We start from the raw sequence: 225078 nt of genomic DNA on the forward strand, positions 1-225078 counted from the left end.
GTTGCATCCCGTGTGCGTGCAAAGGGTGCGAAGCAACCATGGAGGTGCGGAGCGATCGATATCCCGGTTCCAGGGCGATCTCTCGTTTCCGAACAACTGCCAGGACAAGGTCTGCAGCTTGATCGCGTTGGCGTGGGCGATCCGCACGATCCAGGACGACAGCAGTTCGTCCGGAAAGGGGTGGGGGTGCGCCGGCCACAAGTGGTCACGTGGCATGTCACTCCCTCGGCTCCTTGCGGCGCTCGGAAGGTGGCACCCAGTCGATACTGTCGAGGATTCGCTTATCGATTCGCTCCTGTCCACGTTCAACCGCTGCAACAGCCGCATTCACGAGCAAACGGGAAATCTCGCCCAGGTATCCTTCGCTCATCGAGTAGATCTTGTCGGCTAGCGAGCCTTCGATCAGCACGGACGGGTAACGCAAGGGGAGGACGCGCTCAAAGGTGGCGAGCAGGCGCAGAAAGTCGTCGTCATTGCCCCAGCGCGGCAACAGGGCGTGATCGAATCGGTTGGAGAGCTGAGGATCGGTCTGGATGGCCCGGAAGGCGTCCCGCGTACCGACCCCGACGATGGGGACTTCGAGCTCGTTGCCGAGATACTTGATCACGTTCAGAAACGCCTTCTGCTTCGCCATCGATCCGGCAAGTATGTGGTGAATCTCGTCGATGATCAGCATCTTCAAGCCCACTTCCCGCAGCAGCTTGATCGCCTGGAACTGCTTTCGGTCGGCGCGATCGCCCGGTTTGTACGTTGCAAACAAGCGCTCCAGGATCGCGTTATAGAACCGCCCTTCATCTGGAACTGGAGGTGCCTGTACGAACAGAACCGGCACCACAGCGGCTTCTCCCGAGGGGTTGTCATTTGGCTTGTGCTGCCCGCAGAAGCGCTTAACCAGCATGGTCTTGCCATTGTTGGTGTCGCCCACGATGAGCAGGTTCGGCATCCGGTGTGATGCCGGGTAGCTCAGCAGCGTTTCGAGCTGCTTGAGCACCTTCTGGGCGCGTGGGTAGCCGATCCAGCGCGGCGAGCGGATGTAGGCGATCCGTTCCTGATCGGTGCGCGCAAGGTATTCGGCAGCCTTCTGTAGGAGATGGGAGGCGTCGTCACCCATCTCGGTCCCCCGAGTCCGCCATGTCGTCGACCTCCTCGAACGGCACGATGGAGACCTTGGGCTGGGATGGTGCCACGGATTGCGGAATGACTTGAGGAGCCGTCGATGCCGGAAGGTGCTCGCGTGCGTTCGAAAGCCCCAGGCGACGGCGCTGTTGGTTGCGTCGCATCTTCTTGGTGAGCTTCTGGGCACTTTGCTCGATGGACTGCATCTTGTCGTAGGCGGAGAAGATGAGGTTTTCGTCGACGGTAACCTTGGGTTGCTCTTCCAGGGCACGCCTCTTCGCTTCTCTCAGCTCCCAGATGCTGATTGCGGGGTGCGAGGTGTTTCGGTAAGGGATCGCGTAGTACTGTTCGACTTCGGGATCGTAGAACCAAATCGTGCTGATGTCGCGGGGATCCCGGCGGCACAGGAACAGCCGCTTGTTCTTCGGGTTATCTGGATCGGTGGAGTTGATCCAGCGGCGCAGCACATCGTGTTGGTACTCGATATGGTCCCAGATGATGCCGTAGTGCTGCACCGTCCGGGTTTCGTAGGGCATGAGATCGAGCTTGAGACGCAGTTCGTCGGTGATCCGAGGGGGAACGCCAATGCCGGGCTCCTTCTTGGTGCCCAAAACGCCCTCTTGCCACTTGGCGATCGGTGGCATGCCCAGCTCGGAGTGCATACGCTGGTGATAGATCTCGACGCACAAGATCGTGAACCACTTTTCGAACTCCGCCAGGCTCATGACCGCGCGGGCATCCGAGTCATACTCGCCTCGCTGGCGGGGGTTGGAGAAGGTGGTGCCAGGGGCGGAATGGATCTCGTCATTCAGCGTACCCAGCAGCCGCTCGATGTGCGCTCCGTAATGGGGTGTGGCCACAGGGCGCCACTCCAGATCGATGCCGTATTCCTTGCAGGCCATTCTCATCATGTTCCCGCGGAATTCCTTGGCGTTGTCCGCGTGGATGGTGCGCGGGACGCCCCAGCACGGCCAGGCGGTCTCGATTCCCTGCTTCGCGAGCCACTTCTCTTTCGGCAAAAAAGCCTGCGTGAGACACAAGCCTAGCGAGAGATTGCCCGGCGGGTCGAATGAGATGTAGAACCCGAGCACCATGCGCGAGAACACGTCGATCAGCAGCGTGAGCCATGGGCGTCCGATCGGTAGGCGGTGGATGTCGTCAACGAGGATGATGTCGACGAGGGTGTGGTCAACCTGGACTACGGACAGGGGCTTGTCCGCGCCGGGGAACGGCCCCTTGATCGGTGCGTAGCCGTCCCGGGCCGCCTTGCTGCCCTCGCGAGCCTTGGTCTTCTTGAAGGCATCGAGTGCCTTGATTCGCTGGCGAACGGTGTTTCCATGAGGCGCTTTCAGTCCCGCTTTGGCGCATAGCTTCTCGATCTCGCGGATCACCTTCGAAGGTTTCCGTTTTTGGGGAGTGAGGTAGAAGGATTCGATCGTGTCGTTGACAATCTTATCGACCTCGGGCGCAAGCTTCGCTTGCCCCTTGTCCCGGCGCGTTTTGCGCAGGAAAACGGAGACTTTCCCGGTTGTCTCGAACAGCTTGAGCCATCGGTAAAGGGTGACGAAATGAAGACCCAATTCTTCCGCGCGGAGGTGAACGTACTGAGTGGAACGCTGCGAGTTATCCAGCAAGGGTTTGATGCACTCGAACTTGCGTTCGGCGTCCTGCTGCTGCTGCTCATCACGAGCGTGGATATCCGATTGCGTCGCCTCAGGCAGGGCCTCGACGGAACTGAGATCGTCGATTGGCGCTTGAAGCAGCTTGCCCGACTCGTGCTCACGCAGAACCACTGTCCTGAAGTCCTGCGACTCCTGCTGGATGGTGTGGCGCCGCCCCCGGTAGAAGACCTCCGTGCCGTAATCCAGGACAACAGGCGGGAGCACGTTCTTGCTCACGATATGCTCCAGATTGGAGACTGCATGGTGATTTCGGCTTCCAGATCGATACCGATCTGGTGACGTGCGACAAGATGCCAGAGGGCTGGGACATATTCGGCTTGGCGCCACACGCTCGAGCTCAGCGCCTGTAGAACTGCGGCTGGCGTGCTCCTGCGTTCCGCAGCTATCGCAGCCAGAACCGTTTCGATATCTTCCTGCGGAATGTTCCGGCGCCCGAAGGGCGCGAGGAAGCGGATGTTGGTGAGCCGTTGTGTTCGCACCTCGACTTCCGTGATCAGTCGGAATCGCCAACCGTGTTGCTTGGCGTAACGAACACCCCGCCTGAAGTTGGGGTGCAGTGTCGCCCAGTCCTTCGCGAGATCGGCGCGGTACTTGACTTCGCACAACCATGGTCGCCGCTGCAGTTCCGGAACGAACTCAACCAGGACGTCAGGTGTGTAGCGACGTGCGCCCTTCTTTGTCCCGTCCGACCACTCAATGCGCACTGGCTGGACTTCGTAGCGCGCGACGTCGGGGGAAAAATCGAGCAGTGCCAGGAAGTCCCGTTCAAGAGTAGACTCGAACTCCGCCGGTCCTACGGCCTTACTCGATGCGGCAATGCCGGTCACGTTGCGAAAGTTCTTTGGAATTTTCCGTACTGGCATTTCAAGGAGGTTGCAGAGATGTGTGTAATTCTGAATTTCGTTGCACGTACCTATGTCTTTTTTAGCTCGTATCAATGTAAAAGCAAGCCCTTTCATGGGCTATTTTTGCAAAAAGCGCTGTAATTGATATCTGAGAAGACTCCCGCGGCTGGCCGGGCGACGGCTTCGCGCTGACGCAGGTCGGACCGGGGCGCCAACCCCCGCGGGTGGCGTGGCCCCGGGGTTTTCGCTGGCTCGGGGCGTCGCGGCTTCGCTCCGCCCCGGGGCTCGCTGCGCCGGGGCTTTCGCGGCTCCGGTCCGGCCTTGGGGCCGGGGTGGCGCTCGCCGCCTGCACTCGCGGCCCCTCGCTTCGCTCGGGGCTGCCCTCGGCGGCGGACGCCGCGGGGGCGGCGACGCAAACTCGTCGCTGCGCTCCTCGGACATGCGTCGCCTTGTTTCCCCCGCGACGCCCTCCGCCTCGGCGCTCCTGAAGTTGGCGAGCGCCACCCCGGCCCCAAGGCCTCGCGCCTGCGCGCATCAGGGCGCCGAAAAACCTCGCCGATCAGAAGTCATCACGCTTCCGAAGCCGCGCCGTAGGAGCGACGCAAGTCGCGATCGCGGCCGCCGGTCGACCGCCGCGCGCGTTCCCGGCGCCGCCGTCGCCGTGGAAGCCCGCGTCGATCCGTCCCGACCTGCGAGAGCCCCGCCTACGGACAGCCCTTGCACCCGTCCGTCTGCGCGTTGAGGAAGATCGCCTGATCCAGGTTCGCACCGGTGAGGTCCGCGTTGCTGAGCTGGGCGCGGGTGAAGTTCGCCCCCAGCAGGTTGGCGCCGACAAAGGACGCGCCCGCGAGCTTGGCGGCGCGCAGGTTGCTGCGGGTGAGCTCGGCGCCATCGAAGCGGCTGCGCTCGGCGCGGGCGTTGGTCAGGTCGGCGCCGCCGAGCTGGGCGGCGGTGAGATCGGCGTCGTGCAGGTCGGCGTTCTGCAGGATGGCGTTGCGCAGGTCGGCTTCCTTGAAGCTGGCGCCGGTCAGGCGTGCGCCACGCAGGTTGGCGCGCAGCATCGAGGCCTTGTCCAGCGTCGCGCCTGCCATCTCGGCCTGGGAGAAGTTGGCTTCGTTCAAGGTGGCGCCGCGCAGGTTGGCGCCGGACAGATCCGAGCGGGTGAACTGCGAGTTGGCCAGATTCACCCCTTCGAGGTTTGCCCCGTTGAGGTTGAGGTTGGTGCACAGCGTGCCGCGGCGGATGTCGCAGCCGCCGATGTTGCCGGCGCGCTGGGCGTGGGCGGGCGGGAGCAGGGCGAGCAGCAGGCTGGCCGCGAGGGTGGCGTGCAGTGTGGCGCGGATCGTGGGCATGGGGTGCGTGGGCTTCCCGGTCAGGCGGGTTCGGCGAGAAGCTGTTCGAGCAGGCCGTGCAGCTTGTCGAAGTCGGGTTCGCCGAGGATCTTCTGCACGATCCTGCCGTGCTTGTCGAGGACGTAGCTGGTCGGGGTCAGGCGCACGCCCTCGAAGCCACGCGCGATGCTGCCGTCGCGGTCGAGCACGAAGGTGAAGGGCAGGGCGCTGCGCTCGACGAAGGCGGCGACCTGGGCGGGCGGGTCGTAGTCCATCGCCACCGCCACGGTGCGGTAGCCGCGCGCCTCGAACTTCTCCTGCGTCGCCTTCAGCGCCGGCATCTCCTTGATGCAGGTGGTGCAGGTCGTGGCCCAGAAGTTCACCAGCACTACCTTGCCGCGCAGGTCGGCAGTGCGGAAGCTCTGCCCCTGCAGCGTGGAGAAGGCCACGTCGGGGGCGGCGGGCTTCTGGGTGAACACGAAGAAGCCGGCGACTGCGAGGACGAGGACCGCGACGGCGGCGGCGATCTTGAGCTTCATGGCGGGGTCCGGAACGGTTGAACTGCGCGGCGGCAGGCGCTTTACGGGCGATTTTGAGCGAGCGCCCGGGGCTTGTCACCTTCGACCGGTCGGACAGGCGCTGCCTGCAAAGGTGCCCGTCTTGCTAGACTTCAAGCATCGGGGACGCGCGACCGGCGTCCCTGCACCCGTTTTCCGACATTCGATCCGAGGCAAGACCGCAATGACCAGCCCCCCCGTGTTTACCTGGAGTGACCGATTCCTGCTCGGGCATCGCACGATCGACGACACCCATCGCGAGTTCGTGGACTGTGTGGATGCGCTGCTGCGCGCGAGCGACGCGGAGATCCCCGCCGCGCTCGAGGCCTTCGCCCGCCACGCCGAGGCGCACTTCGCGCAGGAGGACGCCTGGCTCTCCGCGGCCGATTTCCCCACCGGTGGCGACTGCCACATCGACGAGCACGCCAAGGTGATGGCGTCGGTGCGCGAGGTGCAGGAGCTCGTCGCCAAGGGCGAGGTGGAGATCGCGCGCGAGCTCGCGCAGGCGCTGATGGACTGGTTCCCCGGCCACGCCGACTACATGGACTCGGCACTCGCCACCTGGCTGGTGAAGAAGTCCCACGATGGGCGTCCGCTGGTGCTGCGGCGCAAGGAAAACCTGTGAGCGCCTCGCCAGGCGGGCGCAGGCGACCTTGGGCGAGCGCCCGGTGGCCGCGCATCCGGCGCCGTCCGGCCGGCACTCGCCGGGCCGCACGCCCGATCGGCTAGAATCGATCCCCACGCCGCCCGGCCGGGCGGCTTTGCTTTTCTGCGATCCAGCTCACGATGTCCGCCCTCCTCAACGCGCCCCAGCGCGAAGCGATCCGCTATCTCGACGGCCCCTGCCTGGTGCTGGCCGGCGCCGGCAGCGGCAAGACGCGGGTGATCACGCACAAGATCGCGCACCTGATCAACGAGTGCGGCATCGGCGCGGCCAACATCGCCGCGATCACCTTCACCAACAAGGCCGCCAAGGAGATGCAGGAGCGCGTCGCCCACATCATGGGCGGGCGCGTGCCGGGCGGGCTCACCGTGTGCACCTTCCACGCGCTCGGCGTGCGCATCATCCGCCAGGAGGCCAAGCACTGCGGGCTGAAGCCGCAGTTCTCCATCCTCGACGCCTCCGACACCGTGCAGATCGTCTCGGACGTCGCCGGCGACAGCGACAAGGGCATCGCCAAGCAGATGCAGTGGCAGATCTCGTCGTGGAAGAACGCGATGATCACGCCCGAGGAGGCCGCGCAGCTCGCCGACAACGAGATCGCCTCGGTCGCCGCCAGGCTCTACAAGGAATACGAGCGCACCCTGCGCGCCTACCAGGCAGTGGATTTCGACGACCTCATCTCGCTGCCGGTGCGCCTGTTCGACGAGCACCCCGAGGTGCGCGAGCGCTGGCAGAACAAGCTGCGCTACCTGCTGGTGGACGAGTACCAGGACACCAACCGCGCCCAGTACCGGCTGCTCAAGCTGCTGTCGGGCGTGCGCGGCGCCTTCACCGCGGTGGGCGACGACGACCAGGCGATCTACGCCTGGCGCGGCGCCGACGTCGAGAACCTGAAGCTGCTGCAGCAGGACTACCCCAAGCTGAAGGTGATCAAGCTCGAGCAGAACTACCGCTCCTCACGCCGCATCCTCGAAGCCGCCAACACCGTCATCGCCAACAACGCGAAGCTCTTCGACAAGCGCCTGTGGTCCGAGCACGGCCAGGGCGAGCAGATCGTCGTCACCAACTGCCGCGACGCCGAGCACGAGGCCGAGTGGGTGGCGACCAAGATCACCGCGCACAAGTTCGAGCACCGCACCCGCTTCAAGGACTACGCCATCCTCTACCGCGGCAACCACCAGGCCCGCCTCATCGAGCAGCAGCTGCGCAACCACCGCATCCCCTACGTGATGTCGGGCGGGCAGAGCTTCTTCGACAAGGCCGAGATCCGCGACCTCATCGCCTGGCTGCGCCTGCTGGTCAACGAGGACGACGACCTCGCCTTCATCCGCGCCATCACCACGCCGCGCCGCGGCATCGGCGCCGCCACCATCGAGGCGCTCGGCGCCTACGCCGGGCATCGCCACACCAGCCTGTTCACCGCGGTGTTCGAGGAAGGCCTCACCCAGCACCTCAACGCCAAGCAGCTGCAGGGCGTGCAGGAGTTCGCCGCCTACATCAACCGTCTGCAGTACCGCGCCCCGCGCGAGCCCGCCGCGCAGCTGCTCGAAGACCTGCTCGGCGCGATCCGCTACGAGGCCTGGCTGTTCGAGCACTGCGACACGCGCGAGGCCGAGTCGAAGTGGAGCAACGTGCGCGATTTCGTCGGCTGGCTTGGCCGCAAGGGCGAGGAGGACGGCAAGAACCTGCTCGAGCTCACCCAGACCATCGCGCTGATGTCCATGCTCGACAAGGAAGACCCCGACTTCGACGGCGTGCAGATGGCCACCCTGCACGCATCCAAGGGCCTGGAGTTTCCGCATGTGTTCCTGGTCGGCGTCGAGGAGGGCCTGCTGCCGCACCAGAGCAGCATCGACGAGGACAAGGTCGAGGAAGAGCGCCGCCTGATGTACGTCGGCATCACCCGCGCGCAACGCAGCCTCAACCTGACCTGGTGCGAGCGGCGCAAGTCGGGCAAGGAGTTCCGCACCTGCGAGCCGAGCCGCTTCATCGCCGAGATGGGCGGCGACATCAAGATGAACGACCGCAAGACCGCACAGCCGGTGACGAAGGAAGAAGGCAAGGCGCGGCTGGCGAACCTGATGGCGATGTTCGAGAACCGCGACAAGGCTTGAGCGGCCGCTCGCTTGTGGCGCCCCGACAGGAAAGGGCGCGATAGGGGTCTGCTGCAGGCCGGGGCCCCAGGCGCAAAAAAGGCAGCCGCGGAGGCTGCCTTTCCTGACTTGGCCGACGGCTGCGACGCAGCCCGCGGATTACTGCTCGACCGGCGGCTCGGTATAGCCGGCGCCGGCGAGGTTCGCGAGGTAGGCCACGGCGCGTTTCACCTCGGTGTCCGTGAGGTCGCTGCCGCCACCGCGCGGGGGCATGGCGTTCTTGCCGGCGATCGCCGAGGCGGTCAGGCCGTCGTGGCCGAGCGCCAGGCGGGGTCCCCAGGCCGCGGCGTCGCCGGTCTTCGGCGCACCCACCGCGCCGGCGTCGTGGCAGGCGGCGCAGATCGACTTGTAGATCTGCTCGCCGGTGCGGGTTCCCGGCGTGATGGTCACGGCCTGGATCTCGACACGGGCGACCGGCTGGATCAGCGTGGCGCGGAGTTCTTCATCGACCTTGCCCGAGTCGCCACAGCCGGCCAGCAGCGCGGCTGCAACCAGGGCGACGGGCATTGCGAGGCGGGCGGGCCGCAGGGGGCGTGGGTTCGACATGCTTTGATCCTCGGACGGTGGCGCAAGACAGGGTCTAAAGCGGGGATTATAGCGGGCTAAAAACCATTGTGGCAGCGCGCCATGGACTTTGCCGCCGAAGCGGGCTATGCTTCCGCGCCTTGTTCGGGCGCTTCGTCCGGACACCACGCGCCCGTAGCTCAGCTGGATAGAGTACTGCCCTCCGAAGGCAGGGGTCGGACGTTCGAATCGTCTCGGGCGCGCCAAACAATTCAATGGGTCAGGTCTTTGCGGACCTGGCCCGTTTTGTTTTGTGCTCATCCCGTGGCCGAACCGCGACCACGCTGTGACCGAGCCGGTGTGAGCTCAGCCCGTCCTCGCTCCCGTTCGAGCGTTGCCTTCCGTGACCGAACTGTCGGGGCTCGTGCGTCCTGTGCCAGCTCCAGTTCGATCTGCAGTCCCCGGGGTGGCCAGGTTCCAGTTTCCAACTGCCGTGAATGCCCGCGGCGCATGGCTGCTTCTCCGACCGCGTTGCGCTCAGTGTGCGCTTCGAAGCCGCCCGGGCACGCGCCCGAATCGGCTCGCCGAGTCATCCTCGTGCTCGATCGAGCCTCTCCCGCGACGCCCATGATTGCAGTGTTTGTGACGATTCATTTTTCTGAAACATTGCGCCGCTAGCATTCGGCGTGGTGCTACAGGTGCCGTTTCTTGCGCCTGGCCTCGTGCATAACTTTCGGAGAAATCGATGAAACGAACCGTTCTTGCTTCTGCATTCCTCGCGCTCGCCGCGACGTCGGTCCAAGCCGAATCGCTGGTCAAGGTTGACGGCTCCAGCACCGTGTACCCGGTCACCGAGGCCGTCGCGGAAGATTTCCAGAAGTCGGTCAAGGGCGAGATCAAGGTCACCGTGGGCATTTCCGGGACCGGTGGCGGTTTCAAGAAGTTCTGCCGCGGTGAGATCGACGTCGCCAACGCATCGCGCCCGATCCTGAAGAAGGAAATGGAGGACTGCGCCAAGGAAGGGATCACCTACTACGAACTGCCGGTGGCCTTCGATGCGCTGACCGTCGTCGTCAATCCGAACAGCAAGATCACCCAGCTCAGCGTCGCGCAGCTCAAGAAGATGTGGGAGCCGGATGCCCAGGGCAAGGTCTCGAACTGGAACCAGGTCGACCCGTCCTTCCCGGATGCGCCGCTCAACCTCTTCGGTGCGGGTTCCGACTCCGGTACGTTCGACTACTTCACCGAGGCCATCAACGGCAAGTCCAAGGCTTCCCGTGGCGACTACACCGCCTCCGAGGACGACAACGTTCTCGTCCAGGGCGTGTCGCGTGATGTCAACGCGATCGGCTACTTCGGCTACGCCTACTACGCCGAGAACCAGGGCAAGCTGAAGGCCGTGGCGATCGTCAATGCCAAGGGCGAGGCCGTGCTGCCGTCCGAGAAGAGCGTGATCGATGGTTCGTACAACCCGCTGGCCCGTCCGATCTTCATCTACGTCTCGGCGAAGGCGCTCGAGCGCGCCGAGGTGCGCCAGTTCGTCGATTTCTACATGAAGAACGCCCCGGCGCTCACTTCGGAAGTCAAGTACGTGCCGCTGCCGGCCAAGGCCTATGAGGCCAACATGGAGCACATGAAGAGCAAGAAGCTCGGCACGGTGTTCGGCGGCCATGCCGACGTGGGCGTGACGATCGAAGAGCTGATCTCGCGCGAAGCCAAGCTCTGATCCTTGATTCTCCGAACTGCCTGGATGGGGGCTTTCCCGTCCGGGCAGTTTTTCACCCTTGGAGGGAGCCGTGCCTGGATCCCGAGTCATGAGGATGGACATGTCGTCCATGCACACCACTACGGTCAGCGAGCGCCTGTCGAGAAAGCTTTCGCGCAATGTGCGCGAGCGTGCCATCGAACTCGTACTCTTTCTTGCCGCCTCGGTTTCAGTCCTGACGACCATCGGGATCATCTGGATCCTGATCTTCGAGTCGTATCACTTTTTCGAACACGTCCCGGTGTGGGATTTCCTCACCGACACGATGTGGACGCCGCTGTTCTCGACGCCGCGCTACGGCATCCTGCCCTTGCTGCTCGGCACCGTAACCACGTCCCTGGTCGCGCTTGCGGTCGCGGTGCCGCTAGGCACGGTGATCGCCATCTACATTTCCGAGTTTGCCTCACCTCGTGTGCGTGAGATCGTCAAACCGTTTCTCGAGTTGCTCGGTGGTGTCCCGACCATCGTTTATGGCTATTTTGCGCTGACGGTCGTTTCGCCCGTTCTGCAATACTTCTTTCCGTCCCTGCCCGGCTTCTCGATGCTCGCAGCGGGTCTCGTGATGGGCATCGCGATCGTTCCGTACATCAGTTCGCTCTCCGAGGATGCGATGCGGGCGGTGCCGATGAGCCTGCGCGAGGGTGCATACGCGATGGGCAGCACGCGCTTCCAGACTGCCGTGAGGGTGGTCCTGCCGGCCGCGATTTCCGGCGTGCTTTCGGCCTACATCCTCGGGATTTCGCGTGCAGTCGGCGAGACCATGATCGTGGCGGTTGCTGCAGGCATGCAGCCGAACTTCACCATGGATCCGACGCAGCCGGCGCAGACGATTTCGGCCTACATCGTGCAAGTCGCAATGGGCGACCTGCCGCATGGTTCGATCGGATATCAGTCGATTTTCGCTGCTGGTCTGAGCCTGATGCTGCTGACCCTGTTCTTCAACATCATGGGGCACCTGATTCGCCGTCGTTATCGCGAAGCCTACTGATACCGGATTCCTGAGAATGAACAATCAAGACATCGCTTCGATCCGCGGCATCATCCGAGGCAACCGCCGCTGGGACCTGATCTTCGCAGTTGCCGGCTTCCTGGCGTTGACGGTCGGGGTGCTGGCCTTCGTGACCTTGTTCGGCCAGATGGTGATCAACGGATGGGAGCGCCTGAACCCGGACTTCTTCACCAGCTTTCCGTCGCGTCGGGCGGCAAATGCGGGCATCTTGTCGGCGTGGGTCGGCTCGCTGCTGGTCATGCTCGTGACCGCCTTGTCGGCCGTTCCCCTCGGCGTGGCGGCAGGCGTCTATCTCGAGGAGTACGCCCCGAAGAATCTGGTCACCGACATCATCGAGATCAACGTGACCAACCTCGCCGGCGTGCCGTCCATCGTCTATGGCCTGCTCGCCCTGGGCGTGTTCGTCTACATGTTCGGCTTTGGCCAGAGCGTGCTGACGGCGGGTTTGACGCTCGGCCTGCTGATCCTGCCCGTGATCATCGTCGCCACGCGCGAGGCGCTGCGCGCGATTCCGGTTCATGTGCGCGAAGGTGCGTATGGCTGCGGCGCGACCCAGTGGCAGGTGGTCAGCGACCATCTGGTGCCTTACGCGACTCCCGGCATCATGACCGGCGTGATCATCGGCCTGTCGCGAGCGATTGGCGAAACCGCGCCGATCATCACGATCGGTGCCCTGACCTTCATCGCCTTCCTGCCCGCGTCGCCGATCTCCTCCACGGCGCCGTTCATCAACTTCGACTGGCTGTGGTCGGGCTTCACCGTGATGCCGATCCAGATGTTCAACTGGACCTCGCGCCCCGAAGAGGCATTCCAGCAGAACGCGGCCGCGGCAGGTCTGATCCTGGTGCTGATGACCCTGCTGATGAATGCACTTGCGATCTGGCTCCGCTATCGCCTGCGCAAGAGCATCGCTTGGTAAGCGACGCTGCCCGACTCCGAAAACTGATCCAGAGACGCCCTCATGGCCAAAACTGAACTGAAAACCGAACTGAAGGCGGAAACCCGCGATTTCAACTTCTATTACGGTGACTTTCACGCTCTCAAGAAGGTTAACCTTCCGGTGCTGGACAAGCGCGTGACCGCGCTCATCGGCCCCTCGGGTTGCGGCAAGTCGACCCTGCTGCGCTCGTTCAACCGCATGCACGATCTGTACCCCGGGAACCGCTACGAGGGCGCCATCGTTTTCCATCCGGACAACACCAATATCGTCGACCCCAAGGTGGACCCGATCGAGGTTCGCATGCGCATCGGCATGGTGTTCCAGAAGCCGAACCCGTTTCCCAAGTCGATCTTCGAGAACGTGGCCTATGGCCTCAAGGTACGGGGGGAGCGCAGTCGCAGCGTGATCGAAGGGCGTGTGGAAAGCGCACTGCGTGGCGCCTCCCTGTGGAATGAGGTCAAGGATCGCCTCCAGCAGCCCGCCACCGCGCTGTCGGGCGGCCAGCAACAGCGGCTCTGCATTGCGCGCTGCCTGGCCACCGATCCGGAGCTGCTGCTGTTCGACGAGCCCACCTCCGCGCTCGATCCGATCGCGACCGCGAACATCGAGGAACTGATCACCGAGTTGCGCGAAAAGGTCACCATTCTGATCGTGACCCACAACATGCAGCAGGCCGCGCGGATTTCGGATTTCACGGCTTACATGTACGTGGGGGAATTGGTCGAGTACGGCGTGACGGGCGACATCTTCACCAAGCCGGTCAGGAAGGAAACCGAGGATTACATCACCGGGCGTTTCGGCTGAGCGAAGTTTCGGCCAGGTGCGGCGGCTGAGATCCTCGGGATGCCATCTTCAGGCGTCGTCGCGCGCCTGCAGCCCGAGGCGTCGCATCTTTTCCCACAGGGTCTTGCGGGTGATGCCGAGTGCCTCGGCGCTGTGGGTCATGTGCCCGCCGTGCTGCTCGAGGACCATGCGCAGGTAATCGCGCTCGCAGTCCATCAGGTAATCCGCCAGCGGGCGTGAGGTCGGCGCTTCGGCGCCGACGTCCTGGTCTTCGCCAAAGAAGGCGTCGGCGCCGAGGACCGGGCCCGGCGACAGGATGCAGGCGCGCTCGACGGCGTGCTTGAGTTCGCGCACATTGCCCGACCACGGGTAACGCGCGAGCGCTTCCTGCGTGCGCGGATCGATCCGCCGGGCTTCCTCCGGATGGGCGCGGTTGAAGGCCTCGACGAAGTGCTGCATGAACCAGACGATGTCTTCCTTGCGTTCGCGCAGCGGCGGAATGCGCAGGTGGATGACGTTGATGCGGTAGTAGAGGTCCTCCCGGAAGCGGCCTTCCTCCACCATCGCCTTGAGGTCGCAGTGGGTGGCGCAGACGAGGCGGAAGTCCACCGCAATCGTCGTCTCGCCGCCCAGGCGTTGCAGCCGATGTTCCTGCAGGACGCGCAGCAGCTTGGCCTGCATCGACAGCGGCATGTCGCCGATCTCGTCCAGGAACAGCGTGCCGCCCTGCGCCTGTTCGAAGTAACCGCGCCGGGCCTTGGCCGCGCCGGTGAATGCGCCCTTCTCGTAGCCGAACAACTCGGACTCGATCAGGCTCTCTGGAATTGCTGCGCAATTGACCGCGACGAAGGGCGCCTCGCCGCCGGCGGCATGGTAATGGAACAGGCGTGCCACATGCTCCTTGCCGACCCCGGACTCGCCCGTGATGAGCAAGGACTCGGTATGCCGGGCCAAGCGAGGCATGTTCTCGGCGATCCGGCCCATTGCCGGCGATACGCCAAGACGCTCGTCGCGTCCTGAGGCAGTCCGGGCCACCCCATAGCGCTCGGCGAGCGCACAGACCTTGGCGACCAGAGCGTCCGGATCGAAGGGCTTGGTGATGTAGTCGGCGGCGCCTGCCTTGATCAGCGCGACCGCGCGCTCAATCGCCCCGAACGCGGTCATGAACAGGAAGGGCGGCAGCGCCGGGGCTTCGGCGAGGAGCTCGATAAAGAGGTCGCCACCGTTGCAGTCGGGCAGGCGGATGTCGCTGACCACGACCGCATGGCGCCGGGTGGCGAGCGCATCCCTCGCTTCGGCGCCGGTGCGGCACCAGTCCACGTCGAAGCCCTCGAGCCGGAACCGGTCGGACAAGGACTCGCCGATGATCTCGTCGTCCTCGATCAGGCAGATCCGCGGCTGCGGCGTACTGTCAGGAGTTGCCATAGGGAATCTCGATGCTGAAGGTCGTGGAGCCGGGTGCGCTTTCGACGTGGATCTCTCCGCCGAGCTGGCGGGTGATCTGATACACGATCCACAGTCCGAGCCCGTGGCCGCTCTCGCGCCCGCTGGAGAAGGGCTCGAACAGGTAGGGCATCTCGTCCTGGCCGATATGGGCGCCATCGTTGAAGACGGCGACGGCCAGTGCGCGCCCGGCCGTGCGCACGTCAAGCCTGACCATGCCCCCGGCCTCGGCGGCGGTCACCGCGTTCAGGAGCAGGTTCAGCACGATCTGGCGCAGCAGTGTCGCCGGTAGCGGGACCGGCGCGGCGATGCGTCCATCGACGACGACGCGCACCGCGCGCGCATGGGCCTCGGCCTCGACCAGGATCAGCAGATCGTCGACGTCCTCGGGCGCAAAGTCCCGATCGGCAATCTTCGCCTCCACCAGCAGCGCGCAGACCGTGTTGCGGATCTGGCTCAGCCCGCGCTGCAGCAGCGACAGCGTGCGTTCGGTGCGTTCGGCGTCGCCCCCGTGGCGCTGCAGGGTGTTGAGCGCGGTGAGCATGCCGGTGAGCGGGTTGTTGATCTCGTGCGCGATGCCGGCGGTCAGGCGGCCGATCGCTGCCAGCCGCTCGGAGCTCAGCATCTGGCGCTCCATCTCCTGCTTGACGCGCATCTCGGCCACCATGCGCCGGAAGGCCGCGCCGAGCTGGCCGATTTCGTCGCGACTCTCCGGCAGGTCGGCCAGCCGTGCGGCCTCGACCTCGAGCGGGAGCTGCTTCATGGCCTCCGCCAGGCGCAGCAGCGGCCGTGCGGTGCGCTGGGCCCAGGCCCAGGACACCGGCAGCAACAGGATCAGCACCAGCACCGTCACCCCGCCCGCCCGTCCGACCAGGCCCGCGACGCGCGGCAGCAGGGCCGGCTTTGCATAAGCCAGGATGACGTGGCCGAGCGCGACACCGTCCGAAATCAGCGGTGTCATCACGAAGAAGAGCGGGCTGTCGGCGGGTTCCAGCAGGCGCTGGTCCTCGGGGGCGCCGTGCGATAGCTCTGCGCGCAGCAGCCCGTAGGCACCCCCCGGGGTGGCTGCGCTTGATCCGATCGGAAAGGTGCGCGGCCGGGTGGAGACGAACACGCGATAGTCTGCATCGGTGACGAGCACCACCTGGGCCTGCAGCTCCGGTGCGGCGGGGTTGGGTTCATGGGCCGACTGCAGGATCTCGTACGCGCGCCAGATGTCGTCATGGAGCACCGGCATGACCAGCGTGTGCGCCAGCACGCGCCCCATGCTGCGGGCGTGGCCTTCGAGGTTCTGGCGCACGATCTCATAGTCGCGTGCGACCAGCGCCACCGTCACCGCGATCGCGGTGCCGAGCACGGCCCCCACGACCCGCAGCGGAATCTTCCAGCGCAGGGAGAGATCGGCGAGCCGGTTCATGGGTGGCTGACGCGCGCGGCCATGTCAGCGATCTCGTCGTAGAGCGTGGGTGCGCCGACGGTGAAGCCGTCGAGGCGAAGGCGACGCAGCAGCTCCAGCCCGCCGGGGTCGTCCGCCATCTCGAGCAGGACGGTGCGGAACCGGTTCAGTTCGTCGGCCGGGATGTCCGCGCGCGCAACGAAGGGCGGGTAGCCCAGCGGGGGCGAGCGATCGATGATCCGGGTCGCGCGCGTCAGGTCGGGGTGGGACTCGGCGAGGGTCTCCCAGACATAGCCGTCTACCGCCCCCCCATCGGCGAGGGCGACCCCGACCGCCTCGACCACCTTGCGATGCGCCCAGGTGAAGAAGCTGCGGGCGAAGAAGTTGTCCGGCGCCTCGCCCTGTGTGGTCAGCACATAGCGGGGGTAGAGGTAGCCGGAGTTGGAGTCGGGGTCGGAGTAGGCGAACACCTTGCCGCGCAACTCGGACAAGGCCGTGCTGCGGGTGTCGTCCGCGGGCACGATGATGTAGGACTGGTAGCTTGGCTGACCGCGCCAGAGCGGCACCGCCACCAGCGTCATCTCGTTCTGGTAGCGCACGAAGGGATAGCCACAGACCCACGCGAAATCGAGCTTGTGCGCGCGCACGAGGTCGACGATCTCGCGGTAGCTGCCGCGCTGCACGAAGACGACCGCGCGCCCGAGCTTGCGCTCGAGCCACTGCCGCCACTGACCCACGAAGCGCATCTGGTCGTCGAGGAAGACCGGGGTCAGGCCGATGCGAATGGGCATGGCCTCCGCGCGCGCCGGAAGTCCTTGCAGCAATACCGCTGCGCCGACCGCGCGCAGAAAGCCCCGCCGCGGCGCGTGTTCGAGGTCGCTTTGGGGGGCAGGCGAGCGGGCGGAGGCATCCCTGTTCATCTGCCCATGATAGGCATCGTGGCGATTCCTTGTCAGCCCGTGCCGGCGGGGCGTTACGGCGGCGTAACGGTTTGCGCTGCAGCAATCGGTGCCGATGTTACGCCGCCGTAACACCCCCGATTCCCATCTCGCATGGCGACGGGGCTGGCGTCCCCGGCGTTGCTGACTCGTGGCCAAAAACCCTGTTCCTGGCCTGGTTTTTGCGACGGACCCCTCAAGTGGTCCGCATGCACACGGACGGGGCCGGCGGATTGGGCGCCGATGACCCGTCTGCTGCGAAGGCCACTGCGATCGCGGCGCGGCGCGCTGCATTCATTGGAGGGGGAAGGCATGAGTGAAGAACTCAGGGTCTCGCCGATCGAGACCAGGGAGGCGCCAGGCAAGCGCCGGTTCGCGATGGTGGTCGACACGCGGCGCTGCATCGGCTGCATGGCCTGTCAGGTGGCGTGCAAGGCGGAGTACGACACGCCGCTCGGCGTCAATCGCACCTGGGTGCCGTACAAGGTTGTCGGCAAGTACCCCAACGTCAGGAAGCAGTTCCTGCCGCGGCTGTGCAACCACTGCGACGATCCGCCCTGCGTGCGCAACTGCCCGGTGGAGGCCACCTTCAAGGTGGAGGACGGCGGCTTCGTGCTGCAGCGCTATGAGCGCTGCATCGGCTGCCGGAGCTGCATGGCGGCGTGCCCCTACAACGCGCGCTTCATGCTGCCCTCGCACCGCAGCTACACGCCGATCACCAATGTCGTGGACAAGTGCACCTTCTGCTTCCACCGCGTGACGCAGAACCTGGTGCCGGCCTGCGTGCAGACCTGCATCGGACGCTCGCGCGTGTTCGGTGACCTCAACGATCCGAACAGCGAGGTCTCGTACCTGGTCGCGACCCACGCCACCCAGGTGCTGCGCCCGGAGGAGGGCACCAAGCCGCACGTGTTCTACATCGGGGCCGACCGCAACCAGACCGAGTTCGGGCGCGATGCCTATCGCAAGCCCGAGGTGATGGAGCTCGATCGAAGCGCGTTCAAGCGCCACTTCGACATCTGAGGAGAAAACCATGGGTGACTACGTCTGGTTCCACGATGTGTCGTGGCACGCGACCTACGCGATCTACTTCTTCGTGATCGGCATCTGCGCAGGGCTGGCCTTCCTGTCCTACGGCTCGTGGGTGACGCCGGAGCTGCGGCCGCTGCGCGTCAAGGCGGCGGTGGTGTCCTTCGTCCTGCTCGCGCTGGGCGGCCTGCTGCTGATCGGCGACCTGTCGCAGCCGATGCGCTTCCTCGCCATCCTCAATCCGGCCTACCTCAACTTCTCGTCGCCGCTCGCCTGGGGAGCGCTGAACATCGTCGCCTTCGGCATCGCGTCGGTGCTGTATCTGCTGGCGCTGAAGAAGGGGGACGAAGGCCGGGGCAAGCTGCTCGCCGCAATCACCGCGCTGCTCGCGCTGGGCCTGCCGATCTACACCGGCTACGACCTCACGGTGCATCAGTCGCGTCCGGTGTGGAACACGCCGGTCATCCCGGTGCTGTTCGTCGCCATGGCGATCGCGTCGGGCTCGGCGGTAGGGGCCTTGCTGGCGGCCGGGAACGAGGGCGCCCAGCGCGTGCTGCGCCAGTACCTGATGTGGTCCTGCGGGGCGGTGGGCGTGATGCTGATCTCGATCCTGGGCACCACCAGCTACGGCGGCTCGGCGCAGGAGCTCACCTTCCTCATCCTCACCACCGGCACGATGGGCCTGATCTTCGTCGGCATGGGCATTGTCGCCGGCACCGCGGCGCCGATCGCGCTGCTGCTCGCGCCCTTCGGCCGCCAGCAGGTGGGCATCGCGCTGGCTGCGCTGCTCGTCCTGCTCGGTGGCGCGGCCCTGCGCTATGCGCTGCTGATGGGTCCCCAACAGTTGCAGACCCTCTACTGACCGGTCAGGCAAGGAGATCTTCAAATGGACTTCCCGAAAATCACCCGTCGCACCTTCCTGCAGGCCAGTGCCGGCACGACTGCCGCCGCCGCGCTCGCGCCGCGCATGCTGCACGCCATGGAGAACGAGCTGGGCGGCAAGGACTTTAGCCCGGTCACCGCTGCCGAGCGCAAGGCGATCCCGGTCAACTGCCACGTCTGCAACATCCAGGACGGCGCCATCGCCTACGTCGAGAACGACCGCGTGGTGAAACTCGAAGGCAATCCGGAGCACGTCTCCACCCGCGGCCGCCTGTGCGCGAAGGGCAACTCGGGCATGTGGTACAGCTACGACCCCGACCGCATCCTGTATCCGCTCAAGCGCGTCGGCGCACGCGGCGAAGGCAAGTGGAAGCGCATCACCTGGGAGGAGGCGCTGACCGAAGTGGCGGCGAAGCTCGACGCTGCGCTCAAGGAAGACCCCAACACGATCATGCTGAAATACGGGCGCAACCGCACCGGCGGCACGATCGACCGCTTCATGAAGACGCTGGGCTCGGCCACCGTGCTCAACCACACCTCGGTGTGCGAGTCGTCGAAGAAGGTGGGACAGGAGCCGACCTGGGGGCCGGACATCGAGACGCCCGACTTCGCCAACGCCAAGTACGTGCTGAACTTCGGCTCCAACATCCTCGAGGCGGCCTACTTCCACAACCCGCTGTCGCAGCGCATCGCCGAGGGCCGCGTCGACAACCACATGAAGATCGTCACCTTCGACGTGCGCCTGTCGAACACGGCGGGTTTCTCGGACGAGTGGATCCCGGTGTTCCCGGCCACCGACGGCGCGGTGGCGCTGGCGATCGGCCACGTGATCCTGCGCGAGGACCTGCAGGACAGCGCGTTCATCGACACCTGGACCAACGTCACGGTGGATGAGCTGAAGGCGCACTACGCGCAATACACGCCGGAATGGGCGTCGAAGATCTCCGGCGTGCCGGTGCAGACGATCGAGCGCATCGCGCGCGAGTTCGCCACCACCAAGCCGGCGACGCTGTTCACCTACCGCGGCCCGGCCAAGCACCTGTACGGCTCGTACAACGAGAAGGCCTGCATGATGCTGCCGATCATGACCGGCAACGTGGAAAAGCGCGGCGGCTACTGCCTGCCGCGCGGCATGGGCTGGCCGCAGCCGAATCCGCAGCCCCCCGGGCCGAAGCACGATTCCGTGCTCGCGCATCCGCCCGAGTATCCGCTCGCCTCGCACAAGGTCAGCCACCTGGTGCCGTTCTGGATTGCCGAGGGCCGGCAGAAGATCAACGTGGCCTTCACCTACCAGGACAACCCGGTCTACACCAACCCGGGTGCGCAGGCGGTGTGGGGCAAGCTGTACCGCGACGAGAAACTGATCCCGTACTTCATCTCGATGAGCTCGCACATGGGCGAGGAGACGGCGCTGGCCGACATCATCCTGCCCGACTGCCCCTACCTCGAGCGCTGGGAACCCGAGTCGATGCCCAACTCGCTGTGGCCGTGGCTCGGCATCCGCCAGCCGGTGCACAAGTCGCTCGGCGAGTCGCGCGAGAACCGCGTGCTGCTGCGCGACATCATCTGGAAGCTCGACCCGGACGGTTCGCGCGGCATGAAGCAGTTCTGGGCCTTCAAGGATGGCGAGGACTACATGCGCCATCACTTCGACAACGTGCCCGGGCTTAAGGAGGCGGGCGGGCTGGACTTCCTGAAGAAGCACGGTGTGTGGCCGATCTACGGCACGCTCGACCCCAAGACCGGCAAGGTCACCGACAAGACCGGACGCGAGATCCAGGCCGAGTACGGCCTGTACCGGAAGGAACTGTCGGCGGCGGACATGGAGGGCGCGATGGTGGACGCGCACGGACTGATCACGAAAAACGGCAAGGCGATCGGCATCCGGCGTAACGGGCGCAACTACGTGGGTTTCCCGACGCCCAACCGGGTGATCAACGTGCGCGTGGATGAATGGGCCGAGTACGGCTTCAACCCGATGCCGACCTTCAAGCGCATCCCCTGGCACGAGACCATGAAGGACGACGAGATGATCCTGTCGACCTTCAAGCTCAACGTGCACAAGCAGTCGCGCACGGCGGCGGTGAAGTGGCTGGCCGAGATCGCGCACAGCAACCCGGCGTGGATGAACCCGGAGACGGCGAAGAAGCTCGGTGTGAAGACGGGTGATCTGGTGCGCGTCGAGAGCCCGGTCGGCTATCTGGTGACCAAGGCCTACGTCACCGAGGGCATCCACCCGCAGGTGATCTCGATCGCCACCGGCTTCGGCCACTGGGAATACGGCCGGCTTGCCACCCTGAAGCTCAAGGACAGGAAGGGTGACGCCAGCCACGGTGAAGAGGATCCGGACCTGAACAACGTGTGGTGGGACGACAAGGGCGTGCATCCGAACGCCATCATCCCGGCGGTGGCCGACCCGATCGGCGGCTCCCAGGGCTGGTACGACACGGTGGTGAAGGTCACCAAGGCCGGGCCGAACGACAAGTACGGCGATATCCACGGCGACTGGGACAAACACTACGCGGCCTACAAGGAGACCATGCGCTACGCCTACACGGGTGACCTGCATCGCAAGATGCACCCCGAGATGGCGGCGTGGGCCGGACCCGAAAGCGTGAAGCCCAAGGCGTCGGGCGGGCACTGAGCCCAGGGGGTGGGGGCGCCGATTTCGGCGCTTCCGCCGGCTGTGAATCGTCCAGCCGGGCCGCATGGCGACCCGGAATCGAACCGGAGACAACATGCTGAAAACATTGCTTGCGATCGACGACGAGCATGCAGTGGTCGTCGACGAGCGCGCGCCACCGCCGCGCCCGATCGCCGAGCGGCGTGCCGAGTACGACGCGCGCGCCAGCCTGTGCCGGCTGCTGGCCGGGGTGTTCGTCGAGGAGGCCGATGCTGATTTCGTTCGCGCCCTGCGCTGCCCGGAAGTGCTCGCGAGCTTGGCCGCCGCGGGCGTGTGCTTCGAAGCCGATTTCCTCGACGCGGAGGAGGGCGCCCTGGTCGAGCGGCTGGCCTGCGAATACACCACCTTGTTCGCGGCCAGCGGTGGCTTTCCGCCCGTCGAATCGGTGCGGCTGACCGGACGCTACAAGCAGGATCCGCACTTTCAGGTCGCCCAGGACTACGCGAAGTGGGGCTTCGTCGTGGGCAAGGGGCGCTTCGAGCTGTTTCCCGACCAGCTCGGGGTCGAGCTGATGTTCGTCGCCGAGCTGCTCGAGCGTTGCAGTGGGGCACTCGCCGCCGGCGACGAAGCGCTCGCCCGGCGCATCGAGCGCGACCTCAAGCGCTTCTGGACGCAACATCTCGCGCGCTGGGTGCGCGGCTACGCCCGCCTCGTCGAGCAGGTCGCCGAGCATTCCTTCTACCGTGGCATGGCCGCCTTCCTCCAGGGCTTTGCCGGCGAGGAGATCGCTGCGATGGGCTTGCGCATCGACGACGAAGATCACGCCCGCGCCGTGGTCCCGAAGAGCGAGATCCGCGTCGAGTTCAATCCCGACGAGCCTGTGTGCAATGGCTGCGAGTCGATTCCGGACACGCAACAGCGTGCGGCGAACGTTCACACCCTGCACGATCTGCGCTGACCCACAGGAGGTTTCGACCATGCTGCTCGATCTTCAAGCCCGGCCGATCCTGCCGCCCGACCGCCAGGTGCTGTCCGAAATCGACTGGTCCGAGGTGGCCACCTTGTGGAACTCGAACGAGCTCGGTGTGCTGCACGACCTGCTCAATGAGCGCTGGTCGCGCCTGATCCGCAACAGCGTGCTGGGCACGCGCGACCCCGAGGCCGAGTTTCTGCAGGGGTTGGCGTTTGCCACGCTGGCGCTGTTCTTCACCCAGAACCGCAATCAGGAGGGCGCCTTGCTGATGGTGGATGATGCGCTCATCGCGCTCGGCAAATACCGGCCTCGTTTCATGGGGGTGCAGATCGATCCGATCATCGGCACCCTTCAAACGCTGCGCCCGCTGATCGCGTCGCTGCCGGCTGATGGCGAAAACCCGATGTTCCCCTTCGTGTATGCGAAGTTCGAGCACGACGGAGCGCTGCCGACATGATCCGCTGCGCCTGCCTTGCCGATACCGCCGATACCGCTGACAGGGCCAAGGTGTCGGCGGAAGTCGAGTTGCTGTTCCGGTTCGATGAGCCTGGGTGCGCACCGCTTGTGGAGGACGGCGGTATCGCGATCCTGCGCCAGGGCGACGAGACCCGTGCCGCCGCCCTGCTCGAAGCCGGTGCGCCGCAGGTGCTGCTGGGCGAGGCGGTGCTGAGCGATGCGGATCTGCCGCTGCGGCTCGCCGCGCGCTTCGGGCTTGATCGCGTCGGGCTGTTCGTGCCTGCTCGCCGCATGGCGGTGTCGTGGTCCTTCGACACCGTGTCGAACGCCGACTTTCGGGTGGTGACGCCGTCGCTGTGCGAGCCCGGCTGGGAAATTGTGCGCGCCGACGGTAGCGCCACCGGCATCCGCGTGGACTGGTGGCTGGGCGAGATGAAGAAGCGTGGGATCGCCACCGTGCTGGTGCAGGTGGATGTCCTCGACGACACTGACCTCAACCTGTGTGCCGGGCTGGTCGAAGCCCTGGGCGAAGGCTTTTGGATCGCCCCGGGCGGGCAGTTCGAACCGGCGCTGGCTGACTGGGTGCGCTACGGCAAGGTCACCCGGATTGCGCTGCCGACGGCGCTTTTTGAGCGTCGCGCTGTGCTGCTGGGTGATCTGTTGGTCCCCGTGGAGCCGATGACCGACATGGAGGAAGCATGATCACGCGATTCCGACGCTACGTTGGCGGTGTGCTGGCGGTCTTTTTGCTGACCGCTTCGGTACAGGCCCACGCAGCAGCGAGCCTGCGCAACGAGATGCAGCTCGGCCTGGCGCTGCGGGTGAGCCCGCCTTGTTGCGTCGTCGATGCGCGCACCGCGGCCGCGCGCGAGGCCTCGCCGCTGGACGAGGCCCTCGTCTATCGCGAGGATCTACGGATCAACCCGACGGCCACGGTGGTGGTGGTCGCGGACACCGACGAGGCCGCGCTGGCGGTGGCCGATTCGATCGCAGCCGCCCATCCCGGCAGCCCGGTCCTGGCGGTCGAGGGCGGTGTCCTCGCCTGGCAACGCGTGCTTACTCGCATCAACGCCGAGCCGCCGGGCGGCCGCGCGTTCCAGTTCGTGATTCCCAAGAACACCTGCGAGCACGGACCCGCCCTGCAGCAACTGCGGACCGCGCCCCGATGAGCCTGGCCTATCCTGAACTCCGCGCCAGCCGCTGCACGCGCTACCGCTTTCGCTACAGCGCATGCAGCCGGTGTGCGGACGCCTGCCCGCACGACGCCCTCGCGCTCACCGACGAGGGGGGGAGGATCGACCCCGCGCGTTGCCAGAACTGTGCGCTCTGCGTCACCGCCTGCCCGACCGACGCCCTCGCGAGCGAGGCCTTGAAGCCGGTGGACATGCTGCGTCAGGCGATCCGGCATGAGCACTTCACGATCGCCTGCGCCCCGTCGGGCGCGAGCGGAGACGCTGTCGTGCCCTGCCTTGGCGCGGTGGATGCGGCCAGCCTCGCGTATCTGGCCAAGCGCCGGATTCCGGTCACCCTGCGGGGGGCCGCGCATTGCGAGCACTGCGCGCACGGTCCCCGCGGCGCGGCCCAGCTCGCCAGCAATCTCGATGCCTGCGGGCTACTTGAGGATGCGGCTGCCAGCATCGAGAAACCCGCCGACTGGATCGCTCCGCAACTGGACGAGGCCGATTTCGCGAACGCCGACAGTCGCGGATCTGCGCCCTTTGCGGCTGTGCGGCGACAGTGGTTCCGCCGCCTGGTGGGACGCGGTGTGGCGGAGGTTGCGCAGTCTCTCGAGCCCCCTGCGTCGGCGCCATCGACTCCGGACAAGGCGATCCGCCCCGGCCCCTACGCGCTGCCGGAGCGGCGCGAGCTGTTGCAGATCGTGTGCAAGCGCAAGGACGACCAGCCTTTCCGTGTGCCGCTGCACGATGCGCTCCCGATGATGGCCTTGTCGCTGCAGCCCGGATGCAACAACTGCGAGGCCTGCTTCCGCGTTTGTCCGACGGGTGCGATCCAGATCGAGGAGTCGCCGGCGGATTATCAGCTCAAGTTCGATGCCGACCGCTGTGTTGCTTGCGCGGTCTGCCTCGAGGTCTGCCAGCCGCACGTGCTCGATGCCGATGCGTCCTTCGACGCGCGGCCCGAACAAACGCCGCGCGTGCTGTTGTCGATGGCCAAGCAGCGCTGCACGCGCTGCGACCGCCATTTCGTCTCGCATACCCCGCAGCAAAGCTGCCCGATCTGCCGCGACGACGAGGACGCCTTCACGGCCATCTTCGGCTGACACGGCACGTTTGCCGAAAGAGGAGGAGAAAACGCCATGGAATGGGAATTCACGCCTGAAGATGTCGTCAAGGCACATGCGGCCTACCAGCTTGAGGACTTCCGCCGCGACCTGGCCGAGGAGGTCCGCATCAACCTGGGGGAGAGCGACCCGCTGCAACAGGTGCGCTGCTTCAACCTGCTCTACGACATGTGCCACGCGCTCGCCACCGGGCGCGCGCTCGAAGACTTCCTGCAACCATACGCCTACGATCCGCCGACCTGCGAGTTCCTGCGCGAGGTCCGGCCGCTGATGGCCGCGAATGTCGACATGCTCGGCGCCATTCTGCAGAGGATGATCATGGAGGGTGTCGAGGAGGGGATGCCGCTGGAGCAGGCGCTAGGCGAGGCCGCTTCGCGTCATGAGCGGATTGTGGCGACGGGCGCGTAGGAGGCGACTCAGCAGGTACAGGGTCCGGCATGTTGCGGCGCACCTTGTTGGTGGCATCCTGGTGCGGGACGGCGCCGGCCGCCATCACGGAGTAGCCAAGGACACGGCCGATCCGATCCGCAAGCGCGAAAGGGCGACGGGCGCCACTTGGCTCATTTGCCAGCACGTGTGGCCTGAGCCACTCGTCGAGCGTGGCTTTCCCGCAGGCGAGCCTGTCGAGCAGATGGGTGGCTGCAAGTGGCTGCGGCGCGATCGAGGGCGAAGTCCGCGACGCACAAGCGGTGCGCGCCTCGATTGCCCGCCGTATGGGTGTGGACATTGGCGCCGTCGTGCCGGCGGGTCTCGCCGGGTCTTCCGGTCAATGCACGAGGGTGCGCAGCCACCGACCGATGTCGGCGATCTCCTCGAGGCTCACCGAGTGCGGCAAGGGGTAGCGGTGCCATTCCGGCTCGATGCCCAGCTGCCGGAGGACCTCGACCGCGTGCTCTCCGAGTGCGGGAGAGACGACATCGTCGTGGGTGCCGTGCGCGGCGAAGACCGGAACCTGTCGATTCGCTTCCACGAACCCATCGACCAGCAGCCCGGGGCTCGGGATGTAGGTCGACAGCGCGATGATGCCGGCCAGCGGGGTGGGGTGGGTGAGCCCGGTCAGATAGGCCACGGCGCCCCCCTGCGAGAAACCGGCGAGGATGACGCGCTCGCCGGGCACGCCGCGCTCGGCCTCGCGCTGGATCAGTTGGCGGACGAGGGTGCGCGATTCGAGCAGTCCGGCCTCGTCGATCTGGCGGCTGTGCGGGGCGAGCGAGACGATGTCGTACCAGGCGCGCATGACGTAGCCGGCGTTGCAGGTGACCGCACGATAGGGGGCGTGCGGAAAGAGGAAGCGCACGGCGGGGCTGCGGGGCAGAGCCAGCGCCGGGACGACCGGCTCGAAATCGCTGCCGTCCGCGCCCAGGCCGTGCATCCAGATGACGCTGTAGCGGGGATCGGGTCCGGTCTCGAGCTCGATGGGCGGGGTGTCGAAGACGAGGCCTGGGGAGGAATGGAGGCTCAAGCGGGTCACCTTGTGGGAGAGTGGAGCGTCGGCGCGCGCGGCCGCGCTCGCAATTGGGCACGGAAATGCGGATGGGCACGGAAAAACGGATCGAACGGATGAATCCTGAACACCTGGTGCTGCTGCTCGAGCGCGAGATGCCCTTCGGCAAGTACAAGGGGCGGGTGATCGCGGATCTGCCGGGATACTACCTCGCGTGGTTCGCCCGCAAGGGTTTCCCGCCAGGGCAGCTGGGCCAGTTGCTCGCGCTGATGCACGAGCTCGACCACAACGATCTGGCCGGGCTGCTCGAGCCGCTGCGCAGGGCGCGGAGGCAGGCTGCCGCAGGGCCGGGCGGCGTGTAACATGCCGGCCGGTGACAAACAGGGATGTGCATCGGTCATGCGCCCGGGTCCGGTGATCGGAGCCCCGGGACGGCGGCCGTGCATGCACGACTTTCCGCTGGATCAGGGGACGGACCGATGCCGCGCTTTCTTCATACCGCCGATTGGCAGATCGGCCGCCAGTACGCGCGCTTCGCGCCCGAGGACGCGCTCGCGCTGGCCGAGGCGCGCTTCTCTGCGGTGGAGCGCCTGGCGGGCATCGCGCGGCAGGAGGCGGTGGATGCGGTGCTGGTGGCCGGGGATGTCTTCGATGCGCAGACGGTGTCCGATCGCACGATCCGCCGGCTGTTCAACGCCATGGGGGCGTATGCAGGCCCGTGGGTGCTGATCCCCGGCAACCACGACGCGGCGCTGGCCGAGAGCGTGTGGTCGCGCGCCCGCCGCCTCGGGGCCGTGGCGCCCAATGTGCATCTGGCGCTGGGCGCGCAGGTGATGGCGTTCCCCGAGCGCGGTTTCGTCGTGCTGCCGGCGCCGCTCACCCAGCGCCAGACCCCGGCCGACGAGACCGCGTGGTTCGATCACGCGGAGACGGCGCCCGGCTTGGTCCGCGTCGGCCTCGCCCATGGCAGCGTCCAGGGCGTGCTCGCCGAGGACATCGACTCGCCCAACCCGATCGCCGCCGACCGCGCCACCCGCGCCGCGCTGGATTACCTCGCGCTCGGCGACTGGCACGGCACACGGCGGATCGATGCGCGCACCTGGTATAGCGGCACGCCCGAGCAGGACCGATTCAAGGCCAACGATCCGGGCAATGTGCTGCTCGTGGACATCCCCGCGGTCGGGGCCGAGCCGGAAGTGGAGGTCCGGGCGGTGGGCCGGCACCCCTGGATCGCGCTCGAGGAAAAGCTGGCGGTGGCCTCGGATCTCGAGGGCACGATCGCCCGCCTGGAGGCCTTGCCCGAGCTTGCCGTGGTCGACCTGAGCCTGTCCGGCGAGATCCACCTGCTCGGCAGGCAGCGGCTCGAAGCCGCGCTCTCGGTGGCGGAGGCGAGGTTCCGCAGCCTGCGCGCCGACCTCTCCGGGCTGCGGCTGCAGCCCACCGAGGATGATCTCGCCGCCCTGCACGCAGACGGCTACGTGGGCCGGGTGATCGCCGAGCTGCGCGAGGAGCAGGATGGCGAGAACGCGGAGGTCGCGAGCGAGGCGCTGGCGATCCTCGCCGCGCTGCTGCTCGAGGCGCAGGCCCAGGGAGCTGCGGCATGAGGCTGCTGCGCCTGAAGGTCGAACAGCTGCGCCGCTTCCGGCAGCCCGTAGAGATCCGCGATCTCGATCCCGGCATCAACCTCTTCACCGGACCGAACGAGTCCGGCAAGAGCACCCTGGTGCGCGCGATCCGCGCTGCATTCTTCGAGCGCTACAAGTCCTCCAGCGTGGAGGATCTGCAGCCCTGGGGCGATTCGGCCGCCGCGCCCACGGTCGAGCTGGAGTTCGAGTCGCAGGGCAAGCGCTGGAAGCTGGTCAAGAGCTTCCTGAAGCGCAAGCGCTGCGATGTCAGCGTAGACGGCGTGGGGTTCAGCGGCGAGGAGGCGGAGGACAAGCTCGCGGACCTGCTCGGCTTCGAGTTCCCCGGGCGCGGGGCCAGCCGACCGGAGCACTGGGGCATCCCCGGCCTGCTGTGGATCGAGCAGGGCGCCGGGCAGGAGATCCACAAGCCGGTCGAGCATGCGGGCAGCCACCTGAAGTCCGTCCTGGGCGCCAGCCTCGGCGAGGTGACCAGCACCGCGGGGGACGAGCTGATCGCCCGGATCACCCGGGAGCGCGCGCGCCTGCTGACCGCCACCGGCCGGCCCACCGGCGACTTCGCTGCGGCGCTCGAGGCGCACGAGCGGCTCGCGCGCGAGCACGCCGATCTGCAGGGGCGGATCCGGCAGTATCGCCAGCAGGTGGATCGGCTCGGGCAGCTGCGCGAGGAGCAGGCCCGCGACGAGTCCGAGCGCATCTGGGAGGTCTACCGGCAGCAGGCCAGGGCGGCTGACCTCCGGCTGGCCGAGGTCGTCTCCTGGCAGCGCGAGCAGGAGCGCGACCAGCAGGCGCTGCAGGCCTGCCAAGCCGGCATGCGCACGAGCCTCGATCTGCTCGGCCGCTTCGAGGCGCAGCGCAAGGACCTGCACAGGCGCGCCGCCGACCGCCAGGCGGCCGAACAGGCGCTCGCCGCGCAGGATGCGCGCAGGCCGGCCGTGGAGCGTGTGCTCGGCGATGCCCGCAAGGCCTTCGAAGCGGCCCGGGCGACGGTCAGGCTGGCTCGCGAGCATCAGCAACGCAAGGACCTGGTACGGGAGCTGGCGCAGGTCGATGGCGAGCTCGCCGGCCTGGATCAGGCGCTGGCGCGCGCCCGCGAGCTGCACGAGCGGTGGCTGCGGCAGCGCGCGTTGCGCCAGTCCCTGCAGGTCGACGCCAAGGCGCTCAAACGCCTGCGCAAGGTGGAGGAGGAGCTCGCCCGGCTTGCCATCCGCCAGGAGGCGGTCGCCACCCGACTGCAATTCGACCTGCGCGAGGTGGGCGCGCTCACCTTGGGCGGCGAGCCCTTGAGCGGGCGGGGGGAGCGCCTCCTGCTGGAGCCGACCGAGATCCTCGTCGCGCAGCTGGGAAGCCTGCGCATCCTGCCCGGCGGCGACGACATCGCCGATCTGGTGCGCGCGCGCCAGGGGCTGGCGGACGAGAGGGCGAGCCTCCTGTCCGCGCTCGGCGCGGACTCGCTGGCCGCGGCGGATGCCCGCCACGAGCAATGCCGCGAGCTCGACGAGTCCATCAAGCGCGACGCATCGGTGCTCGAGTCGCTGGCGCCCGAGGGCCTCGAGGCGCTGGCGGGTCGAAAGCAGCTCACGCAGGCGCGCCGGGAGGATCTCGGCAAACGGATCGGGGCCCTTCCCGAACCGCAGGAAGACAGCCTCTCGGTGTCCAGGGCCGAGGCGCAGCTCGACGCTGCCGAGGTGTCCCTCAAGGCGGCCGAGGCCGACGAGGCGGGCTTCCGCAGTGCGCTCCTGCTCGCCACGCAGGCGCTGGAGAGTGCCCGGGCCGAGTGGAGCCGGCTCGACGGCGAGCTGCAGGGCGCGGATCGCAAGGCGCGCGAAAAGCAGGCCGAGGACCAGCTGCTGGAGCTGCGTGCCGGCGAGAACCGGCTCGACCAGGCCCTGCGAGAACGGCAGAAGCAGATCGATCAGGCCAATCCCGGCGTCCTGCGCCAGGACGTCGAACGCTTCACGCGCAGTGCGGATGCGGCGGAGAAGGCCGCCGAGCAGCGCCGCCTCGAACTCGAGCGCCTCCGGGCCAGCCTGGAGGCGCTCGGGGCGGAGGGCCTGGAGGAGCGCAGCGCGGAACTGGACGTCGAGCTGGCGCGTGCTGCGCGCCGTAGCGACGAGCTCACGCGGCGTGCCCGCGCGCTGGACCTCCTGCTCGTCCGTCTGACGGATCACCGCCTGCAGCTCACCCGTCAGCTGCAGGCGCCCTTGCAGCGCCACCTGAACCGCTATCTGCAACTGCTGTTTCCGGAGGCCAGCCTGAGCGTGGACGAGGCGCTCGTGCCGGAGATCCTGGTGCGCCAGGGCCACGGCGGGGAAGAGCGTGGCCGATTCGCCGAGCTGAGCTTCGGCGCGCGCGAGCAGATGGGCCTGATCAGTCGCCTCGCCTACGCCGACCTGTTGCGCGAGGCCGGCCGGCCGACGCTCGTGATCCTGGACGATGCGCTGGTGCACAGCGACGTCGAGCGCCTCGGCAACATGAAGCGGGTGCTGTTCGATGCTGCCGACCGGCATCAGATCCTGCTGTTCAGTTGCCACCCGGACAGCTGGCGGGACCTGGGCGTCGTGCCCCGGGACGTCGCCGCGCTGGGAGGCTGAGCGACCACGCCATGACCCGCCGACGGCCCGACAACTCCTTCCACGGTCTCACGCTGGAGGAGGTCCTCTTCCGACGCGCAGACCGGCTCGGCTTGCCGACGCTCGGCGGCGGGTGAGCATCCGCGGCTTCGATCACGAACCCGGCATCGCCTCCGGCCCGAGTTCCTGCACCGCACGCCGTGGGCGCGCGCACAGGTCGAGGCCCTGTACCTCGACACCCGGCCGCCCGCCACCGGCCCGAGCGCGGGCGCGCAGATCCACGGTCCGGGCGCCGGAATCGACTCATAAGAATCTTCGATTCATTTTGTGTTGACGGATTTTCTCGGGTCTCTATAATGCGCGGCTTCCCGAACGCAACAGCGAATCGGCGAAACAGGAAAGCAGCTGAATTCTTTCCTTGCTGCAAGACGGCAGATCTTTAAAAACTTGGACAACCGATAAGTGTGGGTGCTTGGTTGTTGTGGTCGGCGACTTTGGTCGCATAGGTATCACAATGATTGGTGCTCATGCTGATGTAAGTCAGTATTTTGAGTACTTTGCTGGATTGAACTTAAGAGTTTGATCCTGGCTCAGATTGAACGCTGGCGGCATGCTTTACACATGCAAGTCGAACGGCAGCGGGGGCTTCGGCCTGCCGGCGAGTGGCGAACGGGTGAGTAATGCATCGGAACGTGCCCATGTCGTGGGGGATAACGTAGCGAAAGCTACGCTAATACCGCATACGCCCTGAGGGGGAAAGCGGGGGATTCTTCGGAACCTCGCGCGATTGGAGCGGCCGATGTCGGATTAGCTAGTAGGTGAGGTAAAGGCTCACCTAGGCGACGATCCGTAGCGGGTCTGAGAGGATGATCCGCCACACTGGGACTGAGACACGGCCCAGACTCCTACGGGAGGCAGCAGTGGGGAATTTTGGACAATGGGCGCAAGCCTGATCCAGCCATGCCGCGTGAGTGAAGAAGGCCTTCGGGTTGTAAAGCTCTTTCGGCCGGGAAGAAATCGTGGTCTCTAACATAGGCCATGGATGACGGTACCGGACTAAGAAGCACCGGCTAACTACGTGCCAGCAGCCGCGGTAATACGTAGGGTGCGAGCGTTAATCGGAATTACTGGGCGTAAAGCGTGCGCAGGCGGTTTTGTAAGACAGATGTGAAATCCCCGGGCTTAACCTGGGAACTGCGTTTGTGACTGCAAGGCTAGAGTACGGCAGAGGGGGGTGGAATTCCTGGTGTAGCAGTGAAATGCGTAGAGATCAGGAGGAACACCGATGGCGAAGGCAGCCCCCTGGGCCTGTACTGACGCTCATGCACGAAAGCGTGGGGAGCAAACAGGATTAGATACCCTGGTAGTCCACGCCCTAAACGATGTCGACTAGTCGTTCGGAGCAGCAATGCACTGAGTGACGCAGCTAACGCGTGAAGTCGACCGCCTGGGGAGTACGGCCGCAAGGTTAAAACTCAAAGGAATTGACGGGGACCCGCACAAGCGGTGGATGATGTGGATTAATTCGATGCAACGCGAAAAACCTTACCTACCCTTGACATGTCTGGAACCTTGCTGAGAGGCGAGGGTGCCTTCGGGAGCCAGAACACAGGTGCTGCATGGCTGTCGTCAGCTCGTGTCGTGAGATGTTGGGTTAAGTCCCGCAACGAGCGCAACCCTTGTCACTAGTTGCCATCATTTGGTTGGGCACTCTAGTGAGACTGCCGGTGACAAACCGGAGGAAGGTGGGGATGACGTCAAGTCCTCATGGCCCTTATGGGTAGGGCTTCACACGTCATACAATGGTCGGTACAGAGGGTTGCCAAGCCGCGAGGTGGAGCCAATCCCTTAAAGCCGATCGTAGTCCGGATCGTAGTCTGCAACTCGACTACGTGAAGTCGGAATCGCTAGTAATCGCAGATCAGCATGCTGCGGTGAATACGTTCCCGGGTCTTGTACACACCGCCCGTCACACCATGGGAGTGGGTTTCACCAGAAGTAGGTAGCTTAACCTTCGGGAGGGCGCTTACCACGGTGAGATTCATGACTGGGGTGAAGTCGTAACAAGGTAGCCGTATCGGAAGGTGCGGCTGGATCACCTCCTTTCAAGAGATCAGGCCATGATGGCCAAGTATCCACAACTTATCGGTTGTTCAGGCGAGAAGAGCCTCGGATGAGGGTCTGTAGCTCAGCTGGTTAGAGCACCGTCTTGATAAGGCGGGGGTCGTTGGTTCGAACCCAACCAGACCCACCAATCAAGGGTTGCTCGAGACAGGGGGGCTGTAGCTCAGCTGGGAGAGCGGCGGCTTTGCAAGCCGTAGGTCGTCGGTTCGATCCCGACCAGCTCCACCAGGACTGTCCAAGCAACAGGTTCGAGAAGTAAGAGATGTCGATGGCGCTCGAAGATCGTGGCGTCGTCATCTCTTACTTCTTGGTCGGCAGCTTCGGCTGTCGCGCGTAGAGGTTTGCTCTTTAACAAAGTGGAAGAAGTGTAGTACGTACCGAGCCGGTGCGTACTGCAAGTTGTGTGATTGCATCGATCCAGGCTGAGCTTGTCAGCGCAGGCTGGATCGCACAAACGAGTTCGTTCCTGTACGCGGGCCTTCGGGATGGCAACATCGAAGAGGGTCCAAGGTTATAGGATCAAGCGACTAAGTGCATGTGGTGGATGCCTTGGCGATCACAGGCGATGAAGGACGTGTAAGCCTGCGAAAAGCGTGGGGGAGCTGGCAATAGAGCATTGATCCCACGATGTCCGAATGGGGAAACCCGGCCCGCAAGGGTCATCTCACACTGAATACATAGGTGTGTAGAGGCGAACCGAGCGAACTGAAACATCTAAGTAGCTCGAGGAAAAGAAATCAACCGAGATTCCGTAAGTAGTGGCGAGCGAACACGGAAGAGCCTGCACGACTAAACCATCAGCTTAGCAAAACGGTCTGGAAAGTCCGACGATACAGGGTGATAGTCCCGTATGCGAAAAGCCGGTGGCGGGTCTGAGCGTGCGACAAGTAGGGCGGGACACGAGAAATCCTGTCTGAAGATGGGGGGACCATCCTCCAAGGCTAAATACTCGTGATCGACCGATAGTGAACCAGTACCGTGAGGGAAAGGCGAAAAGAACCCCGGGAGGGGAGTGAAATAGATCCTGAAACCGCATGCATACAAACAGTGGGAGCCTCGAAAGGGGTGACTGCGTACCTTTTGTATAATGGGTCAGCGACTTACGTTCAGTTGCGAGCTTAACCGAATAGGGGAGGCGTAGCGAAAGCGAGTCTGATAAGGGCGTCAGAGTAGCTGGGCGTAGACCCGAAACCGGATGATCTATCCATGGCCAGGATGAAGGTGCCGTAACAGGTACTGGAGGTCCGAACCCACTAACGTTGAAAAGTTAGGGGATGAGCTGTGGATAGGGGTGAAAGGCTAAACAAATCCGGAAATAGCTGGTTCTCCCCGAAAACTATTTAGGTAGTGCGTCGTACGGACACTTGCGGGGGTAGAGCACTGTAATCGTTGGGGGGGTCATTGCGATCTACCCCGCGATAGCAAACTCCGAATACCGCAAAGTGATATACGGCAGACAGACATCGGGTGCTAACGTCCGGTGTCAAGAGGGAAACAACCCAGACCGCCAGCTAAGGTCCCAAATGCATGGCTAAGTGGCAAACGAGGTGGGAAGGCATAGACAGCTAGGAGGTTGGCTTAGAAGCAGCCATCCTTTAAAGAAAGCGTAATAGCTCACTAGTCGAGTCGTCCTGCGCGGAAGATGTAACGGGGCTCAAGCCATGAACCGAAGCTGCGGATGTGTCTTTGACACGTGGTAGGGGAGCGTTCCGTAAGCCTGCGAAGGTGTCTCGTAAGGGATGCTGGAGGTATCGGAAGTGCGAATGCTGACATGAGTAGCGATAAAGGGTGTGAAAAGCACCCTCGCCGTAAGCCCAAGGTTTCCTGCGCAACGTTCATCGGCGCAGGGTGAGTCGGCCCCTAAGGCGAGGCAGAAATGCGTAGTCGATGGGAAACAGGTCAATATTCCTGTACCGCTCTTAGATGCGATGGGGGGACGGAGAAGGTTAGCTCGGCCATCTGTTGGAATAGGTGGTTTAAGCGTGTAGTCGTGCCGCGTAGGCAAATCCGCGTGGCTTAGATGAGGCGTGATGACGAGGATCCTCGGATCCGAAGCGAGTGATACCCAGCTTCCAGGAAAAGCCTCTAAGCTTCAGTCTAAGAGTGACCGTACCGCAAACCGACACAGGTGGGCTGGTAGAGAATACCAAGGCGCTTGAGAGAACTCAGGAGAAGGAACTCGGCAAATTGATACCGTAACTTCGGGAGAAGGTATGCCCCTGGTACGTGAAGGCCCTCGCGGCCGGAGCGGAACGGGGTCGCAGAGAATCGGTGGCTGCGACTGTTTATTAAAAACACAGCACTCTGCAAACACGAAAGTGGACGTATAGGGTGTGACGCCTGCCCGGTGCCGGAAGGTTAAGTGATGGGGTGCAAGCTCTTGATCGAAGCCCCGGTAAACGGCGGCCGTAACTATAACGGTCCTAAGGTAGCGAAATTCCTTGTCGGGTAAGTTCCGACCTGCACGAATGGCGTAACGATGGCCACACTGTCTCCTCCTGAGACTCAGCGAAGTTGAAATGTTTGTGAAGATGCAATCTCCCCGCGGCTAGACGGAAAGACCCCATGAACCTTTACTGTAGCTTTGCATTGGACTTTGACGGGACTTGTGTAGGATAGGTGGGAGGCTTTGAAACCGGGACGCCAGTTCCGGTGGAGCCAACCTTGAAATACCACCCTGGTGTCGTCGAGGTTCTAACCCAGGCCTGTGAATCCAGGTCGGGGACCGTGCATGGTGGGCAGTTTGACTGGGGCGGTCTCCTCCCAAAAGGTAACGGAGGAGTACGAAGGTCACCTAGGTACGGTCGGACATCGTACTGATAGTGCAATGGCAAAAGGTGGCTTGACTGCGAGACCCACAAGTCGAGCAGGTGCGAAAGCAGGTCATAGTGATCCGGTGGTTCTGTATGGAAGGGCCATCGCTCAACGGATAAAAGGTACTCTGGGGATAACAGGCTGATTCCGCCCAAGAGTTCACATCGACGGCGGAGTTTGGCACCTCGATGTCGGCTCATCACATCCTGGGGCTGTAGCCGGTCCCAAGGGTATGGCTGTTCGCCATTTAAAGTGGTACGTGAGCTGGGTTTAAAACGTCGTGAGACAGTTTGGTCCCTATCTGCCGTGGGCGCTGGAAGTTTGAGAGGGCCTGCTCCTAGTACGAGAGGACCGGAGTGGACGCACCCCTGGTGTACCGGTTGTGACGCCAGTCGCATCGCCGGGTAGCTATGTGCGGAAGAGATAACCGCTGAAAGCATCTAAGCGGGAAACTCGCCTCAAGATGAGACTTCCCCGGGGCCTCGAGCCCCCTGAAGGGTCGTTGAAGACCACAACGTTGATAGGCCGGGTGTGTAAGCGTGGCAACACGTTCAGCTAACCGGTACTAATTGCCCGTGTGGCTTGATCCTATAACCTTCAAAACAAAACGAACTCAACCCCCTGGTTGCCAAAACAACGCAACCAGACAATCACACAACACTTCTTCCTAACTTTGGCCTGCAAACCACGCAGGCAACAAGTCAAAGTCTGACGACCATAGCTGTGTGGAACCACCCCTTCCCTTCCCGAACAGGACCGTGAAACGCACATGCGCCGATGATAGTGAGGTCCGCCCTCGTGAAAGTAGGTCATCGTCAGACTAACCACACCAACACAACGCCCCACGCACACATCCGTGCCTGGGGCGTCGTGCCGTCTACGCAGAACGCAGGGGTTGAGCCCCCGCGGATCCGTCCCCGGGTACGCGCGCCGCAAGGCGCGAACGCGGCCGCCGTCCGTTCGGCGACCACGTCACAGGCTCAGCGGCCCGCCCCCGCCCTGCGGTAGCTGCCTGGCGGGGATCCCGTCCATTGCTTGAAGGCGCGATTGAAAGCCGCGGGATCGTCGAAGCCGAGATCGGCGCCGATGCTGCCGATCGGCTCGTCGGTGCGCGAGATCCGCGCGATGGCGACGTCGCGGCGCAGCGCGTCCTTGACCGCCTGGAAGTGCGTTCCTTCCGCATCGAGCCGGCGGGCGAGCGTGCGCGCCGAGATGTGCAGCATACGGGCAACGTCTTCCACGGACTGCGGGCTTCCCAGCCCGGCTTCGAGCAGATCGCGCACGCGGTGCGTGAACAGCCGCTCGCTCACGGAGACGTGGATCCAGTCCATCGGCGCCTTGCGCAGGAAGGCCGACAGCGCGGCCTTGTCCTGGCGGATCGGGGCGTCCATGAAGGCCGGCTCGATGTAGAGCGCGGTGAGCGGGCGATCGAAGCAGGCCGGGCCGGCGAACATGTTGATGTACTCACCCGCATGCGGCGGCGCCGGATAGGCGAGATCCACGCGCGCGAACAGGAGCTTGCGCTCGATCATCCACGAAGCGATGCCCTGCACCAGCATCAGCATCAATTCGAGGATCAGGGGGCGGTGGGGTTGGAGCGCAACGCGCTCGACGAGCGCGATGCGGCTCAGGCCCTCGTCCTCACCCAGCTCGAAGTGCAGATCGTCCAGCACCAGGCGGAAAAACCAGCAGAAGCGGTGCAGCGCGACGCGCAGGTTGGCGGCGTCGAGCATTCCAAGGCACAGGAACTTCAGCGTGCCAGGGCGCAGCGGGCGTGAGAACAGCCCTGGCGTCTCGTCGTCGAGTTCGACCGCGAGGGTGCGGTAGAAGAGCGCGAACTGCTCGACCGTCACACGGGCCGATTCGTGTTCCAGCAGCGCGGAAGCGATCCCGGCGCGCTCGACGCATTCCAGGGCCAGCGGCCTGTGCTCACCCAGCCGATCCAGGATCTGGCAGACCATGCGGATGGAGACGGTGACCGCCGGTGCGTGCTGACGCTCGTTCATGTGCAAGAGATTGGTGGCAGAAAATGTCAATCGATCGGCCGGTTCTGTCATCCACAAGGTCGGCCATACTGCCTAGTATGGCGTGCAAATAGCTGCAGCGAAAAGTTTTATGTCTGCGTCGGCGGTTCGAGGCCTCTCGTGTGGTCGCGCTCGCTGGCAATTAAAGCACAGCACGCACAGGTCACCCGCAAAGAGGTGGCCGGCAGGAGGAGACAAGGTGCATCCAGGCAAGGCCAGTCCGATCCTCGAGGTCGAGGGGCTCACATTGTCGTTTGGCGGCATCAAGGCGCTGACCGACGTGGGCTTCGAAGTCGCTCCGGGGTCCATCACCACCGTCATCGGTCCGAACGGCGCGGGTAAGACCTCGCTGTTCAACACGATCTCCGGTTTCTACAAGCCCTCGGTGGGGCGCATCCGCTTCCAGGGCGCGGACATCACCGCCACCCGCCCGCCCGAGCGCGCCCGGCTGGGCCTGGCGCGCAGCTTCCAGAACATCGCGCTGTTCCGCGGCATGACCGTGCTCGACAACATCAAGCTCGGTCGTCACGCCCACTTGCGCACCAACGTCTTCGATGCGCTGGTCTATTTCGGCCGCGCCCGGCACGAAGAGATGAAGCTGCGCGAGGAGATCGAGGAACGCATCATCGACTTCCTCGAGATCGACCACATCCGCCACATGCCGGTGTCGGTCCTCTCCTACGGGCTGCAGAAGCGGGTGGAGATGGCGCGCGCGCTGGCGATGCGACCCAAGGTGCTGATGCTCGACGAGCCCGTGGCGGGCATGAACCGCGAGGAGACCGAGGACATGGCGCGCTTCATCCTCGACGTGCGCGAGGAGTGGGGCGTGACGGTACTGATGGTCGAGCACGACATGGGCATGGTCATGGACCTCTCCGACCACGTCGTGGTGCTCAACTTCGGCCAGGTCATCGCCGACGGCACGCCGGCCGAGGTGCAGGCCGACCCCGAGGTGATCAAGGCCTACCTGGGCTCGGGCGAGGTCTCCGAGCTGCGTCAGCGCCTCCACCAAGCGCTTGCCGTGGAGGCCTGAGATGAGCCTGGAATTCGACTGGCTGTTCCTCGCCGAGATCGTGCTCGCCGGCCTCGGTGCCGGCGGCCTGTACGCGCTGACCGGCCTCGCCTTCGTGATGATCTACAAGGCCACGCGGGTGGTGAACCTGGCCATCGGCGAGATGCTGATGATCGGCGCCTACCTGTGCTTCGGCCTGGCCACCGCCATGAACCTGCCGATGTGGCTGGCGATCCTGGTCGCAGTGATCGGCAGCGGCGGGGCCGGCGCACTGCTCGAGCGCGTGGCGATCCGCCCCATGCTGGGCGAGTCGCCGATCGCGGTCTTCATGGTCACCGTGGGTCTCGCATCCATCCTGGTCGGCGTCGTCGAGCTGATCTGGACCTCGGAGCCGCGCCGCCTGCCGGAGTTCATGCCCGCGACGCCGGTGATGATCGGCGAGGCCTTCGTGCCGCCCAAGGTGTTCTATGGCTTCCTCGTCGCGGCCTTGCTGATCGGCGTGGCGCTGGCGGTGTTCCGCTTCTGGCGCGGCGGCGTTGCGCTGCGGGCGACGGCCTCGGACCAGCAGGCGGCCTACTCGATGGGCATCGACGTGCCCAAGGTGTTCTCGCTGTCCTGGTCGGTGGCGGCGATGATCGCGGCGATCGCCGGCGTCATCGTCGGCGCGGTGGGCGGCATCTCCTCGACGATGGGGGTGTTCGGCCTGTCGGTGCTGGTGGTGGTGATCGTCGGTGGCCTCGACAGCGTGCTCGGCGCGCTGGTCGCCGGCCTCCTCATCGGTGTCGTCGAGTCGCTCGCGGGCGGCTTCCTCGGCGGCGAGTACAAGCTGCTGGCCACCTTCCTGATCCTGATCGTCGTGCTGCTGGTCCGTCCCTACGGACTGTTCGGCACCCACGAAATCGAGAGGCTGTAATGCGCATCGGAACCGCACGCTCCAGCTACCGCCACGACGAGGCGCTGTTCGACAGCCGCACCCAGCACGCCTGGCTGGCGATCCTCGCCGTCGCGCTGATCGGCTTCCCCTTCCTCGCCGACGAGTACTGGCTCTACCTCGCCTGCCTGGTGGCGATCAACATCGCCAGCACCACCGGGCTCAACATCCTCACCGGCTACACCGGGCTGGTGAGCCTGGGCCAGGCCGCCTTCATGGGCATCGGCGCCTACACCGTCGCCGCGCTGGAGCAGAAGCTGGGCGCGCCGGTGCTCCTCAACCTGCTCGCCGGCGGCTTCGTCGCCATGCTCGGCGGGCTGGTGGTGGGCCTGCCCTCGCTGCGGGTCAAGGGCCTGTACCTGGCGATCGCGACCATCGCCGCCTCGGTGGTGCTGCACTTCGTGTTCGCCAACTGGCATGCGGTCACCGGCGGCCATGCGGGCATCACCCTGGTGCCGGCGGAGATCCTCGGCCTCAGCTTCGACACCTCCTTCCGCCTGTACTGGCTGTTCGTGCCGATCACCATCCTGATGGTGGCCGGCGCGGCCAACCTCTTCCGCACCCGCATCGGCCGCGCCTTCATCGCCATCCGCGACCGCGACATCTCCGCCGAGGTGCTGGGCATTCCGCTGCTGCGCTACAAGCTGCTGTCCTTCGGCCTGTCGTCCTTCTACGCCGGGGTGGCGGGCGGGATGTGGGCCTACTTCTTCCGCGTGGTCACGCCGGAGAGCTTCCCGCTGATCCTGTCGATCTTCTTCCTCGCCGCGGTCATCGTCGGCGGCATGGGCACCATCCTCGGCGCCATCCTCGGCGCGGTCTTCATGACCATGGTGCCCGAGGCGCTGAAGCTCGTCGTCGGCTGGCTGCCGCTGTCGGCCGACGCCACGCTGATCCTGTCGCCGGTGCGCACCATCGTGTTCGGCGTGCTGATCGTCGGCTTCCTGGTGTTCGAGCCGCTCGGCCTGCAGGAGATCTGGCGCCGCATCCGCCGCTTCTTCCACCTCTGGCCGTTCCGCGCCTGAGCTTTCCTCGCCGCACCGCTTCACCCCATATCAAGAGAAGGAGACAAGCATGAGAAGAACCGTACTCAAGAGCCTGCTGGCCACCGCGATCCTCTCCGCCACAGCCGGCCTGCCCGCAGCCCGGGCGGCCGACAAGGAGATCGTCATCGGCGGCTCCATCCCGATGAGCGGCGTGTTCGCCTTCGCGGGCATCGGCATCCACGCCGGCATCCAGGATTACGTGAAGATGGTCAACGCCGCCGGCGGCATCGCAGGCCACACGCTGCGCTACGTGCCCGAGGACAGCGCCTACAAGGTCGACCAGTCGGTGGCGGCGTTCAAGAAGATCACCAGCCAGAACAAGGTGAACTTCTACTACGGCGACTCCACCGCCTTCAGCAAGACCATCAACCCCGAGCTCGACCGCGCCGGCTCGATGATCATGTCGGGCGCCTCCTTCGCCACCGAGCTCAACGACCCGAAGAAGTACCCTTACCAGTTCGTCGCCGGCCCGGACTACACCCAGCAGTTCGGCATCCTGCTGCGCTACATCGCCCAGCAGAAGCCCGGCGCCAAGGTGGCCTTCGTCCATTCCGACACCGAGTTCGGCCGCGACCCGATCGAGACCAGCCGCGGCGTGGCCAAGGCACTCGGGCTCGACGTCGCCATCGAGATCATGACCCCGCCGGGCGCGGTCGATGTGTCCACCGAGATCGCCAAGCTGCGCCGCGCGCGGCCCGACTTCACCATCTTCCACGGCTACATCCTCGGCCCCATCCCCGAATTCATCGGCCAGGCGCGCCAGATGGGCCTGGACACCCAGTTCATGGGCACCTTCTGGACCATGGACAACTCGACCGTGATGCAGATGGGCGAGCTCGCCGAAGGCTTCATGGGCGTGATGCCCTACAACTACTACTACGACCAGAGCGCACCGGCGCCGATGCTCGACAAGATCCGCGCGATGCGTCCCGAGTACCAGAACGTGCCCTACATCCAGGGCTTCCTGTCGGCCATGCTGTACGCCGAGTCGGCCCGCCGCACGCTGGCCGCAGGCAAGGAGATGAGCGCGGCCAACCTCAAGGCGGCGCTCAACTCGATCGAGAATTTCGACACCGGCGGCCTGATCGGCGTGCCCGTCACCCTCCGCGGCAACACCATCCCGGTCGGCCGCATCTACCGCGCCGACACCAAGGCCAGGCGCATGGTGCCGGCCTCCGACTGGATCGTGCTGGAGTAAGCGATGAGTGCGGCCGAATCCGTCCTCGAGGTGAACAACATCGAGGTGATCTACAACAAGGCGGTGCAGGTGCTGCGCGGCCTCTCGCTGGCGGTGCCGCGCGGGCAGATCGTCGCCCTGCTCGGCTCCAACGGCGCCGGCAAGAGCACCACGCTCAAGACCGTCTCCGGCCTCCTCGGGCTGGAGAACGGCGAGCTGACGCGCGGCGAGATCCGCTTCGAGGGCAGGCCGCTGGCGGATTCCAAGCCGCACGAGCTGGTGCGCGCGGGGCTCTTCCACGTGATGGAGGGGCGCCGCGTGTTCGAGGACCTCAGCGTCGAGGAGAACCTCGTCGCCGCCACCTACGCACTCACCGGGCGCAAGGGCGAGAAGGCCGACAAGGAGCTCGTCTATGAATACTTCCCGCGCCTGTACGAGCGCCGCAACGGCCTCGCCGGCTATCTGTCGGGCGGCGAGCAGCAGATGCTGGCGATCGGCCGCGCGCTGATCGCCCGCCCCAGGCTGATCCTGCTCGACGAGCCCTCGCTGGGCCTCGCGCCGCTGCTGGTGGAGAACATCTTCCGCATCATCGCCCGCATCAACGCCGAGCAGAAGGTGTCGATGCTGCTGGTGGAGCAGAACGCCTCGGTGGCGCTGGCGGTGGCGCACTACGGCTACATCATGGAGAACGGCAAGGTCGTCACCGACGGCCCCGCCGAGCGTCTCGCCGGCGACCAGGACGTGCGCGAGTTCTACCTCGGCATGGGTGGGCACGGCGAGATGAAGAGCTTCCGCGACATCAAGCACTACAAGCGCCGCAAGCGCTGGCTGTCGTGATCGAGAGGGTGGCCATGAGCAACAACCTACCCACGCTGACCCTGCCGCAGATGCTGCGCGAGCAGGCGAGGCTGCAACCCGGGCGGCCCGCCATCCGCCAGAAGGACTTCGGCATCTGGCAGGCCATCGGCTGGGACGACTATTACCGCCGCGCGAGCCATGTCGGCCTCGGCCTGCGCGCGCTCGGCCTGCCCGCCGGCGGCCATGTCGGCGTGCTCGCCGAGAACCGCATCGAATGGGTGCTGGCGCAGATGGGCTGCGGCCTCGTCGGCGCCATCGCGGTCGGCGTCTATCCGACCAGCCCGGCACCCGAGGTGGCCTACGTGCTCAATCACGCCGACGTCGAGGTCGTGGTGTGCGAGGACCAGGAGCAGACCGACAAGGTGATCGAGGCGCTCGACCAGCTGCCGCACCTGCGCGCCATCGTGGTGATGGAGACCAAGGGCCTGCGCAACGCCGACGAGCGCGTGCGCGATCGCATCCTGTCCTTCGCCGACCTGGAGCGGCTCGGCGTCGAATACGAGGCCACCCACCGCCACCTGGTCGAGGAGACCCTGGCCGCGCAGCGGCTCGACGACCTCGCGCTGATGATCTACACCTCGGGCTCCACCGGCAAGCCCAAGGGCGCGATGATCCGCTACGCCAACATCCGCGGCGTCGCACCCGGCATCATCGACCGCCTCGGGCTCGCGGCCGACACCGTGCACCTGTCCTACCTGCCCCTTTGCCACGTCGCCGAGCAGATGCTGACCACCTTCTGCCCGATCTACCTCGGCTCCACCGTCGCCTTCGGCGAGTCGATCCGCACCGTGCAGGAGGATCTGCGCGAGATCGCGCCCACGATGTTCCTCGGCGTGCCGCGCATCTGGGAGAAGCTGCACTCGGCGATCACGATCCGGATGCAGGAGAGCGGGCCCGTGCAGCGCTGGCTGTTCGCACGCGCGCTGGCGGCCTGCGCGCCCTTCGCCCACAAGTCGGCGGCGCAGCGCACGGCGGGCGAGCGCCTGACCCACGCCATCTGCTACGGCCTCATCCTGCGCGCGCTGCAGAACTTCATCGGCCTGCGCAAGGCGCGCGTGGCGCTGACCGGCGCGGCGCCGATCCCGCCCGCGGTGGTGCACTTCTTCCGTACCCTCGGGGTGCCGCTGGTCGAGGTCTACGGCCTCACCGAATCGACCGGCATGATCACCGGCCAGCCGCTCGACGCGGTGGCCTTCGGTTCGGTCGGCACGCCCATCCTCGGCGTCGAGCACCGCATCGGCGCGCGTGGCGAGCTGCTGGTCCACGGCGAGATGGTCTTCGCCGGCTACTACAAGAACCCGGAGGCGACCGCCGACGCCATCCGCGACGGCTGGCTGCACACCGGCGACGTGGTCGAGGAGCGCGACGGCCAGCTCTACATCGTCGATCGCCTCAAGGACATCATGATCACCGCTGGCGGCAAGAACCTGACGCCGTCCGAGATCGAGAAGACGATGAAGTCCAGCCCCTACATCAAGGAGTGCATCGTCGTCGCCGACGGGCGCAAGTTCGTCTCGGCGCTGATCCAGATCGACTACGAGACGGTGTCGAGATGGGCCGAGGGCCGCCAGATCCCCTTCACCCACTTCCGCTCGCTGGTCGAGCACCCCGAGGTGCGCGCGCTGATCGAGGCCGAGATCGCGCGCGGCAACGCCCAGCTCGCCCAGGTCTCGCACATCCGCCGCTTCCACCTGCTGAACAAGGAGCTCGACCACGACGACGGCGAGGTCACGGCGACCATGAAGGTGCGTCGCGCGAGCGTCTACAAGACCTACGCCGACGTGATCGAAGCCATGTACCGGGGAGGGGCCGCCCATGCCTGACCCGATCCACGGCGACTGCGTGCGACTCGAGCGTGAAGGCGGGCTCGCCTTCATCACCCTCGACCGCCCGCAGGCGCGCAACGCCCTCGACCTGGCGATGGGGCTGGGGCTGCGCGACGCCGTGCGCGAACTTGCCGCCGCGCCGCCGCGCGTGCTCGTGCTGCGCAGCAGCGGCGCGCACTTCATGGTCGGCGGCGACGTGCGCCGCTTCGACGCCCTGCTCGGCGAGTCGCAGGCCGCCTGTACCGGCGAGATCGGCCGCCTCATCGATGCGGTGCACGAGGCCGTCACCGGCCTCACCCGGCTGCCTTGCCCGGTGCTGGGTCTGGTGGGCGGCTCGGTTGCGGGCTTCGGCCTGGCGCTGGCCATGGCTTGCGACCTGCTGGTCGCGGCCGACGACGCGCGCCTCGTGCTCGCCTACGGTGCCATCGGCGCCACGCCCGACGGCGGCGCGAGCTGGCAGCTGCCGCGCCGCGTCGGCCTGCAGCGGGCGCTCGCGATCGCGCTGCTCGACCCGCAGCTCGATGCGGCGCAGGCGAGGGAGATCGGCCTGGTGGCCGAGATGGTGCCGGCGGCGCAGCTGGCCGAGGCCGGGCTGGCGCTGGCCCGACGCCTGGCCGCGGGACCGGCCGCCGCCCAGGCCGGCATCAAGCGCCTGCTGCGCGCGGGCCTCGACACCGACCTGGCGACGGCGCTCGACGCCGAGAAGGCGAGCTTCCTTGCCCTTTCCGCGACGCCGGACTTCGCCGAGGGCGTGCGCGCCTTCTGCGAGCGGCGGCCGGCGCGCTTCGCGCGACCCTCCGGATAGGCTCGCCCGCGACGCGCTGCCCGAGCGCCTTCCACCCGCAATCCCCGTCGGCGTGCCCAGGCATGCCCGCCCCTTTATTGCCCGTCGTCTGCGCACGGCGGCTTCGCATGGAGACACCATGGACTTCCAGTTGAACCCGGAGCAGCGCGAGATCCGCGACCTGGCGCGCCGCTTCGCCGAGCGCGAGATCGCCCCCCGCGCCGCGCAGGCCGATCTCGACAAGGCTTTCCCGACCGAGGTGCACCAGCGCGCGCAGGAACTCGGCCTGCTCGGCATCAACCTGCCCGAGACGGTCGGCGGCGGCGGCCTCGGCTGCCTGGAGCTGGTGCTGGTCACCGAGGCCTTCTGCCGCGGCTGCCTGGGCATCGGCACCGCGCTGTGCGTGAACGCGCTCGCCACCGAGCCGATCGTCATCGCCGGAACCGATGCGCAGCGCAGCCGCTACCTCGGCGCCGCGGCCCGCGGTGCGCTCGCCAGCTTCGCGATGACCGAGCCCGGCGCCGGCTCCGACGTGGCCGGCATCCGCACCCGCGCCGAGCGCGTCGAGGGCGGCTATCGCCTCACCGGCAGCAAGATCTGGATCTCCAACGCCAACCTCGCCGAGTTCTTCGTCGTCTTCGCCAAGACCGCGCCGGACGGCGGCCACCGCGGCATGAGCGCCTTCATCGTGCCGCGCGCCAGCGCCGGCCTGACGGTGGGCGAGCCCTTGGGCAAGCTCGGCCAGCGCTGTTCGCCCACCTGCGAGGTCTTCCTCGACCAGGTCTTCGTGCCCGAGGACCACCGCCTCGGCGAGGAGGGCGGCGGCTTCGCGCTGGCGATGGCGGTGTTCGACCACTCGCGCCCGATGGTGGCCGCCTTCGGCGTCGGTCTCATCGAGCGCTGCCTCGACGAGTCGCTCGCCTACGCCACCCAGCGCAGCAGCATGGGCAAGCGCCTGATCGACCACCAGGCCGTGGCCCACAAGCTCGCCGAGATGCGCATGAAGCTCGAAGCCGCGCGCCTGCTCACCTACCAGTCGGCCTGGCTGCTCGACCAGGGCTGGCCGAACACCATCGAAGCCTCGATCGCCAAGGCCTTTGCCGCGGACGCGGCGATGTGGGCGGCGACCGAGGCGGTGCAGATCTTCGGCGGCATGGGCTACTCGACCGAGTACCCGGTGGAGAAGCTCTTCCGCGACGCCAAGGTGCTGCAGATCTACGAAGGCACCAGCGAGATCCAGCGCAACATCATCGCCCGCGAACTGCAGCGGGCCTGAACCCGAGGACCCGGAAATGAACCCAAGCAATCCATCGAACCCGAACGAGGCGCTGATCCTGGGCGCCGTGCGCACCCCCTTCGGCCGCCGCGGCGGCGCCCTGCGCGAGACCCGCCCGGACGAGCTCCTCGCCACCGTCATCGGCGGCGTGCTGGCGCGCACCGGCCTGCCTGGCGACAAGGTCGGCGACGTGCTCGCCGGCTGCGTCAGCCAAGCCGGAGAGCAGGGCGCCAACATCGCCCGCCAGGCGCTGCTGATCGCCGGCCTGCCCGCCGAGGTGCCGGGCGTGTCGATGAACCGCATGTGCGGCTCCAGCCAGTACGCCACCCACGCCGCGGCGCAGGCGGTGGCCGCGGGCGACCTCGACTTCGCCATCGGCTGCGGCGTCGAGAGCATGAGCCGGGTGCCGATGTTCCTCGACCTGACCCTGGGCCGGGGCGACTTCCGCGGCTTCGACAACTTGCACCCGAAGATCCTCGAACGCTTCGCCATCCCGCACCAGGTCGAGAGCGCCGAGCGCATCGCCGGGCAGTGGAAGATCTCGCGCACCGAAATGGACGACTACGCGATCGAGAGCCACCGCCGCGCCGAGGCCGCGCGTGCGGCCGGCGTGCACAGCGAGATCCTGCCGGTGGCGGGGGTGGACAAGGAGGGCGGGGCGATCACGCTCGCGCACGACGAGGGCATCCGCGCGGTCATCGACGTCGAGCGCATGCGCGCCATGCAGCCGGTGTTCCGCCAGCCCGGCGAGGGCGGCGTGACCGCGGCCAACGCCAGCCAGATGTCGGACGGCGCCGCTGCGGTGCTGGTGGGCCGCCGCGCCGCCGCCGAGGCGCTCGGCATCCGGCCGCGCGCCCGCTTCCGCGCCCGCGTCGCGGTCGGCTCCGACCCGGTGCTGCAGCTCACCGGGGTGATCCCGGCGGCGCGGCGCGCGCTCGAGATGGCCGGGCTGTCGATCCGCGACATGGACTGGATCGAGGTCAACGAGGCCTTCGCCAGCGTGGCGCTGTGCTTCGTGCGCGAGTTCGCGCCCGACCTGGATCGCCTCAACCCCTGGGGTGGGGCGATCGCCCACGGCCACCCGCTGGGCGGCAGCGGCGCCGGCCTGCTGGCCAAGATGCTCGCCGGCCTCGAATGCCGCGACGGCCGCTTCGGCCTGCAGGTCATGTGCATCGGCCACGGCATGGCCACCGCCACCGTCATCGAACGACTCTGAGACACAAGGAGCACACGCAATGAAGATCGCAAACTCGGTATTCCTGGTGACCGGCGGCGCCTCCGGGCTGGGCGCGGCCACCGCGCGCATGGTGGTCGAAGGCGGCGGCAGGGTGGTGCTCGCCGACCTCAACGAAGAGGCCGGCAAGGCGTTGGCGGCCGAACTCGGCGCGGCGGCCCGTTTCGTGCGCACCGACGTCACCGACGAGGCCTCGACGCAGGCGGCGGTCGAGGCCGCGGTGCAGGGCTGCGGGGGCCTGCACGGCCTGGTGTGCTGCGCGGGCGTGGCGCCGGGCGAGAAGGTGGTGGGCAAGGACGGCCCGCATGGTCTCGACCGCTTCGTTCGCGGCGTGATGATCAACCTTGTCGGCACCTTCAACCCGATCCGCCTCGCCGCCGCCGCGATGAGCAAGGCCGCGCCCAACGAGGAGGGCGAGCGTGGCGTGATCGTCACCACCGCCTCGGTCGCCGCCTTCGACGGCCAGATCGGCCAGGCGACGTATGCGGCGTCCAAGGCCGGCGTGGTCGGCATGACGCTGCCGATCGCGCGCGAGCTGGCACGCTACGGCATCCGCGTGATGAGCATCGCCCCCGGCATCTTCGAGACCCCGATGCTGCGCGGGCTGCCGCAGGCGGTGCAGGATTCGCTCGGCGAGATGGTGCCTTTCCCCTCGCGCCTCGGCCGCTCCAGCGAATATGCGCAGCTGGTGCGCTCGATCTGCGAGAACCCGATGTTGAACGGCGAGGTCATCCGTCTCGATGGCGCGATCCGCATGGCAGCCAAGTGAGGAGCCCGGCATGAACCCCGTACACACGACCATGATTCCCGCCGACGTCCGTCGTGCCGGGCGCAACCTGATCGGCGACGCCTTCGCGCGCTCGGTGCGCCGCAACCCCGAGCGCGAGGCGCTGCGCTTCGAGGGGCGCAGCTGGCGCTACGCCCAGCTCGACCGTGCCGCCAACCGCGTCGCCAACCGCCTGCTCGGCCTCGGCCTGGCGGTCGGCGATCGCGTCGCCGCCTATGGGCGCAATTCCGACGCCTACGTGCTGCTGTGGCTGGGCTGCGTGAAGGCGGGGCTGATCCACGTCCCGATCAACTACGCGCTGCTCGACGCCGAGCTGCGCTACATCGTCGAGCAGTCGGGCGCGCGTGCGTTGTTCTGCGACGCCGACATGGCGACCCACGTCGAGGCCCTCGGCAGCGACCTGCCCTGCGAATGGCGCGGCACGCTGCACGGCGGACACGAGCGCGACGTCCTCGAGTGGGCGCAGGCCGGCGGCACGGACACGGCCCCGGCGATCGCGCTCGACGAGGACGCCATCGCGCAGCTGCTGTACACCTCGGGCACCACCGCCGCGCCCAAGGGCGCGATGATGAGCCATCGTGCGCTGCTCGCCGAATACACCAGCACGCTGCTCGCCACCGACATCCGCGCCGAGGACTGCGCGCTCGCCGCGCTGCCGCTGTACCACTCGGCGCAGATGCACGTCTTCCTGATGCCGCAGCTGCTGGTGGGCGCGACCACCCTGCTGATCCAGGCGCCGCAGCCCGAGCGCTGCTTCGAGCTGATCGAGCGCGAGCGCGTGACGTCCTTCTTCGCCCCGCCCACGGTGTGGATCGCCTTCCTGCGTCATCCGGCCTTCGTGCCGGCGCGGCTGGCCTCGCTGCAGAAGGGCTACTACGGCGCCTCGATCATGCCGGTGCCGGTGGTGCAGGAGCTGGCCGCACGCCTGCCGGCGCTGCAGCTCTACAACTGCTATGGCCAGAGCGAGATCGCCCCGCTCGCCACCGTGCTGCGTCCGGAGGAACACGCCGAGCGCCCCGCGTCCGCAGGGCGGCCGATCTTCAACGTCGAAACCCGCATCGTCGACAGCGACCTCAACGACGTGCCTGCGGGCGAGATGGGCGAGATCGTGCACCGCTCGCCGCAGCTCATGAGCGGCTACTGGGACAAGCCGGAGGACACCGTGGCCAGCTTCCGCGACGGCTGGTTCCGTTCGGGGGACGTCGGCTACCTCGACGAGGCCGGCTACCTCTACATCACCGACCGCATCAAGGACATCATCAAGACCGGCGGCGTGGTGGTGGCGAGCCGCGAGGTGGAGGAGTGCCTGTACACCCACCCCGCGGTGGCCGAGGTCGCGGTGATCGGCCTGCCCGACGAGCGCTGGATCGAGGCGGTGACGGCGGTGGTGGCGCTCAAGCAGGGCGCGCAGGCCACGGCCGCAGAGCTGATCGCCCACGTGCATGCCCGGCTGGCGGCCTTCAAGGTGCCCAAGCGGGTGTTCTTCGTAGAGGACATGCCGCGCAACGCCTCCGGCAAGCTGCTCAAGCGCGAGCTGCGCGTGCGCTACGCGGAAACCTGAGCGCCCCGGGTGGCGGTACCCGTGCCGACTCGCCTCAGTCTGCCCGGGTGCCCGGCCTGATCTCGATCGTCGGCCGGGGGGCTTGCGCGTCCGCTTGCGGGATGCCGAGCACGGCGTGCAGCTGCCCGTCGTCGCCGATCAGGTCGGCGAGCGTGAGGCGGTCGAGGGCGGCAAAGAAGGCCTGCAGGGCGCCGGCCAGTGCGCCCTTGAGCCGGCAGGCCGGATCCAGCAGGCAGTGCGATCCCGATCCGAAGCACTCGACCAGCTCGAAGCTGGGCTCCATCCCGCGGACCACGTCGCCGAGACCGATCTGCGTCGCCGCACGCGCCAGCCGGAGTCCGCCGCCCTTGCCGCGCGCGCCGTCGACAAAACCCTTCGCCACCAGCCCGGTGACCACCTTCATCAGGTGGCTGCGCGAGATGTCGAAGCGTTCCGCCACTTCCTTGATGGTCACGCGTCGCTCGGTGCAGGTGCCGAGGTACATGAGCAGGCGAAGCGCGTAATCGGTGTGCTGGGTGATGTTCATCGCGAAGGTGCGCCGGGCGTATGGCGGGCTGCATGGTAGCAGCAATAGATTCATTTCTGTTGACTCTTTTAAAGATGCATTTAATATGTATCTTAAAGGCCTCGACCGAAGGAGCTGCCATGAAACGCCACCCCCATCTCGTCCGGCTGTCGCGCGAACACCATGCCGCGCTGCGGCTCGGCAGGCATCTGCTCGCCGGCGGCGCGGCGGCCGAGCTGCGCGCGGAACACGTCGCGCTCGTCACCCACTTTGCCGAGGAAGAGCGCGAGCTGGCCCCCTTGCTCGAAACGGGCGGTCACGGCGCACTCGCCGCGCGCCTGCGCGCCGAGCATGCCCACCTGAGGTCCCTGTTCGCCACCGCAGCGGACGGCGTGCGCGAGGCCGCGGCCGGGCAGGCGCTGATCGACCATGTGCGCTTCGAGGAGCGCGAACTGTTTCCGGCGATCGAAACCCTGTTCGAGGAAGTGCTGCCATGACCCATGTCGTCACCGAAGCCTGCATCCGCTGCAAATACACGGATTGCGTGAGCATGTGCCCGGTCGACGCCTTTCGCGAGGGGCCGAACTTCCTCGTGATCGACCCCGAGGAGTGCATCGACTGCACCCTGTGCGTCGCCGAGTGTCCGGTCGATGCGATCGTGCCGGAAGATGAGTTGAGCGACGAGCAGCGCGAATACCTCGCCCTCAACGCGGCGCTGGCGAAGGACTGGCCGCGTATCGTCGAGGCGCATGCGCCGCTGCCCGATGCCGATGCATGGGTGAAGGTGGCCGACAAGCGCGCGTGGCTCGACACGGCGCGGGCGGGCGACCCCGACGCGAAGGCATGAAACGGCGCCCGGGCGGGCGCCTGCACGCAATCCTCATGAACCGGGAAGAGGGTGGCAGCGGATACAGCGAGAAGGCGAGGACAGCGCACGCGAGATGCGCATCGATGCGGAGGAGATCGTGCATCCGCCGCAATCATGTGGACGATGGCTATGCCGAGATACGGCACGCGATCGCGAGCGGCAGCGAGGGCACGACCGTCCTCGACCTGCGCCGCGAGGACGGCGAGCGGCGCTGGGTGGAGCTCTTCCTCGCGCCGGTGCGCAACGAGGCCGACGCCGTCACGCATTACGTGGGGGGCCTCAACGACGTCACCCGGCGCAAGGACGCCGAGGAGCGCCTCAACCACCTCGCCAGCCACGATCCGCTGACCGGGCTGCCCAACTGGATGCTGTTCCATGACCGTCTCCGCCATGCGATCGCCCGCCGCAACCACGGTGCGCTGGCGGTGCTCCTCCTCGACCTCGACCGCTTCAAGCAGGTCAACGACGGCTACGGCCTCGACGTCGGCGACGCCTTGCTGCGCGAAGTCGCGGCACGCCTGTCGTCCTGCCTGCGGGCCGAGGACACCGTGGCCCGCCTCGGTGGAGACGAGCTCGTCGTCCTCATCGAGGACCTGCCCGGGACGGCGTTCGCGGCGAAGATCGCCGGCAAGATCGCCGCCCGCCTGGCCGAGCCGGTGCTCATCGGCGGGCGCACGCGTCCGGTGTCCGCCAGCGTGGGCATCGCCCTCCATCCGCGCGACGGCCGCGACCCGCAGACCCTGCTCGAGAATGCCGACACGGCGCTGTACCGTGCCAAGGAGTCGGGCCGGGGCGGGTTCTGCTTCTACGCCGGGGAGATGAACGCGCAGGCGCATCGGCGCCTCGACCTCGAGAACGGCCTGCGTCGCGCCCTCGCCGAGGGGCGGCTGGAGGTGCATTGCCAGTCCCAGGCGTCGCCCGGGGACGGACGCCTGTGCGGGGTGGAGGCGCTGGTGCGCTGGCGCCATCCGCGCGAGGGGACGATCGGGCCCGACGAGTTCATCCCGATCGCGGAGGAGACCGGCCTGATCGTTCCGCTCGGCCAACATGTGCTGCGCACGGCCTGCCTGCGAGGGCGACCGGCCGCTCTTGCCCGCACTGCGCGGATCCGGTCGCCGCTGCGCCCGGCGTCTGAGCGGCGCCCGTCGCGCACGCCGGATGCCGGCGCGGCGCGTACTCAGCGACCGACGGCCTTGTCCAGCATCCTGCCGAGGCCGCGCATCACCGTCAGGTTTGCCCGCTCCATCGCCTGCAGTTCGGCGAGCGCCTCCTCCAGTCGGCCCTGTGCGTGCAGTTCCACGGCGCGCCGCGCATGCACGTGCACCGCGCGATGCGGGTCTTCGAGTTCCCCGTAGCCCGGCAGCCCGGCGAAGTGCTCGCGTCCCTCGCCGTCGTAGTACCACTGGCCGAGGCGGCAGTGCCGCTCGTCGGGCAGGTCTGCGGGGCGCAGCGTCGATACGCCGAGGAAGACCTTGTACACCTCGAGCTTGAGCGCGAGTTCGTCGATGTTGGCGAGCTCGACGTTGGCGAGCAGGGCGGAAGAGGTCACCGCCCGTTCCATGCGGCGCGACAGCTCGAGCAGGTGCTTCATGCTGGAGACGGCCTGCGTGCTGTCCGCGGCGTGGCGTCCGGCGTCGGCGGCGCCGAACTCCATGACCTCCCGCGCGGCGCGCGTCTCGTCCTGGATGTTCTCGACCAGGGTGGCGATCTCGGTGGTGGCCTTCGCGGTGCGCTCGGCAAGCTTGCGCACCTCGTCCGCCACCACCGCGAAACCCCGTCCCGCGTCGCCGGCGCGCGCAGCCTCGATCGCCGCGTTGAGGGCGAGCAGGTTGGTCTGGTCGGCGATCTCCTTGATCAGGCGGACGATGCCGCCGATCTCCTCGGCCCGACGGCTCAGGATGCCGACGTTCCCCGACGCCTCGCCCATGCGCTCGAAGGTGGCGTGGAGATTGCCGGCGATCCGCTCGAACGCGGCGCGGCTGGTGTCGGACTGCGCCGCCGCTTCGAGCGCCGATGCCTTTTCCTGGTTGAGGGTGCCGGCGAGGCCCAGGAAGGATTCGCGCACGCCGCCGAGCGAGTCGCCAAAGCTGCCCAGGCTGGCGAACACGCCGCCCAGCACGGTACGCTCGCGGCGCAAGGCGTCGGTCTGCGCGCGCAGCTCGGACTGCTCCGCCTCGAGGTCGCGGATACGTTCCTGCAGGGCGGCGTTGGCCTGCTCGAGCAGCAGGTTCTCGGCTTCGCTGGCGCGCAGCCTGTCTCTCGGTCCGGAGAAGAACATCGGGGGCTCTGGTAGGATATTTAAAGTGGAGTATCAGATGAATCTTTTGGCCGGTCAAGCCGCGCATTGCGTCCGCGCCCACGTCGATTTGCGGTGGGTCCGGCCGGCATCGTAGTCTGCGCGTCGCGGGACGACGGCGGGGATGCCCGCCCGCCCGCAGGAGCAAATCGAATGGAATTCGCGAAGATCTTCATCACGCTGGCGGCCCTGATCAACCCCTTCGGCGCCATCCCGGCCTTCATCGGCCTGACCCAGGGGCAATCGTCCCTCGAACGCCGCCGCACCGCGCGTACCGCCGCACTGGCGACCGTCCTCGTCATCACCGTGACCGCGCTCGCCGGCCAGTACATCCTGGCGGGTTTCGGCATCACCGTGCCCTCGCTGCAGGTCGGTGGCGGCGTGCTGCTGTTCATCGTCGCGATCTCGATGTTCAACGCCCAGCCCGCGCCGAGCCGCACCACCCCCGAGGAAACCGACGAGGCCGCCGAGCGCGCCAACATCGCCGTGGTGCCGCTGACGATCCCGCTGCTGACCGGGCCGGGCACGGTCAGCACGGTGATCATCTACGCCGACCAGGGTACGCGAACGGTGCTGATGCTGCTCGGCGCCGGCCTCGTGATGGGCGTCGTGGTGTGGTTCGCCTTCAACCTGGCCGGTCCGATCAGCCGCCTGGCCGGGCGCACCGGACTCAACATCATGACCCGGCTGATGGGCCTGGTGCTGGCGGCGCTCGCGGTGGAGTTCATCGCAGCGGGCATCCGTGCCTATGTGAACGCCTGAGGGCGCCCCTACAGCGGCGTGGCGCGCGCTTCCTCGACCAGCCATTCGCGGAAGTTCGTCAGCGCCGGCCGTTCCGCCTTGCCCTCGGGCACGATCAGGTAGTACGCCCGCGTGCTCGGGAAGCTGCGCAGGCAGGGGCTGATCAGGCTGCCGGCGGCGAGCTCCTGCTGGATCAGGAAGGGCGGGATCAGCGCCACGCCCATGCGCTCGATCGCCGCCTGCGCGAGCATCGAGAACAGCTCCAGGCGCATGCCGCCCATGTCGTTCGCGGGGCGCACGCCGGCCGAGGCGAACCACTGCCGCCAGGCGTAGGGGCGGGTGGTCTGCTGCAGCAGCGGCAGCTCGGCGACCTCGTCCGGGCTCATCTGCTCGCGCACGCCGGGCAGGGCCGGGCTGCATACCGGCACCGGATATTCCCGCATCAGGAAGTGCGCCTCGGTGCCCGGCCAGCCGGTGTCGCCGAAGTAGATCGCGGCGTCGAACTCGGTCTGGTCGAAGAGGAACGGCCGCGTCTGGGTGTGCATGTTCACCACCACGTCCGGGTTCCGCGCCTGGAAGCCGGCCAGGCGGGGCAGCAGCCAGCGCGTGGCGAAGGTCGGCACGACGGCCAGCTCGAGCACGCTGCCGGCGCCGTGGTGTGCCATGACCGCGAGCGTGTCGTGCTCGATCGCATCCAGCCGCGGGGCGATCTGGCGGCTGTAGCTCAGTCCTGCCTCGGTGAGCTGCACGCCGCGCCGGGTGCGGCGGAACAGCGGCACGCCGAGGAAGTCCTCGAGCGCGCCGATCTGCCGGCAGATCGCGCTCTGCGTGAGCGCGAGCTCCTCGGCGGCGCGGGTGAAGCTCTCGTGGCGCGCGGCGGCCTCGAAGGCGAGCAGCGCGGCGGTGCTGGGGATCTTCTTGCGCATGGCGGTCGAGATTTTCTTTCGGAGTTCCGGAAAGGCACAGATTACTGCAGAAATATCGCTTGAGCTGCGCTTCCGGAGTTCATAGGATGCGAATCACACACAGGCAGCCGCCTGCACGACCGATCGCACGAGGAGACACGACATGGCTTCGAACAAGGCTAGCTTCAACTGGGAAGACCCGCTGCTGCTCGACCTGCAGCTGACCGAGACCGAGCGCATGGTGCGCGACACGGCGCGCGCCTACAGCCAGGACAAGCTGCTGCCGCGCGTGCAGGAGGCCTTCCGCCACGAGAAGACCGATGCCGCGATCTTCCGCGAGATGGGCGAACTCGGTCTGCTCGGCGCCACCATCCCCGAGCAGTACGGCGGCTCCGGCCTCAACTACGTGTGCTACGGCCTGATCGCCCGCGAGGTCGAGCGTGTCGACTCCGGCTACCGTTCGATGATGAGCGTGCAGAGCTCGCTGGTGATGGTGCCGATCAACGAATTCGGTACCGAGGCGCAGAAGCAGAAGTACCTGCCCAAGCTCGCCACCGGCGAATGGATCGGCTGCTTCGGCCTCACCGAGCCGAACCACGGCTCCGACCCGGGCTCCATGATCACCCGTGCGCGCAAGGTCGATGGCGGCTTCAGCCTCTCCGGCAGCAAGATGTGGATCACCAACAGCCCGATCGCCGACGTGTTCGTGGTGTGGGCCAAGGACGACGAAGGCCAGATCCGCGGCTTCATCCTCGAGAAGGGCTGGAAGGGCCTCTCCGCGCCCGCCATCCACGGCAAGGTCGGCCTGCGTGCCTCGATCACCGGCGAGATCGTCATGGACGAGGTCTTCGTGCCGGAAGAGAACGCCTTCCCGACCGTGCGCGGGCTCAAGGGCCCCTTCACCTGCCTCAACTCGGCGCGCTTCGGCATCGCCTGGGGTGCGCTCGGCGCCGCCGAGGCCTGCTACGAGACCGCCCGCCAGTACACGATGGACCGTAACCAGTTCGGCCGTCCGCTCGCCGCCAACCAGCTCATCCAGAAGAAGCTCGCCGACATGCTGACCGAGATCACCCTCGGCCTGCAGGCGGTGCTGCGCGTGGGCCGCATGAAGGACGAGGGCATCGCCCCGGTCGAGATCACCTCGATCATCAAGCGCAACTCCTGCGGCAAGGCGCTCGACATCGCCCGCATGGCGCGCGACATGCTCGGCGGCAACGGCATCTCGGACGAGTACCCGGTGGCCCGCCACCTGGTGAACCTCGAGGTGGTCAACACCTACGAGGGCACCCACGACGTGCATGCGCTGATCCTCGGCCGCGCCATCACCGGCCTCGCCGCGTTCAGCAACTGAGTCCCCGGAGACCCCCGATGCCCGGCGCCCTGTCGCACATCCGCGTCCTCGACCTGTCTCGCATTCTGGCCGGCCCCTGGGCCGGGCAGATGCTCGCCGATCTCGGCGCGGACGTGATCAAGGTCGAGCGTCCGGGTGCCGGCGACGACACCCGCGGCTGGGGGCCGCCCTGGCTCAAGGACGAGCAGGGCGCCGACACCGACGTGGCGGCGTATTACCTGTGCGCCAACCGCAACAAGCGCTCGATCACCATCGACATCACCCAGGCCGAGGGCCAGGCGCTGGTGCGCCGGCTCGCCGCCGAGTCCGACGTGGTGCTGGAGAACTTCAAGGTCGGCGGCCTGGCGCAGTACGGCCTCGATTATGACAGCCTGAAGGCGGTCAATCCGCGCCTGGTGTACTGTTCGATCACCGGCTTCGGCCAGGACGGGCCGTATGCGCCGCGCGCCGGCTACGACTTCCTGATCCAGGGCCTGGGCGGGCTGATGAGCATCACCGGCCGGCCCGACGGCGAGGAGGGCGGTGGCCCGATGAAGGTGGGCGTGGCGCTCACCGACATCCTCACCGGCCTGTACGCCACCAACGCCGTGCTCGCCGCGCTGGCCTGGCGCGAGCGCAGCGGCGAAGGCCAGTACATCGACATGGCACTGCTCGACGTGCAGGTGGCCTGCCTCGCCAACCAGGCGGGCAACTACCTCGCCACCGGGCAGAGCCCGAAGCGGCTGGGCAATGCGCACCCCAACATCGTGCCCTACCAGGATTTTCCGACCGCCGACGGCTACATGATCCTCGCCATCGGCAACGACGGGCAGTTCGCGCGCTTCTGCGCGGCCGCCGGTGCGCCGCAGCTCGCGACCGACGAACGCTTCGCCACCAACCGCGCGCGCGTGGTCAATCGCGCCACGCTGATCCCGCTGCTGAAGAAGCTCACCGTCGAGCGCGGCACCGCGGAGTGGATCACGAAGCTCGAGGCGCTCGCCGTGCCCTGCGGTCCGATCAACACCCTGGCCGACGTCTTCGCCGACCCGCAGGTGCAGGCGCGCGAGATGAAGGTGACGATGCCGCATCCGGTCGCCGGCCAGTTGCCGCTCGTCGCCAGCCCGATGAAGCTCTCGGCCACGCCGGTGGACTACCGCCTGCCGCCGCCGATGCTCGGCGAGCACACCGACGAGATCCTCGCCGCAACGCTCGGTCTCGATGCCGGGGCGATCGCCCGCCTGCGTGCGGACGGCGTGGTCTGAGCCGGAACAAGAACACAGAAGACGAACACAAGGGAACAGCATGAAGATCCTCGTACCCGTAAAGCGCGTGGTGGATTACAACGTCAAGGTTCGCGTCAAGGCCGACGGCAGCGGCGTGGACCTGGCCAACGTCAAGATGAGCATGAACCCCTTCGACGAGATCTCCGTCGAGGAGGCGGTGCGCCTGAAGGAAGCGGGCGTGGCCACCGAGGTGGTGGCGGTGTCGTGCGGCGTGGGCGCCTGCCAGGAGACCCTGCGCGCGGCGATGGCGATCGGTGCCGACCGCGGCATCCTGGTCGAGACCGACGTCGAGCTGCAGCCGCTGGCGGTGGCCAAGCTCCTGAAGGCGGTGTGCGACAAGGAGCAGCCGCAGCTGGTGATCTGCGGCAAGCAGGCGATCGACGACGACGCCAACCAGACCGGCCAGATGCTGGCGGCGCTGGCGGGCTGGCCGCAGGCGACCTTCGCGTCCAAGGTGACGCTGGCCGACGGGAAAGCCGCGGTGACGCGCGAGATCGACGGCGGCCTCGAGACCCTGTCGGTGAAGCTGCCGGCGGTGGTGACCACCGACCTGCGCCTGAACGAGCCGCGCTACGCGACGCTGCCCAACATCATGAAGGCCAAGAAGAAGCCGCTCGACACCGTGAAGCCGGCCGACCTGGGCGTGGATGTCGCGCCGCGTCTGGCCACGCTCAAGGTCGCCGAGCCGCCCAAGCGCAGCGCCGGCGAGCGCGTGGCCGACGTGGCCCAGCTGATCGACAAACTCAAGAACGTTGCGAAGGTGATCTGAACATGGCCATTCTCGTCATTGCCGAACACGACAATCAATCGATCAAGGCGGCCACGCTCAACACCGTGAGCGCGGCCGCGAAGCTGGGCGGCGACGTCCATGTGCTGGTGGCCGGCGCCGGTTGCGCAGCCGCGGCCGATGCGGCGGCGAAGGTCGCCGGCGTCGCCAAGGTGCGGGTGTGCGACGCGCCGCAGTACGAGGCGCAGACCGCGGAGAACGTCGCCGAGCTGGTCAAGGGTCTGGCGGGCGGCTACAGCCACGTGCTCGCGCCGGCGACGCCGGCGGGCAAGAACATGCTGCCGCGCGTGGCCGCGCTGCTGGATGTGGCGCAGATCAGCGACATCGTCGCGGTCGAGTCCGCCGACACCTTCGTGCGCCCGATCTACGCCGGCAACGCGCTCGCCACCGTCAAGAGCGCCGACGCGATCAAGCTGATCACCGTGCGCACCACCGCGTTCGACGCGGCCGAAGCCGGCGGCAACGCCGCGCCGGTGGAGGCGGTCGCGGCGGCGGCCGACCTGGGCGTGACCGCGCTGGTCGGTCGCGAGATCGTCAAGAGCGCGCGCCCCGAACTGGGCGCGGCCAAGGTCATCGTCTCCGGCGGTCGCGGCCTGGGCAGCGGCGACAACTACCACAAGCTGCTCGAGCCGCTCGCCGACAAGCTCGGCGCCGCGCTCGGCGCCTCGCGCGCGGCGGTGGACGCGGGCTACGTGCCCAACGACTACCAGGTCGGCCAGACCGGCAAGATCGTCGCGCCGCAGCTCTACATCGCGGTCGGCATCTCGGGCGCGATCCAGCACCTGGCCGGCATGAAGGACTCCAAGGTGATCGTGGCGATCAACAAGGATCCCGAAGCGCCGATCTTCCAGGTCGCCGACTACGGCCTCGTGGCCGACCTTTTCGACGCAGTCCCCGCGCTCGTTGCGGCGGCCTGAGTCCTACCCGCCTCTCCCCCTCTGCGGCTCGTCCGGTCCGTTTCGACCGGCGGCCGCATTTTTTTCGTCCGCGTTCAGCGGCTTCCTGTCGGCAGGAGACCGTGGATCAGCCGCACCAGCTTGAGTGCCGGGGCCTCGATCTGCTCCACCGGGACCGCCGCGAAGCCGAGGTTCATGCCGGGGCGCCGGTTGGCGGCGTCGATCGCGTAGAGCGACAGCGGCCGCATCACCACGCCCTCGCGCAGCGCCTGCGATGAGAGCAGCACGTCGTCGAGCGGGCGCTCGAAGTGGACCGGGATGTGCAGGCCGGCGAGGCCGCCGGCCGGCGTGGCGATGCCGGCGAGGTGGCGCCGCAGCACCTCGATGAGGCGGTCGCGGCGCTCCTCGTAGATGCCGCGCATGCGGCGGATATGGGTGGTGAAATGGCCGCCGTCGATGAACTCGGCCAGCGCCGCCTGCTCGAGCATGCGGCCCTCGCGGTAGAGCTCGGCGTTGCCGGTGGTGAAGGCCTCGACGAGATCCTCCGGCACCACCAGGTAGGCCAGGCGCAGGCCGGGATACATCACCTTGCTGAAGGTGCCGACGTAGATCACCCGTTGCGCCGCCGACAGGCCGAACAGCGAGGCCACCGGGTGGTCGTGGTAGCGGATCTCGTTGTCGTAGTCGTCCTCGATGATCCAGATGCGGTTCTTCTCGGCGTATTCGAGCAGGCGGAGCCGGCGTTCGAGCGACATCACCGCCCCGGTCGGGTACTGGCTCGAGGGCGACACGAAGATCAGGCGCGGCGGATGGTCCCAGTCCTCGGCCTGCGGATGGATGCCCTGCGCGTCCACCGGCACCGGGTGGATGGCGAGATCGCAGGCGGACAGCACGTTGCGTGCCCCCCAGTAGCCCGGATCCTCCATCCACGCCACGTCGCCGACGTCGGCGAGCATGCGCGCGCACAGGTCGAGCGCCTGGTGCGAGCCGTTCAGGATCAGGATCTGCTGCGGGCTGCACGACATCATGCGGGTCACGCGCAGGTATTCGGCGAGCACCAGCTTCAGCGGCCCGTAGCCGCCGTAGCCGTACTGTGCGAGGTGGCGCTGCTCGAGCCGCATCTGCTTGGCGACCAGCTTGCGCCAGGTGGCGAAGGGAAAATGGGTGACGTCCGGGAAGCCGGGCATGAATGCGCCCGCCTGCACGCGGCTCGACAGCGCATCGGCGGCGATCCGGCACCCCCTTTTCGACAATCCCTCGCTGCGCGCGCCGACCATCCGCCGCGGTTTTTGCTGCGGCGCGGTAGCGGCCACGGCGTCGGAGACGAAGGTGCCCGAGCCCACCCGGCTGTCCAGGTAGCCCTCGACGATGAGCTGGTCGTACACCCGCACCACGGTGTTGCGCCCCAAGGCCAGATCCGCCGCCAGGGTGCGGGTGGGCGGCAGCGCGGTGCCGGGGGCGAGGCGGCGCGCGATGATGGCCTCGCGGATGGCGAGGTAGAGGCGCGCGCGGGCGCTGGACGAGGGCGCCTGTTCCGCATAAGCGTGGGCGATGAGCTCGCAGCTGAGTCGGCAATCCATTGCAGTGCAGCAAAAATTGGTTCTATTAAATTATAAGTAATTGGATCAAGCCTGGGCCAATTCGTGGCCTAGGATTCGATCGCCAGAGCGCACAGCGCCCCTTGCAGGAGACGGAGACAGATGGAAGCGGTCCACAACAGCCAGGCAGCCCACGTCAGCTTTCGCAACGTCCAGAAGACCTACGACGGCGAAACCCTCATCGTGCGGGACCTGAATCTCGACATTCGCCGCGGCGAGTTCCTCACCCTGCTCGGGCCGTCCGGTTCGGGCAAGACCACCTGCCTGATGATGCTCGCCGGCTTCGAGACGCCCACCGGCGGCGAGATCCGCCTCGACGGCGAGGTCATCAACCGGGTGCCGCCCTACCGCCGCAACATCGGCATGGTGTTCCAGAACTATGCGCTGTTTCCGCACATGACGGTGGCCGACAACCTGCGCTTCCCGCTGCGCGTGCGCAAGCTGGCGGCGAACGAGGTCGAGGCGCGGGTGAAGCGCGCGCTCGGCATGGTGCAGCTCGAGGCCTTCGGCAACCGCTACCCGCAGCAGCTCTCCGGCGGCCAGCAGCAGCGCATCGCGCTCGCCCGCGCGCTCGTGTTCGATCCCCAGCTGGTGCTGATGGACGAGCCGCTCGGCGCGCTCGACAAGAACCTGCGCGAGCGCATGCAGCTCGAGATCAAGCACATCCAGCAGAACCTCGGCATCACGGTGGTGTTCGTCACCCACGACCAGAGCGAGGCGCTGACCATGTCGGACCGCATCGCGGTGTTCAACCAGGGGGTCATCCAGCAGATCGACGCCCCCGAGACCCTGTACGAATACCCCGCGAACTCCTTCGTCGCCGACTTCATCGGCGAGAACAACGCGCTCGACGGCACCGTGGTCGCGGTGGCGGGCGAGGAGTGCGACGTGCGCCTGGACTGCGGCACGCTGCTGCGCGCGCGCACCGGCAACGTCGGCGCCGGCGGCCGCACCCGCATCGCGGTGCGCCCGGAGCGCGTGCGGCTCGCCGGGGAGGAGGGCGGCACCAACCGGCTCGACGCCACCGTGCGCGAGCTGATCTATCTCGGCGACCAGATCCGCCTGCGCATCGAACTCGCCGGCAAGCACGAATTCACCATCAAGGCGCCGGTCTCGCAGCTCGACCGCTCGCTGCGCCCCGGCGACGCGATCCGCGTCGGGCTCGATCCGGCGCACACGCGGGCGCTCGACGTGCCCGCGGCGCACTGAGGCATCCGCCCACCGCCGCATCCGCAGTCCCGGCCGGCCGCCGGTCTTCACCCGCAGCACCCACATAACCAGAACCGGAGACACATCATGAAGCACGCCGCATCCTTCCTTCGCGCCGCCGTCCTCGTCGCCCTCGGGGGCGCCGTCGGCACCGCATCGGCCGACATCACCGTCATCTCCTTCGGCGGCGCCTCGCAGAAGGCGCAGGACAAGGCCTACTACGCGCCCTTCACCAAGGCCACCGGGGTCAAGGTCGTCGCCGGCGAGTACAACGGCGAGCAGGCCAAGGTGAAGGCCATGGTCGAGGCCGGCAACGTGACCTGGGACGTGCTCGAGGTCGAGTCGCCCGAGCTGGTGCGCGGCTGCGAGGAAGGCCTGTTCGAGAAGATCGACTTCGCGCAGGTGGGCGACAAGGCCGATTTCGTCCCTGCCGCCGTGAGCGAATGCGGTGTCGGCATCTTCGTGTGGTCGACCGCGCTCGCCTACAACGCCGACCGCCTCAAGGAGGCGCCGACGTCCTGGGCGGACTTCTGGAACGTAGACAAATTCCCCGGCAAGCGCGGGCTGCGCAAGGGCGCGAAGTACACCCTCGAGTTCGCCCTGCTCGCCGATGGCGTGCCGACGAGCGAGGTCTACAAGGTGCTCGCCACCCCGGCCGGTGTCGACCGCGCCTTCGCCAAGCTCGACAAGCTCAAGGCCAACATCCAGTGGTGGGAGGCCGGCGCGCAGCCGCCGCAGCTGCTCGCCTCGGGCGACCTGGTCATGAGCGCCGCCTACAACGGCCGCATCTCCGCCGCGCAGGTCGAAGGCAAGAACCTCAAGGTGGTGTGGAACGGCAGCATCTACGACGTCGATTCGTGGACCATCCCCAAGGGCTCGCCGAAGAAGGCGGAGGCGCTCAAGTTCATCCGCTTCGCCAGCCAGCCGGAGAACCAGGCGGTGTTCTCGGGCGAGATCGCCTACGGCCCGGTCAACCTGAAGGCGGTGCCGGCGATCGACGCCAAGGTCGCCGCCGGCCTGCCGACCGCGCCCGAGAACATGAAGGGCGCGATGGCGACCGATACCGAGTTCTGGGTCGAGCACGGCGAGAACCTCGAGCAGCGCTTCAACGCCTGGGCCGCGCGCTGAGCGCTGCCTTCGTCGCATGCCCGTGCGCGGGCATGCCCGTGCCGCCGCGGGCGTCCGGCCCGCGCTGGCGGCCGCAACGCGCGGCCACCGTCTCCATCTGCCCGAACGGACTCGTCCATGAGCACTGCCGTCGACACCTCCGCTGCCGTTCCCTTGCCCGCCGAGGGCAATGGCACGCCGCTGAAGAAGCGCCTGCGCCGCGCCGAGCGCCGCCGCAACCTGCTCTTCGGCGCCCTGATCCTGCCGCTCGCGCTGGTGGTGCTGGTGGCCTTCATCTGGCCGATCGGCTCGCTGCTGACGATCGGTGTCGATAACCCCGAGATCCACGACAACCTGCCGCGCACGCTGGCCGCGCTCGAGGACTGGGACGGTCGCGCGCCACCGGCCGAGGCCGCCTTCCGCGCGCTCGCCGACGAGCTCGCCGCGGCCAAGGGCTCGCCGGCGATCGCCGCGATCGCCAAGCGCCTGAACCGCGAGGACGCCGGCTACCGCAGCCTGGTCATGAAGACCGCGCGCAAGCTGCCGCTCGATCCTGCCGTGCCGGCGCGCGAGGCGCTGCTGGCGATCGACGCGCAGTGGGGCGAGCTCGCCACCTGGCAGGCGATCCACCGCGCCGGCGGCGCGCTGACGCCGTTCTACCTGCTCGCCGCGATCGACCGCACGATCGACGCCGACGGCAACATCGTCGCCGCCCCCGCGGACGAGCGCATCTATGTGGACGTGCTGCTGCGCACCTTCTGGATGAGCCTGGTCGTGACCGTGTGCTGCCTGGTGCTCGGCTTCCCGGTGGCCTACCTGATGGCGAATCTGTCCACCCGCCACAGCAACATGCTGATGGTCTTCGTGCTGCTGCCGTTCTGGACCTCGGTGCTGGTGCGGGTGGCGGCGTGGATCGTGCTGCTGCAGAACGAGGGCCTGGTGAACCGCCTGCTGATGTGGCTCGGCCTCACCGACAGCCCGCTCCAGCTCCTCTTCAACCGCTTCGGCGTGTATGTGGCGATGGTCCACATCCTGCTGCCCTTCATGGTGCTGCCGCTGTACTCGGTGATGAAGGGCATCTCGCCGGTGTATGTGCGCGCCGCGCTCTCGCTCGGCTGCCCGCCCTTCCGCAGCTTCTGGAAGATCTACTTCCCGCAGACCCTGCCCGGCATCGGCGCCGGCGGCCTGCTCGTGTTCATCATGTGCATGGGCTACTACATCACGCCCGCGCTGCTCGGCGGTCCGAAGGAGCAGATGCTGAGCTACTTCATCGCCTTCTACACCAACCAGACGATCAACTGGGGCATGGCCGCCGCGCTTTCCGCGGTGCTGCTGGCGGCGACCCTGCTGCTGTACATGGTCTATGCCCGCTATCTCGGGCCGACCCGGGTCAAGTACATGAAGGCGCGCTGAGGACGACGACGATGCTGCAACCCTACGCTTCGCCCGTGGAACGGGCATGGTATTACGGCATGCGCGGGCTGGTCGGGCTGATCCTGGCCTTCCTGTTCCTGCCCATCCTGGTCATCGTGCCGCTGTCCTTCAACGCCGACAGCTTCCTGATGTACCCGATGTCGGGCTTCTCGCTGCGCTGGTACGAGGAGTTCGCCACCTCGCCGGCCTGGCGCCAGGCGCTGATGAACAGCCTGATCGTGTCGCCGCTCGCCACCCTGCTGGCGATGGTGCTCGGCACGCTGGCCTCGATCGGCCTGGTGCGCGCCGATTTTCCCGGCAAGGCGCTGCTCACCGCGGTGCTGATCTCGCCGATGGTGGTGCCGGTGGTGGTGATCGGCGTGGCGATGTACATCTTCTTCGCCCCGCTCGGCCTCACCGGCAGCTACACCGGCCTGGTGCTGGCGCATGCCATCCTCGGCGTGCCCTTCGTCGTCACCACGGTGACCGCGACGCTGCAGGGCTTCGACTTCAACCTGGTGCGCGCGGCCTCCAGCCTTGGCGCCAACCCGCTCACCACCTTCTTCCGCGTCACCCTGCCGATGGTCGCGCCCGGGATCATCTCGGGCGGCCTGTTCGCCTTCGCCACCTCCTTCGACGAGGTCGTGGTCACGCTCTTCCTCGCCAGCCCCGAGCAGGCGACGCTGCCGCGGCAGATGTTCGCCGGCATCCGCGAGAACATCAGCCCGACCATCGCGGCAGTCGCGACCATCCTGATCGTGCTGTCGACGCTGATGCTGATGACGCTCGAATGGTTGCGCCGGCGCGCCGAGCGCATGCGTGGCGCGCGCCGCTGAGCGCCGCGCTCGCGCCACCCCCGGCACCGACTCCAAGAACCCAAGCTTTCCCCCGACCACCCGACGGACCCCGACCATGAGCCTGAACCTGAAAGATCCCGACCTCTTCCGCACCCGCTGCCATGTCGATGGGCAGTGGATCGACGCCGACGACGGCGCCACCACGAGCATCCGCAACCCGGCCACGGGCGAGGTGCTCGGCACCATCCCGCGCATGGGCGCGGCCGAGACCCGGCGCGCCATCGCGGCCGCCAACGCCGCATGGCCGGCGTGGCGTGCGCTGACCGCCGGCGCGCGCGCGAAGATCCTGCGGCGCTGGTTCGAGCTCATCCTCGCCAACCAGGAAGACCTCGCCGTGCTGATGACCAGCGAGCAGGGCAAGCCGCTCGCCGAGGCGCGCGGCGAGGTGCTCTACGCCGCCTCCTTCATCGAGTGGTTCGCCGAGGAAGGCAAGCGCATCTACGGCGACGTGATCCCCGGCCACCAGCCCGACAAGCGCATCGTCGTCACCAAGGAGCCGATCGGGGTGTGCGCGGCGATCACGCCGTGGAACTTCCCCGCGGCGATGATCACGCGCAAGGCCGGCCCGGCGCTCGCGGCCGGATGCACGATGGTGCTCAAGCCCGCCACGCAGACGCCGTACTCGGCGCTCGCGCTGGCGGTGCTCGCCGAGCGCGCGGGGATTCCCAAGGGCGTGTTCAGCGTGCTCACCGGCGGCGCGGCCGAGATCGGCGGCGAGCTCACCGCCAACCCGATCGTGCGCAAGCTCACCTTCACCGGCTCCACCGAGATCGGCGTCAAGCTGATGTCGCAGTGCGCGCCGAGCGTCAAGAAGCTCTCGCTCGAGCTCGGCGGCAATGCGCCCTTCATCGTCTTCGACGATGCCGACCTCGACGCCGCGGTCGAGGGCGCGATCGCTTCCAAATACCGCAACACCGGCCAGACCTGCGTGTGCGCCAACCGCCTGCTGGTGCAGGACGGTGTGTACGACGCCTTCGCCGCCAGGCTCGCCGCCGCGGTGGCGCGCCTGAAGGTGGGCAACGGCCTCGCCGAGGGCAGCACCCAGGGCCCGCTGATCGACATGAACGCGGTGGCCAAGGTCGAGGAGCACATCGCCGACGCGGTGGAGAAGGGCGCGCGCGTGCTCGCCGGCGGCAAGCGCCACGCGCTCGGCGGCAGCTTCTTCGAGCCCACCATCCTGGCCGACGTGACCCCGGCGATGAAGGTGGCGCGCGAGGAGACCTTCGGCCCGGTGGCGCCGCTGTTCCGCTTCAAGGACGAGGCCGAGGCGATCCGCATGGCCAACGACACCGAGTTCGGCCTCGCCGCCTATTTCTTCGCCAACTCGATGAACCGCGTGTGGCGCGTCGCCGAGGCGCTCGAGTACGGCATCGTCGGCATCAACACCGGAATCATCTCGACCGAGGTCGCGCCCTTCGGCGGCATGAAGTCCTCCGGCCTCGGCCGCGAAGGTTCCAAGTACGGCATCGAGGACTACCTCGAGGTCAAGTATCTGTGCATGGGCGGCGTGCAGTGAGCCGCCGTCCCCCCCAAGCGAATCGACAGGAGACACCCATGAACGCCAACACCATCCCCCCCGGCCTGCACAACGCCGACTTCATGGCCCGTCGCGCCGCCGCGCTGCCGCGCGGCGTGGGCCAGGCCCACCCGCTGTTCGCCACCAAGGCCCTCAATGCCGAGGTGTGGGACGTCGAAGGCCGCCGCTTCATCGATTTCGTCGCCGGCATCGCCGTGGTCAACACCGGTCACTGCCACCCGCGCGTGGTCGCCGCGGCGCAGGCGCAGCTCACCCACTTCAGCCACACCTGCTTCCAGGTCGTGGCCTACGACGGCTACCTGCGCCTGGCCGAGCGCCTCAACGCGCTCGCCCCGGGCGATGCGGCGAAGAAGACCATGCTGGTGAGCACCGGCGCCGAGGCGGTCGAGAACGCGGTCAAGATCGCGCGCGCCTTCACCGGCCGCCCGGGCGTGATCGCCTTCAACGGCGCGTTCCACGGCCGCACGCTGCTCGCGCTCGGCCTCACCGGCAAGGTCGACCCCTACAAGCTCGGCGTCGGCCCCTTCCCTGGCGAGATCTACCATGCCCCCTATCCCTGCGCGTTGCACGGCATCAGCGTGGAGGACGCCATCCACGGCATCGAGCTGCTGTTCAAGAACGACATCGAGGCGCGTCGCGTCGCCGCCTTCATCGTCGAGCCGGTGCAGGGCGAGGGTGGCTACTACCCCGCGCCCGCCGAGTTCCTGCAGCGCCTGCGCGCGCTCGCCGACAAGCACGGCATTCTGCTGATCGCCGACGAGATCCAGTCCGGCATCGGCCGCTGCGGCAAGATGTTCGCGGTCGAACACAGCGGCGTGGTGCCCGACATCATCACCCTGGCCAAGGGCCTCGGCGGCGGCTTCCCGGTCGCGGCGGTGGTGGGCCGTGCCGAGGTCATGGACGCGCTCGCCCCGGGCGGCCTCGGCAGCACCTATGCCGGCGCGCCGATGGCCTGCGCCGCCGCGCTCGCCGTGCTCGACGTGATGGAAGAGGAGAAGCTGTGCGAGCGCGCGCTCGCGATCGGCGAGCACATGCAGCGCCGCCTGCGCGACATGGCGGCGCGCCACAAGTGCATCGGCGACGTGCGCGGCCTGGGCGCGATGGTGGCGGTGGAGTTCTTCCACGATGGCGACCATGCGCGTCCGGCGCCGGAGATCGCCAAGGCGGTGATCGCCGCGGCGCTGCAGCGCGGCCTGTTGCTGCTGTCCTGCGGCAGCTACGGCAACGTGCTGCGCCTGATGGTGCCGCTCACCATCGAGCAGGCGGTGCTCGACGAAGGCCTCGACCTCCTCGCCGCGGCGATGGACGCCGCGGCCTGATCGGGGTCGGACCTGTGCGCCGGGGAGCGCTGCGGAGTCAGCGCCCCTCGGCCGCGAGCAGCGCCGCGACGTGCTCGCCGATCGCGAGCGCCGCGGTGAGGCCGGGCGATTCGATGCCGTAGAGATGCACCAGCCCCGGCGTGCCATGCGCCGACGGGCCGTCGATGCGGAAGTCGGCGTCGGGCTCGCCGGGGCCGACGATCTTCGGGCGCACGCCGGCATAGCCCGGCTGCAGCCGCTGCGCGTCCAGGTCCGGCCACCAGCGCCGGATCGCGCCGGCGAAACGCTCCACGCGCGTTGGATCCACGGTGTAGTCCGGCGCGGCGATCCACTCCACGTCGGGACCGAACTTCGCCTGTCCGCCCAGATCCAGGGTCAGGTGCACGCCCAGCCCGCCCGGCTCCGGGATCGGGTAGATCAGGCGCGAGAACGGCGCCTTGCCCGCGTAGCTGAAATACACCCCGCGCGCGTAATGCGCCTGAGGCGCCTGCGCAGAGGCCGGAGCCAGGATCGCGCGCCCGAGCGCCGGCGCATCCAGCCCCGCGGCGTTCACCACCCGCTTTGCCTTCAGCGCGGTGGCGGCCTCGCCTCCGATGCGCAGCACGATGCCGTCGGCCTCCGCGCGGCCCTCCAGCACCGGGCTGCCGAGCGCCAGCATCGCGCCATGGCGCTCGGCCTCGCCGAGCAGCGACAGCATCAGGCCGTGGCTGTCGACGATGCCGGTCGAGGGCGACAGCAGCGCGCCGTGGCCGGCGAGCGCCGGCTCGAGCGCGGTGAGCTCGGCGGCGTCGATGTGGCGCAGGTCGTCCACGCCGTTGGCGCGCGCGCGTTCGGCGATCGCCTGCAGGGCCGGCGCCTGCGTCGCGGTGCTGGCGACCACCAGCTTGCCGCAGCGCGCATGGTTGACTCCGTGCTGCGCGCACCAGGCGTACAGGCGCTGGCGGCCCTCCACGCACAGGCGGGCCTTGAGCGAGCCGGGCGGGTAGTACAGCCCGGCGTGGATCACCTCGCTGTTGCGGGCGCTGATGCCGGTGCCGAAGGCGGTCTCGCGCTCGACGATCACGACCTCGCGCCTGCTGCGGGCGAGGCTGTGCGCACAGGCGAGGCCGACCACGCCGGCGCCGATCACGACGGTATCGACTGTTTCCATGGGGTTGGGACGGCTGGACGCGTGTGCGAGCGTAGGCCGGAAGGGTTGCGGAGCGGCGGTTGTAGCAGATCGCCCACGCGCCGGGGAAGAGGGGGAATCCCCGGGATAGACCCCTGGGGTCGCCCGTGCGCAACCGCCGCTGCGCGGGATTCGAAGTGCGCAAGTGGCGGCCGGACGCGTTCGCCTATCAGGGAAAACGCCGAGCACCGCGGTGGTGCGCTGCGGGCGGGGGTGTTGTTAAAGTGTGGCTGTCCATCGATGGGCAGATAATCGATATTTATTCCAAGGAGGAGTCATCGATGAAGTCCCTGATCCGCAAGTGCGCCCTCGGCACCGTGTTCGTCGCCATGACCACCGCGGCCTCGGCCGCCACCTTCGTGAACGTGCTGACCGGCGGCACCAGCGGGGTGTACTACCCGCTCGGCGTCACCCTGTCGCAGCTCTACGGCGAGATCATTCCCGACAGCAAGGTCCAGGTGCAGGCCACCAAGGCCTCGGCGGAGAACCTCAACCTGCTGCAGGCGGGCCGTGGCGAGATCGGCTTCTCGCTTGCCGACTCGGTGTCCGACGCCTGGAAGGGCAACGCCGATGCGGGCTTCGCCAAGCCGCTCGACAAGCTGCGTGCGATCGCCTCGGTCTACCCCAACTACATCCAGATCGTCGCCCTGGCCGACGCCGACGTGAAGACGCTCGCCGACCTCAAGGGCAAGCGCATCTCGGTCGGCGCGCCGCGCTCGGGAACGGAGATCAACGCGCGTGCCATCCTGAAGGCCGCGGGCCTCTCCTACGCGGACTTCGCCAAGGTCGAATACCTGCCCTTCGGCGAATCGGTCGAGCTGATGAAGAACCGTCAGATCGACGTCACCCTGCAGTCGGCCGGCCTCGGCGTGGCGGCGCTGCGCGACCTGTCGGCGGCGGTGAAGGTCAACTTCGTGCCGGTGCCGGCCGAGGTGGTGGCCAAGGTGGGCGACCCCGCCTACCGTGCGGCCGCGGTCCCGGCCAACACCTACGAGGGCCAGGCCGCCGAGGTGCCGACGGTGGCGATCAACAACCTGCTCGTGACCAACGACAAGGTCTCGAACGAGGTCGCCTACCAGATGACCAAGGGCCTCTTCGACAACCTCGAGCGGCTGGGCAACTCGCACTCCGCCGGCCGCCAGATCAAGCTCGAGAAGGCGGTCGAAGGCCTGCCGATCCCGCTCCATCCGGGTGCGGAGAAGTTCTATCGCGAGAAGGGCCTGATCCAGTAAGCCCTCTCGCCCGCCGCCCGGGTGCGCATCGCCGCGCCTGGGCGGGCCGTGCCCCGCTTCCCTCTCCGGAACTGCCATGAGCTCCTCCGTCGATTCGCCTGTCGCCGTCGCCGGCAAGGGCATGCTGCGCGTCGTCTTCTACAGCGCGAGCCTGTTCTCGGTCTTCCAGCTCGTCACCTCGGCCTTCAGCCCGCTGTCGAGCACCGTCGTGCGCGCGCTGCACGTCGGTTTCCTGCTGCTGCTGACCTTCCTGCTCCATCCTGTGCAGGGCGGGCAGGGGCGCACCAGCCTGGCGACCAAGGTCATCGGCTTCGGCGCGCTGCTGCTGTCGGGCTATCACTGGATCTACGAGGCCGACCTCGTGCAGCGTGCCGGTGAGCTCACCCAGGCCGACATGGTGGTGGGCGTCGTCACGCTGGTGCTGGTGTTCGAGGCTGCGCGCCGCATCATGGGGCTGGCGCTGCCGCTGATCTGTCTCGGCTTCCTCGCCTACGCCCTGTTCGGCGAGTACCTCCCGGGCGAGCTCGCCCACCGCGGCTATGGGCTGGACCAGGTGGTGGGCCAGCTCGCCTTCGGCACCGAGGGGATCTACGGCACGCCGACCTACGTGTCCTCGTCCTACATCTTCCTGTTCATCCTGTTCGGCGCCTTCCTCGAGCAGGCGGGCATGATCGACCTGTTCACCAACTTCGCCCTCGGCACCGTAGGCCACACCAAGGGCGGCCCGGCCAAGGTCGCAGTGGTGTCGTCCGGCCTGATGGGCACGATCAACGGCTCGGGGGTGGCCAATGTGGTCACCACCGGCCAGTTCACCATCCCGCTGATGAAGAAGTTCGGCTACACGCCGGCCTTCGCCGGCGCGGTCGAGGCCACCAGCTCGATGGGCGGGCAGATCATGCCGCCGGTGATGGGTGCGGTGGCCTTCATCATGGCCGAGACGATCAACGTGCCCTACGTCGAGATCGCCAAGGCGGCGGCGATCCCCGCCATGCTGTACTTCTTCACCGTGTTCTGGATGGTCCACCTCGAGGCCGGCCGCGCCGGGCTGAAGGGGCTGCCGAAGGAGGAGTGCCCCGACCCGTGGGTGGCGATCCGCGCGCGCTGGTACCTGCTGCTGCCGCTCGTCGGCCTGGTCTACCTGCTCTTCGCCGGCTTCACGCCGATGTTCGCCGGCATGGTGGGCCTGGCGCTGACCGTGGTGCTGCTGTTCGGCAGCAGCCTGGCGCGCCATCTCAACGGCACCTCGCTGCGCCTGCTGTTCTGGATCGTGCTCGGCCTGGCCTGCTCGGCCTTCGCCAAGGTCGGGATCATCTCGGTGGTCGCGGTGGTGGCGGTGCTCGCGGTGCTGCTCGCGCCGCGCGCCGATGGCCGCCACACCCTGCGCCTGGCGGTGAGGGCGCTGGTGGACGGCGCGCTGCACGCGCTGCCGGTGGGCGTGGCCTGCGCGCTGGTGGGCGTGATCATCGGCTCGCTGACCCTGACCGGCGGCGCCACCGCCTTCGCCGGCTACATCATCCAGATCGGCGACGACAGCCTGTTCGTCTCGCTGCTGCTCACCATGCTCACCTGCCTGGTGCTCGGGATGGGCATCCCGACCATCCCGAACTACATCATCACCAGCTCGATCGCCGCACCCGCGCTGCTCGAGCTCGGCGTGCCGCTGATCGTCTCGCACATGTTCGTGTTCTATTTCGGGATCATGGCCGACCTCACCCCGCCGGTCGCGCTCGCCGCCTTCGCCGCGGCGCCGATCGCCAAGGAGAGCGGGCTGAAGATCGGCGTGCGCGCGGTACAGATCGCCATCGCCGGCTTCATCGTGCCCTACATGGCGGTGTATGCGCCCGAGCTCATGCTGCAGGGCGACAAGGGCTTCGAGGCGACGCTGTACGTGGTCTTCAAGGCCCTGCTCGCCGTCACGCTGTGGGGTACGGCGGTGGTCGGCTACTTCCGCTCGCCGATGAACCCGCTCGAGCGCGTGCTCGCCTTTGTCGCCGCGTCCATGCTGGTGGTCGCGCTGCCGATCACCGACGAGCTCGGCTTCGGCCTGGCGGCGCTGGTGCTGGGCTGGCATATCTGGCGCTCGCGCGACACACAGGCGCTCACCGTCTGATGGCGGTCTGCCTCGCCACCAGCGTCGCTGCCGCGGTGGTCGCCGCAAACGCCTTCACCCTGGCGTGGACGCACTCGATCGAGCGCGTGCGCTGGGAGGAGGCGTGGCGGGTGGAAGACGGGGGGCTGGTGCTCGAGCGCGTGCGCGTGCGCGGCCACGGGGCGGGAATGGAACCGGCGGAGGGCGCGGTGCTGCGCGATGGCGCCTGGGAGTGGCACCCGCGCAGCCGCCACGCCGTGCTGCGCCTCACGCGCTCGGCCTATACCGCCGACTACGAGTGGTGTGCAGATGGCGAGTCCTGCAGGCCCTTGTCCGCGCTGATCGCCTCCGATGGCGGCGTCACCGAGCTGCGTGCCTGTCCGGGAGGCGAAGCGGTGCGCTGAGTCGCTCGCGCCGCGCTGCTCAGGCGATGCCCGCGGCCCCCAGCAGCGCGCCGACCAGGATCATCCAGATCGGCGCCAGCTTCGTCCGCAGCGTCACCAGCGCGGTCAGCGTGATCAGCACCAGGGCGCCGTTGCGGTGCGCCGGGTCGCCGAGGAAGGGCAGGGCGAGCAGCCAGCCGGTGGCGAATACCAGGCCCACGGTGACGGGCGCGAGCCCGGCGGTGAACGCGCGCACCAGCGGCGTGTCGCGCCGGCTCGCGCCCCAGCGGCTCACCCCCAGCGAGAGCAGCGTCGAGGGCAACAGGATGCCCACCAGCGCCGCCGCCGCCCCGGGCAGGCCGGCGGCCTGGAAGCCGAGCACCGGCACGAACAGCACGTTGGGCCCGGGCGCCGCCTGGGCGAGCGCGATCGCGGTGGTGAAGTCGGCCTCGCCGATCCAGCCGCGCTCGACGACGAAGTAGCGGTGCATCTCGGGTGCGGTCGACATCGCGCCGCCGATCGACAGCAGCGACAGGGTCAGGAAGTGCAGGAAGAGCGCGAGCAGATCGCCCGCCGGCAGCGTGTTCATCAACGCCCCTCCCCGGTGCGCGCGGCGCGCGCATCCACCACCGCCACCCGCCAGCGCGCCAGGCCCCAGCCGAGCAGGCCGAGGCCGATCACGATCCACGCCAGCGGCAGGCGGAACACCGCGATCGCCACCAGGCTGGCGAGGCCGAGCAGTGCGCACAGCCAGGGGCCGAGCAGGTTGTCGCGCAAGGTGCCGAGCATCTTGAAGGCCATCGCCAGGATCAGCCCCGCCGCCACCGCGCCCATGCCGCGCAGCGCGCCCGCGACCGCGGGGTATTCCGCCAGGCGCTCGTAGCCTGCGGCGAGCGCGATCACGATCAGGAAGGGGGCGAACAGCATGCCTGTGATGGCGGCGAGCGCGCCGCGCCAGCCGAAGTAGCGGTCGCCGATCATCAGCGACAGGTTGACCACGTTGGGCCCGGGCAGCATCTGCGCGATCGAGTACAGTTCGACGAACTCGCCGCGGCTCAGCCAGCCGCGGCGGTCGACCAGTTCGCGCTGGGCGACCGCGAGTACGCCGCCGAAGCCCTGCAACGCGAGCAGGCTGAAGGCGATGAAGAGCGCGAAGGGCGAGGCGGGGCGATTGCCTGCGGGCCCGCTCGGCGCGACGTCGGGGGAAGGTGTGCTCATGGCGTCTCCGGATGGCGGCCCGCTGCCGGCGTGGGGGCCTGGTCCGCGTCGCCGCGCGCGTCGGGGGCAGGGAGGCGCTCGACGGCGGGCACCGCGTCCCGCCAGTGCAGGCGCCGTGTGGCGAGATCCCACTCGGCCAGCGTGAACAGGGCACCGCCGATTTCGGTGGCGGCGTAGCCCATCAGGCTGATGTGCTCGACCGTGCAGTGCAGCGGTGGCTGTGGCGCGAAGGCGTCGAGCCGGGGCGCGACCGCGGCGGTGTGCAGCGCGTCGGCGTACAGGCCCACGGTCACGTGCGGCACGTACTCGCCCTGCGGGTGCGGCGTGTCCGTGTGCAGGCAGGCGCGCAATGCGGCCAGCGCACCGAGGGCGCCGTCGACATGCAGGAAGGGCGCCGACGAGAAGCTCTCCAGGCCGCCGATGGTGAGCGTGAAGGGCTTGATCCGCGCCGCCGCCAGCGCCTCGACGCGGGCCTGCAGCCAGGCGTGGTCGAACTCGTCCGCCGCCGGCTCCGCGCCCTGTGCCGGAAAGCCGCAAAGGGCCAGGGTGATGTGCGGCTGGCGGCGGTAGCCGTCGAGCAGCAGCCCGTCGAGCGCGCGCTGCGCGGCGACCACGCGCGCGCGCACCGCCGGCAGGTCGACGTCGATCGCCCACAGCAGGTAGTGCGGCCGGCCGCGATGCCACTCGTGGAAGTCGCGGCGTTCGTTGCGAAGGGTCTGCGCCTCGGCGAGAAAGCGCCGGCGCAGCGTGGCGGGATCGGTCATGCGGGAGCGCGGGGTGGCGGGGCGGGGGATGCCCGACGGACGGTGGCGGGATGGAATCGACGGCTAGAATGGAAGCGTGATTGTCCCGGAAAAGATGCCCGCCCGCATGCACTACACCGTCCTCGAGCCCTCCTCCACCGAACGCGTCGCCATCCGCGGCCTCGAATACAACGTGCGCCGCTGGGGCCCGGCCGACGCGCCGAAGGTCTTCCTGCTGCATGGCTGGATGGATACGTCCGCCACCTTCCAGTTCGTCGTCGATGCGTTGCGTCACGACTGGCAGCTGATCGCCCCCGACTGGCGCGGCTACGGCGAGACCACCTGGCTGCACCGCCCCTACTGGTTTCCCGACTACTACGCCGACCTCGAGGCCCTGCTCGCCCACTACGCGCCCGCTGGCCCGGTGCGCCTGGTCGGCCACAGCATGGGCGCCAACATCGCCGGCATCTACGCCGGTCTGCGCCCGCAGCGCGTGGCGCGGCTGGCGATGCTCGACTTCATCGGGCTCAAGGCGCCGGCCGACGTCGATGCGCCGCAGCAGCTCGGGCGCTGGCTCGACGCCCAGCTCGCACCGCCGCCTGCCCGCATCTACGCCGACCGGGCCGCGCTCGCGGAACGCCTGCGCGCGGTCAATCCGCGCCTCACCCCGGCGCGTGCGGAGTTCCTCTGCCGCCACCTCGGTCGCGTGCGTGCCGACGGACAGGTCGAGATCGCCGGCGATCCCTGGCACAAAATCCCCTCGCCCGCGGTCTACCGCATCGAGGACGCGATGGCGTGCTGGCGGCGTGTGCGTGCCCCGGTGCTGATGCTGGTCTCCGCCGAGGGCTATGTGCATGACCGCTTCGGCGACGAGCCGGAGGAACTCCAGCGCCGCATCGACTGCTTCGCCGATGCCCGCGTCGTCACCGTGGCCGATTGCGGCCACAATCTGCAGCACGACCAGCCCGAGGTGGTGGCGGCCGAGCTGGAGGCGTTCCTCGACCGGGAGATCCCATGAACCCGACCCGCTTCGCTGCCGGACATGCCGCCCACGCCGACTGGCGGGTGGCGCTCGCACGCGCGCTCGACGCCCTGCTGCTCGACCTGCGCGCCGCGGGAGGCCATGACCATGCGGGGCGGGACGGGCTGCCCGAATATACCCTCGGCTTCTGCTACCTGAGCGACCGCTTCGCCGCCGACGCCGACGAGATCGTCGCCGAGTTGCAGCGCCGCCTGCCCGGCGTGCATTGGGTCGGCACTGTGGGCATCGGGGTGGCCGCGACCGGTGCCGAGCACTTCGACGAGCCGGCGCTCGCGCTGATGCTCGCACCCCTGCCGCGGCGCGCCTTCCGCGTGTTCTCGGGGGTGCAGCCACTGCGTGCGGATGCCGAGGACTTCCACCCGCACACCGCGCTGGTGCACGCCGACGGCCGCACCCCGGACCTGCAGGAGCTGCTGCCCGAACTCGCCGAGCGCACCGCGAGCGGTTACCTGTTCGGCGGGTTGACCGCCTCGCGTGGGCGCAGCGTGCAGATCGCCGACGGTGTGTTCGACGGCGGCGGCCTGTCGGGGGTGGCCTTCTCCGCCGAGGTCGGCGTCGTCTCGCGCGTCACCCAGGGCTGCCAGCCGATCGGGCCGCGGCGGCTGGTGAGCCGCGCGCGGGACAACTTCGTCATCACACTGGACGGTCGCGGTGCGCTCGACTGCGTGATGGAGGATCTCGGCCTGCCGCCCGACATGGCGCTGGAGCCGGTCGCCGAAGCCTTGTCGAACACCCTGGTCGGGCTGCATCCGGGGGCGGACGTGGAGCTCGTCGCCCCCGCCGCCTTCGGTGCCGACATGCTGGTGCGCAACATCATCGGCCTCGATCCACGTGCCGGCGTGGTGGCGATCGGCGACGAGGTGGAGCAGGGCGCCTGGCTGATCTTCTGCCGGCGCGACCCTGCGGCGGCGCTCGCCGACCTGCGCCGCGTGGCGCGCGAGATTCGCGACGAGCTGGTGGACAGCGACCGTGTCGCGCTCGGCGCGGTGTATGTGAGCTGCTCGGGCCGCGGTGGCCCGCACTTCGGCCGTCCGGCGGCCGAGCTCGAGCTGATCCGCGACGTGCTCGGCGACGTGGCGCTGGCGGGCTTCTTCGCCGGCGGCGAGATCGCCCACAGCCGCCTCTACGGCTACACCGGGGTGCTCACCGTGTTCGCCGCGCCGCGCTGACGCCGCCCGTCGGGATCTTCACGAGGCTCGGGCCCTGGGCGGGCCCGCCGGGTCAGCCGCGCGAGCGGCGGTCGTCGTGGCTGCGCTCGCTGCGCGAAGGATGGCCGTCGCGGCTGAAGCCGCCGCCGCTGCGGCGCGCGTCGCCGCCGGGGCGGCCGTAGCTGCTGCCAGAGGGCTTGGCGCCGCTGCCGAAGCGGCGACCGCTGTTGCCGCCCGGGCGCGGGCCGGCCGGCTTGCGCGGCGAGGGCTCCATGCCGGGGATGGTGTGCACCGCGAGGCGGTCGCCGGTGAAGCGCTCGATCGCGCGGATGAGGCCGGTCTCGCGCGGGCCGGAGAGCGTGATCGCGATGCCGTCGCGGCCGGCGCGGCCGGTACGGCCGATGCGGTGCACGTAGTCCTCGGCCTGGCGCGGCGGGTCGAAGTTGATCACATGACTGATGCCGGCGACGTCGATGCCACGCGCGGCGACGTCGGTCGCCACCAGCACGCCGATGCGGCCCTGGCGCAGGCGGTCGAGGGTGCGGTTGCGCTGGGTCTGGTGCATGTCGCCATGCAGCGCGGCGGCGGAGATGCCCTTTTCCTGCAGCGCGAGCGAGAGCTCGTCGGCGCTGCGCTTGGTGGCGGTGAACACCACCGCCTGGTTCATCCCGTCCTCGCCGAGCAGGGCGTGGAGCAGGCGGCTCTTGTGGCCGAGGTCGTCGGCGAACATCAGGCGCTGCTCGATCTGGCCGCGGTCTTCCTGGGCGACCTCGATCTCGATGCGCTCGGCGTCGCGCGTCATGCGCGTCGCCATGCTGCCCACCACGCCGTCGAGCGTGGCCGAGAACAGCAGGGTCTGGCGCTTGGCCGGGGTGGCGGCGACGATGGCGTCGATGTCCTCGGCGAAGCCCATGTCGAGCATGCGGTCGGCCTCGTCGAGGATCAGCACCTCGACGTCCGACAGCTTGATCTTGCGGCGGGTCAGGTGGTCGAGCAGGCGGCCCGGGGTGGCGACGACGACGTCGCACTGGCGCTGCAGCTGCTTGATCTGCGCGAACATCGGCGCGCCACCGACCAGGCAGGCGGTGTTGAGCCAGCGCAGGGCCTTGCCGTAGGTCTGCACCGCCTTCTCGACCTGCTGGGCGAGCTCGCGGGTGGGGGTCAGCACCAGCACGCGCGGACCGCTGCCGGGCGCCGGACGGCGGTCGATGATCCTGTTCAGGGCGGGCAGGGTGAAGGCGGCGGTCTTGCCGCTGCCAGTGTGGCTGGAGACGAGCAGGTCGCGGCCGGCGATCGCCGCCGGGATGGCGCGCTGCTGCACCGGGGTCGGGGTGGTGTAGCCGGTGCTGGCGACGGCCTTGAGGAGTTCTTCGGCGAGGCCGAGGTTTTCGAAGTTCATGCTTCTTCCTGTCTTGCTGCCCGCCGCGCGGGAATGGGCGGGCGGAGCGATCCGGACCCGCCGCAGGCGGGCCGCAATGACATCACGCCGTGCCGTGCCTGCGGACAGGAACGGCACGAGACGTCGCAAGGGCGACGGGACGCGCGATGGGCGTGGCCGGTCGATCCGGTGGCGCATGGACGCCTGGAAAGACCGCGCATCGGCACCAACCGGTTGTCACGATGCCAGACGATCGGAAGAACGAATGGAAAACCCGACGGAGTGTCGGCGACGGGAGGTCGGAGGCGATGGGGCTGTGGTTACAGTCCCTCGGGCCGCTCCGGCTCGCGTCCCTCGACGCGTCGGTATTGCTCTCGGCCCTGTTGCTGCATTGCACAACGACAGGCAGTATACCGGTTGGACGGCAGGCTGTCGCGGTTTATTTTGCACGGCCCGCCTTGGACACGGCGCCGGAATGCAAGCGGGCCCGCTCCGGCAGCAGCCGGAACGGGCCCGCAGGCCACGGCGCCGAGGGCGCCGTCGGTGTGCGCTTACTTGTTGACCGAGGCCTTCAGCGTGGCGCCGGCGGTGAACTTGGGCACGCTCGACGCGGCGATCTCGATGGTGGCGCCGGTCTGCGGGTTGCGGCCGGTGCGGGCGGCGCGCTGCGAAACCTCGAAGGAGCCGAAACCGGTGAAGGCCACCTTTTCGCCCTTGGCGAGCTGCTCGGCGATGATGTCGAGCACGGCGGACAGCGCGCGGTCGGCCTGGGCGCGGTGCACATCCAGACGGTCGGCCAGGGCTTCGACGAATTCACCTTTATTCATGCTTTTCCTCGATTGGTGTGTGAGTGGGAGTTCCGGAAAGTCCGGTCTACGCGGCGGATTCTAGCACTGTCGCGGATCCTGGGGCGTGCGCAGCATTGCACGCTCGCCCTTCTTCCTCCCCGTGGCGGGCGGCCTCGATGCACATCCGTCCACGCGAACAACAAACTTCCCCGATGCGGGTATTCTCCAGCTTGATTCAAGAATGCATACGAGCGACGACATGAGCACACAGGACAGCACCGGCGAGGATCCGATCCGGGTTCTCGCCACCCATGCCGCGGGTCAGGTCCTTGCGGTGTCGCTGCACATCCCCGACCGCGCCTGGATGGGCGGCGCGGTGATCGGCATGGCGCCCGCGGAGGGCGTGGAGCATCTGCGCCGCCACGCCAGCCACAGCCCGCAGGCCCACGCTCACGCCCTCGCGCACGCCTGCGCGGCGGCCGCGGGCGAGCCGCCGCCGGAGCGCGCAGAGCAGCTGCGTACCGAGCGCCGGCTGGCCGCCGAAATGATCGACATGCATCTGCGCCGCCTCCTCCTCGACTGGCCGCCCTCGCTCGGCTTCGAGCCACGCATCAACCGCTATGCCGAATTCCACCGCCGCCTGCTGCATGCCGGGGAGCACGACAACGACTTCGTGCTCGGCGGCGAGGTGCTCGACCTGGTCGCGCGCGAGCTGCTCGCCGGCTTCTTCAACCAGATCCGCATGCCGCACGGAATCGGCGAGTTCCTCGACCGCCTCGCGGGCGGCGGCAGCCTGAGCTCGATCCTGGGCGAGCTGATCGCCCACGGCCCGTCCACCGTGCCGCCGGAAAAACGCACCGCGCTGCTCGGCACGCTCAGCGCCGACGCCTGGGCCGCCGCGGTGGGCACCTGGCCGAGCGCGCAATTCATCCGTCACCCGCGCTACGCCAGTGAGCCTGCCGAGACTGGACCGCTCGCGCGCCACGCCGCCTCGCCGCTGGTGCGCATCCTGCTCGAGCGCGGCAACCGCATCTCGGCGCGCCTGTTCGCCAAGGCGATCGACGTGGCCGACTGCGCGAGCACGATGCGCCATCCGGGCAGCGCAGAGGTGGCGCCGCTGATCGACGCCTGCCGCGTCGCCCCGGATGTCGGTCTGGCGCGCGTGATCAGCGCGCGCGGCGTGCTGTTATGCTGGGTCCGCCTCGCCGAGGGTCGCATCGCCGACTGCGCGATCGTGCCGGCGGGTGCGTGGAACCTCGAGCCCGACGGCGTCTATTGCCGCGAGGCGATGTGCCTGCAGGTCACGGACGGCGACCCCGAGGCGTTGAAGAAACGGCTGGAGTGGCTGATGCTCGCGATCGACCCCTCGCTGCCTTTCGTGGTCGAGCTGGTCGCCGCAGGGGAAGGCGCGGGCGTGGCGCCGGCATCCGCCTGAGCCCGGACCGCCGCCGCGCCCGCGGCGCGGCCTTCAGGCACGCAGCTGGCGGTAGGCGCCGCCGAAGTACAGCAGCGGCGCGCGCTCTTCGGCGCGGTCGAAATCGACCACCTCGCTGATGAAGACCACGTGGTCGCCGCCCGCGTGGCGCACCGTGTTGCGGCACTGGAAGCGCGCGCAGCAGCCCGCGAGCAGCGGCACGCCGCCGACCCCCGAGTCGAACTCCAGCCCGGCGAACTTTTCGCCGAGCCGGCTCGCGAAGCGCTGCGACAGATCGGCCTGGTCCTCGGCGAGCACATTGATCGCGTAGTATTCGCAGCCCTCGAAGAGCGTGCGGCTGGGCAGTTCGTTGGCCAGGCTCCACACGATCAGCGGCGGGTCGAGCGACACCGAGTTGAAGGAGTTGACCGTAAGGCCGATCGGCTCGCCGACGGGCGTGCGCGTGGTCACCACGGTGATGCCGGTGGCGAACATGCCGAGCGCGTTGCGGAAGTGGCGCTGGAAGTCCTCGCCGGAAGCTTGCTGTTGGGTCATGGACGGACGGGCGCGGTGGGCCGCGCTGCTCGGGTGGGAGTAAAGCCGGGATTATCGCCGCGCGCGCGGGCAGCGTCGAGCGCGCAGGCAACGCAAGGAACAAAAGGGGACATGAGCGATTTTTCCATCCGCCTGATCGAATGGCAGCGCAAGCACGGCCGCCACGACCTGCCCTGGCAGGGCGGCCACGACCCCTACCGCATCTGGCTGTCGGAGATCATGCTGCAGCAGACCCGGGTCGAGACCGTGATCCCCTACTACGAGCGCTTCCTCGCGCGCTTCCCCGACGTCGCCGCGCTCGCCGCGGCGCCGGTCGAGGACGTCATGGCGTTGTGGAGCGGCCTGGGCTACTACGCCCGCGCGCGCAACCTGCACCGCGCGGCGCGGGTGGTCATGGACGCGCACGGCGGCGCCTTTCCGCGCAGCGCCGCGGCGATCGCCGGGCTGCCCGGCATCGGTCGCTCCACCGCGGCGGCGATCGCCGCCTTCGCCTGGGGCGAGCGTGCGGCGATCCTCGACGGCAACGTCAAGCGCGTGCTGTGCCGCGTCTTCGGCATCGAGGGCTTTCCCGGCGACAAGGCGGTGGAGACGCGGCTGTGGGCGCTCGCCGAGTCGCTGCTGCCGGAGCACGGGATCGGCCGCTACATCCAGGCGCAGATGGATCTCGGCGCCACGCTGTGCACCCGCGCCCGCCCCGCCTGCGCGCGCTGCCCCTTCCACGACGACTGCGTCGCCCGTCGCGACGGGCGCGTGGCCGCGTTGCCGACCGCGCGCCCGAAGAAGGTGGTGCCGCGGCGTGGCGCGCGCTGTGCGGTGATCCTGCACCAGGGCGCGGTGCTGCTGGAGCGTCGCCCGCCGGCGGGGATCTGGGGCGGCCTGCTGGCGCTGCCGGAATTGCCCGCCGAGGTGGACGACGCCCAGGCCTGGAGCGCCCAGCGTTTCGGCCTGGCCACCGCCGCGCCCCGGCCGCTCGCACCACTCACCCACGCCTTCACCCACTTCGTGCTCGAGCTGCAGCCGCTGCTGCTGCACGCCAGTGCCATCCAAGGCCTGGCCGACGACGGCGCGCTGTGCTGGCTGCCGCTGGGCGCCCACGCCGAGGCCGCCCTGCCCGCGCCGGTGCGGCGCATCCTCGATGGCCTCGCGGCGCCGGGCCTCTTCGACGAGGGCGCGCCCGCGCGCGGCGCCTGAGCCTGCGGGGAACGCGCCGGCGCGCCGCGGCGAGTCGTGCGCGCTCAGGCCTTCTTCGGCATCAGGCCGTGCTCGCGCAGGAACTGCTGGAGGATCTCCAGCCGGCTGACGATATCGTCGAGCTCGAGCAGTTTCTGCTTGGCGAGCAGCGGAATGGGCAGCAGCTCGATGTAGCGCGCGCCCACCCAGGCAGCGTCGTCGAAGTCGTGCGGCGGCGGCAGGCGGTCGCCGAGCTCCTCGACGATCGAGCGCAGCAGCGGCAGAAGCTCGGCCTGCGCGGCGGGCACCGGCTCCGCGGGCGGCTCCTCCAGCCAGCGCACGCTGCCCACCAGGAGGCCGTCGCGCTCAAGCTCGTGGTCGACGATACGGAAGCGCCGTCCGCCGCGCACGAGCAACTCGAGCACGCCGGGCTGCTCCATGTCCCAGCGCTCGATCAGCGCCTCGGTGCCCACCGGGTGCGGCACGGCGGCTTCGCCGACCTCGTCGCCGGCCGCGATCAGGCAGACGCCGAAGGAGCCGCCCTCGCGCATGCAGCGCGTGACCATGTCCATGTAGCGCGGCTCGAACACGCGCAGCGGCAGTACGCCGCCGGGAAAGAGCACGGTCTTGAGCGGAAACAGCGGGAGGGTGTCGGGCGGCGGGGTCATGGGACGCTCCGGTGCGCAGGGGGCAGCGGTGCCGGCAGGCTTCAGCCGGCCTGCCCGCGATCCTCGCCCCAGCGCGCCATCAGGCTGTGCGGCACGCCGAGCTGGTCGAGGATGCGGGCGACGACGAAGTCGACCAGGTCCTGCACGGTCTGCGGATGGTGATAGAAGCCGGGGTTGGGCGGCAGGATGCACACGCCGAGGCGGGCGAGCTTGAGCATGTTCTCGAGATGGATCGCCGAGTACGGGGTCTCGCGCGGCACGAGCACGAGCTTGCGGCCTTCCTTGATGACGACGTCGGCGGCGCGCTCGATGAGGTTCTGGCTGAGCCCGCCGGCGATCGAGGCGAGGGTGGCGACGGTGCATGGGCACACGACCATGGCGTCGGGCGGGTTGGAGCCGGAGGCCGGCGGGGCGAACCACTCCTCGCGGCCGAACACGCGCAACTGCCCGGGCGCGGCGACGAAGCGCGCGGAAAGCTCGGCCTCGACCTCGGCCGGGCGCGCGGGCAGGTTCCAGTCCATCTCCTGGCGGGCGACGATCTGCGCGACCTGCGAGTACAGCAACCACACCCGGCAGCCCGCCTGCAGCAGGCATTCGACCAGGCGCACGCCGTAGGGCAGGCCGGAGGCGCCGGTGAAGGCGACGGTGATCGTGCGGGGAGGCGTCATCGAGGTGCGGGAAGGTCGGCGGATGGCGTGAAGCGTACCCCATCCGGCGGACGAGGGGCGCGGCTTCGATACGGTCGCGGGAAGCGGGCGGAGGGCCGCCTGCACTCGCGGCCCTTCGCTGCGCTCCGGGCTGCCCTCGGCCTTGCCGCGTCAATGCGTCATCGTCGGCTCACACACCGCGCAGCTTTGCAGTGGGAGCGACGCAAGTCGCGATTGCACCGGCAAAGCTGCGTCGACGCGAATCCCGTGCGGCGGAATCGCGACTTGCGTCGCTCCCACGAAAACCGGCACGGCCCCGGGAAGCTCTGCCGCCGCATCCCAGTACCCGTGGAAGGCGGCAGGGAAACCACCGCGGTCGGGGTGACGCTCCGGCAGGAGCGACGCAAGTCGCGATACGCCGATCGCTGGAGCGCGGCCCGCGCCTCACTCCAGGTAGTCGGTGATCAGCTCCCAGCGTCCGTTGCGGATCTGGGCGAGGCGGCCCTTGCGGTTGCCGAGGTGGTCGTCGGCGCTGAAGCGGTAGGCGGGACTGCCGAAGTAGTCGCGGGTGAACGCCATGCCTTCGAGCGTGTGCGCGAAGCGCTCGGGGGTGAGCTCGCGCCCGGTGGCCTCGGCGGTGCGCACGAACAGGTCGGCGAGGGTGTAGCCCATCACGCTCCACACGTTGGGTTCGGTGTTGAAGCGCGCGCGATAGCGCTCGATCCAGGCGGCGAGCTGGCTGTTCGCGCCCTCGGCGTAGGGGTGCGGCAGCACCGAGACGCCGTACAGGCCCTCGACCGCTGCGCCGCCGAGCTCGTGGGTCTGCGCCGAATAGCCGGAGGCGGTGACGAGCATGTCGACGTCCCAGCCGATCTTGCGCGCTTCGGACATGGCGGCGACGGTCTCGCGCACCACGGTGGCGAGCACCACGAGGTCGCAGCGCGCGGCGCGCAGGCGCGCGATCTGGCTGGAGAAATCGGTGGCGCCGCGCTTGTAGCTGGTGCGCTCGACGAGCTCGGTGCCGAGCCCGGCCAGCGCCTTTTCGACCCCCTTCATGACTTCCAGGCCGTAGTCGTCGTCCTGGTAGAGCAGGCAGCTGCGCTGGTAGCCGCGCTCGCGCACCATGTGGCGGGTGGCGGCTTCCATGTAGTCCTGATAGGGCGCGAAGTTCTGGAACTTGAGCGGGTGCAGCGGCTCGTAGGTCGCACGGTGGGGCGAGAAGGGGAACAAGTGCAGGCGGCCGGCATCGACGATGATCGGCATGCTCGCCATGACCACCGGCGTGCCCATGTTGGCGATGAAGGCGAAGGCCTGATCGTGCTGCACCAGCTTGCGCGCGGCCAGCACCGCGCGCTTGGGGTCGTAGCCGGCGTCCTCGACCGCAAGGCGGATCTTGCGCCCATGCACGCCACCGCCGGCGTTGGCCTCGTCGAAGCGCATCAGCATGCCGTCGCGCACGGGCACGCCGAGCATGGCGATCGGGCCGGAGAGGTCGGACACGGTGCCGACGACGATTTCATCGGCGCTCACCCCCGCCGCCGTGGCGGGCAGGGCGCAGGCGAGGGACAGCGAGGAGGCGAGCGCGAGCGCAAGCCGACGCAAGGGGCTCATCGGGAGAACTCCTGGAGGTTGGTTGGATTGCCGTGCGCGGCTACGGCATGGCGACCGCGGAGCGCGCGCGAGTGGCCCGCAAGCCGGGCCGGTGGGTGATGCGAAGCGTGGATCAGAACGGCAGGCGGCGGCGCGGGGCTGCGGCGGCGCCGGGCTTGGGCTCGGGCCTGGTCTCCGCCGGGCGCGCCTTGACCGGCTTGCGCGGCTCGTTGAGCTCGTCGAGCGCGAAGCGCACCTTGCCCTCGAGTTCGCAGCCGCGCATGCCCGGCGAGCAGATCGCGCCGCGCACGCGCTGGCAGATTCCATCGAGGTCGTGTGGGCAACTCCAGGCACTCATGGCGGGCTCCGGCGCAAACTGCATGCAGAATTACGAGAGCGTTACTATCGTCTGCTGCAGCGCGAGAATCAAGCGCCGTCCCACCTCGGCGGCCTCACCGGTCGTGCCCCTTCGCTTCGCCCGCGAGTCCGGCCGGGCGCAGCAGCACGACGCCGACGATCACCGCGCCGAACAGCAGCAGCTCCAGCCCCGAGGCGCGCGCCCAGTCGCCGGGCAGGCGGTCGCGCAGCAGCGAGATCAGCGGCGGGATGGCGACGATCACCAGCGCCCCCCAGGCGGCGCCGGCGAGGCGGTGTGCGCCGCCGATGAAGGCGAGCATGAGCAACTCGAAGGAGAACACCAGGCCGAACTGCTCCGGGCTGATGAAGCCGATCCAGTGCGCGTAGAGCCCGCCCGCCAGCCCGGACAGCGCGCCGCCGACCACGAAGGCCTGCATCTTCGCCGCGTCGTTGTCGATGCCGCAGGCGGCGGCGGCGATTTCGTCGTCGCGCACGGCGCGCCAGGCGCGCCCGTGGCGCGAGGCGAAAAGGCGTGCGCAAGCCAGCATCGCGAGCGCGAGCACCGCCACGCTGACCGTGGCCTGCGCCAGGGTGGAGTCCGCGCGCCAGCCGGCGAGGGTGAAGGCCCCCACCGTGAGGCCCGCGGCGCCGTGGGTAAGCGACTCCCAGCGTGCGAGCGCCTCCTCGACGATGAGGGCGAAGGCGAGCGTGCTCATGCCGAAATACAGCCCGCCCAGCCGCCGCGCCGGCAGGCTGGCGAGCGCGCCGCCGAGCGCACCGGCGGCCGCGGCGACGGGCAGGGCCAGCGGCGCCGGCACGCCGCGCGCGACCAGCAGCGCCTGGGCATAGGCGCCGAGCGCCACGAGTGCGGCCTGGCCGAGGGCGATCTGGCCCGCCTGGCCCACCACCACGACCACGCCGAGGCCGGCGATCGCGTAGGTCGCCACCAGAGTCGCCTTGCCGAGCGCGTAGTCGGTACCCAGCCCGGCGAGCGCGAGCAGCAGCACCGCCAGCCAGGGCAATGCGGCGCGCACCGCCGGCACGCCACCGCGCAGGATGGGTGCGCTCACGCCCGCCCTCGCGCGCCGCCGAGCCCCTGCGGAAACAGCAGCAGCGCCGCCAGCAGCAGCACGTAGGGCACGAAATCCTTCGTGCCTTCGGGCAACGCCAGCCCGGCGAGCGCCTCGGCGACGCCGAGGAAGATGCCGGCCACGAGCGCGCCCGGCAGGCTGGTCAGCCCGCCCAGCACCGCGGCGGGGAAGGCTTTCAGGGCGATGAAGCCCATGTTCAGATGCACGAAGGTGATCGGCGCGAGCAGCAGCCCGGCGACCGCGGCGAGCGCCGCGCCGAGCGCCCACGCCAGGGTGTGCATGCGCGCCACCGGGATGCCCATCAGCGCGGCGCTGCGCGCGTCCTCCGAGCAGGCGCGCAGCGCCAGCCCGGTGCGGGTGTGGCGGAAGAAGGCGGCGAGCAGGCCGGCGAGCAGCACGGTGGCGGCGATCACCCACAGGTGGCTGGCGGCGAGCACGAGGGGGCCGATCGCCAGCGTGTCGGCGGCGAAAGGCAGGCGGTGCATGTCCTGCGCCGCCGCCGGCACCGAGGCGACGCCGCCGCGCATCATCATGCCCAGGCCGAAGGTGAGCAGCACCGCCACCAGGTGCGGCTGGCCGAGCGCGCGCCGCAGCACGGCGCGCTCCAGCACGGCGCCGAGCACGCCCACCGCCAGCACCGCCGCCACCGCCGCGGCGACGAGCGGCCAGCCGGCGAAGGCGTGCAGGCCGAGCGCGGCGAAGGCGCCGAGCATCAGCAGGTCGCCCTGCATGAAGCTGACCGTCTCGGTGGCCTTGTAGATGAGCACGAAGGAGAGTGCGACCAGGCCATAGACACAGCCGATCGCGACTCCGCTGGCGAGGACCTGGACGAATGCGAGCATGGGGGCGAAGCATAGCCGAAGCGCCGCGCCCGTTCGCGCCCCACGGGCCGCGGCGCCACCTCCACCCCCGCGATGCTTGATGCAGGAGCGCCGCAAGGCGCGAATGCGGCGGTGGAGGCCCGCACCCGCATCGGCTTCCTGACCGCCGTCTTCGCGCCTTGCGGCGCTCCCACGGGGAAAGCGGCAGGCGTGTGCGCCACGAAAAAGGGCCGGCCGGCGGGTGCCTGGGGCATTGCGCCCGCACCCGCCGGCCGGCCCCGCATCGGCCTGCTTGCCAGCCGGGGTGCTCCCGATCAGCCGAGGAATCGGTCCAGATAGCCCTGCTGCCAGGCCACGACCACCGCCGCGATCAGCAGCACGAGGAAGAGCCAGCTCTTCCACGGCGTCTTCTTCTCGGCATACGGATCGGTGAGCGCGCGCGAGGCGCCCGGCGGCAGCGCCGCGACGCCGGTGAGCGCGCCGCCGAAGGGGATGTTGATGCGCGCACGCGTGTTGACCGCCCAGCCGTTGGCGTCGAGCAGCGGGCCGAGGTTGCGCTGGCGCAGCTTGAGCCAGGCCAGCAGCATCGACGGACCGGAGATCACCAGCACCGCCCCCACGACCACCAGCGGCATCTGCCACACCGGCAGGCCGAGGAAGGCCGACACCACCGCGGCGAGTGCGGTGCCGATCGCGCCGACGGCGAGACCCATGGCGGCGAAGATACCGGCGAACTTGGCGATGTCGAACGGTGCCGCCGGTGCGGCGGGCGCTGCGGCCGCCGCCGGGGCGGCCTCGATCTTGGCGCTGGCGCCGGCGACGCCGGTCGCGGCCTGGTCATTGACCGCCTTGTCGCGCGCGGCGGCGAACTTCTGCAGCTGCTCGCCGATCATGCGGCCGATGCGCTTGTACGGCGACCAGAAGGCCTGGCGCACGCTGATCGGCGCCTCCACCACCTTGACCACGCTGGCGCGCCAGTCGCGCCCCTGGCGGTCGTAGAAGATGCCGTTGCGGCCGGGCACCATCATCTCGTCGGCGTCGCCGCCGGTCATCGCGGCGACGATGTTCATCGGCGCCTCGCCCTGGCGCTGGCACTCGCAATACACCAGGTAGGTGCCCGACAGCGGCGCGAGCGTGGCGTGGCGGGCCATGTCGCCCACGCGCAGGCAGAGCTCGCAGCTGCGCTGGTCGAGATAGAGCGTGCCGGCCTGGAAGATCGCCTTGTCGTGGCGCGAGTAGAAGTCGCTCAGGGTGACGAAGTTGCGCAGCAGGCGGACGAGGTCACGGTTGTAGCGCACCAGGCGCTCGAGCGCGTCGACCTGGCCGGCCGCGGTCTCGGCGGCGAGGTCCTCGTCGATCAGGCGGGTGAGCGCGGCGCAGGTGCCGTCGGCGAGCAGCCCCCGCACGTCGGCGACCGGAAGCACGGCCACCGGGTTGGCCGGCATCGCCGCCACCCAGGCGCGATGGGCGGCGAAGCGCCCGGCCAGGTCCTGCCATTCGGCCTGGGTGAGGACTTCGCGCGCGCCCAGGATGGGGGTGACGACCTCGTCGCGCAGCGCGGCGATGCGCGCCTCCCAGGCCGGGTTCAGCCCGACCGCCAGCGGCAGCGCGCGGCCCGGGCCCACAAGCGCGAGCGGCAGTGCGGCGACCGCGGCCGAGGCGGCATCGAGCGACTGCAGCGAGAGCTCGACATAGGCGGTGTCGGCCGGGTTGAGCGCGGCGGCGGCGCGCTCGTCGAAGGCGGCGAGGCGGCAGCGGGTGAAGTAGTCCTCGATCTTCTCGCGCACGGCCTCGAACACCGCGGCGGCGGCGGCGGTGGCATCGCCGAGCGGCAGCACGTTGGCGGCATCGGCATCGGCCTGCGCATGCCAGTCGGACACCTCCTGGGCCGCGGCGAAGAACGCGTCCACGCGCGCCCGGTCGACGCCCGGCTTGCCGCTGCGGTCCTCGGCGGCACCGTAGGTCTCGACGATGCGGGTGATCGCCCCGGCCAGGCGCGGATCGCCGGCGAGCTCGGCGGGCACCACGCCGTCACCGTTCTGGTGCTCGGGCGCGAACAGCTTCTCGGTCTCGGCGAGGTCGCCCATGGAAATCTCGCCCGCGTCGGCCTTGCCGACGTAGGCCAGCACCTTGGAGGCGGTGGCGAGCAGCTTGGCGCCCTCGGCGTTGGTCTCGTCGATGGCCGCCAGCGGCAGGCCGTCGCCGCCCTGGAAGAGCACGCCCGGATCCTTCAGCACCGTGCATACCCAGCGCGTGGCGTCGATGATCTCGGGCGCGCGGATGCTGCCGTCGTCGTCGACGTCGAGCAGCTGCAGCGTGCGCGAATCGAACTCCAGGCCGGAAGTCGGACAGGCCAGCACCGACCACAGCTTCTGGTCGAGTTCGCCGAGGTGGCGCAGATCGTCGGCAGTCTCGATGCGGACCTGGTCGAAGCCACCCGAGCGGAAGAACCGCCACTGGTAGCCTTTCTTGTTGGTTTCGTCGCTCATGTTCTCGAACACTCCCTGTCGATATGCGGGCAGCGCCCGCAAGCCATGCTCGGGGAACGATGTTGCGCCCGAAAATCGGGCCGAACAAGCGATGGATTCCCCGAATTCGGCTCTTGGTCGCGGAACTCCGGGATATCGAATGGCAAGACGCGAAAACGCCGCGGGCATCGCGGCGCATTCCTCGAGACTCAGCCGTAGGCGCCGACGAAGGGGTTGCTGTCGCGCTCCTCGCCGAAGGTCGAGGTGGGACCGTGGCCGGGGATGAAGGTGATGTCGTCGCCGAGCGGGAAGAGCTTCTCGCGGATCGAGCGGATCAGGGTCTGGTGGTCGCCGCGCGGGAAGTCGGTGCGGCCGATCGAGCCGGCGAAGAGCACGTCGCCGACGATCGCCAGGCGCGCGCCCTCGTGCACGAAGACGACGTGGCCGGGGGTGTGGCCGGGGGTGTGGATGACCTTCAGCGTCTGCTCGCCCACGGTGACGGTGTCGCCGTCGTGCAGCCAGCGGTCGGGCTCGAAGGACTCGACGTCGGGGAAGCCGAACATCTTGCTCTGCTGCGGCATGCCCTCGATCCAGAAGCGGTCCTCCTCCTGCGGCCCCTCGATGGGCACGCCGAGTTCGCGCGCTAGCTTCGCGGTGCCGCCCGCGTGGTCGATGTGGCCGTGGGTGATGAGGATCTTCTCGACCGTGACGCCGAGCTCGGCGACCGCGGCGAGGATGCGGTCGAGGTCGCCGCCCGGGTCGACCACCGCCGCCTTCTTCGTGCGCTCGCACCACAGGATGCTGCAGTTCTGCTGGAACGGGGTGACCGGGACGATGGTGGCCTGGATCATGGGCGACGGACTCCTATTGACGGGTTTGCGCGGCAGTTTAGCGGATGCACGCCGTCGACCCGCACGAGATGCCGGCAGCGGGCGGGGCAGTCGCATGGGGATTGCCGTGCAGGAGCGTCGAGAGGCTGCGGTTGCGTGGACCGCCTGCCGTCGATTCGGAAACGTCGGATTCGCGCCTTGCGGCGCTCCTGCAGGGGGGCTGCGGCGGTTTCCGTAGGAGCGCCGCAAGGCGCGAACCCCACGTGCCATGCCGGCGCGCCGGCACGGCACGCAGGGATCAGATCACGCCCTGCGCCAGCATGGCCTCGGCGACCTTGACGAAGCCGGCGACGTTGGCGCCGTCGACGTAGCTCACCGTGCCGTCCTCGCGCTCGCCGTACTTCAGGCAGGCGGCGTGGATGCCGAGCATGATCTCCTTGAGGCGGGCGTCGACCTCCTCGCGGGTCCACGACAGGCGCATCGCGTTCTGGCTCATCTCCAGGCCCGAGGTCGCCACGCCGCCGGCGTTGGAGGCCTTGCCCGGCGCATACAGCACGCCGTTGTGCTCGAAGATCTTCGCGGCTTCCATGGTGCTGGGCATGTTGGCGCCCTCGGCGACCGCGATCACGCCGTTCTTGACCAGGGTGGCGGCGTCGTTGCCGTCGAGCTCGTTCTGGGTCGCGCACGGCAGCGCGACTTCCACCGGCACATGCCACGGACGCACACCCGGCTCGAAGCGGGCGCCGACGCGTTCGGCGTATTCGGAGGCGCGGCCGTAGTAGTGGTTCTTGATCTCCATGAGGATCGCCAGCTTCTCGGGGGTGAAGCCGGCCTCGTCGATCACGGTGCCGCTCGAGTCGGAGCAGGTGATCGGCTTGGCGCCGAGCTCCATCAGCTTCTCGATGGCGTACTGGGCGACGTTGCCCGAGCCCGACACCGAGACGCGCATGCCCTTGATGTCGCGGCCGGCGCGCTCGAGCATGGCGTTGGCGAAGTAGACCGTGCCGTAGCCGGTCGACTCGGGACGGATCAGCGAGCCGCCGAAGGACAGGCCCTTGCCGGTGAACACGCAGGCCGAGTTGTTCGACAGCTTCTTCATCATGCCGGCCATGAAGCCGACCTCGCGGCCGCCCACGCCGATGTCGCCGGCGGGCACGTCGGTGTCGGGACCGACGTGACGGTACAGCTCGGTCATGAAGGCCTGGCAGAAGCGCATGACCTCACCCGGGCTGCGGCCCTTGGGATCGAAGTCGGAGCCGCCCTTGCCGCCGCCCATCGGCAGCGTGGTGAGCGCGTTCTTGAAGGTCTGCTCGAAGGCGAGGAACTTCAGGATCGACAGGTTCACCGAGGGGTGGAAGCGCAGGCCGCCCTTGTAGGGGCCGATCGCGGAGCTGTGCTGGATGCGGTAGCCGCGGTTGACCTGCACCTCGCCACGGTCGTCCACCCAAGAGACGCGGAACGAGATCGCGCGCTCGGGCTCGATCAGCCGGTCGAGGAGGGAGTGCTCCGCATAGCGCTTGTTGGCCGAGATGAAGGGCCACAGGCTCTCCATGACCTCGGTCACGGCCTGCAGAAACTCGGGCTGGCCGGGGTTGCGCTGTTCGACGTAGGCCAGGAACTCCTCGAGGGACTGATATTTCATGATGTTGGACCCATGGATTGATTGAAGACAGGTTTTTCTTGCGCACGCGCACACGCGATGGCCTCGGTTTTACCCGAGGCCATCGCGCAGTGCAGGCCAATATTGTGCATCAACTCCCCTCTTTGGTGCATGATCTTCGTCAAACCTGCGCCGACTATGACGTTTGATGCATTCATGCACCGTTCTTGTGCGTAACGATGAATGCCATCCGACCCTGCGTTCAGGCGCCGTGCATGGACCGGGAATGACCCAGGGGTTATCCTGACCGTGCACGTGTAGCCAAACCAACGACAGGGAGGTGTTCATGGGGCTGTTCGCATTCATCAAGGAAGCCGGCGAGAAGCTGTTCGGGACGGGCGAGGCCAACGCGGCGGCCGCCGATCCGGCCGCGGCCAATGCCAGGGCGGCGCAGGCGATCCATAACTACATCGTCGCGCTCAAGCTCGCGCCGGCGGACCTGGGCGTGAGCTTCGACGCCGCGAAGAGCCTGGTCGTCGTCAGTGGCACCGCGCCCGACCAGGCCACGCGCGAGAAGATCCTGCTCGCCGCCGGCAACGTCGCTGGCGTGGCCGAGGTCGAGAACCGCCTGTCGGTGGCGCGTGCCGAACCCGAGGCGCAGTTCCACACCGTGGCGCGCGGCGACACGCTGTCGGCGATCGCCAAGAAGTACTACGGCAACGCCAACCAGTACCCGGCGATCTTCGAGGCCAACAAGCCGATGCTGAGCCACCCGGACAAGATCTATCCTGGCCAGGTGCTGCGCATCCCGCCGCAGGCCTGATCACGCATCACCGGCAGGCGGCTTTGCGCTTGCCCCGCCGAGGCCCGGGCCGTTACGCTCGGGCCTCTTCCGTTTCCGCCTCCGCAAACATCCACCATGGCCCGCATCCGGATCGAGCTGCCCGAGCGCTTCACCTTCTCCACCGACATCCCGCTGCTGGTGTCGCACATCAACTACGGCAACCACCTCGACAACGCCCAACTGCTCGGCATCGTCTCCGAGGCGCGCGTGCGCTTCCTCAAGTCCATGGGCTATGGCGAACTCGACGTCGAAGGCCTCGGCATCATCGTCGCCGACGCCGCGCTGCAATACCGCTCCGAGGCCTTCCACGGCGAGACCATGCGGGTGGAGATGGGCGCGGCCGACTTCCATGAGCACGGCTGCGACCTGGTGTGGCGCATGGCGGAGGCGGCCAGCGGACGCGAGGTCGCGCGCGGCAAGACCGGCATCGTCTTCTTCGATTACGGCCAACGCCGCAAGGCGACGGTGCCGGAAGGTTTCGGCCGCCGCTTCGTTCCGGCCTAGGCACCCGTGGAGCGCGCACGCGTCGCGGTCGTCGGTGGCGGCCCCGCCGGCCTGATGGCGGCGGGCGCGCTCGCCGAGCGCGGCTGCACGGTCACGGTGTACGACGCCATGCCCTCGGTCGGGCGCAAGTTCCTGCTCGCCGGGCGCGGCGGGCTCAACCTCACCCACGCCGAGCCCCTGGCGGACTTCCTCGGCCGCTACGGCGCCCGCCGCGACACGCTCGCGCCGCGCATCGAGGTCTTTCCGCCGCAGGCGCTGCGCGAATGGGCGCACGGCCTGGGTGTCGAGACCTTCGTCGGCAGCTCCGGCCGCGTCTTCCCGCAGGAGATGAAGGCCGCGCCGCTGCTGCGCGCCTGGCTCGCCCGCCTGCGCGCGACCGGCGTGCGCTTCGCGGTGCGTCACCGCTGGCTGGGCTGGGCGGAGGATCCCGCGCAGGATGGCGCGCTCCGCGCGGGCCTGCAGCACCTGCGCTTCGCCACCCCGGACGGCGAGCAGACGGTCGAGGCCGACGCGCTCGTGCTCGCGCTCGGCGGCGGCAGCTGGGCGAAGCTCGGTTCCGATGGCGCCTGGGTGGCACCGCTGCGCGCCGCCGGGGTCGAGATCGCCGACCTGCTCCCGGCCAACTGCGGTTTCGACGTCGTCGGCCCCGCCGGCACGGGCTGGAGCGCGCACTTCCTCGATCACTTCCGCGGCCAGCCGCTCAAGTCCGTCGCCGCACGCTGCACCGACCCCGCCGGCCGCGTCCATGCGCGCGCCGGCGAATGCCTGATCTCCGCCACCGGTATCGAAGGCGGCCTGGTCTATGCGCTCTCCGCGCCGCTGCGCGACACCCTGCTCGCGCGCGGCGAGGCCGTGCTCGAGCTCGACCTCGCCCCCGGCCGCAGCCTCGAGCGCCTCGCCGCCGAGCTTGCCCGCCCGCGCGGCAGCCGCTCGTTTTCCAGCCACCTGCACAGCCAGGCCGGCATCAAGGGCGTCAAGGCCGGCCTGCTGCGCGAATGCCTGGCGAAGGCCGAGTTCGACGATCCCGCCCGCCTCGCCGCGGCCATCAAGGCCATGCCGCTGCGCCTCGTCGCCACGCGCCCGCTCGACGAGGCCATCAGCAGCGCCGGCGGCGTGCGCTTCGAGGCGCTGGATGCGCAGCTGATGCTGCGCGCCCGCCCCGGCGTCTTCGTCGCCGGCGAGATGCTCGACTGGGAAGCGCCTACCGGTGGCTACCTGCTCACCGCCTGCTTCGCCACCGGCCTCGCCGCCGGAACCGCCGCCGCCGACTGGCTGTCGCAGCAACCCCGACCGCCCTGCCCCTGACGCCTCACTCCTTCCGCCTCACGCCTCACTCTTCACGCCTCGCACCCCAATGAACCTCCACCCATTCCTGGTCGCAATCGAAGTCGGCGGCACCCTGGCCTTCGCGATGTCCGGCCTCATCGAGGCCACCCGCAAGCGCATGGATATCGTCGGCGTGTTCTCGGTCGCCTTCGTCAGCGCCTTCGGCGGCGGCACCCTGCGCGACATCCTGCTCGACCGCCGCCCGCTGTTCTGGATCGAGAACCAGGAATACCTCTGGCTGGTGCTGGCCATGGTGGCGACGACGCCGCTATGGCTGCAGACCCTGCGCCACAAGGTCGGCGGCCGCCTGATGGAGCTCGCCGACGCGCTCGGCCTCGGCCTCTTCGCCATCTCCGGCGCCACTCTCGCCGACGCCGCCGGCATGCCGGTGCTGGTGTCGATGATGATGGGGGCGATCACCGCGGTGTTCGGCGGCGTGTCGCGCGACGTGCTGTGCAACGAGGTGCCCAAGGTCTATAGCGACCACCGCCCCTACGCCATGTGCGCGCTGTTCGGCTGCGGCGTCTTCCTCGCGCTCGACGCGATCGGCCTGCCGCTGCCGATCGCCACCCTGGCCGGCATCGCCGCCGCTACCGGCTCCCGCCTGCTCGCGCTCGTCTTCGACGTGCGCCTGCCGGCCTGGCCGGCGCATCGGGACTGAACGCGGGGTCGGCGAACGACCGCCTGCCAGTTACCAGTTCGACTCGCGCTCGGCCGTCGCGGTGATGCGGTGGATCGACAGGTCGGCGCCGTTGAACTCTTCCTCGTGGTCCAGGCGCAGGCCCACCGCGAGCTTGAGCCCGCCATAGACGAGCACCCCGCCGGCGAGCGCGACGGCGATCCCGAGCGCGGTCATGATCGCCTGCGAGGCGAACGCCACCCCGCCCAGCCCGCCCAGCGCCTGGCTGCCGAAGATGCCCGCCGCCAGCCCGCCCCAGGCGCCGCACAGGCCGTGCAGCGGCCACACCCCGAGCACGTCGTCGATCTTCCAGCGGTTCTGCGTCAGCGTGAACATCACCACGAACAGCCCCCCCGCCACCGCGCCGACCACCAGCGCACCGAGCGGGTGCATCACGTCCGAACCCGCGCACACCGCCACCAGCCCGGCGAGCGGCCCGTTGTGCACGAAGCCCGGGTCGTTGCGCCCGGCCGCGAGCGCCGCCACCGTGCCGCCGACCATCGCCATCAGCGAGTTGATCGCCACCAGCCCGGAGATGTTCTCCAGGCGCTGCGCCGACATCACGTTGAAGCCGAACCAGCCCACGATCAGGATCCACGCGCCGAGCGCGAGGAAGGGGATCGACGAGGGCGGATGCGCCGAGATCTGCCCGTTGCGCGCATAGCGCCCGCGCCGCGCGCCCAGCAGCAGCACCGCCGGCAGCGCGATCCAGCCGCCCATCGCATGCACCACCACCGAGCCGGCGAAGTCGTGGAACTCCGCCCCGAAGCTCGCCTTCAGCCAGGCCTGGATGCCGAAGGCCTGGTTCCACGCGATGCCCTCGAAGAAGGGATAGACGAAGCCGACGAGCAGGAAGGTCGCCGCCAGCTGCGGCTGGAAGCGCGCGCGCTCGGCGATGCCGCCCGAGATGATGGCGGGGATCGCCGCCGCGAAGGTGAGCAGGAAGAAGAAGCGCGTGAGCTCGAAGCCGTGGTGCTCCACCAGCGCGCCGGCGCCGGAGAAGAAATGCACGCCGTAGGCGATGCCGTAGCCGATGAAGAAATAGGCCAGCGTCGACACCGCGAAGTCGGACAGGATCTTGACCAGCGCGTTGACCTGGTTCTTCCGCCGTACCGTCCCCACCTCCAGAAAGGCGAAGCCGGCGTGCATGGCGAGCACCATGATGGCGCCCAGCAGGATGAACAGCACGTCGTTGCTCGTTTGAACGGGTTGCATGATGCCTCCGAAAGTGACGGGCATCCTTAGCAAGCACCGTTCCAGTGCGATGAATCGGGCGGAATCCAATGCATCACGCCATGATGGTGCGCAGAAGACGCACCAGAGGGGTGCGTTCGTCAGGCAGCGCGCACCGTGGCGGGGCGTGGCGAGGAGCTCGTCATCGCGCGTGCCGGCCAAGCCGTCGCAGCGCGGACCGCCTGCCGTCCCGTACGCCGCAGGATCGCCGGCTCGTCGAAGAACCGCAGGTGTCGAGAGCCGACATGTCCGGTCAAGCGGGCGTATGATCCGCAGCCGACAAGCGCCAGTTGCGGCGCAGCAGCATGACGCGAAGGAAGTCTTGACTTGAAGGTTCGAGAGGTCCAGCACCCGGCGCACATCGTTCCGTTGGCCTTCCTGATCACGATCCTGATCGGGACCGCGCTGCTCATGCTCCCGGTCTCCCGCGCGGATGCGGTCGGCGCGCCATGGATCGCAGCCCTGTTCACCGCGGTGTCGGCCGTGTGCGTGACCGGCCTGGTGACGGTGGACACCGGCACCTACTGGTCGTCGTTCGGGCAGTGGGTGATCATGGCGCTGTTCCAGATCGGCGGCTTCGGGATGATGACCGCCGCCACGCTGCTCGGGCTGCTGGTCAATCGCTCCTTTCGCCTGCGCACGCGGCTCACGGCCCAGGCGGAAACCCACACCCTGGGGATCGGCGACGTCAGCAGCGTCGCCAAGCTCGTGCTGTTCGTGACCGTGATCGTCGAGGTGATGACCGCACTGGCGCTGGCTCTGCGCTTGCATCTCGGTTACGACCTGCCTTTGGCCGAGGCTGTCTGGAGCGGCCTGTTCCATTCCGTCTCGGCCTTCAACAACGCCGGCTTTTCGATCCACGCCGATGGCTTGATCCGCTACGCGTCCGACAGCTACTTCCTCGCACCCGTCATGCTTGCGATCGTGATCGGCGGTCTCGGCTTTCCGGTGCTGCAAGACCTCCGCAACAAGCTCAGGGACCCCCAGCATTGGTCGGTGCACACCAAGCTGACACTCGTGGGAACGGCCGTGCTGCTGGCTGGCGGCGCGATCTTGCTGCTTGCCTTCGAGTGGGCGAACCCGCGCACCCTCGGATCGATGCCGACAGGGGACAAGCTGTTGTCGGCGATCTTCGCGTCGGTGTCGGCACGCACGGCCGGATTCAACTCGATCGATATCGGTGGGCTGACGCACGAGAGTCTCGGCCTGCACTACTTCCTGATGTTCATCGGCGGCGGCAGTGCCGGCACGGCCGGTGGCGTGAAGGTGGGCACGGCGATGATCCTGGTGATGCTGGTCATCGCCGAGATCCGCGGCCGGATGGACACCGAGGCCTTCGGCCGGCGCATCAGCCATTCGGCCCAGCGCCAGGCCATCACCGTGCTGGTCCTCAGCAGTGCGGTCGTCGTGCTGGGCACGGTGTTCATCCTGCACACCACCGAGATCGCCACCGACCGGGTCATCTTCGAGGTGATCTCGGCCTTCGCGACGGTCGGCCTGTCCACCGGCATCACTGCAGACCTGCCGGATTCCGCCCAGCTGATGCTGATCCTGCTGATGTACATCGGCCGGGTCGGCACCATCACACTGGCGGCGTCGCTCGCGCTCGGCGAGCACCGCATGCCCTTCCGCTATCCAGAGGAGCATCCCGTTGTTGGCTAGGTTATTTACAGAGCAGTTCGCCTTCTCGAAAGGCGACAGTGTGGTCGTGATCGGCCTCGGGCGCTTCGGGGGAGCCGTCGCCAATTCGCTGATGCAGCTCGGGCACGACGTGATGGGCATCGACCGCGATGCGGAGCCGGTGCACGAATGGGCGGATCTGCTCACCCATGCGGTGCAGGCGGACTCGACCAGTGCGATGACCATGCGCCAGCTCGGCGTGGGCGACTTCGCGCACGCCATCGTGGGGATCGGCGGCGACCTGGCCGCGAGCCTGATGACGGTGATGGCGCTGACCGAACTCGAGATCCCGGACATCTGGGTCAAGGCCATGACGCCCGAGCACGGCAAGATCGCCGAGCGCATCGGCGCACATCACGTGGTCTACCCGGAGGCCGACATGGGCGAGCGCGTCGCGCATCTCATCAGCGGCCGCATGATGGACTACATTGAATTCGACGACGGCTTTGCGATCGCGAAGATCCAGGCGCCGAGCGTCACGCACGAGCGCTCGCTCGCGGAATCGGCGGTGCGCGAGCACTTCGGCGTGACGGTCGTCGGCATCAAGCGCGCACACGAGGATTTTCAGCACGGCAAGCCGGGCAGCGTCGTGTTGCCGGGTGACCTGCTGATCGTTTCCGGACCGACGAAGAAGGTCGAGGCGTTTGCGGCCAGCGGTCGGCGCCGATAGCTGGCCAGCGTCGAGGTGGCGGCTGCGCTGCGACCGTGCCGGCCTGTGCAATGCTCTCATTCCCGGAAAGGCCGCGGAAGATGCTCAACTGGATCCTGAATCAATTCAAGCGACAGTCGGCCGAGGATCTCGAGCGGGCGCGGGAAATGGTAAAGGCCGCGGAAAGGGGGCACTCGCACCCGGACCTCGGGAAGGCACGCGATGTTGCGCGCACGCTCGGAATCGAAGTGGATGTCCATGCGAGCGCCGAGCAGCTCATCCAGGCAATCCGCCGTTACCTCGCGCGCCACGGCGAGATGTGAACCCGACCGCGCAAGACGCCGAACGAGCGCTCGAGCCGGGGGACGCCGACCGGCAGCACGGCAGCTTTTGAAGGATCCTCATCGGCTGGGAATCTGTCGTGGGAACATCGGGGTGATGAATGTCTCTTCCGCATCCGGTCGAGACCGCCACCGTCGGTTTGCCGCGCCCCAACGCGGGTTCGGGGCTGGGAGTGTTTCAGTCCGGCCAGATCGAGACGACCATACCCGTTTCGCCCTGCCGCTGCGAAAGGTGGAGGTTTCACTCCGGCCAGTGGCAACCGCTGGAACGGCGCGCCGGCGGGTGGGCCGTGATGACGGGTCCGTGGCGTTGCGGGCGCTTGGGTCAGGCGAAGGCGTCCGGGGCCTGCATCCACGCGGGAATGTCGCGTTCGCCGTGCAGTACGCGCCAGACATCGATGTGGTCCGCGCGTTCGACGTAAAAGACCAAGTAGGGGTAGCGTAGCGCGAAAGCCTCCACGAGCGCAGATCAGGAAGGTCCAGCTCATGCCCAGAGCGCGGCGAACCCTTCCCCGGATGGCGGGAGATGTGGGTATAAGCCCGTTCCAGTGCGTCGATGAAGCCCACCGCAACCGCCGGGGAGACCTCTTCGAGGTCGTGGGCTATGGCGGCGTCGACGTCCCGGTTTGCCTGTTCACGAGGAACGACGGGCTTCAACTTCACCCGCGAGATGCCGACTTGCCTGCTCCGTGCACCCGGCCACGCAGACTTTCAAAGTAGGCGGCATCCGCCGGCGGCGCCGGCGCAGTGGCTGGCAAGATTTGGCAAGATTGTGCTTCAGCGGCCGCTGCGCCAGGCGTCCAGATCGCTGCGTTCGATGTGAGTCTCGCGCGGGTTGATGTTGCCCGGCAGCAGGGGCCCATCCCATTGCTCGGTGGCCCAGCGCTTGACGTTGGCGTGCAGCTCGCATTGCTGTATCGCGTTTGCCAGCAGGACCTCGGCGTCGTGCGTCGAAATGCCTCCGCCGGCGAGCAATTTCGCCGCGTCGTGCAGCGTCAGGGTGGTGCCACCGTCGCTCGTGTTGGTCATTTTGATCTCCCGGGCCTTGCAGCGTGTGCCGAACCGCGATCTCGACAACGGTGCCGGCGGATGGTGCGGCGAGCCAGCGGGGCGCGGGATCGGGATCTGAACCCGAGTTCCATTCAGCCCCCCGTGGCGTAGGGATACAGCCGGCTGATGAACTCCTTGTCGCCCGATGACAGGGTGGTGTTGGTGCTGAAGATCTGCTTGCCGCCGGTGACTTCCTTCGGGAAGAAGTAGGACATGATGGACAGCGGATCGAAGGGTTTGGCAAAGGGGAAGCGGTCGGTCTCCCAAGTGCGGTAGAGGTACTGGTCGATGGTGTTCTGGTCCCAGTGGTTGGGCGGGCCGCCCAGGAGCTTGAGGACCTCCTTCCTGTCCCAGGGAATGTCGCCGCTGGGGTTGTTGTGTTCGTGGGCGAGGCCCAGCACGTGGCCGAACTCGTGCAGCACGACCGACTCGACGTCGTCGATCGGCAGCGCCGGCACAAGCCAGCCGAGGTTCATGGTCGGCTCGCTCGGCGGCACGGCCAGGGCGTTCGTGCCCTCGTAGGACCAGGAGCCGCCATCCTTGTCGAAGGCGACACGCACCTCGGCATCCTTGTCCTCGCTGGCGACGAAGAAGATGTTGGCGTAGGCGCTCCAGATCTGCGCAAGACGCAGGATGCGTGCCGCGAAGGCGCCGTCGGCGCCAAGGAAGCGCACCCTCAGGCGCGAGCCCGGCACCCACATCAAGGGGTTGGTCCTGCGTGCCGCCGCCTGAACCCCGGGCGCCAGGGCCTCTTCGACCGCAGCATGCCCAAGCTGCGATTGGGCGCGCGATGTCTCCGACTGCCAGCTGTAGAGCGCGGTGACGACCTTGATCGCGAGCGCCTCCGGCGTCTCGAAGGTCGATACCAGCCCTTTTTCCCGCAGGGCCTTGCGCAAGGCGGCGATCTTCTTGCCGCTGTCGTTGTCGCCGGTGGTGGAGTCCATCTGGTCCGGCGGCCACGGCGCGCGATTGTCGGTCAGGAAGATCAGGCAGGGCTTCTTGTGCTTCTTCGCCTCGAGGTACTCCAGCTCGGTCACCGAGCGGCGCTGGGGATTGCCGGCGCGCGGCACGTAGCCGTAGCGCCAGGCGAACAGGCCGATATAGACGTCGCTGTCGCGCACGTCGCGCAGGCACTTGTCGAGCGGGCGCTCGTCGGCGGCGACGTAGTCCTCCATCGCGATGACGTCGTGGCGCAAGGTCCGCAACTGCTCATACACGCGGCGCCGATAGTCCTTCAGGTCCTCGAAGGTCGAGGATAGGTAGATTTTCAGGCCCATCGCCTTCCCCTCATGCGGCCCCTGTGCTTTAAAGGTAGTGAGCCGCGGCAAAGTTGCAAGATGAACATCGGCTTTTCGGTCCGCCCGCATTGACCGCTTCCGGCGGGCTTTGCGGGCAGTCGGCCTCCGCGTGGCCCGGCAAAGTGCCGCAGCGTAATCGGGGTCTGTCCCCGTTTTTCATCGGCAAGCGGCGAGGTGTGGAGATGAACACGCTGGGATGGCAGGAACTGAAGGTGGTGGCACTCGCCGTCGACGACCTGGCGAGGGCGGAGGATTTTTACCGCAGCAAGCTGGGCCTCGAGCCGAGGCCGCAGGCGGACGGTGACGTCGGTTTCGCCCTGGGCGGCCTGACGCTCCTGCTCAAGCCGCTTGCCGGACCCGGCGGCGCGGCGGAGAAATCGCCCTATCCGCGCCTGACCGTTGCGGTTGCGGACGCGCCGCGGATGGAGCGGGAACTGGCTGCGCGTGGCGTCACTATCAGCGACGCGGTGCAACTCTATGAGGACGGCTGTTACTGGGTCGGCGCCTTCCTGGACAGCGAGGGCAACAAGCTGTGGTTCTGCTCCGAAGCCGGGAAGCCCGCGCGAAGTGTCTCTGGGGGCAGGTCTTCCCCTTGATTGCAGAGGAAACGCGGCCGTGGGGCTGCCCTCGGCTGTCCCAGGCCTTTCATGGCCCGGACGCGTCGCGGTCCGAGTGGGCGATGTGGCCGAGCAGCCAGTCGCGCAGCACCATCAGGAGCTCGACCGAACGCTCCTGGTCCGACAGGTCGCTCATGGCGCACAGGAGCGCGAGCTGATCGCGCAGCGCCTCGTGTTCCTGCCGATGGCGCGCCAGGTCCGGGTGGTCGCGTGCCTGCATCCACGCCTCCTCGCGCGCGAAGTGCCCGGTCACGTAGTCGTCGAGGGTGGCGAGTGCGCTGTGCAGGGCCGCGGAGCTGCGATCGAACAGCATCGCATCGAACACCATGTTCAGCGTGTCGATCAGCTTCTGGTGATCGGCGTCGAGGCTGTCGACCCCGAGCGAGAGCGCCGGGGTCCAGATCGCGATGGGCATGTCGGCCTCACTGCTCGAAACATAGCGAGATGACGCTGCTGCCGTCCGCGCGCTTGCGGTGGGCCATCGCGTCGCTGACCCGGTCGGCGAAGAAGCGGCCGTCCGGGGTGGTTTGCGCGTCCTGCGCCGGGGCCGCGCGCGTGAGACCGATGTGCAGCGTGCAGCCGTTGAAGGCGAGCTTCAGGCTGGAGGCGCGCTCGTCGAGCAGCTCGCGCAGGGTGAGCATGACGCGAACCTTGACGTTGTGGGCCACGTTCCATTCGTCGAGGATCCTCCGGACCTGGCGCAGGCGCTCGCCGACGGGGTGGCCGGGATCGAGGGCGACCGTGGCTTGGCGGGCGTTGCCCCAGCTCAGGAAGGCGTTGACCAGCAGCGCGGCGAACACGCCGATCGCGAGCGCCGAGGACATCAGCGGCTTCACCGAGTCGGGCAGTTGCGCGAACAGGGGGGCGTTGGCGACGCGTGCGATCGCCACCAGGAGCGGAAACGCGACCACACCGGCCCGGCGCATGTCCATCGGGACGGTGCCGAGGATCTGGAATCCGTTGGCGATGACCAGGCAGCCGGTGAAGACCAGCATCCCGCCGACCACGGGATCCGGCAGGGTGACCACGAGGTGCGTGAACGCCGGACTGAGTGCGAACACCAGCATCCATGCGGCGACGGCGATGCCGATGACGCGGCTGGTTGCGCCGCTCGCGTGCGAAACCCCCACGCTCGAGGTCGAGGAGTTCGTGCCGGTGCTGCCGAACAAGCCCGAGAGGGTGGTGGACAGCCCATCGACGAGCACGCCCCGCCGGATCGCGTGCATCTCCGGCCGAACCCAGGCGGCGTCGTTGATCCGCGCACAGATGTCGACGGCACCCATGGTCTTGAGCGACGCGGCGACCGCGGCGAAGAGGAAGGGGAGCAAGTAGCCGACGTCGAATTCGAGCCCCAGATGTGCGGAGGAGGGCAGGCCGAACAGCGCCGACGAGAAGGCGTCGCTTGCGCTGCTCGGGCCGGGGATGCCGGTCGTCAGGTACACGAGATAGCCGCAGGCCATGCCGAGCAGGGAACAATACAGGCGCCAGCGGCCGCGCCCGAAGACGCCGAAGACCACCGAGACGAAGAAGGTGGCGCCGCCGACCACCAGGCCGGGGACGCCCGCGCCGGAGAGGCGGTTCAGGCCGATGACGCCGATCTCGATGCCGACGATGATGATCGAGAGCGCGACGATCTCATTCGGGAAGAATCGGCGGGCCCGTACCAGCAGGCTGGCGAAGAAGGCCTGGAAGATCCCGGCGACCAGCGTCATCCCGCACACGACCGGCAGCCCGCCGGTGGCCGCGGCGAGCGAGGCCGACAGATAGATCCCCGAGTTGCAGCTGACGATGAAATACCCCGAGCCGAGTCGTCTGCTGCACTGGACCAGCGTCGCGATGGCCAGCGCGATGAGCGAAAACGAGAGCACCCCCTCGGCGGCGGCCGCGTCGACGCCCGCGGCCCGGCAGATCATGACGACGATCGCCAGGTTGGGCGCCGCCACCATGAAATGCTGGAGCCCGAGTGCAGCGAGCGTCAGGGCGCGCGGTTTATCGTCCAGTCCGTGGATGAGGCTGTCCGGCCGTCGCGCCATCAGGGAGTCGGACCCGCGGCGGATACCGGGAAACATCATCGTGATTCTCCGAGTCCGCGGATAGGTGGAACGATGGCGGCGAACGATCCGGGCGCGCCCGACCTCGGGCCGGCTGCAGGTGTGGAACACCCTTCAACCGGCCGGCCGCGTCAGGGTGGGAATGGCGCTCGGGCGTTGCGCGACAGGCGCTTCGTCGCGGGCGATTGATTCAACATAGACGAGGAAACAGGCGGGGTCAGGCCTTTCGTTCGACGCTCACCGCGCTGTCTGCCGGCGCTCGTGTGCCGACGATGCGAGCCGCGTCTCCACTGCATTTCGGCGCGCCAGAGTTTGCGAGGCACCGGTTAGCGCCCAAGATCGCTGGATCGCCTCGGCAAGGCAGATGATGATCGCCGCGCCCCTGTGCGTCGTTTGTGGCCGGTTCTAGTGCGCTGGGGGGTATGGCCGCCGACTTTCCGTCGCGTGAAGGCCGGACCGGAGCGCAGGCCGAGTGCGTGACTACGCGGTGGCCAGATTGCCCGGATTTGGCTGCACCATGGCTACATGGTGCCACAAAGCACAACGCCAGCCCCGGGAGGCTGGCGCAAGTGCTTGAATTCAGATGGAGCGGGTGAAGGGAATCGAATCCGACCCCCAAGTTGTTGAGTCTTAATCGATTCTTCCAAACCTAAACCAGTCACTGGACTGGCTCATGGACTAGTTTACCCTGCCAGTCGGAAAGCAGGCAACGCCTTCGCTCCAAGGCGAGCCATCCTCAGCCATGGACAGCCAGCGCACGGGGTGGCCTTCCTGGCCCACGTTGAACGCTCGTACCCTTCTGCGGCGCGATTCCTTTTTAGCCTATCAGCATACCGACCAGGTCTGACCCAGGGCGCTTTTGCCTGAAATTGGGTGGTGTGAGGCATCGCATTGCCGGATATCTCAAAGTCATAGATCGCCGCGAGATCAGTCCATTCCCAGCCGGTCTTGCCGGCGCTTCGCGCGATCATGATCCTCGCATGCGCGGCAACAGAGGCGCAGCCCCCATCTTGCTGACGCCGGAGCGACCTGCGTGCGATCACCGGCCATTCGTCAAGGCCCTGAGTGGGCTACCCCGGGGTAGCTCGCGTGTAACGCCGACATTGAGCCTGAATGGGAGGCGACTCGCGATGAGGCTCGATCCCTCCGCGCAGGGCTGCGCAGCGCCATCGTACCGCTTACGGGTTTTCAAAGCACTGGCCTCGACCGGGACAGGCAGGAGTCCTTGATGGGGTAGCAGTTACAGGGAGGCAACTACATGCAAGGGAGTTCGCTTTCGGAGGTGTATTACCGACCCATCGATGCGGCCATCCGATGGGCCGGGTTGTTCCGGTTCAGGGATGACATTCTCGCGGCCGTCAAGTCAAGAAGCCTGCCGGTAACGCTGGATTGCCCGCGCTGCAACGAGCTTCGTCTTTATACCGATCGCATCTACGATGCCATCTTCCACGGTGAACTGCCCTACGGACTGAACGGCATTACGATCAATGACGAGTCCCTGTGGGACTCACCCGATCTGACCGTTCGCCACGTCGACCTCAAGCGCTGGATGCTTCGGACCTATCCAGAGCAACGGCCGACCTTCCTTTTCTCCCGCCACGAGAGGATCACCCATCCGGTAATCACGCTGGAGACCGGTCATGCGCTCTTGGTGGAACGGGAAGCGCTGAAGTCCCAGCTGGAGCAGTGTCGCCATCAGTTGCATCAGCTCCAAGAGCAGCAGAAGAAGCAAGGGGCCCCGAATCTCAACTGCACCCCGTGCCCCCTCAGTGATCGTGCCGAGATCACCTATCTGAACATCATCGGCACGATGTTGGCCTTGATGCTCGGACGAACACCTTCCGGGGCTCCATACTCCAGTTTCAACAGCCAGGACGCGATCATCAGCGCCCTGATCGCCCATCACGGCAACCTCATGGGCGTCACCGAGCGTACGCTGCAGGCCAAGTTCGCCCAGGCCCGCCGCAGGTTGCAGGCAGCGAACCATTGAAGAGCGTCAAGCCCCAATCTGCGGTCGCGGAAACCGCATTTGCGGTGTTCTTTCCCACGGGGTTCCTGTCAATTACGGGTCACGCCAAACAAGCGCCAGTAAGCGCTAAGGAGTGCCCCTCATGTCGGACAAGCCACTTCCGCAGCCTGCGGGCGAACACCGCATCCTGCGCCGCGAGGAAGTCGAAGCCAAGACCGGTTTCAAGCGCGCCCACATCTACAGCCTGATGAAGGCGGGCAAGTTTCCGAAAGCCATGCGTTTGGGAATACGTGCGGTCGGCTGGGACTCGCTCGAAATCGAGCAATGGATCGCCGAGCGCCGCAGTGAGCGCATCTGATCCTCGTTCAGCTCTCCAACAATGAAACGAGGAGTCTGACGATGCTGGTCATCTCGATCATCTCCACCAAGGGCGGTGTGGGCAAGACGACAACGGCGGCCAACCTGGGTGGCCTTGCCGCCGACGCAGGGCTGCGCGTGCTGCTGCTCGATCTGGATGTGCAGCCCACGCTGTCGAGCTACTTCGCGCTGGACGCACGTGCGCCCGCTGGCATCTATGAGTTGCTGGCGTTCAACGAGCGTCGCATCGATCAACTGGTGTCGCGCACCGCCATCGCCGGGCTGGACCTGGTGCTGTCGAACGACGACCGCGGAGAACTGAACACACTGCTGCTGCATGCGCCGGACGGACGCCTGCGGCTCCGACACCTGCTGCCGGTGCTGGCACCGTTCTATGACCTGCTGCTGATCGACACCCAGGGCGCTCGCAGCGTGCTGCTAGAAATGGCGGTGCTGGCCTCGAACCTGGCGCTGTCGCCGGTGACGCCGGAGATCCTGGCCGCACGCGAGCTGCGGCGCGGCACGCTGCAACTGATCGAGGACATCGGGCCGTATCGGCACCTCGGCATCGAGCCTCCGCCGCTGCACCTGCTCATCAATCGGGTGCACCCGGTGTCGTCGAATGCCCGGCTGATTCAGCAGACGCTGCGGCAGATGTTCCAAGGAACGACGGGCGTGCAGGTGCTGGACACCGACGTGCCAGCCATCGAGGCCTATCCGCGCGCGGCGACGCGCGGCCTCCCGGTGCACCAGGTGGAGTGCCGACAGCCCGCCGGTCGTGTCGCGCCTTCGGCGCTGATGACGATGCGCGCCCTGGCCGGCGAGCTGTTTCCGCAGTGGCGGGAACGCTTTGCGCGGGTGTCCGGCCGATGCGTTGCGAAAGGCCCGGCAGGGAGCGAGGGCAATGACGAACGCGCATGACCTGGCCCGCGGCCACAAGCGGCTGCGGGCGCTGATCGACTTCGCCCTGGGTGAAGGTTGGCACGTGGTGCGCACACCGGGCGGTCACCTGAAGTTCACCAAGCCGGGCTGCGCGTCGGTCTACACCAGCTCGACGGCGAGCGACCACCGCGCCGGGCTCAATGCCCGTGCGCAGCTTCGCCGTTCCGACCGGCAGGCGCCCATCGGCGGGATACCGCCCCAGGACAACGGCCGTGGTTGAGCTGACCCCGCAGGACATGGCCGCCAAGCTGATGGCCTCCGGCTTCGAGCGCGGCGGTCCGACGGCCAAGGCCTTGAGCGACCCAATCGCCGACACACCGATGGTGGTGACGCTGGATCAATTGCGCCCTTACGACCATGACCCGCGCGTGACCCGCAACCCGGCCTACGAGGAGATCAAGGCGTCGATCCGTGAGCGCGGGCTGGATGCCCCACCCGCGATCACACGCCGGCCCGGAGGGGCCCACTACATCATCCGCAACGGCGGCAACACGCGCCTGGCGATCCTGCGTGATCTGTGGAGCGAGACCAAGGAAGAGCGGTTTTTCCGCATTGCCTGCCTGTTCCGGCCATGGCCGCAGCGCGGCGAGATCGTGGCGCTCACCGGCCACTTGGCCGAGAACGAACTGCGTGGCGGGCTCACCTTCATCGAGCGGGCACTGGGCATCGAGAAGGCACGCGGCCTTTACGAGCAGGAGAACGGCGGGCAGGCGCTGTCGCAGTCCGAACTGGCTCGGCGCCTAACGGCCGACGGCTACCCGGTGCAGCAGTCGCACATCAGCCGCATGCAGGACGCAGTGCGCTACCTGCTGCCGGCGATTCCGACGGTGCTGTACCGCGGGCTGGGCCGGCATCAGGTCGAACGGCTCGCGGTGCTGCGCAAGGCTTGCGAGCGCGCTTGGGAACGGCGTGCGCTGGGCCATCAACCCGCCGTGGACTTCGCCTCGCTGTTCCAAGATGTGCTGTCGCAGTTCGACACGCAGCCGGATGGCTTCTCGCTCCAGCGGGTGCAGGACGAGCTGGTGGGCCAGATGGTCGAGCTGCTGGAAGCGGACTACGACACGCTGAGCCTGGAGATCGACGACAGCGAAATTCGGCAGCGGGCGTTGACCAGCGAGCCCCAGCCGATGAGCCCGGCGGCACCCATCATGCCTGCGGCGCCGCGGCCTGCATCACCACCTCCGGCGGGGATGCAGGTCGGCGCATCGGCTGCACCCGCTGCCGAGCTTCCCCCCACACAGAACGCTGTAGCACCCGTGGCTGGCAGTGGGCAAGGTGAGGGGGAAGACACCGCTCCAGTACTGGCAAGCCGCGATGCGGAGCGCCTGCAAGGGCACATCGTGTCTCCAGCACCAACCACCGAACGCCTGCAATCCATTCAGCGCCTGGTAGCCGACCAGTTGGGCGACAAGCTGCCCGACTTTGAGACCAATGCCTTGCGCGCGATTCCCGTGCAGGTCGGCGGGCTCTACCCCATCTCGGATGTCTGGTACATCGAGCCCGGATTGGACGCGCCTGACCGGCTCCGCGTGCATATCGCGCAGTTCGCTCGTGAGATCGCCGAGGAAGCGGCGGTAGCGGGGCAAATCGAGCCCAGTGAGAGCGGCATCGGTTTCATTTGTGTAACTTCGACCATTGCCCAGGTGAAAGCGCTACCGGCCTTTGCCCGTGCGATGCTGACTCTGCTGGATGCGCTGAGCGCGGCGCCGGCACCCGCGACGGGGCTGGATCGTGCGCGACTGACCGACGACCTGGCGCCGCTGCTGCACGGCAGTGGCGGAACATCCATGCGCATGAGCGACGCCGGCCTGGTGAAGCTGTTCCGGCTGCTGCGCCTGGCGCGCCGGCTGCTGGACTTGGAAAGCGGTGCGGCTTCAGCCGACCCGGGCCGCGATTCCTGAGCGCTGGAGGCAACCATGTCGTCACCCCATCCGCTCAACCAGGCCGTCATCGCACAAGCCCTGCACGATCTGCGCAACGGCCAGTTGCGCCGCTGCAAGGCGATGGGTTTCGGCGAAGAGGAGCTGGACGCGCTCAAGCATCCGGCGCTGGTCAGCGTCCTGGTCAACGCCACGGTGTCGTGGTGTTCGGTCTCGGTCAACCGCGAGGTACTGAAGCGACTGCTGACGCAGGTGCATGACGTGGAGCAGGAAATCGCCACGGTGGACCGCATGCTGCGCCTGGGCGCGAGCACGGAGATGGTGAGCCGGTTCTACGGCCTCACCCATCAGGAGGTCGCCCTGCGGCGCGACATCCTCGGGCTGCCCAAGCGCAAGGGCCGGCACCCGGTGCTGGACGAGGCGCAGGAAACCACCCTGTGGGAGCACTGGAAAGCCGGAGTCACCGAGCGCCATATCGCGCTGGACGACGAGTTGGCCATGTTGGGCCTGACCATGGACCTGGCCGAGACCCTGACGCTTCCGATGTCGGTGGTCTGGGCGGCGATACGGAACTGGATCGACCAGGGGCTGGTGTAGGCCATGGCGACGGGCGGCGCACCACGGCGCGATGGTCCCATGGCGCTGTCGGCGCTGTTCGACGACGCGCTGCAGAACCTGGCGATGGCGCAAGGCACGGCGCCGGCCGGCGACGGGTTCCTGTACAGCGGCAATCGCCATGAAAGCGTGCCGCGTGCACTGTTCCTCGACCGGCGCCTGACGCCGCTGGAGCGCAACGCCTGGCAGGTCTTCCGCCTCCAGCTCAACGACGACGGCGTGACGGCCTTTCCGACCTATGAACAGCTTCGGCCTTACCTGGCCTCGATGCCGTGCGGGGCGCGGGCCTCGCACGAGACCGTCGCGCGCGCCCTGACGCTGCTGCGCCTGACGCGCTGGCTCAGCCTAGTGCGCCGCCGCCGCGACCCCAAGACCGGCCGCATCCTGGGCAACCTCTATGTCCTGCACGACGAACCGCTGACGCCCTTCGAGGCGATGCAGCTCGACCCCGACTATCTGGGTCTGGTGAGCCAGGCACTTACCCATGCAGCCAAGGCGGTGCAAATCGTCGGCATGCACACGCTGAAGGAGATTGCCGAGGACCCGCTGCTCAGCGGCCGCACGCTGCCGACGCGCTTGCAGGTGCTGTCCCAGCACATGGCCCGGCATGGGTGGACGACGACGAGTTATCCACAGGAGGGTGTCGACCACGAATCCGAAGAAGGCAAAGATAGCTTGCTTCGGAATGCAGAACGCCCGTCTTCGGAATCCGAAGCGGGGCCGAAGCCCGCGCCGGATGGCTCTCTTCGGAATCCGAAGGAGGACCGTACCGTACGTAAGGATCGTATTGATGAAGTACGTACAGTACCGCGCGCGAGGACGGTGCAGAACCTGCGACTGCCCGAGCGATTCCTGCGCTTGAAGGAAGAGCAGCAGGCAGGGGCGATGATCGCTTTGCAGCAGGTGGAAGAGACCCAGCGGCAGGCGGTGCTCGACGAGTGGGCAGCGCGGTGCCGCAGCAGCGCGGTGCGCAACCCGGCCGGCTATCTGTTCGGCATCATCCAGAAGGCGATCCGTGGAGAGTTCAAGGCGTGGGCAGGTCAGTCCGGCCGAGAGCATGGTCCACCGACGCCCCTATCCCCTGGGGATAGCGCTTCCGCGCCTGCCACCCGCGAAGTTGCCCTGCGGCACATCGCCGACCTGCGGGAAAAGCTGCGATTGCGGTGACTGCGGGGGCGCGGTCCGGCCGGAATCAGAATGTGCTACAGGCAAGATGGGGATCGGGGCGGGCGCTCAGCGCAAGCATTGCCGAAGATCACGGGCCTTGACGCTGTCCTGGTAGATGGACACGAAGGTCGCGACATCGATACCCAGAATGCCGGCGATGTCGACGAACTCAGTGAAGTCGAGACGCCGCTCCCCTCGTTCGTACTTGGAGATGAAGCTCTGGGGCCGGCCGAGGGCCTTGGCAACCTGTACCTGGGTAAGCCCGGCGACTTCCCGCGCCTCGATCATCATCGTTCGGAAGAGCTCGTATTGGGGGCGGTGCAGCGAATTGACCATCCCCATACCTTAATAACCCATTGTGGGATATCCCGAATCGGGATCTCCTGATGACATGCATCCGGATCGCGTATCGACGCTGGAGGAACGGACTTCCGACGAGGGGGACTCTCGCCCCTGCCCAGTAGCGGGCGGCGAGGTGCCGCCCGGCGTGGCCGGCGACCGGGGCGGTCGGCTGGCGGCGATCGAGGCCGAGTTTCGGGCCGCGAAGGAGCGCGCGCTGGCTGAAGCAGAGCACCTGCGCCAGCTCAAGGCAGAATTCGTGAACAACATGCATCACGAATTGCGCACGCCCCTGTACGGCATCCTCGGCATGGCCACCGTCGGGATGCGTGCCAATGATGTTGAGAAATCCCGGCACGCCTGTCGGCGCATTCTGGAAGCAGGCCGCCGCTTGGCCGAGCTGGTGGAGAACGTCCTCGACTTTGCCCAGTTCGAGGCAGGCCACGGCCTTGTCAGGCCGGTGCCAACGGCACTCCGGAAGCCCCTGGAAGCGGTTGCGCGGCGTGCACTGGCGAGCGCGACGGCCAAGGGGCTGGGCTTCGAGCATCGGCATGAAGGCCCCCAGCCGGCCTACTGCGTGATCGACGGCCATCGACTGGAGGGTATCCTGGACCACCTCCTGGACAATGCCGTGAAATTCACCGATGAAGGGAGGGTCACCCTGGTTTCGGGGCGGGACGGCGACCAGCTGGTCTTCGTGGTGGCCGATACCGGCATCGGGATGGGTATCGACCACGTCCGACAGCTCTTCCGCCCCTTCGAACAGGCGAACGGGAGTGCCTCGCGCCGCTTCGGCGGAATGGGACTCGGATTGGCCTTGACGGAGCGGGTGGGGCGGCTGATGGGCGGAACGATTCGGGTGGAGTCGACGCCAGGGCAGGGAAGCCGCTTCGAGGTACGGTTGCCGTATGTCGAAGCGGCGGATGCTGATCTTGAGTGAATGCCTGCTGCGCTTCTGGCGCGGCCTTGAGATCTTCAACACCCCGACTGCCCCTTCCGCCCGGGATGCCAACGACCAAACGAAGGTCGCCACGCTGCGGCGCGTTGCGGCCGCGCGGAATCGGCGTACCGGGCAGGATGCAGCGTTTGCGTTCGCGGACGATCAGGAGTCGATCCTGCAGGCATTGCGGATCGCAGCCGTCGGCGGGCAACGCCGGGCCATCTTCTGCATTGTCCATCTCGATCTCGGCCAACGCCTGCCTATCCCCAGGGGATAGCCGGCACACACAGCCTTCCGCGTCGGGCAAACCGGGCGGACGTTGGATGCGGTTTGTTGACTGACAGCCTTCCGGCTGGTGCCGATGCTGGCGACTCGTTCATTCATCGCGAGTCGTCTCCATGGCCAACGAACCCCTGCAACTGAATCTCGGATCGCTGCGCAGCGCGATGTCGCTGACGCTGCACACCCATCACGCATCGCGCATCTGGCATGGCCGCGCGCCGGCCGAGGGTCGTCCTGGCATCATCGGCCTCAACGGCTACATCAGCGTGATGAACAAGATGAAGCGCGGTGCCGAGCAGGATGACCCCTACTCGGACTGGTGGATGCTGCGCATCGAAGACAAGCTCACGCAGACCAAGACCAGCCTACAGGCGTTGCGCGAACAGGTGGACCAAGCACTGGCTGATGTGCCGCCCGCGCTGTCCCTGGGCGAGAACATGAACGTGCAGCCAGTGAAGCTGCCGCTGTTCGTCAATGCGCAGCTTGGCTTCATGGCGGTGTACCTGCTGGCCGACTACGACGACCTCGCACGCAAGCTGATCCTGGCCCATCACACGGCACTGATCGACCGCAGCACGCTGGAGCGCTGGCTCAACGACGGTGCGCATGCACTGCGCAGCCTGTTCTCCCTGGCGCAGCAGTACCGCTACTCAGGTGCGACGCGCGACGACTTTGCGGCGAAGAACGCCGTGGCGCGGGCGGCGCTGGAGAAGTTCGGCGAGCTGCCGCAGGACATTTTCGAAGGCACGCGCCGTTCGCGCTTTGCGCCACCCATCGCACGGAGGGGAAGCCGGCCCGAGTCACCGGTCGCTGATGCTTTGGAGTCAGGCATTGGCGCAGGCGACTCCGCGAGACAAGACGATGAGGGCGTCAACGCATGACGGCACCTTCTTCTTCCGGCCACCCAGCGCGCTTCATTCCGCTGGGACAGACGGACTTCCAGCGGCTGGAACATGCAGGCTACCTAAAAGGCCTTTTACAGCCCTTTAAGGGTAAGGGGAGTCTGGAGACCTGGGCCAGCCAGTGCATGGCGCTGCGCGACGGGTTGATCGCCCTGGCACAACGGCAGGTGTTGCCCCAGGCGCGGGCCTACCCCTTCAACCTGCTCGATGTGCAACTGGCCCAGCAGACGACTGGCGCAGGGACGACCTTTCTGCGCTGGCGCAACCTCGACCGCTCGGCCATGGGCGTGGCCTTGTGGGAGTCGCTGCTCGATCGCCCCGCGACACCGGCCTCGCTGATCGACGACCTGTATGCGATGGAACTGCAGCGCATCGCGCTGAACATGCAGATCAGTCTGACCCACAGCATCACCCGCCTCGCCCTGGAATGCGCCAGCAGGGTGGACCGGGCCGAGGCAACCTATCTGCGGCGTGTCCACGGGCATGTCGCGTCCGTTCCCACCACTCCCAAGGAGTCACCATGAGCACGCACTTCGTCGGCGAGGGCAACATCGGTTCCGCGCCGGAGTACCGCGAATTCCCCAACGGCAACGACGAGCCGAGGCGGCTGCTGCGGCTGAACGTCTATTTCGACAATCCCATCCCGAAGAAGGATGGCGAGTACGAGGACCGCGGCGGCTTCTGGGCGCCCGTGGAGCTGTGGCATCGCGATGCCGAGCACTGGCAGTCGCTGTACCAGAAGGGCATGCGCGTACTGGTCGAAGGTCGCACCGTGCGCGATGAATGGGAGGACGCGGACGAGAACGAGCGCGTCACTTTCAAGATCGAGGCCCGGCGCGTCGGCATCCTGCCTTATCGCATCGAGGCGGTGACGCTCGGCGCCAAGCCTGCCGGGGGCCAGTGACCAAGCATCGCGGGCGGCTGTAGCAACCGTCAGACGCCCGCCTTGCACCAGTGGGCTATCCCCTGGGGATAGTTCCACTGCGGCCCACCGAGCTCCAGCCGCCCTCCCGACGCGAATTTCCCGCCCCTCATACCGCTGCGGCAACCATTCCCCAACCGAGGACAATTCGGTGTTCATGCCGTCCGGCTTCCTTGCTGCCGGTCTCTCCTGGCCCAGCCATGCTGTTGTCCATCTGATGAACCGCACATTCCCGAGGAGGCTTCATGCGCGTGTTCCTGTGCGAGAAGCCTTCGCAAGGCAAGGACATCGCCCGCGTGCTGGGTGCCGGCCAGCGTGGTTCCGGCTGCTACAGCGGCGCGGGTATCGTCGTGACCTGGTGCATCGGTCATCTGGTCGAAGCAGTTCCGCCCGAGGGTTATGACGAGCGCTACAAGCGCTGGGCCATCGAGCAACTGCCCATCATTCCCGAACGCTGGCGCGTCGAGCCCAAGGCTGCGACCGCCGCGCAGTTCAAGATCGTCAAGCAGCTCGTCGGCCAGGCCAACGAGCTGGTGATCGCCACCGATGCCGACCGCGAAGGCGAGATGATCGCCCGCGAGATCATCGAGCTGTGCGGCTATCGCGGACCGATCCAGCGGTTATGGCTGTCGGCGCTCAACGATGCGTCGATCCGCAAGGCACTGGGCGCGCTGAAGCCGTCGGCCGAGACGCTGCCGCTCTACTACTCGGCCCTGGCCCGCTCGCGTGCCGACTGGCTGATCGGCATGAACCTGAGCCGGCTGTTCACCCTGCTTGGACGCCAGGCCGGCTACACCGGTGTGCTGTCTGTGGGCCGGGTGCAGACCCCGACGCTCAAGCTGGTGGTGGATCGCGACCGCGAGATCGCCCGCTTCGTCTCGGTGCCGTTCTGGGCAATCGAGGTCACGCTGTCCCATGTGGGGCAGTCCTTCACGGCGAGCTGGACGCCGCCGCAAGGCTGTACCGACGACGCCGGCCGCTGCCTGCAGCAGCCCGTGGCACAGCAGGCCGCCGACCGCATGCGCGCCGCCAGCAGAGCCCAGGTGGTGTCGGTCGAGACGGAGCGCGTGCGCGAAGGTCCGCCGCTACCGTTCGACCTGGGCACGCTGCAGGAGGTGTGTTCCAAGCAGTTGGGCCTGGATGTGCAGGAGACGCTGGACATCGCCCAGGCGCTGTACGAGACCCACAAGGCGACGACCTACCCGCGCTCCGACTCGGGCTACTTGCCCGAGAGCATGCTGGCCGAGGTGCCGACCGTTCTCGAGAGCCTGGTCAAGACCGATCCCGGCCTGCGCCCGTTGATCGACCGCCTGGACCCGACCCAGCGCTCGCGCGCCTGGAACGACGGCAAGGTCACGGCACACCACGGCATCATCCCGACACTGGAACCGGCCAAGCTCTCGGCCATGAACGACAAGGAGCTGGCCGTCTACCGGTTGATCCGCGCGCATTACTTGGCACAGTTCCTGCTCCACCACGAGTTCGACCGAACGGTGGCGCAGCTCGCGTGCGGCGGGCAGTCGCTACTGGCCGTGGGCAAGCAGATCGCCGTGGCCGGCTGGCGCCAGGTGCTGGCGGCGCCGGAGGAAAGCGATGCGGATGGCGACGACGCCCAGCGCAGCCAGGTGCTACCGGCACTGCAAGCAGGATTGTCCTGCCAGGTCGGCCATGTCGATCTGAAGGCGCTGAAGACCTTGCCGCCCAAGCCCTACACGCAGGGCGAACTGGTCAAGGCCATGAAGGGCGTCGCGAAGCTCGTCACCGACCCGCGCCTCAAGCAGAAGCTCAAGGACACGACAGGCATCGGCACCGAAGCCACGCGCGCCAACATCATCGGCGGCCTGCTCGGTCGCGGCTATCTGCTGAAGAAGGGCCGCGCCATCCGTGCTTCGGATGCCGCCTTCACCTTGATCGACACCGTGCCGGCGGCCATTGCCGATCCGGGCACGACAGCAGTCTGGGAGCAGGCACTGGACATGATCGAGGCCGGCCAGATGACACTGGACACTTTCATCGCCAGGCAATCCGCCTGGGTGGCTCAACTCGTGCAGGAGTACCGCGGTGCGACGCTCGCCATCAAGCTGCCGCCTTCGCCCTCCTGCCCCCAGTGCGGCGGGCAGATGCGGCAGCGCACCGGCAAGAGCGGCGCTTTCTGGTCATGCAGTCGCTATCCGGACTGCAAGGGAACGCTGCCGATCGACAGCTCGGCAGGCAAGCACGGTGCGCCACGCAAGCAGAGGGCTTCCCGCAAGGCGTCCTGACACCGACGAATCCCTTCGCCACGCCAGCCGTTTCTAGCGGCGGGTCCAACCTCCCGTGCAATGCGGGATTCCCCAGCGCACGCCCCCTTCTGCAACGGTGTGCACGTCTGGCTGCCCAACGACGGGCTCGCAAGACGAGAAGGCCGTTTCTCCGCGAATCGCGTCTGTCGCGACTCCATTGATCGAGATGCTCCCGTCGATGACGAGGGGTCTCCTGACGCCTGGCGGACCTGTGTCGAAGCGAGCCGTCAGGAGACCCCTCGGGTCGACGGTATTCGGTGCCGGTGCCCGCCGGCGGAACAACGGGCTCCCTTTGTGCGCGGATGTGTGCCGAAGGATGTCGACCCCAGCCACGACACGGGTCGGGTGCGATTGCTGACGCAGCGAGCGGCTTTGACGACGGCCGGGACTGCCACAGCCCACAGGTGGTTTCTCTCTTCTCCGGCTGAAGGCTCAAGGGCCTTCGGCCCGTTGGTCATTGTTTGATCTTGGTCGGTGTCGCACAGCCTCAAAGCGGCCCTTGCGCGATGCACATTCCTAGAAGACGCCAGTGAGGCGTCGCGTCCATCCTGCAGTCATGTGCTGCTGACGGTCGTCAGCACCATGCCCTGGCAGCCCCGGTCTTCAAGGCTGCAACGCGGTTTGCCGCGTGGATCGAACCAGTCCGCTTCGCATCACCACCGCGGACGTGCGTCTTCACGACGCCGATGCTTCTTCCTTCAACCCTTCGGGAGATATCCGCTCCCGTCCGGGTGTGGGCTCCCGGTCCTTCAACCAGGAGAGCCCCATGTCCCTTGCATTCGCATCGGCACCGCTGAGCGCCGCCCAAGCCCGCACCGAAGCCATTGGCTATCTGGCCCTGGCCTGCACCGGTAAGCGCCTGTCCCTGCAGGTGCGCCACAGCGCCGCCGGCCACTTCATCGGCACCGCCGATGAAGACGGCCCGGTGTCCCGAGAGTCCGTCGAGTACTTCCGCTCGCAGCACGCCGCCGAGCACGCCCTGGCAACAGGCCGCTGGCAGCAACGCATCCACCCCTGACTTCCACTCACAAGGAGCCATCTCATGAACCAGTCTTTGCCCCAAGACGTACTTGATCAGATCGCCGCGGAAGAGCGGCATTTCGCCGAAGCCCCGCAGGCCTTCTTCGAAGGGTGGAAGCGCGGTGTGGAAATCGCCGGCGCCGAATGGTTCGGCGACGGCACGCCCGAAGGCCTGCAGCGCGCCACCAGCAAGTGGGATCTGCGCCCCAAGGTGCTGTTGCTCAACGACGCCCTGGATGTCCTCAGCGGCGGCCAGCGCATGTTCCTGTCCGCGATGGTGAGCTTCTACAACGCCCGCGAAGGCGGCGCGATGCTCAAGCGCTGCGGATTCGAGGGGCTTTCCGATCTGGGAGGTCTCGATCTGGATCGCCGCAAGGTCATCGCCGATCTGGTGCTGAACTACAGCGGCTGGTGATCCCGATTCGCTTGTTCGCCATCCGTTCCTTTTTTCCACCCACGAGGGACATGCGCCTCCTTTCGAGGCGGTGTCCCTCCCTGTTCTCAACATCTCTTCAACCACCCGCTGGGGGCTTGCTCCCCAGCCGGGGAATGGGCTCCACTTCCTCTGATGGAGAAACCCCATGTCCCCCGATTCCAACCCTTTCCTCCGCGGCTACCAGAACCTGCGCATTGATCGCTCCCTGTGCATCACCTACGAGGACGACTGCCCGCCGGTCTGGCACCCGCTGCATCCCAGCCAGGCGCATCTGCCAGACGACCAGATCGCGCTCTTCCCCTGCGTCTTCAACAACGACTTCGCTCTGATCACCGAAGGCCAGGACATTCCAGAAGACCTGGAGGCCCAATGCCAGACCGAGGGCGTGGTGCGCACCGTGGTCTACGCCGTCAGCGGCGACGACTTCGGCCAGCCCGTGCACGTCGGCGACACCTATTCGGAGGAAGCTGCGCGGGAAGTCGTGTGGCGACTGAGCTTCGAGACGGGCTTCTACAGCCGGTGCTGGGAGATCAGCAGCGCCCATCTCACCCCCGAGGCAGGCCGCTTCCTCGCCGGGTTGGCGGACATCGCCACACCGAGCGGCTTTCTGTTCGTCGCCTTCCGCATCCCGTACAGCCCCGCGATCGGCGTGAAGCTGATCGCCACCCCCTGGACGGATGCGAACCTGCAGCTTGTCGAGGGCATTACCGCCGAAGAGCTGCGGCAGGAGCACCGGGCCAAGGGCATGCCGGAGTCCCTCGTGGAGGTATTGCACCTGGCCGCACTCGCCAACGTCCGCATGCTGATCTTCGATGCCGATGCGCCGGTGCTGGACGGATTGCCCTTGTACGAAGACGAGTAGCACCTTCGAGCCCCCACCCGGGGCTCTTCCTTTTCGTGGAACGAGGTGGCGACAGGTTGCCGATTCCCGGACGACGGGCACCTGCGCCTGCCGCACGCTTCCCGCATGTTCGCTGGCGTTGCCGGCAGCATGCCCAGGCAGTCGAGACCTTCGAGACTGCGGTGCGGTTCGCCGCGCTGGTCGCTTCTTTCGCCGGACGCATGCCGCGTCCATCCACCTCACCCTCAAGGGACATACCTCCCTTGCGGGCGGGAGTCCCTTGGTTGCCACAAGGAGTCTCTCATGGATACCCAAGCCATCCGCGCACAGATGCCGACGCTCGTCCACGGCCATGTGCCTTCCAACGTCCGCAGCTTCAAGTTCAACATCTTCGACGGCCAGCCAAAGGTTTCGACGCTGGGCTTCCACATCGATCCCAAGCCCTTCGAGGGCAAGGTCATCGCCACCACCGAAGAGGCCATCGTCATCAAGACGGGACGCGCCGAATTCGCGGTGCTCGACCGGGCGCTCGTGACCGAGGTGCCCGGCGAGGGCGCCAAGGTGCAGGTCGAACCCTACGCCCGACGCCGTTTCGATGGTCTGCGCGCCGACACGCCCGAGGAAGAAACCGCATTCACTGCCGACGGCAAGCCGTACACGGTGCAGCGGTTCGTGCTCGGTTCCGCACCGGCGAAGCTGCCAATTCCAGAGGTACGCAGCCCTGAGCTGCAGGAGCTGATCCAGCAGATGGAACAGTTGCCCGCACCCGACGGCTACCGGCGCATCACCCATATGCTGGTGGATGCCGGCGCACGGGACTTCACCTGGGTCGATCCGCTGCCCAAGGACATCATCGCGACGCCACCGGCCATTGGCTTCACGGTGGCCACGGCGAAGTTCCAGGGACGCGTCACCGTGCTGTACGAGCGCGGGCTCGACGTGTACGCAGTGGAACTGCACCGCGACGGCGAGCTGGTCGAACGGGTCGATGAGGTGTTCTTCGACTCTCTCGGCGAGACGCTGGAGCGGCGGATCGACGACGGGAACTGGCGGCGCATTCGCGTGCAATGCCTGTCCGGTCGCAAGCCTGTCCGGCACTGACCTCCACGCAGCCTCCCGTCCTCTCGGCGGGAGGCCCTTCATTCGTTTTCCTGGAGATCACATCCATGTCTGTTCGATTCAAAGGTACCGACCTGCGGCCCGTGCTCGCCGAAGCGGTGGTCAATCAATGTCGTGTCGTCCTGGTCAAGGACCAGGGCGTGTACTTCCTGGCCGAGCGCGGTGAGCGCAGGCCCGATGGGCGCCAGAAGCTCATCGCCTACGCCGTGCACTGCAATCCGGATGTCGATGCGTTCGATGATTGGTGGGAGCTGGCGCGCGCCGAGTTCGGTGGCGACGACTTCGGCGAGTTCTTCGATCCGCACGATGGTGTCTTCGCGCTCATCCTGAGCGGCGAGGGCGACCTCGAGGTGTCCGCGACCGCGACGCACTTGTCATTGCATGCCGTGGCCCCTGCGCACAACGGCAATTGACAACCCCTTCCCCATGCCCCCTTTTCGGGGGCTTCTTTTTGCTGGCCTACAGTCGTTGTGATGCACTTCTTTGCCTACCAGAACGACCTGTTGGACTCGGCCAAAGAGTCGATGGCCCGGTTCTGCGACGCCTGAGTCAGACCCTCGCCAATGCGGGAACCAGATGGTGCCAATTCCGACTGGCGCGGGCATTGACCTCGGGCCACGCTTCCCACCATGTTCCGCTGACTTCCGTCAGCAGCATGCCCAGGTAGCCACGATCCTCAAGGCTACGACGCAGTTCCGACCGCGTTGATCCCACCAGTTCGCACCGGCGTCCATGCGCGAACGGCCATCGGTTCTCGATGGCGATGCCACCAAGCTGTTCCATCAACCCACGCGGGGGTTCCACACCTTCCCCGCCTGGGTCGGGTGTGTCTCCGCCTCTTTGTTCTTCAGGAGATTCACCATGACTACTTCCACCGAAAAGTCCTACTTCGATCTGCACATCACCGGCCTCGGGTACCTCAATCGCATCCGCGAAGTGAAGCCCAAGAAAGGCGATGCGTTCCTGGCCTGCGACATCGCGGCCCTGAACGGTCCCAGCGATGACGTCTCGTACGTGCGTTTCGACACGCGCGTATCGGGTTCGGAAGCGCAGCACCTGGTTCGTCGCTGCATCGACGCCGTCGAGGCAGAGAAGAAAGTGATGATCGGCTTCCGCCTGGGCGACCTGTGGACCGACACCTTCACCTATTCCAAGGGGAAGCGTGCCGGCGAGCAGGGTGTGAGCCTCAAGGCACGCCTGCTGTTCGTCAGTTGGATCAAGGTCGACGGCAAGCTCGTCTACAAGGCCGAATCCAAGCCGATCGAGACCGACGCGCGCGAGCCGGAAGTCCCCGAGGCTTCCGAGGTGCCCGCCGCGCAGCAAGCCTCGACACCGGAGCCCTCCAGGCCCGCTGCCGAAGCTGCCGACGATGCTGACGCCGATGCCCCCGCTTTGGCCGCTGCCGAGCCGTTCTGATCCGCAAGGCCCCGTTCCCTGGGGCCTTGTCTTCTCTTCGTCAGCAGGAGACCTTCATGATCACCATCCCCGGCCAACTGGCCATCAAGACCATCCACGGCCGCAACGGCGATTTCAACGTCGGCCGCCTCGCGACCTCCATCGGCGAGTTCGTCGTGAAGAACGCTGAGCTCGACCAGTACGCCGAAGGCAAGTACGAGGGCGATTTCGCCATTGCCGAGATTCGTCCCTCCACCTACAACGCCAACGGCCGCATGGTCATCGAGATCCGCGCCCTTCTGGGCGGGATGACGCTGTCCAACATCGACGCTCTGAGCCGCGACGAAGCCCGCCGGCTGAGTCCGCAGGAAGTCGATCCGATCGACGAGGAAGCGCAGGCACCCGCGCCGGCCGTACCCCAGGCCAAGCCGAAGGCGAAGCCACGCAACCCGCGCGATCCCCTGGTCGACACCACGCCGTTCGGCAGCGAGCCGACCGCATCCCCCGAGGCCTCGGCCAACGCGGATGACGCGGCGCTGTTCGGTGCGCTCTGGCCGCTGGGCGAGATCGTCAAGCTCGATGCCACCGTCGATCGCCGCGTCCTGCGTCAGCAGCGCGACCGTCTCGGTGTGTTGGGCTACGAGTTCGCTCCGCTGTCCCAGGACTGGCATCTCGCCAAGGCCTGATTCCCAACGCCGCGCCAGCGACGTTCCACCACCCGCCGGGGTTCCTCCCCGGTGGGGCGGGGCTCCGGTCTCTCATCCAAGGAGATCGTCATGCAACTCGCATCCCGCTTCACTTATCGCTCCCCGGTGCTGCGGTCGAATCATCCGCTGTCCGATGACCAGATTCGCACCGTAGCGCCGTCCATCTTCGCGGACACCCCGCACGAGAGCCGCTCCGAGCGGTACAGCTACATCCCCACGGCGGCAGTGCTGACCGAACTGCGCAAGGAAGGCTTCCAGCCGTTCATGGTGTGCCAGACCCGCGTGCGCCAGGAGGACCGCCGCGACTACACCAAGCACATGCTGCGCCTTCGCCATGCGAGCCAGATCAACGGCGCCGAGGCCAACGAGATCATCCTGCTCAATTCGCACGATGGCACCAGCAGCTACCAGATGCTGGCGGGCATGTTCCGCTTCGTCTGCCAGAACGGTCTGGTGTGCGGCGACACCTTCGCCGACGTGCGCGTGCCTCACAAGGGCAACGTCACCGATCACGTGATCGAGGGTGCCTACGAGGTGCTGCATGGCTTCGAGCAGGTGCAGGACTCGCGCGACGCCATGCGTGCCATCACGCTCGACGACGGCGAGGCCGAGGTCTTCGCCAGATCGGCCCTGGTCCTCAAGTACGACGAACCCGGCAAGACCGTGCCGATCACGGAAGGCCAGATCCTGCGCCCCCGTCGTTTCGACGACAACCACGCGGATTTGTGGTCCACGTTCAACCGCATCCAGGAGAACCTCGTCAAAGGCGGTCTGACCGGCCGCACTGCCAACGGGCGCCAGCAGCGCACACGGCCTGTCCAGGGCATCGACCAGAACGTCCGGCTCAACCGGGCACTCTGGCTGCTCGCGGAAGGCCTGCGTAAGCTGAAAGCCTGACCTCCAAGCGGATCGTGCCCATCGCGGCATGATCCGCTTCTTCTTTGTCGAGGTGCCCGAATGCGCGAGGGCCGATCAACGTGAGCAGTGCGCGCAGCGGTTTGTCGCTCACGTCCCGCTCGGCAATGAGGCAGGCTATGCCCATGTCCGTCGGCGAAGCCGACAGCATGCCCAGGTAGCCAAAACCTTCAAGGCTACGGCGCGTTGCGACGCGTAGGTCGTCCTTCTTTGCCAAGCCGCTTGCGGCGCTTTTTCCACCCCTTGGGGCAGTGAGTGCCCCGGCGGGCCGTGCTGCCTCCGATTCCTTCGAGGACAACACCATGCCTGTCACACATCCCTCCAAGACGCTGTATCGCATCGATGAATGCCCCGACCTCATGGCCGACGGCTGCATCGGTAACGAGAACGGCAACCTGGTCTTTCTCTCCATCTGGGCGCGCGACACCGCGGTTCAGGAATTCCTCGCTCGCCTGACCCTGGGACGGGATGAACAGGGACTGGACCAGTTCCATCTCATCACCGAGCAAGGCGGCAGCGTCCCGGTTTTCGTCGGCAACGTCGAGAATCTGGAAAAGCGCAGCGCGCGCGCCTACCGGCGCACGCTGTTCGGCTCGCTTTCCAACGTGTGGCTGTTCGACCGCCGTTGCGTGCGTCCCGATAAGGCCAACGCCAGCGCGCTGGCGCTTCTGCCACGCGACTCCACACACCGGCTCGACCGGCTGTGGTTGCTGGTGCGCGACACCTGCCCGCTGCCGCTGCTCGATCACTGGCGCGACCTCGTGCTGGAGCTGCTGCAGGCGAAGTCGATGCTGACCCGCCTGCCGTTCGCCCTCGGCCCACTGGAAGGCCACCGACTCGCCATCGACGTGCCGGTGCTGACCCAGACCCTGGGCGGCTTGATCCGCAGTGGGGTGCTCGCCGCTGAGACGCCTCGGCCCGAGCCTGTCTCAGCGCTGCCGCTCGAAACGGTGGCTTGAGACGCTTCCCCATCGGGCATGCCCCGCATGTCCGCTTTCCTTCATTCCCGCCTTCAGGAGAATCCCATGGCACTCATGTTTCCGCGGCTCGCCCGCAATTTCGTTAAGAACGGGTATTTCCCCACGGACGAGCCCACGCTCGAAAGAGCGCTCACTGCGCTGGCCCCTTCTGACGGGCCGATGTGCATTCTCGATCCCTGCGCCGGCGAAGGCGTGGCGATTGCCGAAGTCGCTCACGCCCTCGGGCGCGAGCAGGTCAAGGCTTTCGCCGTCGAGTACGACGACGAACGCGCCGCACACGCACGCGGACTCGTCGATCGCTGCATCCATGGCGACCTGATGGACACGCTGATCTCGCGCCAGACCTTTGGCCTGCTGTGGCTCAACCCGCCCTATGGCGACCTGAGCAAGGACGCCAACGGGAACATCGGCTACCAGGGCCAGGGTCGGGCCAGGCTGGAGAAGCTGTTCTATCAGCGTGCGCTGCCGCTGCTGCAGTACGGCGGCGTGCTGGTCTTCATCGTGCCGTCCTACGTGCTCGATGCCGAACTGGTCGGATGGCTGACGCGCCACTTCGCCGATCTGCGCATCTACCGTGCGGTGGAGACGCAGTTCAAGCAGGTGGTGGTCTTCGGTCGCAGGGTTCGCCAGCGCGACCAGGCATCGGATTCGGTCAAGGCCACGCGCGGTCTGCTGCTACAGATCGGGCAAGGCGACGCCGAAGCCGAGGAACTGCCGCTGGAATGGCCGTTCCTGCCGTACTCGGTCCCCATCAGCCCGGCCGAACCGGAGCACTTCTATCGCGTGACGATGGAACCCGAGCAGTTCGCCGACGAGGTCGGCCGGCTGCAAGGGCTCTGGCCGGCACTCGATACGCACCTCGGTGCCGCGCAGCAGGCGCTGCGCCCTCCGGCACGGGCCTTGTCGCATTGGCATCTCGCCCTGGCCCTGGCCGCGGGCGCGATCTCTGGCGTGGTGAGGTCCAGGACCGGGCGCGTGCTCGTCGTCAAAGGTGATACCCACAAGGAGAAGACTCTCCAGACGGAATACACCGAACGCGACGACGGCTCCGTGGCCGAGACGCGCATCCTCACCGACAAGTTCGTGCCGGTCATCCGCGCCTGGGACATGACGCCAGGTTCCCCGACACGGGGAGATGTGCTGACCATCCGCTGATCGCTGTTCCCTGACGGTTCGCCGTCGCTTTCATCCACCCACCGGGGTCATGTCGCCCCGATGGGGTGCCGTGGCCCCTTCTTCCAGAAGGAGAGCCCACCATGGCACTCGCAGTCCTCAACCTCGCGTCACAAGCACGTTTCTCGCCCGGTCAGGTAGTCATGACCATCGGCATCGATGCATTGGTCCAGCAGGGCCGGCTCAATCCGTCTCCGTACCTGCGTCGCCATCTCAGCGGCGATTGGGGCGATCTCGACGAAGGTGACAGGCAGCAGAACGACGCCGCACTGAAATCCGGCGAAGATCGTTTGTTCTCGTCCTACCAGGTCGCGCCCGATCTGAAGCTCTGGATCATCACCGAATGGGATCGCAGCGTCACGACGCTGCTGTTGCCCAGCGAGTACTGATCCTTCTCGACGGCCCCGCGCCGTTCCATTCTCCCCACCCCGGGGCATGCCATCGCCCTGCAGGGGGAGGTGCATGCCCCATTACTTTGGAGCATCACCATGTCCCTCGATCTCGAAACCACTCCCGAAACCGCTGTGCAGGGCGATCTGCTCGAATCGTCCGCTTCTCCTCTCACTCTCAGTCTGCAGGATTTCGTGTCCGAATTCGGCGACGAGCTGCTGGACTCGCTCAACCGAGCCAATCCCCCGGTCTACGCCGGACAGGCACGGTCGCATCGGCAGATCGTCCTCGCCAGTCTCAAGCGCAAGCTGTTCCAGGCGCAAGCCGATGTAGTCCATGCCGTCACCGAGCTGTTGGTTGACCGCGGCGAACGCGCCGCGATCGTCAATGGCGAGATGGGATGCGGCAAGACGACCGTCGGCATCGCGACGGCCGCCGTGCTCAACGCCGAAGGCTACCGCCGCACCTTGGTGCTCTCGCCACCTCACCTGGTCTACAAGTGGCGGCGCGAAATCCAGGAGACGGTGGCCGGCGCCAAGGTCTGGGTGCTCAACGGCCCGGACACCTTGCTCAAGCTGCTGAAGCTCCGCGAGCAGTTGGGCGTGCCGGCGAGCGGCCAGGAGTTCTTCGTCCTGGGCCGCGTGCGGATGCGGATGGGGTTCCACTGGAAACCTGTCTTCACCCTCCACCGCACACGCCACGGCGACGTGGGGGCGTGCCCGGACTGCGGCCATGTCATTGCCGACCTCGACGGCGAGCCGGCCAACCCGGTCGAGCTGGAAGCCGAGGAGTACCGCCGCAAGTGCAGCCAGTGCGCCGCACCGCTGTGGACGCTGATCCGCCCGAGGAGCCTGTCCGCCAGCGACCAGTCCTCGTCCGTGCTCAAAGCCTTGAAGCGCATCCCGACCATCGGGGAAGTCACCGCGCAGAAGCTGATGCAGAAGTTCGGCGATGCGTTCCTTGCGTCGATGCTCGGCGACAACATCCACGAGTTCATCAACCTGATGGACGACCGGGGTGAGTTGGTCTTCTCGGATCGCCAGGCGCACCGCATGGAGCGCGCGATGGCGAACATGGAGTTTGGTTTTGGCGAGGGCGGCTACCAGCCGTCCGAGTACATCAAGCGCTATCTGCCCCAGGGCACGTTCGACCTGCTCATCGCCGACGAGGCACACGAGTACAAGAACGGCGGTTCCGCTCAGGGCCAGGCCATGGGCGTGCTCGCAGCGAAGTCGCGCAAGACCTTGCTGCTCACCGGCACGCTGATGGGCGGCTACGGCGACGACCTGTTCCATCTGCTGTTCCGAGCCCTGCCCGGGCGGATGATCGAAGACGGCTACCGCCCGACCAAGAGCGGCAGCATGACCTCGGCCGCGATGGCGTTCATGCGCGATCACGGCGTGCTCAAGGACATCTATTCGGAGAGCACGGGCACGGCGCACAAGACGGCCAAGGGCACCAAGGTGTCGGTGCGCACGGTCAAGGCGCCGGGTTTCGGTCCCAAGGGCGTGCTGCGTTGCGTCCTGCCGTTCACCGTCTTCCTCAAGCTCAAGGACATCGGTGGCAACGTGTTGCCGCCCTACGACGAGGAGTTCCGCGAAGTCGCGATGGATACGGCGCAGGCCGCAGCCTACCGCGATCTGGCGGGTCGACTGACCCAGGAGCTGAAGCAGGCCCTGGCCAAACGCGACACGACACTGCTCGGCGTGGTCCTCAACGTGCTGCTGGCCTGGCCGGATTGCTGCTTCCGGTCGGAAACCGTGGTGCATCCGCGCACGCGCAACACCCTGGAATTCGTCCCGGCTCAGTTCAACGAGCTGGAGGTGATGCCCAAGGAGCGCGAGCTGATCGAGATATGCAAGCAGGAGAAAGCGGAAGGTCGCAAGACTCTGGTCTATTCGGTCTACACCGGCACGCGCGACACCACGTCGCGCCTGAAGGTGCTGCTGGAGCAGGAGGGCTTCAAGGTGGCGGTGCTGCGCGCAAGCGTGGATGCCTCCCGCCGCGAGGACTGGATCGCCGAGCAGTTGGACCGCGGCATCAACGTGCTCATCACCAATCCCGAGCTGGTCAAAACCGGGCTGGACCTGCTGGAATTCCCGACCATCGTTTTCATGCAATCGGGCTACAACGTGTATTCGCTGCAGCAGGCGGCGCGGCGCTCATGGCGCATCGGCCAGAAGCAACCGGTGCGCGTGATCTATCTCGGCTACGCCAGTTCCTCGCAGATGACTTGCCTGGGGCTGATGGCCAGGAAGATCATGGTCTCGCAATCCACCTCGGGCGACGTACCTGAATCGGGGCTCGATGTCCTGAACCAGGATGGCGATTCGGTGGAGGTGGCGCTGGCACGGCAGTTGGTGCATTGAGAGTTGCTGGACTTGGCGGCCCCTTCGGGGGCCGCTTCTTTTCAGCGAAGCTGGCGCTGTTTCCGTTCCTTGTCCCGAAGTTCTCGATCCGGCGGATGTCGCACGCCTGGGGCGCATGGCACCTCCTCGGAATTGGGGAACGGTCAATGCCCGATTCCCGGCTGCCTGCACGGCACCTTTCTGCAATGGTGATGGCATCTCGTCGCCAAGGGTTGCCACATGCCATCATCTTCTGCCCGACTACTTTGTGCGCTTTTCGTGCTCGGCGGATTGCTGTCCGGCTGCACGACGATTCCGGCCCCCTCTGAACCCGGAAGCCTTTCGCCGGTCGAGGCTGTGCCTGAGCAGACGCCGGAACTCGTTCCCGTCGTCCGCCAGGGGCGCTACACCCTGGTCGAGCTGGTGCCGGAACCGGCTCAGCGTGACCTGATGGAGCAGGTCGTCGAGGTCGCGATTCCACCCACCTTCGACGCGAGCGTGGGCGACGCCATGCGTCACGTCCTCCGCCGAACGGGCTATCGCCTTTGTGACGCTGCGGATGCCACGGCCCTGTATGCGCTTCCGTTGCCCGCAGCGCATCTGCGTCTCGGGCCGCTGGCTCTGCGCGACGCGCTGCTGGTGCTCGCCGGCCCGGCATGGGTTTTGTCGGTCGACGATGCCTCCCGCCACGTGTGCTTCCTGCGCCAGGCGGCACCCGCTTCCGCCAGTTCGATCGCAGTCCCGACTGGCGTCGTTCCGGGCGCAGATCAAGATCGGGTCGAGGCCGCAGAGCCTCGGGAGGTCCGGCCATGAACATCCCTCAGATCCCTCCCGCCAGCAACGACCGCACGCGCTGGCTCAGGATCGCCGCAGGCGTCTGGCTGCTGCTCGTCAGCGCTCTGACCATCGTCAACAGTGTCGGACTGTCGCGCCTGACCGAGCAAAGCCACACCAGCGCCCAGGACGCCCATGTCCAGGCACTCGCCACGCGCGTCGGCGACCTCGAACAGCAGGCCGAAGCGGTCAAGCACCAGCCCAAGCCTATCACCCAGACGGACTTCGACGCCGCCCGCCAGGCCCTCGAGGAGCGGCTGTCGCACGTCGAACAGGTACAGGCGGCGGATGCCCGCGGCGAAGACCTTCAGGCACTGCAGGTTCGCGTGGGCGCGATCGAAGCGCGCCTGAAGAAGGCGCCGCCACCAGCGACGGTATCCCGCCGCACCGCCGAGGCAGCGAAACCCAAGGTGCTCGAACCGCCGTTCAGCGTGGTCGGCCTTGAGCTGCGCGGCGGCGAACGCTTCCTGTCGGTTGCGGCGCCAGGAGCGACTTCGCTACCCGAAGTGCGGCTGCTGCGTGAGGGCAATTCCGTCGGTGCATGGCACCTGCAGGCCATCGAGGTGCATGTCGCCGTGTTCCGCGTGGATGGCCAGACGCTCCGCATCACGTTGCCGTAGGAGCGTGTGCCATGAAACCGGGATTTGCGTCTGCGATCAGCCTTGCCATGGCCCTCACCATCGCTGCGGCCGATACAGTCGCGCAATCAGCACCGGTGACCACTTCCCGAGCGGCTCCGAGCCAGGTGCAGAACAGCATGGACGCCGCACTCGACGAACGCCAGGCGCGGGACTGGGGGCTGCGCCCCGAGGAATGGGCGCGCTACCGGCAACTGATGCAGGGGCCGCTCGGCATCTATTCGCCCAACCTCGATCCACTCACTGCCCTGGGCATCGAGGCCCGCAGCTACGAGGAACGCAACCGCTATGCGGAACTGCAGGTGCAGGCGGAATCCAGGCGCGTGAATAAGACACTTGCCTACCAACGCGCCTACGATGCTGCGTGGAAGCGCCTCTTCCCGGGCCAGCAGCGCGTGAACCTGCCCGGCGCGCATGCGCCCGGTTCCGGCAACAAGGGGTCCGGCCGGCTGGCCGTTTTCGTGAAAGCCGATTGCCCGCCGTGCGAGCAGCGCGTGCGCCAATTGCAGGCGGCCGGCACATCCTTCGATCTCTACATGGTCGGAAGCCGTCAGGACGATGCGCGCATCCGCCAGTGGGCGGCCCAGGCCGGCATCGATCCCGGACGCGTCCAGGCACGCACGATCACGCTCAATCACGACGCCGGGCGCTGGCTGTCCCTTGGCTTGCCCGGCGAACTGCCAGCCGTGGTGCACGAGGTGAACGGCCAATGGCAGCGCCAATAGCCACCGGGCGCCTAGTGCAGTGGAGTGCAATGGCCGCCCATGCCGCACTGGTTCTCGGCACCTGCACTTGTGCGTCCCCCGCTCCTGCCCGGGAACTGCCGCCCCCAGCCTACCAGCTCGCTGCGCAACAGGTGGGTGTGCCGTCGCCGGTGCTGTACGCAGTGGCCCTGCAGGAGAGCGGCACCCGGCTGCGCGGCCGCCTGATTCCCTGGCCGTGGACGCTCAATGTCGCCGGCAGGGCCGAGCGCTACCCCACGCGGGCCAACGCCTGCACCGGACTTCGCAAGGCTCTCTCTCACACGCCGGCCAGCCGCATCGATGCCGGCCTCGGGCAGGTCAACCTCGGCCACCATGCGCACCGCTACGTCCACCCCTGCGAACTGCTCGATCCATACCGCAATCTCGCGATCGCTGCGGAGATCCTGCAGGAGCAACACACGGCCGGTGAGGATTGGCTGGTCGCCATCGGTCGCTACCACCGACCTGCAGGTGGCGCACCGGCCGCCCGTTACCGCCGCAGCGTCCACCAGCACCTCGCCCGGGTGCTGGGTCCGGATGCGTCCCTTTCCTCCATCCGGACCACCACACCATGAACCGCATCCTCTTCACCGCCACTCTGGGACTGCTCTTGGCCGCGAGTACCGCCGTCCAAGCCACCTCCGAACCGCTGATCGTCGTCGAGGACCGCAGTGGCACCTCGGCGCTGCCGTACTACCAGGCATTGGGTCCCCAAGACTCGGATCGCGCCACACCCCCGGTGCCGGAACCGGTTCCCCGCGTGGGTAGCGCGGCCGATGCCGAGGCGGCCATGCTGCCGGTGCGCTCGGCGCGGCTGTCACCGGGCGACGAGCCACGCCGTGTGATTCGCGCATCGGGCCTCACGCCGCTATTCCTGCTCGGCGACGACGACCGGTCCCGCACCTGGCTCAAGCAGAGGCGGGCGGCGCTGCAGGAGCTGCACGCGGTGGGGCTGGTGGTCAACGTGGCTTCGCCCGAAGCTCTGGCCGAGCTGCGCCGCCTCGCACCGGGGCTGACGCTCTCGCCGGCCTCGGGCGACGACCTGGCCCAGCGGCTGGGCATCCGCCACTACCCGGTGCTGATCACCGCCACCGGCATCGAGCCCTGAAGTGACGTGAAGCGCCGGCCATGGCCCAGTCCCAAGCCGTCGAGGTGTTGCTGCGGCCAGCGGTGGAGCTGTACACCGTCGCGGTCTGTGCCGGCGCCGCGCTACTGTGCCTGGTGGCGCCGTGGTCGCTCGCGCTGAGCCCCTTGCTGGGGCTGGGCAGCGCGCTGGCATTTCTGACCTTCGGCACCATCCGCCTGCGGGACGCTTGGGCCATCCTGCGCTACCGGCGCAACATCCGCAGATTGCCGCGCTACGTGATGACGAGCCGCGACGTACCGGTGAGCCAGCAGCGGCTGTTCATCGGCCGGGGCTTCCGCTGGGACCAGCGCCACACGCACCGGCTCATGCAGACCTACCGGCCGGAGTTCCGCCGCTACGTGGAGCCGACGGCGATCTATCGGGCGGCGCGGCGGATCGAGGAACGGCTGGAGTTCGCCCCGTTCCCGGTCTCGAAGTTGGCGAAGGCCCTGGCCTGGGACAGCCCGCTCAATCCGGCGCGCCCGCTGCAGCCAGTCGGCGGACTGCCTCGCCTGCACGGCATCGAGCCGAACGAGGTCGACGTCACCTTGCCGCTGGGGGAGCGGGTCGGCCATTCGCTGGTCCTGGGCACCACGCGCGTGGGCAAGACACGCCTGGGCGAACTCTTCATCACCCAGGACATTCGCCGCAAGGTCAATGGCCAGCACGAGGTGGTGATCGTCTTCGACCCCAAGGGCGATGCCGATCTGCTGAAACGCATGTACGTGGAGGCCGGGCGCGCCGGGCGCGAAGGCGAGTTCTACGTCTTCCACCTGGGCTGGCCGGACATCTCGGCGCGCTACAACGCCGTGGGCCGTTTCGGTCGCATCTCGGAAGTCGCCACCCGCATCGCGGGCCAGCTCTCGGGCGAGGGCAACAGCGCCGCCTTCCGCGAGTTCGCCTGGCGCTTCGTCAACATCATCGCCCGGGCCCTGGTGGAACTGGGGCAGCGGCCCGACTACCTGCTGATCCAGCGCCACGTCGTCAACATCGATGCGCTGTTCATCGAGTACGCCCAGCACTTCTTCGCGAAGAACGAGCCGAAGGCCTGGGAGATCATCGTCCAGCTCGAAGCCAGGCTGAACGACAAGAACATCCCGCGCAACATGATCGGCCGCGAGAAGCGCGTCGTAGCGCTGGAGCAGTACCTCTCGCAGGTGCGCATCTACGACCCGGTGCTTGACGGCCTGCGCAGCGCGGTGCGCTATGACCGCACCTACTTCGACAAGATCGTGGCGAGTCTCCTGCCGCTCCTGGAGAAGCTGACCACCGGCAAGATCGCCCAACTGCTCGCACCGAACTACTCGGACCTCGACGACCCGCGGCCGATCTTCGACTGGATGCAGATCATCCGCAAGCGTGCGGTGGTCTACGTCGGTCTGGATGCGCTGTCGGATGCGGAGGTCGCCGCCGCCGTGGGCAATTCGATGTTCAGCGACCTGGTGTCGGTTGCCGGGCACATCTACAAGTTCGGCATCGACGATGGCCTGCCGGGCGCCTCCGCCGGCGTAAAGGTGCCGATCAACGTCCATGCCGACGAGTTCAACGAGCTGATGGGCGACGAGTTCATCCCGATGATCAACAAGGGCGGTGGCGCCGGAGTCCAGGTCACGGCCTACACGCAGACGCTCTCGGACATCGAAGCGCGCATCGGCAACCGCGCCAAGGCCGGCCAGGTCGTCGGCAACTTCAACAACCTGTTCATGCTGCGCGTGCGCGAGACCGCCACGGCCGAGCTGCTGACGCGGCAACTTCCCAAGGTCGAGGTCTATGCAACCACGGTGATGAGCGGCGCGACCGACAGCTCCGACCCGACCGGCAACACCGCATTCACCTCCAACACCCAGGACCGAATCAGCAGCAACAGCGTGCCGCTGATCGAGCCGGCACACGTGGTCGGACTACCCAAAGGACAATGCTTCGCGCTCATCGAAGGCGGGCAACTGTGGAAGATCCGCATGCCGCTGCCGGCACCCGACCCCGACGAGGCTATGCCCAAGGACTTGCAGGAGCTGGCCGGCTACATGCGGCAGCATTACGTCGAGGCCGGCGAGTGGTGGGAGAGCGAGGGCGTCCCTGGCTTCCAGGATCAGGCGCTGCCGGACGATCTGCTGGCGAACTTCCAGCAGATGGCTGCGGCCGATGAGGCTGGCGAGGAAGGCGCCTGCACGTGAGCGATCCGGCCGTCGCGGCGCAGCGCCAGCAGGTCCGCCAGCAGGGGCTGATCGCGGGCCTCATCACCTTGCCGTTCCGGTTCTTCGGCGTGCTGTGCGGTTCGCTTCTCCTGTGCATCGTGATCGAGTGCGTCGGGATGCACTTCTTCTGGCCCGAGGAAAGCTGGCGCCACGCCCAGGGCATGCTCAACCACGAGCTGGCCCTGGTGTCTGAGAGCTTCACGCGCAGCGTACTGGTGCAGGAACCAGGACGCGCCACCCTGCATCTCGTTGAGCTGGCCTACGACTGGTTGTTCGTGAAAAGCGGGTTGCTCGACTGGATACGCGATGCCGCCACGCAGGCCAGCGCCGGCGCCCGCAGCAAGACCCATGACTTCCGGTACTACTTGGGCATGGTCTATGTGCATATGGAGAGCTACCTGATCGCCTCGGCCTACACCGTGCTCGTATTTCTCGTGAGGCTGCTGGTGCTGACGCTGACCTTGCCGCTGTTCCTGATGGCCGCCTTCGTCGGCCTGGTGGATGGGCTGGTGCGGCGCGACGTGCGCAGCTTCGGAGCTGGGCGCGAATCAGGGTTCGTCTACCACCGTGCGAAAGCCAGCCTGATGCCGCTGGCTATCCTGCCGTGGGTGACTTACTTGGCACTGCCGGTGAGCGTCCATCCGCTGCTGATCCTGCTGCCTAGTGCAGTATTGCTGGGGGCTGCGGTGGACATCGCGGCGGGAACGTTCAAGAAATATTTATAGCGCATGCCTTGTATCTGATGAGGGCTGTATTGGGTTAATATTCCCTACTTTACTGACCAGTTTTCGCCCTGATGGGTACTTCATGAAGATTCATTTCGGTACAAAAAAAGTACAGAAAATGGGACGAATTGCCCTCACTGAAGCGTTGCTACGCAATGCCGGCATCCAGGAGGGTGATTCAGTGGATCTGTATTTCGACGCTACCACAAAGGCCATCATCGTCGAACGCTCTCCATCGGCAGAGGCCGCTGAGGCTTCTATCGGCGCGAAACGCACCAAGAACAAGACCAAGGCACCATGACAGTCACCGATCGCTTTTCCGGACACGAGTCCTTCGTCTGCCGATATGGCTGGTTACCAAAGGCCTACCAGGCGGTCTCTGTCGAGCCCGGCCTTTTGAAGGATGAAGAGCGGGCAATGCACGCTCTGGGTATCGGTCGCAACATGCTGAAGTCGCTGCAATTCTGGTGCGAGGCCACGGGCATTCTTGTGTCCGTGACGGGTCATGGGCACCAACCTGGTCCCGTCGGACGCAAGCTGCTCGACCCCAAGCACGGGTGGGACCAGCATCTGGAGTCTCTTGAGTCGCTGTGGTTGTTGCATTGGCGTCTATGTACTCGTGCGGCGCTGGCAGCCTGGTCAGAAGTGTTTGGTGAGGGGCGACTGGTGCGCTTCGACCGTCAGCGGCTGGTCGCGGCACTGGCCCAACGCGCCGAAGGTTCAGCCAGGCCGCTCGCCGCCAGCACGCTGGAGCAGCATGCAGCCATCTTTCTCCAAAGTTACTACCAAGCCGAGCGTAGTGGCGACGACACCTCTTGGTGCCCGCTGCAGGATCTTGCATTGCTGCGCGCCGCCAAGGAAGAAGATGGACGTATCGTCTTTAACACCGATCTTCGCGCGCCAATCGGTTTGAGCCTGCGCGTGTTTGCTATTGCGTTAGTGGAGTTTGTAGCTTCGTCCGAACAAGGCTCGTCATCTGTGGATTTCCATCGTCTGCTCAAGGGGGTGAACAGCCCCGGGGTCGTCTTCCGCTTAGATGAACACCAGTTGCGCGCTTTCGTGGAGAACGTGGCACAAGGCCCCTTGCGCGATGCCGTGCGTTTCGTCGACACCTCCGACACGCAAAGCGTTGTACTTCACCGCGACCGCGTCGATCCGTACTACCTACTGGATGCACACGAGGAGGCTCCCATCCATGCTTAAACGAATCATCGATGGACTGGAGCTGAACGCGCACCACACCCGCTCAATCTCGCTGAGCCGCGACCTTCACGACGATACGACCATCGCCAGCTACCTGCCTACGCCCAATGCCGTCCAGGCGCTCAAGCAGATCGGTACGGCGCTTGCGGAGTGTCGGTCTCAGCGTGCCTGGAAAGTGGTTGGTCCGTACGGAAGCGGCAAGTCGGCGCTGGGGATTGTGCTTGCCCAATTGCTCGCTGGTCGTGACACTCATCCTGCGGCCTCGGAAATGCTGCGGGAAGCCTCCGCGTCTGTCGCCGACCTATTCGCAAGTTCCAAGCGTTTCGCGCTCGCGATCGTGGGAGCGCGGCTGTCCATCGGATTAGCGCTGGAAGCGGAAGTCCATCGCGCTCTGGAAGGCTGGCACCAAGGCAAAGGGGCAAACGCCCTGAAGCGCCATCTGAGCGAGCCGGGCCTCTACAAGGGGCGCCCCATCAACGCGGTTGCCGGGGAACTGATGCGCGATTTCGCGTCTGTCGCTCGAGCACAGGGTTTCTCTGGCACGTTGCTCCTGGTTGATGAAGTGGGCAAGTTCGTCGAGCACGCCGCGATGCACCCAGAAGCAGGGGACCTGATCGCACTTCAACAACTGGCTGAGGAAGCATGCCGGCAAGGGGACGATTCTCTCGCGATGGTTGTGCTTCAGCACCAGCACTTCGCGAGCTACGCGGCAGGCATTGGCCGCGCTCTGGGGGACGAATGGCACAAGGTCGCGTCGCGCTTCGAGGAGATACCCTTCGACGAGCCCGTCGAGCGCTACGTCCACTTCGCGACCCATGCGCTAGGCACTAAGCCGGCGCTGCACCGCGATTCCAAACTCGTGGGTGCCGCACGGTCTCTATTCGCAACGGCGCTGGAGCAATCCATCCTTCGGGCGCCAACCCCCGCTGACCGTCGTCTGTTCCAGCATCCCGAGAAACTTTACCCCCTCCATCCGCTGACGCTGGCTTCGCTGGCCGTCGTCTCCAAACGCTATGGTCAGAGCGAGCGCTCATTCCATGCCTTCCTCAACAGCAACGAGCCGGCGGGGCTTCGGGACTTTGCGCAAGTCACCTCCGTAGAGGGATACCCCTGGTATCGCCTGGCTCAGGTGTTCGACTATCTGGCTTCGGGGAATGGGCTACGCTTTCGCGATCTCGCTGCAGAGCGTCGTTGGGCATTTGCACTCGTCAGCATTGAGAGGCAGGCGAAAGACGCGGACGCTCTGGTGGCACTCAAGACCATCGCCGTGTTGGAGTTGGTGCAGGCACCCCTCGCGCTACGCATTACTCCGGAGTTGGTCGCATTCGCGCTCGGCAACCTCTCAGTCTCTGAGACACGGACGCTACTTGACCGCCTGGTGGACCAAGGCTTGCTGATCTGCCGCCACAGCCGTTCCGAATACGGATTCGCTGTATCAGATGCCATTAACATCGAAGCGCTCTACGAGCAAGCGGCGCAGGCGGGCGACGACGAGCTTACTGTGCGTGGTGCTTCGCACGCGCTTGGGAATCGGTTGGTTGTGGCCAACAAGCACTATGACCGCCGGGGAACGATCCGCACACTAGCCATTGATGTCGGAACAGTCACCGCGTGGCCCCATGCAGGCGCCAACAGAAGTGATTCAGACGGGCAACCTGACGGCTGGCTCCGCTTAATCCTGGTGACGGCAGACTCACGGGAAGAGCGACAAGTCCTGGACCGCGTACGCGACGCGGACGATCCGCTCAGCGTGCACTGCTGCCTGTCGCTGTCCGCTCGGGGGCGGGCGGCGCTCGCAGAGTTGGCGATCTGGCTGGCGGTGCAGCGCGAGGTAGCGGCCAAGCGGCTCGATCCCTGGACCAGCCAGTACGTCGAGAGCCGCCTCCATCAGGCCAAAGAGGATGTCGATGCACTCGTGTTGTCCGCATTGGCGTCTAATCCGGGGCGCATTGGCCCAGTGTATTGGCACCAGGGTAAGGCTGTGCCGGACAGCGAGTCGATGAACGTCGGCCAGGTGGCATCTTGGATGTTCGAGAAGGTCTTCCACCGTGCTCCGCGCATCATCAACGAGCTGATCAACAAGGATCGCCCCGCTTCCGCTATCGTCCTTGCGCGTCAGCGGTTGCTTGACGCTCTGCTGGCTGGTTCCGGTGGAGCCACACTCTTTCGCGACAACGAGTACCCGCCCGAGCGGCTAATCCACGCCACGCTGTTGCGCGACACGGGCATATGGCAGGCCGACGGCAACGACTGCGAGCTCGTTGAACCCAAGCTTGGGGCTCGCGTCGACATCTGCGCACTCTGGACTGAGATTTCGCTCGTCCTGACGAGAGACGAGGCACCCACGTTCGAGCAAGTGCTTCAGGAGCTTGCAGCTCCGCCGTTTGGTGTACGCAATGGTCCAGCCAGCGTATGGGTCACGCTTTACCTGATGATCCATCGCAGTCGCTGCGCAGTCTTCGAGCGGGGCACACTGGTGCTGGAACTCACGAGCGAGCACCTTCAGCGCATGCATCGGAATCCGCACACGTTCACGTTGCGCGAACTCCCGCAGGCGCAGGGCGGCCACAATTTGTTGCGTGACTACGGCGCTGTGCTTGCCTCGCTTGGGGCCGTGCCCAGCGGCGAAGCGACATATCTGGAGCTAGCTCGGGCCCTGTACCGCTGGTTCGGACGGCTGTCGGATTTCACTCAACAGACAGGACGAGTCAGCAAGGATGCCGCACTGGTTCGCTCGGCTTTGCGCAAAGCGCAGGATCCGATCCAGTTGCTGACCTCGACGCTGCCTAAAGTGTATGCCCAGAGCAAGGGGAAACGCCCCTTTCAAGAATGGCTGTCTGCGGCGCTGGTTGATCTGGGCATGAGCCAACGCAAGCTGCAGGATGTTGTGGTCACAGAGCTGGGGCAAGCGTTTGAGATGATCGGCCCGCTTGGCAAGATCCGCAGCCAGTTGCAGTCCGAATGCTCTGGTACCGCTACCGGATTGGCAGACGCCCGACTCAAGAGCTTTATCCTGCGTTGCACGGACTTAACGCTGACGGACGAGAAGTGGCTCGATTCCGTGGCCAGCCTACTCGTCCAGCTCCCTTTGGACGCCTGGACGGACGAGACTGTCGTCAGTTTTGCTCAGGCTGTGACAGACATCTCCGGCCACTACCGACGCTGGCTGCGTCTGGTGATGCAGCGCAAGGGCGCACCGCGCGCTGCCGAACGCTTCATGAGCCTGACGCTCACCAGCGCTAGCGGGCAGGAGTCCGCGTTGCTGGTCGCCACGACCGAGCATTCCACCCGGCTTGCGCACAACCTGTTGGACCTGCTCGCGCAGGAGGCCGGTGCTGACCCACAGACCGCCGCTGCTGCACTGGCGCAGGCACTGCAGAACTTGCAGGTAACGCGTGCACCGACGAATTCCACCGAGGAGAAGCACCATGACAAGCGAGAAGCGGGTTAGACATATTCTCAGCTTGTCTGGCGGGAAGGACAGCGCGGCACTGGCCATTTACCTGCGTGACCGCGTGCCGGAGATGGAATACATCTTCAGCGACACGCGCAAGGAGCTTCCCGAGACCTACGAGTATCTGCAACGCATCTCGAACTACCTCGGCAAGGAAGTGACGCATCTCAATGCAGACGTCGGGTTCGACCACTGGTACGAGATGTACGGCGGCATGATTCCATCCAATCACCGGCGCTGGTGCACGCGGGCCTTGAAGCTCAAGCCTTTCGAGCAATATTGCGGCAACGACGAGGTCGTGAACTACGTTGGATTGCGCGCTGACGAGGACCGCAGCGGCTACATCAGCCACAAGCCGAACATCAAGGCTGTCTATCCGTTCCGCGAAGACGGACTGGTGCTGCGCGACATCGAAGAAATCCTGAGGAATTCCGGCGTCGGCATGCCTCCATACACACGCTGGGGCCGTACCCGCTCGGGATGTTACTTCTGCTTCTACCAGCAGAAGATTGAGTGGGTCCGCCTCAAGGAAACGTATCCGGACTTGTACGACAAGGCCAAGGCGTACGAAAAGCCATACGAGAAGACCGGTAACTTCTTCACGTGGAGCCAGGGGGAAAGCCTGGCAGAGCTGGAGCGGCCGGAACGCATGGAGGAAATCAAGCGCGAGCACGTGATCCGTATCGAGCGCAAGGCCCAGCGCCGCGAAAACGTGACGCTGATGGAGGTCTTCTCCCAAGCGGATTCCGCCGAGGTGCCGGAGGACGATGATGATCAAGGGTGCCTCGTATGTCAGTTGTAGCTGCTGTTGAGCACAGAGCCATCTTGTCGGGAAACTTCCGAGCGTCGAGCGCCCCCCTGTTGATTGGGCGCTCAGCTCTTGCACCGGTAGGTAATTGTCTGTGGGTATAACAGTCAAGGCTCGCGTCCTGCTTGAACTCGGTGCTGAGTTGATCAGCTCCGACCAGATCGCTATCTACGAGTTGGTGAAGAACTCTTTAGATGCGCGGGCCACGCGCATTGCAGTACATGTTCGCGTCACATTACCGCGCAGTGAATACCTCGGCATTCGCCAGAGCCTTGAGCGATCTTTCCAGAAGAAGGAAAGTCTCTCTCGGGATACGGTTCGGCAAATGCTCGAGGCCGGCATGGAGCCCACGGCAGCGCAGGCGGACCGTGATGCATTTCTAGAGAAGGCGCTGTCGCCGTCAAATGGTGATTACATCCAGGCACTAGATGCCGCCTACACACGCTGCAATTGGGTCGAGATTACTGACGACGGTGGCGGCATGTCGTTCGAGGACCTTGGTGGCGTCTATCTCACCATTGGCACCACCCACCGCCTGGACGATCGAATGCGCAACAGCACCCACACGGTGCTTGGTGAAAAGGGCATCGGCCGCCTCTCCGCCGTGCGCCTTGGCGATCAGCTTCACGTCTTGACGTCTAAGACGGGCGATAAGACGCTGCATGAACTCAAGATCGACTGGTCCACGATCAAACGCAATCCACACCTCAACCTAGACGAGTTCCCTGCAGCTCCCAACGTCGGGCCGAAGAAGAACAAGGCGTCTGATCACGGCACAATCATCCGCATGTCGAACCTGACGAGCGAGTGGTCGATCGAAAAGATGGAGTCTCTTGCGAAGACAGATTTCGCCAAGTTGGTGGATCCGTTCCTGACTTCGTTCAGCCGCCCGAATGTGCGACTGTACTTTAATGGGCAGTCAGTCGACATCCCTTCGTTTCAGACGCGTCAGCTCGCATACGCGCATGCACGATGCTCGGCGAGTTTCGCGCTCGATGCCGACGGGCAACCTGTCCTATCGGGTGAGGTAACTTACAAGGCCTACGGACAGAGCAAGACCTTCAGCCTGGAGGGGATGCATCTTCTCAGCGCACTGACTTTGAAGGGCAAGCGTCCAAAGACGGGCGAGGCATTCCGTCCAGCGGGTACGCTGATGCAGGGTCTAGCGAGCCTAGGCCCTTTTGAGATGGAGGCGCATTGGTTTAACCGGCAGAAGCTTCGCCTCGATAAGCCTGATGGCTATGAAGCGGCCCTGCAGTGGTTGACTCACTGGGGCGGAGGGTTACTGCTTTATCGCGATCACTATCGCGTATATCCGTACGCAGAGGCGCGTGACGACTGGCTCGACCTGGACGGCATTGCGTTGGCCACGCAGGGCTACAAAATGAATCGGAAACAGCTGGTCGGTGCGGTCCGCATCTCCAGTCGTGGCAACCCACATCTGCAGGATCAGACCAATCGGGAAGGCTTGCGCGACACGGAAGAGAAAGCAGCACTGATCGCACTATTGCGCCACATCTTGGTGGTCGAGTTCAAGAGCTACCTCAACGCTGTTGAGGGGGCACAGGACGAGTCGGCGGCTAAGGAGTTTCCGAAGCTGGAGAAGCGCCTGGAGGAAGCCCAGAAACAGGCGCTGAAACAGGTCCAACACCTGAGGACCAAAGTCAAGGCTCCGGAGGACGTCGCGGCGATCAACACCCTGCTTGCTCGCATGACGGACATGTCCGAAGCCTGGGAGCGTTCGAAGATGACCGTGCGCGCCTATGAGGAGGACATTGACAAATACGTCCATCTCGCGGGCGTCGGCCTAATGACGGAGTTCATCTTCCATGAATTGGCGCGCCTTTCCGCAAACGCCTTGAAGCTGCTGCAGACCTACAAGCCGAGCAACGCTACCGAAAACCGCCAGCTTCGGAATCTGCGAGATCAACTGAGCACTCTCGAGAGGCGGATCCGAATCCTAGATCCATTGTCGACGCCGGGGCGTCAAAGGAAGGAATCGTTTGACCTAGTTCAGATGCTGCGGGATGTCGTGGAAATGCACGAACCTCAATGTGGGCGTCATGGAATCCGAGTCGACCTGACCGGTCTAGGCAAGACGCCCGTGCTGATCAAGGCCGTCCGCGGGCAGCTTCTGCAGATCGTAGAAAACTTCATCTCCAACTCGGTTTATTGGCTCAAATTGCTTGCGACGACGACGAGGTTCGAGCCCATCATCAGCTTCAGCATCGACAGGGCTGCCAACACACTCACCGTTTTGGACAACGGTCCTGGGATTTCAGAAGACCGCGGCGATGAAGTATTCAATGCGTTCTTCACGACCAAGCCTTCTGGCGAAGGGCGCGGGATGGGTTTGTATATCGCGAAGAAGCTTGCGGAAGGTAATGCGATGGAAATCGCACTTGCGGAAGCCGATGAAGACCGGATCCATCATGGATTCGTTGTCAGCTATAGAGGGGCAAGGAATGGAGGCTCTTGAAGAAGCGCTCGTCAAGCCGTTAAAGAAGGTTGTCGTAATCGACGATGCCTATGCATCGGCTGATCCCGTCGATATTGATGGAGAAGCGGTATCTCGATTTCGCGACACCCTACTCGATGTACCGAAGCGGTTGACGCAGGTGAAGAGGGAGTTTCATCGCCCAGAGCTTGATCCCTCAGTTCCGCAGCACCTTGATGAGCTTCTTCAAGACACGGCCACTGTGGCCCGGCTTTGGGCTTTGCGAGAGAAGCAAGCTTGGTCCTGGCTAGTTGAAACCGTCTTCCGAAAATATGCAGAGGACGTAGAAGAAAAGCTAGGCGCTCTCGAAGGGCTTGAGGGCTTCTTGAATGAGCAGAAATGGCGCGTCAACCGAGTTTCGAAGTTTGACCCCGCGATGCTCGATGTTACCGGATACCAGGTCATCTTTCTGGACTTCTACCTCAAAGACGAGAGAGATCCAGAGCGGTCATTAGCGCGCGCCGCGCAGCTTGCTCAACTGATCATTGATGCGAGGCACAAAGGTACTCTCAAGCAGTACCCGTTGGTTGTTCTGATGTCGTCGAGGCCTGGGGCTGCAGAACAGCAGGGAGCTTTCAAGGAACGAACGGGGCTTCGGGCGGATTTCTTCTGCTTCGTCGAGAAGAACCAGATCCCCCAACAGCTCATGCCGAAGCTCAGACGCATGCTTGAGGGCTACCATGGCAAACAGTCTTGGGCGCACATGCTCGACGAGTTCTGGCTAGGTGCCATTCGTGCAGCGATGACGTTGCGGCAGAATCTGTCGAAGATCGAGCCTTCGGAAATCGCGCTGCTTCATGAAGCTGAGCTTGCTGTCGAAGAGGCTAGGCTGCCTGATTACCTGTCATGGTTAGTCTCGGAGTCGCTCGCGAGCGGTCTGCTGGAGGACGCGGGAGTGCGCGCCTTGGGGGCGCAACTGCCAGACTTGATTGGGCACAGCGCGTTTCCCGGGACGGTACCGCCCGGCAGTCGACTGGCCGAGATGCACGTGCGCTCGGTGATGCGGCTGGATATCACTGACGACCTCCCAGAGACCAAGAGTTCGCCGGTCCAACTGGGTGACCTCTTCGCGAGATTGAACGGGGACGGCACACCGAAAGAGTTCCTTCTCGTGGTTGATCAGAGCTGTGACCTCGCAAGACCCCATTCCAGTCAGAAGACCGTGGTCTTGTGCCTGCGCTGTGTTCCGCAAGAGATCAGCGACGTGGCACTCGCGTTCTATCGGACGGCGTACGGATCGGTCGACTTGGTCAGCATGACTTTCGGCGAGGGGCAAAAGTACTACCTGGCGAGTTGGGATCCGGTGAACCCCACGACCCCGGAATTGGCGGAACTGTCCCAACGCAGGGGTGGCATCAAACGGCTGGCTCGATTGAAGCCAGTTGCTGCGCTTGCACGTCAAGAAGACCTGAATCCGTGTTCGTTTAGCCGGAAATCCAGCCTAACGCATTGATGTAATTGTACAATTACGCATCCGACTCATTCACCCAACCGACCATGCCGCGCTTCGAAGTCAAGCAATCCGCCAAGCTCAACCTGACCTCGTACTCGGGCCTGGCGCTGATCGGGCAGTGCTGCCAGGCGGCACAGGTTCAGGCGGTGATCGACCCGAGGCTGCCAGTGTCGCAGGGCATGCTGAGCTCGGATCTGGTCAAGTCGGTGGTCGGGCTGCTGAGCCTGGGCAAGAGCGACTTCGAGGCGATCGAGCCGTTTCGCGGCGACCGCTTCTTCAAGGAAGCGCTCGGGCTCGCCAAGGTGCCCGGCAGCGTGTGGATGCGCCAACGGCTCGATGCCCGCGCGGCCGAGCTGCGCGAGCTGACCGACGAGCTGAGCCTGCGCCTGCTCGAGCGCACCGAGGCGCCGATCACGGCGCACAAGGGCTACGTCTGCGCCGACCTGGACACCTTCGTGATGGACAACTCCGACACCAAGAAGGAAGCGGTCAGCCGCACCTACCAGGGTGTCGACGGCTACACGCCGATCGCGCTGTACCTGGGCAACGAGGGCTGGAACCTCGGCCTGGAACTGCGCGCGGGTTCGCACCACTCGGCGCTGGAGACGGAGTATTTCTTCGAGCGCGCGCTCCCGCGCCTGCGCCGGGTGTGCGCCGCCGATGCGAAGCTGCTGTGGCGCGCCGATAGCGGCTTCGATAGCGCGCGGCTGCTGTTCGCGCTGGCCGACGAGCGCGATCGCTGGGCCGAACTCGGGCGTTCGTTCGATTACCTCACCAAGTGGAACCCGCGCCGCCAGGACAAGACCGCCTGGGTGGATCGGGCCGAGGCCGCCGGTGCGTTCGAAGAAGCGCGCGTGGGCAAGCGGGTGGGGCTGCTGGACCTGAAGATCGATCGTGCCTGGAAGAAGGCCAAGCGCACGCTGCGCCTGGTGGTGCGGGTGACCGAGCGCACCATCGACAAGAAGGGCCAGCACCTGCTGGCGCCCGAGATCGAGATCGAAGGCTGGTGGACCAGCCTCGATGGGGCGATGGCCGAGGTGATCGAGCTCTACAAGCACCACGGCACGCACGAGCAGTTCCACTCCGAGATCAAGACCGACCTGGACCTCGAGCGCCTGCCCTCGGGTAAGTTCGACACCAACGACGCGGTCGTGCATCTGGCCGCATTCGCCTACAACTGCCTGCGCCTGATCGGCCAGCTCGGGCTGGCCGGCGAGCTCTCGCCGATCCGCCACCCGGCCAAGCGCCGGCGCATCAAGACGGTGCTGCAGGAGGTGATGTACCGCGCGGCGAAGTTCGTCGAACACGCCCGGCGCCTGGTGCTGGACTTCGGGCGCGGCGTGGCCGCGCATGTGAAGGTGTTCACCACGGTGCAGGCGCGACTGTGCGCGGTGGCTTCGCCGTGATGCAAATCCGGCGGCCGAATTCTCCGAATCGAGGCCATTTCGCTGCGGCGGAAGGGCGACGGCCGCGCGGGAGAAGGGAAATGACATAGCGCACCCGCCGGAAGCCCGGCTCGCCGGCGCTCCGGGCCATGAAAGGACGGCGCTCGGGGCTGCGGTGAGCTGAGATTGGGAGTCAGGCAGCAGAAGAATCATGCGCTGGGGCTCGCGGAGCGGGTATGCGCTGTAGAGAACACGGATTCAGGGAAGACTTAACTCAGCGCGTCGGGCGGATCGGTCAGCCTGTTGCGCCGCCGTCGGTGACAGCGTATCGCGCAAAGCTTGTCCTGATAGGCAAAGATGGGTTCCAGAAGGAATTTGATGCCACTAAAGAGCCTTGGGCTTCTGTGATCATCGTGCAAGGACGCCATATGCCCAAGCCAGACCCTGTCGACGGCGGCGCAACATCGAAGAAGAAGCCTCCGACAACGACGACCTTGAGTCTGACATCGGACTTCGGCGAATGGCTCTCGGGCAAGCTGGACCGCGCACACTTGGCAGACGCTCAAGCTTCCAGCCAAGCCAACCTGCTGAAGCAGCACTTGGCAGCTGGGACGGTACAGCGCGTGAGCTTTGAGAGCGGTGACCAGATTAAGGCGAGCCTTGGACGGGCATGGAGAAAGGCAAGCCTTAAGAAGCCACCGACTGCCATCCATTGCGTCTTCGACAAGACCATACCGAAGGATCTGACGGACGCCATGATCGTGCTGCTCTTAACGCCTTATGAGCAGCAGCTCTGATACTTAGTTTAACGCTGTTGGAAAAGGGATAATGACGATCGACGCCGAAAAATGGATCAGCTTCGTCAGGCAATATGGTCCTCTCGCGCGCAACGCGAACATGTACGACGAGGAGATTCGACGCTGGTCGAAGAAGCTCAGCGTCACACCCATTGCCTTCGAGCATCCGCTCAGCCGCGACGTACTCGCCTCCTTCACCGACCGCAAAGAAGGCCACGGCGGCGTGGTCATACTCACCGGCACAGCCGGTGACGGCAAGAGCTACCTCTGCTACCAAGTATGGGAGGCGTTGGGAGGCTCACCAGACGCCTGGGCCAGCAATATGTCCTATTACAAGCTGCCTGTGACCATCAATGGCCACGCCTACACACTCCATCTCATTCGCGACCTGACGCCGTTCTGCAAGAACGATCCAGACGGCTCAAAGGCCCAGCTTCTGCAGGAACTGAGCTCCGCGCTATTCGAGCCCTCGTCCAATCTGTTCCTGGTCGCCGCCAATGACGGGCCGCTCGTCGAAAACTGGCGAAAGCTAGGCAACCATGCTGCCTCACAGCGCGCCTTGGCGTTGTTCGAAGCCCGGCTCATGAATGACGAAGATCCAGAGCCGACCGACCGCCTGCATTTCTTCAATCTCAGCGCAGTGCCCAGTGCGACGGTACTGGCACTCTGTCTCGACGCACTCCTTGGCCACGAGGGCTGGGAGAGTTGCTATGCCGCCGCGCAACCGAACGGATTCTTCGGTCCCGGATGTCCGATCCGGCACAATTTTGAGCTTTTGCGCGACCCGCTCGTGCGTACCCGGCTCGTGGCGTTATTCCAACTCTTGGACTTCAACGAGCTCCACACCCCGGTCCGGCGCGTCCTTCTACTGCTTGCCAACGCTATCCTGGGCCATCCCGCAGCCAAGGACGGTCTCATGTCTGCATCTGACGTGGCCAAGATCCTCGCCGCTGGAGAAACCCACAAGGCGAGTCTCTTCGCCAATCTCTTCGGTGCCAATCTGAAGAGCGCGAAACGCGATGCACAGGAAATCTTCGACTATCTCAGTCGATTTGGCATCGGTTTTGAGACCACGAACCGGATCGACAACATCCTGATTTTCGGTTCGGAAGACGAGAACGTCAGCCAATATTTTCATGACCTGGTCGAGGCCGACGGCTTCTATGGTGCAACCGAACGATATCGCGGCGAGCAACGCAGCTATATCGAGATGCCAGAGGCGCAAAACGGCGAACGGCACCCCTTCCTAGACATGCTCATTGACCAGAGGCGCGGCTTGTTTTTCAAGATTCCAGATGCCCACGCCGACGAACTGAAACTTTGGTGTTTAACCGTATTCAATAGTGCTGGCGAATATCTGCGCGATGTCGCACAACCATTAAACGACGGCAGGCGTGTGTCGCGTCAAACAGTCAGCAAGCTCGTAAATGGGCTCAACCGCATCTTCACTGGACTCCTTACCACGACGAAGAGCGAGCTGCTGCTAGCGACCAGTCTGTCGCACTCCGGCGCCAAGATTAGCCAACTGCTCGAAGACAAAGTCGCCATCAACTCCCACGGGCGTGTGGAGCGAGTCGAAATATCCCTGTGCCGCGACTTTCCGCATCTGATCGTGACGCTGCCCAACGGACAAACGAGATCGCTGGCCCTCAACCTCACGCGCTACGAATTCCTCATGCGCGTGAGCGAAGGCGCACTACCTGGCAATTTCTCCCGCGAATGCTATGAGGATCTGCTGGCATTCAAGAGCGCTCTTCTCTCGGCTGCGGGGATCGACCGTCATGTGCTGGACGATGATGATGGCCTGATATTCCGGCTCCTTGCCCTGGATACCACCGGCAATGCCATCGACCAAGTTGTAGAGCTCTCAAATGACTGACATTGTCCAGCTTCCTCCGCCACCGGCGAGCTATCATGATGACAATGACCTGTGGCTCGACGAACAAATCTGGGGCCATCGACTGTGGGAGCAGGACCCATGGCTCCTATTCCTCGAATTTCTCTCGGTCGCAGAAGCTTCTCATGCAACCGGACAGCTATTCGCAGCTGACGCGACGCAATTTCCATTCAGTTTCCGGCCGGCGCAACGGCCCTATCTGCGTAATCTCTTGTTCAACAACGACAAGCTGCTGGAGCTCGCCGATCTCTATCCCGATAACGAAACCGGATGGGCTAAATGGCTCGAGTGGATGCAGAGCAACGCCAAGATGGTCGCCCACCGCGACTTTTCTTACCTCAAGAACAGATTTCAGAACTTCGAACAGCTCGTCAAAGTCATCGAAATGCTGCGCTCTGCGACGATCGAAAGCAGCATGAATAAGAGATGGAGTTCGCGCTTCGTATTTCCGTTCGGGCGCCATGCGATTTATGAAGACCTCAACACTGAGGGTAACCGCGAATACATCAATTTCACGCGCAACGGCGATCTGCTTTATCAGATGCTCGCGCGATCAAGCGCCGCACCCGAGCTCGCGCGGCATTTTGCACATCTGTTCGAGCGGCGTGATCCCTGCGATCGCCTAACCGAACTCCTCCAACCGGAAATCGCCGAGGAGCGGCATACGCGAAGCGGCAGCTACCTGCCTTACGCCAAGCATCCCGCCTTTGAGGTGCTGGCCCAGGATTGGCTGGCCGTTCTCGAGCTCCAGCTCCCGAGATTCGACGCCTATCCGTACCTGACGATCCTTGGAGCACTTCATATCACCCTTTATCAGCTACAGGTCGCCGCCCACGTCTGTGACAAGCCCAAACCCCACTTCATTTGCGAAGTTGTCGCGCCCAAGAAGACGCTGGTTCGCGAGCTTTCGGCAGGCAATTACATCGCGAACAACCAACTGTCGCTTTCGGCTGTCGATACCTATGTGCGAAACATCGGCAATTCGTCGGAGTGGATCGCAGCGGCGGCAGAGCAGTCGGGATTTGTGGCATGCCGTGAAATCATGCGAGAAAAAGTGCGTTGGCCCGATGAGGACTACACCGGCCCAGTCGACCCTGACGCTCTCCTCGAAAATCTGCGTCACACAGCGCAGCGGCGCCATCGTCAGCATACGGCCAACATCCACAACAGCCTCGGACGAGGCGCAGGGCTGGTCTCGCGTCGCGGCACCAATCGGCTGCGCTACGCACCAACCGATGAACTTCTCAAGGCCCTAATCCTCGCCAACGTTCCGGTGCGCATGGACTACGGCCAATTCCTTGGCCGCCTCTACGACCGCTACGGCCTCGTCTTTGGGGAGCAGGAGGGCCAGCTCGCCATCACCACGGAAGATTTCGACAAGCGCGCGTTTCAAGCCAATGCCTCGCGGCTCGAAAATCGCCTCAAGACTATCGGCATGCTACGGCGGCTCTCTGACGCCTGCGCCTATGTCGAAAATCCCTTGCGGAGATCCGCAGCATGAACGTAGCCTCGCTCGTCGGCGCAGTCGCCGCCGCCTATCTCCGCGAAGAACTCCAGGCCGATACGGGCGCAGTGCAGTCGACTGCGCGGTATGTGCTCAATCTCAGCGCCGAACAGGTCGCAGCCGTCGCACGCGCCGTGCTCGCGGATCCGTTTCTCAAAGAGCGCATCGACATCAAGCTACCGACCTCGCTTGTGAGCGGCCAAGGCCTACCCGATGAGACTCTGACGACCGAAAGCGCCACCTTCTATCGAAACGCTGATTGTCCGAAGGCCGCCTATCTACTTGCCGAACACGAACATGGTGAAGACGCCTCGATTCGTGAAATTGCGAAACTTGGCCCCCCTGAGCTACTGGAGCGCATCGACCTTTGGGTTCGCGAGGCCTCAAAAGGCCTGCCTATCGCCCAGGAACAGCAAAAATGGTGGGAAAAAGCCCTGACTGGGCTCCGTGATCTTCGAATCGTCTCGATCGACCGCTTTGCCGTCTACATCTTGCGCACCCGCCGAGAAAACGAGGAAGCGGGTCGCCCCATCATCGATGCGCTGGGCGCCGCAATGCCGGCACTACGTCTTCCTAACGACCCTGCGTGCTTCGGAAGCCTCAAAGAGCGCCAGCGCGGACATGCATCTGCATGGAAGCAGCAATTCAACAACGCTCACAAGAGGCGATCCGGGCTGCTCCTCAAGCAGACCTCAAGCCAGCTCCTGCTCAGCGAAGAAGACCTGCGCAACGCGTTCGAAAAGGTTGCGCACCAGATCCCGAATGCCTGTCATCCCGCGATCGAAGCCTTTATCGGGGCGCCCAGCGGCTGGAACGCCCAGGCCGAAGCTTTAGCAGAACAAGATTGGGAGCAAATAAAGCCGATCTTCGATGGCCTGCAGCGTGAGAAATTCAACCTTGGCAAAAACACACTTGAATACTTCAGTGAGCTAGAAGAAGACAAGCTTGAGGATGAGGAGCGGGAATATCTCAAGCTCTTGTCCAAGCGGTCGGAAAAAATCGATGAAGACACGGATTTTTATGAAGCCCACCGTAGCGAAATCAAAGACGACAAGAAGCTGAAGTCTGCTTGGGATCGCTTCGTATATGGCCGCCCCATCGAAACAACCGACTTCATCGCCGGCATTTGCGCGGTTATGGAGCCACTTTACAACCGGATGCCGCCAGGCGATCAGCGCAAGCTGAAAATCAAATGCGAATCCGCGACTAAGAGAGACCTGCGATCTCTCAACTATGAAGCAGGTCTCTATTTCGCGCACCGCTACGCCGGCCTGCGTCGTCTGTTCGGCGGGATGATCGATTGGGATGTCGGCGATCTCTTCGAATTCGACAAGCTTGTCTCCGACTGGAAAAAGGGCGACAAGGCCAAGAACAAGCTCAACACGTCCACCGCCAAACCGGCGCTTCAGCTCAAATTCGTCGTCGAATTGGAGACAACGACCGACGGGGACAGCATTCAAAAGCATTCGACGCAGCTGATCTGGCGCTACGACCCCTCATGCGTCGCGAGCCAATTGGTCGACGACTGGGGGCGGTTGACCCAAAATCCCTTCACGGCCTGCCGCACACAGCGCGAATTCACCGCTGACAAATCGATCGATTTGGCCAACGTAAAGACGTTCATGCCGGCGTTCGACCGTGATCGCGGCTCATTCGTGCCAGCGGCCAAACCTGACCGGAATCTCGACGCGCTTTGGCGCAACAATGTCAAAGAGTGCGTCGATCAAGCTTATCTCTCCGCCCAGGATGCCAAGACATTGGGTGAGGCCTTTACAGCCTTTGAAAGTGCCTACAAGCTCGCAATCGTCGACTTCTCGACGAAAGGAGGCGGCGCCGACTCCGTACTCAATCAGACGACAGCGTACGCTGCGCTGCTCGAAACCGTCCTAACACTCGCCAAGGGCGATCGCAATCGCGACAAGCTGCTCAAGCCACTGCTCATGATTGGTGTCGCGCCGATCGACGGCGGCAGGCCGGCGGCCGTCGTCGCGCCCTGGCATCCGATGCGTCTGGTCGCCATATGGCGAAAGTCTAAGCTTGCCGTCGATCTCGTCAGTCAGGTTCTCGGCAGCATCGAGGCAGAGGGCGATCCAAAGCTGTTCTTCCGGGATATCGCTCATGATTTCGAGCACGCGCTATACCCTGAGATTGTGTCGATCTGGACGAATGACGGCCCACAATTCCTTACGGTAAGCGACGTGGTCGCCGACTACAGTCTGCATGAACCTCCCGTCGCCGACCCCAAAGGCGAGAACGACACCAATGAAAGCCCAGCTGAGGGCGGCTCCTGCGTCCATGACCTCGTCAAGCGCTATCTCGCCCTGCAACCGCACGAACGCTCCAACCTGTCGGTCGTACTGTTTAATTGCGATTCCGCGCGGCTGCCTCAGGCGGTCGTGGCGAAGATCGGCGGCATGCAGGATGACGAGGACGACGTTCGATGCCAAGTTCTGCTGCGCCACATCGAAAGCCAGAAGCTTCGTAACATCTATTGCTCGATCTTGAGCTCCGAAGCTACGGCAGACGCCTATAGCGCGAGTGAAGCTTCTCAAGACTTCATGGCCCGCCTGCGGATCTCGGTGATTGCTGACCAGGCGCCGCCGCCCAACCCCAAAGACGGCCATCCATACGACATCGTCTTTTCGCAAGATGTCATATCGCGTCACGCGCAACTTGAATGGTATCTCGAACAAGGCGAACCAGCCGACATTCGCAAGCTGTTGCCGTCACGCTGGTCGCGCCGCCGGCCGGCCGCCAGAGACGACCTTAAGTCAGCGGTCTTCCTATGCTGCCCGGTACAAAGCGCCGAGGGCTGGGCCTATATCTCCGCCGTCGCGAGCATTTTCAAAGGCGACCGCGATGAATCGACATCCAAACGGTTTTTGCCCGTTCGCCAGCTCGACTTTGCCGACGGCCGGACCAAGCGCATCTTCGAAGAGACCCACGACCTAGGCAATTGGGTCGTCAATTTCGACGAGCTTCTCGACCGGCGTCAGCTAATGAACCACCAGGTCCGGGTCATACGCTACAAGCAGATCTCGACCCAGGGGCGCAACCTGATCATCTCTTCGCGGGCGCCAATGACGCTTTTGCGCTCGATGATTATGAGCCGCCTCAAGGCGCTGCAGCTGCCGCTGACCGACGCCGAGGTGCGGACACTGGCCGATCGCCTGATCGACGACGCTAATGATGTGTCGGGTGACATCGTGCTGCGTGCGGCCACATGCGGCCAGAGCGCCAGCGAACTCATGGGCATCGTGCTGAGCCGCCGCATGTTGCGTGACGACTTGGGTGCCGATCAGCTGATCGGCTGGTACTTTCTTGATGACTATGCGTCCTGGCTTGGCCAGCGCGAACAACAGATCGCCGATCTGCTCGCAATCTGCCCCCAAGTCGCCGAAGAAGGCACACTGCGAATCACGCTCGCTGTCAGCGAAGCGAAATACGTCGAGATCGAGAGCCTGGCCGCCAAGCGCAAAGAATCGCAAAAACAGCTGCGCGATACGCTTGAGCGCCTAGAAGACGCCATATTCGGTGATCCGGAGCGGCTCGACCGCCAATCCTGGCTAGCTCGGCTGGCTGACCTCATGCTTGACGGCATCCGCATCCCGGCCGCCCGCGGCATTGATCTCGGCGAATGGCGCCGCGCTATGCGCGAGGGCCGCTGCGAGGTCCACCTCAAAGGCCTATCTCATGTCTTCGTTCCGACCTCGTCCGACGCCGACGATCTCACGATCGCAACCGAGGTCGCCGACACTCGCTACGCCTATCAGGAAATCATCGGCCGCAAGGCGCTCAAGCAGCTCTTGATGGCCTACTGGCACAACCAGAGCACCGCCGACGTCCGGCGCAGCATGGGTTTCTACCATATGGACTTTGAGCCAACCTGGCGTGCTCCGGGCTCCGGCGTTGCCTTTCTCCGCAGTGCATATCGCGCGCCTGTCCGCAGACCGGCGCCCCTGCCTGCACTCCCTGTTCCTGAAGCGCCGGACACACCCGCTGAAGCGCCAACGGAACCGAGCATCGAAAATCTGTTCCACACGCCGCTCCCTGGCGATAGCGTGCCGTTACCCGTCGATTCTTCGCCGACACGGGCGCAAGCTCATTGGGCCTATTCGGAGATCGCCGATTTGCTCGCGTCGGCGCTCCACGTGGCCACTATCGCACCTGAAGAAGGGGAATGGCTCAAGCAAACAGCCTTTTCGACGCGCAGCGCCCTGCAGCAGTTACAGCTTCAGGCCAAATTGATCGAGTCCGCTCTTACGCCCAATTCTGCGCTATTGCGGTTCGCCGGCAACGCCAACCTCACTGTCGAGCAGGTCTTGAAGAAGCGGTCCGAGCTTTTGACGACCTATGGACTGAACGTCATCTCGGTCCGCCCAGAACCCGGTGCCGTCATCGTCGCGGTGGAGCGACCCAAACGCCAGATCATTGATATCCGCTCCCTTTGGTCCGATTGGTCACCGGCCTCGAACGGTTGGGGTAATCAAGAGCTCATGATCGCAGTGCAAGAAAACTCGGGCGCTCCCCTGTTCCTCTCACCTGGTAAAGACCATGCGCCACACACGCTGATCGCGGGCAGCACCGGCAGTGGCAAGTCCGTGCTGATGCAGAACATTATCATGGGGATCGCCGCGACCAACACACCGGAACAAGCGAAGATCGTCCTGATTGACCCCAAACAAGGCGTTGACTATTTCGCTTTCGACAGGCTGCCGCATATCGACGGCGGTGTCATCGATGATCAGATCTTGGCAACTCAGCGGCTCGAAGAACTCGTGGCCGAAATGGACCTCCGCTACGCTCGCTTCAAGGAAACGCGCGTATCCAATCTGGCCGCCTTCAATGCCAAGGTCGCAGCAAACGAACGCCTGCCTGTCATCTGGCTCATTCACGACGAGTTCGCCGAATGGATGCTGACGGAAGATTACAAGGACGCCGTGTCGGCAATCGTTCAGCGGCTCGGTGTGAAGGCTCGAGCCGCGGGCATCTATCTAATTTTCGCCGCCCAGCGGCCGGATGCCAATGTTATGCCGATGCAACTGCGCTCAAATTTGGGCAATCGCCTGATTCTGCGTGTCGACTCGGAAGGAACATCCGAAATCGCTCTTGGCGAAAAAGGCGCGGAACGTCTGCTGGGCAAAGGTCATCTGTTAGCGAAACTCGAAGGTGAGAGGGAGGTGATCTACGCCCAAGTTCCATTTGTCGACATTGAATTCGTCGAGACGCTCATCAAGAAAATGCTCAAAGAGCACACGGCCGCCTAGATTAGTCCGTTCCATCAGCTTCGAGCACGCGACCTCGGAGTCGCCCTGACGCAGCCGCATCAGGGCCCGGCGGTACTCAACATCTCGGTGCTCCTGCGGGCCGCCGCCTTCCTCCTGCCGAACACGCATTGGCTCCCATATGCCAGTCGGTGACAACATGGTCATGCGGTGTTCCACATTGATTGCGGCGCGAAGCGAAAACGTGCCACAGCATTTAGCCATTCGCTTCAAGAGGGAATGGCACGATGGGACAGACCTGCCGGCGCACATTAGCATGGCCTCGCTTGATGGCAGGCTTGCCACTAGCATTAGCTGTGTCGTTCTTAGTTCTGCGTCCTGCCCATGCCACCGACGACGCGCCAGAGCGCGAGCAACTTGCCACACTCGTACGCCAGCTTGACCTGATCGACCGTCTGGCCGAGCATGCGGCCAGCACTGCTCCGCGGGAACGTGCCCACTACCACTTCAACTACGCCCGGCTGCGCGCCGACCTCAAGCGCATCCGCGCCGGCCTGCAGGACTACCTCGTCCCGCAGCGTGCCCAACCACGCGATCCCGCTCCGCTGGCTGGCGACTACGTACGCAGCGATGAACGGCAGGAGCCGTTGCCATGACACCTTCCGCCGATCAAGTCGCCGCCTTCCAGGCCAACGGCGGTTTCACGCCCGTGACCGTCTCCACCGTTGTCCTCGGCTTCGTCTTCGCCATCCTGTTGCTGTGGGGCGTGTGGGCGATGCGTACCGCCTATGTCGGTTGGGCCGAGAACCGGCTGACCCAGCGCCAGTTCCTCGGCGTGGTCGTGCGCTTCGTCGCGATGTACCTGGTGCTGAGTTTCTTCCTCCTGTCCTGACCACCACGAAAGGTTGAATCGCCATGAACCCTTCTTCGACTTCTCATCGCGCCGCGCGCATTGCCGCCGTACTCGCTCCGCTGGGCATCGCGGCCACGCCGCTGGCTTCGTTCGCTGCCGGCTTGCCGACCATGGAAGACCCGTCGCGCGGCGCGGGCAGCGGCATCATGCAGACGCTGCAGAACTACGGCTACGACATCGTGCTGCTGATCGCGCTGCTCGTGGTCGCCTCGATGTTCGTCGGGGTCTGCTACCACGCCTATACGCGCTATGCCGAAATCCACACCGGCCGCACCACGTGGGGCCAGTTCGGCCTGACGGTGGCGGTAGGCGCGATCCTGCTGGTCGTCGGCATCTGGCTGCTGACCAAGGCCACCGGCGTGCTCTGAGGGCCGGCACCGATGGCCGGCTCCCCGGAGAGTCCGCGCGACGGGCTCGTGACCTTCCTGCCGCATCGCCTGAACCGCCACCCGGTGGTCGTGCGCGGACTGACCGCCGACGAGCTGTGGGTCTGCGCTGGTCTGTCGGCCGTAGCTGGATTTCTGGCCGGCATACCGCTGGCCTGGCTCACGCACAGCATCGCCATGGTGCCGACGCTGATCGTCGTCGGCATCGGGCTCGGCGTGTTTGCGGGTAGCGGCTTCCTGCGCCGGCAAAAGCGCGGCCGGCCCGACATCTGGCTGTACCGCCAGCTCCAGTGGCGGCTCGCACTGCGCTATCCTGCCCTGGCGGCCCACGTGGGGGGACGGCAGCTCATCACCCGCTCGGGCTGGTGGACCACGCGGCGCCAGCGGCCTTCCACGTCCATCCGTCGAGGTGCTGCCCATCCTCCCTCGGGAAGGGCGTCACGCAGTGACAGGGGGGCTGTCCAGTGAGTCGGTTCAAGAACGAAGTCATGCACCTGCGGGCGCACGTCAAGACCTTGCGCCTCGGCGCCGCCGCGCTCTTCGTCGTGGCACTGCTGCTTGGGTTCGGCTGGTGGAGCGCGCCGAAGAGCCTGACCATCCACGTACCCCCGGACTTGCGCTCCGGCAGCACCCGCAAGTGGTGGGACGTGCCTCCAGAAAGCGTCTACGCCTTCACCTTCTACATCTGGCAGCAGGCCCAGCGCTGGCCAACCAACGGCGAGGAAGACTACCCGCGCAACCTCAAGGCGCTGTCTGCCTACCTCACGCCGAGTTGCCGCTCGTTCCTGCAGCAGGACTACGAATTCCGGCGCAGCAACGGCGAGTTGCGTCAGCGCGTGCGCGGTATCTACGAGATTCCCGGCCGGGGTTACGGCGACGATCCCACGTCGCGCGTCCAGGTCGTGTCGGCAAAGAACTGGATCGTCACCCTCGACGTGAGCGCCGACGAGTACCTGGGCTCCGAGCAAGTCAAGCGCGCACTGGTGCGCTACGCCTTGAAGGTCGAACGCATGGACGTCGATCCGGAGCGCAACCCCTTCGGCCTGGCCCTGGATTGCTACGCGAGCGCGCCGCAGCGCATTGAACCGGCGCCGGCACCTGCGCCGGCCGCCCAGCCCGCCGCAGCCAACCACCTGCAAGGAGGAGCCTCATGAAGCGCCTTGTCCTGCCGGCCCTGGCCGGCTTCCTGCTCAGCATGGGGCTCGTCTCCACCAGCCAGGCCGTGGAGATCCTGCGCTGGGAGCGTCTGCCCCTGGCCGTACCGCTCGTGGTCGGCCAGGAGCGCGTGATCTTCATCGACCGCAACGTGCGCATCGGCGTGCCGGAGAGCATCGGATCGCACCTGCGGGTGCAGAGCGCGGGCGGTGCGATCTACCTGCGCGCGAGCGAGCCGATTCCGCCGTCGCGACTGGAACTGCAGGATGCCGAATCCGGGGCGCTGATCCTGATCGACATTGCCGCCGAGCCGGCCAAGGCGGGCCAGCCGGCGCTGGAGCCCGTGCGCATCGTGGAAGCGGAGGCCCCCGCGAAGCGCTACGGCGGCAGTGCAGCAAGCGGCGCGGACCAGCAGGCAGAAGCGCCCGCAGACAAATCCGTTCCCCGGCGCGAAACGCCGGTATCGGTCGTGCTGACGCGCCATGCCGCGCAAAACTTGTACGCGCCGCTGCGCACCGTCGAGCCGGTCGCCGGCATCGGGCGCGTGAACCTGCGCCGCGGCCTCGCGCTGAGCACCTTGCTGCCCACGCTGCCGGTGCGCGCACAGGCGCTGGCCGCATGGCGGCTCGAAGACCAGTGGGTGACGGCCGTGAGGCTCACCAACACCTCCGCGCGCTGGCTGAACCTCGATCCGCGCGCCCTGCAGGGCGATTTCGTCGCGGCGACCTTTCAGCATGCGAGCCTGGGGCCCGCCGGCCAATCGGCCGACACCACCGTGGTCTACCTCGTCACCCGTGGCCATGGCCTGGCCGAGTCGCTGCTGCCGAAGGTCGCGCCGATCGACGCGGCGGTGAGTCTGCCGCCGGCAGCCGCAGCCGGCCAGGCCGAAGGAGGAGGCGCTCGCGATGAAGAGTAACCCTCTCCTCAAGTGGCTGCTGATCCCGATGGCGCTGCTGGTGATCTTCGTCGGCATCAAGCTGTTCTCGGGCGACCGCGGCGCCAAACCCGCGCAACCCGGCGCCGCCAATCCGCTCACGCCCGAGGAGATGAAGGCCCTGGGCATCGAGGGCGACACACCGCGCGACACCGTTGCCACGCTGGTCGCCCAGGTCAAGCAGTTGCGCAACGAGCTGCAGACCGCGCTCACCGACAACAAGAACCAGAAGGCCGAGAACGAACGCATGCGCGCCCGCGAGAGCGCGGTCGACCAGCGCATCCAGACTGCCCTGGACGGCGAGCGCGGCCGCCTGCAGCAGGACCGTGAGCAGGTCGCCAGCGACCGCCAGCAGACGCAGAGCCTGCTGCAGGACCTGCAGCGGCGCCTTGATGGCCTCACCGGCAAGGGCGGCCAGGCCGATCTGCCTGTCGGGCTGGGCCTGGAGGAAGGCGACGGCAAGAACTTCGGCGGCAGCTTGGGCAGCGGCGCTCGCGGCAGTAGCACGCGCTGGGTGGAGCCGGACGACGCCAAGCCACCGAAGAACGGCGCCGCGAGCAGCGGCCCAACATTTCCCACCAGCTTCGGACCCGCGCAGAAAGCCCTGACCAATACGGCCGACAGCGTTGCGAGCACCGTCGCCGATGCGGGCAGCCGCGCCATGGGTGCCTCCGCCAAGCCGGTCTACACGGTGCCGTCGAACTCGACGCTGATGGGGTCGATTGCCATGACGGCGCTGATCGGACGCGTGCCGATCGACGGCACGGTCAATGACCCGTACCCCTTTAAGGTGCTGATCGGGCCGGACAACCTGACCGCCAACGGCATCGACATCCCCGACGTGGCCGGCGCCGTGGTCAGCGGCACCGCCTCGGGCGACTGGACGCTCTCGTGCGTGCGCGGACAGATCCGTAGCGTGACCTTCGTGTTCCAGGACGGGACCATCCGCACCGTGCCGGAGAACAGTTCGCGCAGCCAGGGTGGCAACGGCGGCCAAACCGGCGGCAGTGCCACTCAGGGCGGCCTGGGCTGGATCAGCGATCCCTACGGCATCCCCTGCGTCTCCGGCGAGCGGCGCAGCAACGCCCAGCAGTACCTCGGCTCGCAGGCCCTGATCACCGCGGCCGGTGCCGGTGCGGCCTCGCTGATCAAGTCCGACAACGGCAGTATGGCGGTGGTCGCCAACAGCAACGGCTCGCTCGGCACGGTCGGCATCTCGGGCAACGAGGCCATGGGCCGCATCCTGGCCGGTGGCGTGCGCGACATGGCCGATTGGGTCAACAAGCTCTACGGCCAGGCTTTCGCCGCCATCTACGTGCAGCCCGGCGCGAAGGTCGCCGTCCACCTGGAGCAGCCCCTCAACATCGACTACGACGCCAAGGGGCGCCGGGTCAATCACCGCATCGGAGGCGCCCATGCGTCGGAACTGGACTGATACGGTCGTGGCAATGCTCGTGGCCACGGCGCTGGGCGGCTGTGCCACCAGCAAGGACAAGGTGCTGCCGCATGGCGATCACACCATGCTAGATGTCTGGAACCAGGAGACCGGCGGCAGCGCTGGCGGGGGCCAGCCGGCCCGGCAACTGCTCGATGCGCGCCAGGGCCTGCGCCGGCCGCTGATCGAGGCCGACGTGCAGGCCGCGCCCGCGAACAATGCGGCCTACACCCGCACGGCGGCCAACGAAATCTACCGCCAGTTCCACCGGCTGCCGAACCCGGACCTGGTGATGTACGTCTTGCCGCACCTGGCCGGCACCGACCCCGTGCCGGTGCCCGGTTACACCACGGTGTTTCCGCTCTACCAGCGGGTTCAGTACGCCATGCCGGGCGAGCGTCTGGAGGACTACTGATGACCTGGTCCGTTCCCTTCCTGCAGGCGCGCCCGGCCGAAACCCCAGCCGGCGCAGAGGCAGATGCCGACGACGCATGGACGCGGCACGTGTCGATGCTGGCTACGCATGGCATCAGCGAGCCCGGCAGTGCGCTGGCCGTCCGCCGCCGCAAGCCGGCCACCGAGGCGGACGCCCAGGCGCTCTACGGCGTGGCCCCGTCCTTCGCCGATCTGTTGCCCTGGGTGGAATACCTGAACGAGTCGAAGTGCATGCTGCTGGAAGACGGCCAGTCGGTCGCCGCGTTCTTTGAATTGGCGCCGGTCGGCACCGAGGGTCGCGAACTGGCCTGGCTGTGGCAGGCGCGCGATGCGCTGGAGAACGCGCTGCAAGACTCCTTCGACGAACTCGACGAGAACCCCTGGGTGGTCCAGCTCTACGCCCAGGACGAGGCGAACTGGGACGGCTATCTGCGCGGGCTGGCCAGCTACGTGCGGCCACGCGCCCGGGGCAGCGCCTTCAGCGAATTCTACCTGCGCTTCTTCGCCCACCACCTGCGCGCGATCGCCAAGCCCGGCGGCCTGTTCGAGGACACCACGGTGACACGCCTGCCATGGCGCGGCCAAGTCCGGCGCGTGCGCATGGTGGTCTACCGGCGTACCCCGACCACCGCGTCGTCGCGGCGCGGCCAGTCCCCCGGGCAGGCCCTGGCCACGATCTGCGACCGGCTCGCCGGCGGGCTCGCGAACGCGGGCGTGAAGGCGCGGCGCATGAACGCCGCCGACATCCACGACTGGCTGTTGCGCTGGTTCAATCCCCACCCGACGCTGCTGGGGCCGAGCGCCGAGGATCGGGAGCGCTTCTATGCGCTGACCCGCTATCCCGAGGAGACGGAAGAGGGTGAGATCGAGCTGGCCAGCGGCGACTTCGCGCAACGCCTGTTCTTCGGCCAGCCGGGCTCGGACGTGGGCAACGGCACTTGGCTCTTCGACGGCATGCCACACCGGGTGATCGTGATGGACCGCCTGCGCATGCCGCCGCCAACGGGCCACATCACCGGCGAGACCCGCAAGGGCGGTGATGCGGTCAATGCGCTGTTCGACCAGATGCCGGAAGACACGGTGATGTGCCTCACGCTGGTCGCCACGCCCCAGGACGTGCTGGAAGCGTACCTGAACCACCTGAGCAGGAAGTCGGTCGGCGAGACGCTCGCTTCGGAGCAGACCCGCCAGGACGTGCAGCACGCGCGCAGCCTGATCGGCAGCGCGCACAAGCTCTATCGCGGGGCGCTGGCGTTCTTCCTGCGCGGGCGCGATCTGGCGCAGCTCGACGCCCGCGGCCTGCAACTGGTCAATGTCATGCTCAATGCTGGTCTACAGCCGGTGCGCGAGGAAGACGAGGTGGCGCCGCTCAACAGCTACCTGCGCTGGCTGCCCTGCATCTTCGACCCGGCCCTCGACAGGCGCCAGTGGTACACCCAGCTCATGTTCGTGCAGCACGCCGCGAACCTCGCGCCGGTCTGGGGCCGCAGCCAGGGGACGGGGCATCCGGGCATCACCTTCTTCAACCGCGGCGGCGGACCGATCACCTTCGATCCCTTGAATCGCCTCGACCGGCAGATGAACGCGCACCTGTTCCTGTTCGGCCCCACCGGCTCGGGCAAGAGCGCCACGCTCAACAACATCCTGAACCAGGTGACGGCGATCTACCGGCCGCGCCTCTTCATCGTCGAGGCGGGCAACAGCTTCGGCCTCTTCGGCGACTTCGCGGCGCGGCTGGGCCTCACGGTGCATCGCGTAAAGCTCGCACCCGGCGCAGGGGTCAGCCTCGCCCCGTTCGCCGACGCACACCGCCTGGTGGAAACGCCCAGCCAGGTGCAGACGCTGGATGCTGATGACCTGGACGAAGACCGCGACGAGGTAGCGCAGGTCGCCGATGCCGACGAGCAGCGCGACGTGCTGGGCGAACTGGAGATTACCGCGCGGCTGATGATCACCGGTGGCGAGGACAAGGAAGAGGCTCGCATGACGCGCGCCGACCGCAGCCTGATCCGCCAGTGCATCCTCGATGCGTCTCAGCGCTGCGTGGCGGAGAAGCGCACCGTGCTCACGCGCGACGTGCGCGACGCGCTGCGCGAACGCGCCCGCGATGCGACGCTGCCGGAGGCACGGCGCACCCGGCTGCTGGAGATGGCCGACGCCATGGACATGTTCTGCCAGGGTGTCGACGGCGAGATGTTCGACCGTCCCGGCACACCCTGGCCCGAGGCCGATATCACGATCGTGGACCTGGCGACCTTCGCCCGCGAGGGCTACAACGCCCAGCTCTCGATTGCCTACATCAGCCTCATCAACTCGGTGAACAACATCGCCGAACGCGATCAGTTCCTCGGACGACCGATCATCAATGTCACCGACGAGGGCCACATCATCACCAAGAACCCGCTGCTCGCGCCCTACGTGGTCAAGATCACCAAGATGTGGCGCAAGCTCGGCGCCTGGTACTGGCTGGCGACCCAGAACATCGACGACCTGCCCAAGGCGGCCGAACCGATGCTCAACATGATCGAGTGGTGGATCTGCCTCTCCATGCCCCCGGACGAGGTGGAGAAGATCGCGCGCTTCCGCGAGCTGAACCCGGCGCAGAAGGCGCTGATGCTCTCCGCCCGCAAGGAGGCCGGCAAATTTAGCGAAGGCGTGATCCTCTCGAAGTCGATGGAGGTGCTGTTCCGCGCGGTGCCGCCCAGTCTGTACCTAGCGCTGGCCCAAACCGAGCCGGAGGAGAAGGCCGAGCGCTACCAATTGATGCAGCAGTACGGCATCGGCGAGCTGGATGCCGCCTTCAAAGTGGCCGAGAAAATCGACCATGCCCGCGGCATCGAGTCGCTGGCGCTCGATACGCTGGCGTGACGGGGAGGCGGCAATGCACCTGCCCGGATTCGTACGATCCCGCCGTTTCATTCTGCTCGCGTTGCTGACAGCCGCCTTGCTTCTGCTCGCCGCCTTGTCCTTCCTGCGCCCGCGTGCCACGGCACAAGTTGAAACCCGCCCTCTAAGCTCCACAGAGACGGTGCCGTCTGTACCTTCACCACCATCCAGGCCACCCTGGCGCTATGGCCGGCCCGATGCGCGTTTCACGGTGGTTGAGTATGCCGATCTGGAGTGTCCGTTCTGTCGAACCTATTTCCCGGTACTCAAGCACTGGATCGATGGACATCCAGAAATGAGCTGGCAATGGCATCACCTGCCGCTGGCCATGCATGAACCGGCGGCCTCCGCCGAGGCACGCCTGGTCGAGTGCATCGGTGAGGCCGGCGGCCCCGCCGCGTTCTGGCAGGCCGTAGACTGGGTCTACGCGAACACGCGTGGCGACGGGCAGGGGCTGCCCGAAGGGCTGCGCTATCCCGACCTCACGCCTGCCGCGCAGCAGTGTCTCGCCAGTGATCGGCCCGACGCGGTGATCCACGCCCAGGTTGAGGAGGCGGTAAAGAACGGCGTTTCCGCTACGCCGGCGCTGCAACTACGTGACCGGGAGACCGGCAAGGCTCTCTTGTTGCACGGCTCCGTCGAGGGCGATGCTCTGCTGTCTGCTCTCGATCTGCTCACTGCGAGCGGCACCACCGGCTTGCCATCGAAGGAAATGCCAGCCGACTCTGTCGGCGACATGCCCAGGTAGCCATCGATCTTCAAGGCTACGGTGCGGCTCGACCGCACTGATCGAACCCGTTCGCTTCGCATCCTCGCCTGCGAACAGCCGCCGCGTTTGTGGCGGTGGATGCCTCTTCTTCCTCTGTTCCATCCCCGTCGTCCTTTGGAGGGTTTGCCCTCCTGGGGCATACGCCCTCCAATCTCATCCATTGGAGGTTCGCCATGTCTTGTGTCGTCGCCGATTCCCGCCCGGAGTCGCTTACCCTGATCGCCGCCCAGCACGAAGGCTGGATCATCCAGCAGGCCATTAACTTGCTGGAGAAACGCATCTTCAAAGCCGGGGCGTTGCTGGACAGTCCTGCCGCCGTGCGTGACTACCTGCGCCTGAAACTGGTCGTGGAGCCCAACGAAGTCTTCGCTGTCGTGTTCCTCGACAGCCAGCACCAGGTGCTCGCCTACGAGCCGTTGTTCAAGGGTTCAGTCGACCAAACCTCGGTATACCCGCGGGTGGTCGTCCAGCGCGCCTTGGCCCTCAACGCGTCGGCGCTGATCCTGGCGCACCAGCATCCCTCTGGGGTGACCGAGCCTTCGACCGCTGATCGCTCGCTCACGGATCGACTCAAAGCCGCTCTGGCCATTGTCGATGTCCGGGTGGTGGACCACTTCATCGTCGGCAAGGGCAAGCCGTACTCCTTCGCTGAGGCCGGTCTGCTGTAGCTCCCCGCTGTCCCGGCATCCGCCGTTCATCCCAATGGGAGCCCTCGGGCTCCCATACTTTTGCAGCACTCCTGAAAAATGGGGACTCCCCGGCAACGGATTCTTTGTCGCTCCGCACACGCTCTTGGTTTCGACTACAGCCTGTATCGACCCCCCGGAGGCGCGACATGCTGTTTTCATCTCACGGCTTTCTTCCTGGCTCACCGTCGTGGCAATCCATGGCTGCCGTAGTGGTGACGGGGTTGTGCATGGTCTTGTTGAGCGGGGTAGCACTGGCCGACGTGCTGGTCGTAACCGACAGCCGTCACCCGATCCAGCGCATGGGTGGTGAACGTGTCATAGAACTGGACCTCCCAGCCCGGATCGAAGCCGAACTGTCGACGGGGCTACCGGCCGATCCGGGGCGGGCCGAGGCAATCATGCAGCAGCGATTGCGTGAGGGCAACGAGACGTTGCAACGCCACATTGGGCTTGCCTACCAGGATGTTGCCGAAGCTTGGGGCTTGGGTATCGTCAAGATTCCCGCAGTGGTGGTCGATCGACGCTACGTGATCTACGGCGAGCCCAACGTGGCGCGTGCCGCCGCCCGTATCGATGCCTATCGGAGCGCGCGGCCATGACCCGTCTGTCAACAGCGCCGTCCCAACGCTTGCGGACAGTCATGGCTTCGCTGTTGCTATGCGGAGCCACGTCGAGCTTCGCGCTGAACACGGCGACCATCACTTCATCGTCCTTGTCGCCTGATTGCCTGGAATACCGCGTTGTCGGTGTCTGCTACTGGTTGTTCTGCACCATGTTCGGTTGCTCGGTACGCACCTCGGTCAAGGTTCGCCACTACGTTCCCGATGCGGTGGTATCCAGCTATTCGAACACCGGCGCGAACCCGTGGGGGGAAGTGCGGGCGATGAGCACGCCCAATTCCATGGCGCAGGCCGGCGGCGATGGCACCACGAACCACGACAACGAGAACAACCTCGCCAAGTTCAAGAACGCCGATGTGATCGGGCATCCCGGTGGCTCGGTGTTCAGCCAGTTCGCCAGCGCTTCCGGCTACACCTGTCAGGGAGCCGGCGCAGCCTTCATGCCCTACCTGCTGAGCACGCTCGACACGCTGGCCTGGCGCTACTACATCCCCGAGATGGTGTTCCCGGAAGCGCTCATTCCCGGTATGCGTGAGATCGGAAGCTACGCCAGCGCCAACCTGTGGGGCAGCGTCTACCCACGCGGCGGCTTCCTGCATCAAACCGACGACTACAAGAGCGGCGCGGTGGTGGTGCAGCGCGCGGGTGACATCGTGACCCGGCGTGGTCAGATCCACGTTTATCAGCCGCTGCTTGCGAATGCGCGCGATGGCTACTGGCCGGCTGGGGCGTTGATGGAGGGCGACGCTTCCACCGGCAAGTGGCAGGAACTGACGCCCACACTTTCCAGCACTTGTGCCGTCTTCCCTCACAGCAACACGCGCGTACAAGCGCAGCAAGGCGACTACGCCTGGGCGCTGTGGCGGCCCTATGCCTGCTGCCAGCGCCGTGGGCAGGTTTTCCTCGGTAGCGTTGATTTCCAGTGAGGTGCCCGCGATGAAGGTGTCCTTTTCCCACATCACTCAGCGAGCCAGGCTCTACACCCTGGCCGTTGCGCTCGCCTGTGCCGTCATGGCAGCGGGCGTCGCTTGGGCGCAGACCCGCATCAATCCCAGGGGCGTCAGTGTGAATGGCAGCGTCATCGGCGACGACGTGCTCTACAGCATCGGTGGCGGCCGGGCCGTTTCCATGGGTGGTGCGGGAAACATGCAGAGCATCGGCGTCGGTGTCGGTTGGAACAGCAACCTGATCTGCGGAAACATGAGCATCACGACCACGCTGCAGAACCAGCTCAATGGCATCACCAACGGCTTCCAGGCGATCATGAGCACGGTGATCCAGAACGCCACCAGTGCCGTGGCGTCGCTGCCGGCGCTGATCATCCAGCGTGCCGATCCGGGCCTCTACAACCTACTCACCAACGGCGTCCTGCAGGCTCGCCTGGACTTCGACCGCTCGAAGATGACCTGCCGGGCCATCGCCAACCGCCTCGCGGACATGGCGGGCGGCCAGGCAGGCTGGGACCAACTCGCTGAGGGCATGGCGCTGCGCGATGCGGTGAGCAGCACCGATGCCGTGTCGGCCGTCGAGCAGGCCGAGTCGAACAGGGGCAACAACGGCGTGCCCTGGGTCGGCGGCGGCAACGCGGGCGGCTCGGGCCAGGGGTCGATCAAGGTGGTGGGCGACGTGACGCGCGCAGGCTACAACCTGCTCAACGGGCGCAGTGTGACGGACACCTCGTCGATCTCTCGCGCCACCTGCGGCAACCGGCTGACCTGCCAGACCTGGTCCTCGCCTGGTGCGGCTGCAGCCTGGGCGACGCGCGTGCTGGGCGAGCGTGAGCAGCGCACCTGCGAAAGCTGCACCAAGACCCAAACCACGCCCGGTGTCGGGCTCACACCGGTGATCCAGGAGGAGTACGAGACCAAGCTGCAGGCGTTGCAGGAACTGGTGACCGGCGCCAAGCCGACGACGGTGGCGAACCTGGAAGCGGCCGGCAGCAACTCGCTGCCGATCACCCGCGGCGTGATCGAGGCCCTGCGTGACGAGCCCGACCAGGATCTGCTGGGCAAGCGCCTGGCCTCGGAGGCGGCGCTGTCCAGCGTGCTGGAGAAGGCACTGCTGTTGCAGCGGACGCTGCTGACCGGCAAGAAGGAGCCCAACGTCGCGGCCAACGAGCTGGCCGTGAAGGCGGTCGATCAGGAGAACGGCGCGCTGGAGCAGGAGATCAGCAATCTCAAGACTGAACTCGAATTGCGGCGCACGCTGGCGGGCAACTCCGCGATGGCCATCGTCCAGCGCCACGGCACGCGCGCCGGCGGCTCGCGCGGCATCTTCGAGGGCGACACCACGCGCGACCGCCTCAAGGAAGTCCAGAAACCCCGGAGCACACCATGACCGGCCGCACGTGGCTGCGGCCTACGTGGCTGTTCAACCGCCGGGTGGGCGTCGCACTGCTGTGGGCGCTGCTGGTGGCCGGAATCGCGGTGGCAGTGAACGTCGCCGGCATTCATGTCGTCGGCGGTATTGATGGCTGGGAGCGCTGGCTGCACGCGCATTCCGCCCACTTCCTCGTCTGGCGGCTTTTTCTCTACGCGGCGACGGCCTATGGCTGGTGGTGGATGCGGAAGCGCCTGCGGCAACGCGAGCCGTCAGCCGAAACGCATCACCGCCTGCTGCGCGTCGAGATCGCGGCCGTGACGACCATCGTACTGCTCGAAGGCAGCCAACTGCTGCGCCATGGCTGAGGCGGGGAGGATGTCATGACCCTCTACACGACCGACTACCTCGAGTATTACCTGACCCTGGTGGGCTGGCTGGTCAACAACGGCATCTGGAACATCCTCGTCGCCAGCGGCGTGTTCGCGCTCCCGTTCGTCGCCATCGTGATCCAGGAGTGGCTGCGGGCGCGCGCGGAAGGCGCGGACGAGGGCAACAAAGGTGTGCTGTCCTCGATGCGCATCGAGAACCGCGTCTGGGTGGCGATCGTGGTCATCATGTTCGCCGGCATCCCCTTCATTCCGGTGGACCTGAGCACGATCCGCTTCGATACGAGCCGCTCCGCGCAGTGCCAGGTCAGCGTTCCGCAGCCGGCGGACACGGGCTGGTCCAACGCCTACACCACGCTCAACAACCAGAGCGCGCTGGTGCCGGTGTGGTGGTTCTTCATGCACGCCATCTCCAAGGCCGTCACCGGGGCTGCGGTGGCGGCGATCCCCTGCGGGACCGATCTGCGGCAGATGCGCATGGACGTCGATTCCACCCGCATCGACGACCCGGTACTGGCCCAGGAGGTCGGGGATTTCGTGCACGACTGCTATGGGCCTTCGCGCGCCAAACTGTTCATGAACCGGCCGACGCTCTCCGACGAGCAGATGAACGACGTGACTTGGATCGGTTCGAGCTACTTCCTCGACGCGCCCGGCTTCTACGACACCTACCATTCGAGCACGCCGCGCACGGCTTGGCCCTACGATGCCACCCGCGACGCGGGGCTGGCCCAGGTGGACAGCGGCGGCGGCTATCCGAGCTGCCGGCAGTGGTGGTCCGACGGCAACAGCGGGCTACGCGCCCGCCTGCTGGCCCAGGTCGATCCCGATCTGCTCTCCCGTATCGGCCGCTGGGCGGGGTTCCTGTCGCAGAACGAGGTCAACGACTCGGTGATCCGCGCCGTCGTCTCACCCAGGCAGCAGAAGATGAACCAGGGCGCCGTCTACACCGACTACGGCGGCCAGATCGAGAAGACGCTGCCCAACATCGTGACCCGCGGTGCCGGCGACCTCGGGATGGCCGTCGGCTCGCTGGGCTTCTTTCCGGCCATGGATGTGGTCCGCCAGGCGTTGCCGATGGTGCTGTCGCTGCTCAAGATGGCGCTCGTCATCTGCATCCCGCTGGTGCTGCTCTTCGGCACCTACGAGCTGAAGGCCCTGGTCGCGGTGAGCTGCGTAGAGTTTGCGCTGTTCTTCGTGGACTTCTGGTTCCAGCTCGCGCGCTGGCTCGACAGCACGATCCTCGATGCGCTCTATGGCTGGGGCTTCGGCGCGAGCCGGCCGCATTCGAACTTCGATCCCCTGATCGGCCTGAACAACGCCTTCGGGGACATGCTGCTGAACTTCGTCATGGCGACGATGTTCATCGTGCTTCCGGGCTTTTGGGTGACGGCCCTGGGATGGGTGGGCATCCGCGCCGGCAATGCGCTTCAGGGGCTGTCGGAAGGCACGAAATCAGCAGGCCAAGCCGGATCAAGGGGCACGGGCACCGTGGTTCGGGCAGCCAAGTAACTACCTACCGCTCATCATCAAAGCGGGGGTCTGGATCGTCGTCGTAGTTGATTGGATCGTAGAAAACACTGCGCTTGTGATCCGCTTGATCGCCGATCGCCCATTCCTCCGCTTCGCCGGGAGCGGCGTTCCGTGCCGTCCAACCCGCAAACACGGCGATCATGATCAACATCGCAAGCCAGAGCGCGACGTAAATCAGCACGCCGAATGCAACGAGCTTGAGGATCAGCAACACCCCTCGGGCGGCAACAGGCGCCAATCCTTGCGCCACCAGCCAGTCGTGCGCTTGGCGGTCCAGACGCACACAAGCCCGCCACATCCGGCCCAGTGTCCGGCCAGCGCGTTCCGCGAAAGTGGTCTGTGCAGCGAGCTTCATGGTGGCTACCTCATGGCCGTCCTATGGGTTCTCACTCGGCACCCGCTCCAAGGGATCGTCGATTGGATCCATCGTGGATTTTTCAAAGATCGTTTGAAACTCCATGCGACATCCAATCAACGTTCCTTCGATGCCCATTCCGCCTGGCTCGTTGCTACAAGCGCCGCCCAGTCGTCGGGCGGATTGCCACGTCCGAGCATCTTCTCGAACACCGCATAGGGATCGGATTCGCTGCCAGCCGATCGCAAGGTCTGTTCGTCGTTGACCCAGGCAAACACGATCGCCTTCGCCTTGGAGTCGTAGCGGAAGAACAGGCGGAATCGCCGCCCGATCTTTGCGCGCCGCCAGTGACGGTACGCCGGTCCCAGGGTGTTGCCCTGGCGGTACTCGTCCCGTGAGGGATCGCTCGGCACGACCTCCATGATCAACTGGCTCAGCGCCCGAAACAGCTTGACGTTGGCGTTGCCCTCGAACCCTTGCGGGTCGTTCTGTTCGGCCCGTTCTGCGGCCGCCTGCAGCTTGCGCAACTGCTCGATCACGCCCTCGTGGAACAAGAGCGTCCAACCGTGCCGCTGCATCAGAGCGCCACTTCGCCGTCGATGTCTTCATCGAGATTGACCGCGTGGCCGGCACTCGCCAACATGACCCGGGCCAGATCATCCGGGAGGGACTGGACATGCCGGCCGGCCCGAATGTCGGCCTCCAGCAGGCCCAGGAAGGCCTCGATGGCCGGGTCTTCGTGCTCGGCGTCCGCGCGGGTCACGATGACTTCGCCTCCGCGCAGGTCGAAGGCCACTTTTCCGCCGGCGTCCACGCCCAGTGCCTGCCGGATGGGCTTGGGCAGTGTGATCTGGCCCTTGGAGGTCAGCGTGGCGACTTCATGGATCTCAGGCATGGATGTTCTCCTGATGACAACACTTGCATGGTAAGGAATTTTCCTTACATCGTCAATCTGCCTGAGCATGGGGCCTCCATCCAGTTGAAAGAGAAGGCCCCATCGTAGCCCCGGCACAGGCGCCTTCCCGCCAGAATCCGATTTGGGCCAGTCCCGCATTGGCTGTGGCTCGGCTACCTTCGCTGCTCTATACCAAAGACTTTCCGACAAAGGACAAAGGGCTGGGAAGGGGCAAGGGAACGGGGTCAAGGGGAAAGGCCCTACCCGAAAGGGCCAAGAGGCTCCCCCGAACAGCCCGCCATCCAGGATTCGCCATGCTCTCGCTGTTCCAACGCAAACGGATGCCACCTGCCACCGCAGTGACGCCCACTCCCTCCGCCGAGCCCCCCAAAGGGCTGACGCGGACGGAATCGGCCGCATCACTGCTGGCGACACCGCGCCGGCAGAAGCTGCTGGAACACATCTGGCAGCGCACGTCCGTCTCCCGTGACCAGTTCGCCACGCTGTATCGGGCGCCACTGGAGCGCTACGCCGAGCTGGTCCAGAATTTTCCAGCCTCGGAAAGCCACCACCACGCCTACCTGGGCGGCATGCTGGACCACGGCCTGGAAATCGTGGCCTACGCGCTGAAGCTGCGACAGTCCCATCTCCTGCCGGCCGGCGCCACGCCGGAAGCCCAGGCCGCCCAGGCCGAGGCCTGGACTGCGGGCATCGCCTACGCGGCACTGCTGCACGACGTCGGCAAGGTCGCCGTCGACCTGCATGTCGAGTATGCCGACGGCACGATCTGGCATCCCTGGCATGGTCCGCTCCGGAAGCCGTACCGCTTCCGCTACCACAAGGCACGCGAATACCGGCTGCACAGCGCAGCTACCGGGCTGCTCTACGCCCGACTGCTCGACGCCGGTATCTTCGACTGGCTCAGCGTGTATCCGGACCTGTGGTCGGCACTCCTGTACGTGCTGGCCGGCCAGTACGAGCATGCCGGCATGCTCGGGGAATTGGTCGTGCAGGCCGACCAAGCCTCGGTCGCCCAGGCGCTGGGTGGTGATCCGGCCAAGGCGCTGGCGGCACCCCGCCATGCGCTCCAACGCAAGCTCCTCGACGGATTGCGCTACCTGCTCAAGGAAGAGTTCAAACTGAACCAGCCCCAGGCCTCGGACGGATGGCTGACCCAGGATGCACTGTGGCTGGTCAGCAAGACGGTCTCGGACAAGCTGCGCGCCCATCTGCTGGCCCAGGGCATCGATGGCATCCCGTCCAGCAACACCGCCGTCTTCAACGTGCTGCAGGACCATGGCATTGCGCAACCGACGCCAGAGGGCAAGGCCATCTGGAAGGCGACCATCACCAGCGACGCGGGCTGGTCTCACACCTTCACGCTCCTGCGCCTCGCACCGTCGCTGATCTGGGAAGGCAATGAGCGGCCCACACCGTTCGCCGGCACAGTGATGGTGGTGCAGGACGAGGGGGAAGCAACTGTTTCCGCATCGTTGCCCGCCGTACCGGACTCGGTCGCCCCCGAGCCTCTGTCGGCGCAGCCAGCCGGCGAAGGCGTCGAGGCGCTTCTGGATCTGCTCGACATTCCAGATATGGCGTCGGCTGTTCTCTCGTCGACCACCGAAATGTTTTCTCCAACCCTGGAAGAGCCGCCTCTTGAGTCAGGTGAGTCAAGGTTACCGCTCGACTCGGCGACGCCTGCGTCGATTCCAGGATTGGAGGAAACGCCGTCAGGCGAGCATTTCGTCGCCTGGCTGCGCCGGCATATCGAAGAGCGCAAGCTCATCATCAATGACACCAAGGCACTGGTGCATACGGTCGCCGATACCGTCTATCTGGTCAGCCCCGGCGTGTTCCAGCGTTACGCTCAGGAACATCCAAGAACCGCCTTCCTTGCCAGGCAAGACCAACTGGCCGATTGGCAATGGGTGCAAAAACGCTTCGAGAAGCTGCAATTGCACCGCAAGCAGCAGAATGGTCTGAACATCTGGATATGCGCAGTCACAGGGCCGCGGAAATCGCGGAGACTCCACGGCTACCTGCTGGAAGACCCGCGAGTCCTGTTCAGCGATATGCCACCGAACAACCCTTACCTGTCGGTATCTGCTGCCGCCGATCCTGTGTAGGAAGGCACCTATCGGCAACCCACCCATGAATCACGGAGCGAGTCCAACGTACGAGATCGTCCAAAGGAAGGTCACCACGATGATGCAGCCGCCAGTGACGCATGGTCTCCCGCATCGCTTTCGCCGCTCTGTCACTCACGGCAGGAGAGAAACTGACGAAGAGCCCGCCCCTGCAAGCCGACTTCGAGGGGCCTCCCCTCATCTTTGGTAAAGCATCGCTTCTACCTCGCCATTGGCGGTTGCGTTCGTAGCACACGATGCCCTGGTACTTGGCAATGAGAACCTGTTCGCCGGGCTCGGCGCGGGATGCCAACGTCCATAGTGTCACCATCGAAATTGGTGGGCACGATCTTCAGCGGATGACCGCGCCATGGGACAGGTGAGTTTTCCGGGCGCTTACGCTATGTCGGCCAGCCATTCGCTCATGCCGTTGAGGAATGGCTTGGCGCTGAAGTCCAAATCGCCAAGCACAGCGAGTTGCATTCCTTTGCCGTCATGCCTCAGCGATGGGTCGTCGAGCGGTCATTCGCCTGGATCGAGAAATGCCGCCGCCACTGGAAAAACTGCGAGCGGAAACTCAACACCAGCTTGCAGTTCGTCCACTTGGCCTTCATCGCACTACTGCTCAAAGGATTGTGAACAGGTTCTCAGTAGGCTGGATGGTGCAAACCACATCTGACAGAGATATACTGATCGTTCGTTAAGTTTATCGGAAGGGCCACCAATCTATGATCCGCCAGCCGATTAGGATCATTCGCAAGCGAAAAACGCGGGAAGAGATTCTTGAGCTATCGACGCCTTTGTTTGCGCGGCACGGTTATGACGGCGTCTCGATGCGCGATATCGCTGCCGCCGTCGGCCTCACCCAGGCGGCGCTTTACTACCACTTCGCCGACAAGAACCAGCTCTATCTCGATGCGGTGGCCTACGAATTCCGGGAAAGAGTGGCCGCACTGAAAGACATGCTGGCCGGCAACGGCACCCCATGGAAACGGCTTGAATGCTTTGTTGCGGGGCTCGCCCGGATGATGGCCTCGGACAAGGACTTTCTGCGGCTGGTGCAGTGGGTACTGCTGGACACCAACGAGGCGCGTCAGAGTACCTTGGCCAAACAGGTATTCAGGGACATGTTCGTTGCCGTCCACGATCTCGCCAGCGAGTTGGACCCACATGTGGATGCCCACCTGCTCGCGATGTCGATCTTTGGCCTGGTGATCTTCCATTTCCAAGCCGGTGCAACCCGTAAGTTCATGCCAGGACGCCGGCCCCAGCAGGACAACCCCGAGGTATTGGCACGCCACGTATGCGATCTGCTGCGAGGGAGGCTGGCCTCAGCCGATGGGGAGGCACGCTGAGGATGGGGCGCCTGGACAAGCTCATACCGATACCCGGCCCCGCACACGCCGGATTTTCCACACTCTCACTTTGAAAAGGAGCAGCGACCATGGCCAAATCCACTTCCACTTCGAATGCGGCGCAGGAATCCGTTGCGGAGAAGAATCCGCCCGTCACCGCCGAGGAACGCTATCGAATGATCGCGGAGGCCGCCTATTTTCGCGCGGAAAAGAGCGGCTTTGTGGGCGGCAACGTGGCAGAGGACTGGCTGGAGGCCGAGGCCGAGATCGACCGGATGCTCAAGGAGCAGGGACGTCTTCCCTCCATGACGCCAGAGGAACTCGAGCAACGCGTACAAGGCGCACTTGCCACCGACCCGGCCGCGATCGCCTCTCAGGTGCGTGCGATCACGCTCGATGCTCTCACGCGCGGGCATCTTGATGCCGATGCACTCAAACGCGTGACGGCGGCCGTGGTCAGAGGCGCCCGCGAAGGCGCCGTGCCGCTCGGGGAACGCGGCGGACAAGCGCTGAAAGAGGCGATGCGCGGTCTGGACGAGGCGCTGGCCGGAGCAGCGGAGGCCGCACAATTGGCCATTCAGGAGGCCACGGGTCGCACCAGTGAGTTCTCCCGGCAGGGGCTGAAGCAGGCGGCGGACGAACTGGCCACGCTGCAGACGCTGTTCATCGAAACGCTGCAGGACGCAGCGCGCGATACCCGGGGCACCGTCCAGGCCACCTTCACCGAGCTTGCCGAACATGCCCGCGGCAGTGGCTCGGCCGTCGGCCAACGTACCCGGATCGCGCTCGAGCAACTGACCCAGGCCGTTACGGCAGGTGCGCGGGATCAGGCCAAGAAAGGGGCGGAGGTCGTGCGCCATGAAGCCGCGCTGCTGGCCGGTCTGGCCGCCGGCCTGCTCCAAGGCATCGCTGCCCGTCTGGAATCGAAAAATACGGGCAAGGACGTTTGATGCTATGGCAAGCGATCGGCGCCGTCCGCGACCTGGGCCGCCTGCATGACATCGCCTCAGTCCTGATCCGCTACGGCTTCGGCGATCTGGTGCGGCGGATCGGCATGGCGGGCGCCCTGGAACGTGCCGGCCGCGCCCTGCACTGGCACGAACCGGAGGAACTGGCGCGGCTGGAGCCGCCGGCCCGCGTGCGCCGGGCGCTGGAGGAGCTGGGGCCGAGCTTCGTCAAGCTGGGGCAGATCCTCGCCACCCGCGTAGATCTGTTCCCGCCGGAATGGATCGCCGAGTTCAGCAAGCTGCAGGACGCAGCGCCCGCCATCCCTTTCGCCGAGCTGCTGCCGCAACTGACGGAGGACCTGGGCGAGCCGCCCGAGGCCATCTTTCCGCGCCTGGAGATGCAGGCGCTGGCGGCGGCCTCGCTGGCCCAGGTGCATCGCGCCTGGCTGGCTGACGGCACGGCGGTCATCCTCAAGGTGCGGCGCCCCGGCATCCGGCCGATCGTGGAGGCTGACCTGCGCCTGCTGGCCCGTCTCGCCGAGATCGTCGAGGCGGAAGCGCCCGAGTTGCGCCGCTACCGGCCGCGGGAGGTGGTGCGCCATTTCACCCTGTCGCTGCGCCGCGAACTGGATTTTTCCGCCGAGGGCCGCAGCGCCGAGCGCATCGCCGCCAACTTCGCCGCCCACCCCGAGATCGTCGTTCCCCGCATCCACTGGCCGTGGACCGGCGGGCGGCTCAATGTGCAGGACTATGTCGAGGGCATTGCCGGCCGCGACCTGGCCGCCGTGGACGCGGCCGGCCTCGACCGCAGGCTGCTGGCCCGTCGCGGTGCCCGGGCCGTGCTCAAGATGATGCTCGAAGATGGCTTCTTCCACGCCGACCCGCATCCCGGTAACGTTTTCTACCTGCCGGACAACCGCATCGCCTTCATTGACTTCGGCATGGTCGGGCGCCTTTCCGAGGAGCGCCGCTATCAGCTGGCCGTGCTGTTGCACGGTCTCGTCAGCCACGATGCGGAGAAGGTGGCCGAAGTGCTGCTGGACTGGAGCGGCGGCGCCGAGATCGACAGCGAGACCTTGCAGCCCGAGATCGACGCCTTCGTCGACCAGTATCACGGCGTGCCGCTCAAGAACCTCGATCTGGGCGCTATGCTCTCCGACCTGGTCGCCATCCTGCGCGAGCACGGCCTCACCCTGCCGCCCGACCTGGCGCTGCTGATCAAGGCCTTCATCGCCCTGGAGGGACTGGGGCGCCAGCTCGACCCCGACTTCGACATGGCGGGCGAGGCTACGCCGTTTCTCGAACGGGTGCTGCTCGCCCACGCCGCGCCCGGCGCCCTGGTCTGGCGCGGCTGGCGCGCCTTGCGCGACACGCTTGCCCTCGTCGCCGGGCTGCCGCAAGACCTGCGCCAGCTCCTGCGCGCCGCGCGGCGCGGCAAGCTCCTGGTGCAAGTCGAGGTCCTGCCCCTCAAGCATTTCGGCGACCGTCTCGACCGCGCCGCCAGCCGCCTGGCGATCAGCGTCGTCACCGCCGCCCTGATCATCGGCTCGGCCATCGTCATGACCGTCGAGCGCGAGCCCGGCCTGCCATCTTTCGGCTTGCTCGGCTTCATCGCCGCCGTCATCGGCGGCATCTGGGTGCTGTTCTCCATCTGGCGTGGCGGCAAGGGCTAGAGATGGCGAAACCAGCACCCGAAACCGTTCCCAATCCGCCCGCGCGCAAGGTCGGCCTGGCGCTGGGCAGCGGTTCAGCGCGCGGGCTGGCGCACATCGGCGTGCTGCGTGCCATCGAGGAGGCCGGGATCAAGGTCGATCTGGTCGCCGGCACCAGCATAGGCGCGGTGGTGGGCGCGGTATATGCCGCCGGCAAGATCGGGGGCTTGGCCGACCGTTTTCGCGCCTTCGATTGGCGGCAGATCGTCGGCATGCTCGACCCCGTTCTCCCCCGTTCCGGGCTGATCGACGGCCAGAAGATCGCGGACTTTGTACGCGCCCATGTGGCGGCCGCAAGCATCGAGGATCTGCCGATCCCCTTCCGCGCCGTGGCCACCTGCATCATGAGCGGCGAGGAGGTGGTGTGCGCCTGGGGCGACCTGATCGATGCGGTGCGCGCCAGCATCTCGGTGCCCGGCATCTTCACGCCGGTGCGCAGCAACGGCCGCATTCTCGTCGACGGCGGTCTGGTCAACCCGGTGCCGGTGAGTGTGGTGCGTGCCATGGGCGCAGGCCTGGTCATCGCCGTCGACCTCAACCACGACATCGTGGCGAGCCGGGTATCCCGCCCAGATTCGAACTCACAGGGAACATTCCATACCCAGGCCATGGCGCGCCTGCTGGCAAGCCTCCGAACAAACCCCGGCTTGGTCCAGTTCGAAGCCTGGCTGCACAAGGAACCGCTGCCGGGCATCTTCGATGTCCTGCTGACCTCGATCTACATCATGCAGGCGCGCATGACCCAGGCCAGCCTGCGGCAGGACAAGCCGGACATCCTCATCCGCCCGCCGCTGGGCGCGGTGCGTTTCATGGAGTTCGACCGCGCCGAGGAAATCATCGAGATCGGCTACCGCAGCGCGGCGCAGCAATTGGCCCGCTGGGCAGGAGCGCCCACTGATGACTGACAGGCATCCCATGAACTTTCCCGAGGCTGTGATGACGGGCGTCCGCGCCACCATTGCAGATGCCCTGACCTGCGAGGCGGCGCCCGTCCAGCTTGCCTTGCGCCTGTTGCTGTCGGGCCCGCGGATTCCGATCCGGGCGCTGGTGACCAGCAGCTTCCACTCCGGGCAGGCGGGCATCGACGCCGGCACGGCCCTGGACCTGATCCATCTCAGCCTGCAGCAATTGCATGCCCACGTCGATGCGGCGAGCGGCCCATCCGCGCAGCTCGGCAACGCCGCCACCGTGCTGGCGGGCGACTATTTGACCACCGGGGCCTTCCGCCTGCTGGTGCGCTGCGCCGACCTGCGAGTCCTCGCCCTGGTTTCCAATGCGGTCAACCGTGCCGCGGAGTTGGAGGCCGCCAATCTGAGCCCGGCGCAAGATGGCGTCGATGACCCGACGCAGCGGGTGCGAACCCGTCAACGGTTGGCGGCGCCGCTGGGCGGGGCGGCCGGTGCCACGGGGGCTGCGCTCGCGGGCTACCCGGAACCGCTCGCCGGCGTCGCTCGGCGCTACGGCGAAACCCTCGTGGCGAGCCACGTGTTGCTGCAAGAAGCCAATGCCATGGAGCGCTGCGAGGCACGCACCGCCCTCCTGTGCGCAGCGCGCGACCTGTGCCGCCAGGCGACGCAGGAGGCGCGCACCCTTGCGACGGCCACAGGGAACGGCCGTCCACTCGAACTGGCTGAACGGATCGCGGCCGGCATCGAGGCTGGAGGCGGTGAAAAGCAATCATGAATTTAATGAGCCCCAACCCTCAGCCGGCCCGCGTGGCAAGCCAGCAGGGAATGAAAGTGGACGCGTCCTTGCCAGCGAAGAAGATCGTCATTTTCTATTCGTCGATCGGCTACGGGCACATCAGCGCTGCCCAAGCCATAAGGGCTGAGATACATCGACAATCCCGGCGCACCGAGGTGGTTCTGCAGGACATTCGCGCCTTCATGCACCCGGTTTGGCGGAGAGTCGACGAACGCCTGTACTGGTTCGTCGCCAGCAACTTGCCCGAGTGCTTCGAGAGCCTGTTCGACGCGACGCAAACCAGAGGCAACCGCATTCCCTCGCTGTCGATGCTGCCCACGGACTATCCGGAGGGGAAAGTTCACGCCTACCTGACCCAAGAGGCGCCGGACGTCATCCTGTCGACCCACTACGGCGCCGCCCAGGTGCTGGGAACGCTGCGCGAAAAGGGGTTCCTGGCCAATCGAAGAATCGGTTGGCTGCATACGGACTTTTTCGAGGGCTACTTTCCACGTATCTCCAAGCTGATCGATCGCACCTTTCTGGCGCACCCGGAACTGGAATCGCGCTGGCTGGCGGCAGGCGTGCCACCGGACAAGGTAATCACCAGCGGGATGCCGGTGCAGGTTGAGGCGGTGTCCGCAGTCGCTCGCCAGGACATCCGCGCGCGTATCGGGTTATCGCCGGACATTCCCACCCTGACGCTCGCGGGCGGCAAGGAAGGCCAGGGGGACTATGCGGGCATCATCGACAGCGTGATGCGTCATGTTCCCGGCAGCCTGCAGATCATCGCCGCCTGTGGCGCGAATGCGCGCCTGCGCGCCAGGCTGGAGGAGCTGCGCGGAAGCCTGCCGTCGCGGCTAACACTGAAGGTCGTGGGACTGGTGCCACGATCCGACATGACTGCGTACATGGGCGCCGCCGACGTCCTGATCACCAAGGCGGGAGGACTGACGCCGGCGGAAGCGTTCACGATCGGCGTGCCGACCATCCTCCTCGATGTCATCAGCGGCCACGAGCGCGAGAACGCCGCCCTGTTCGTGCGCCAAGGGCTGGCCAGTTTTGCTGGCAATGCGGAAGACGCGGGAAGACTGGTCGAGGAAATCCTCTCCGATCCGGTCCGACGGGAAGAAATCCTCACCGCCCAACGGCAGTACAGAGAGCGGACGAACATCGTCAGCATCGCCCGGTTCGCACTGGACGACGCGGAGGATCCCGTACATCCATTGCCGACTTACGGGGTCGAAGATGGCGCGCCGGTGCTCGGCATCGACGCAGCGCTCGCGCGACTCGACGCCGAGTCACCGGCCGAGGTCGAGTTGCTGCTTTCCTACGCGACCTCGCAGACGCCGGAGCGGATCGTCCGCGAAAATCCGTTCGGACACCTTGCCATCCGTATCGAGGGCGTCGTTTATAGCGCGAACCACATCGCGGACCCTTCCGTCGATCCAAATTTTCTCCAGCACGTGAGCCTTGCGGACTATTTGTACGGTGTCACTCGTCCGTCCCCATCGCAAGTTCATACCAACACCTATGGCATGGCCTACGGCCGCGAGACGCTCGGTTTGCGCGTCCGGGGCGTTCCCCCCGAAAGCCGCGCCGCGATGGTGGCCGAGGCGCGCCGCCAGGAAGGCGCGTTCCGGGATGGCAGCCTGCAATGGCACCGGAGCGATTTCAATTGCGCGGACGTCGTGGCGCAGATGCTTGCGGCCGGTGGCTATGGCCGCCGCTCCCTCGGCAACCGGATAGGGCTGCCGAGCATGCCTTTGGACGTGTTCGAGGGCATCCGAGCACGGTTCGAAGAAGACCCGTCGTTGCAGGAGGAATTGATCGCCTACCGTTTGCTGCCTGGAACTCAGGCGCCTTATCGCTTTTCCCGTTTTCCGCTCTCGATGTGGCAGCCATTGCGCTCGATGGCGCGCGTGCTCAGCGACGCGTCTCGCGACGAGCTTGAGCAGGCAACAACCCGACAGGTCACTGGGTATTTCAGCGATTCCCGGCTTTATGTCGAGGACTTGCGGGCCTGCCGGTCGGCATCGGGAACCGAGGATATCCCGCTTGTCGAGCGTCCTCCCCTGGCACTGGAGGAGGCGATCCTCGCCGACTTGCGGCGTGTGCTCGCGGTGTACTTGGAACTTCCGTTCCAGCGGATCGGGCGCTTGGAGGGTCGCCCTGCCATCAAGGGGTTTGACGCGCTCGTCAATCGGGGACTCGAACTCGCCCGGCTGGCGACGGAGCATGCCGAAGACGGTCTGCTCCGTCTTCGCGCGGACCGGCTGCGCGCGCTATTCAACCGGCTCGTGGAAGACTACGGGCAGATCGACCCGCAGCGCTTCGAATTGCGTCACGTCCAGGTCTACTTGGCGCAGCTACGGGCGTTCGAGTCGGTGCTGGGACGGGAGCTGTTGCCCCCGGGCGCTTCGTGGACCGACAGAGTGCGGACATCGCTGCATGTTTGGTGGCGTCAAAAGGTGGTGTTTGCTCGCCGCGTTGCCCAGGTGTATTTCCGCAAAAGAGAGAAGTAACTTGCCTTCACCACGCCCCCATTCAATGTGGCTCTCGCACGTTCTGTCCGGCGCTCTTCTGTCTTTCGGCAGCACAACGGCATTCGGTGCCGATCAGCTCGGCAAACAGTTTCAGATGCGGATGCCCCAGCCGGAGCGCGCTGCCTACGAGGCCGCTCCGCACCGGCCGCCGCAACACTCGCGGCACCGACAAGGCCGCGTCCGCAGAATGGCTGGCCCGCGTCCTGCTAATCACCATTTAAAGTCCAATCGGAAAAACCCGCCCCATGAAAAGAAAAACCCTGCTCACACACATGGCGCCGCTGGCGCTCTACGCTCTCTTGACCGGATGCGGTAAAGCGCCGGAGGCCCCGACTCAAATCGACGCCAAGACCTGGAATCTTCCGGTCATGACGGCGAGCGCCAGTGCACCGGTCGAGTACACTACGGTCGGCTCGGTGGTGTCCGATCAGCGCGTCGAGGTCGCCTCGCGGCTGAGCGGTTATATCCGCGAGATCCAAGTGCAGGAGGGTGAACGGGTGCGGCGCGGCCAGGTGCTTGCCCGCCTCGATGCCGCGGACGTGGAAGGCGGCATCCGCCAAACGCGCGCGGCCCAAGGCGCAGCCGAGGCCGCCTTCCGGGATGCGCAGACTGACCTCGAGCGATTCGAGCGCCTGTTCGAACGCGGCAGCGTCTCGGAAAACGAGATGCGCAAGGTGCGCCTGAAGTTTGACGCCGCCCGCGAGGCCCTGAACCAGGCGCGCGCCGGTCTCGACACGGCGCTGGCCCAGCGCGCCTATGCCGAAATCGTCAGCCCCGTGGCCGGCACGGTGGTGGCCCGCCTGAAACGGGCCGGCGATCTCGCTGTGCCCGGCATGCCGTTGTTGACCGTGGAGTCGGGGCGTGGCCTGCTGTTCGAGACCTTCGTGGCGGAAGGCCAGGTCGCCGCCATGGGCGAGGGCAAGCCGGCGGTGGTCAGCCTTGACCGCCTGCCCACGCCCTTGGAAGGCACGGTGACCCGGGTGGTTCCCTCCGGCGATCCTGTTACTCGCAGCTACCAGGTCAAGATCGCGCTGCCAGAGACGGTAGGGCTGATGCCGGGGATGTTCGGCCGCGCAGTCTTCACGGTCGGGGAAAGCCCCTCGCCGGTGGTGCCGCGGCGGGCGCTGGCCGAGCGCGGCGGGCTCACCGGCGTTTTCGTGCTGGACGGCGAGGGCCGGGCGCTGTTCCGCTGGCTGCGCACCGGCCGCGAATGGCCCGACCGGGTCGAGGTGAGCGCCGGTCTGGCAGCCGACGAGCGCTTCGTGGCAGCGGTCGAGCCCGCCCTGCGCGACGGCGACCGCGTCATGCCGGCGGAGGCGCCGTGATGACCGACCGCAGACTCAACAGCGCCGGACGCCTGGCCGAGATATTCGTTTCCTCCAAACTGACCGTGCTGTTCATGCTCGCCTGTGCGCTGCTGGGCCTGCTGGCAATGGCGCTCACCCCGCGCGAGGAAAACCCGCAGATCGTGGTGCCCGGCGCCGAGGTGCGGGTGGCCCTGCCCGGCGCCTCCCCCGAAGAGGTGGAGGAACTAGTGATCCGGCCACTGGAGGGTATCGTCAAGCAGATCCCGGGGGTGGACCACACCTACGCCACGGCAATGAACTCGCTGGGCGTGCTGATGGTGCAGTTCAAGGTAGGGGAGAACAAGGAGAAATCCCTGGTCAAGCTCTACGACCGCGTGCTCGGCCAGCGCGACCGCCTGCCCCTCGGGGCGATGGAGCCGCTCATCCGCAGTGTGGACGTAGACGACGTGCCCATCGTCACGGTCACTCTGGCCTCGGAGCGCTATGACGACTATGCGCTGAAGCGGCTGGCCGACCGCATGCTGGAGGGGCTGCGCAGCCTGGAGGCGGTATCCACCACTTTCGTGCAGGGTGGCCGCGACCGGGAGATGCGCATCGAACTAGACCCGCAGCGCCTGCAGTCCTTTGGCGTGACGCTGGACCAGGTGCGCGCCTTCCTGAGCGCGGGCAACGTCGCCGCCCCCCTGGGCACGGTGGTGCAGCAGGGCGAGAACCGCCAGGTGTACCTGGACGGCTTCCTCGCCTCGGCGGAGGAGCTCGGGCGCCTGATCGTCGGCAACCACGCCGGCCGCCCCATCTACCTGGGCGAGGTGGCGCGCGTCGTCGACGGCCCCCCCGAAGAGCGGGATAAACTGAGCCGCATGGCCTTCGGTCCGGCCGATGCGCGCTTCGGCAAGGTGCAGCAGGCGGAGATGCCGGCGGTGACACTGGCTGTGGCCAAGAAGGCCGGCACCAATGCCGTGGTCGTTGCTGATGAGGTGCTCGCCCGCATCGAGCGGATGCGGGTGCAATTCGTACCGGCCGACGTCGAGCTCGTGGTGACCCGCAACGACGGCCAGAAGGCGGACGCCGCCGTCAACGGCCTGATCGAGCACCTGGGCATCGCCGTGCTGGCCGTGTTCCTGGTGACCGCCGTCTTCCTGGGGCTGAAGGAGGCGCTGATCGTGGGCGTGACGGTGCCGCTGATTCTGGCGCTCACCCTGGGCGCGGCCTATTTCGGGAGCCTGACCATCAACCGCGTCTCCCTGTTCGCGCTGATCCTATCGCTCGGGCTGCTGGTCGATGCCGCGATCGTCGTCATCGAGAACATCCACCGCCGCTACGCCCGCCTCGGCCAGGAGGACAAGGCGCGGGCCACGGTGCAGGCGGTCAACGAGATCGGCTCCCCCACCAACCTTGCGACGCTGGCGGTGATGCTGGTGTTCGGCTCGCTGCTGATCGTCTCCGGCATGACGGGGCAGTATTTCTATCCGGTCGCCTTCAACGTCCCCGTCGCCATGGCCGCCTCCCTGCTGGTGGCCTATGCCGTCGTGCCCTGGGCGGCCAACCGCTGGCTCAAACCGGGCGAGGGGCACGACCTGGAAGACCACGACACCGGGGACCGCCTGCACCGCTTCTACCACGCGCTCATGGCGCCCTTGGTGGACCGCCCGCCCAGACGGCGGGGCGTCTTTCTGCTGGCCGCCCTGGCGATCGTGCTCTCCCTGTTCCAGGCCGCCTGGCAGTTCGTGCGCCCGGCGGGTCTGAGCGGGCCGCAGGCCTGGTTCGGCGTCGAGATGGCGATGATGCCCAAGGACGACAAGAATACCTTCAACATCACCTTCGACCTGCCGGAGACCACCCCGGTAGAAACCACCGATCGCCTCGCCCGTGAGATCGGTGCCCTGTTGCGCCAGAACCCCGACGTGAGCGATTACCAGAGCTGGATCGGCCAGGCCGGTGTGATCGACTTCAATGGCCTGCTGCGCGGCGCCGGCAGCAAGCAGGGACCGCATGTGGGGGAAGTCCGCGTCAACCTCCGGGACAAAACGGCGCGCGACAAGACCTCAATCGATATCGTTCGCGAGCTGCGTCCCGCGGTGCAGGCCATCGCCGCGCGCTTCCCCGGCAGTACCGTGCAGCTGGTGGAAGACCCGCCGGGGCCGCCGGTGCGCGCCACGGTGCTGGCCGAAATCTACGGCACCGACCCGCAGCAACTGCGCGCGCTCTCCGGGCAGGTCAAAGCGGCCTTCGGGCAAACCTACGACATGGTCGAAGTCACCGACACCGAGGTCGAGGATGTGTACCAACACCGCCTGACCGTCGACCGGGAAAAGGCCGCGCTCTCCGGGCTGACCGTCGCCGAGGTGGCCGTCGCGCTGCGCCGCTTGATCGACGGCGAGGCATTGGGGCGCGCCCATGTTCAAGGCGAAAAGAACCCCGTGCCCATCCGCTTGCAAATCCCGCGCAGCCACCAAATCGACCCCGAACTGCTGACACGGGTGTCGCTGACCAATCGGCAGGGCCAGCGGGTGCCGTTGTCGGAACTGGTGCAGGTGGCGCCCGCCCGGGCCGACCGGCCCATCCTGCACAAGGATGGCGAGCGCGTCACCTTCGTGGGCGGCGAGCTCGAATCCACCGCCCCCGTCTACGCGGTGCTCGATCTCGACCGGCGCCTGGACGGCCTGGCGCTGGCCGACGGCAGCCGCCTTGTGACCGGCAACCTGCGCTTCAAGCCGGTGGCGCCCGACACCCTGGACGGCCCCCGCCTGCTCTGGGATGGCGAACTGCGCATGACGCTCGATACCTACCGCGACATGCTGGGTGCCCTGGGGCTGGCGATCACCTTCATCTTCCTGGTGCTGGTGGCCTATTACCAGTCCTTCAGCCTGCCGCTGGTCGCCATGGCGGCGATCCCCCTGGGGCTGGCCGGTGTCTTTCCGGGACACTGGCTCATGGGGCAGCCGTTCAACGCCACCTCCATGATCGGCATCATCGCTCTGGCCGGCGTGGTGGTGCGCAACTCGCTGCTCATCATCGACTTCGTGCTCGACTACCGGCGCCAGGGCATGGACCTGCGCGAAGCCATCCTCGAAGCCGGTGCGGTGCGCCTGCGTCCCATCCTGCTGACGGCGCTGGCCATCGTCCTGGGCAGCGCCGTGATGCTCGCCGACCCGGTGTTCGGCGGCCTGGCCATCTCGCTGATCTTCGGCACGCTGGTCTCCACCGTGCTCACACTGATCGTCGTGCCCCTGCTGCTCTATCTGCTGCTGCGCCACAAACAGCGCAAAGAAGCGGCCACAAAAGAAGGAACAACATGAATTCCGCTCATCACCCAAAAAGACTCCGCGGCCTGCTGCCGCTGGCAGGCCTGGCCGCCGCGCTGCTCGCGGGCAACTCCGCTGCCGAATCCCTGCCGCAGGCATGGGACACCGCCCTGGCCGTGGACCGCGGCCTGAAGGCGGCGCGCGAAAACACCGCCGCCGCCGAGAGCCTGCTGGAGGCTGCCCGATCCAGCAGCCTGCCCAGCGTGAGTCTGGAGGCAGGCTATACCGCCCTCGACAACACGCCGGCGTTCAGGGCCGACCTGCTCGGCCAGTCGCTGCAGATGCCGATGGCCCAGCAAGACAGCGCCGCCTACAAGGCCATGGCGACCCTGCCGCTCTACACCGGGGGCCGCATCGAGCGCGGCATCGATGCGGCGGCGGCGGGCCTGGAGGCGGCGAGGCTGGGCGAGACGGCCGACGTGCAGAACCTCAAGCTGCGCGTGGCCGATGCCTACGTCAACGGGCTGCGCGCCGGCCGGATGCTGAAGGTCGCCGAAAGCCATGTCGAGAGTCTGTCGGCCCATGCTCGCGATGTGGGAAACCTGCACGAGCAGGGCATGGTGGCCAGGAGCGACCTGCTCTCCGTGCGGGTCGCCCTGGCCGATGCACGGCAAAAGGCCCTGCAGGCGGCCAATGCCCTGGATCTGGCCCGCGCGGCCTACAACCGGCTGCTGGGGCGCCCGCTTGACCAGGCCGTCAGCTTGGATGAACTGGCCCCCGATGCGGGTCGGGTACCCTTGGCGCGCTTGACCGAGCGGGCGCTCGTCCAGCGCAGCGAATTGGCCGCGCTGGCCGGACAGATCGAGGCCTTACGCCATCAGGCGGCAGCCGTGCGCGGAGAAAATCGTCCGCAGATTGCGCTGTCCGGCGGCTATGGCTACCAGCAAAACCGCTATCAGGTGCATGAAGGGCAGTGGATGGTCACCCTGGGAGCCCGATGGAACGTGTTCGATGGCGGTGTGGCCGGTCACCGCGCCGGCGCGGTCGAGCGCCAGGCGGCAGCGTTGACGGAGCAGCGCGAGGAGCTCGCCTCGGTGGTCGCCCTGCAGGTGCGCCAGACTTGGCTCGACGTGGAGGAAACGGGAAAGCGCATCGAGGTCACCCGCTCGGCCATCGACCAGGCCGAGGAAAACCTGCGCGTGGTGCGCGACCGCTATGCCAACGGCCTGTCCACCCATACCGAGGTGCTGGACGCCGAAACCCTGCGCGTCAACAGCGAGGCCAATCACGCCGCCGCGCACTATGACGCCGCGCTGGCTGGACTGCGACTGAAGCGTGCCGTGGGCGATCTTTAGAGAGGGAGCCAGCGTGAAGAAGAACATCCCGTTCGTTGGGCTCGTTTCCGGATTGACCGTGCTGGCCCTGCTCGCCGTCGCGGGTTGGTGGTTCTGGCTGCGCACGCCGCCGCTGCCTGATGGACTGATCCAAGCCAACGGCCGTATCGAGGGCGATCACTATGCCGTCGCCGGAAAGATGCCGGGTAAGGTGGCTGATCTCCCTGCCCGCGAAGGGGATAGCACGCAGAAGGGCAAGGTGCTCGCCCGCCTGGACGATGCCCAGGTCCGCGCCAGGCTCGATCAGGCCCGCCAGGCGGCAAGCGCCATGGAGGCGCAATGGCGGGCGGCGCAGACGGCGCTCGCAGTCGCGCGCAAGGACCTGCCCCTGGCGATCCAGACCGCCGAGGCCAACCTCGCCCATGCCCGCGCGCAGCTCGCCTCGGCCCACTCCAGCGCGGAGCAGGCGGCGCGGGATGCCGAACGCTTCCGCCGGCTGGCCGAGGCGGGAACGGTGGATCGGCACCGTTACGAGCAGATGGCGCTCGCCGCCGAGGTCGCGGCCAACCAGGCGCGCTCGGCCGAAGAGGCCGTGCGCGTGGCGGAAAGGCAGCTCGCCCAGGCGCGTCTGGGCGATGAACGGCTGGGCGCCAGAAAGGATGAAGTGAAGGCCCTGGCCGCCCAGCTCGATCAGGCGCGGGCCGCGCTGAAAGAGGCCGAGAGCGTGCTCGCCGATCTCGCCATTGTCGCGCCTGCCGACGGCATCATCACCCAGCGTCTGGTGAATGCGGGCGAGGTGGTCGGCGCGGGTGCGCCGCTTTTCGACGTCGTCGATCTCGACCGCCTCTATCTCAAGGCCTATGTGCCGGAGAAGGACATCGGCAAGGTGCGCCTGGGGCTGCCGGCGCGGGTGTACACCGACGCCTTCCCCGACCGGCCGTTCCCCGCCACGGTGCGCTACATCGCCGCGCGGGCGGAGTTCACGCCGAAGGAGGTGCAAACACCGGACGAGCGGGTCAAGCTGGTCTATGCGGTCAAGCTGTATCTGGATGTAAACCCGGAGCACCGCCTCACGCCGGGGCTGCCGGCCGATGCCATCATCCGTTGGCGCGAGGACACCCCATGGGCGAAGCCGCGCCGCTAACGCCCGCGCCGGCCGTCCGGGTGCAGGGTTTCGGCAAGCGCTATCGCCGGCAGGCGGCGGTCGCCGGGGTCGATCTCGAGGTGCGGCGCGGTGAAATCTACGGCCTCATCGGGCCGGACGGCGCCGGCAAGTCCAGCCTCATGAAGGCCGTCGCCGGGGTGCTCGCCTTCGAGGAGGGCTCGATCGAAATGTTCGGCATCCGCATCGATTCGGAGGCGGCGGCCGAGCGGGTGAAGGGCCGGCTCGGCTTCATGCCCCAAGGCCTGGGCCTCAACCTCTATCCCGAGCTGTCGGTGGAAGAAAACATCGACTTTTTCGCCCGCCTGCGCGGCGTGCCGGCCGCAGAGATTGCCGCGCGCAAGGCGAAGCTCCTGGCCATGACGCGGCTCGACCGCTTCACCGGCCGGCCGATGAAACACCTCTCCGGCGGCATGAAGCAGAAGCTCGGCCTCGTCTGCACCCTGATCCACGAGCCGGAGCTCATCGTCCTGGACGAGCCCACCACCGGTGTCGATCCGGTCTCGCGCCGGGATTTCTGGGCCATCCTCGCCGAGCTGTTGCGCGAGAAAGGCATCACCGCCCTGATCTCCACCGCCTACATGGACGAGGCCGAGCGCTTCCACCGCCTGTCCCTGATGCACGGCGGGCGCGTGCTTGCGAGCGGCGAACCCGATGCGATCCGGGCCCGGACGCCGGGCAGCGTGTTGGAACTCGAGGCCGAGCCGCAGGTGGAGGCGCTGGACCGCATCCAGGCCAGCCTTGCGCAGGCGGAGTCGGTGGGGCCGCGGCTGCGGGTGTTCGTGGACGACGCGGCGCCCGAAGCCGCCGTCGGCACGGTAGCCGGGCTCCTCAAGGGACTGTCTCTGCGGGACCTGCACGCCACCACGCCCGATCTCGAGGACGCCTTCGTCGCCCTCCTGCGCCGGCAGCGGCTGGTCGAGGAGAGGGCCGTTGCCAAACCCCGGGCCGGCGACGGCGATCCGCCTGGCGACGATGTCGCCATCCTCGCCAAGGATCTGACGCGGGATTTCGACGGCTTCCGTGCCGTGGATCGCGCGAGCTTCACCGTCCATCAGGGCGATATCTTCGGTCTGGTGGGCGCCAACGGTGCCGGCAAGACCACGCTGATCAAGATGCTCACCGGCATTCTGCCGCCCAGCGATGGCGAGGGGCGGGTGGCCGGGGCCGACATGCACTTTGCCGCGCAGGCGATCAAGGCGCGCATCGGCTACACCTCCCAGGCGTTTTCCCTGTATCAAGACCTGAGCGTGCTGGAGAACCTGCGCCTCTATGCCCGCATCTACGGCGTAGCGCGGCACGCGGCTGGCGAGCGCATCGAACAGGTGGCGGAGCTGACCGGGCTTACGGGCCGCGAGCGGCAGCTGGCGGGCCGCCTGCCGCTGGGCATCCGCCAGCGCCTGGCGCTCGCCTGCGCCATGGTGCATCGGCCGCGCATCCTGTTCCTGGACGAACCCACCTCCGGCGTGGACCCGATCGGCCGGCGCCGCTTCTGGGACATCCTCGTCCATCTCGCCCGCGTGGAGCAGGTCGCCATCCTCATCACCACCCACTACATGAGCGAGGCCGAGCATTGCGACCGCCTGGCCCTGATGCACGCCGGACGGATCGTCGCCGACGACCCGCCCGCGGCATTGAAGCAGGCCCTGCGCGAGGAGGCCGGCGAGCTGCTGGAGGTCGCCACCGACCGGCCGCTGGCCGCCATGGCGCTGCTGGAGCAGGCGGGCTTCGCGGGGGTGGCGCTGTTCGGCCGGCACATCCATCTGTTTGCCCGCGATGCGCACACCGCGACGCGCGAGATTCAGACCATCCTCGCCGGCCGCGGCATCGGGCTCGCCAGCGTGACACCGCGCCCGCCCTCGCTGGAGGATGTGTTCGTCTACCGGATCACGGCCTTGGAACAGGGGGAGCAGCGGCTATGAACCTCGCACGCATCGCGGCGCTGGCCCACAAGGAGTGGCGCGAGATCGTGCGCGACCGCCTGTTTCTCGCGCTGGCCTTCGTGGTGCCCGCTGCGCTGATGCTGGTCTTCGGCTACGGCCTGTCGCTCGACGTGGAGCATATCCCGTTCGCGGTGGTGGACCATGACCGCAGCGCCCTCTCGCGCGACTACACCCACCGCTTCATCGACTCGCGCTACTTCGACTACCGGGGCCATGTGAAGAGCGAACGCGAGCTCGACCCCCTGCTCGCCGACAGCCGCATCCGCTTCGCCATCGTGGTTCCGCCAAAATTCGAGGAGAACCTCATGGCGGGGCGGCCCGCGGCGGTGCAGAGCCTGATCGACGGCACCTTCCCGTTTCGCGCCTCGACCAGCAAGGGCTACGTCATCGCCATCAACGCGGCCTTCAACGGCGAACTGCTGGCCGCCTATATCAGCCGCCGCTTCGGCGTCGCGCCGGAACGGGCGGCGGCGCTCGCCCAGCCGGTGCGGGTGCAGCTGCGCTATCTCTACAACCAGGAGCTCAAGAGCACCTGGTCGATCGCCACGGCGCTGGTCATGCTGGTGCTGATGGTGGCGCCTCCATTCCTCACCGCGCTGGGGGTGGTGCGCGAGAAGGAGAGCGGCTCCATCTACAACATCTATGCCTCCACCGTCACCCGCGGCGAATTCCTGGCCGGCAAGCTCCTGCCCTACGTGGGTATCTCCATCGTCAACAGCCTCATTCTGTGGGCGCTCGCCACCGGTCTGTTCGGCGTGCCGTTCAAGGGCGATCCGCTGTTCTTCTTCCTCTCCTCGGTGATCTATGTCACCTGCACCACGGGCATCGGCCTGCTCGCCTCGCTCATCGTGCGCACCCAGGTGGCGGCGATGATGCTGACCGTAGTCATGACCATCATCCCCTCCGTGCTGTACTCGGGCCTGCTGGTGCCCATCGCCTCCATGGACCCGCAGGGGCAATTCGAGGCGCACCTGTTTCCCGCCATGTATTTCACCGACATCGCCTTGGGCAGCTTCCTCAAGGGGGTGGGCCTGGAACAGCTCTGGGGCAAGGCATTGGCGCTGGCCATTTACGCGGCCGTGCTGTGGCTGATCAGCTTCGCGCTCTTTCACAAAAGACCGCGCACATGAACTCAAGGTTGACACTCTGGTGGTCGCGGCTGGCAGCGATGACAGTCAAGGAGCTGCTGCAGCTCTTTCGCGACGGCTTTCTGATGTTCGCCATCGTCTTCCTGTTCACCGCCGACATCTACATGACCCGCAATGTGCGCCTGGAGCTCAACCATGCCACGGTGGTGGTGCACGATGCCGACCACAGCGCCGCCTCCCGCGAGCTGATCTACCGCTTCCGTCCGCCTTATTTCCAGCTGGGCGGCGAGATCCAGGACAGCCGCGAAGGGCAGGCGCTGCTGGACCAGGGGCAGGCGCTGGCGGTGCTGGACATCCCTCCCTACTTTCAGCGTGACCTGCAGAGCGGCCGGCCCACGGACGTGCAGGTTCTGGTGGACACCAGCAACACCGTGCTGGGGACGCTGGCCGCCAGCTACAGTGGCCAGATCATCGGTCGCTACGGCTTCGAGGCGGCGCTGGCGCGCATGGGGGCGAGCGAGGCGAGCCTCGACACTGTCCCCATGATCCAGGACCAGCACCGCGTCTGGTACAACCCGAACCAGAACGATGCCTGGTTCATCCCCATCTCGGAGCTGCTGACCGTCATCACCGTCATGGCCATCATGCTGCCGGCCGCCGCCGCGGTGCGCGAGAAGGAGCGCGGCACCATCGAGCAACTGCTGGTTTCGCCGCTGACCCCGGCGCTGATCCTGCTGCCGAAGGTGATCTCCATGACCCTGGTGATCCTCGCGGGCACTGCAATCTCCCTGTTCCTGGTCCTGGTGCCGGTCTTCGGCGTGCCCATCAAGGGCAGCCTGCCGCTGTTCTTCGCCGTGACCACCCTCTACACCGTCGCCACCTCCGGGCTCGGTCTCTACATCGCCACCCTGAGCCGCAACTTGGCCCAGGCGGCGATGCTGGCCATTTTCATCCTTATGCCCATGGTGTTTCTCTCCGGCGCCTGGACCCCGCCCGAGGCTATGCCCGCCGGTTTACGCGAGGCGATGTATCTGTCGCCGCTCTACTACTTCATCGAGATGGGCTACGGCATCCTGCTCAAGGGCGCGGGGCTCGACGTGCTGTGGGATTCGCTGCTGGGATTGACGCTGCTGGGGGTGGGGATCTTCGGTTTTGGCGTGCGCAGGTTCAGGCGGCAGTTTGGCTAGGCCATGACGTGAACCGGGTGACGAGCACCCTCTGTTCATCGGGCCACGTGATGTAGATCAGCTTCTGCCGCGCCGCCATGCGATGACCGATCGTCCCTGTCGATCACCGCGGCGTGCGAGGTGGCCGGCTAAGCGGCGCGGGTAGGGTAGTCCGTGTAGCCTTTCTCGCCGGGAGTGTAGAAAGTGTCGAAGTCCGGCGCGTTGAGCGCCAACCCCTGTTGCCAGCGGGCGGGCAGGTCCGGGTTGGCGAGAAAATCACACCCGACCGCGATCAGATCCGCGCGGCCGGCGTTCAGATCGTCCTGGGCGCGCTGCGCGTCATAAGCGCCGACCAGGATGACGGGGCCGCCGAAGGCCGCGCGCATGGCCTGCTTGATCTGCTCCGGCACTGCAGGCGCGCCCATGGCAGAATGATCCACGATGTGTAGATACGCCAGCCCCAGCTTGCCCAATTGCTCGGCCAGGTAGGTGTAGTCGGCCTCCATTTCCGCGTAAGGCGGCATGTCGTTGAACACGCCGTAGGGCGAGAGGCGAATGCCCACCCTGGAGGCGCCGATGGCCTCGGCCGTGGCCCTGGCCACTTCCAGCACGAAACGGGCGCGGTTTTCGATCGGGCCGCCGTAGTCGTCGCTGCGCTGGTTGCTGGTGGGGCGGATGAACTGCTCCAGCAGGTAGCCGTTGGCGCCGTGCAGCTCGACCCCGTCGAAACCGGCAGCAATGGCGTTTTGGGCCGCCTTGACGAAATCCTGCCGGGTGCGGGCGATGTCGTCGAGGCTCATCGCCCGGGGCGCCGGGTGCGGCTGCATGCCGGCGCGGTCGGTGTAGATCTCGCCGGCGGCGGCGATGGCCGAGGGAGCCAGTACCTGCGCGCCCTGCGGCAGATTGTGCGGATGGCCAATACGTCCGGTGTGCATGAACTGGACGAAGATCTTGGCGCCGCGGCTGTGAACCGCGCCGGTGACGCCCTTCCAGCCGGCCACCTGGGCCTCTGAGAACAGCCCTGGAATGCGCGGATAACCCAGGCCTTCGGGCGAGGGGCTGGTGCCTTCGGTGATGATCAGCCCGGCCAAGGCGCGCTGCGCATAATACTCGGCCATCAGCGCGTTGGGCAGATTCTCGATGGCGCGGTTGCGCGTCATCGGCGCCATGACGATGCGGTTCTGTAGCCGGTGGCCGGCGACGGTGGCCGGTGAGTACAAATCACGGTTGTTTTGAGTCACTGCTTTCTCCTCATTCATGGATGACGATGGTTGAAGGTAGATTTATATGGCCGCAGGCAAAGTCCCAGGAGGTGCGCAGGATGCCCAGCAGGATGTCGATCTCGGCGATGTCCCGGGGCGCGTAGGCCATCACGGCATTGGCCGGGATGTAGCCCGCCTCGGCCATGGGATGTGGCTCGCCCCAGCCTTTGCTGACCAGCTCCAGGGGCAGAATCAGGTGCATCGAACCGTCATCAGCCGGATGCACATGGGCGAACTCGCGACCGACCATGAAGGCTTGGGGCGGACCACATGCGCGCTCATGGGATAGCACCAGAGCCTCGGCCCCGGGGACCGAGATTCTCGATGGCTCGCTGCGCACGAAGGCAACTCGATGCGTGTACCTTGAAGGTCCGGTGCACCTCCGGAGCGCTGTTCTGGCTGATCTGGGTGTGCGGTGCACAAGGCGTGGTCCGCGGACGTTCGCCCGGGCGTGGCGGAAATTCGAAGCTCATGGCCTGCCTCCATACCTCCATATTCAAAGGCACTCTCCACGGTGCCCATGACGTGATCTTCCAGCATCTTGCGGCGTGGCTCGCCAGCGGCGGCGCCAGCCACCACATGCAGGGGTAACAGATGTTCCTCACGCGTGTCGGCGGCGACCGCCTCCAGCCAGGCATCGAATTCACGGCTCGCACCCGGCTGCGCCCGTGCATACCCGCTATCATCTCCTGCATGTTGTGGAAGCTGTTGTCCGAGCCGATGATCAGCACCCCTTCCTCGCGCAACGGGGCGAGCGCCGCGCCTGCGGTCAAGTGAACGTCGAGGCCGAGGCCGGCTTTGAGCGACGTCTGCGCGCATGGAAATCTTGCTTTGGGAGGGGCGATCTTCAGTGGCACGAACACCCCGTGGTCGAAGCCCTGTCCGTCGAAGGCGGTGGCGATGGCTGCGGCCTCGAGCAGCCCGCTCGCTCGGCCAGCCATGGCGCACCCGGCGCCGGCCAGGTGAGTTCGTAAGTGTCGGGTGGATCCAGCCCATGAAAAAACGGGGCCCGCCGCAGTGAGGGAGGTAGCGCGTGGGCTGGCGGCGCATGGGCTCAGCTTGTCAGGGCCGTGCGGTTCACCGCCAGCCAGTCGCCCAGGCTTTGCGGTTCACGGCCAGCGAAGTATGTCACCGCATCGGTGACCACGTTCATGTGCCCTGCGCGCACGTTGGCATCAAAGGCGACCATGAGCTCAACGAATGGGTGGGGACCCCTGCGTCGCGCATCCCGGCCGCGAGCGCGTCGTCGGAGACCTTGACCACCTCGATGGGCTTGCCCAGTTGCTTGCTGGTCGCGGTTGCCAGCGCGTCAACGGTCAAGGCCACAGGGCCGGTGATGTCCTGGATCGATGACTGGTCCTCTGTGAGCAGGGCGCCTGTGGCCGCTGCCGCGCAGTCGAGGCGCGTCACATAGCCCACTGTCCCATCGCCGGCAGCGGTGTACCAGCGCCCCGACGCAAGCACCGAGGGCATCGTGAACAGCAGGTTGTCGAAATACCAGTTGTTACGCAGAATGGTGTAAGGGATGCCGGTGGCGATGACCGCCTCCTCACTGCTGCGATGGTCCGGCGCGAAGGGGATCAGACTTTCAGGTCCAGGGTTGGTCATCGAGGTGTAGAGGATATGCCCGACGCCAGCCTTGGCGGCCGCCTCGATCGCCGCCTTCTGCTGGCGGGCGAGCTTGCCAGGTTCACCCAAAGCATCGGTGGCAACGATCAGCAATCGATCGATACCCTCGAAGGCTTCGTCCAGGCTGACTGGGTCGTCGAAATCCACCCTGATTTTTGACTCGGCGAGCCCGCTGATCCGCACCGGGAACCGGCTCCCTGCGGTCACGTACCGGGCGCCTTGGGCGTTGAGCGCCCGCAGCACCTGAGTGGCAAACTTGCCCGAAGCGCCGGTGATGAAAATCCGTGCGTCGCGAAAATGGGGCATAGCATTACCTTTCAGGTTACAATAAAGAACTTGGTGCATTCTAGGAACTGTCGTCAAACTGCACAAGAAGGCACGCGTATGTCGCAAGGTAATCATAAGGGAACCACTCCACTGCCTTTGCCCACCCACGGCGAAAGTTGCCCGGTGCGTGATGTGCTTGATCGGCTGGGGGACAAGTGGTCGGTCTTGATTTTGATCACCCTTGCCAACAACTCCATGCGCTTCAATGAACTCCTCCGCGCCGTACCCGACATCTCCCGTCGAATGCTCGCCGAAACCTTGCGTCATCTCCAACGCGACGGGCTCGTCTGGCGCGAGGTGACCTCCACCACGCCGCCAGCGGTGCGTTACGGACTCACGGCGCTCGGCACCTCGCTCATGCCCCCGCTCACCGCACTCATCGCTTGGGCGGAGCACCACCAGCCGGCGATCGCCGTCGCACGTGCCAGATTTCAGGCGCAAGTGCCGACGCAAGCGTCAGTCAGGTAGGCCAAGCGTAACCGGTAACTGCCCGGCGTACTTGCCTACGCCTGTGGATTTTGCAAAGGCGATCGGAGAGGATTGCTAGCGAAGAGTTGCTTCCACATGCGTGGCGTCAGTTCGTGGACCTGACTGGCCGGATGCTGACCAACTCGCTGCAGGACATCGACCAGATAGTCATACGAATCGATTTCGTGCAGGCGGCAAGTGACGATCAGGCATCTGCATGATGCCGACCTGCCTGGCGCCGAGTTCGGTCCAGCAGAACAGCCAGTTCCGGCGCTTATCGAAATATTTCGATAAGCGCCGTTATCCTCGGTCAACTATTAGGCAAGCTACGCCGTCGCGAGCGTTCTCCTGTACGGTGGTCCGCATGCACAGGTTTGCATAATTCAGAGGCTTTCGAGGAATTTGAGGACGGCGTCGCTTGGGCGATAGCGTTTGCGTTTGGTCTCCGGGGGCGCGAGGGTCGCGAGGGCACGTTCCTTCATTGCCAGATCAGCCTCGACATAGCCATGGGTCGTGACCGGGCTCTCGTGACCCAGTCACAAGGCGATGACCGTGATGTCGACACCGGCCTGCACAGATGCATGGCCGTCGTGTGCCTCCAGGAATGGGGCGATATTCTGCGCCCCGCCAGCCGCGGACTGTCGTCGCGGCCGTGATCGCGAGGGCAAGTCGGTCGGCCACATTCGTGCGAGTCATCGGTCGCCCGCTGCGGTTGGGGACCAGGGGCTGGTCTGCACGCAAGTCTGCATACTTCAACCAGTGACCGATTTCGGCCGCCGTCTCCTTCCACAGCGGCACGGTTCGTTGCTTGCGCCCCTTGCCCTGCAAGCGCACCGAGGACGTCGTGGCGAGCGTGACATCGGCCACCCGGATGCCGATCATTTCGGAAACTCGCGCGCCGGTGTTGTAGAGCAACGCGAACATGACCCGATCACGGTGACCACATCAGGTGCTCGTGTCGGGGGCGGCGAGAACGGCTTGAACCTCATCGCGGGAGAGATACTCGAGCAGGGGCCGCTCGAAGCGTTTCATGGGTATCGCCAGGACCTGCTGTGCGTGTAGATGTGCGGGACGTGGCGCCGGTGCGCCGGGCCGAAGAGCCCCTGCGGCGGCATCTCCGTCGCCGGATCGTCGCGCAGGCAGAAACGTGCGAAGCCACGCAGAACCTCGATACGACTCGCCCACATGAGCGGATTCCGCCGCCGCGACGAGCGGGCCCATGCGATGGCCAGCGCCACCGTCAGGTGATCTGCCGTGCCGGCTTCGTCAGCAAAGCGGGCAAACGATTGAAGCTGCGTGGCATCGATGCTGAGCTTGAATCCGTGACGACGCCGATACGCCAGATTCGTCTCGACCCGAGTCATCCATGAAACCAGGGCGTTCATGGCCGACTCCCGGGCCACAGCAGGGCCACGGTCCACAACCCTTCCAGATCGACGCGGGCGTAGGTGTTGGCCGTGTCGAGGCTTTGGTGGCGCAGAAGATCGGCGATCTCTTTGACGGAAGGCCGAGCGCCTGTTCGACGTGCTCGATCCTTCGACTCTCGAAGAACGGGAAACAGATTTCGTCGAGTTCCCCGTCGACCGGCTAGAGGTACGCCGCTTTCAACTTCCCCGGCCCGGTACGCCGTGCCTTGATCGGCGTCTCGTCCATCGCCTTGACGCACGAGGCGCGAATCGAGTCGAACTGCGCGGTGTAGATCGGCTCGAGCAACCCGATGCCTTGTTGCCCGATTCTAGGCCTTGCAGTTCGACGCACTTGAAAGGCGGGGCCGGCGTGTCAGTTGAGCAGAGCGTGCTTCCAAATGTACGCCCCTGAGCAGGGTTCGTCTTCCCACAAGATCGTCGCTTGGGCCAGTCGTTCGTACCAGAGCACTTAGTGGCGCTCTTGCAATGCTGCACTGCAGCGTGCAAACATCCCAAATATCGATTATCGTTAATCGAAATTCGTGACAAGTCCGTCGCCAGTCGAGCAGCAGCGCCGCCACAAGTGCGATGGGGCGCCTCGAAAAACCTCCGTCCCGCCCGCCCTTGCTAAAATTACGACGTCCTGAACCCAGCAACCTGCACCGATGAAACCGCGTAGCGCTATCAAGACTGACCTGTTCGCTGACGAACACCACCGCAAGAAGCTCGACTCGCTGGGCGACCCGCTGGTCGAGATCGAGTCGCACATCGACTTTGCGGCGTTGGCGGCCGAGGTGGATGAGGTTGCGCCGCGCCCGGTGAGCGCGCAGGGCGGGCGCCCGCCGTACCCGACCGAGACCATGGTACGGATCCTGGTGCTCAAGCGCCTGTACAACCTGTCCGACGAGCAGATGGAGTACCAGTTGCTCGACCGGATGAGCTACAAGCGCTTCTGCGGACTGGCGAACGCGACCAATGTCCCGGACCGCACTACCGTATGGACCTTCGAGAACCGGATCGGTGAAGCCGGTGCCAAGGCGCTCTTTGACGGCGTCTCGGCGCAGCTGCTCAGGAAGGGTTTCATCGCGCGCGGCGGTCAAATCATCGACGCCACCTTGGTCCCCGCCCCCAAGCAGCACAACAGCCGAGGCGAGAAGGAACTGATCGAGCAAGGTGCGATGCCCGCCGATTGGAAGCCTGCGAAGCGGCGGCAGAGGGACATCGACGCCACCTGGACCAAGAAGCACGGCAAGAGCCACTTCGGCTACAAGCTCTCGATCAACGTCGACAAGAAATACAAGATCATTCGCCGAATCGAGACCGACACGGCGAGTACGCACGACAGCCAGCACTTCGACAACGTCTTCGATGCGGGCAACACGAGTCGGGACGTCTATGCCGACCGGGGCTACCCGTCCGAGGCGCGTGAAGCCTGGCTCAAAGAGAAGGGCTTCCGGAATCAGATCCAGAGGAAGGGCAAGCGTAACAAGCCGCTGTCCGAGTGCCAGCAGCGGCGTAACCAGCGCATCGCCAAAACGCGCGCCCGAGTCGAGCATGTGTTTGCCGCCATCGAGCAGATGGGTGGCAAGTTGCTGCGCACCATCGGCCAGGCGCGGGCGAGCTTCGCGATGACGATGATGGCCGCCTGCTACAACCTGAAGCGGCTGACGTATTTCCAGAAGGCCGGAATCCAGGCCTTCTGACACCCGAAGTGGGCCAAATCGCCGATGCCTGGGGCGATTCGAGGCAAAAACGGGGCAACCCCGCCGAGAAAGACGGTGGGTTGCCAGAGAAATTGGACCGAACTCGGTCGCGGTCATCATTGCGCGGCGGGATTCACTGAAAACCTCGGGTTATTCGAGGTGCCCGATGTGCTGTCTCTAGGCGATTTCGAAGTTCAATTTTCAGAAAAGATATAGGTGAGAAGAGCGATGAATCAGCCAGCGTTGGGTAAAGAGGCAATTGGCATTGACCTTTTTGCGGCCGATGTTGCGTCGCCTAAAGGAAAGCCGCGCAGTCTGATTGATTCAGTTATGCATAGGCTTCGATGCGAAATTGTGCAAGGAGTCTTGTCGGCAGGATCGAGACTGCTGATTGATGACCTTCAGCGGCGTTTCGATGTAAGTGGCGGGACAGTGCGTGAAGCCCTGAGCCTCCTGGTTTCTGACGGCTTGGTGCATGCCAAGACACAGCGAGGCTTTTTCGTGGCGCCAATGTCGTTGCAAGACTTGGAGGGCCTCACTCGAACCCGCATAGCGCTTGAGTGTGAATCTGTTCGCGAAAGTGTGAAGTGCGGTGGCTCTGAATGGGAGAGCAATTTGGTTGCCGCATATAGCGAACTCACTCGGTCCGATGAGCACGTAATGCGTAATCCGGACGACGAGTTTGACCGATGGGAGATAGCGAATCGCAATTTCCACCGTTCACTTATTAGCGCCTGTTCGTCCGATTGGACCTACAGATTCTTGGCTGTTCTGAATATTCACCTCGAGCGTTACCGGCGCCTTACGTCGACCCACACTTTGCCCGAGAGAAATGTCCACGCGGAGCACGAGCTCATTTTTCAAAGCGCGCTTGCGCGTGACGCAGAACAATGTTCCCTTCTGCTGCGTCAGCACATTGAGTCGTCAGTCAGTGTAGTTCGGCAGTTTGCATTGCTGCGGTGAAGCACCTACGCCGCAAGTTTAATTTATAGGTGCGTTTAACAGCTCTTCACCAAGGGCAATTGAGGAGACAAATATGAGTTCGTCAATTAACGAAGTTTCACAAGCCACGATTAGGCTTTCTCGAAAGTGGACTCCCGAGGAGATTCGTGGCCTCGTCGATCAAGAGCAAGGACTGCTTGATCCCCGTATCTATAGTGATCAGGATCTGTATGAGCTGGAACTGGAACGAATTTTTGCTCGTTCGTGGCTGCTTGTGTGCCACGAAGGACATATTCCAAATCCGGGTGACTATATAACGACGTATATGGGTGAAGACCCGGTGATCGTGGTTCGGCAAAAGGATCGCTCCATCAAGGTATTTCTGAATCAGTGCCGTCACCGTGGGATGGTCATTGAGCGCTCAACTTATGGTAATGCAAAGTCCTTTACTTGCACCTATCACGGCTGGGCGTACGACATTGCAGGCAATCTTGTCAATGTTCCGTTTGAAAAGGAAGCCTTCTGTGACAAGAAAGAAGGGGACTGTGGTTTCGAAAAAGCCGACTGGGGTCCGCTGCAGGCGCGGGTAGATACCTACAAGGGTTTGGTATTCGCCAATTGGGATGCAAAGGCGCCGGCCTTGATGGACTATCTCAGTGACGCCACGCCATATATGGATGTGATGCTGGACCGTACCGAGGCTGGGACTGAAGTGATTACCGGGATGCAGCGGACCGTTATTCCATGCAATTGGAAATTCGCAGCCGAGCAGTTTTGTAGCGACATGTATCACGCGTGCACTATGTCGCATGTGGCCGGTGTCGTTTCCAGCCTACGTCCCGATCAAGACCTATCCGACGTAAAGCTGCCTGTCACTGGGAACCAATTCCGTGCAGCGTGGGGTGGTCATGGAACGGGGTGGTTCAATGACGACTTCTCCCTGCTGTACGCAATTATGGGGCCTAAAGTTGTGGACTATTGGACAAAGGGTCCGGCCGCTGAACGTGCACAGGCGCGGCTCGGTAACAAACTGCCTGCGAACCGCATGGTTGCTCAGCACATGACCATCTTCCCGACCTGTTCATTCCTGCCGGGCATCAATACTGTTCGTACTTGGCATCCACGTGGACCGAACGAACTCGAAGTCTGGTCGTTCATCGTAGTCGATGCTGATGCCCCCGAGGAAATCAAGGATGAATATCGCCGAATGAATATCTTGACCTTCAACCAGGGTGGAACTTTCGAGCAGGACGATGGTGAAAATTGGGTTGAAGTGCAGCGTGTTTTGCGGGGGCATGTGGCCCGCAGCCAACCCTTCTGTGCATCAATGGGTGTCGGTAAACCAAATGCAAACAATCCAGATTTCCCAGGGAAGACTAGCTACGTCTACGGCGAGGAGGCTGCGCGCGGCTTTTATCACCATTGGAGCCGCATGATGTCCGAGCCGAGTTGGGAAACCCTCAAGCCGTAATTTACTACCGGCCACATTGCTATTCGTTCCGCACTAACCAAACAGATCAACTTGTCAGGCCAGTCTTGCTGATACTTCGATCCAAACGAAATGATGGAGACGTTCCATGTCCATAGAATTGACACAACCGTTTAATTATCTCGAAAAGCCTGTGAGTCTTGAGCTCCAAAACGCAGTCGAACAGTTTTACTATCGGGAAGCGCAACTTCTTGATCATCGTAAATATCAAGAATGGTTAACCCTGCTCACTGAGGACATCCATTATTGGGTTCCAATTCGGACCACTCAGACCACAAAAAATTCGAACCTGGAGTACTACGGTCCGGGATGTAACGCCCACTTCGACGAAGACCACAGTCGATTGACTGCCCGTATCCGTGGCAGGTTGTCAGGCCTTAACTGGACCGAAGACCCCCCTTCCCGATCCCGTCACATGATCACTAATGTGATTGTGCGCGAAGTGTCAGCTGAGAAGCTCGAAGTGAGTTCCGCCTTCTTGTGCTATCGCAATCGTCTTGAACGAATGACTGACATTTACGTCGGGGAGCGTCGCGATATTCTCCTACGGGCAAATGATGGTCTGGGTTTCAAGATCGACAAGCGCACAGTATTGCTCGATCAAGGCACGATCACGGCCAACAATCTGAGCATGTTCTTCTAAGGCTGGGGTATCGGAGAACCGACGACAGGGTTCGCACCGGGGGTGTGAATCCTGTCGTTCAGGAGGAAGCAATGAACGATAAAGCAATCCGCTGGTTCCTGGCTGCAATCGGCATTTTTTATTTACTAAATTTTTTTGGGACTGCTTCCTGCCCGTAGTGCTGCCGTCCTGATGCTGATGTACCCCTCTGTCGGAAATGGCTTTCAAGGGGAACTCATGATGCTACTTCAGGATGCGTGGCTCGTGGTCGGGATGCAGCTTGGCGCTGTGGGGGTGCTCGCTCTTTGGGCCCTCCCCGTGCTGTTGATGCAGAAAGAAATTGAGCGGATTGAAAAGTTAAGTCCAATCTACGAGGTAAGGAATTATGGGTTTTGAGAAAGTTTGTGAGGTTAGTGATATCCCTGTCGGCGAAGCGCTCAAAGTTTCTGGCGAAGAATTCGATGTGGCGATCTTCAATGTAGACGGAGAACTATTTGCAACACAAGATCGTTGCACTCACGGCGATTGGTCTCTGTCCGAAGGAGGGTACTTGGACGGGGATGTCGTTGAGTGTTCGCTGCACTGCGGGAAATTCTGCGTTCGGACAGGAAAAGTCAAGGCATATCCACCGACTGAACCGCTGAAAGTCTTTCCGATACATGTAGAAGGAAATGCTGTTTACATTGATTTTAGCGCCGGAGATATTGCCCAATGATCAAGAGTATCGTCATTGTTGGCGCGGGACTCGCCGGGACAACGGCTGCGCGCGCCCTTCGTGCAAGGGGATATGCCGGGCGGATTCATCTGATCGGCAATGAATCCCAGCTGCCCTATGATCGCCCATCATTGTCAAAAGGGGTTCTAGGGGGGGCGCAGGAGATACCGCCTCTGCTGATGGAGGCCGCGTGGTTTGAGAGCGAAGGGATTGAACTGCATCTGGGCGACCCCGTATTTGCGATCAACGCCAAGGAGCGCCTTGTAACCCTGCACTCAGGTTTGAGCCTGGACTTCGACCGGCTTTTGTTCGCCACCGGAATGCGACCGCGCAAGCTGTCTATTCCTGGCGGCAATCTGGAAGGCGTGTTCAGCCTTCGCAACTTCGCGGATTGCGCCGCGTTACGCCAGGCCTTCACGGCGGCGAAATCGCTCGTAATTATCGGTGGCGGTCTGATCGGCTGCGAAGTGGCGACCTCCGCGCGCAAAGCGGGACTTGAAGTCACGATCCTGGAATGCGCCGATGAGTTACTGACGCGCGTTCTAGGCCGGCAAATTGGCGCGTGGTGCCGCGAGCAACTCGAGGCAATGGGCGTTCGCATCGAATTGAATGCGCATATTTCGCATCTTAGCGGTGAGCGCAGTGTGCGTTCGCTGGTGTTTGCTGATGGCAGAGAGGTGGAAGCCGAACTCGTATTGGTCAGCATTGGCGGCGATCCGGAAGATACCCTGTTGAATGCAGCTGGCGTCGCCTGCAATCAAGGCGTAGTTGTCGATGCGTGCGGACAAACATCATCGCCCGATATTTACGCCGCTGGCGACGTAGCTGTGTGGCCCCTAAGGCACGGGGGCCGCCGCGCGCTAGAGACCTATATCAACTCGCAGCAACAGGCGGAAGCGGCGGTAGCCGCGATGCTAGGCGAATACAATCCGGTGCCCCAAGTCGCTACATCGTGGACCGAGATCGCAGGGCACCGCATCCAGATGATTGGGGATATGCAGGGACCCGGTGAATATGTGCAGCGCGGCGAGTTCGAACCCAATCAGCAAACCGTGCTGTTCCGGGTTTTGGACGGCAAGGCGCTGGCTGCGGTGGCGATTAATTCGACCAAGGACTTCGGTGGCGTAAGCCGTTTAGTGATGTCCGAAATAGAGATAGTGCCTGACCACCTCGCTGATACGGATATCAGCATCCGCGAACTACTCAAGGGGAATGCGGCGCGAACCGTAACCGCCTAGATGATGACTACGGACAAAATATGGAATGTATGTCGCGCTTCAATTTGGGGATAGCAAAATGAATCTGAAAGATCAGGTTGTCTTTATTACAGGCGGTGCATCTGGGCTTGGTCGTGCGCTCGTCGAACGCTTCGTTACAGAAGGTGCAAAGGTAGGGGTGCTCGACAGATCCGAGAAAGGCATCCAAGAACTAGAGTCGATGCATCCAGGGCGGGTGATCGGAGTCGCGGGTGATGCCCGCTTGCTGGCTGACAATAAAACCGCAGTCCAGCGGTGCGTGGATTCCTTTGGAAAGATCAATACTCTGATTCCCAATGTTGGAATCTGGGATTACAACACCCCGTTGGTGGATATCCCAGACGAAAGGATCGATGAGTCTTTCGACGAAATCTTTCAAATCAATGTCAAATCCGGTCTCCTCGCGGTGAAGGCTGCTCTTCCTTATCTCGTTTCGAGTCGGGGGGGGGTGATATTCACGATTTCAAATGCTGGCTTTTATCCCAATGGCGGCGGCCCGCTATATACCGCATCGAAGCATGCACTGATTGGTGTTGTAAAAGAGCTTGCTTTTGAACTGGCCCCCTATGTCCGCGTCAATGGTGTAGCGCCTGGAGGCATGGCAACGGATTTACGCGGCCCGCAATCGTTGGGCATGGGGGATCGTTCCATTTCGAGTATTCCGCTTGGCGAATTACTTGAATCCGTCCTCCCAATTGGTCGAATGCCCGATGTGAGGGAGTACACCGGAGCGTATGTATTTTTTGCCAACCACGGAGATGCAGCTCCAGCCACCGGCGCTGTTCTCAACTACGACGGTGGGATGGGCGTTCGCGGCCTCTTCTCTGCAGTTGGTGGCAAAGATCTTGAAGAGAAACTGAAACTACAGAAGTGATTCATAACTAACCAAGGAGAAATAGGATGGAGATCAAGGCATTGGGTTATATGGGGTTTTCCGTAAACGATGTTCCGGAATGGCGGCGGTATCTCACCAAGCTGGCCGGTTTGATGGAAACGCCATGCTCAACAGATGAACAGGCCCGTTTTCGAATGGATTCGAGAAGCTGGCGTATTGGCGTAGAACAAGGCGACTTGGATGATCTGGCATTTGCAGGATTTGAAGTTGCTAATCCTAGTGCTCTAGAAAAAATGCGTGTCCGACTTCAGGAAGCTGGAGTAAAAATCATAAGCGATGTTGGCGATCTCGCGAAAAAGCGCGATGTGCTTGATCTGATTGCCTTCAAAGACCCGTTCGGCATGCAAATAGAAATCTTCTATGGCGCGGGGGATTCCTACGAAAAACCCTTTGTTTCGCCAACCGGCGTAACAGGCTTTCAAACGGGAGACCAAGGGTTGGGGCACTATTTTTATGCCGTTCCAGATGTTGTCAAGGGTTTGTCATTTTACGTTGACGTGCTTGGCTTTAAATTGTCGGACGTAATCGATATTCCTTTAGGTCCGGATATGACGGTACGTGGCCACTTTCTGCATTGCAATGGACGTCACCATACCATGGCAATCGCTGAAGCCCCCATGCCTAAGCGCATCCACCATTTCATGCTCCAAGCCGCCACGCTGGATGACGTTGGGCATGCATGTGATCGTTTGGACGGTTTTGATTACCAAACTACCGATTCCAATCTTGGAGTTGCTGAAGAAAAGCCCAATAGCTACCTGACCACCACTATTGGCCGGCATGTAAACGACCATATGGTTTCATTTTATGCCCGGACGCCATCAGGATTCGAAATGGAATTTGGTTGGGGCGCTCGTGCTGTTGACGATTGCAACTGGACAATGACCCGCCACAGTCGCACAGCCATGTGGGGGCACAAGTCGCTCCGGAAACAAAAATAGCGTGTGATCAAACTATTCTTCCCAAACGGTGGATTTTCAGATGTTTGGGGGGAATAGGAAAACGCCTTTAGGACAAAGTGATAGCTGAATGATTTTCTAAACAAAAGCTATCGGTCTATGACGGCAGACGGGTGATTTACTAAAGTTCCGAATAGGAGATTGAATGGCATGATGGATGAAGATATTGTCACCAAGCTGGGAGACGAGCTTTACGACGCATTATGTGCAAAAAGAATGCTCGAGCCTTTGAGCAACCGTTATCCCGGTATCTCAGTTGATGACGCTTACAGAATTCAGTTACGGATGATTTCCTGCCGCCAAAAAGCAGGAGAGAGAATTGTTGGAAAGAAAATTGGAATCACAAGTCGGCCTGTAATGGATCTGCTCAAGGTCTATCAGCCTGATTTTGGGTATTTGCTCGATGGAATGTCTATCTGTGACGGAGCGCGCATTCCAATTGAATCGCTTATTCAGCCCAAAATTGAAGGCGAAATTGCCTTTGTGTTAAAGCGCGACTTGATGGGGCCAGGAATCAGCGCAGCCGACGTCCTTGCGGCTACCGATTTTGTTATGCCTTGCTTTGAAATTGTCGATTCGCGTATTCGGGACTGGAAAATCCAGATACAGGATACGGTAGCAGACAACGCTTCCTGCGGCCTATTCGTGCTCGGAAACACCATGGCCGATCCGAGGAAGCTTGATCTAACAACTTGTGGCATGGTCTTGGAAAAAAATGGTGAGATTGTGGCGACAGGAGCAGGGGCGGCGGCGTTGGGGTCTCCTATCAATGCTGTAGTTTGGTTGGGGAATACACTTGGTGGCCTGGGAATTCCACTTAAGGCAGGAGAAATTATTCTTTCTGGGGCGCTTGCGAGTATGTTTAGTATTCATGCAGGCGACCATTATCGTGTGGCAATTGGAGGTATCGGTAGTTGTTCCGTCTCCTTTGTCTGACTGGATAGCCATTGACGTGGGGTTATTGGACGCCACTAAGTCACTATGCCACTCCGTGTGTTGCGGTATTCCTCAGCAATACTGATTTCCAATAGGCTAAGTTTGCAGGGGGACGTGCCATGCAAATAACGCCACCGCCAAAAGAATTGTGTATATGTGCATGGCGTTGGTGCACTATTAACCAATACTTATATAACAGATGCTTAGCTTCTGGATTTCGGCATGATCTGCCTCTTTCCCTCGCCCGCTTCATGCAGCAGGCGCAATTTGCCCAGCCCGGACCGATTGCGGCATGCCCAGGTAGGTGAAGCGGTTGATGATGGCGGCCCGGACATGGGCTTCGGCCACCTGACGCTCGAAGGCTCGCGAGAACAGCCGCTCGCCCAGTTGCTTGAGGCGGAACATCATGTTCTCGGCCAGGCTGCGCCGATGGTAGTGGCTGTCGTCTTTCCAACCGTCTCGCCCGCGCTCGGCAATCGCCTGAAGGATGGCATCGCGCGGATGATCGCCCCCCCAGGGGACCGCGCCGTCTCGGGGCGGAATCGTTGCCTTGGCGCCGCGTTCGGCAATGCTGCGATGGCAGCCTTCGGTATCGTAGGCGCCGTCGGCCGAAACCTGGGCCACCGCGCCTTCGACCTGCGCGAGCAACTCGGGGAGCACCTCGTTGTCGCCCCAGTCGGCGGTGGTGACCTCGATGCCGATGATGTCCTTCTCGGCCTCATCGACCGCCAGGTGGATCTTGCGCCAGGTGCGGCGCTTGCCGACCCCGTGCTGGCGAACCTTCCATTCGCCCTCGCCAAAGATCTTCAGACCGGTCGAGTCGACCACGACATGAACCGGCCCCGTGCGCGGGCGGCGGGGAATCTTCACCGCCAGCTGCGCCGCCCGGCGCGACATGTGGGTGTGATCGGGCACCGGAAGATCGAGCCCATTGAGGCGCATCAGCGACTTCATCAGCCCTTCGGTGGCGCGGTAGGGCAGATGGAACAGCGTCTTCAGGGTCAGGCAGGTCTGGATCGCCAGCGCCGAATACAGGCCAGGCTTGCCGCGCCCGACCGGCGGCGGGGGCGTCCAGCCGTCCTTGATCGTCGCCTCGTCGAACCAGATCGTCAGATCGCCCCGACTGACCAGCGCCCGGTCGTACTCCGCCCAGTTCGTGACCCGGTAGCGGTACTTCGGCTTGCTTGTGCCCGCATCCATCTTCGTTCGCACTGCCATGCTCGACCTCAAACCATCACGAAAGCCGGCGCTGCCGGGTGGGATGACATTTTATTGCACCAACGCCTATGTGCATGTCAAATCTATGCTTTATGAATTGGAGTTTTAATGAACAAGATTAAGTGCGCCCTGATCGGCCCGGGCAACATCGGCACCGATCTTCTGTACAAACTTAAGCGCAGCCCCTTCCTCGAACCGGTGTGGATGATCGGCATCGACCCCGAATCCGAAGGCCTCAAGCGCGCCGCCGACATGGGCCTCAAGACCTGTGCCACCGGCGTCGATGGCTTCCTGCCGCATGTCCTCGCCGATAGCATCCAGATCGCCTTCGATGCGACCAGCGCCTACGTCCATGCCGAGAATAGTCGTAAGCTCAATGAGCTCGGCGTCCTGATGATCGACCTGACGCCGGCGGCCATCGGCCCCTACTGCGTGCCGCCGGTCAACCTCGTCGAGCACGTCGGCAAGCGCGAAATGAACGTCAATATGGTCACCTGCGGCGGACAAGCCACCATCCCGATGGTCGCTGCCGTCTCCCGTGTCCAGCCGGTCGCTTACGGCGAAATCGTCGCCACTGTCTCTTCGAAGAGCGCCGGCCCCGGCACCCGCAAGAATATCGACGAATTCACCCGCACGACCGCCGGTGCCGTCGAAAAGGTCGGCGGCGCCAAAAAAGGCAAGGCCATCATCATCATCAACCCGGCCGAACCACCGCTTGTCATGCGCGACACCGTGCATTGCCTGACCGAAACCGCGCCCGATCAGGAAAAAATAACTGAATCCATCCACGCCATGATCAAGGAAGTCCAGAAATACGTGCCGGGCTATCGCCTGGTCAACGGCCCAGTATTCGACGGCAACCGTGTGTCCGTCTACATGGAAGTCACCGGACTCGGGGATTTCCTCCCGACCTACGCCGGTAACCTCGACATCATGACTGCTGCCGGTGCCCGTACCGCCGAAATGTTCGCCGAAGAAATTATTGCTGGTCGCCTCACCCTCGAACCCAAGGTTGCTACCGGTTCCCCCAAACTGGCCGGTTGCGGTTCCAACTGATACGGAGAAAATAATCATGACCGCCAAAGGCAAGACCGTTACCGTCCACGACATGACCCTACGCGACGGGATGCATCCCAAGCGCCACCTGATGAGCCTCGACCAGATGGTGTCCATCGCCACCGGCCTTGATGCCGCTGGCATTCCGCTGATCGAAGTCACCCACGGCGATGGCCTCGGTGGGTCATCGGTCAACTACGGATTCCCGGCCCATACCGATGAAGAATACCTCGGCACCGTCATCCCCAAGATGAAGAACGCCAAGGTCTCCGCCCTGCTGCTCCCCGGCATCGGCACCGTCGACCACTTGAAGATGGCGCGCGACCTCGGCGTCAACACCATCCGTGTCGCCACCCACTGCACCGAGGCTGACGTCTCAGAGCAGCACATCACCATGGCCCGCAAGCTCGGCATGGACACCGTCGGTTTCCTCATGATGAGCCACATGAACAGCGCCGAAGGCCTGGTCAAGCAGGCCAAATTGATGGAAGGCTACGGCGCCAACTGCATCTACGTCACCGACTCGGCCGGTCACCTGCTGCCGGAAGGCGTCAAGGAACGTCTCGGTGCTGTGCGCGCTGCCCTCAAGCCGGAAACCGAACTCGGCTTCCACGGCCACCACAACCTGGCCATGGGCGTCGCCAACTCCATCGCCGCCATTGAAGTCGGCGCCAACCGCATCGATGCTGCTGCGGCCGGCCTCGGTGCCGGTGCCGGTAATACGCCGATGGAAGTCCTGATCGCCGTGTGCAGCCTGATGGGCATCGAAACCGGTGTCGATGTCGCCAAGATCACCGACGTTGCCGAAGACCTCGTGGTGCCAATGATGGACTTCCCGATCCGCATCGACCGTGATGCGCTGACCCTGGGTTATGCCGGGGTCTATGGCTCCTTCCTGCTCTTTGCCAAGCGGGCATCCGCCAAGTACGGCGTGCCGGCCCGCGACATTCTGGTCGAGCTGGGCCGCCGCGGTATGGTCGGCGGGCAGGAGGACATGATCGAGGATACCGCCATCACCATGGCCAAGGATCGCTCTATTGCCTCCGCATAATGCCACTTGGCGCTGAGCCTTTTATATATTTAACAGGGGGAGAGATGCAAATGAATCAATATACGGAATCTACAACCAGCAGGTTTGCCAAGATCAACGAGAAGGGATTTGAAGACTTCCAGGTTCATTTCAACGAAGCTGGCGACGGCGAGGCCGTCATCATGTTGCACGGTGGTGGGCCCGGGGCAGGTGGATGGAGTAACTATAGCCGCAATCTGGGCCCGCTGGTTCAAGCAGGTTATCGCGTGATTTTGAAGGACTCACCAGGATTTAATAAGTCTGACCCCGTCGTAATGGACGAACAGCGAGGTCTGGTGAACGCACGCGCCGTCAAGGGTTTGATGGATGCCCTAAACATCGAAAAAGCGCACCTGGTGGGCAACTCGATGGGGGGGGCCACCGCACTGAATTTTGCCATCGAATATCCGGAGCGCATCGGTAAGCTCATTCTGATGGGGCCGGGGGGGCTTGGCTCGAGTCTTTTTTCCGCGATGCCCATGGAAGGCATCAAATTGCTTTTCAAGCTGTATGCCGAGCCTACGCTTGAAAATTTGAAGCAAATGCTATCGGTATTTGTTTTTGATCAGACCCAGATCACCGATGAACTGATTGAGGGCCGCTGGCGGGCGATTCAGCATAATCAAGTACACCTTCGAAATTTTCTTGTCAGTACGCAACGCGTGCCATTGAGTGCTTGGGACGTTACATCGAGATTAGGAGAGATCAAGGCAGGAACGCTTGTCATCTGGGGGCGCGACGACCGCTTCGTACCTCTTGACCATGGATTGAAGTTGGCTTGGCACATCCATGATGCGCGCTTGCATGTCTTGCCTCGGTGCGGTCACTGGGCGCAATGGGAACATGCTGAAGAGTTTAATCGCTTGTTGATCGATTTCTTACAACATTGACACCAAAGGGGGCCCGATTGACCACTTTACTACGTAACCACCGGTTACGAACGAGAAGTAAGAATTTCGGATTTTCGAGATCAATAATCAGAAGCAATTAAACAGAACAGGAAGTAAGCCACCGCTTAGAAAAAACGGGGTTGATTTCTTTAATTAACATATAAAAATGGAGGAGGCTGTATGCAATTCAATCTTAAATCTAGTGTAATGGGCGTTGCTCTAGCAGGGGTATCCTATACTGCCTTGGCGACAACAAGCGATGTTTATCGCCTTGTCGGTCATGGTCCAGTTTCTGGGGCATTGGGTGGGGCCGCTACAGCCTTTGACGTCGGTGCGGCCGGCATGATGACAAATCCCGCTACCTTATCCCTTGGCAAGCCTGGGGAGGAAATGCACCTTGGAATGGACGTCATTTTTGTAGATCTATCAATCAAGAACACCGCGACGGGCGAATCCGCAAAATCCAAAGAGCATTCCAGCAACCGAGGACCCTATGCGGCTCCGCAAATGGCATATGCTTATCGTGCCGAACGATTTGCATTCGGTATTGGAGCCTTTGCACGTGGCGGAGTAGGCACAGAGTACGGAAAGGATAGCTTTCTTTCACGTGCAACAGGTGGATTGGATACGGGTTTGGAAAATTCAAGTCGCTTATTGACACTAAATATACCCATGGCCGCAAGCTTTCAGATGACTGATAGTCTTGCCGTTGGCGCAAGCGTGGATGCAGTGTGGCAGGGACTGAATTTAGATATGCTCCTCGGGGCCGATCAAGTGGGTTCCCTAATTGGCGCCGGGCGTGCGCAGGGAAGTTTGATCCCTGTGCTTGGAGGGTTGCCAGATATGCGTGGTGCGCATTTGAGCTTCACCAAGAATGAGCCAATTGCGAGTGGCGCCGACGCCTGGGGCTGGGGAGGGAAAATCGGCCTGACGTACAAGGTCAGCAAGGATACGATCCTAGGTGCTTCGTACGTTCTTGAAACACATCTTGATGACATGACTGGGAGTGCTACCCTTACCGCAATTGACGGCTTGGTAGGCCAAGTCAAGCTAGATGGAAAGATTCGTATTAAAGACTTCCAATCGCCGGCACAATTGAATTTCGGAATAAGCCATCGTTTTGACGATCAGTGGATGGTCGTGGCGGATATCTCCAGGGTATTCTGGAAACATGCAGTAAAAGATATTCATGTCTCCTTTGTTTCAAACGCTGGTCAAAATATCGATATTGATCTGCCTCAAAACTATAAGGACCAGACTGCATTGTCGTTGGGTGTCGCCTACACTTCCGGAAAATGGACATTGCGCGGAGGTGCTCGTGTTACTACACAGGCTTTGAGATCGGACACGGTATTGGCTGTAATCCCTGCCATTCCAAATAGATTCGGGACTCTTGGCTTTGGTTACCAACTTACACCTATGAGTAGTTTTGATTTTGCTTGGACTCATTCATTTAAAAAGACGATGCAAAACTCTTCATTGCCAAACACGTCTGCTCCTATCGAAATAAATCACGCCCAAGATAGTGCCACTTTTGCCTTCACTTATCGTTTTTAGGTTTGATATTAAGTTGAAATTGTCATGGTTGTGCAAATCTTAAAATTACAAGATTCTACCTGTTTTAATATTTTATGGTGAATTAACTAGGAAATTGAAATGACCAACGTAGAAATTGGAAAAGAAATCGTCGCTGCTGGAATTAAGACCAATTATCACGAGCTCGGAACAGGAGATCCTGTTTTTCTTATTCACGGATCGGGTCCAGGTGTCAGCGCTTATGCAAATTGGCGCTTGGTGTTGCCAACACTGGGGCAATTATTTCGCGTCATAGCACCGGATATGGCGGGGTTCGGTTTTACAGAGCGCCCGAAGAATTACATCTACTCAAAGGATAATTGGGTTGGGCACATCATAGGTATGCTTGACGCATTAAAAATCGAGCGTGCAGATTTTATTGGGAATTCTTTCGGTGGTGCCCTTGCAATCGCAACCGCCGTTAAGCACCCCGAACGCGTTGGCCGTTTGGTCTTGATGGGCGCAGCAGGAACACATTTTGAACTTACCCCTGGGCTGGATGCAGTTTGGGGTTATACGCCGTCAATTGAAAATATGCGCAACCTGCTGGATATATTTGCCTTCGATCGTTCGCTTGTGAATGATGAACTTGCAAAACTGCGTTATGAGGCAAGCATTCGGCCAGGCTTTCAAGAGTCATTCGGCAGTATGTTCCCCGCTCCTCGGCAGCGCTGGGTTGACGCACTGGCGAGCTCGGATGAGCAAATTCGCAACCTCGCGAATGAGGTGCTTTTGATTCACGGCCGTGATGACCAGGTGGTACCACTGTCAAGCAGTCTTCGTCTTTTTCAACTATTGGAGAACGTCCAGTTGCATTCTTTTGCTCGCTGTGGGCACTGGGTGCAAATTGAAGCCGCCAATGACTTTTGTAGATTGGTTGTAGACTTTCTTAGCAAGCCGCATTGATTGAGCGTTCTGCGCATCCGGCGAAATTTCTTCTTCCAGATAATTGGGTAATGCGTCCGAATTGATTGGAAGGAGAAATCGAGTTGATGGTCTCATGAAGGCGTTACCGCTGGTTGTGGAACCAAGTCCTTCTTATACAAGACTCACATAGCCTCATCGTGTATCGCCTGCATGGTCGTGGTCGCGTCCAATGAAAGGGCTGTTTTAGTTGCGAAGGAAAGTCGCCTTCCTTTGCGCTCTTCCGCCCCGCGTCCCGTCTGACTCGGAAGGCTGTGCAGATCTACTGTGGTATCGCTACCGACCGCGCCTATCCACCACGTACCGGCCCGTACAGCCATATCGATCTGACGCACGCCTTGGCTGTTATTGAACGGGTCAAACATACCTGGTTCGGAACGGCTTGGACGCGAGGCTGCGAGCAAATCCCATTGGGTTCCCGTCTAGTATTTCAGTAGCGCCTGACGAGTAATTCATCGCTTCTGGATAGGCGGTCCAACCGACAGTCCTCGTGATTTGACTAGAACTGCAAGTATCCCGAGGCTGCAAGTGGAACCGTACGGTAACATCACGATGGAGGACAAACCATGGAGTTGCGCCACCTTCGCTGCTTCGCTGTCCTGGCGGAGGAACTGCACTTCACCCGTGCTGCTGAAAGGCTGCATATCGAGCAGTCCCCCCTGTCCCGTACCATCAAGGAGCTCGAAGACGAACTTGGCGCACTGCTATTCGATCGTGACCGCCGCGGCACACGGCTGACACAGGCCGGTGCAGTTTATCTCCAGGATGTGCTTCGGTTGTTCTCGACGCTGGAACTTGCCCGTGAAAACGTAAAAGCGGTTTCGTCAGGCTATCAGGGGATTCTTCGCATCGCCGTCCCCTGCGGCTGCATCGATCCGCGGCTATCTGGCTTTCTCGCACGCTGTCGCGAGGAAGATCCGGAAGTCGAGATACGTTTGACAGAAGGGCGGCTCGAAAAACCTCTGCACCGCCCGCCCTTGGTAAAATTACATCGTCCTGAACCCTGCAGCCTGTACCGATGAAACCGCGTAGCGCTATCAAGACTGACCTGTTCGCTGACGAGCATCACCGCAAGAAGATCGACTCGCTGGGCGACCCGCTGGCCGACATCGAGTCGCACATCGACTTTGTGGCGTTGGCGGCCGAGGTGGATGAGGTTGCGCCGCGTCCGGTGAGCGCGCAGGGCGGGCGTCCGCCGTACCCGACCGAGACGATGGTACGGATCCTGGTGCTCAAGCGCCTGTACAACCTGTCCGATGAGCAGATGGAGTACCAACTGCTCGACCGCATGAGCTACAAGCGCTTCTGCGGACTGGCGAACGCGACCAACGTCCCGGACCGCACCACGGTGTGGACCTTCGAGAACCGGATCGGTGAAGCGGGCGCCAAGGCGCTCTTTGACGGTGTCTCGGCGCAGTTGCTGAAGAAGGGTTTCATCGCGCGCGGCGGTCAGATCATCGACGCCACTTTGGTCCCCGCCCCCAAGCAGCACAACAGCCGGGGCGAGAAGGCGCTGATCGAGCACGGTGCGATGCCGGCTGACTGGAAGCCGGCCAAGCGCCGCCAGAAGGACATCGATGCGACCTGGACGAAGAAGCACGGCAAGAGCCACTTCGGCTACAAGCTCTCGATCAACGTCGACAAGAAATACAAGATCATTCGCCGGATCGAGACCGACACGGCGAGTACGCACGACAGCCAGCACTTCGACAACGTCTTCGATGCGGGCAACACGAGTCGGGACGTCTATGCCGACCGGGGCTACCCGTCCGAGGGGTGTGAAGCCTGGCTGAAGGAGAACGGCTTCCGTAACCAGATCCAGAGGAAGGGCAAGCGCAACAAGCCGCTGTCCGAGTGCCAGCAGCGGCGTAACCAGCGCATCGCCAAAACACGCGCCCGGGTCGAGCATGTCTTTGCCGCCATCGATCAGATGGGCGGCAAGTTGCTGCGTACCATCGGCCAGGCCCGGGCGAACTTTGCGATGACGATGATGGCCGCCTGCTACAACCTGAAGCGGCTGGTCTACTTCCGGAAGGCCGGAATCGAGGCCTTCTGATGCCCGAAATGGGCCGAATCGCCGATACCCGGGGCGATTCGAGGCAAAAACGGGGCAACGTCGCCGAGAAACGCGGTGGTTTGCCAGAGAAATTGGGTCGAACTCGGTCACGGGCATCATTACGCGGCAGGATTCACTGAAAACCTCGGGTTATTCGAGGTGCCCAGAAGCGACGCTGGCCGAGCAGGTGCGCGGACTGCGTTCGGGCAGCTTCAATGTGGGGTTTGCACATACCACCGACGTCGGGGATGGAATCGTTGCCGAACCGATCTGGATTGATCCGCTGGTCGTGGCCGTATCGGCACGGCATCCGCTGCTCGTTCACAAGCAGGTGCCCTTGGAGGAGTTGGTGCGTTATCCGCTCGTAATGGCTGATCCCCGGTTGTTCGGGCGGAGCAATTGCGAGCTGGATCGATTGCTGCACACCGCGACGGGCAAACCCGGCGCCGTCGAGCACGTCGCCTCGATGGACATGATGCTGACGCTGGTCGCAGCCGGTTATGGCGTTGGGTTCGCGAACGCTGCACGAATCAGAGTTTGTCATCGCCCCGACGTGGTGACTCGTCCTCTCGCGGCCCAAAATGTCACCCACACCACGTACCTGTTACGACCGGACAGTGGCGCGGACACCCCTTGCGCCATACCTCTGGACCGCTTTATGGCGCGTCTACACGCTCAAATCGACGAGTAACGGGCAAAGCCCGGTGCCGTTCACCGGTTACGTCTTTGGCCCCGAGCGCAGGTTATCCTCCGTCACAGCGATCAGATCAGCGGCACTTCTGTTCAGAGCCCCGGCGATTCTGAGGATCAGCGCCAGCGTGGGCATGTGCTCACCCCGTTCTATCTTTCCCATGTGGGAGCGCTCGATTTCCGCCAACGACGCCAGCTCCTCCTGAGCCATTCCCTGTTCCATCCGTGCCGCACGAACCGCCAGGCCGAAGGCCAGCGCAGGCTCAGGTTCGTAGGTGGTCGATCCGACAGGGCGGCCTCGCTGGACAGTACGCTTTTGCATCGGCAAAAGCGTCGAATATCGCGATACTTTTAACCACGTTAAATTTAACTCTTTGCTATGATGCTTGCTGCCACGGTCTGGCCTCCATCACGAAATGGCATCCATGAGTGCCCCCAGCCAATCGTCGATACTCAAACTCGCCGTTTCGGCTGACGCGCTGTCGCCACAGCTGGCGACCCTACTTGCCCTGCAACGTGCCGAGGAGCCGGAAACCCTCGTCCTGCTGCAGGAGGTCACTGCCGGCGATCTGGTCCGTGGCCTGGAAAACGGCGATTGCGACATGGGCATGGCGGTGAGGGCGACGTCAACGCACCTGGCGTTGGACACTCAGCCACTTTGGGGTGACGAACTGGCTTTGGCGGTTCCGTTACGCTCGCCGCTGCTTGCCCACGTCGAGGTGTCATTGGATGCGCTGCTGCACTATCCACTGGTTCGGTGGTGCCCACGGGCATGTGAAGCGCTGAGCCAGCAGGTTGATGCTGTCATTGGGCCTGAAGACCGTTCTGCCCGGGAGGTCAATTCCTTCGAACTCATGGCTCTGCTGGTGGCGGCAGGCTACGGTGTCGGCATTGCGCCCCGATCGCGCATCGCGCAGGCACGTGGCTGGGGTGTTGCCATGCGCCCCCTGGCCGACGGTCCCTATCTCATCCGAACCCAGTTGCTGCTGCCGTCGCGAGGGTGTGTGCCGGCTGTCGAGAGGTTTGCCGAACGGGCGGCGAAGATCACGGAGACCAGGTCGGCGTGATCAGGCGTCCATCGTACGTTCGCGTGTTTCCAGACGAAAGCGGCACGCGGCATCTTGCTGTGCAAGTTCGCCATCGCGCGTATCGCTAGGCGTACCGGGACAGTTGTGGAGTCCGACTATCGCGTTGCACCACCCTTTCGCTGACAGCGCTGCATACCAGATGAACGACGAGGTGAAGATTCTCCAGCGTCACTGCCTCGATGGGGGACTGCCCTTGGAAGAGATCGCTCGGCCGTGTGAGTGCATGGTAGATGTGCCACGTGTCGATTCCCGGGGGCATCTGCTTGAGGATGGTCTGGATCAGGCGGCGCTTGAGCGGATCGAGCTGCCAATCCGGCACGCGCTGTCCCCGGTTGCCCAGGCTGATCGACAGGAGGTTGCCGGCCTGGATTTCGTAAGTGATCCAGCGACGGGACTTGCCTGCGAGCTTGGCATAGTCGGCGACCGACAGGTTGTGCGGAGCCTCCAGAATGTCGAGCAGGATCATCCGCTCGCGCTGGACGTTGGAGATGGCCGGCTCGATCTTGGGCACGCGCACTGCGGAAAGGCGCTGCACCGGAGCCGTGGCCAGCGCCATGGCCCCCTGGAGCGGTTGCGACACCACCAGCGTGGGAGCAGCCCTGGCCGCCGACAACGGTTGCGCCTCCGCTTCGGTGGCGACCACGGGAAAGCCATCCAGTTTAATGGACAGCAGCGTACTGGCCGCTTCGACCTGCCCCTGCTCGAACAGGTCCAGCCGGTCCGCCCAGTCCTGCATCATGCGTCGGCGCTGCTCCACATACTTGGCGTGGTTGTAGGTTGCGCGAACCTGGTTGGGATCGACGTGGGAAAGCTGTGCATCCACCCATTTCTCGGGATACCCCAGTTCGTTGAGTGCGGTCGAGATGGTTCCGCGGATGCCGTGGCCGGTCAGCCGGCCCTTGTATCCCAAGCGATGCAGTGCCTTGTTGAGGGTGTTCTCGCTGATGCGCTGCTTGAGGCTCTTGTCCCCCGGGAACAGGTACGTCTGGGCTGGCTTGAACTGGTCGAGCATGTGCCGAACGATCTCGATCGCCTGCACGGACAGCGGCACGATGTAGGGTGGGATGTCCTCCGGCCGGACGTTCTCCTTCTGCATCTTCAATTCCAGCTGTTTCACCACCTCCGGCGGGATGATCCACAGGCCATCGTCGAGGTGGAACTGTTCTGGCGTCGCCAGCCGCAGTTCCCCGGTCCGCACGCCGGTCAGCAACAGCAGGCGGAGGCCAAGCTGCGTTTTCAGCTTGCCGGGGTACTTGCGCAGCAACTGCAAGAACTCGGGCAATTCGGGCATGCGCAGGAAGGGGTTGTGGCGTACCGGCGGCTGGGGCATGGCGACCACATCCAGGTCGGAGGCCGGGTTCTGTTCCAGGCCCGGCACGATCACGAGGGCATACCGGAAGAGTTGGTTGAACCAGGTGCGCACCTTCTCGGCGATGGATGGCGCGCCGCGCTTCTCGATGCGGCCGACGATTTCAAGTAGGTCGGCGCGGGTGATCTCGTAGATCGAACGCTTGCGCAGGCTCGGCAGGATGTCGTTCTTGAAGATGCGCGGGATCATCGACAGCGTGGTCTGCCGGCCTTTCTTGAGGCGCCCCTGCGCCCGGAAGGCGAGCCACTTGTCGTACACCGCCTCAAAGGTGTTCTGCTCGGCCTGGGTGGCGATGTGCCGATCCTTTTCTCGCTGCCGCTGTGGGTTGATGCCTTTGGCCACCTGCGCCCGCGCGTTGTCGCGGCGCTCGCGCGCTTCGCGCAGGCTGATCTCCGGGTACGTCCCCAGGGACATCCGCTTCTGTTGGCCCAGCCAGGTGTAGCGGAAGTGCCAGGACTTGGTGCCCTTGTCCGAGACCGCCAACGAGAGGCCGTCGAAATCGGGGATCGTGTAGTCCTTTCCGGTGGCCTTTGCCTGCCGGACGAACATGTCGGTGAGTGCCATGCTTGCTCCTGAACAGAGTCAGGAGTCAGATGCTCATCCCGGCACCCGCTCGGCCCAAGGAACAATCCGGACTCGAACACAACCGCTTTGATGGACTGCCGGATGGACTAATTTAGTCCAGCAGTGGGTGGATTTCGGTGGATCTCATTGGAATGTTGTCTAGCGAAAAATTCTTTTCTGACAACCGCTTATGGAACTCAGTGGATTTCCATGGAAGCCTAATTGGAGCGGGTGAAGGGAATCGAACCCTCGTCATGAGCTTGGGAAGCTCAGGTAATAGCCATTATACGACACCCGCATTTCGGGCCGATCTGGCGCCGACCGCGAAGAAGGCCGGATTGTACTGCCACGGCCGGTGCGCTTCAACCGCGGCGGTGTTTTCAGGCGGTGAGCCGTTCCACCGCCTCGCGGATGCGTGCCGGCTCGTCCATCTTGAGGATGCGCTGCACCCTGGGGGCGAGCTCGCCGAGGTCGGCGCGCAGCACCTGCTGCTTGATCTCGAGGATGCTGCCCGGGTGCATCGAGAAGTTGCGCAGGCCCATGCCGAGCAGCAGCTCGGTGTACAGCGGGTCGCCCGCCATCTCGCCGCACACCGACACCGGCAGGCCGAAGCGCGCGCCGCTGGAGATGGTGCCGGCGATGAGCTTGAGCACGGCGGGGTGGAGCGGGTCGTAGAGGTGCGCGACGGCCTCGTCCGAGCGGTCGATCGCCAGGGTGTACTGGATGAGGTCGTTGGTGCCGATCGACAGGAAGGCCAGCCGCCGGATGAACATGCCGAGCGACAGCGCCGCGGCGGGCACCTCGATCATGCCGCCGATGCGGATGCCCTCGTCGAACTTGATCTTTTCGGCGCGCAGCTCGGCCTTGGCCTTCTCGAGCAGGGTCAGGCACTGGTCGACCTCCTGGGCGTGGGCGAGCATCGGCACCATGATCTGCAGGCGGCCGTGGGCCGAGGCGCGCAGCAGCGCGCGCAGCTGCGTCTTGAACATCTTGGGCTCGGCCAGCGAGTAGCGCACCGCGCGCAGGCCGAGCGCCGGGTTGGGTTCCTCGCGCGCCTGGGCACCGTTGAGCGCCTTGTCGGCGCCGACGTCGAAAGTGCGGATGGTGACCGGCTTGCCGGGCAGGGCCTTGACCACGGCGCGGTAGGCCTCGTACTGCTCTTCCTCGTCGGGCAGGGTGTCGCGGCCGATGAAGAGGAACTCGGTGCGGTACAGGCCGATGCCGTCGGCGTTGGCGCTCTTGACCGCGGGCAGGTCCTTGGGGCCCTCGATGTTGGCGAGCAGGTTGACCTCCTCGCCGTCGAGCGTGGCGGCGCGGGTGTCGCGCAGGCGGTTGAGCTTGGAACGCTCGATCTCGAGCTCGCTGCGGCGCAGGCGGTATTCCTCGACGATCTGCTCGTCGGGGGCGACGATGATCACGCCGCGGGTGCCGTCGACGATGATGAGCTCGTCGTCCTCAAGCAGGTCGCGCACGTGGTGCAGGCCGACCACCGCGGGGATCTTGAGGCTGCGCGCGACGATCGCGGTGTGGCTGGTGGGGCCGCCGACGTCGGTGACGAAGCCGGCGATGTTGTGGTCGCGGAAGCCGATGGTGTCGGCGGGCGACAGATCGTGGGCGACGACGATGCTGCCCAGCCCGTCGCGCCGACGCGGCGGCAGGTGGCCGGGGTGGCCGAGCAGCACCTTGACCAGGCGCTCGACGACCTGGACGACATCGGCCTGGCGTTCGCGCAGGTAGGGGTCCTCGATCTGGCGGAACTGCTCGACCAGGTGCTCCATCTGCTGCACCAGCGCCCACTCGGCGTTGCAGCGGCGCTCGGTGACGAGCTGGCGGGCGGCGTCGACCAGCATCGGGTCGGCGAGCATCATCAGCTGCAGATCGACGAAGGCGCCGACCTCGCTGTGCGCCTGGCCGGAGGTGGTGATCGCCTTGAGACCGATCAGCTCGCCCTGGACGGTGGCGAGGGCCTCGTCGAGACGGGCGAGTTCATCGTCGAGGTAGCGCGGCGCGACGTGGTAGTGATTGACCTCGAGCAGCGCGTGAGAGACGAGGTGGACATGGCCGATCGCGATGCCCTGCGAGACCGCCAGGCCGTGCAGCGTGAATGACATCTCATTCCCCTTCGCCGAAGCGGTCGGCGACCAGCTCCTGGATGGCCTGCAGTGCCGCGTCGGCGCCCTCGCCCTGGGTGTCGATGGTGATCGTGCTGCCGCGCGCGGCCGCCAGCATCATCACCCCCATGATGCTCTTCGCGTTCACCCGGCGGCCGTTGCGCTCGAGCCAGACCTCGCACGGAAAGCTGCTGGCAAGCTGGGTGAGCTTGGCCGAGGCGCGCGCGTGCAGACCGAGCTTGTTGATGATGGGGGCGTCTCCTCGCGGCATCTTCGCGGTTCTCCGTGGTGCGTTCGTTCGTATGTTCTTGTTGGCGGGTGTGATCAGCCGGGCTGCACGCGCGTCACGCCGTCGCCCGCGCCGCTGACGGCGCGCCGGATCAGGGTGTCGAGGTTGCCGTCGCGATGGGTCAGCACGCGCAGCAGCATCGGCAGGCTGACTCCGGCGACGAGCTCGATGCGCCCGGGCTCGATCAGGCGCGTGGCGACGTTGCACGGGGTGGCGCCGTAGAGGTCGGCGAGCAGCAGCACGCCTTCGCCGTCATCGACCGTGGCGATCATCCGGCGCGCGAGGGGCAGCGCGTCGGCGGGATCCTCGCCCGCCGACAGGCCGAGCTGGCCGAGCAGCGGCGGGCGCTTGTCGAGGACGTGGCACACGCACTGGATCAGCGCTTCGCCGAGGGTGCCGTGGGTGACGAGAAAGAGGCCGATCATGGGGTTCTCCGCAGCCTTCGATTCTAGCCGACTCGCCGCCCGCCGTGCCGCTGCGGGCGGATCGAGTGCGCGGGCGAGGCGAAATCCCATCTGTCATGATCTGTTTGTACAAAAATATGTAGAAAGCTGCAAGACTCCGCCCCTCGTCGCCGCGGCGAAGGCTCGGCCGTGCGCGTGAATTCCGCGAATTCCCATAATCACAAGGAGCTGCAATGACGGATGGCAGCGATCCGATGGCTCCCTCGGGGGCGGTCAATCCGATCGACACCGACTACAAGGTCGGCCAGGACAACACCGTCCTCAACGTCGGGCCCTTCGGCCTCGACATCCACAACCGCGTGTTCGCGGTGTCCGGCCTGCTGGTGGTCGCCTTCGTGATGCTCACCCTGGTGCCGAACCGCCTGCCGTGCGTCCACGCTGGACCCGGGCGCTCCTCCATCGTGCGGAATTGCGCTCGACTCGCCAGGACCGCCGCGAACCTGCAGATGCGGGATCAGGGCGCCTTGACGTTCTTCGGACGGATGCAGCCCGGCCACAGGCGGTTGTCCGTGTCGAGGAGGACGAGTTCGAGCTCGCGCAGCTTCTTGAGGTCGCGGCTGCGGGTCTTGTCGTTGAGCTTGAGGTAGAGGCTGGCGTACCACGGGGCGTGACGTACCGCGTCCAGCCCCTGCGCCTGCCCCTGCGCCAACAGTTGCGAGACGATGGTGTACTGGCGCGGGTTGAGGGTCTTGTTGTCGAGCAGCTCGCGGCAACGGCTCTGGAAGAGCAGGACGCCGACGAGGCGATTGACCCGGTCGTGCAAGGCGTCGATCGTCGCCAGCATGCCTTCCTGGTGAAAGAGCACGAAGTCCGTGTTCGGGTGGGGCCGGTGCTTGTCCGCCCCTTTACGGCAGGTGTTGAAGAGCGTGAAGTAGGCGTCGATGTGCTCGAGGTAGTAGCGCGCCAACGCGAAAGGGGCGTATTCGTAGCCGGCGGCCTGCAGCAAGGTCGCTTCGACGACGCGCCCGACACGGCCGTTGCCATCCCAGAAGGGGTGGATGAGTTCGTAGTAGTAATGCACCAGCGGCGCGCGGACGAGCGGGTGGATGCCTGCATCCTCCAACTGGCCGTGCCAGGTGATCAGTGCTTCGAGCAGGCGCCAGATGTCGCCCCCGTATTGTGGCGGCTTGTAGCGTCCGCCGTGCTGCGGACTGCCGACCTGGGCGGTGCGTCCCTTGGGGGTGTCGCGGAGAAGGCCGGGGCGGTTGTCGGCGTGCGGCAGATCGTGGGTGATCAGGCCGTGCACCTCGGTCATGAAGTCGATCGACAGCTTCCAGCCCGGATCGAGCGCAGCCTGTCTTGCGCGTTCGTAGGCGGCCTTGATGTTGAGCACCCGCCGCTGCTCGATCTCCTGCACCTGCGCGGGATCGAGGTCGATGGCGGAGCGTGTTTCATCCTCGGTGAGCGTGCCGCCTTCGATCGTGTTGGTCCCGTAGATGCTGCTGGCGATCACCTCGCGCTCGAGTTGATTCGCCACCTGCGCGAGCGGCGAGGCGATGAAGCGCCGATGGGCATCCTCGACGCGCTGCATCGGAAGCTGCAGGCGGCC

204 protein-coding genes, 4 tRNA genes, 3 rRNA genes and 4 pseudogenes (2 of these 215 running past the window's edge) are annotated in these 225078 nt (G+C 65.4%); 158 read left to right on the forward strand and 57 right to left on the reverse strand.

What is annotated here, in order from left to right; all coding sequences use genetic code 11:
• The 6 genes from ACZ5PP_RS13215 to ACZ5PP_RS13240 form a co-directional block, all read right to left on the reverse strand.
• Positions 1 to 216, reverse strand: partial view of a TniQ family protein gene (locus ACZ5PP_RS13215; protein WP_464826150.1) — the beginning only. Its footprint begins 798 nt before the window's first position; the window shows 216 of its 1014 coding nt (coding positions 1-216); its start codon is at positions 214 to 216; its stop codon lies off the left edge, out of view.
• 1 nt (position 217) lies between these two features.
• Complete coding sequence (locus tag ACZ5PP_RS13220; RefSeq protein ID WP_454458179.1) at positions 218 to 1111, reverse strand: TniB family NTP-binding protein; 894 nt, start codon at positions 1109 to 1111, stop codon at positions 218 to 220.
• Positions 1104 to 3014 (reverse strand): transposase family protein, encoded by a 1911-nt coding sequence (locus ACZ5PP_RS13225; RefSeq protein WP_324539637.1) that lies wholly within the window; start codon positions 3012 to 3014, stop codon positions 1104 to 1106. The genes ACZ5PP_RS13220 and ACZ5PP_RS13225 overlap by 8 nt, the downstream gene beginning before the upstream one ends.
• Complete coding sequence (locus ACZ5PP_RS13230) at positions 3011 to 3757, reverse strand: TnsA endonuclease N-terminal domain-containing protein (protein WP_324539635.1); 747 nt, start codon at positions 3755 to 3757, stop codon at positions 3011 to 3013. The genes ACZ5PP_RS13225 and ACZ5PP_RS13230 overlap by 4 nt, the downstream gene beginning before the upstream one ends.
• 590 nt (positions 3758 to 4347) lie before the next feature.
• Positions 4348 to 4995, reverse strand: a complete 648-nt coding sequence (locus ACZ5PP_RS13235; protein WP_012584313.1) for a pentapeptide repeat-containing protein — start codon at positions 4993 to 4995, stop codon at positions 4348 to 4350.
• A 20-nt stretch (positions 4996 to 5015) separates the two neighbouring features.
• Positions 5016 to 5513 carry a TlpA family protein disulfide reductase gene (locus tag ACZ5PP_RS13240; protein ID WP_043741957.1) on the reverse strand — a complete coding sequence of 166 codons (498 nt, stop codon included), beginning with the start codon at positions 5511 to 5513 and terminating at the stop codon, positions 5016 to 5018.
• A 202-nt stretch (positions 5514 to 5715) separates the two neighbouring features.
• Here ACZ5PP_RS13240 and ACZ5PP_RS13245 point away from each other — a divergent pair, with 202 nt between their 5' ends.
• Positions 5716 to 6156 carry a bacteriohemerythrin gene (locus ACZ5PP_RS13245; protein ID WP_043741958.1) on the forward strand — a complete coding sequence of 147 codons (441 nt, stop codon included), beginning with the start codon at positions 5716 to 5718 and terminating at the stop codon, positions 6154 to 6156.
• 161 nt (positions 6157 to 6317) lie between these two features.
• Entirely contained in the window at positions 6318 to 8309 is a 1992-nt protein-coding gene (locus tag ACZ5PP_RS13250) for a UvrD-helicase domain-containing protein (RefSeq protein WP_043741961.1), read from the forward strand.
• A gap of 138 nt (positions 8310 to 8447) precedes the next feature.
• On the opposite strand, the gene ACZ5PP_RS13255 is transcribed toward ACZ5PP_RS13250, so the two are convergent.
• On the reverse strand, positions 8448 to 8894 hold the full coding sequence (locus ACZ5PP_RS13255) for a c-type cytochrome (protein ID WP_012584316.1): 447 nt from the start codon (positions 8892 to 8894) through the stop codon (positions 8448 to 8450).
• A 147-nt stretch (positions 8895 to 9041) separates the two neighbouring features.
• On the opposite strand from ACZ5PP_RS13255, the gene ACZ5PP_RS13260 reads away from it, so the two are divergent.
• The 5 genes from ACZ5PP_RS13260 to pstB all read left to right on the forward strand — a co-directional run bounded on the left by ACZ5PP_RS13260 (position 9042) and on the right by pstB (position 13370).
• A tRNA-Arg gene (locus tag ACZ5PP_RS13260) sits at positions 9042 to 9118 on the forward strand.
• A 479-nt stretch (positions 9119 to 9597) separates the two neighbouring features.
• Positions 9598 to 10578 carry a PstS family phosphate ABC transporter substrate-binding protein gene (locus tag ACZ5PP_RS13265; protein WP_464826151.1) on the forward strand — a complete coding sequence of 327 codons (981 nt, stop codon included), beginning with the start codon at positions 9598 to 9600 and terminating at the stop codon, positions 10576 to 10578.
• A gap of 94 nt (positions 10579 to 10672) precedes the next feature.
• Positions 10673 to 11605 carry a phosphate ABC transporter permease subunit PstC gene (pstC, locus tag ACZ5PP_RS13270; protein WP_004307147.1) on the forward strand — a complete coding sequence of 311 codons (933 nt, stop codon included), beginning with the start codon at positions 10673 to 10675 and terminating at the stop codon, positions 11603 to 11605.
• Positions 11606 to 11621: 16 nt separating this feature from the next.
• Positions 11622 to 12545, forward strand: coding sequence for a phosphate ABC transporter permease PstA (gene pstA / locus ACZ5PP_RS13275; RefSeq protein WP_004307148.1), 924 nt, complete (start codon positions 11622 to 11624; stop codon positions 12543 to 12545).
• Positions 12546 to 12587: 42 nt separating this feature from the next.
• Positions 12588 to 13370, forward strand: coding sequence for a phosphate ABC transporter ATP-binding protein PstB (gene pstB / locus ACZ5PP_RS13280; protein ID WP_004307150.1), 783 nt, complete (start codon positions 12588 to 12590; stop codon positions 13368 to 13370).
• A 48-nt stretch (positions 13371 to 13418) separates the two neighbouring features.
• On the opposite strand, the gene ACZ5PP_RS13285 is transcribed toward pstB, so the two are convergent.
• From ACZ5PP_RS13285 to ACZ5PP_RS13295, 3 genes are read right to left on the reverse strand one after another with little or no spacing between them, the layout of a single operon-like run.
• On the reverse strand, positions 13419 to 14774 hold the full coding sequence (locus ACZ5PP_RS13285; protein ID WP_004307151.1) for a sigma-54-dependent transcriptional regulator: 1356 nt from the start codon (positions 14772 to 14774) through the stop codon (positions 13419 to 13421).
• The gene (locus ACZ5PP_RS13290) at positions 14761 to 16209 is read right to left on the reverse strand and encodes a sensor histidine kinase (RefSeq protein WP_004307153.1); all 1449 of its coding nucleotides are present in this window, start codon (positions 16207 to 16209) and stop codon (positions 14761 to 14763) included. The genes ACZ5PP_RS13285 and ACZ5PP_RS13290 overlap by 14 nt, the downstream gene beginning before the upstream one ends.
• Positions 16206 to 17108, reverse strand: a complete 903-nt coding sequence (locus ACZ5PP_RS13295; RefSeq protein WP_012584422.1) for a substrate-binding domain-containing protein — start codon at positions 17106 to 17108, stop codon at positions 16206 to 16208. Before ACZ5PP_RS13295 ends, ACZ5PP_RS13290 begins: the two co-directional genes overlap by 4 nt.
• 330 nt (positions 17109 to 17438) lie before the next feature.
• On the opposite strand from ACZ5PP_RS13295, the gene ACZ5PP_RS13300 reads away from it, so the two are divergent.
• The 9 genes from ACZ5PP_RS13300 to ACZ5PP_RS13340 all read left to right on the forward strand — a co-directional run bounded on the left by ACZ5PP_RS13300 (position 17439) and on the right by ACZ5PP_RS13340 (position 25799).
• Positions 17439 to 18149, forward strand: coding sequence for a 4Fe-4S dicluster domain-containing protein (locus tag ACZ5PP_RS13300; RefSeq protein WP_004307157.1), 711 nt, complete (start codon positions 17439 to 17441; stop codon positions 18147 to 18149).
• A gap of 10 nt (positions 18150 to 18159) precedes the next feature.
• Entirely contained in the window at positions 18160 to 19017 is an 858-nt protein-coding gene (nrfD, locus tag ACZ5PP_RS13305) for an NrfD/PsrC family molybdoenzyme membrane anchor subunit (RefSeq protein WP_004307160.1), read from the forward strand.
• A 24-nt stretch (positions 19018 to 19041) separates the two neighbouring features.
• On the forward strand, positions 19042 to 21681 hold the full coding sequence (locus ACZ5PP_RS13310) for a molybdopterin-dependent oxidoreductase (RefSeq protein WP_004307163.1): 2640 nt from the start codon (positions 19042 to 19044) through the stop codon (positions 21679 to 21681).
• Between the two features lie 94 nt (positions 21682 to 21775).
• Complete coding sequence (locus tag ACZ5PP_RS13315; RefSeq protein ID WP_004307165.1) at positions 21776 to 22618, forward strand: TorD/DmsD family molecular chaperone; 843 nt, start codon at positions 21776 to 21778, stop codon at positions 22616 to 22618.
• Between the two features lie 19 nt (positions 22619 to 22637).
• Positions 22638 to 23090, forward strand: coding sequence for a hypothetical protein (locus ACZ5PP_RS13320; protein WP_004307166.1), 453 nt, complete (start codon positions 22638 to 22640; stop codon positions 23088 to 23090).
• Complete coding sequence (locus ACZ5PP_RS13325; protein ID WP_004307168.1) at positions 23087 to 23791, forward strand: beta/alpha barrel domain-containing protein; 705 nt, start codon at positions 23087 to 23089, stop codon at positions 23789 to 23791. The genes ACZ5PP_RS13320 and ACZ5PP_RS13325 overlap by 4 nt, the downstream gene beginning before the upstream one ends.
• The gene (locus ACZ5PP_RS13330; RefSeq protein ID WP_004307169.1) at positions 23788 to 24258 is read left to right on the forward strand and encodes a hypothetical protein; all 471 of its coding nucleotides are present in this window, start codon (positions 23788 to 23790) and stop codon (positions 24256 to 24258) included. The genes ACZ5PP_RS13325 and ACZ5PP_RS13330 overlap by 4 nt, the downstream gene beginning before the upstream one ends.
• Positions 24255 to 25370 (forward strand): 4Fe-4S dicluster domain-containing protein, encoded by a 1116-nt coding sequence (locus ACZ5PP_RS13335; protein ID WP_004307171.1) that lies wholly within the window; start codon positions 24255 to 24257, stop codon positions 25368 to 25370. The genes ACZ5PP_RS13330 and ACZ5PP_RS13335 overlap by 4 nt, the downstream gene beginning before the upstream one ends.
• A 36-nt stretch (positions 25371 to 25406) precedes the next feature.
• The gene (locus tag ACZ5PP_RS13340; protein ID WP_004307173.1) at positions 25407 to 25799 is read left to right on the forward strand and encodes a hypothetical protein; all 393 of its coding nucleotides are present in this window, start codon (positions 25407 to 25409) and stop codon (positions 25797 to 25799) included.
• Positions 25800 to 26157: 358 nt separating this feature from the next.
• Here the strand turns inward: ACZ5PP_RS13340 and ACZ5PP_RS13345 are convergent, their stop codons facing one another.
• Positions 26158 to 26853 carry an alpha/beta hydrolase gene (locus ACZ5PP_RS13345; protein ID WP_004307177.1) on the reverse strand — a complete coding sequence of 232 codons (696 nt, stop codon included), beginning with the start codon at positions 26851 to 26853 and terminating at the stop codon, positions 26158 to 26160.
• Between the two features lie 98 nt (positions 26854 to 26951).
• Here ACZ5PP_RS13345 and ACZ5PP_RS13350 point away from each other — a divergent pair, with 98 nt between their 5' ends.
• The 8 genes from ACZ5PP_RS13350 to rrf all read left to right on the forward strand — a co-directional run bounded on the left by ACZ5PP_RS13350 (position 26952) and on the right by rrf (position 36810).
• The gene (locus tag ACZ5PP_RS13350) at positions 26952 to 27197 is read left to right on the forward strand and encodes a DUF3820 family protein (protein WP_040828928.1); all 246 of its coding nucleotides are present in this window, start codon (positions 26952 to 26954) and stop codon (positions 27195 to 27197) included.
• Positions 27198 to 27314: 117 nt separating this feature from the next.
• A complete protein-coding gene (locus tag ACZ5PP_RS13355; RefSeq protein WP_004307180.1) occupies positions 27315 to 28439 on the forward strand; it encodes a metallophosphoesterase family protein in 1125 nt (374 codons plus the stop codon).
• Positions 28436 to 31072 (forward strand): AAA family ATPase, encoded by a 2637-nt coding sequence (locus ACZ5PP_RS13360; RefSeq protein ID WP_004307182.1) that lies wholly within the window; start codon positions 28436 to 28438, stop codon positions 31070 to 31072. Before ACZ5PP_RS13355 ends, ACZ5PP_RS13360 begins: the two co-directional genes overlap by 4 nt.
• Positions 31073 to 31618: 546 nt before the next feature.
• Positions 31619 to 33157: ribosomal RNA gene (locus ACZ5PP_RS13365) — 16S ribosomal RNA — on the forward strand.
• 71 nt (positions 33158 to 33228) lie between these two features.
• Positions 33229 to 33305: transfer RNA gene (locus ACZ5PP_RS13370), tRNA-Ile, on the forward strand.
• Between the two features lie 22 nt (positions 33306 to 33327).
• Positions 33328 to 33403, forward strand: a tRNA-Ala gene (locus ACZ5PP_RS13375).
• Positions 33404 to 33692: 289 nt separating this feature from the next.
• Positions 33693 to 36579 (forward strand): 23S ribosomal RNA (locus tag ACZ5PP_RS13380).
• Between the two features lie 117 nt (positions 36580 to 36696).
• Positions 36697 to 36810, forward strand: a 5S ribosomal RNA gene (gene rrf, locus ACZ5PP_RS13385).
• Together the 16S, 23S and 5S rRNA genes with 2 tRNA genes alongside form the textbook arrangement of a ribosomal RNA operon.
• Positions 36811 to 36969: 159 nt before the next feature.
• Here rrf and ACZ5PP_RS13390 read toward each other — a convergent pair.
• A complete protein-coding gene (locus ACZ5PP_RS13390) occupies positions 36970 to 37995 on the reverse strand; it encodes an AraC family transcriptional regulator (protein WP_004323280.1) in 1026 nt (341 codons plus the stop codon).
• A gap of 217 nt (positions 37996 to 38212) precedes the next feature.
• On the opposite strand from ACZ5PP_RS13390, the gene ACZ5PP_RS13395 reads away from it, so the two are divergent.
• From ACZ5PP_RS13395 to ACZ5PP_RS13445, 11 genes are all read left to right on the forward strand, one after another.
• Positions 38213 to 39046: an ABC transporter ATP-binding protein gene (locus ACZ5PP_RS13395; protein WP_004323279.1), complete on the forward strand. Its 834-nt coding sequence runs from the start codon at positions 38213 to 38215 to the stop codon at positions 39044 to 39046.
• A gap of 1 nt (position 39047) precedes the next feature.
• Complete coding sequence (locus ACZ5PP_RS13400) at positions 39048 to 39938, forward strand: branched-chain amino acid ABC transporter permease (protein WP_464826152.1); 891 nt, start codon at positions 39048 to 39050, stop codon at positions 39936 to 39938.
• Positions 39938 to 40978: a branched-chain amino acid ABC transporter permease gene (locus ACZ5PP_RS13405; protein ID WP_004323276.1), complete on the forward strand. Its 1041-nt coding sequence runs from the start codon at positions 39938 to 39940 to the stop codon at positions 40976 to 40978. Before ACZ5PP_RS13400 ends, ACZ5PP_RS13405 begins: the two co-directional genes overlap by 1 nt.
• 49 nt (positions 40979 to 41027) lie before the next feature.
• On the forward strand, positions 41028 to 42197 hold the full coding sequence (locus ACZ5PP_RS13410; RefSeq protein ID WP_004323274.1) for an ABC transporter substrate-binding protein: 1170 nt from the start codon (positions 41028 to 41030) through the stop codon (positions 42195 to 42197).
• Between the two features lie 3 nt (positions 42198 to 42200).
• Positions 42201 to 43013, forward strand: a complete 813-nt coding sequence (locus tag ACZ5PP_RS13415) for an ABC transporter ATP-binding protein (RefSeq protein WP_004323273.1) — start codon at positions 42201 to 42203, stop codon at positions 43011 to 43013.
• Positions 43014 to 43027: 14 nt separating this feature from the next.
• Positions 43028 to 44857: an AMP-dependent synthetase/ligase gene (locus ACZ5PP_RS13420; RefSeq protein ID WP_043742081.1), complete on the forward strand. Its 1830-nt coding sequence runs from the start codon at positions 43028 to 43030 to the stop codon at positions 44855 to 44857.
• Entirely contained in the window at positions 44850 to 45665 is an 816-nt protein-coding gene (locus ACZ5PP_RS13425; protein ID WP_464826153.1) for an enoyl-CoA hydratase/isomerase family protein, read from the forward strand. The genes ACZ5PP_RS13420 and ACZ5PP_RS13425 overlap by 8 nt, the downstream gene beginning before the upstream one ends.
• Positions 45666 to 45783: 118 nt before the next feature.
• The gene (locus tag ACZ5PP_RS13430; RefSeq protein WP_043742085.1) at positions 45784 to 46920 is read left to right on the forward strand and encodes an acyl-CoA dehydrogenase family protein; all 1137 of its coding nucleotides are present in this window, start codon (positions 45784 to 45786) and stop codon (positions 46918 to 46920) included.
• A gap of 16 nt (positions 46921 to 46936) precedes the next feature.
• Positions 46937 to 48136, forward strand: a complete 1200-nt coding sequence (locus tag ACZ5PP_RS13435; RefSeq protein WP_043742086.1) for a thiolase family protein — start codon at positions 46937 to 46939, stop codon at positions 48134 to 48136.
• A 19-nt stretch (positions 48137 to 48155) separates the two neighbouring features.
• Positions 48156 to 48923 carry an SDR family NAD(P)-dependent oxidoreductase gene (locus tag ACZ5PP_RS13440; protein WP_004321104.1) on the forward strand — a complete coding sequence of 256 codons (768 nt, stop codon included), beginning with the start codon at positions 48156 to 48158 and terminating at the stop codon, positions 48921 to 48923.
• 10 nt (positions 48924 to 48933) lie between these two features.
• Positions 48934 to 50502, forward strand: a complete 1569-nt coding sequence (locus tag ACZ5PP_RS13445; RefSeq protein ID WP_464826154.1) for an acyl-CoA synthetase — start codon at positions 48934 to 48936, stop codon at positions 50500 to 50502.
• A 34-nt stretch (positions 50503 to 50536) separates the two neighbouring features.
• On the opposite strand, the gene ACZ5PP_RS13450 is transcribed toward ACZ5PP_RS13445, so the two are convergent.
• Positions 50537 to 51028, reverse strand: coding sequence for an RrF2 family transcriptional regulator (locus tag ACZ5PP_RS13450; RefSeq protein ID WP_004321108.1), 492 nt, complete (start codon positions 51026 to 51028; stop codon positions 50537 to 50539).
• 119 nt (positions 51029 to 51147) lie between these two features.
• Here ACZ5PP_RS13450 and ACZ5PP_RS13455 point away from each other — a divergent pair, with 119 nt between their 5' ends.
• The 3 genes and pseudogenes from ACZ5PP_RS13455 to ACZ5PP_RS13465 form a co-directional block, all read left to right on the forward strand.
• A complete protein-coding gene (locus ACZ5PP_RS13455; protein ID WP_004321110.1) occupies positions 51148 to 51504 on the forward strand; it encodes a hemerythrin domain-containing protein in 357 nt (118 codons plus the stop codon).
• Entirely contained in the window at positions 51501 to 51854 is a 354-nt protein-coding gene (fdxA, locus tag ACZ5PP_RS13460) for a ferredoxin FdxA (protein ID WP_004321111.1), read from the forward strand. Before ACZ5PP_RS13455 ends, fdxA begins: the two co-directional genes overlap by 4 nt.
• 104 nt (positions 51855 to 51958) lie before the next feature.
• A pseudogene (locus ACZ5PP_RS13465) lies at positions 51959 to 52888 on the forward strand (diguanylate cyclase domain-containing protein); the annotation flags it as partial.
• A gap of 164 nt (positions 52889 to 53052) precedes the next feature.
• Here ACZ5PP_RS13465 and ACZ5PP_RS13470 read toward each other — a convergent pair.
• On the reverse strand, positions 53053 to 54153 hold the full coding sequence (locus ACZ5PP_RS13470; RefSeq protein WP_004321113.1) for a methyl-accepting chemotaxis protein: 1101 nt from the start codon (positions 54151 to 54153) through the stop codon (positions 53053 to 53055).
• A 171-nt stretch (positions 54154 to 54324) separates the two neighbouring features.
• Here ACZ5PP_RS13470 and ACZ5PP_RS13475 point away from each other — a divergent pair, with 171 nt between their 5' ends.
• On the forward strand, positions 54325 to 54933 hold the full coding sequence (locus tag ACZ5PP_RS13475; protein WP_004321114.1) for a MarC family protein: 609 nt from the start codon (positions 54325 to 54327) through the stop codon (positions 54931 to 54933).
• An 8-nt stretch (positions 54934 to 54941) separates the two neighbouring features.
• Here the strand turns inward: ACZ5PP_RS13475 and ACZ5PP_RS13480 are convergent, their stop codons facing one another.
• Positions 54942 to 55838: a LysR family transcriptional regulator gene (locus ACZ5PP_RS13480; protein WP_004321119.1), complete on the reverse strand. Its 897-nt coding sequence runs from the start codon at positions 55836 to 55838 to the stop codon at positions 54942 to 54944.
• Between the two features lie 142 nt (positions 55839 to 55980).
• On the opposite strand from ACZ5PP_RS13480, the gene ACZ5PP_RS13485 reads away from it, so the two are divergent.
• Genes ACZ5PP_RS13485 through ACZ5PP_RS13500 form a run of 4 tightly spaced genes read left to right on the forward strand, consistent with a single transcriptional unit; the run spans position 55981 to position 60134 of the window.
• The gene (locus ACZ5PP_RS13485; protein ID WP_004321123.1) at positions 55981 to 57168 is read left to right on the forward strand and encodes an acyl-CoA dehydrogenase; all 1188 of its coding nucleotides are present in this window, start codon (positions 55981 to 55983) and stop codon (positions 57166 to 57168) included.
• Between the two features lie 17 nt (positions 57169 to 57185).
• Entirely contained in the window at positions 57186 to 58409 is a 1224-nt protein-coding gene (locus ACZ5PP_RS13490; protein ID WP_043742092.1) for a CaiB/BaiF CoA transferase family protein, read from the forward strand.
• A gap of 40 nt (positions 58410 to 58449) precedes the next feature.
• Entirely contained in the window at positions 58450 to 59199 is a 750-nt protein-coding gene (locus tag ACZ5PP_RS13495; protein WP_012584435.1) for an electron transfer flavoprotein subunit beta/FixA family protein, read from the forward strand.
• A 2-nt stretch (positions 59200 to 59201) separates the two neighbouring features.
• Positions 59202 to 60134: an electron transfer flavoprotein subunit alpha/FixB family protein gene (locus ACZ5PP_RS13500; RefSeq protein WP_043742094.1), complete on the forward strand. Its 933-nt coding sequence runs from the start codon at positions 59202 to 59204 to the stop codon at positions 60132 to 60134.
• 74 nt (positions 60135 to 60208) lie between these two features.
• Here ACZ5PP_RS13500 and pdxR read toward each other — a convergent pair whose 3' ends face one another.
• Positions 60209 to 61693 (reverse strand): MocR-like pyridoxine biosynthesis transcription factor PdxR, encoded by a 1485-nt coding sequence (gene pdxR, locus ACZ5PP_RS13505; RefSeq protein WP_004308175.1) that lies wholly within the window; start codon positions 61691 to 61693, stop codon positions 60209 to 60211.
• A 120-nt stretch (positions 61694 to 61813) separates the two neighbouring features.
• Between pdxR and ACZ5PP_RS13510 the strand changes: the two genes are divergently transcribed.
• The 6 genes from ACZ5PP_RS13510 (at position 61814) to gabT (ending at position 69153) form a co-directional block, all read left to right on the forward strand.
• Positions 61814 to 62920, forward strand: a complete 1107-nt coding sequence (locus ACZ5PP_RS13510; RefSeq protein ID WP_043742097.1) for an ABC transporter ATP-binding protein — start codon at positions 61814 to 61816, stop codon at positions 62918 to 62920.
• Between the two features lie 87 nt (positions 62921 to 63007).
• On the forward strand, positions 63008 to 64048 hold the full coding sequence (locus tag ACZ5PP_RS13515; protein WP_138860561.1) for an ABC transporter substrate-binding protein: 1041 nt from the start codon (positions 63008 to 63010) through the stop codon (positions 64046 to 64048).
• A 117-nt stretch (positions 64049 to 64165) separates the two neighbouring features.
• Positions 64166 to 65440, forward strand: coding sequence for an ABC transporter permease (locus ACZ5PP_RS13520; protein WP_012584440.1), 1275 nt, complete (start codon positions 64166 to 64168; stop codon positions 65438 to 65440).
• Positions 65441 to 65451: 11 nt separating this feature from the next.
• Positions 65452 to 66276, forward strand: coding sequence for an ABC transporter permease (locus ACZ5PP_RS13525; RefSeq protein ID WP_004314498.1), 825 nt, complete (start codon positions 65452 to 65454; stop codon positions 66274 to 66276).
• A gap of 76 nt (positions 66277 to 66352) precedes the next feature.
• On the forward strand, positions 66353 to 67813 hold the full coding sequence (gene gabD, locus ACZ5PP_RS13530; RefSeq protein WP_043742100.1) for an NADP-dependent succinate-semialdehyde dehydrogenase: 1461 nt from the start codon (positions 66353 to 66355) through the stop codon (positions 67811 to 67813).
• Between the two features lie 38 nt (positions 67814 to 67851).
• Positions 67852 to 69153, forward strand: a complete 1302-nt coding sequence (gabT, locus tag ACZ5PP_RS13535; RefSeq protein WP_043742103.1) for a 4-aminobutyrate--2-oxoglutarate transaminase — start codon at positions 67852 to 67854, stop codon at positions 69151 to 69153.
• A gap of 37 nt (positions 69154 to 69190) precedes the next feature.
• On the opposite strand, the gene ACZ5PP_RS13540 is transcribed toward gabT, so the two are convergent.
• Positions 69191 to 70303 (reverse strand): NAD(P)/FAD-dependent oxidoreductase, encoded by a 1113-nt coding sequence (locus ACZ5PP_RS13540; protein ID WP_012584443.1) that lies wholly within the window; start codon positions 70301 to 70303, stop codon positions 69191 to 69193.
• 299 nt (positions 70304 to 70602) lie between these two features.
• Between ACZ5PP_RS13540 and ACZ5PP_RS13545 the strand changes: the two genes are divergently transcribed.
• The 3 genes from ACZ5PP_RS13545 (at position 70603) to ACZ5PP_RS13555 (ending at position 74046) form a co-directional block, all read left to right on the forward strand.
• Entirely contained in the window at positions 70603 to 71553 is a 951-nt protein-coding gene (locus tag ACZ5PP_RS13545) for a TAXI family TRAP transporter solute-binding subunit (RefSeq protein WP_004314492.1), read from the forward strand.
• A gap of 76 nt (positions 71554 to 71629) precedes the next feature.
• Positions 71630 to 73663, forward strand: coding sequence for a TRAP transporter permease (locus ACZ5PP_RS13550; protein ID WP_043742108.1), 2034 nt, complete (start codon positions 71630 to 71632; stop codon positions 73661 to 73663).
• A complete protein-coding gene (locus ACZ5PP_RS13555) occupies positions 73663 to 74046 on the forward strand; it encodes a DUF1850 domain-containing protein (protein WP_004314490.1) in 384 nt (127 codons plus the stop codon). The genes ACZ5PP_RS13550 and ACZ5PP_RS13555 overlap by 1 nt, the downstream gene beginning before the upstream one ends.
• 19 nt (positions 74047 to 74065) lie before the next feature.
• On the opposite strand, the gene ACZ5PP_RS13560 is transcribed toward ACZ5PP_RS13555, so the two are convergent.
• From ACZ5PP_RS13560 to ACZ5PP_RS13570, 3 genes are read right to left on the reverse strand one after another with little or no spacing between them, the layout of a single operon-like run.
• Entirely contained in the window at positions 74066 to 74614 is a 549-nt protein-coding gene (locus ACZ5PP_RS13560) for a chromate transporter (RefSeq protein WP_004314489.1), read from the reverse strand.
• Complete coding sequence (locus tag ACZ5PP_RS13565; RefSeq protein WP_004314486.1) at positions 74614 to 75243, reverse strand: chromate transporter; 630 nt, start codon at positions 75241 to 75243, stop codon at positions 74614 to 74616. Before ACZ5PP_RS13565 ends, ACZ5PP_RS13560 begins: the two co-directional genes overlap by 1 nt.
• Positions 75240 to 76007: a 2'-5' RNA ligase family protein gene (locus ACZ5PP_RS13570; RefSeq protein ID WP_004314484.1), complete on the reverse strand. Its 768-nt coding sequence runs from the start codon at positions 76005 to 76007 to the stop codon at positions 75240 to 75242. The genes ACZ5PP_RS13565 and ACZ5PP_RS13570 overlap by 4 nt, the downstream gene beginning before the upstream one ends.
• 94 nt (positions 76008 to 76101) lie before the next feature.
• On the opposite strand from ACZ5PP_RS13570, the gene ACZ5PP_RS13575 reads away from it, so the two are divergent.
• Both ACZ5PP_RS13575 and ACZ5PP_RS13580 read left to right on the forward strand, forming a co-directional pair.
• On the forward strand, positions 76102 to 77004 hold the full coding sequence (locus ACZ5PP_RS13575; protein WP_012584447.1) for an alpha/beta fold hydrolase: 903 nt from the start codon (positions 76102 to 76104) through the stop codon (positions 77002 to 77004).
• Positions 77001 to 78197 (forward strand): FIST signal transduction protein, encoded by a 1197-nt coding sequence (locus tag ACZ5PP_RS13580; RefSeq protein WP_043742125.1) that lies wholly within the window; start codon positions 77001 to 77003, stop codon positions 78195 to 78197. Before ACZ5PP_RS13575 ends, ACZ5PP_RS13580 begins: the two co-directional genes overlap by 4 nt.
• Positions 78198 to 78249: 52 nt before the next feature.
• On the opposite strand, the gene ACZ5PP_RS13585 is transcribed toward ACZ5PP_RS13580, so the two are convergent.
• Together ACZ5PP_RS13585 and ACZ5PP_RS13590 are read right to left on the reverse strand one after the other, a co-directional pair.
• Positions 78250 to 79575 carry a DEAD/DEAH box helicase gene (locus tag ACZ5PP_RS13585; RefSeq protein ID WP_012584448.1) on the reverse strand — a complete coding sequence of 442 codons (1326 nt, stop codon included), beginning with the start codon at positions 79573 to 79575 and terminating at the stop codon, positions 78250 to 78252.
• A gap of 530 nt (positions 79576 to 80105) precedes the next feature.
• A complete protein-coding gene (locus tag ACZ5PP_RS13590; RefSeq protein WP_004327875.1) occupies positions 80106 to 80381 on the reverse strand; it encodes an HU family DNA-binding protein in 276 nt (91 codons plus the stop codon).
• A 220-nt stretch (positions 80382 to 80601) separates the two neighbouring features.
• On the opposite strand from ACZ5PP_RS13590, the gene ACZ5PP_RS13595 reads away from it, so the two are divergent.
• On the forward strand, positions 80602 to 81777 hold the full coding sequence (locus ACZ5PP_RS13595) for a hypothetical protein (RefSeq protein ID WP_374615471.1): 1176 nt from the start codon (positions 80602 to 80604) through the stop codon (positions 81775 to 81777).
• Positions 81778 to 81810: 33 nt separating this feature from the next.
• Here ACZ5PP_RS13595 and ACZ5PP_RS13600 read toward each other — a convergent pair whose 3' ends face one another.
• Positions 81811 to 82311: a flavin reductase family protein gene (locus ACZ5PP_RS13600; protein ID WP_004323949.1), complete on the reverse strand. Its 501-nt coding sequence runs from the start codon at positions 82309 to 82311 to the stop codon at positions 81811 to 81813.
• A gap of 111 nt (positions 82312 to 82422) precedes the next feature.
• On the opposite strand from ACZ5PP_RS13600, the gene mutY reads away from it, so the two are divergent.
• The gene (mutY, locus tag ACZ5PP_RS13605; protein ID WP_276659674.1) at positions 82423 to 83502 is read left to right on the forward strand and encodes an A/G-specific adenine glycosylase; all 1080 of its coding nucleotides are present in this window, start codon (positions 82423 to 82425) and stop codon (positions 83500 to 83502) included.
• A 44-nt stretch (positions 83503 to 83546) separates the two neighbouring features.
• Here the strand turns inward: mutY and ACZ5PP_RS13610 are convergent, their stop codons facing one another.
• The 10 genes from ACZ5PP_RS13610 to ACZ5PP_RS13655 form a co-directional block, all read right to left on the reverse strand.
• Positions 83547 to 84149, reverse strand: a complete 603-nt coding sequence (locus ACZ5PP_RS13610) for an LON peptidase substrate-binding domain-containing protein (protein ID WP_004323953.1) — start codon at positions 84147 to 84149, stop codon at positions 83547 to 83549.
• A 41-nt stretch (positions 84150 to 84190) separates the two neighbouring features.
• Positions 84191 to 84817 carry a flavin prenyltransferase UbiX gene (locus ACZ5PP_RS13615; protein ID WP_464826155.1) on the reverse strand — a complete coding sequence of 209 codons (627 nt, stop codon included), beginning with the start codon at positions 84815 to 84817 and terminating at the stop codon, positions 84191 to 84193.
• A 423-nt stretch (positions 84818 to 85240) separates the two neighbouring features.
• Positions 85241 to 86407 (reverse strand): ABC transporter substrate-binding protein, encoded by a 1167-nt coding sequence (locus tag ACZ5PP_RS13620; protein ID WP_004323957.1) that lies wholly within the window; start codon positions 86405 to 86407, stop codon positions 85241 to 85243.
• A gap of 112 nt (positions 86408 to 86519) precedes the next feature.
• A complete protein-coding gene (locus ACZ5PP_RS13625) occupies positions 86520 to 86744 on the reverse strand; it encodes a hypothetical protein (RefSeq protein WP_043741437.1) in 225 nt (74 codons plus the stop codon).
• 94 nt (positions 86745 to 86838) lie between these two features.
• Positions 86839 to 87813: a branched-chain amino acid ABC transporter permease gene (locus tag ACZ5PP_RS13630; protein ID WP_464826156.1), complete on the reverse strand. Its 975-nt coding sequence runs from the start codon at positions 87811 to 87813 to the stop codon at positions 86839 to 86841.
• The gene (locus ACZ5PP_RS13635; protein WP_012584453.1) at positions 87810 to 88676 is read right to left on the reverse strand and encodes a branched-chain amino acid ABC transporter permease; all 867 of its coding nucleotides are present in this window, start codon (positions 88674 to 88676) and stop codon (positions 87810 to 87812) included. The genes ACZ5PP_RS13630 and ACZ5PP_RS13635 overlap by 4 nt, the downstream gene beginning before the upstream one ends.
• Before the next feature lie 293 nt (positions 88677 to 88969).
• Positions 88970 to 91144 (reverse strand): hypothetical protein, encoded by a 2175-nt coding sequence (locus ACZ5PP_RS13640; protein ID WP_464826157.1) that lies wholly within the window; start codon positions 91142 to 91144, stop codon positions 88970 to 88972.
• A gap of 188 nt (positions 91145 to 91332) precedes the next feature.
• On the reverse strand, positions 91333 to 91974 hold the full coding sequence (locus ACZ5PP_RS13645) for an MBL fold metallo-hydrolase (protein ID WP_004265378.1): 642 nt from the start codon (positions 91972 to 91974) through the stop codon (positions 91333 to 91335).
• 277 nt (positions 91975 to 92251) lie between these two features.
• A complete protein-coding gene (gene gdhA / locus ACZ5PP_RS13650; RefSeq protein ID WP_004265379.1) occupies positions 92252 to 93595 on the reverse strand; it encodes an NADP-specific glutamate dehydrogenase in 1344 nt (447 codons plus the stop codon).
• On the reverse strand, positions 93592 to 93771 hold the full coding sequence (locus ACZ5PP_RS13655) for a hypothetical protein (protein ID WP_138860752.1): 180 nt from the start codon (positions 93769 to 93771) through the stop codon (positions 93592 to 93594). Before ACZ5PP_RS13655 ends, gdhA begins: the two co-directional genes overlap by 4 nt.
• Before the next feature lie 128 nt (positions 93772 to 93899).
• Between ACZ5PP_RS13655 and lysM the strand changes: the two genes are divergently transcribed.
• The 4 genes from lysM to ACZ5PP_RS13675 all read left to right on the forward strand — a co-directional run bounded on the left by lysM (position 93900) and on the right by ACZ5PP_RS13675 (position 96888).
• On the forward strand, positions 93900 to 94376 hold the full coding sequence (gene lysM / locus ACZ5PP_RS13660; RefSeq protein ID WP_043741440.1) for a peptidoglycan-binding protein LysM: 477 nt from the start codon (positions 93900 to 93902) through the stop codon (positions 94374 to 94376).
• A gap of 96 nt (positions 94377 to 94472) precedes the next feature.
• Entirely contained in the window at positions 94473 to 94901 is a 429-nt protein-coding gene (locus tag ACZ5PP_RS13665) for an acyl-CoA thioesterase (RefSeq protein WP_004265383.1), read from the forward strand.
• 6 nt (positions 94902 to 94907) lie between these two features.
• On the forward strand, positions 94908 to 96206 hold the full coding sequence (locus ACZ5PP_RS13670; RefSeq protein WP_004265384.1) for a TIGR03862 family flavoprotein: 1299 nt from the start codon (positions 94908 to 94910) through the stop codon (positions 96204 to 96206).
• A gap of 49 nt (positions 96207 to 96255) precedes the next feature.
• Positions 96256 to 96888, forward strand: coding sequence for a trimeric intracellular cation channel family protein (locus ACZ5PP_RS13675; protein WP_004265386.1), 633 nt, complete (start codon positions 96256 to 96258; stop codon positions 96886 to 96888).
• 30 nt (positions 96889 to 96918) lie between these two features.
• On the opposite strand, the gene ACZ5PP_RS13680 is transcribed toward ACZ5PP_RS13675, so the two are convergent.
• A complete protein-coding gene (locus ACZ5PP_RS13680; protein ID WP_004265388.1) occupies positions 96919 to 98121 on the reverse strand; it encodes an ammonium transporter in 1203 nt (400 codons plus the stop codon).
• A gap of 345 nt (positions 98122 to 98466) precedes the next feature.
• On the opposite strand from ACZ5PP_RS13680, the gene ACZ5PP_RS13685 reads away from it, so the two are divergent.
• The 3 genes from ACZ5PP_RS13685 (at position 98467) to ACZ5PP_RS13695 (ending at position 100791) form a co-directional block, all read left to right on the forward strand.
• The gene (locus ACZ5PP_RS13685) at positions 98467 to 99801 is read left to right on the forward strand and encodes a TrkH family potassium uptake protein (protein ID WP_464826158.1); all 1335 of its coding nucleotides are present in this window, start codon (positions 98467 to 98469) and stop codon (positions 99799 to 99801) included.
• Entirely contained in the window at positions 99794 to 100489 is a 696-nt protein-coding gene (locus ACZ5PP_RS13690; RefSeq protein WP_012584456.1) for a potassium channel family protein, read from the forward strand. The genes ACZ5PP_RS13685 and ACZ5PP_RS13690 overlap by 8 nt, the downstream gene beginning before the upstream one ends.
• Before the next feature lie 80 nt (positions 100490 to 100569).
• On the forward strand, positions 100570 to 100791 hold the full coding sequence (locus ACZ5PP_RS13695; protein ID WP_004265401.1) for a hypothetical protein: 222 nt from the start codon (positions 100570 to 100572) through the stop codon (positions 100789 to 100791).
• A 795-nt stretch (positions 100792 to 101586) separates the two neighbouring features.
• Here the strand turns inward: ACZ5PP_RS13695 and ACZ5PP_RS13700 are convergent.
• Positions 101587 to 101838 carry a hypothetical protein gene (locus tag ACZ5PP_RS13700; protein ID WP_004265416.1) on the reverse strand — a complete coding sequence of 84 codons (252 nt, stop codon included), beginning with the start codon at positions 101836 to 101838 and terminating at the stop codon, positions 101587 to 101589.
• Between the two features lie 113 nt (positions 101839 to 101951).
• On the reverse strand, positions 101952 to 103136 hold the full coding sequence (locus tag ACZ5PP_RS13705; RefSeq protein WP_004265427.1) for a DUF4062 domain-containing protein: 1185 nt from the start codon (positions 103134 to 103136) through the stop codon (positions 101952 to 101954).
• A 203-nt stretch (positions 103137 to 103339) separates the two neighbouring features.
• On the opposite strand from ACZ5PP_RS13705, the gene ACZ5PP_RS13710 reads away from it, so the two are divergent.
• Entirely contained in the window at positions 103340 to 103753 is a 414-nt protein-coding gene (locus tag ACZ5PP_RS13710) for a VOC family protein (RefSeq protein WP_004265429.1), read from the forward strand.
• Between the two features lie 49 nt (positions 103754 to 103802).
• Here the strand turns inward: ACZ5PP_RS13710 and ACZ5PP_RS13715 are convergent, their stop codons facing one another.
• Positions 103803 to 104189 (reverse strand): bacteriohemerythrin, encoded by a 387-nt coding sequence (locus tag ACZ5PP_RS13715; protein ID WP_004265432.1) that lies wholly within the window; start codon positions 104187 to 104189, stop codon positions 103803 to 103805.
• 7 nt (positions 104190 to 104196) lie between these two features.
• Positions 104197 to 105846 (reverse strand): solute carrier family 23 protein, encoded by a 1650-nt coding sequence (locus tag ACZ5PP_RS13720; protein WP_004265435.1) that lies wholly within the window; start codon positions 105844 to 105846, stop codon positions 104197 to 104199.
• A 1237-nt stretch (positions 105847 to 107083) separates the two neighbouring features.
• Between ACZ5PP_RS13720 and ACZ5PP_RS13725 the strand changes: the two genes are divergently transcribed.
• The 7 genes from ACZ5PP_RS13725 to ACZ5PP_RS13755 all read left to right on the forward strand — a co-directional run bounded on the left by ACZ5PP_RS13725 (position 107084) and on the right by ACZ5PP_RS13755 (position 112755).
• Positions 107084 to 107815 carry a hypothetical protein gene (locus tag ACZ5PP_RS13725; protein WP_076600436.1) on the forward strand — a complete coding sequence of 244 codons (732 nt, stop codon included), beginning with the start codon at positions 107084 to 107086 and terminating at the stop codon, positions 107813 to 107815.
• A 121-nt stretch (positions 107816 to 107936) separates the two neighbouring features.
• Positions 107937 to 108152, forward strand: a complete 216-nt coding sequence (locus ACZ5PP_RS13730; protein WP_061959016.1) for an AlpA family transcriptional regulator — start codon at positions 107937 to 107939, stop codon at positions 108150 to 108152.
• A gap of 41 nt (positions 108153 to 108193) precedes the next feature.
• Positions 108194 to 109072, forward strand: a complete 879-nt coding sequence (locus ACZ5PP_RS13735) for a ParA family protein (RefSeq protein WP_076600435.1) — start codon at positions 108194 to 108196, stop codon at positions 109070 to 109072.
• Complete coding sequence (locus tag ACZ5PP_RS13740) at positions 109056 to 109313, forward strand: hypothetical protein (RefSeq protein ID WP_076600434.1); 258 nt, start codon at positions 109056 to 109058, stop codon at positions 109311 to 109313. The genes ACZ5PP_RS13735 and ACZ5PP_RS13740 overlap by 17 nt, the downstream gene beginning before the upstream one ends.
• A complete protein-coding gene (locus tag ACZ5PP_RS13745; RefSeq protein ID WP_076600433.1) occupies positions 109306 to 110994 on the forward strand; it encodes a ParB family protein in 1689 nt (562 codons plus the stop codon). The genes ACZ5PP_RS13740 and ACZ5PP_RS13745 overlap by 8 nt, the downstream gene beginning before the upstream one ends.
• A gap of 15 nt (positions 110995 to 111009) precedes the next feature.
• Positions 111010 to 111570 carry a DUF2857 domain-containing protein gene (locus tag ACZ5PP_RS13750; protein WP_076600432.1) on the forward strand — a complete coding sequence of 187 codons (561 nt, stop codon included), beginning with the start codon at positions 111010 to 111012 and terminating at the stop codon, positions 111568 to 111570.
• A gap of 3 nt (positions 111571 to 111573) precedes the next feature.
• A complete protein-coding gene (locus ACZ5PP_RS13755; protein ID WP_076600431.1) occupies positions 111574 to 112755 on the forward strand; it encodes an STY4528 family pathogenicity island replication protein in 1182 nt (393 codons plus the stop codon).
• A 66-nt stretch (positions 112756 to 112821) separates the two neighbouring features.
• Here the strand turns inward: ACZ5PP_RS13755 and ACZ5PP_RS13760 are convergent, their stop codons facing one another.
• Positions 112822 to 113091: a helix-turn-helix domain-containing protein gene (locus tag ACZ5PP_RS13760; RefSeq protein ID WP_076600535.1), complete on the reverse strand. Its 270-nt coding sequence runs from the start codon at positions 113089 to 113091 to the stop codon at positions 112822 to 112824.
• Between the two features lie 55 nt (positions 113092 to 113146).
• Between ACZ5PP_RS13760 and ACZ5PP_RS13765 the strand changes: the two genes are divergently transcribed.
• The 52 genes from ACZ5PP_RS13765 to ACZ5PP_RS14020 all read left to right on the forward strand — a co-directional run bounded on the left by ACZ5PP_RS13765 (position 113147) and on the right by ACZ5PP_RS14020 (position 170672).
• Positions 113147 to 114034 carry a sensor histidine kinase gene (locus ACZ5PP_RS13765; RefSeq protein ID WP_076600430.1) on the forward strand — a complete coding sequence of 296 codons (888 nt, stop codon included), beginning with the start codon at positions 113147 to 113149 and terminating at the stop codon, positions 114032 to 114034.
• Positions 114018 to 114311 carry a hypothetical protein gene (locus tag ACZ5PP_RS13770; RefSeq protein WP_076600429.1) on the forward strand — a complete coding sequence of 98 codons (294 nt, stop codon included), beginning with the start codon at positions 114018 to 114020 and terminating at the stop codon, positions 114309 to 114311. The genes ACZ5PP_RS13765 and ACZ5PP_RS13770 overlap by 17 nt, the downstream gene beginning before the upstream one ends.
• A gap of 121 nt (positions 114312 to 114432) precedes the next feature.
• Positions 114433 to 115197 carry a PFL_4669 family integrating conjugative element protein gene (locus ACZ5PP_RS13775; protein WP_076600428.1) on the forward strand — a complete coding sequence of 255 codons (765 nt, stop codon included), beginning with the start codon at positions 114433 to 114435 and terminating at the stop codon, positions 115195 to 115197.
• Positions 115194 to 115742 (forward strand): DUF3158 family protein, encoded by a 549-nt coding sequence (locus ACZ5PP_RS13780; RefSeq protein ID WP_076600427.1) that lies wholly within the window; start codon positions 115194 to 115196, stop codon positions 115740 to 115742. The genes ACZ5PP_RS13775 and ACZ5PP_RS13780 overlap by 4 nt, the downstream gene beginning before the upstream one ends.
• On the forward strand, positions 115739 to 116122 hold the full coding sequence (locus ACZ5PP_RS13785; protein ID WP_076600426.1) for a single-stranded DNA-binding protein: 384 nt from the start codon (positions 115739 to 115741) through the stop codon (positions 116120 to 116122). The genes ACZ5PP_RS13780 and ACZ5PP_RS13785 overlap by 4 nt, the downstream gene beginning before the upstream one ends.
• Positions 116123 to 116385: 263 nt before the next feature.
• Entirely contained in the window at positions 116386 to 118401 is a 2016-nt protein-coding gene (locus ACZ5PP_RS13790) for a DNA topoisomerase III (protein WP_076600425.1), read from the forward strand.
• Positions 118402 to 119188: 787 nt separating this feature from the next.
• Complete coding sequence (locus tag ACZ5PP_RS13795) at positions 119189 to 119440, forward strand: hypothetical protein (RefSeq protein ID WP_076600424.1); 252 nt, start codon at positions 119189 to 119191, stop codon at positions 119438 to 119440.
• A gap of 24 nt (positions 119441 to 119464) precedes the next feature.
• Entirely contained in the window at positions 119465 to 119857 is a 393-nt protein-coding gene (locus ACZ5PP_RS13800) for a hypothetical protein (protein WP_076600423.1), read from the forward strand.
• A gap of 166 nt (positions 119858 to 120023) precedes the next feature.
• Positions 120024 to 120740 carry a DUF5983 family protein gene (locus ACZ5PP_RS13805; RefSeq protein WP_076600422.1) on the forward strand — a complete coding sequence of 239 codons (717 nt, stop codon included), beginning with the start codon at positions 120024 to 120026 and terminating at the stop codon, positions 120738 to 120740.
• Positions 120741 to 121022: 282 nt separating this feature from the next.
• Positions 121023 to 121820, forward strand: coding sequence for a GTPase (locus ACZ5PP_RS13810; RefSeq protein WP_076600421.1), 798 nt, complete (start codon positions 121023 to 121025; stop codon positions 121818 to 121820).
• A gap of 65 nt (positions 121821 to 121885) precedes the next feature.
• Entirely contained in the window at positions 121886 to 122251 is a 366-nt protein-coding gene (locus ACZ5PP_RS13815; protein WP_076600420.1) for a DUF3085 domain-containing protein, read from the forward strand.
• 448 nt (positions 122252 to 122699) lie between these two features.
• A complete protein-coding gene (locus tag ACZ5PP_RS13820) occupies positions 122700 to 123254 on the forward strand; it encodes an STY4534 family ICE replication protein (RefSeq protein ID WP_076600419.1) in 555 nt (184 codons plus the stop codon).
• Positions 123255 to 123310: 56 nt separating this feature from the next.
• The gene (locus ACZ5PP_RS13825; protein WP_076600418.1) at positions 123311 to 123919 is read left to right on the forward strand and encodes a DUF3275 family protein; all 609 of its coding nucleotides are present in this window, start codon (positions 123311 to 123313) and stop codon (positions 123917 to 123919) included.
• A 90-nt stretch (positions 123920 to 124009) separates the two neighbouring features.
• Positions 124010 to 124837 carry a DUF932 domain-containing protein gene (locus ACZ5PP_RS13830; protein ID WP_076600417.1) on the forward strand — a complete coding sequence of 276 codons (828 nt, stop codon included), beginning with the start codon at positions 124010 to 124012 and terminating at the stop codon, positions 124835 to 124837.
• Between the two features lie 320 nt (positions 124838 to 125157).
• A complete protein-coding gene (locus ACZ5PP_RS13835) occupies positions 125158 to 125814 on the forward strand; it encodes a hypothetical protein (RefSeq protein ID WP_076600416.1) in 657 nt (218 codons plus the stop codon).
• A 66-nt stretch (positions 125815 to 125880) separates the two neighbouring features.
• Positions 125881 to 126990 carry a DUF6094 domain-containing protein gene (locus ACZ5PP_RS13840; protein ID WP_076600415.1) on the forward strand — a complete coding sequence of 370 codons (1110 nt, stop codon included), beginning with the start codon at positions 125881 to 125883 and terminating at the stop codon, positions 126988 to 126990.
• 101 nt (positions 126991 to 127091) lie between these two features.
• Complete coding sequence (locus ACZ5PP_RS13845) at positions 127092 to 127397, forward strand: hypothetical protein (RefSeq protein ID WP_076600414.1); 306 nt, start codon at positions 127092 to 127094, stop codon at positions 127395 to 127397.
• Between the two features lie 99 nt (positions 127398 to 127496).
• Positions 127497 to 129767: a helicase-related protein gene (locus tag ACZ5PP_RS13850; protein ID WP_076600413.1), complete on the forward strand. Its 2271-nt coding sequence runs from the start codon at positions 127497 to 127499 to the stop codon at positions 129765 to 129767.
• A 258-nt stretch (positions 129768 to 130025) separates the two neighbouring features.
• A complete protein-coding gene (gene pilL2 / locus ACZ5PP_RS13855) occupies positions 130026 to 130559 on the forward strand; it encodes a PFGI-1 class ICE element type IV pilus protein PilL2 (RefSeq protein WP_244551574.1) in 534 nt (177 codons plus the stop codon).
• On the forward strand, positions 130556 to 131200 hold the full coding sequence (locus ACZ5PP_RS13860) for a hypothetical protein (RefSeq protein WP_076600411.1): 645 nt from the start codon (positions 130556 to 130558) through the stop codon (positions 131198 to 131200). The genes pilL2 and ACZ5PP_RS13860 overlap by 4 nt, the downstream gene beginning before the upstream one ends.
• Positions 131201 to 131247: 47 nt before the next feature.
• On the forward strand, positions 131248 to 131943 hold the full coding sequence (locus tag ACZ5PP_RS13865; protein ID WP_076600410.1) for a TIGR03759 family integrating conjugative element protein: 696 nt from the start codon (positions 131248 to 131250) through the stop codon (positions 131941 to 131943).
• A complete protein-coding gene (locus ACZ5PP_RS13870; RefSeq protein WP_076600409.1) occupies positions 131928 to 132536 on the forward strand; it encodes a lysozyme family protein in 609 nt (202 codons plus the stop codon). Before ACZ5PP_RS13865 ends, ACZ5PP_RS13870 begins: the two co-directional genes overlap by 16 nt.
• Complete coding sequence (locus ACZ5PP_RS13875; protein ID WP_076600408.1) at positions 132533 to 133069, forward strand: integrating conjugative element protein; 537 nt, start codon at positions 132533 to 132535, stop codon at positions 133067 to 133069. Before ACZ5PP_RS13870 ends, ACZ5PP_RS13875 begins: the two co-directional genes overlap by 4 nt.
• Before the next feature lie 20 nt (positions 133070 to 133089).
• A complete protein-coding gene (gene traD, locus ACZ5PP_RS13880; protein WP_076600407.1) occupies positions 133090 to 135261 on the forward strand; it encodes a type IV conjugative transfer system coupling protein TraD in 2172 nt (723 codons plus the stop codon).
• Positions 135258 to 136007, forward strand: coding sequence for a TIGR03747 family integrating conjugative element membrane protein (locus ACZ5PP_RS13885; RefSeq protein WP_076600406.1), 750 nt, complete (start codon positions 135258 to 135260; stop codon positions 136005 to 136007). The genes traD and ACZ5PP_RS13885 overlap by 4 nt, the downstream gene beginning before the upstream one ends.
• Before the next feature lie 82 nt (positions 136008 to 136089).
• On the forward strand, positions 136090 to 136308 hold the full coding sequence (locus ACZ5PP_RS13890; RefSeq protein WP_076600405.1) for a hypothetical protein: 219 nt from the start codon (positions 136090 to 136092) through the stop codon (positions 136306 to 136308).
• The gene (locus ACZ5PP_RS13895; protein WP_076600404.1) at positions 136305 to 137210 is read left to right on the forward strand and encodes a DUF4007 family protein; all 906 of its coding nucleotides are present in this window, start codon (positions 136305 to 136307) and stop codon (positions 137208 to 137210) included. Before ACZ5PP_RS13890 ends, ACZ5PP_RS13895 begins: the two co-directional genes overlap by 4 nt.
• Complete coding sequence (locus ACZ5PP_RS13900; RefSeq protein WP_076600403.1) at positions 137203 to 140661, forward strand: hypothetical protein; 3459 nt, start codon at positions 137203 to 137205, stop codon at positions 140659 to 140661. Before ACZ5PP_RS13895 ends, ACZ5PP_RS13900 begins: the two co-directional genes overlap by 8 nt.
• Positions 140639 to 141466: a phosphoadenosine phosphosulfate reductase domain-containing protein gene (locus ACZ5PP_RS13905; protein ID WP_076600402.1), complete on the forward strand. Its 828-nt coding sequence runs from the start codon at positions 140639 to 140641 to the stop codon at positions 141464 to 141466. The genes ACZ5PP_RS13900 and ACZ5PP_RS13905 overlap by 23 nt, the downstream gene beginning before the upstream one ends.
• 148 nt (positions 141467 to 141614) lie before the next feature.
• Entirely contained in the window at positions 141615 to 143951 is a 2337-nt protein-coding gene (locus tag ACZ5PP_RS13910; RefSeq protein ID WP_139335880.1) for an ATP-binding protein, read from the forward strand.
• The gene (locus tag ACZ5PP_RS13915) at positions 143887 to 145422 is read left to right on the forward strand and encodes a hypothetical protein (protein ID WP_464826159.1); all 1536 of its coding nucleotides are present in this window, start codon (positions 143887 to 143889) and stop codon (positions 145420 to 145422) included. The genes ACZ5PP_RS13910 and ACZ5PP_RS13915 overlap by 65 nt, the downstream gene beginning before the upstream one ends.
• Before the next feature lie 44 nt (positions 145423 to 145466).
• The gene (locus ACZ5PP_RS13920) at positions 145467 to 146828 is read left to right on the forward strand and encodes an IS1380 family transposase (RefSeq protein WP_004300513.1); all 1362 of its coding nucleotides are present in this window, start codon (positions 145467 to 145469) and stop codon (positions 146826 to 146828) included.
• A gap of 215 nt (positions 146829 to 147043) precedes the next feature.
• Positions 147044 to 147604: a hypothetical protein gene (locus ACZ5PP_RS13925; protein WP_464826160.1), complete on the forward strand. Its 561-nt coding sequence runs from the start codon at positions 147044 to 147046 to the stop codon at positions 147602 to 147604.
• Positions 147605 to 147635: 31 nt separating this feature from the next.
• Positions 147636 to 149483: a hypothetical protein gene (locus tag ACZ5PP_RS13930; protein ID WP_076600399.1), complete on the forward strand. Its 1848-nt coding sequence runs from the start codon at positions 147636 to 147638 to the stop codon at positions 149481 to 149483.
• The gene (locus tag ACZ5PP_RS13935; RefSeq protein WP_076600398.1) at positions 149476 to 151002 is read left to right on the forward strand and encodes a hypothetical protein; all 1527 of its coding nucleotides are present in this window, start codon (positions 149476 to 149478) and stop codon (positions 151000 to 151002) included. The genes ACZ5PP_RS13930 and ACZ5PP_RS13935 overlap by 8 nt, the downstream gene beginning before the upstream one ends.
• Complete coding sequence (locus ACZ5PP_RS13940; protein ID WP_076600397.1) at positions 150999 to 156272, forward strand: FtsK/SpoIIIE domain-containing protein; 5274 nt, start codon at positions 150999 to 151001, stop codon at positions 156270 to 156272. The genes ACZ5PP_RS13935 and ACZ5PP_RS13940 overlap by 4 nt, the downstream gene beginning before the upstream one ends.
• A 314-nt stretch (positions 156273 to 156586) precedes the next feature.
• Complete coding sequence (locus ACZ5PP_RS13945) at positions 156587 to 156886, forward strand: integrative conjugative element protein, RAQPRD family (RefSeq protein ID WP_425290199.1); 300 nt, start codon at positions 156587 to 156589, stop codon at positions 156884 to 156886.
• Positions 156883 to 157122 (forward strand): TIGR03758 family integrating conjugative element protein, encoded by a 240-nt coding sequence (locus ACZ5PP_RS13950; RefSeq protein ID WP_076600395.1) that lies wholly within the window; start codon positions 156883 to 156885, stop codon positions 157120 to 157122. The genes ACZ5PP_RS13945 and ACZ5PP_RS13950 overlap by 4 nt, the downstream gene beginning before the upstream one ends.
• Positions 157123 to 157145: 23 nt before the next feature.
• Positions 157146 to 157511, forward strand: coding sequence for a TIGR03745 family integrating conjugative element membrane protein (locus ACZ5PP_RS13955; protein ID WP_076600394.1), 366 nt, complete (start codon positions 157146 to 157148; stop codon positions 157509 to 157511).
• 12 nt (positions 157512 to 157523) lie between these two features.
• The gene (locus ACZ5PP_RS13960; RefSeq protein WP_076600393.1) at positions 157524 to 157997 is read left to right on the forward strand and encodes a TIGR03750 family conjugal transfer protein; all 474 of its coding nucleotides are present in this window, start codon (positions 157524 to 157526) and stop codon (positions 157995 to 157997) included.
• A 20-nt stretch (positions 157998 to 158017) separates the two neighbouring features.
• Positions 158018 to 158683: a PFL_4703 family integrating conjugative element protein gene (locus tag ACZ5PP_RS13965; protein WP_206198685.1), complete on the forward strand. Its 666-nt coding sequence runs from the start codon at positions 158018 to 158020 to the stop codon at positions 158681 to 158683.
• Positions 158680 to 159600, forward strand: a complete 921-nt coding sequence (locus ACZ5PP_RS13970) for a TIGR03749 family integrating conjugative element protein (RefSeq protein WP_076600391.1) — start codon at positions 158680 to 158682, stop codon at positions 159598 to 159600. Before ACZ5PP_RS13965 ends, ACZ5PP_RS13970 begins: the two co-directional genes overlap by 4 nt.
• The gene (locus tag ACZ5PP_RS13975) at positions 159590 to 161053 is read left to right on the forward strand and encodes a TIGR03752 family integrating conjugative element protein (protein ID WP_076600390.1); all 1464 of its coding nucleotides are present in this window, start codon (positions 159590 to 159592) and stop codon (positions 161051 to 161053) included. The genes ACZ5PP_RS13970 and ACZ5PP_RS13975 overlap by 11 nt, the downstream gene beginning before the upstream one ends.
• Positions 161034 to 161468, forward strand: a complete 435-nt coding sequence (locus tag ACZ5PP_RS13980) for a TIGR03751 family conjugal transfer lipoprotein (RefSeq protein WP_148577567.1) — start codon at positions 161034 to 161036, stop codon at positions 161466 to 161468. Before ACZ5PP_RS13975 ends, ACZ5PP_RS13980 begins: the two co-directional genes overlap by 20 nt.
• A complete protein-coding gene (locus ACZ5PP_RS13985) occupies positions 161468 to 164356 on the forward strand; it encodes a conjugative transfer ATPase (protein ID WP_076600388.1) in 2889 nt (962 codons plus the stop codon). The genes ACZ5PP_RS13980 and ACZ5PP_RS13985 overlap by 1 nt, the downstream gene beginning before the upstream one ends.
• A gap of 13 nt (positions 164357 to 164369) precedes the next feature.
• Positions 164370 to 165122: a DsbA family protein gene (locus ACZ5PP_RS13990; RefSeq protein WP_076600387.1), complete on the forward strand. Its 753-nt coding sequence runs from the start codon at positions 164370 to 164372 to the stop codon at positions 165120 to 165122.
• A gap of 194 nt (positions 165123 to 165316) precedes the next feature.
• Positions 165317 to 165811 (forward strand): RadC family protein, encoded by a 495-nt coding sequence (gene radC / locus ACZ5PP_RS13995; protein WP_076600386.1) that lies wholly within the window; start codon positions 165317 to 165319, stop codon positions 165809 to 165811.
• Between the two features lie 167 nt (positions 165812 to 165978).
• Complete coding sequence (locus ACZ5PP_RS14000; RefSeq protein ID WP_076600385.1) at positions 165979 to 166431, forward strand: TIGR03757 family integrating conjugative element protein; 453 nt, start codon at positions 165979 to 165981, stop codon at positions 166429 to 166431.
• Positions 166428 to 167378, forward strand: coding sequence for a TIGR03756 family integrating conjugative element protein (locus ACZ5PP_RS14005; protein WP_076600384.1), 951 nt, complete (start codon positions 166428 to 166430; stop codon positions 167376 to 167378). Before ACZ5PP_RS14000 ends, ACZ5PP_RS14005 begins: the two co-directional genes overlap by 4 nt.
• A gap of 85 nt (positions 167379 to 167463) precedes the next feature.
• Positions 167464 to 168789, forward strand: a complete 1326-nt coding sequence (locus ACZ5PP_RS14010; RefSeq protein WP_235943303.1) for an integrating conjugative element protein — start codon at positions 167464 to 167466, stop codon at positions 168787 to 168789.
• Complete coding sequence (locus tag ACZ5PP_RS14015; protein ID WP_076600383.1) at positions 168786 to 169139, forward strand: hypothetical protein; 354 nt, start codon at positions 168786 to 168788, stop codon at positions 169137 to 169139. Before ACZ5PP_RS14010 ends, ACZ5PP_RS14015 begins: the two co-directional genes overlap by 4 nt.
• Positions 169140 to 169154: 15 nt before the next feature.
• Positions 169155 to 170672 (forward strand): conjugal transfer protein TraG N-terminal domain-containing protein, encoded by a 1518-nt coding sequence (locus tag ACZ5PP_RS14020; RefSeq protein ID WP_076600382.1) that lies wholly within the window; start codon positions 169155 to 169157, stop codon positions 170670 to 170672.
• Positions 170673 to 170676: 4 nt separating this feature from the next.
• On the opposite strand, the gene ACZ5PP_RS14025 is transcribed toward ACZ5PP_RS14020, so the two are convergent.
• From ACZ5PP_RS14025 to ACZ5PP_RS14035, 3 genes are all read right to left on the reverse strand, one after another.
• Positions 170677 to 171048, reverse strand: a complete 372-nt coding sequence (locus tag ACZ5PP_RS14025) for a DUF3742 family protein (RefSeq protein WP_076600381.1) — start codon at positions 171046 to 171048, stop codon at positions 170677 to 170679.
• 116 nt (positions 171049 to 171164) lie between these two features.
• Positions 171165 to 171626 (reverse strand): type II toxin-antitoxin system YhaV family toxin, encoded by a 462-nt coding sequence (locus ACZ5PP_RS14030; RefSeq protein ID WP_076600380.1) that lies wholly within the window; start codon positions 171624 to 171626, stop codon positions 171165 to 171167.
• On the reverse strand, positions 171626 to 171943 hold the full coding sequence (locus ACZ5PP_RS14035; RefSeq protein WP_076600379.1) for a type II toxin-antitoxin system PrlF family antitoxin: 318 nt from the start codon (positions 171941 to 171943) through the stop codon (positions 171626 to 171628). The genes ACZ5PP_RS14030 and ACZ5PP_RS14035 overlap by 1 nt, the downstream gene beginning before the upstream one ends.
• 314 nt (positions 171944 to 172257) lie before the next feature.
• Between ACZ5PP_RS14035 and mobH the strand changes: the two genes are divergently transcribed.
• The 15 genes and pseudogenes from mobH to ACZ5PP_RS14110 all read left to right on the forward strand — a co-directional run bounded on the left by mobH (position 172258) and on the right by ACZ5PP_RS14110 (position 193578).
• On the forward strand, positions 172258 to 174069 hold the full coding sequence (gene mobH, locus ACZ5PP_RS14040; protein WP_076600378.1) for a MobH family relaxase: 1812 nt from the start codon (positions 172258 to 172260) through the stop codon (positions 174067 to 174069).
• Positions 174070 to 174471: 402 nt separating this feature from the next.
• Positions 174472 to 174708: pseudogene (locus tag ACZ5PP_RS14045) on the forward strand (transposase); the annotation flags it as partial.
• A gap of 89 nt (positions 174709 to 174797) precedes the next feature.
• Positions 174798 to 175424, forward strand: a complete 627-nt coding sequence (locus tag ACZ5PP_RS14050; protein ID WP_148577566.1) for a TetR/AcrR family transcriptional regulator — start codon at positions 174798 to 174800, stop codon at positions 175422 to 175424.
• 89 nt (positions 175425 to 175513) lie between these two features.
• Entirely contained in the window at positions 175514 to 176374 is an 861-nt protein-coding gene (locus ACZ5PP_RS14055; RefSeq protein ID WP_211164045.1) for a DUF2934 domain-containing protein, read from the forward strand.
• Positions 176374 to 178044, forward strand: coding sequence for an ABC1 kinase family protein (locus ACZ5PP_RS14060; RefSeq protein ID WP_148577565.1), 1671 nt, complete (start codon positions 176374 to 176376; stop codon positions 178042 to 178044). The genes ACZ5PP_RS14055 and ACZ5PP_RS14060 overlap by 1 nt, the downstream gene beginning before the upstream one ends.
• A gap of 101 nt (positions 178045 to 178145) precedes the next feature.
• Positions 178146 to 178988, forward strand: a complete 843-nt coding sequence (locus ACZ5PP_RS14065; protein ID WP_464826161.1) for a patatin-like phospholipase family protein — start codon at positions 178146 to 178148, stop codon at positions 178986 to 178988.
• Positions 178981 to 179766, forward strand: a complete 786-nt coding sequence (locus tag ACZ5PP_RS14070; protein ID WP_148577563.1) for an isoprenoid biosynthesis enzyme family protein — start codon at positions 178981 to 178983, stop codon at positions 179764 to 179766. The genes ACZ5PP_RS14065 and ACZ5PP_RS14070 overlap by 8 nt, the downstream gene beginning before the upstream one ends.
• Before the next feature lie 5 nt (positions 179767 to 179771).
• The gene (locus ACZ5PP_RS14075) at positions 179772 to 182291 is read left to right on the forward strand and encodes an MGDG synthase family glycosyltransferase (protein WP_246128595.1); all 2520 of its coding nucleotides are present in this window, start codon (positions 179772 to 179774) and stop codon (positions 182289 to 182291) included.
• A 266-nt stretch (positions 182292 to 182557) separates the two neighbouring features.
• Complete coding sequence (locus ACZ5PP_RS14080) at positions 182558 to 183637, forward strand: efflux RND transporter periplasmic adaptor subunit (RefSeq protein ID WP_148577562.1); 1080 nt, start codon at positions 182558 to 182560, stop codon at positions 183635 to 183637.
• The gene (locus ACZ5PP_RS14085; protein ID WP_148577561.1) at positions 183637 to 186918 is read left to right on the forward strand and encodes an efflux RND transporter permease subunit; all 3282 of its coding nucleotides are present in this window, start codon (positions 183637 to 183639) and stop codon (positions 186916 to 186918) included. Before ACZ5PP_RS14080 ends, ACZ5PP_RS14085 begins: the two co-directional genes overlap by 1 nt.
• Positions 186915 to 188219, forward strand: coding sequence for a TolC family protein (locus tag ACZ5PP_RS14090; RefSeq protein WP_076600371.1), 1305 nt, complete (start codon positions 186915 to 186917; stop codon positions 188217 to 188219). The genes ACZ5PP_RS14085 and ACZ5PP_RS14090 overlap by 4 nt, the downstream gene beginning before the upstream one ends.
• Positions 188220 to 188232: 13 nt before the next feature.
• Entirely contained in the window at positions 188233 to 189342 is a 1110-nt protein-coding gene (locus ACZ5PP_RS14095) for an HlyD family secretion protein (RefSeq protein WP_076600370.1), read from the forward strand.
• Complete coding sequence (locus ACZ5PP_RS14100; protein ID WP_076600369.1) at positions 189321 to 191282, forward strand: ATP-binding cassette domain-containing protein; 1962 nt, start codon at positions 189321 to 189323, stop codon at positions 191280 to 191282. Before ACZ5PP_RS14095 ends, ACZ5PP_RS14100 begins: the two co-directional genes overlap by 22 nt.
• Positions 191279 to 192433 carry an ABC transporter permease gene (locus ACZ5PP_RS14105; protein WP_076600368.1) on the forward strand — a complete coding sequence of 385 codons (1155 nt, stop codon included), beginning with the start codon at positions 191279 to 191281 and terminating at the stop codon, positions 192431 to 192433. Before ACZ5PP_RS14100 ends, ACZ5PP_RS14105 begins: the two co-directional genes overlap by 4 nt.
• 38 nt (positions 192434 to 192471) lie before the next feature.
• Positions 192472 to 193578, forward strand: a complete 1107-nt coding sequence (locus tag ACZ5PP_RS14110) for an ABC transporter permease (protein ID WP_212566844.1) — start codon at positions 192472 to 192474, stop codon at positions 193576 to 193578.
• Between the two features lie 128 nt (positions 193579 to 193706).
• Here ACZ5PP_RS14110 and ACZ5PP_RS14115 read toward each other — a convergent pair whose 3' ends face one another.
• From ACZ5PP_RS14115 to ACZ5PP_RS14125, 3 genes are all read right to left on the reverse strand, one after another.
• A complete protein-coding gene (locus ACZ5PP_RS14115) occupies positions 193707 to 194816 on the reverse strand; it encodes an alkene reductase (RefSeq protein ID WP_148577557.1) in 1110 nt (369 codons plus the stop codon).
• Complete coding sequence (locus tag ACZ5PP_RS14120; RefSeq protein ID WP_050417874.1) at positions 194809 to 195069, reverse strand: luciferase domain-containing protein; 261 nt, start codon at positions 195067 to 195069, stop codon at positions 194809 to 194811. The genes ACZ5PP_RS14115 and ACZ5PP_RS14120 overlap by 8 nt, the downstream gene beginning before the upstream one ends.
• 899 nt (positions 195070 to 195968) lie before the next feature.
• Complete coding sequence (locus ACZ5PP_RS14125; protein WP_169145348.1) at positions 195969 to 196754, reverse strand: NAD(P)H-binding protein; 786 nt, start codon at positions 196752 to 196754, stop codon at positions 195969 to 195971.
• 78 nt (positions 196755 to 196832) lie between these two features.
• Between ACZ5PP_RS14125 and ACZ5PP_RS14130 the strand changes: the two genes are divergently transcribed.
• On the forward strand, positions 196833 to 197243 hold the full coding sequence (locus ACZ5PP_RS14130; RefSeq protein ID WP_464826162.1) for a winged helix-turn-helix transcriptional regulator: 411 nt from the start codon (positions 196833 to 196835) through the stop codon (positions 197241 to 197243).
• 35 nt (positions 197244 to 197278) lie between these two features.
• On the opposite strand, the pseudogene ACZ5PP_RS14135 reads toward ACZ5PP_RS14130, so the two are convergent.
• From ACZ5PP_RS14135 to ACZ5PP_RS14150, 4 genes and pseudogenes are all read right to left on the reverse strand, one after another.
• Positions 197279 to 197516, reverse strand: a pseudogene (locus ACZ5PP_RS14135) (transposase domain-containing protein); the annotation flags it as partial.
• A gap of 216 nt (positions 197517 to 197732) precedes the next feature.
• Complete coding sequence (locus tag ACZ5PP_RS14140; RefSeq protein WP_464826163.1) at positions 197733 to 198167, reverse strand: tyrosine-type recombinase/integrase; 435 nt, start codon at positions 198165 to 198167, stop codon at positions 197733 to 197735.
• Between the two features lie 104 nt (positions 198168 to 198271).
• On the reverse strand, positions 198272 to 198628 hold the full coding sequence (locus ACZ5PP_RS14145; protein WP_464827078.1) for a hypothetical protein: 357 nt from the start codon (positions 198626 to 198628) through the stop codon (positions 198272 to 198274).
• Between the two features lie 121 nt (positions 198629 to 198749).
• Positions 198750 to 198995: pseudogene (locus tag ACZ5PP_RS14150) on the reverse strand (IS66 family transposase); the annotation flags it as partial.
• A 319-nt stretch (positions 198996 to 199314) separates the two neighbouring features.
• On the opposite strand from ACZ5PP_RS14150, the gene ACZ5PP_RS14155 reads away from it, so the two are divergent.
• The 10 genes from ACZ5PP_RS14155 to dmpE all read left to right on the forward strand — a co-directional run bounded on the left by ACZ5PP_RS14155 (position 199315) and on the right by dmpE (position 208166).
• Positions 199315 to 200352: an IS5 family transposase gene (locus ACZ5PP_RS14155; protein WP_004265463.1), complete on the forward strand. Its 1038-nt coding sequence runs from the start codon at positions 199315 to 199317 to the stop codon at positions 200350 to 200352.
• A 228-nt stretch (positions 200353 to 200580) separates the two neighbouring features.
• Positions 200581 to 201315: a GntR family transcriptional regulator gene (locus tag ACZ5PP_RS14160; protein ID WP_464826164.1), complete on the forward strand. Its 735-nt coding sequence runs from the start codon at positions 200581 to 200583 to the stop codon at positions 201313 to 201315.
• Positions 201316 to 201388: 73 nt separating this feature from the next.
• Entirely contained in the window at positions 201389 to 202765 is a 1377-nt protein-coding gene (locus ACZ5PP_RS14165) for an aromatic ring-hydroxylating dioxygenase subunit alpha (protein ID WP_076600363.1), read from the forward strand.
• 106 nt (positions 202766 to 202871) lie between these two features.
• A complete protein-coding gene (locus tag ACZ5PP_RS14170; RefSeq protein ID WP_076600362.1) occupies positions 202872 to 203426 on the forward strand; it encodes an aromatic-ring-hydroxylating dioxygenase subunit beta in 555 nt (184 codons plus the stop codon).
• Positions 203427 to 203597: 171 nt separating this feature from the next.
• Complete coding sequence (locus tag ACZ5PP_RS14175) at positions 203598 to 203801, forward strand: BphX family protein (protein WP_464826165.1); 204 nt, start codon at positions 203598 to 203600, stop codon at positions 203799 to 203801.
• Positions 203791 to 204120: a non-heme iron oxygenase ferredoxin subunit gene (locus tag ACZ5PP_RS14180; protein ID WP_076600360.1), complete on the forward strand. Its 330-nt coding sequence runs from the start codon at positions 203791 to 203793 to the stop codon at positions 204118 to 204120. Before ACZ5PP_RS14175 ends, ACZ5PP_RS14180 begins: the two co-directional genes overlap by 11 nt.
• A complete protein-coding gene (locus tag ACZ5PP_RS14185; protein ID WP_076600359.1) occupies positions 204117 to 205358 on the forward strand; it encodes an NAD(P)/FAD-dependent oxidoreductase in 1242 nt (413 codons plus the stop codon). The genes ACZ5PP_RS14180 and ACZ5PP_RS14185 overlap by 4 nt, the downstream gene beginning before the upstream one ends.
• 58 nt (positions 205359 to 205416) lie before the next feature.
• Complete coding sequence (gene bphB, locus ACZ5PP_RS14190; RefSeq protein ID WP_076600531.1) at positions 205417 to 206250, forward strand: cis-2,3-dihydrobiphenyl-2,3-diol dehydrogenase; 834 nt, start codon at positions 205417 to 205419, stop codon at positions 206248 to 206250.
• A gap of 26 nt (positions 206251 to 206276) precedes the next feature.
• The gene (locus ACZ5PP_RS14195) at positions 206277 to 207212 is read left to right on the forward strand and encodes a VOC family protein (RefSeq protein ID WP_170879032.1); all 936 of its coding nucleotides are present in this window, start codon (positions 206277 to 206279) and stop codon (positions 207210 to 207212) included.
• A gap of 171 nt (positions 207213 to 207383) precedes the next feature.
• Positions 207384 to 208166, forward strand: coding sequence for a 2-oxopent-4-enoate hydratase (gene dmpE, locus ACZ5PP_RS14200; RefSeq protein WP_076600529.1), 783 nt, complete (start codon positions 207384 to 207386; stop codon positions 208164 to 208166).
• A 249-nt stretch (positions 208167 to 208415) separates the two neighbouring features.
• On the opposite strand, the gene ACZ5PP_RS14205 is transcribed toward dmpE, so the two are convergent.
• Positions 208416 to 209384 (reverse strand): IS5 family transposase, encoded by a 969-nt coding sequence (locus ACZ5PP_RS14205; protein WP_464826166.1) that lies wholly within the window; start codon positions 209382 to 209384, stop codon positions 208416 to 208418.
• 108 nt (positions 209385 to 209492) lie between these two features.
• On the opposite strand from ACZ5PP_RS14205, the gene ACZ5PP_RS14210 reads away from it, so the two are divergent.
• The 8 genes from ACZ5PP_RS14210 (at position 209493) to ACZ5PP_RS14245 (ending at position 217645) form a co-directional block, all read left to right on the forward strand.
• Positions 209493 to 210440, forward strand: a complete 948-nt coding sequence (locus tag ACZ5PP_RS14210; RefSeq protein ID WP_076600358.1) for an acetaldehyde dehydrogenase (acetylating) — start codon at positions 209493 to 209495, stop codon at positions 210438 to 210440.
• A 16-nt stretch (positions 210441 to 210456) separates the two neighbouring features.
• Positions 210457 to 211491 (forward strand): 4-hydroxy-2-oxovalerate aldolase, encoded by a 1035-nt coding sequence (gene dmpG, locus ACZ5PP_RS14215; RefSeq protein ID WP_076600357.1) that lies wholly within the window; start codon positions 210457 to 210459, stop codon positions 211489 to 211491.
• A 50-nt stretch (positions 211492 to 211541) separates the two neighbouring features.
• The gene (gene bphD / locus ACZ5PP_RS14220; protein ID WP_076600356.1) at positions 211542 to 212399 is read left to right on the forward strand and encodes a 2-hydroxy-6-oxo-6-phenylhexa-2,4-dienoate hydrolase; all 858 of its coding nucleotides are present in this window, start codon (positions 211542 to 211544) and stop codon (positions 212397 to 212399) included.
• 180 nt (positions 212400 to 212579) lie between these two features.
• The gene (locus ACZ5PP_RS14225; protein WP_464826167.1) at positions 212580 to 213956 is read left to right on the forward strand and encodes an OmpP1/FadL family transporter; all 1377 of its coding nucleotides are present in this window, start codon (positions 212580 to 212582) and stop codon (positions 213954 to 213956) included.
• 99 nt (positions 213957 to 214055) lie between these two features.
• Positions 214056 to 214880 carry an alpha/beta fold hydrolase gene (locus ACZ5PP_RS14230; RefSeq protein WP_464826168.1) on the forward strand — a complete coding sequence of 275 codons (825 nt, stop codon included), beginning with the start codon at positions 214056 to 214058 and terminating at the stop codon, positions 214878 to 214880.
• A gap of 584 nt (positions 214881 to 215464) precedes the next feature.
• The gene (locus ACZ5PP_RS14235; RefSeq protein ID WP_464826169.1) at positions 215465 to 215920 is read left to right on the forward strand and encodes a LysR family transcriptional regulator; all 456 of its coding nucleotides are present in this window, start codon (positions 215465 to 215467) and stop codon (positions 215918 to 215920) included.
• Positions 215917 to 216954 carry an IS5 family transposase gene (locus ACZ5PP_RS14240; RefSeq protein ID WP_464826115.1) on the forward strand — a complete coding sequence of 346 codons (1038 nt, stop codon included), beginning with the start codon at positions 215917 to 215919 and terminating at the stop codon, positions 216952 to 216954. Before ACZ5PP_RS14235 ends, ACZ5PP_RS14240 begins: the two co-directional genes overlap by 4 nt.
• 187 nt (positions 216955 to 217141) lie before the next feature.
• Positions 217142 to 217645, forward strand: a complete 504-nt coding sequence (locus tag ACZ5PP_RS14245) for a LysR family substrate-binding domain-containing protein (protein ID WP_464826170.1) — start codon at positions 217142 to 217144, stop codon at positions 217643 to 217645.
• Positions 217646 to 217672: 27 nt separating this feature from the next.
• Here ACZ5PP_RS14245 and ACZ5PP_RS14250 read toward each other — a convergent pair whose 3' ends face one another.
• The gene (locus ACZ5PP_RS14250) at positions 217673 to 217966 is read right to left on the reverse strand and encodes a helix-turn-helix domain-containing protein (protein ID WP_050417855.1); all 294 of its coding nucleotides are present in this window, start codon (positions 217964 to 217966) and stop codon (positions 217673 to 217675) included.
• 103 nt (positions 217967 to 218069) lie between these two features.
• Between ACZ5PP_RS14250 and ACZ5PP_RS14255 the strand changes: the two genes are divergently transcribed.
• The gene (locus ACZ5PP_RS14255; protein WP_076600352.1) at positions 218070 to 218711 is read left to right on the forward strand and encodes a LysR family substrate-binding domain-containing protein; all 642 of its coding nucleotides are present in this window, start codon (positions 218070 to 218072) and stop codon (positions 218709 to 218711) included.
• An 85-nt stretch (positions 218712 to 218796) separates the two neighbouring features.
• Here the strand turns inward: ACZ5PP_RS14255 and ACZ5PP_RS14260 are convergent, their stop codons facing one another.
• From ACZ5PP_RS14260 to ACZ5PP_RS14285, 6 genes are all read right to left on the reverse strand, one after another.
• The gene (locus ACZ5PP_RS14260) at positions 218797 to 220665 is read right to left on the reverse strand and encodes a tyrosine-type recombinase/integrase (RefSeq protein WP_076600351.1); all 1869 of its coding nucleotides are present in this window, start codon (positions 220663 to 220665) and stop codon (positions 218797 to 218799) included.
• A 223-nt stretch (positions 220666 to 220888) separates the two neighbouring features.
• A tRNA-Gly gene (locus ACZ5PP_RS14265) sits at positions 220889 to 220963 on the reverse strand.
• An 82-nt stretch (positions 220964 to 221045) separates the two neighbouring features.
• The gene (gene ptsP, locus ACZ5PP_RS14270; protein WP_004265629.1) at positions 221046 to 222776 is read right to left on the reverse strand and encodes a phosphoenolpyruvate--protein phosphotransferase; all 1731 of its coding nucleotides are present in this window, start codon (positions 222774 to 222776) and stop codon (positions 221046 to 221048) included.
• 1 nt (position 222777) lies between these two features.
• Complete coding sequence (locus tag ACZ5PP_RS14275; RefSeq protein WP_004265630.1) at positions 222778 to 223047, reverse strand: HPr family phosphocarrier protein; 270 nt, start codon at positions 223045 to 223047, stop codon at positions 222778 to 222780.
• A 53-nt stretch (positions 223048 to 223100) separates the two neighbouring features.
• Positions 223101 to 223490, reverse strand: a complete 390-nt coding sequence (locus tag ACZ5PP_RS14280) for a PTS sugar transporter subunit IIA (protein ID WP_004265631.1) — start codon at positions 223488 to 223490, stop codon at positions 223101 to 223103.
• Positions 223491 to 223983: 493 nt separating this feature from the next.
• Positions 223984 to 225078: the 3' portion of a Fic family protein gene (locus tag ACZ5PP_RS14285; RefSeq protein ID WP_012584460.1), read on the reverse strand. The gene runs 87 nt beyond the window's last position; the window shows 1095 of its 1182 coding nt (coding positions 88-1182); its start codon lies beyond the right edge, outside the window; the stop codon is at positions 223984 to 223986.

It is taken from the genome of Thauera sp. DNT-1 (assembly GCF_055393985.1).

Coding starts and splice junctions, on each gene's coding strand:
- ACZ5PP_RS13220 (WP_454458179.1), bottom strand. CDS start 1,111: ATGGGTGACGACGCCTCCCATCTCCTACAGAAGGCTGCCGAATACCTT.
- ACZ5PP_RS13230 (WP_324539635.1), bottom strand. CDS start 3,757: ATGAAAGGGCTTGCTTTTACATTGATACGAGCTAAAAAAGACATAGGT.
- ACZ5PP_RS13235 (WP_012584313.1), bottom strand. CDS start 4,995: ATGCCCACGATCCGCGCCACACTGCACGCCACCCTCGCGGCCAGCCTG.
- ACZ5PP_RS13240 (WP_043741957.1), bottom strand. CDS start 5,513: ATGAAGCTCAAGATCGCCGCCGCCGTCGCGGTCCTCGTCCTCGCAGTC.
- ACZ5PP_RS13245 (WP_043741958.1), top strand. CDS start 5,716: ATGACCAGCCCCCCCGTGTTTACCTGGAGTGACCGATTCCTGCTCGGG.
- ACZ5PP_RS13250 (WP_043741961.1), top strand. CDS start 6,318: ATGTCCGCCCTCCTCAACGCGCCCCAGCGCGAAGCGATCCGCTATCTC.
- ACZ5PP_RS13255 (WP_012584316.1), bottom strand. CDS start 8,894: ATGTCGAACCCACGCCCCCTGCGGCCCGCCCGCCTCGCAATGCCCGTC.
- ACZ5PP_RS13265 (WP_464826151.1), top strand. CDS start 9,598: ATGAAACGAACCGTTCTTGCTTCTGCATTCCTCGCGCTCGCCGCGACG.
- pstC (WP_004307147.1), top strand. CDS start 10,673: ATGGACATGTCGTCCATGCACACCACTACGGTCAGCGAGCGCCTGTCG.
- pstA (WP_004307148.1), top strand. CDS start 11,622: ATGAACAATCAAGACATCGCTTCGATCCGCGGCATCATCCGAGGCAAC.
- pstB (WP_004307150.1), top strand. CDS start 12,588: ATGGCCAAAACTGAACTGAAAACCGAACTGAAGGCGGAAACCCGCGAT.
- ACZ5PP_RS13285 (WP_004307151.1), bottom strand. CDS start 14,774: ATGGCAACTCCTGACAGTACGCCGCAGCCGCGGATCTGCCTGATCGAG.
- ACZ5PP_RS13290 (WP_004307153.1), bottom strand. CDS start 16,209: ATGAACCGGCTCGCCGATCTCTCCCTGCGCTGGAAGATTCCGCTGCGG.
- ACZ5PP_RS13295 (WP_012584422.1), bottom strand. CDS start 17,108: ATGAACAGGGATGCCTCCGCCCGCTCGCCTGCCCCCCAAAGCGACCTC.
- ACZ5PP_RS13300 (WP_004307157.1), top strand. CDS start 17,439: ATGAGTGAAGAACTCAGGGTCTCGCCGATCGAGACCAGGGAGGCGCCA.
- nrfD (WP_004307160.1), top strand. CDS start 18,160: ATGGGTGACTACGTCTGGTTCCACGATGTGTCGTGGCACGCGACCTAC.
- ACZ5PP_RS13310 (WP_004307163.1), top strand. CDS start 19,042: ATGGACTTCCCGAAAATCACCCGTCGCACCTTCCTGCAGGCCAGTGCC.
- ACZ5PP_RS13315 (WP_004307165.1), top strand. CDS start 21,776: ATGCTGAAAACATTGCTTGCGATCGACGACGAGCATGCAGTGGTCGTC.
- ACZ5PP_RS13320 (WP_004307166.1), top strand. CDS start 22,638: ATGCTGCTCGATCTTCAAGCCCGGCCGATCCTGCCGCCCGACCGCCAG.
- ACZ5PP_RS13325 (WP_004307168.1), top strand. CDS start 23,087: ATGATCCGCTGCGCCTGCCTTGCCGATACCGCCGATACCGCTGACAGG.
- ACZ5PP_RS13330 (WP_004307169.1), top strand. CDS start 23,788: ATGATCACGCGATTCCGACGCTACGTTGGCGGTGTGCTGGCGGTCTTT.
- ACZ5PP_RS13335 (WP_004307171.1), top strand. CDS start 24,255: ATGAGCCTGGCCTATCCTGAACTCCGCGCCAGCCGCTGCACGCGCTAC.
- ACZ5PP_RS13340 (WP_004307173.1), top strand. CDS start 25,407: ATGGAATGGGAATTCACGCCTGAAGATGTCGTCAAGGCACATGCGGCC.
- ACZ5PP_RS13350 (WP_040828928.1), top strand. CDS start 26,952: ATGAATCCTGAACACCTGGTGCTGCTGCTCGAGCGCGAGATGCCCTTC.
- ACZ5PP_RS13355 (WP_004307180.1), top strand. CDS start 27,315: ATGCCGCGCTTTCTTCATACCGCCGATTGGCAGATCGGCCGCCAGTAC.
- ACZ5PP_RS13360 (WP_004307182.1), top strand. CDS start 28,436: ATGAGGCTGCTGCGCCTGAAGGTCGAACAGCTGCGCCGCTTCCGGCAG.
- ACZ5PP_RS13390 (WP_004323280.1), bottom strand. CDS start 37,995: ATGAACGAGCGTCAGCACGCACCGGCGGTCACCGTCTCCATCCGCATG.
- ACZ5PP_RS13400 (WP_464826152.1), top strand. CDS start 39,048: ATGAGCCTGGAATTCGACTGGCTGTTCCTCGCCGAGATCGTGCTCGCC.
- ACZ5PP_RS13405 (WP_004323276.1), top strand. CDS start 39,938: ATGCGCATCGGAACCGCACGCTCCAGCTACCGCCACGACGAGGCGCTG.
- ACZ5PP_RS13410 (WP_004323274.1), top strand. CDS start 41,028: ATGAGAAGAACCGTACTCAAGAGCCTGCTGGCCACCGCGATCCTCTCC.
- ACZ5PP_RS13415 (WP_004323273.1), top strand. CDS start 42,201: ATGAGTGCGGCCGAATCCGTCCTCGAGGTGAACAACATCGAGGTGATC.
- ACZ5PP_RS13420 (WP_043742081.1), top strand. CDS start 43,028: ATGAGCAACAACCTACCCACGCTGACCCTGCCGCAGATGCTGCGCGAG.
- ACZ5PP_RS13425 (WP_464826153.1), top strand. CDS start 44,850: ATGCCTGACCCGATCCACGGCGACTGCGTGCGACTCGAGCGTGAAGGC.
- ACZ5PP_RS13430 (WP_043742085.1), top strand. CDS start 45,784: ATGGACTTCCAGTTGAACCCGGAGCAGCGCGAGATCCGCGACCTGGCG.
- ACZ5PP_RS13435 (WP_043742086.1), top strand. CDS start 46,937: ATGAACCCAAGCAATCCATCGAACCCGAACGAGGCGCTGATCCTGGGC.
- ACZ5PP_RS13440 (WP_004321104.1), top strand. CDS start 48,156: ATGAAGATCGCAAACTCGGTATTCCTGGTGACCGGCGGCGCCTCCGGG.
- ACZ5PP_RS13445 (WP_464826154.1), top strand. CDS start 48,934: ATGAACCCCGTACACACGACCATGATTCCCGCCGACGTCCGTCGTGCC.
- ACZ5PP_RS13450 (WP_004321108.1), bottom strand. CDS start 51,028: ATGAACATCACCCAGCACACCGATTACGCGCTTCGCCTGCTCATGTAC.
- ACZ5PP_RS13455 (WP_004321110.1), top strand. CDS start 51,148: ATGAAACGCCACCCCCATCTCGTCCGGCTGTCGCGCGAACACCATGCC.
- fdxA (WP_004321111.1), top strand. CDS start 51,501: ATGACCCATGTCGTCACCGAAGCCTGCATCCGCTGCAAATACACGGAT.
- ACZ5PP_RS13470 (WP_004321113.1), bottom strand. CDS start 54,153: ATGTTCTTCTCCGGACCGAGAGACAGGCTGCGCGCCAGCGAAGCCGAG.
- ACZ5PP_RS13475 (WP_004321114.1), top strand. CDS start 54,325: ATGGAATTCGCGAAGATCTTCATCACGCTGGCGGCCCTGATCAACCCC.
- ACZ5PP_RS13480 (WP_004321119.1), bottom strand. CDS start 55,838: ATGCGCAAGAAGATCCCCAGCACCGCCGCGCTGCTCGCCTTCGAGGCC.
- ACZ5PP_RS13485 (WP_004321123.1), top strand. CDS start 55,981: ATGGCTTCGAACAAGGCTAGCTTCAACTGGGAAGACCCGCTGCTGCTC.
- ACZ5PP_RS13490 (WP_043742092.1), top strand. CDS start 57,186: ATGCCCGGCGCCCTGTCGCACATCCGCGTCCTCGACCTGTCTCGCATT.
- ACZ5PP_RS13495 (WP_012584435.1), top strand. CDS start 58,450: ATGAAGATCCTCGTACCCGTAAAGCGCGTGGTGGATTACAACGTCAAG.
- ACZ5PP_RS13500 (WP_043742094.1), top strand. CDS start 59,202: ATGGCCATTCTCGTCATTGCCGAACACGACAATCAATCGATCAAGGCG.
- pdxR (WP_004308175.1), bottom strand. CDS start 61,693: ATGGATTGCCGACTCAGCTGCGAGCTCATCGCCCACGCTTATGCGGAA.
- ACZ5PP_RS13510 (WP_043742097.1), top strand. CDS start 61,814: ATGGAAGCGGTCCACAACAGCCAGGCAGCCCACGTCAGCTTTCGCAAC.
- ACZ5PP_RS13515 (WP_138860561.1), top strand. CDS start 63,008: ATGAAGCACGCCGCATCCTTCCTTCGCGCCGCCGTCCTCGTCGCCCTC.
- ACZ5PP_RS13520 (WP_012584440.1), top strand. CDS start 64,166: ATGAGCACTGCCGTCGACACCTCCGCTGCCGTTCCCTTGCCCGCCGAG.
- ACZ5PP_RS13525 (WP_004314498.1), top strand. CDS start 65,452: ATGCTGCAACCCTACGCTTCGCCCGTGGAACGGGCATGGTATTACGGC.
- gabD (WP_043742100.1), top strand. CDS start 66,353: ATGAGCCTGAACCTGAAAGATCCCGACCTCTTCCGCACCCGCTGCCAT.
- gabT (WP_043742103.1), top strand. CDS start 67,852: ATGAACGCCAACACCATCCCCCCCGGCCTGCACAACGCCGACTTCATG.
- ACZ5PP_RS13540 (WP_012584443.1), bottom strand. CDS start 70,303: ATGGAAACAGTCGATACCGTCGTGATCGGCGCCGGCGTGGTCGGCCTC.
- ACZ5PP_RS13545 (WP_004314492.1), top strand. CDS start 70,603: ATGAAGTCCCTGATCCGCAAGTGCGCCCTCGGCACCGTGTTCGTCGCC.
- ACZ5PP_RS13550 (WP_043742108.1), top strand. CDS start 71,630: ATGAGCTCCTCCGTCGATTCGCCTGTCGCCGTCGCCGGCAAGGGCATG.
- ACZ5PP_RS13555 (WP_004314490.1), top strand. CDS start 73,663: ATGGCGGTCTGCCTCGCCACCAGCGTCGCTGCCGCGGTGGTCGCCGCA.
- ACZ5PP_RS13560 (WP_004314489.1), bottom strand. CDS start 74,614: ATGAACACGCTGCCGGCGGGCGATCTGCTCGCGCTCTTCCTGCACTTC.
- ACZ5PP_RS13565 (WP_004314486.1), bottom strand. CDS start 75,243: ATGAGCACACCTTCCCCCGACGTCGCGCCGAGCGGGCCCGCAGGCAAT.
- ACZ5PP_RS13570 (WP_004314484.1), bottom strand. CDS start 76,007: ATGACCGATCCCGCCACGCTGCGCCGGCGCTTTCTCGCCGAGGCGCAG.
- ACZ5PP_RS13575 (WP_012584447.1), top strand. CDS start 76,102: ATGCCCGCCCGCATGCACTACACCGTCCTCGAGCCCTCCTCCACCGAA.
- ACZ5PP_RS13580 (WP_043742125.1), top strand. CDS start 77,001: ATGAACCCGACCCGCTTCGCTGCCGGACATGCCGCCCACGCCGACTGG.
- ACZ5PP_RS13585 (WP_012584448.1), bottom strand. CDS start 79,575: ATGAACTTCGAAAACCTCGGCCTCGCCGAAGAACTCCTCAAGGCCGTC.
- ACZ5PP_RS13590 (WP_004327875.1), bottom strand. CDS start 80,381: ATGAATAAAGGTGAATTCGTCGAAGCCCTGGCCGACCGTCTGGATGTG.
- ACZ5PP_RS13595 (WP_374615471.1), top strand. CDS start 80,602: ATGAGCACACAGGACAGCACCGGCGAGGATCCGATCCGGGTTCTCGCC.
- ACZ5PP_RS13600 (WP_004323949.1), bottom strand. CDS start 82,311: ATGACCCAACAGCAAGCTTCCGGCGAGGACTTCCAGCGCCACTTCCGC.
- mutY (WP_276659674.1), top strand. CDS start 82,423: ATGAGCGATTTTTCCATCCGCCTGATCGAATGGCAGCGCAAGCACGGC.
- ACZ5PP_RS13610 (WP_004323953.1), bottom strand. CDS start 84,149: ATGACCCCGCCGCCCGACACCCTCCCGCTGTTTCCGCTCAAGACCGTG.
- ACZ5PP_RS13615 (WP_464826155.1), bottom strand. CDS start 84,817: ATGACGCCTCCCCGCACGATCACCGTCGCCTTCACCGGCGCCTCCGGC.
- ACZ5PP_RS13620 (WP_004323957.1), bottom strand. CDS start 86,407: ATGAGCCCCTTGCGTCGGCTTGCGCTCGCGCTCGCCTCCTCGCTGTCC.
- ACZ5PP_RS13625 (WP_043741437.1), bottom strand. CDS start 86,744: ATGAGTGCCTGGAGTTGCCCACACGACCTCGATGGAATCTGCCAGCGC.
- ACZ5PP_RS13635 (WP_012584453.1), bottom strand. CDS start 88,676: ATGCTCGCATTCGTCCAGGTCCTCGCCAGCGGAGTCGCGATCGGCTGT.
- ACZ5PP_RS13640 (WP_464826157.1), bottom strand. CDS start 91,144: ATGAGCGACGAAACCAACAAGAAAGGCTACCAGTGGCGGTTCTTCCGC.
- ACZ5PP_RS13645 (WP_004265378.1), bottom strand. CDS start 91,974: ATGATCCAGGCCACCATCGTCCCGGTCACCCCGTTCCAGCAGAACTGC.
- gdhA (WP_004265379.1), bottom strand. CDS start 93,595: ATGAAATATCAGTCCCTCGAGGAGTTCCTGGCCTACGTCGAACAGCGC.
- ACZ5PP_RS13655 (WP_138860752.1), bottom strand. CDS start 93,771: ATGAATGCATCAAACGTCATAGTCGGCGCAGGTTTGACGAAGATCATG.
- lysM (WP_043741440.1), top strand. CDS start 93,900: ATGGGGCTGTTCGCATTCATCAAGGAAGCCGGCGAGAAGCTGTTCGGG.
- ACZ5PP_RS13665 (WP_004265383.1), top strand. CDS start 94,473: ATGGCCCGCATCCGGATCGAGCTGCCCGAGCGCTTCACCTTCTCCACC.
- ACZ5PP_RS13675 (WP_004265386.1), top strand. CDS start 96,256: ATGAACCTCCACCCATTCCTGGTCGCAATCGAAGTCGGCGGCACCCTG.
- ACZ5PP_RS13680 (WP_004265388.1), bottom strand. CDS start 98,121: ATGCAACCCGTTCAAACGAGCAACGACGTGCTGTTCATCCTGCTGGGC.
- ACZ5PP_RS13695 (WP_004265401.1), top strand. CDS start 100,570: ATGCTCAACTGGATCCTGAATCAATTCAAGCGACAGTCGGCCGAGGAT.
- ACZ5PP_RS13700 (WP_004265416.1), bottom strand. CDS start 101,838: ATGACCAACACGAGCGACGGTGGCACCACCCTGACGCTGCACGACGCG.
- ACZ5PP_RS13705 (WP_004265427.1), bottom strand. CDS start 103,136: ATGGGCCTGAAAATCTACCTATCCTCGACCTTCGAGGACCTGAAGGAC.
- ACZ5PP_RS13710 (WP_004265429.1), top strand. CDS start 103,340: ATGAACACGCTGGGATGGCAGGAACTGAAGGTGGTGGCACTCGCCGTC.
- ACZ5PP_RS13715 (WP_004265432.1), bottom strand. CDS start 104,189: ATGCCCATCGCGATCTGGACCCCGGCGCTCTCGCTCGGGGTCGACAGC.
- ACZ5PP_RS13720 (WP_004265435.1), bottom strand. CDS start 105,846: ATGATGTTTCCCGGTATCCGCCGCGGGTCCGACTCCCTGATGGCGCGA.
- ACZ5PP_RS13725 (WP_076600436.1), top strand. CDS start 107,084: ATGCAAGGGAGTTCGCTTTCGGAGGTGTATTACCGACCCATCGATGCG.
- ACZ5PP_RS13730 (WP_061959016.1), top strand. CDS start 107,937: ATGTCGGACAAGCCACTTCCGCAGCCTGCGGGCGAACACCGCATCCTG.
- ACZ5PP_RS13735 (WP_076600435.1), top strand. CDS start 108,194: ATGCTGGTCATCTCGATCATCTCCACCAAGGGCGGTGTGGGCAAGACG.
- ACZ5PP_RS13740 (WP_076600434.1), top strand. CDS start 109,056: ATGACGAACGCGCATGACCTGGCCCGCGGCCACAAGCGGCTGCGGGCG.
- ACZ5PP_RS13750 (WP_076600432.1), top strand. CDS start 111,010: ATGTCGTCACCCCATCCGCTCAACCAGGCCGTCATCGCACAAGCCCTG.
- ACZ5PP_RS13755 (WP_076600431.1), top strand. CDS start 111,574: ATGGCGACGGGCGGCGCACCACGGCGCGATGGTCCCATGGCGCTGTCG.
- ACZ5PP_RS13760 (WP_076600535.1), bottom strand. CDS start 113,091: ATGGTCAATTCGCTGCACCGCCCCCAATACGAGCTCTTCCGAACGATG.
- ACZ5PP_RS13765 (WP_076600430.1), top strand. CDS start 113,147: ATGCATCCGGATCGCGTATCGACGCTGGAGGAACGGACTTCCGACGAG.
- ACZ5PP_RS13770 (WP_076600429.1), top strand. CDS start 114,018: ATGCTGATCTTGAGTGAATGCCTGCTGCGCTTCTGGCGCGGCCTTGAG.
- ACZ5PP_RS13775 (WP_076600428.1), top strand. CDS start 114,433: ATGGCCAACGAACCCCTGCAACTGAATCTCGGATCGCTGCGCAGCGCG.
- ACZ5PP_RS13780 (WP_076600427.1), top strand. CDS start 115,194: ATGACGGCACCTTCTTCTTCCGGCCACCCAGCGCGCTTCATTCCGCTG.
- ACZ5PP_RS13785 (WP_076600426.1), top strand. CDS start 115,739: ATGAGCACGCACTTCGTCGGCGAGGGCAACATCGGTTCCGCGCCGGAG.
- ACZ5PP_RS13790 (WP_076600425.1), top strand. CDS start 116,386: ATGCGCGTGTTCCTGTGCGAGAAGCCTTCGCAAGGCAAGGACATCGCC.
- ACZ5PP_RS13795 (WP_076600424.1), top strand. CDS start 119,189: ATGTCCCTTGCATTCGCATCGGCACCGCTGAGCGCCGCCCAAGCCCGC.
- ACZ5PP_RS13800 (WP_076600423.1), top strand. CDS start 119,465: ATGAACCAGTCTTTGCCCCAAGACGTACTTGATCAGATCGCCGCGGAA.
- ACZ5PP_RS13805 (WP_076600422.1), top strand. CDS start 120,024: ATGTCCCCCGATTCCAACCCTTTCCTCCGCGGCTACCAGAACCTGCGC.
- ACZ5PP_RS13810 (WP_076600421.1), top strand. CDS start 121,023: ATGGATACCCAAGCCATCCGCGCACAGATGCCGACGCTCGTCCACGGC.
- ACZ5PP_RS13815 (WP_076600420.1), top strand. CDS start 121,886: ATGTCTGTTCGATTCAAAGGTACCGACCTGCGGCCCGTGCTCGCCGAA.
- ACZ5PP_RS13820 (WP_076600419.1), top strand. CDS start 122,700: ATGACTACTTCCACCGAAAAGTCCTACTTCGATCTGCACATCACCGGC.
- ACZ5PP_RS13825 (WP_076600418.1), top strand. CDS start 123,311: ATGATCACCATCCCCGGCCAACTGGCCATCAAGACCATCCACGGCCGC.
- ACZ5PP_RS13830 (WP_076600417.1), top strand. CDS start 124,010: ATGCAACTCGCATCCCGCTTCACTTATCGCTCCCCGGTGCTGCGGTCG.
- ACZ5PP_RS13835 (WP_076600416.1), top strand. CDS start 125,158: ATGCCTGTCACACATCCCTCCAAGACGCTGTATCGCATCGATGAATGC.
- ACZ5PP_RS13840 (WP_076600415.1), top strand. CDS start 125,881: ATGGCACTCATGTTTCCGCGGCTCGCCCGCAATTTCGTTAAGAACGGG.
- ACZ5PP_RS13845 (WP_076600414.1), top strand. CDS start 127,092: ATGGCACTCGCAGTCCTCAACCTCGCGTCACAAGCACGTTTCTCGCCC.
- ACZ5PP_RS13850 (WP_076600413.1), top strand. CDS start 127,497: ATGTCCCTCGATCTCGAAACCACTCCCGAAACCGCTGTGCAGGGCGAT.
- ACZ5PP_RS13860 (WP_076600411.1), top strand. CDS start 130,556: ATGAACATCCCTCAGATCCCTCCCGCCAGCAACGACCGCACGCGCTGG.
- ACZ5PP_RS13865 (WP_076600410.1), top strand. CDS start 131,248: ATGGCCCTCACCATCGCTGCGGCCGATACAGTCGCGCAATCAGCACCG.
- ACZ5PP_RS13870 (WP_076600409.1), top strand. CDS start 131,928: ATGGCAGCGCCAATAGCCACCGGGCGCCTAGTGCAGTGGAGTGCAATG.
- ACZ5PP_RS13875 (WP_076600408.1), top strand. CDS start 132,533: ATGAACCGCATCCTCTTCACCGCCACTCTGGGACTGCTCTTGGCCGCG.
- traD (WP_076600407.1), top strand. CDS start 133,090: ATGGCCCAGTCCCAAGCCGTCGAGGTGTTGCTGCGGCCAGCGGTGGAG.
- ACZ5PP_RS13890 (WP_076600405.1), top strand. CDS start 136,090: ATGAAGATTCATTTCGGTACAAAAAAAGTACAGAAAATGGGACGAATT.
- ACZ5PP_RS13895 (WP_076600404.1), top strand. CDS start 136,305: ATGACAGTCACCGATCGCTTTTCCGGACACGAGTCCTTCGTCTGCCGA.
- ACZ5PP_RS13900 (WP_076600403.1), top strand. CDS start 137,203: ATGCTTAAACGAATCATCGATGGACTGGAGCTGAACGCGCACCACACC.
- ACZ5PP_RS13905 (WP_076600402.1), top strand. CDS start 140,639: ATGACAAGCGAGAAGCGGGTTAGACATATTCTCAGCTTGTCTGGCGGG.
- ACZ5PP_RS13915 (WP_464826159.1), top strand. CDS start 143,887: ATGAAGACCGGATCCATCATGGATTCGTTGTCAGCTATAGAGGGGCAA.
- ACZ5PP_RS13920 (WP_004300513.1), top strand. CDS start 145,467: ATGCCGCGCTTCGAAGTCAAGCAATCCGCCAAGCTCAACCTGACCTCG.
- ACZ5PP_RS13925 (WP_464826160.1), top strand. CDS start 147,044: ATGCGCTGTAGAGAACACGGATTCAGGGAAGACTTAACTCAGCGCGTC.
- ACZ5PP_RS13930 (WP_076600399.1), top strand. CDS start 147,636: ATGACGATCGACGCCGAAAAATGGATCAGCTTCGTCAGGCAATATGGT.
- ACZ5PP_RS13935 (WP_076600398.1), top strand. CDS start 149,476: ATGACTGACATTGTCCAGCTTCCTCCGCCACCGGCGAGCTATCATGAT.
- ACZ5PP_RS13940 (WP_076600397.1), top strand. CDS start 150,999: ATGAACGTAGCCTCGCTCGTCGGCGCAGTCGCCGCCGCCTATCTCCGC.
- ACZ5PP_RS13950 (WP_076600395.1), top strand. CDS start 156,883: ATGACACCTTCCGCCGATCAAGTCGCCGCCTTCCAGGCCAACGGCGGT.
- ACZ5PP_RS13955 (WP_076600394.1), top strand. CDS start 157,146: ATGAACCCTTCTTCGACTTCTCATCGCGCCGCGCGCATTGCCGCCGTA.
- ACZ5PP_RS13960 (WP_076600393.1), top strand. CDS start 157,524: ATGGCCGGCTCCCCGGAGAGTCCGCGCGACGGGCTCGTGACCTTCCTG.
- ACZ5PP_RS13965 (WP_206198685.1), top strand. CDS start 158,018: ATGCACCTGCGGGCGCACGTCAAGACCTTGCGCCTCGGCGCCGCCGCG.
- ACZ5PP_RS13970 (WP_076600391.1), top strand. CDS start 158,680: ATGAAGCGCCTTGTCCTGCCGGCCCTGGCCGGCTTCCTGCTCAGCATG.
- ACZ5PP_RS13975 (WP_076600390.1), top strand. CDS start 159,590: ATGAAGAGTAACCCTCTCCTCAAGTGGCTGCTGATCCCGATGGCGCTG.
- ACZ5PP_RS13980 (WP_148577567.1), top strand. CDS start 161,034: ATGCGTCGGAACTGGACTGATACGGTCGTGGCAATGCTCGTGGCCACG.
- ACZ5PP_RS13985 (WP_076600388.1), top strand. CDS start 161,468: ATGACCTGGTCCGTTCCCTTCCTGCAGGCGCGCCCGGCCGAAACCCCA.
- ACZ5PP_RS13990 (WP_076600387.1), top strand. CDS start 164,370: ATGCACCTGCCCGGATTCGTACGATCCCGCCGTTTCATTCTGCTCGCG.
- radC (WP_076600386.1), top strand. CDS start 165,317: ATGTCTTGTGTCGTCGCCGATTCCCGCCCGGAGTCGCTTACCCTGATC.
- ACZ5PP_RS14000 (WP_076600385.1), top strand. CDS start 165,979: ATGCTGTTTTCATCTCACGGCTTTCTTCCTGGCTCACCGTCGTGGCAA.
- ACZ5PP_RS14005 (WP_076600384.1), top strand. CDS start 166,428: ATGACCCGTCTGTCAACAGCGCCGTCCCAACGCTTGCGGACAGTCATG.
- ACZ5PP_RS14010 (WP_235943303.1), top strand. CDS start 167,464: ATGGCAGCGGGCGTCGCTTGGGCGCAGACCCGCATCAATCCCAGGGGC.
- ACZ5PP_RS14015 (WP_076600383.1), top strand. CDS start 168,786: ATGACCGGCCGCACGTGGCTGCGGCCTACGTGGCTGTTCAACCGCCGG.
- ACZ5PP_RS14020 (WP_076600382.1), top strand. CDS start 169,155: ATGACCCTCTACACGACCGACTACCTCGAGTATTACCTGACCCTGGTG.
- ACZ5PP_RS14025 (WP_076600381.1), bottom strand. CDS start 171,048: ATGAAGCTCGCTGCACAGACCACTTTCGCGGAACGCGCTGGCCGGACA.
- ACZ5PP_RS14030 (WP_076600380.1), bottom strand. CDS start 171,626: ATGCAGCGGCACGGTTGGACGCTCTTGTTCCACGAGGGCGTGATCGAG.
- ACZ5PP_RS14035 (WP_076600379.1), bottom strand. CDS start 171,943: ATGCCTGAGATCCATGAAGTCGCCACGCTGACCTCCAAGGGCCAGATC.
- mobH (WP_076600378.1), top strand. CDS start 172,258: ATGCTCTCGCTGTTCCAACGCAAACGGATGCCACCTGCCACCGCAGTG.
- ACZ5PP_RS14050 (WP_148577566.1), top strand. CDS start 174,798: ATGATCCGCCAGCCGATTAGGATCATTCGCAAGCGAAAAACGCGGGAA.
- ACZ5PP_RS14055 (WP_211164045.1), top strand. CDS start 175,514: ATGGCCAAATCCACTTCCACTTCGAATGCGGCGCAGGAATCCGTTGCG.
- ACZ5PP_RS14060 (WP_148577565.1), top strand. CDS start 176,374: ATGCTATGGCAAGCGATCGGCGCCGTCCGCGACCTGGGCCGCCTGCAT.
- ACZ5PP_RS14070 (WP_148577563.1), top strand. CDS start 178,981: ATGACTGACAGGCATCCCATGAACTTTCCCGAGGCTGTGATGACGGGC.
- ACZ5PP_RS14075 (WP_246128595.1), top strand. CDS start 179,772: ATGAGCCCCAACCCTCAGCCGGCCCGCGTGGCAAGCCAGCAGGGAATG.
- ACZ5PP_RS14080 (WP_148577562.1), top strand. CDS start 182,558: ATGAAAAGAAAAACCCTGCTCACACACATGGCGCCGCTGGCGCTCTAC.
- ACZ5PP_RS14085 (WP_148577561.1), top strand. CDS start 183,637: ATGACCGACCGCAGACTCAACAGCGCCGGACGCCTGGCCGAGATATTC.
- ACZ5PP_RS14090 (WP_076600371.1), top strand. CDS start 186,915: ATGAATTCCGCTCATCACCCAAAAAGACTCCGCGGCCTGCTGCCGCTG.
- ACZ5PP_RS14100 (WP_076600369.1), top strand. CDS start 189,321: ATGGGCGAAGCCGCGCCGCTAACGCCCGCGCCGGCCGTCCGGGTGCAG.
- ACZ5PP_RS14105 (WP_076600368.1), top strand. CDS start 191,279: ATGAACCTCGCACGCATCGCGGCGCTGGCCCACAAGGAGTGGCGCGAG.
- ACZ5PP_RS14110 (WP_212566844.1), top strand. CDS start 192,472: ATGACAGTCAAGGAGCTGCTGCAGCTCTTTCGCGACGGCTTTCTGATG.
- ACZ5PP_RS14115 (WP_148577557.1), bottom strand. CDS start 194,816: ATGAATGAGGAGAAAGCAGTGACTCAAAACAACCGTGATTTGTACTCA.
- ACZ5PP_RS14120 (WP_050417874.1), bottom strand. CDS start 195,069: ATGGTCGGTCGCGAGTTCGCCCATGTGCATCCGGCTGATGACGGTTCG.
- ACZ5PP_RS14125 (WP_169145348.1), bottom strand. CDS start 196,754: ATGCCCCATTTTCGCGACGCACGGATTTTCATCACCGGCGCTTCGGGC.
- ACZ5PP_RS14130 (WP_464826162.1), top strand. CDS start 196,833: ATGTCGCAAGGTAATCATAAGGGAACCACTCCACTGCCTTTGCCCACC.
- ACZ5PP_RS14140 (WP_464826163.1), bottom strand. CDS start 198,167: ATGTTCGCGTTGCTCTACAACACCGGCGCGCGAGTTTCCGAAATGATC.
- ACZ5PP_RS14145 (WP_464827078.1), bottom strand. CDS start 198,628: ATGAACGCCCTGGTTTCATGGATGACTCGGGTCGAGACGAATCTGGCG.
- ACZ5PP_RS14155 (WP_004265463.1), top strand. CDS start 199,315: ATGAAACCGCGTAGCGCTATCAAGACTGACCTGTTCGCTGACGAACAC.
- ACZ5PP_RS14160 (WP_464826164.1), top strand. CDS start 200,581: ATGAATCAGCCAGCGTTGGGTAAAGAGGCAATTGGCATTGACCTTTTT.
- ACZ5PP_RS14165 (WP_076600363.1), top strand. CDS start 201,389: ATGAGTTCGTCAATTAACGAAGTTTCACAAGCCACGATTAGGCTTTCT.
- ACZ5PP_RS14170 (WP_076600362.1), top strand. CDS start 202,872: ATGTCCATAGAATTGACACAACCGTTTAATTATCTCGAAAAGCCTGTG.
- ACZ5PP_RS14175 (WP_464826165.1), top strand. CDS start 203,598: ATGCTGATGTACCCCTCTGTCGGAAATGGCTTTCAAGGGGAACTCATG.
- ACZ5PP_RS14180 (WP_076600360.1), top strand. CDS start 203,791: ATGGGTTTTGAGAAAGTTTGTGAGGTTAGTGATATCCCTGTCGGCGAA.
- ACZ5PP_RS14185 (WP_076600359.1), top strand. CDS start 204,117: ATGATCAAGAGTATCGTCATTGTTGGCGCGGGACTCGCCGGGACAACG.
- bphB (WP_076600531.1), top strand. CDS start 205,417: ATGAATCTGAAAGATCAGGTTGTCTTTATTACAGGCGGTGCATCTGGG.
- ACZ5PP_RS14195 (WP_170879032.1), top strand. CDS start 206,277: ATGGAGATCAAGGCATTGGGTTATATGGGGTTTTCCGTAAACGATGTT.
- dmpE (WP_076600529.1), top strand. CDS start 207,384: ATGGATGAAGATATTGTCACCAAGCTGGGAGACGAGCTTTACGACGCA.
- ACZ5PP_RS14205 (WP_464826166.1), bottom strand. CDS start 209,384: ATGGCAGTGCGAACGAAGATGGATGCGGGCACAAGCAAGCCGAAGTAC.
- ACZ5PP_RS14210 (WP_076600358.1), top strand. CDS start 209,493: ATGAACAAGATTAAGTGCGCCCTGATCGGCCCGGGCAACATCGGCACC.
- dmpG (WP_076600357.1), top strand. CDS start 210,457: ATGACCGCCAAAGGCAAGACCGTTACCGTCCACGACATGACCCTACGC.
- bphD (WP_076600356.1), top strand. CDS start 211,542: ATGAATCAATATACGGAATCTACAACCAGCAGGTTTGCCAAGATCAAC.
- ACZ5PP_RS14225 (WP_464826167.1), top strand. CDS start 212,580: ATGCAATTCAATCTTAAATCTAGTGTAATGGGCGTTGCTCTAGCAGGG.
- ACZ5PP_RS14230 (WP_464826168.1), top strand. CDS start 214,056: ATGACCAACGTAGAAATTGGAAAAGAAATCGTCGCTGCTGGAATTAAG.
- ACZ5PP_RS14235 (WP_464826169.1), top strand. CDS start 215,465: ATGGAGTTGCGCCACCTTCGCTGCTTCGCTGTCCTGGCGGAGGAACTG.
- ACZ5PP_RS14240 (WP_464826115.1), top strand. CDS start 215,917: ATGAAACCGCGTAGCGCTATCAAGACTGACCTGTTCGCTGACGAGCAT.
- ACZ5PP_RS14250 (WP_050417855.1), bottom strand. CDS start 217,966: ATGCAAAAGCGTACTGTCCAGCGAGGCCGCCCTGTCGGATCGACCACC.
- ACZ5PP_RS14255 (WP_076600352.1), top strand. CDS start 218,070: ATGAGTGCCCCCAGCCAATCGTCGATACTCAAACTCGCCGTTTCGGCT.
- ACZ5PP_RS14260 (WP_076600351.1), bottom strand. CDS start 220,665: ATGGCACTCACCGACATGTTCGTCCGGCAGGCAAAGGCCACCGGAAAG.
- ptsP (WP_004265629.1), bottom strand. CDS start 222,776: ATGTCATTCACGCTGCACGGCCTGGCGGTCTCGCAGGGCATCGCGATC.
- ACZ5PP_RS14275 (WP_004265630.1), bottom strand. CDS start 223,047: ATGCCGCGAGGAGACGCCCCCATCATCAACAAGCTCGGTCTGCACGCG.
- ACZ5PP_RS14280 (WP_004265631.1), bottom strand. CDS start 223,490: ATGATCGGCCTCTTTCTCGTCACCCACGGCACCCTCGGCGAAGCGCTG.